160 protein-coding genes (1 of these 160 cut by a window edge) are annotated in these 167,395 nt (G+C 59.3%); 71 read left to right on the top strand and 89 right to left on the bottom strand.

From position 1 onward, the window contains the following. Positions 1 to 450: 450 nt before the first annotated feature. From PH5382_RS09040 to PH5382_RS09030, 3 genes are all read right to left on the bottom strand, one after another. Entirely contained in the window at positions 451 to 801 is a 351-nt protein-coding gene (locus PH5382_RS09040) for a RidA family protein (RefSeq protein ID WP_058334037.1), read from the bottom strand. A gap of 123 nt (positions 802 to 924) precedes the next feature. Continuing rightward, a complete protein-coding gene (locus PH5382_RS09035; RefSeq protein WP_231751834.1) occupies positions 925 to 1,293 on the bottom strand; it encodes a hypothetical protein in 369 nt (122 codons plus the stop codon). Positions 1,294 to 1,408: 115 nt separating this feature from the next. Then, the gene (locus PH5382_RS09030) at positions 1,409 to 2,281 is read right to left on the bottom strand and encodes a MurR/RpiR family transcriptional regulator (RefSeq protein ID WP_058334036.1); all 873 of its coding nucleotides are present in this window, start codon (positions 2,279 to 2,281) and stop codon (positions 1,409 to 1,411) included. 170 nt (positions 2,282 to 2,451) lie between these two features. On the opposite strand from PH5382_RS09030, the gene PH5382_RS09025 reads away from it, so the two are divergent. The 7 genes from PH5382_RS09025 (at position 2,452) to PH5382_RS08995 (ending at position 10,597) form a co-directional block, all read left to right on the top strand. Next, a complete protein-coding gene (locus PH5382_RS09025) occupies positions 2,452 to 3,237 on the top strand; it encodes an N-formylglutamate amidohydrolase (protein ID WP_058334035.1) in 786 nt (261 codons plus the stop codon). Next, positions 3,230 to 3,826 carry a TRAP transporter small permease subunit gene (locus PH5382_RS09020; RefSeq protein ID WP_058334034.1) on the top strand — a complete coding sequence of 199 codons (597 nt, stop codon included), beginning with the start codon at positions 3,230 to 3,232 and terminating at the stop codon, positions 3,824 to 3,826. Before PH5382_RS09025 ends, PH5382_RS09020 begins: the two co-directional genes overlap by 8 nt. Beyond that, on the top strand, positions 3,826 to 5,328 hold the full coding sequence (locus PH5382_RS09015; RefSeq protein ID WP_058334033.1) for a TRAP transporter large permease: 1,503 nt from the start codon (positions 3,826 to 3,828) through the stop codon (positions 5,326 to 5,328). Before PH5382_RS09020 ends, PH5382_RS09015 begins: the two co-directional genes overlap by 1 nt. Positions 5,329 to 5,406: 78 nt before the next feature. Next, positions 5,407 to 6,441, top strand: coding sequence for a TRAP transporter substrate-binding protein (locus PH5382_RS09010; protein ID WP_058334032.1), 1,035 nt, complete (start codon positions 5,407 to 5,409; stop codon positions 6,439 to 6,441). A gap of 81 nt (positions 6,442 to 6,522) precedes the next feature. Next, a complete protein-coding gene (locus PH5382_RS09005; RefSeq protein WP_058334031.1) occupies positions 6,523 to 7,884 on the top strand; it encodes a glutamine synthetase family protein in 1,362 nt (453 codons plus the stop codon). A gap of 76 nt (positions 7,885 to 7,960) precedes the next feature. Then, entirely contained in the window at positions 7,961 to 9,343 is a 1,383-nt protein-coding gene (locus PH5382_RS09000) for an aldehyde dehydrogenase family protein (protein WP_058334030.1), read from the top strand. Positions 9,344 to 9,451: 108 nt separating this feature from the next. After that, positions 9,452 to 10,597, top strand: coding sequence for an iron-containing alcohol dehydrogenase (locus PH5382_RS08995; protein ID WP_058334029.1), 1,146 nt, complete (start codon positions 9,452 to 9,454; stop codon positions 10,595 to 10,597). 139 nt (positions 10,598 to 10,736) lie between these two features. Here the strand turns inward: PH5382_RS08995 and PH5382_RS08990 are convergent, their stop codons facing one another. Next, a complete protein-coding gene (locus tag PH5382_RS08990) occupies positions 10,737 to 11,741 on the bottom strand; it encodes a LacI family DNA-binding transcriptional regulator (RefSeq protein ID WP_058334028.1) in 1,005 nt (334 codons plus the stop codon). A gap of 170 nt (positions 11,742 to 11,911) precedes the next feature. On the opposite strand from PH5382_RS08990, the gene gap reads away from it, so the two are divergent. Together gap and PH5382_RS08980 are read left to right on the top strand one after the other, a co-directional pair. Continuing rightward, a complete protein-coding gene (gap, locus tag PH5382_RS08985) occupies positions 11,912 to 12,940 on the top strand; it encodes a type I glyceraldehyde-3-phosphate dehydrogenase (RefSeq protein ID WP_058334027.1) in 1,029 nt (342 codons plus the stop codon). A gap of 194 nt (positions 12,941 to 13,134) precedes the next feature. Then, positions 13,135 to 15,141: a sensor histidine kinase gene (locus PH5382_RS08980; protein WP_058334026.1), complete on the top strand. Its 2,007-nt coding sequence runs from the start codon at positions 13,135 to 13,137 to the stop codon at positions 15,139 to 15,141. 54 nt (positions 15,142 to 15,195) lie between these two features. Here PH5382_RS08980 and PH5382_RS08975 read toward each other — a convergent pair whose 3' ends face one another. From PH5382_RS08975 to PH5382_RS08940, 8 genes are all read right to left on the bottom strand, one after another. After that, the gene (locus PH5382_RS08975) at positions 15,196 to 16,572 is read right to left on the bottom strand and encodes a sigma-54-dependent transcriptional regulator (protein WP_058334025.1); all 1,377 of its coding nucleotides are present in this window, start codon (positions 16,570 to 16,572) and stop codon (positions 15,196 to 15,198) included. Between the two features lie 205 nt (positions 16,573 to 16,777). Beyond that, the gene (locus tag PH5382_RS08970; protein WP_058334024.1) at positions 16,778 to 17,995 is read right to left on the bottom strand and encodes a formate dehydrogenase subunit gamma; all 1,218 of its coding nucleotides are present in this window, start codon (positions 17,993 to 17,995) and stop codon (positions 16,778 to 16,780) included. Between the two features lie 100 nt (positions 17,996 to 18,095). Beyond that, positions 18,096 to 18,689: a formate dehydrogenase FDH3 subunit beta gene (gene fdh3B, locus PH5382_RS08965; RefSeq protein WP_058334023.1), complete on the bottom strand. Its 594-nt coding sequence runs from the start codon at positions 18,687 to 18,689 to the stop codon at positions 18,096 to 18,098. 12 nt (positions 18,690 to 18,701) lie between these two features. Beyond that, a complete protein-coding gene (locus PH5382_RS08960) occupies positions 18,702 to 21,596 on the bottom strand; it encodes a formate dehydrogenase subunit alpha (protein WP_058334022.1) in 2,895 nt (964 codons plus the stop codon). A 131-nt stretch (positions 21,597 to 21,727) separates the two neighbouring features. Then, on the bottom strand, positions 21,728 to 21,919 hold the full coding sequence (locus PH5382_RS08955; protein ID WP_058334021.1) for a hypothetical protein: 192 nt from the start codon (positions 21,917 to 21,919) through the stop codon (positions 21,728 to 21,730). A gap of 84 nt (positions 21,920 to 22,003) precedes the next feature. Next, on the bottom strand, positions 22,004 to 22,627 hold the full coding sequence (locus tag PH5382_RS08950; RefSeq protein ID WP_058334020.1) for a TorD/DmsD family molecular chaperone: 624 nt from the start codon (positions 22,625 to 22,627) through the stop codon (positions 22,004 to 22,006). A 56-nt stretch (positions 22,628 to 22,683) separates the two neighbouring features. Next, positions 22,684 to 23,400 (bottom strand): DUF3306 domain-containing protein, encoded by a 717-nt coding sequence (locus PH5382_RS08945; RefSeq protein ID WP_058334019.1) that lies wholly within the window; start codon positions 23,398 to 23,400, stop codon positions 22,684 to 22,686. Further along, positions 23,397 to 23,945 (bottom strand): DUF3305 domain-containing protein, encoded by a 549-nt coding sequence (locus PH5382_RS08940; RefSeq protein WP_058334058.1) that lies wholly within the window; start codon positions 23,943 to 23,945, stop codon positions 23,397 to 23,399. Before PH5382_RS08940 ends, PH5382_RS08945 begins: the two co-directional genes overlap by 4 nt. Positions 23,946 to 24,387: 442 nt before the next feature. Between PH5382_RS08940 and PH5382_RS08935 the strand changes: the two genes are divergently transcribed. From PH5382_RS08935 to PH5382_RS08920, 4 genes are all read left to right on the top strand, one after another. Continuing rightward, a complete protein-coding gene (locus tag PH5382_RS08935) occupies positions 24,388 to 26,373 on the top strand; it encodes a 4Fe-4S binding protein (protein ID WP_058334018.1) in 1,986 nt (661 codons plus the stop codon). A 234-nt stretch (positions 26,374 to 26,607) separates the two neighbouring features. Then, entirely contained in the window at positions 26,608 to 27,675 is a 1,068-nt protein-coding gene (apbC, locus tag PH5382_RS08930; RefSeq protein WP_058334017.1) for an iron-sulfur cluster carrier protein ApbC, read from the top strand. Continuing rightward, positions 27,672 to 28,376, top strand: a complete 705-nt coding sequence (locus PH5382_RS08925) for a biotin/lipoate--protein ligase family protein (protein ID WP_058334016.1) — start codon at positions 27,672 to 27,674, stop codon at positions 28,374 to 28,376. Before apbC ends, PH5382_RS08925 begins: the two co-directional genes overlap by 4 nt. After that, positions 28,376 to 28,855: a DUF6505 family protein gene (locus PH5382_RS08920; protein ID WP_058334015.1), complete on the top strand. Its 480-nt coding sequence runs from the start codon at positions 28,376 to 28,378 to the stop codon at positions 28,853 to 28,855. Before PH5382_RS08925 ends, PH5382_RS08920 begins: the two co-directional genes overlap by 1 nt. A gap of 528 nt (positions 28,856 to 29,383) precedes the next feature. Here the strand turns inward: PH5382_RS08920 and PH5382_RS08915 are convergent. From PH5382_RS08915 to phnC, 5 genes are all read right to left on the bottom strand, one after another. Beyond that, entirely contained in the window at positions 29,384 to 29,998 is a 615-nt protein-coding gene (locus tag PH5382_RS08915; protein ID WP_058334014.1) for an LbetaH domain-containing protein, read from the bottom strand. A gap of 90 nt (positions 29,999 to 30,088) precedes the next feature. Beyond that, positions 30,089 to 31,468, bottom strand: a complete 1,380-nt coding sequence (gene phnE, locus PH5382_RS08910; RefSeq protein ID WP_058334013.1) for a phosphonate ABC transporter, permease protein PhnE — start codon at positions 31,466 to 31,468, stop codon at positions 30,089 to 30,091. Then, complete coding sequence (gene phnE / locus PH5382_RS08905) at positions 31,465 to 32,334, bottom strand: phosphonate ABC transporter, permease protein PhnE (RefSeq protein ID WP_058334057.1); 870 nt, start codon at positions 32,332 to 32,334, stop codon at positions 31,465 to 31,467. Before phnE (PH5382_RS08905) ends, phnE (PH5382_RS08910) begins: the two co-directional genes overlap by 4 nt. Positions 32,335 to 32,467: 133 nt before the next feature. Next, positions 32,468 to 33,370 carry a phosphonate ABC transporter substrate-binding protein gene (gene phnD / locus PH5382_RS08900; RefSeq protein ID WP_058334012.1) on the bottom strand — a complete coding sequence of 301 codons (903 nt, stop codon included), beginning with the start codon at positions 33,368 to 33,370 and terminating at the stop codon, positions 32,468 to 32,470. A gap of 71 nt (positions 33,371 to 33,441) precedes the next feature. After that, a complete protein-coding gene (gene phnC / locus PH5382_RS08895; protein WP_058334011.1) occupies positions 33,442 to 34,254 on the bottom strand; it encodes a phosphonate ABC transporter ATP-binding protein in 813 nt (270 codons plus the stop codon). 206 nt (positions 34,255 to 34,460) lie between these two features. On the opposite strand from phnC, the gene rpe reads away from it, so the two are divergent. Next, a complete protein-coding gene (gene rpe / locus PH5382_RS08890; protein ID WP_058334010.1) occupies positions 34,461 to 35,150 on the top strand; it encodes a ribulose-phosphate 3-epimerase in 690 nt (229 codons plus the stop codon). Between the two features lie 380 nt (positions 35,151 to 35,530). After that, positions 35,531 to 37,462, top strand: coding sequence for a methyl-accepting chemotaxis protein (locus PH5382_RS19435; protein WP_231751833.1), 1,932 nt, complete (start codon positions 35,531 to 35,533; stop codon positions 37,460 to 37,462). A 91-nt stretch (positions 37,463 to 37,553) separates the two neighbouring features. Here the strand turns inward: PH5382_RS19435 and PH5382_RS08880 are convergent, their stop codons facing one another. The 12 genes from PH5382_RS08880 to PH5382_RS08830 form a co-directional block, all read right to left on the bottom strand. Continuing rightward, a complete protein-coding gene (locus PH5382_RS08880) occupies positions 37,554 to 39,050 on the bottom strand; it encodes a class I adenylate-forming enzyme family protein (protein WP_058334009.1) in 1,497 nt (498 codons plus the stop codon). Positions 39,051 to 39,133: 83 nt separating this feature from the next. Then, positions 39,134 to 39,928: an oxepin-CoA hydrolase, alternative type gene (locus PH5382_RS08875; RefSeq protein WP_058334008.1), complete on the bottom strand. Its 795-nt coding sequence runs from the start codon at positions 39,926 to 39,928 to the stop codon at positions 39,134 to 39,136. Beyond that, positions 39,925 to 40,362 (bottom strand): PaaI family thioesterase, encoded by a 438-nt coding sequence (locus PH5382_RS08870; protein ID WP_058334007.1) that lies wholly within the window; start codon positions 40,360 to 40,362, stop codon positions 39,925 to 39,927. The genes PH5382_RS08875 and PH5382_RS08870 overlap by 4 nt, the downstream gene beginning before the upstream one ends. Further along, positions 40,343 to 41,485, bottom strand: coding sequence for an acyl-CoA dehydrogenase family protein (locus PH5382_RS08865; protein ID WP_058334006.1), 1,143 nt, complete (start codon positions 41,483 to 41,485; stop codon positions 40,343 to 40,345). Before PH5382_RS08865 ends, PH5382_RS08870 begins: the two co-directional genes overlap by 20 nt. Beyond that, entirely contained in the window at positions 41,482 to 42,681 is a 1,200-nt protein-coding gene (locus tag PH5382_RS08860; RefSeq protein ID WP_058334005.1) for an acyl-CoA dehydrogenase family protein, read from the bottom strand. Before PH5382_RS08860 ends, PH5382_RS08865 begins: the two co-directional genes overlap by 4 nt. Positions 42,682 to 42,784: 103 nt before the next feature. Further along, on the bottom strand, positions 42,785 to 43,960 hold the full coding sequence (locus PH5382_RS08855) for an acetyl-CoA C-acyltransferase (RefSeq protein ID WP_058334004.1): 1,176 nt from the start codon (positions 43,958 to 43,960) through the stop codon (positions 42,785 to 42,787). Beyond that, complete coding sequence (locus PH5382_RS08850) at positions 43,960 to 46,056, bottom strand: FAD-dependent oxidoreductase (RefSeq protein WP_058334003.1); 2,097 nt, start codon at positions 46,054 to 46,056, stop codon at positions 43,960 to 43,962. Before PH5382_RS08850 ends, PH5382_RS08855 begins: the two co-directional genes overlap by 1 nt. A 400-nt stretch (positions 46,057 to 46,456) precedes the next feature. Beyond that, positions 46,457 to 47,692, bottom strand: a complete 1,236-nt coding sequence (locus PH5382_RS08845; RefSeq protein WP_058334002.1) for a Tm-1-like ATP-binding domain-containing protein — start codon at positions 47,690 to 47,692, stop codon at positions 46,457 to 46,459. A 7-nt stretch (positions 47,693 to 47,699) separates the two neighbouring features. Further along, positions 47,700 to 49,067, bottom strand: a complete 1,368-nt coding sequence (locus PH5382_RS19430; protein ID WP_082645612.1) for an aldehyde dehydrogenase family protein — start codon at positions 49,065 to 49,067, stop codon at positions 47,700 to 47,702. After that, positions 49,049 to 50,668, bottom strand: coding sequence for a tripartite tricarboxylate transporter permease (locus PH5382_RS08840; RefSeq protein ID WP_058334001.1), 1,620 nt, complete (start codon positions 50,666 to 50,668; stop codon positions 49,049 to 49,051). The genes PH5382_RS19430 and PH5382_RS08840 overlap by 19 nt, the downstream gene beginning before the upstream one ends. 15 nt (positions 50,669 to 50,683) lie before the next feature. Further along, the gene (locus PH5382_RS08835; protein ID WP_058334000.1) at positions 50,684 to 51,214 is read right to left on the bottom strand and encodes a tripartite tricarboxylate transporter TctB family protein; all 531 of its coding nucleotides are present in this window, start codon (positions 51,212 to 51,214) and stop codon (positions 50,684 to 50,686) included. 72 nt (positions 51,215 to 51,286) lie between these two features. Continuing rightward, entirely contained in the window at positions 51,287 to 52,231 is a 945-nt protein-coding gene (locus PH5382_RS08830; RefSeq protein WP_058333999.1) for a tripartite tricarboxylate transporter substrate binding protein, read from the bottom strand. 185 nt (positions 52,232 to 52,416) lie between these two features. On the opposite strand from PH5382_RS08830, the gene PH5382_RS08825 reads away from it, so the two are divergent. Next, positions 52,417 to 53,196: an IclR family transcriptional regulator gene (locus PH5382_RS08825; RefSeq protein WP_058333998.1), complete on the top strand. Its 780-nt coding sequence runs from the start codon at positions 52,417 to 52,419 to the stop codon at positions 53,194 to 53,196. A 64-nt stretch (positions 53,197 to 53,260) separates the two neighbouring features. Continuing rightward, positions 53,261 to 54,616 carry an aspartate aminotransferase family protein gene (locus PH5382_RS08820; RefSeq protein ID WP_058333997.1) on the top strand — a complete coding sequence of 452 codons (1,356 nt, stop codon included), beginning with the start codon at positions 53,261 to 53,263 and terminating at the stop codon, positions 54,614 to 54,616. Positions 54,617 to 54,823: 207 nt separating this feature from the next. On the opposite strand, the gene PH5382_RS08815 is transcribed toward PH5382_RS08820, so the two are convergent. After that, positions 54,824 to 56,113, bottom strand: coding sequence for a type I glutamate--ammonia ligase (locus PH5382_RS08815; protein WP_058333996.1), 1,290 nt, complete (start codon positions 56,111 to 56,113; stop codon positions 54,824 to 54,826). Between the two features lie 199 nt (positions 56,114 to 56,312). Continuing rightward, complete coding sequence (locus PH5382_RS08810) at positions 56,313 to 57,572, bottom strand: cytochrome P450 (protein ID WP_058333995.1); 1,260 nt, start codon at positions 57,570 to 57,572, stop codon at positions 56,313 to 56,315. Positions 57,573 to 57,651: 79 nt separating this feature from the next. On the opposite strand from PH5382_RS08810, the gene PH5382_RS08805 reads away from it, so the two are divergent. Further along, positions 57,652 to 58,356: a type 1 glutamine amidotransferase gene (locus tag PH5382_RS08805; RefSeq protein WP_058333994.1), complete on the top strand. Its 705-nt coding sequence runs from the start codon at positions 57,652 to 57,654 to the stop codon at positions 58,354 to 58,356. A gap of 60 nt (positions 58,357 to 58,416) precedes the next feature. On the opposite strand, the gene PH5382_RS08800 is transcribed toward PH5382_RS08805, so the two are convergent. From PH5382_RS08800 to PH5382_RS08770, 7 genes are all read right to left on the bottom strand, one after another. Continuing rightward, positions 58,417 to 59,067, bottom strand: a complete 651-nt coding sequence (locus PH5382_RS08800; RefSeq protein ID WP_058333993.1) for a GntR family transcriptional regulator — start codon at positions 59,065 to 59,067, stop codon at positions 58,417 to 58,419. 104 nt (positions 59,068 to 59,171) lie between these two features. After that, a complete protein-coding gene (locus PH5382_RS08795; RefSeq protein ID WP_058333992.1) occupies positions 59,172 to 60,812 on the bottom strand; it encodes a sulfatase-like hydrolase/transferase in 1,641 nt (546 codons plus the stop codon). Between the two features lie 155 nt (positions 60,813 to 60,967). Beyond that, positions 60,968 to 61,384 carry a VOC family protein gene (locus PH5382_RS08790; protein WP_058333991.1) on the bottom strand — a complete coding sequence of 139 codons (417 nt, stop codon included), beginning with the start codon at positions 61,382 to 61,384 and terminating at the stop codon, positions 60,968 to 60,970. Positions 61,385 to 61,696: 312 nt separating this feature from the next. Next, on the bottom strand, positions 61,697 to 62,833 hold the full coding sequence (locus tag PH5382_RS08785; RefSeq protein ID WP_058333990.1) for a nitronate monooxygenase: 1,137 nt from the start codon (positions 62,831 to 62,833) through the stop codon (positions 61,697 to 61,699). After that, a complete protein-coding gene (locus tag PH5382_RS08780; protein ID WP_058334056.1) occupies positions 62,830 to 64,812 on the bottom strand; it encodes an acetyl/propionyl/methylcrotonyl-CoA carboxylase subunit alpha in 1,983 nt (660 codons plus the stop codon). The genes PH5382_RS08785 and PH5382_RS08780 overlap by 4 nt, the downstream gene beginning before the upstream one ends. Positions 64,813 to 64,829: 17 nt before the next feature. Next, positions 64,830 to 66,446 carry an acyl-CoA carboxylase subunit beta gene (locus PH5382_RS08775; protein ID WP_058333989.1) on the bottom strand — a complete coding sequence of 539 codons (1,617 nt, stop codon included), beginning with the start codon at positions 66,444 to 66,446 and terminating at the stop codon, positions 64,830 to 64,832. A 109-nt stretch (positions 66,447 to 66,555) separates the two neighbouring features. Continuing rightward, positions 66,556 to 68,376, bottom strand: coding sequence for an acyclic terpene utilization AtuA family protein (locus PH5382_RS08770; RefSeq protein ID WP_058333988.1), 1,821 nt, complete (start codon positions 68,374 to 68,376; stop codon positions 66,556 to 66,558). A gap of 304 nt (positions 68,377 to 68,680) precedes the next feature. On the opposite strand from PH5382_RS08770, the gene pcaF reads away from it, so the two are divergent. The 19 genes from pcaF to PH5382_RS08675 all read left to right on the top strand — a co-directional run bounded on the left by pcaF (position 68,681) and on the right by PH5382_RS08675 (position 85,765). Continuing rightward, the gene (gene pcaF / locus PH5382_RS08765; protein WP_058333987.1) at positions 68,681 to 69,883 is read left to right on the top strand and encodes a 3-oxoadipyl-CoA thiolase; all 1,203 of its coding nucleotides are present in this window, start codon (positions 68,681 to 68,683) and stop codon (positions 69,881 to 69,883) included. Between the two features lie 30 nt (positions 69,884 to 69,913). Then, positions 69,914 to 70,891 carry a 1,2-phenylacetyl-CoA epoxidase subunit PaaA gene (gene paaA, locus PH5382_RS08760; protein ID WP_058333986.1) on the top strand — a complete coding sequence of 326 codons (978 nt, stop codon included), beginning with the start codon at positions 69,914 to 69,916 and terminating at the stop codon, positions 70,889 to 70,891. Between the two features lie 84 nt (positions 70,892 to 70,975). Continuing rightward, entirely contained in the window at positions 70,976 to 71,260 is a 285-nt protein-coding gene (paaB, locus tag PH5382_RS08755) for a 1,2-phenylacetyl-CoA epoxidase subunit PaaB (protein WP_058333985.1), read from the top strand. Continuing rightward, positions 71,260 to 72,033: a 1,2-phenylacetyl-CoA epoxidase subunit PaaC gene (gene paaC / locus PH5382_RS08750; protein ID WP_058333984.1), complete on the top strand. Its 774-nt coding sequence runs from the start codon at positions 71,260 to 71,262 to the stop codon at positions 72,031 to 72,033. Before paaB ends, paaC begins: the two co-directional genes overlap by 1 nt. Before the next feature lie 125 nt (positions 72,034 to 72,158). Beyond that, a complete protein-coding gene (paaD, locus tag PH5382_RS08745; protein WP_058333983.1) occupies positions 72,159 to 72,647 on the top strand; it encodes a 1,2-phenylacetyl-CoA epoxidase subunit PaaD in 489 nt (162 codons plus the stop codon). Positions 72,648 to 72,657: 10 nt separating this feature from the next. After that, positions 72,658 to 73,731, top strand: coding sequence for a 1,2-phenylacetyl-CoA epoxidase subunit PaaE (gene paaE, locus PH5382_RS08740; protein WP_058333982.1), 1,074 nt, complete (start codon positions 72,658 to 72,660; stop codon positions 73,729 to 73,731). A gap of 33 nt (positions 73,732 to 73,764) precedes the next feature. Next, entirely contained in the window at positions 73,765 to 74,526 is a 762-nt protein-coding gene (locus PH5382_RS08735; RefSeq protein WP_058333981.1) for a Phenylacetic acid catabolic protein, read from the top strand. 384 nt (positions 74,527 to 74,910) lie between these two features. Then, positions 74,911 to 75,774 carry a branched-chain amino acid aminotransferase gene (locus PH5382_RS08730; protein WP_058334055.1) on the top strand — a complete coding sequence of 288 codons (864 nt, stop codon included), beginning with the start codon at positions 74,911 to 74,913 and terminating at the stop codon, positions 75,772 to 75,774. A 423-nt stretch (positions 75,775 to 76,197) separates the two neighbouring features. Then, positions 76,198 to 76,653: a universal stress protein gene (locus PH5382_RS08725; RefSeq protein ID WP_058334054.1), complete on the top strand. Its 456-nt coding sequence runs from the start codon at positions 76,198 to 76,200 to the stop codon at positions 76,651 to 76,653. A gap of 334 nt (positions 76,654 to 76,987) precedes the next feature. Continuing rightward, positions 76,988 to 77,551 (top strand): NifU family protein, encoded by a 564-nt coding sequence (locus PH5382_RS08720; RefSeq protein WP_058333980.1) that lies wholly within the window; start codon positions 76,988 to 76,990, stop codon positions 77,549 to 77,551. A gap of 86 nt (positions 77,552 to 77,637) precedes the next feature. Next, positions 77,638 to 78,234 carry a tRNA (adenosine(37)-N6)-threonylcarbamoyltransferase complex dimerization subunit type 1 TsaB gene (gene tsaB / locus PH5382_RS08715; RefSeq protein ID WP_058333979.1) on the top strand — a complete coding sequence of 199 codons (597 nt, stop codon included), beginning with the start codon at positions 77,638 to 77,640 and terminating at the stop codon, positions 78,232 to 78,234. After that, on the top strand, positions 78,227 to 78,655 hold the full coding sequence (locus tag PH5382_RS08710; protein ID WP_231751832.1) for a GNAT family N-acetyltransferase: 429 nt from the start codon (positions 78,227 to 78,229) through the stop codon (positions 78,653 to 78,655). The genes tsaB and PH5382_RS08710 overlap by 8 nt, the downstream gene beginning before the upstream one ends. Before the next feature lie 167 nt (positions 78,656 to 78,822). Next, a complete protein-coding gene (locus PH5382_RS08705; protein WP_058333977.1) occupies positions 78,823 to 79,818 on the top strand; it encodes a BMP family lipoprotein in 996 nt (331 codons plus the stop codon). 17 nt (positions 79,819 to 79,835) lie between these two features. Continuing rightward, the gene (locus PH5382_RS08700) at positions 79,836 to 80,189 is read left to right on the top strand and encodes a nuclear transport factor 2 family protein (RefSeq protein ID WP_058334053.1); all 354 of its coding nucleotides are present in this window, start codon (positions 79,836 to 79,838) and stop codon (positions 80,187 to 80,189) included. Further along, complete coding sequence (locus tag PH5382_RS08695; RefSeq protein ID WP_058333976.1) at positions 80,186 to 81,715, top strand: ABC transporter ATP-binding protein; 1,530 nt, start codon at positions 80,186 to 80,188, stop codon at positions 81,713 to 81,715. The genes PH5382_RS08700 and PH5382_RS08695 overlap by 4 nt, the downstream gene beginning before the upstream one ends. Continuing rightward, positions 81,716 to 82,810, top strand: a complete 1,095-nt coding sequence (locus PH5382_RS08690) for an ABC transporter permease (protein WP_058333975.1) — start codon at positions 81,716 to 81,718, stop codon at positions 82,808 to 82,810. Continuing rightward, on the top strand, positions 82,810 to 83,775 hold the full coding sequence (locus tag PH5382_RS08685; RefSeq protein ID WP_058333974.1) for an ABC transporter permease: 966 nt from the start codon (positions 82,810 to 82,812) through the stop codon (positions 83,773 to 83,775). The genes PH5382_RS08690 and PH5382_RS08685 overlap by 1 nt, the downstream gene beginning before the upstream one ends. Positions 83,776 to 84,032: 257 nt before the next feature. Next, positions 84,033 to 84,953 (top strand): sulfite exporter TauE/SafE family protein, encoded by a 921-nt coding sequence (locus tag PH5382_RS08680; protein ID WP_058333973.1) that lies wholly within the window; start codon positions 84,033 to 84,035, stop codon positions 84,951 to 84,953. Between the two features lie 2 nt (positions 84,954 to 84,955). Further along, on the top strand, positions 84,956 to 85,765 hold the full coding sequence (locus PH5382_RS08675; RefSeq protein ID WP_156414869.1) for a TIGR02186 family protein: 810 nt from the start codon (positions 84,956 to 84,958) through the stop codon (positions 85,763 to 85,765). Between the two features lie 283 nt (positions 85,766 to 86,048). Here PH5382_RS08675 and PH5382_RS08670 read toward each other — a convergent pair whose 3' ends face one another. The 6 genes from PH5382_RS08670 to PH5382_RS08645 form a co-directional block, all read right to left on the bottom strand. Continuing rightward, the gene (locus tag PH5382_RS08670) at positions 86,049 to 86,786 is read right to left on the bottom strand and encodes an SDR family oxidoreductase (RefSeq protein WP_058333972.1); all 738 of its coding nucleotides are present in this window, start codon (positions 86,784 to 86,786) and stop codon (positions 86,049 to 86,051) included. Further along, a complete protein-coding gene (locus tag PH5382_RS08665) occupies positions 86,783 to 88,318 on the bottom strand; it encodes an ATP-dependent DNA helicase (protein WP_058333971.1) in 1,536 nt (511 codons plus the stop codon). Before PH5382_RS08665 ends, PH5382_RS08670 begins: the two co-directional genes overlap by 4 nt. A gap of 94 nt (positions 88,319 to 88,412) precedes the next feature. Beyond that, entirely contained in the window at positions 88,413 to 89,054 is a 642-nt protein-coding gene (locus PH5382_RS08660; RefSeq protein WP_058333970.1) for an acyl-homoserine-lactone synthase, read from the bottom strand. Positions 89,055 to 89,182: 128 nt separating this feature from the next. Beyond that, entirely contained in the window at positions 89,183 to 89,902 is a 720-nt protein-coding gene (locus PH5382_RS08655; protein ID WP_058334051.1) for a helix-turn-helix transcriptional regulator, read from the bottom strand. Positions 89,903 to 90,280: 378 nt separating this feature from the next. Continuing rightward, positions 90,281 to 91,567: a crotonyl-CoA carboxylase/reductase gene (gene ccrA, locus PH5382_RS08650; protein WP_058333969.1), complete on the bottom strand. Its 1,287-nt coding sequence runs from the start codon at positions 91,565 to 91,567 to the stop codon at positions 90,281 to 90,283. Between the two features lie 157 nt (positions 91,568 to 91,724). Beyond that, the gene (locus PH5382_RS08645; RefSeq protein WP_058334050.1) at positions 91,725 to 93,149 is read right to left on the bottom strand and encodes a 1-acyl-sn-glycerol-3-phosphate acyltransferase; all 1,425 of its coding nucleotides are present in this window, start codon (positions 93,147 to 93,149) and stop codon (positions 91,725 to 91,727) included. A gap of 230 nt (positions 93,150 to 93,379) precedes the next feature. On the opposite strand from PH5382_RS08645, the gene PH5382_RS08640 reads away from it, so the two are divergent. The 3 genes from PH5382_RS08640 to deoD all read left to right on the top strand — a co-directional run bounded on the left by PH5382_RS08640 (position 93,380) and on the right by deoD (position 96,521). Beyond that, the gene (locus PH5382_RS08640) at positions 93,380 to 95,356 is read left to right on the top strand and encodes a protein meaA (protein ID WP_058333968.1); all 1,977 of its coding nucleotides are present in this window, start codon (positions 93,380 to 93,382) and stop codon (positions 95,354 to 95,356) included. Positions 95,357 to 95,477: 121 nt separating this feature from the next. Next, positions 95,478 to 95,795: an H-NS histone family protein gene (locus tag PH5382_RS08635; RefSeq protein WP_058333967.1), complete on the top strand. Its 318-nt coding sequence runs from the start codon at positions 95,478 to 95,480 to the stop codon at positions 95,793 to 95,795. Between the two features lie 21 nt (positions 95,796 to 95,816). Beyond that, complete coding sequence (gene deoD, locus PH5382_RS08630) at positions 95,817 to 96,521, top strand: purine-nucleoside phosphorylase (protein ID WP_058333966.1); 705 nt, start codon at positions 95,817 to 95,819, stop codon at positions 96,519 to 96,521. 230 nt (positions 96,522 to 96,751) lie between these two features. On the opposite strand, the gene PH5382_RS08625 is transcribed toward deoD, so the two are convergent. The 16 genes from PH5382_RS08625 to PH5382_RS08565 all read right to left on the bottom strand — a co-directional run bounded on the left by PH5382_RS08625 (position 96,752) and on the right by PH5382_RS08565 (position 108,277). Continuing rightward, entirely contained in the window at positions 96,752 to 97,627 is an 876-nt protein-coding gene (locus PH5382_RS08625) for an urea carboxylase-associated family protein (RefSeq protein ID WP_058333965.1), read from the bottom strand. 83 nt (positions 97,628 to 97,710) lie between these two features. Further along, a complete protein-coding gene (locus PH5382_RS08620; protein WP_058333964.1) occupies positions 97,711 to 98,973 on the bottom strand; it encodes a type III PLP-dependent enzyme in 1,263 nt (420 codons plus the stop codon). Positions 98,974 to 99,156: 183 nt separating this feature from the next. Beyond that, positions 99,157 to 99,345: a hypothetical protein gene (locus PH5382_RS19425; protein WP_082645611.1), complete on the bottom strand. Its 189-nt coding sequence runs from the start codon at positions 99,343 to 99,345 to the stop codon at positions 99,157 to 99,159. A gap of 138 nt (positions 99,346 to 99,483) precedes the next feature. Beyond that, on the bottom strand, positions 99,484 to 99,651 hold the full coding sequence (locus PH5382_RS19995; RefSeq protein WP_197410026.1) for a hypothetical protein: 168 nt from the start codon (positions 99,649 to 99,651) through the stop codon (positions 99,484 to 99,486). Between the two features lie 194 nt (positions 99,652 to 99,845). Further along, positions 99,846 to 100,625 carry a succinate dehydrogenase iron-sulfur subunit gene (locus PH5382_RS08615; protein WP_058333963.1) on the bottom strand — a complete coding sequence of 260 codons (780 nt, stop codon included), beginning with the start codon at positions 100,623 to 100,625 and terminating at the stop codon, positions 99,846 to 99,848. A 16-nt stretch (positions 100,626 to 100,641) separates the two neighbouring features. Then, entirely contained in the window at positions 100,642 to 100,785 is a 144-nt protein-coding gene (locus tag PH5382_RS19730; protein WP_156414868.1) for a hypothetical protein, read from the bottom strand. Continuing rightward, complete coding sequence (locus PH5382_RS08610) at positions 100,782 to 101,681, bottom strand: hypothetical protein (RefSeq protein ID WP_058333962.1); 900 nt, start codon at positions 101,679 to 101,681, stop codon at positions 100,782 to 100,784. Before PH5382_RS08610 ends, PH5382_RS19730 begins: the two co-directional genes overlap by 4 nt. Next, positions 101,675 to 101,914, bottom strand: a complete 240-nt coding sequence (locus PH5382_RS08605) for a hypothetical protein (protein ID WP_058333961.1) — start codon at positions 101,912 to 101,914, stop codon at positions 101,675 to 101,677. The genes PH5382_RS08610 and PH5382_RS08605 overlap by 7 nt, the downstream gene beginning before the upstream one ends. 1 nt (position 101,915) lies before the next feature. Beyond that, positions 101,916 to 103,721, bottom strand: coding sequence for a succinate dehydrogenase flavoprotein subunit (gene sdhA, locus PH5382_RS08600; RefSeq protein WP_058333960.1), 1,806 nt, complete (start codon positions 103,719 to 103,721; stop codon positions 101,916 to 101,918). Positions 103,722 to 103,733: 12 nt separating this feature from the next. After that, a complete protein-coding gene (gene sdhD / locus PH5382_RS08595; protein ID WP_058333959.1) occupies positions 103,734 to 104,105 on the bottom strand; it encodes a succinate dehydrogenase, hydrophobic membrane anchor protein in 372 nt (123 codons plus the stop codon). A 10-nt stretch (positions 104,106 to 104,115) separates the two neighbouring features. Beyond that, positions 104,116 to 104,499, bottom strand: coding sequence for a succinate dehydrogenase, cytochrome b556 subunit (sdhC, locus tag PH5382_RS08590; protein WP_058333958.1), 384 nt, complete (start codon positions 104,497 to 104,499; stop codon positions 104,116 to 104,118). 153 nt (positions 104,500 to 104,652) lie between these two features. Further along, positions 104,653 to 105,408 carry a DUF1194 domain-containing protein gene (locus tag PH5382_RS08585; RefSeq protein ID WP_058333957.1) on the bottom strand — a complete coding sequence of 252 codons (756 nt, stop codon included), beginning with the start codon at positions 105,406 to 105,408 and terminating at the stop codon, positions 104,653 to 104,655. Between the two features lie 175 nt (positions 105,409 to 105,583). After that, on the bottom strand, positions 105,584 to 106,630 hold the full coding sequence (locus PH5382_RS08580; RefSeq protein ID WP_058333956.1) for a MaoC family dehydratase: 1,047 nt from the start codon (positions 106,628 to 106,630) through the stop codon (positions 105,584 to 105,586). Further along, positions 106,630 to 106,833 (bottom strand): DUF1737 domain-containing protein, encoded by a 204-nt coding sequence (locus tag PH5382_RS08575; RefSeq protein WP_058333955.1) that lies wholly within the window; start codon positions 106,831 to 106,833, stop codon positions 106,630 to 106,632. The genes PH5382_RS08580 and PH5382_RS08575 overlap by 1 nt, the downstream gene beginning before the upstream one ends. Positions 106,834 to 106,836: 3 nt before the next feature. Then, positions 106,837 to 107,388: an NnrU family protein gene (locus tag PH5382_RS08570; protein WP_058333954.1), complete on the bottom strand. Its 552-nt coding sequence runs from the start codon at positions 107,386 to 107,388 to the stop codon at positions 106,837 to 106,839. Between the two features lie 34 nt (positions 107,389 to 107,422). Continuing rightward, complete coding sequence (locus PH5382_RS08565; protein ID WP_058333953.1) at positions 107,423 to 108,277, bottom strand: HpcH/HpaI aldolase/citrate lyase family protein; 855 nt, start codon at positions 108,275 to 108,277, stop codon at positions 107,423 to 107,425. A 455-nt stretch (positions 108,278 to 108,732) separates the two neighbouring features. Between PH5382_RS08565 and PH5382_RS08560 the strand changes: the two genes are divergently transcribed. Further along, on the top strand, positions 108,733 to 109,059 hold the full coding sequence (locus PH5382_RS08560; protein WP_156414867.1) for a hypothetical protein: 327 nt from the start codon (positions 108,733 to 108,735) through the stop codon (positions 109,057 to 109,059). A 33-nt stretch (positions 109,060 to 109,092) separates the two neighbouring features. Here the strand turns inward: PH5382_RS08560 and PH5382_RS08555 are convergent, their stop codons facing one another. Continuing rightward, on the bottom strand, positions 109,093 to 109,587 hold the full coding sequence (locus tag PH5382_RS08555) for a GNAT family N-acetyltransferase (RefSeq protein ID WP_058333951.1): 495 nt from the start codon (positions 109,585 to 109,587) through the stop codon (positions 109,093 to 109,095). A gap of 489 nt (positions 109,588 to 110,076) precedes the next feature. Between PH5382_RS08555 and mdh the strand changes: the two genes are divergently transcribed. The 11 genes from mdh to PH5382_RS08500 all read left to right on the top strand — a co-directional run bounded on the left by mdh (position 110,077) and on the right by PH5382_RS08500 (position 122,680). After that, the gene (mdh, locus tag PH5382_RS08550) at positions 110,077 to 111,039 is read left to right on the top strand and encodes a malate dehydrogenase (RefSeq protein WP_058333950.1); all 963 of its coding nucleotides are present in this window, start codon (positions 110,077 to 110,079) and stop codon (positions 111,037 to 111,039) included. 114 nt (positions 111,040 to 111,153) lie between these two features. Continuing rightward, positions 111,154 to 112,005 (top strand): glycosyltransferase family protein, encoded by an 852-nt coding sequence (locus tag PH5382_RS08545; protein WP_058333949.1) that lies wholly within the window; start codon positions 111,154 to 111,156, stop codon positions 112,003 to 112,005. 446 nt (positions 112,006 to 112,451) lie between these two features. Further along, positions 112,452 to 113,645, top strand: coding sequence for an ADP-forming succinate--CoA ligase subunit beta (gene sucC / locus PH5382_RS08540; protein ID WP_058333948.1), 1,194 nt, complete (start codon positions 112,452 to 112,454; stop codon positions 113,643 to 113,645). Between the two features lie 7 nt (positions 113,646 to 113,652). Further along, positions 113,653 to 114,453 carry a class I SAM-dependent methyltransferase gene (locus PH5382_RS08535; protein ID WP_058333947.1) on the top strand — a complete coding sequence of 267 codons (801 nt, stop codon included), beginning with the start codon at positions 113,653 to 113,655 and terminating at the stop codon, positions 114,451 to 114,453. A 15-nt stretch (positions 114,454 to 114,468) separates the two neighbouring features. Further along, positions 114,469 to 115,353, top strand: a complete 885-nt coding sequence (gene sucD / locus PH5382_RS08530) for a succinate--CoA ligase subunit alpha (protein WP_058333946.1) — start codon at positions 114,469 to 114,471, stop codon at positions 115,351 to 115,353. 255 nt (positions 115,354 to 115,608) lie between these two features. Further along, a complete protein-coding gene (locus tag PH5382_RS08525) occupies positions 115,609 to 118,560 on the top strand; it encodes a 2-oxoglutarate dehydrogenase E1 component (protein WP_058333945.1) in 2,952 nt (983 codons plus the stop codon). A gap of 11 nt (positions 118,561 to 118,571) precedes the next feature. Further along, the gene (odhB, locus tag PH5382_RS08520; RefSeq protein ID WP_058333944.1) at positions 118,572 to 120,077 is read left to right on the top strand and encodes a 2-oxoglutarate dehydrogenase complex dihydrolipoyllysine-residue succinyltransferase; all 1,506 of its coding nucleotides are present in this window, start codon (positions 118,572 to 118,574) and stop codon (positions 120,075 to 120,077) included. 79 nt (positions 120,078 to 120,156) lie between these two features. Next, on the top strand, positions 120,157 to 120,381 hold the full coding sequence (locus PH5382_RS08515; RefSeq protein WP_058333943.1) for a hypothetical protein: 225 nt from the start codon (positions 120,157 to 120,159) through the stop codon (positions 120,379 to 120,381). Further along, complete coding sequence (locus PH5382_RS08510) at positions 120,378 to 120,767, top strand: MAPEG family protein (RefSeq protein WP_058333942.1); 390 nt, start codon at positions 120,378 to 120,380, stop codon at positions 120,765 to 120,767. Before PH5382_RS08515 ends, PH5382_RS08510 begins: the two co-directional genes overlap by 4 nt. Before the next feature lie 94 nt (positions 120,768 to 120,861). Beyond that, positions 120,862 to 122,253 carry a dihydrolipoyl dehydrogenase gene (lpdA, locus tag PH5382_RS08505; RefSeq protein ID WP_058333941.1) on the top strand — a complete coding sequence of 464 codons (1,392 nt, stop codon included), beginning with the start codon at positions 120,862 to 120,864 and terminating at the stop codon, positions 122,251 to 122,253. 118 nt (positions 122,254 to 122,371) lie between these two features. Next, positions 122,372 to 122,680 carry an EthD family reductase gene (locus tag PH5382_RS08500; protein WP_058333940.1) on the top strand — a complete coding sequence of 103 codons (309 nt, stop codon included), beginning with the start codon at positions 122,372 to 122,374 and terminating at the stop codon, positions 122,678 to 122,680. Between the two features lie 250 nt (positions 122,681 to 122,930). On the opposite strand, the gene PH5382_RS08495 is transcribed toward PH5382_RS08500, so the two are convergent. Genes PH5382_RS08495 through PH5382_RS08480 form a run of 4 tightly spaced genes read right to left on the bottom strand, consistent with a single transcriptional unit; the run spans position 122,931 to position 125,833 of the window. Further along, the gene (locus PH5382_RS08495) at positions 122,931 to 123,536 is read right to left on the bottom strand and encodes a pyridoxamine 5'-phosphate oxidase family protein (protein ID WP_058333939.1); all 606 of its coding nucleotides are present in this window, start codon (positions 123,534 to 123,536) and stop codon (positions 122,931 to 122,933) included. Beyond that, positions 123,523 to 124,263: a lysophospholipid acyltransferase family protein gene (locus tag PH5382_RS08490; protein WP_156414866.1), complete on the bottom strand. Its 741-nt coding sequence runs from the start codon at positions 124,261 to 124,263 to the stop codon at positions 123,523 to 123,525. Before PH5382_RS08490 ends, PH5382_RS08495 begins: the two co-directional genes overlap by 14 nt. Next, positions 124,260 to 125,159 carry a cell division protein FtsX gene (locus PH5382_RS08485; protein WP_058333937.1) on the bottom strand — a complete coding sequence of 300 codons (900 nt, stop codon included), beginning with the start codon at positions 125,157 to 125,159 and terminating at the stop codon, positions 124,260 to 124,262. The genes PH5382_RS08490 and PH5382_RS08485 overlap by 4 nt, the downstream gene beginning before the upstream one ends. After that, positions 125,156 to 125,833, bottom strand: coding sequence for a cell division ATP-binding protein FtsE (locus tag PH5382_RS08480; RefSeq protein ID WP_058333936.1), 678 nt, complete (start codon positions 125,831 to 125,833; stop codon positions 125,156 to 125,158). The genes PH5382_RS08485 and PH5382_RS08480 overlap by 4 nt, the downstream gene beginning before the upstream one ends. A 214-nt stretch (positions 125,834 to 126,047) precedes the next feature. Here PH5382_RS08480 and PH5382_RS08475 point away from each other — a divergent pair, with 214 nt between their 5' ends. Beyond that, positions 126,048 to 127,043, top strand: coding sequence for a zinc-ribbon domain-containing protein (locus PH5382_RS08475; protein WP_058333935.1), 996 nt, complete (start codon positions 126,048 to 126,050; stop codon positions 127,041 to 127,043). 259 nt (positions 127,044 to 127,302) lie between these two features. Here the strand turns inward: PH5382_RS08475 and PH5382_RS08465 are convergent, their stop codons facing one another. The 5 genes from PH5382_RS08465 to argH form a co-directional block, all read right to left on the bottom strand. After that, positions 127,303 to 130,029, bottom strand: a complete 2,727-nt coding sequence (locus PH5382_RS08465) for a TIGR02302 family protein (protein WP_058333933.1) — start codon at positions 130,027 to 130,029, stop codon at positions 127,303 to 127,305. 63 nt (positions 130,030 to 130,092) lie between these two features. Continuing rightward, positions 130,093 to 131,358: a diaminopimelate decarboxylase gene (gene lysA, locus PH5382_RS08460; RefSeq protein WP_058333932.1), complete on the bottom strand. Its 1,266-nt coding sequence runs from the start codon at positions 131,356 to 131,358 to the stop codon at positions 130,093 to 130,095. Positions 131,359 to 131,443: 85 nt separating this feature from the next. Then, positions 131,444 to 131,608 carry a hypothetical protein gene (locus tag PH5382_RS19990; protein ID WP_197410025.1) on the bottom strand — a complete coding sequence of 55 codons (165 nt, stop codon included), beginning with the start codon at positions 131,606 to 131,608 and terminating at the stop codon, positions 131,444 to 131,446. 65 nt (positions 131,609 to 131,673) lie between these two features. Continuing rightward, positions 131,674 to 131,853, bottom strand: a complete 180-nt coding sequence (locus PH5382_RS08455; RefSeq protein ID WP_058333931.1) for a hypothetical protein — start codon at positions 131,851 to 131,853, stop codon at positions 131,674 to 131,676. Between the two features lie 102 nt (positions 131,854 to 131,955). Continuing rightward, a complete protein-coding gene (gene argH / locus PH5382_RS08450) occupies positions 131,956 to 133,350 on the bottom strand; it encodes an argininosuccinate lyase (protein WP_058333930.1) in 1,395 nt (464 codons plus the stop codon). 20 nt (positions 133,351 to 133,370) lie between these two features. On the opposite strand from argH, the gene PH5382_RS08445 reads away from it, so the two are divergent. The 8 genes from PH5382_RS08445 to PH5382_RS08405 all read left to right on the top strand — a co-directional run bounded on the left by PH5382_RS08445 (position 133,371) and on the right by PH5382_RS08405 (position 141,118). Further along, on the top strand, positions 133,371 to 133,958 hold the full coding sequence (locus PH5382_RS08445) for a TlpA disulfide reductase family protein (protein WP_197410024.1): 588 nt from the start codon (positions 133,371 to 133,373) through the stop codon (positions 133,956 to 133,958). A 174-nt stretch (positions 133,959 to 134,132) separates the two neighbouring features. Then, positions 134,133 to 134,558 carry a hypothetical protein gene (locus tag PH5382_RS08440; RefSeq protein WP_058333928.1) on the top strand — a complete coding sequence of 142 codons (426 nt, stop codon included), beginning with the start codon at positions 134,133 to 134,135 and terminating at the stop codon, positions 134,556 to 134,558. A 4-nt stretch (positions 134,559 to 134,562) separates the two neighbouring features. Next, the gene (locus PH5382_RS08435) at positions 134,563 to 135,486 is read left to right on the top strand and encodes a sterol desaturase family protein (RefSeq protein ID WP_058333927.1); all 924 of its coding nucleotides are present in this window, start codon (positions 134,563 to 134,565) and stop codon (positions 135,484 to 135,486) included. Between the two features lie 177 nt (positions 135,487 to 135,663). After that, a complete protein-coding gene (locus PH5382_RS08430; RefSeq protein ID WP_156414865.1) occupies positions 135,664 to 136,506 on the top strand; it encodes an EAL domain-containing protein in 843 nt (280 codons plus the stop codon). A gap of 371 nt (positions 136,507 to 136,877) precedes the next feature. After that, positions 136,878 to 138,053, top strand: a complete 1,176-nt coding sequence (locus PH5382_RS08425; RefSeq protein WP_058333926.1) for an acetyl-CoA C-acetyltransferase — start codon at positions 136,878 to 136,880, stop codon at positions 138,051 to 138,053. Positions 138,054 to 138,243: 190 nt separating this feature from the next. Beyond that, positions 138,244 to 138,966, top strand: a complete 723-nt coding sequence (gene phbB / locus PH5382_RS08420) for an acetoacetyl-CoA reductase (protein WP_058333925.1) — start codon at positions 138,244 to 138,246, stop codon at positions 138,964 to 138,966. A gap of 353 nt (positions 138,967 to 139,319) precedes the next feature. Next, positions 139,320 to 140,267 carry a transcriptional regulator GcvA gene (locus PH5382_RS08410; protein WP_058333923.1) on the top strand — a complete coding sequence of 316 codons (948 nt, stop codon included), beginning with the start codon at positions 139,320 to 139,322 and terminating at the stop codon, positions 140,265 to 140,267. After that, the gene (locus PH5382_RS08405; protein WP_058333922.1) at positions 140,264 to 141,118 is read left to right on the top strand and encodes an aromatic amino acid exporter YddG; all 855 of its coding nucleotides are present in this window, start codon (positions 140,264 to 140,266) and stop codon (positions 141,116 to 141,118) included. Before PH5382_RS08410 ends, PH5382_RS08405 begins: the two co-directional genes overlap by 4 nt. Positions 141,119 to 141,283: 165 nt before the next feature. On the opposite strand, the gene PH5382_RS08400 is transcribed toward PH5382_RS08405, so the two are convergent. The 3 genes from PH5382_RS08400 to PH5382_RS08390 all read right to left on the bottom strand — a co-directional run bounded on the left by PH5382_RS08400 (position 141,284) and on the right by PH5382_RS08390 (position 142,705). After that, positions 141,284 to 141,463, bottom strand: coding sequence for a YdcH family protein (locus PH5382_RS08400; protein WP_058333921.1), 180 nt, complete (start codon positions 141,461 to 141,463; stop codon positions 141,284 to 141,286). A gap of 217 nt (positions 141,464 to 141,680) precedes the next feature. Further along, positions 141,681 to 142,487 (bottom strand): tRNA1(Val) (adenine(37)-N6)-methyltransferase, encoded by an 807-nt coding sequence (locus PH5382_RS08395; protein ID WP_058333920.1) that lies wholly within the window; start codon positions 142,485 to 142,487, stop codon positions 141,681 to 141,683. Then, positions 142,484 to 142,705, bottom strand: a complete 222-nt coding sequence (locus PH5382_RS08390; RefSeq protein WP_058333919.1) for a putative signal transducing protein — start codon at positions 142,703 to 142,705, stop codon at positions 142,484 to 142,486. The genes PH5382_RS08395 and PH5382_RS08390 overlap by 4 nt, the downstream gene beginning before the upstream one ends. Before the next feature lie 57 nt (positions 142,706 to 142,762). Here PH5382_RS08390 and PH5382_RS08385 point away from each other — a divergent pair, with 57 nt between their 5' ends. Both PH5382_RS08385 and PH5382_RS08380 read left to right on the top strand, forming a co-directional pair. Further along, positions 142,763 to 143,761, top strand: a complete 999-nt coding sequence (locus PH5382_RS08385; RefSeq protein WP_058333918.1) for a polyprenyl synthetase family protein — start codon at positions 142,763 to 142,765, stop codon at positions 143,759 to 143,761. 99 nt (positions 143,762 to 143,860) lie between these two features. Beyond that, positions 143,861 to 144,607 (top strand): hypothetical protein, encoded by a 747-nt coding sequence (locus tag PH5382_RS08380; protein ID WP_058334048.1) that lies wholly within the window; start codon positions 143,861 to 143,863, stop codon positions 144,605 to 144,607. 24 nt (positions 144,608 to 144,631) lie between these two features. On the opposite strand, the gene PH5382_RS08375 is transcribed toward PH5382_RS08380, so the two are convergent. The 4 genes from PH5382_RS08375 to soxR form a co-directional block, all read right to left on the bottom strand. After that, complete coding sequence (locus tag PH5382_RS08375; RefSeq protein WP_058333917.1) at positions 144,632 to 145,453, bottom strand: 4-(cytidine 5'-diphospho)-2-C-methyl-D-erythritol kinase; 822 nt, start codon at positions 145,451 to 145,453, stop codon at positions 144,632 to 144,634. Beyond that, positions 145,443 to 147,188, bottom strand: coding sequence for a tetratricopeptide repeat protein (locus PH5382_RS08370; RefSeq protein ID WP_058333916.1), 1,746 nt, complete (start codon positions 147,186 to 147,188; stop codon positions 145,443 to 145,445). Before PH5382_RS08370 ends, PH5382_RS08375 begins: the two co-directional genes overlap by 11 nt. Before the next feature lie 160 nt (positions 147,189 to 147,348). Next, positions 147,349 to 148,998 (bottom strand): electron transfer flavoprotein-ubiquinone oxidoreductase, encoded by a 1,650-nt coding sequence (locus PH5382_RS08365; protein WP_058333915.1) that lies wholly within the window; start codon positions 148,996 to 148,998, stop codon positions 147,349 to 147,351. Between the two features lie 233 nt (positions 148,999 to 149,231). Further along, complete coding sequence (gene soxR / locus PH5382_RS08360; RefSeq protein ID WP_058334047.1) at positions 149,232 to 149,711, bottom strand: redox-sensitive transcriptional activator SoxR; 480 nt, start codon at positions 149,709 to 149,711, stop codon at positions 149,232 to 149,234. 119 nt (positions 149,712 to 149,830) lie between these two features. Between soxR and PH5382_RS08355 the strand changes: the two genes are divergently transcribed. The 3 genes from PH5382_RS08355 to PH5382_RS08345 all read left to right on the top strand — a co-directional run bounded on the left by PH5382_RS08355 (position 149,831) and on the right by PH5382_RS08345 (position 152,283). Continuing rightward, a complete protein-coding gene (locus PH5382_RS08355) occupies positions 149,831 to 150,214 on the top strand; it encodes a VOC family protein (RefSeq protein WP_058333914.1) in 384 nt (127 codons plus the stop codon). Positions 150,215 to 150,487: 273 nt separating this feature from the next. Beyond that, complete coding sequence (greA, locus tag PH5382_RS08350; protein WP_058333913.1) at positions 150,488 to 150,958, top strand: transcription elongation factor GreA; 471 nt, start codon at positions 150,488 to 150,490, stop codon at positions 150,956 to 150,958. 257 nt (positions 150,959 to 151,215) lie between these two features. Then, positions 151,216 to 152,283 carry a hypothetical protein gene (locus PH5382_RS08345; RefSeq protein ID WP_082645605.1) on the top strand — a complete coding sequence of 356 codons (1,068 nt, stop codon included), beginning with the start codon at positions 151,216 to 151,218 and terminating at the stop codon, positions 152,281 to 152,283. Between the two features lie 324 nt (positions 152,284 to 152,607). Here PH5382_RS08345 and glp read toward each other — a convergent pair whose 3' ends face one another. From glp to PH5382_RS08320, 4 genes are all read right to left on the bottom strand, one after another. Further along, on the bottom strand, positions 152,608 to 153,864 hold the full coding sequence (gene glp, locus PH5382_RS08340) for a molybdopterin-binding protein (protein WP_058333912.1): 1,257 nt from the start codon (positions 153,862 to 153,864) through the stop codon (positions 152,608 to 152,610). A gap of 33 nt (positions 153,865 to 153,897) precedes the next feature. Then, the gene (gene mobB, locus PH5382_RS08335; RefSeq protein WP_058333911.1) at positions 153,898 to 154,389 is read right to left on the bottom strand and encodes a molybdopterin-guanine dinucleotide biosynthesis protein B; all 492 of its coding nucleotides are present in this window, start codon (positions 154,387 to 154,389) and stop codon (positions 153,898 to 153,900) included. Beyond that, positions 154,386 to 155,027, bottom strand: a complete 642-nt coding sequence (mobA, locus tag PH5382_RS08330) for a molybdenum cofactor guanylyltransferase MobA (protein WP_058333910.1) — start codon at positions 155,025 to 155,027, stop codon at positions 154,386 to 154,388. The genes mobB and mobA overlap by 4 nt, the downstream gene beginning before the upstream one ends. 431 nt (positions 155,028 to 155,458) lie before the next feature. Then, entirely contained in the window at positions 155,459 to 156,361 is a 903-nt protein-coding gene (locus PH5382_RS08320; RefSeq protein ID WP_058333908.1) for a formate dehydrogenase accessory sulfurtransferase FdhD, read from the bottom strand. A gap of 55 nt (positions 156,362 to 156,416) precedes the next feature. Between PH5382_RS08320 and PH5382_RS08315 the strand changes: the two genes are divergently transcribed. After that, positions 156,417 to 157,157, top strand: coding sequence for an AzlC family ABC transporter permease (locus PH5382_RS08315; protein ID WP_058333907.1), 741 nt, complete (start codon positions 156,417 to 156,419; stop codon positions 157,155 to 157,157). Continuing rightward, the gene (locus PH5382_RS08310; protein WP_058333906.1) at positions 157,154 to 157,486 is read left to right on the top strand and encodes an AzlD domain-containing protein; all 333 of its coding nucleotides are present in this window, start codon (positions 157,154 to 157,156) and stop codon (positions 157,484 to 157,486) included. Before PH5382_RS08315 ends, PH5382_RS08310 begins: the two co-directional genes overlap by 4 nt. Positions 157,487 to 157,614: 128 nt before the next feature. On the opposite strand, the gene PH5382_RS08305 is transcribed toward PH5382_RS08310, so the two are convergent. The 6 genes from PH5382_RS08305 to PH5382_RS08280 all read right to left on the bottom strand — a co-directional run bounded on the left by PH5382_RS08305 (position 157,615) and on the right by PH5382_RS08280 (position 162,611). Then, positions 157,615 to 158,223, bottom strand: coding sequence for a hypothetical protein (locus PH5382_RS08305; protein WP_058333905.1), 609 nt, complete (start codon positions 158,221 to 158,223; stop codon positions 157,615 to 157,617). A gap of 57 nt (positions 158,224 to 158,280) precedes the next feature. Continuing rightward, positions 158,281 to 158,415, bottom strand: a complete 135-nt coding sequence (locus PH5382_RS08300) for an aa3-type cytochrome c oxidase subunit IV (RefSeq protein ID WP_058333904.1) — start codon at positions 158,413 to 158,415, stop codon at positions 158,281 to 158,283. 142 nt (positions 158,416 to 158,557) lie between these two features. Continuing rightward, positions 158,558 to 159,160 (bottom strand): hypothetical protein, encoded by a 603-nt coding sequence (locus PH5382_RS19420; RefSeq protein ID WP_231751831.1) that lies wholly within the window; start codon positions 159,158 to 159,160, stop codon positions 158,558 to 158,560. Between the two features lie 187 nt (positions 159,161 to 159,347). Further along, positions 159,348 to 159,824: a DUF6173 family protein gene (locus PH5382_RS08290; protein WP_058333902.1), complete on the bottom strand. Its 477-nt coding sequence runs from the start codon at positions 159,822 to 159,824 to the stop codon at positions 159,348 to 159,350. 35 nt (positions 159,825 to 159,859) lie between these two features. Further along, a complete protein-coding gene (locus PH5382_RS08285) occupies positions 159,860 to 160,906 on the bottom strand; it encodes an MBL fold metallo-hydrolase (RefSeq protein ID WP_058333901.1) in 1,047 nt (348 codons plus the stop codon). A 1-nt stretch (position 160,907) separates the two neighbouring features. Then, complete coding sequence (locus PH5382_RS08280) at positions 160,908 to 162,611, bottom strand: acyl-CoA dehydrogenase (RefSeq protein WP_058333900.1); 1,704 nt, start codon at positions 162,609 to 162,611, stop codon at positions 160,908 to 160,910. Between the two features lie 249 nt (positions 162,612 to 162,860). Between PH5382_RS08280 and PH5382_RS08275 the strand changes: the two genes are divergently transcribed. After that, positions 162,861 to 163,838: an L-threonylcarbamoyladenylate synthase gene (locus PH5382_RS08275; protein WP_058333899.1), complete on the top strand. Its 978-nt coding sequence runs from the start codon at positions 162,861 to 162,863 to the stop codon at positions 163,836 to 163,838. A gap of 25 nt (positions 163,839 to 163,863) precedes the next feature. On the opposite strand, the gene PH5382_RS08270 is transcribed toward PH5382_RS08275, so the two are convergent. Then, the gene (locus tag PH5382_RS08270; protein ID WP_058333898.1) at positions 163,864 to 164,421 is read right to left on the bottom strand and encodes a YqgE/AlgH family protein; all 558 of its coding nucleotides are present in this window, start codon (positions 164,419 to 164,421) and stop codon (positions 163,864 to 163,866) included. Positions 164,422 to 164,642: 221 nt separating this feature from the next. Here PH5382_RS08270 and PH5382_RS08265 point away from each other — a divergent pair, with 221 nt between their 5' ends. Next, positions 164,643 to 165,530, top strand: a complete 888-nt coding sequence (locus tag PH5382_RS08265; RefSeq protein WP_082645608.1) for a protein-disulfide reductase DsbD domain-containing protein — start codon at positions 164,643 to 164,645, stop codon at positions 165,528 to 165,530. Positions 165,531 to 165,565: 35 nt separating this feature from the next. Next, complete coding sequence (locus PH5382_RS08260) at positions 165,566 to 166,000, top strand: NUDIX hydrolase (RefSeq protein WP_058333897.1); 435 nt, start codon at positions 165,566 to 165,568, stop codon at positions 165,998 to 166,000. Positions 166,001 to 166,025: 25 nt separating this feature from the next. On the opposite strand, the gene PH5382_RS08255 is transcribed toward PH5382_RS08260, so the two are convergent. Then, positions 166,026 to 167,395, bottom strand: partial view of an efflux RND transporter permease subunit gene (locus PH5382_RS08255; RefSeq protein ID WP_058333896.1) — the 3' portion only. It continues 2,032 nt past the right edge of the window; the window shows 1,370 of its 3,402 coding nt (coding positions 2,033–3,402); its start codon lies beyond the right edge, outside the window — the gene reads right to left on this strand; its stop codon occupies positions 166,026 to 166,028.

The raw sequence follows: 167,395 nt of genomic DNA, 5'->3' as shown, positions 1-167,395 counted from the left end.
CCGCGCCCCAGCTGCGTATCGTCGCTGCCGGTAGAGGGGGTTCTAGTGTTAACTCCAAACACCCGCAACACCAAAATCAACAAAATCACACTTTTCTGCAAAACAAATGTGAAAATAAAACAAAAACAACATCTTACACACAGATAAAGTCAGCAAACCTGCCCCAAAGTCAAAGCAAAATCCCGCCAAACCTTCACCAAACCAGAAGATCAAACCCGAGTCACACCAAACATCAAGACTTACCCACAGACTTACCAACAGAACTCAACAAAACTCATAGGAATCACACTCACAAAAACAAAGCAAACCGACTCGGGGAAGACGAACCTACTGAGGAACACGACGAAATTCGATCATCGCTGCCAAACAGGCCTGACAAAAATACAAAAGGGGTCCGACCAGATGGTCGGACCCCTCTTTTGAAAGCAGACAGATCTGCCTTCGAAAGCCTTATGCTTTGGCTGCAGTCACCATGAACTCCACCAGGAATTCCGGAAGGGCCAGTTTGGCTTCGCCACAGGCACGGGCGGGAGCTTGGCCTTCGGGCACCCAGGCATCCCAGACCGCATTCATTTCGGCAAAGTCCTTCATGTCAGCCAGCCAGATCGTCGTCTGCAACAGTCGCGTCTTGTCCGATCCGACCTCTGCAAGAAGTGAGTCGATCTGGTCCAGGCAATCCTGAGTTTGCTGAGCAACGCTGGCGCCCTTGGTGCCGACCTGCCCCGCCAGATAGATCGTGTCACCATGGGTGACGATCTGGCTCATACGGGTGCCGGTGTGATGACGGGTGATATCTGACATATATATGTGTCCTGGTTTGATTGAGCACAGGCGCCCCGAACCGGGCGACGTTGTGCGGGGAAGTTATAAGAAGACTAAACGAAGAGGGTGCGTGATCGTTAAGGCGCCTGCCGCAACAAACGATCAGTCCACCAAAAGCCACTTGCCAGTCGCGGATTTGCAGAATTTACGCGCCACCTGCATGGGCTGCGCCCCACTGCCGGGATAGGCAATATGGCCAAAGACCAGACAATTGCCCTGCTGCGCCGTCACCTTGACCTGACCGTGCGCTGTGGTTTCCGGATTACTCCATTTGACGGAACTGCCCGTTTTAACGCCAGCCGCCCCATAAAGCGCAGCTTCAGCAGCACGCATCGCATCAAAGTCTCCAGGCTTGAGTGGTGACTGTGCCAGAATGCGGCTGAGCGGCTTGGCGGCGAGCGGCGCGGCGCAGACCGCAGAAGCCGTAGCAAAAACAAGAGCGGAAAGAAGGGCAGCCGATTTAGTCATCATATCTCAACCTGAAAGAATGCTATCAATCCAACCCGAAACGCGCTGAACACCCGCAGCATGGCGCATGTGCCGTGCCCTGTCCATGCAACACAGACAGAAAGCAACGCACCATAGGTCAGGAAAATTTCCGAAACAGGCGCGTTGTATCGAACAACTCATCCAAACGATCATAACGATCCTTGGTTTTATCCCAGCTTTCTTCCTGGGTGGCCGCAATCATTGCCTCCAGCAGCATCATGGTTGAAATGTTGGAATCCCAAGCCGAAGGGATTTCCACCCAGCAGTTAAAGGCATGTTCCGCGACCGAAGCCACAGGGCTGGCCCATTGATCGGTGATCAAGATCACCTTGACGCCACGCTCAGCCGCCAGCTCAGCCAGACGCTGCAGATTGGTTTCATAGCGGCGCACGTCGAACATCAGCAAGGTGTCACCAGCCTCCATGTCCAACACGTAATGCGGCCAGGTGGCTGATGAGGAGGTCATATGGGTGACGCGTTGCCGGATCGCCTGAAAATGCGTAAAGGCATAGTCGGCCAAAGCGCGGGTGATACGCCCCCCCACGACATAGAGCCTGCCTTCGGTATCAGCGAGCTGACGCACTGCCGCGTCAAACTGGGCAGAGTCCACATTGGAAAAGGTTTGGCTAAGGTTATCGGTCACGGCCTGAGAAAACCTGTTCAGCAAATGGCCTTCGGGGGCTTCTGATGCCCAGTTTTCACGCCGCTGGGTCGGGCCAGACACCTTGGCCTCCAACTCTTTGAGTAGAGCCTGATGAAACTGCGGATAGCCTTTGAACCCCAGCTTTTGCACCATGCGGGCAACTGTGGGTGTCGAAACATCCGCATTTGACGCCACGATAGTAATCGAAGCCAATCCGGCTGCCGGGTAATTCTCCAGCAGAGAATTTGCGAACTTGCGCTCTGATTGGGTCAGCGAGGCATATTGATCGCGGATCAGCTCTCGGACAGTCAGCGGTGGTTTCGTCACGGCAGGGCACCTTCCTCAGGCTGAGCGAAAAACAGGCAACAGGGTCAAGACATAGTCGATAGGCCCCGCTGAACACCAGCGCCTTAGCGGCGCGGGATAAATCTCTTCTGAAATTATATTGACAGAATTATCCCTTCATGAAAAGATTTTTCCAAAATTGGGAGTGTTGAATGTCACTGAGCGATTCCAACGCTCGCTGCGAGGCCTATGAGGTGCTCAATGGGGCCGGGCAAGGCGGGGCGATTATTCTGTGCGAGCATGCCAGCCACCGCATCCCGCACCGCTATGCCGGTCTGGGGCTGGCTGAGGCCGATCGCAAAAGCCACGCGGCCTGGGATCCAGGCGCTCGCGCCGTTGCGCTAGGCCTGTCGCAGGCCCTGGATGCGCCCCTGATCGCCGCGCGGGTGTCGCGTCTGGTCTATGACTGCAACCGTCCGCCAGAAGCCGCATCCGCGATGCCGCAAAAATCTGAACTCGTCGAAGTTCCCGGAAACGTCGGGTTGAGCCGCGATCAGCGCGACGAGCGGGAACTCACCGTCTACCGCCCTTTTTGCGATGCTGTCACCCGCCTGATCGAGGCGCGCAAACAAGCCGGTCTGCAAACTGTATTAATAACCATGCACAGCTTTACCCCGGTGTACTACGGCATCCCGCGCACCGTCGAGATCGGCATCCTGCATGACAGGGACAGCCGCATGGCCGATGCGATGCTGGACCAGGCCGACGCCCTGCCCCATCGTCGGGTGGAACGCAACGCTCCCTACGGCCCCGAAGATGGTGTCACCCATTCGTTGCAGCTGCATGGTATCCGCCACGGGTTGGCCAATGTCATGATCGAGGTGCGCAACGATCTGATGCGTACCCCGCAAGAAGAGACACAGATGGCAGAGGAGTTGCTGGTTCTGCTGCGCCCGACGCTGGCAGCCCTGCAATCCACAGGAGGCGCAGATGCCTAGACTAATTGTGCGCTATATTCGCGCCATTGAGGCAATGAACCGGGTGATTGGCCGCTTTGCCATGTATCTGATCTTTGCGCTGATTGGCGTGCTGTTGTGGTCCTCGATCTCAAAGACCTTCTTCAACCCCTCGCTCTGGACGCTGGAGATGGCCCAGTTCATCATGGTGGCCTATTACATCCTTGGTGGCCCCTATTCGATGCAGATGGGATCGAACGTGCGGATGGATCTGTTTTATGGCGGCTGGACCACCCGCACCAAGGCGCTGGTCGATGCCTTCACCGTATTGTTTCTGATGTTTTATCTCGGTGTATTGCTCTATGGCGCGGTCAGCTCGATGGCCTATAGCCTTGGTTATTTTGGACTGGAGCCGTTTTCCTTCTTTGGCGACCTGTTGCGAACACTGGTGAGCGAGGGCCCGAGTGCGGCCTGGGCCAAAATCGGCTACATCGAACGCAGCTCCACCGCCTGGCGGCCCTATCTTTGGCCGGTAAAATCCATTCTCTGCTTCGGCGTCTTCCTGATGCTGTTGCAATGCCTTGCCGAATTGTTCCGCGATATCGGCCGTCTTCGCGGAGTTGACCTCTGATGCCCTATGAATTGATCGCCATTGTCATGTTTGCCGGCATGATGCTGATGCTTATGACCGGCCAGCGGGTGTTTGGTGCCATCGGCTTTGTCGGCGCTGTCGCTGGGATGCTGCTTTGGGGCACTGGCGGGGTTGAGATCCCCTTTGCCGCCTCGATGAAACTGATGAAATGGTATCCGCTGCTGACGCTGCCGATGTTCATCTTCATGGGCTATGTGCTGTCAGAATCCAAAATCGCAGACGATCTGTACCGTATGTTCCACGTCTGGATGGGGCCGGTGCAGGGCGGGCTTGCCATTGGTACCATCGGCTTGATGGTTCTTGTTTCGGCCATGAATGGTCTATCCGTCGCAGGCATGGCCATTGGGGCCACCATTGCGCTGCCGGAATTGTTGCGCCGGGGCTATGACAAGATCCTGGTGACCGGCACCATCCAGGCCGGTTCATCCCTGGGCATTCTGGTGCCGCCTTCGGTGGTACTGGTGCTCTATGCGATGATCGCGCGCCAACCCGTAGGCCAGCTGTGGCTGGCTGGTGTGGTGCCCGGTCTGTTGATGGCGACCATGTTCATCATCTACATCTATATCCGCGCCAAAATGCAGCCCAATCTGGGTCCCGCCATGACCCATGAAGAGCTGGCAGAATACGACGAGATCAGCACTCATCCGCTGCGGTTGAATTTCATTGTGCTGGCTGGGATCGTACTGGTGCCCTTGATGGTCAAGCTGGACGTGATTGCGCCGAAGTCCGCCATTGGCTTTGCCCTTGGTGCAGCCGCGCTGGCCTTTGTGACCCGCGCCATGCCGCTGTTCTACCGCGATGTCTTCCTGAAGGAAAAACACCGGCTGCTGTTTTCCGGCGTGCTGCCGCTGGCGATCTTTGCCACTATGATGGTGCCCTTTGTGAACGGTTGGACCTCGCTGGTCGAAAGCTCGGCCATTGGCGCCATGACTGCTTTTATCGCCGCTATTCTGAAGGGGCGCATGAACAAACAGGTGTTTGAAACCACCGTGCGGTCGACCCTTGGGATTTCCTGCATGTTCATGTGGATCATTCTAGCAGCGCTCGGCTTTGGTGCCATCTTTGACGGGCTTGGGGCTGTGAAGGCGATCGAAGATCTCTTCACCTCTCAGCTGGGCCTGTCGCCTTGGATGATCCTGATCCTGATGCAGCTCAGCTTCATCGTGATGGGCACCTTCCTGGATGACACCGCAATGCTGGTCATCGTAGCACCGCTCTATGTGCCACTGGTCGGCGCGCTCGGATTTGATCTGATCTGGTATGGGGTGCTTTATACCATCACCACTCAGATCGCCTACATGACACCGCCCTTTGGTTATAATCTGTTTTTGATGCGGGCCATGGCCCCGCCAGAGATCGGCCTGAAAGACATCTATATCTCCATCATCCCCTTTGCCGCTGTCATGGTGGTGGCCCTGGCCCTGATCATGGCCTTCCCACAAATCGCCCTGTGGCTACCAGAGCAGGTCTACGGGAATTGATGAGACACCCAGATAACCCAAGAAGAGCCCCGCTCGGGGGCCTGATTCCAACATTTATGACAACATGGAGTGAGAGCTATGACAACAAGACGTAAGTTTCTGCAAACCGCCGGTGTGGGGGCAATGGCCGCCCCATTGGCGACCCCCGCGCTGGCGCAATCCACCATCAAATGGCGGATGCAGACCTATGCCGGCACCGCCCTGGCAGAGCATGTGGTGAAACCCGCAATCGACATGTTCAACAAGATCGCAGGCGACCGCATGCAGATCGAGCTGTTCTATGCCGACCAGCTGGTCCCCACCGGTGAGCTGTTCCGCGCCATGCAGCGTGGCACTATTGACGCGGTGCAGTCCGATGATGACTCGATGGCCTCGCCCACCGAAGTCACCGTCTTTGGCGGCTATTTCCCATTTGGCTCGCGCTACAGCTTGGACGTGCCCGTCCTGTTCAACCAGTATGGCCTGAACGAGATCTGGGACGAGGAATACTCCAAGGTTGGCGTCAAACACATCTCTGCTGGTGCATGGGATCCCTGCCATTTTGCCACCAAGGACCCCATCCGCAGCCTCGCGGACCTGAAAGGGAAGCGCGTCTTCACCTTCCCAACTGCAGGTCGTTTCCTCAGCCAGTTTGGCGTCGTGCCTGTGACCTTGCCTTGGGAAGACATCGAAGTCGCCCTGCAAACCGGCGAGCTGGATGGCGTTGCCTGGTCCGGCATCACAGAAGACTACACCGTTGGCTGGGCCGATGTGACCAACTACTTCTTGACCAACAACATCTCGGGCGCATGGGCTGGGTCTTTCTTTGCCAACCAGGGTCGCTGGAACGAGCTGCCCGAAGATCTGCAGACCCTGTTCCGCGTCTGCTGTGACCAGTCGCACTACTATCGTCAGTGGTGGTACTGGGGTGGCGAAGCCTCGCTGCGGGTCAATGGCCCCAAAATGGAGCTCACCAGCATTCCGGACGAAGAGTGGGCCCAGGTCGAAGGCGCCGCGGTCAAATTCTGGGATGAAATCGCGGCCGAAAGCCCAACCAAGGCCAAGGTTGTCGAGATCTTCAAGAAGTATAACAACGACATGAACAAGGCTGGCCGTCCCTACCGTTACGGCTAAACTCAACGGATCCCGGCGCATCACGCGCGCCGGGATTCTCCTCCCTAATCAAACTGCCCAAACTAGACAGGAAGCGACCTCATGACCGGTGTTCTGAGTTTTGACGATCTGAAAGCCCAAGTCGCCAGCGGTGACGTAGATACCGTGTTGGTCTGCCTTGTGGACATGCAGGGCCGCCTGATGGGCAAACGCTTTCATGCAGGCCACTTCATCGCCGGTGCCTGGGAAGAGACCCATTGCTGCAACTATCTGCTGGCCACCGATCTCGAGATGGCAACACCGGAAGGCTATGAATCTACCAGCTGGGAACGCGGCTATGGCGATTATGTCATGAAGCCGGATCTCGCCACCCTGCGACCCCTGCCCTGGCTCGATGGCACGGTGATGGTGCTTTGTGATGTGCTGGATCATCACAACCACGAAGAAATCCCCCACAGCCCGCGTGCGATCCTCAAGAAACAAATCCGTCGGCTAGACGCGCTTGGCTTTGACGCCATGACAGCGACCGAGCTGGAGTTCTTTCTGTTCGAGAAAAGCTTTGACGAGATCCGCAAAGCGGATTTCCGCGATATGCAGCCGATCTCTGGCTATAACGAAGACTACCATATCCTGCAGACCACCAAGGAAGAGCACGTGATGCGCCCGCTGCGCAATCATCTGTGGAACGCGGGCATCCCGGTGGAATGCACCAAGGGTGAGGCCGAGACCGGCCAGGAAGAGCTGAACATCAAATACGGCCGCGCCCAGGACACTGCCGATTTCCACACCATTGCCAAACATGCCACCAAAGAGATCGCCTGGCAGCAAGGCCATGCCGTGACTTTCTTGCCAAAATGGAACCACGACAAGGTCGGCTCCTCCAGCCATGTGCATCAGTCGCTGTGGAAAGACGGCAAACCCGCCTTTTATGACGCCGATGATACGCTGGGCATGTCAGCCTTGATGAAAAACTACATGGCAGGTCTTTTGAAATACGCGCCGGACTACACCTATTTCATGGCCCCCTACATCAACAGCTACAAACGTTTCATGAAGGGCACCTTTGCCCCCACACGCATCATCTGGTCCGTTGACAACCGCACCGCTGGCTACCGCCTTTGCGGTGTTGGCAGCAAATCGATCCGGGTTGAATGCCGCATTCCGGGGTCGGATATGAACCCCTACCTGGCGATGGCCGCCATGCTGGCTGCAGGTATCGCTGGTATCGAAGAAGGGCTGGAGCTGCAGGCCCCTGCCACCGGTGATGTCTATCAGGGCGATAGCGGCATGATTCCAGAGACCCTGCGCGAGGCACGGCTAAGCCTGAAGGGATCTAAAATGCTGCGCGCCACAATGGGCGATGACGTCGTTGATCACTATGTGCGCGCCGCCGAAGTAGAGATCGAAGACTTCGACCGGGTCGTCACTGACTATGAAATTGCACGCGGGTTTGAGCGCGCCTGACGGCACGCGGCCTCCGGCAGGATTATTTTTGGAAAGATGAAGGGGGGCTCCCCTTTCAAACGAGATGAGGAAGACCATGGGCCAGACCCTGAAATGTATCTCTCCGATCGATGGATCGGTCTATGCGGAACGCGCTGTGCTCTCCTTGCAGGCGGCGCAAGATGTCACGGCTCGTGCCCGCACAGCCCAAAAGGGTTGGGCGGCGCGTCCCTTGCAGGAACGTATTGATCTGGTGATGGCGGGCGTCGCTGCCGTTGGCGCCATGAACGATGAAATCGTGCCGGAGCTTGCCCATATGATGGGGCGTCCGGTGCGCTATGGCGGTGAATTCGGCGGTTTCAATGAACGCGCCAGCCACATGGCCGAAATCGCCGAGACCGCGCTGGCGGATATCAAGGTGAGCGAAGACGAACGCTTCAAGCGCTATATCAAGCGGGTGCCGCATGGCGTGGTCTTTGTGGTCGCGCCCTGGAACTATCCCTATATGACCGCGATCAATACCGTGGCCCCCGCGCTGATTGCCGGCAATACTGTGGTGCTGAAACATGCAACTCAAACCCTGTTGGTGGGTGAGCGCATGGCGCAGGCGTTCCATGCGGCGGGTGTACCGGAAGACGTGTTCCAGAATGTGTTCCTCAGCCATGATGTGACCAATGATTTGATCGCTGGAAATGCTTTTGACTTTGTCAATTTCACCGGTTCCGTTGGCGGTGGCCAGGCGATGGAACGCGCGGCTGCCGGCACCTTTACCGGCGTCGGCACCGAACTCGGCGGCAAAGATCCCGGTTATGTCATGGAAGACGCTGATCTGGACGCGGCCGTGGACACGCTGATTGATGGTGCGATGTTCAACGCGGGCCAGTGCTGCTGCGGCATTGAACGCATCTATGTGCACGAAAGCCTCTATGATGAGTTTGTCGCCAAGGCAGTCGAGATCGTCAAAGGCTACACCCTGGGCAATCCCATGGATGAGGCGACCACCATGGGTCCGATGGCCAATGTGCGCTTTGCCGCCGAAGTCCGTGCACAGATCACCGAGGCCGTTGCCGAGGGCGCCAAGGCGCACATCGATATCATGGCTGAAGATGATGGCGGTGCCTATCTGACACCGCAGATCCTGACCGATGTCACCCACAAGATGCGGGTGATGCGCGACGAGAGCTTTGGCCCCGTGGTTGGCATCATGAAGGTCGCGTCAGATGAAGAGGCGATTGCACTGATGAACGACAGCGAGTTTGGCCTCACCGCCTCGCTCTGGACCTGCGATCTGGACCGCGCCGCCCGCGTGGGCGACCAGATCGAGACCGGTACCGTCTTCATGAACCGCGCCGACTATCTGGATCCAAGCCTGTGCTGGACCGGCTGCAAGAATACCGGACGCGGCGGAGGACTTTCGGTCATTGGTTATCAAAACCTGACCCGTCCCAAGAGCTACCACCTGAAAAAGGTGGCCGGTTAACTCCTCCTGCCCAAGCGGTGCGCTGCGTGGGCAAACACGACCCTTGGTAAACTGTCCGAGGGTAGATTGTGACGCTGGCCAAATCGGCCACATATGAAAGGCGAAGAGATGTCTCTCGTTGGAAACTGGTCCTATCCGACCGCAATCAAATTCGGCGCAGGCCGGATCAAGGAACTGGGCGAAGCCTGTGCTTCTGCCGGTATCAAAAAACCACTGCTGGTCACGGACAAGGGGTTGGCCAATTTGCCGGTCACCCAAAGCACGCTCGATATCATGGAGGCCGCAGGCCTGGGTCGCGGCATGTTCTCTGAGGTGGATCCCAACCCAAATGAGAAAAACCTCGAGGCCGGGGTCGAAGCCTATAAGGCCGGTGGTCACGATGGTGTCATCGCCTTTGGTGGCGGGTCCGGTCTGGATCTGGGCAAGATGGTCGCTTTTATGGCCGGACAAACCCGCCCGATCTGGGATTTTGAAGACATTGGCGACTGGTGGACCCGTGCCGATGCAGATGCCATCGCGCCGATCATCGCCGTCCCCACCACTGCCGGCACCGGATCCGAAGTGGGCCGCGCCAGCGTTATCACCGATAGTGTCAGCCATGTGAAAAAGATCATCTTTCACCCCAAGGTGCTGCCAGAGGTGGTGATCTGCGATCCGGAGTTGACCGTGGGTATGCCCAAGTTCATCACCGCAGGCACCGGTCTGGATGCATTTGCCCACTGCGTTGAGGCCTTTTCCAGCCCGCATTACCACCCAATGTCACAGGGCATCGCGCTGGAAGGCATGCGTCTGGTCAAAGACTACCTGCCGCGCGCCTATGCCGATGGGACCGATATCGAGGCGCGCGCGCAGATGATGTCGGCCGCTGCCATGGGAGCCACAGGGTTCCAAAAAGGGCTAGGCGCGATCCACGCCATGAGCCACCCGATTGGTGCGGTGTTCAACACCCACCACGGCACCACCAATGCTGTCTGCATGCCCGCCGTGCTGGACTTCAACGCCCCCGAGATCGCCGACCGTTTCAATATGGCGGCGGCCTATCTTGGCATCGCGGGCGGTTTTGACGGCTTCTGCGCTTACGTGCAGGAGCTGAACGACAGCCTTGGCATCCCACGCGGGCTGTCCGATCTGGGCGTCACCGAGGCCGCCATCCCTGAACTGGTCAAAGGCGCCATCATCGACCCCTCCTGCGGTGGCAACCCGATTGAGCTGACCGAAGAAAACCTTACAGGGCTGTTCAAAGCTGCGCTCTGAACTCTGAGCCTCAAGGAATTTCAACAAGGTCCCCTCGTCTGACTGGGGGACCTTTTTTTCGTGAGGTGGCAAGGGTCAAACGGCGGTGCGTAAACGAGGGCAATCAACATGCCGCAGCCGTCTTTGCGCCAAAGCCAGCTTACAGGGAGCCACCAAGGCTAATAGTCGGGCTCAGCGTTTCGCAGATGGCAGGCAATTCCGACGCACTGTCCCGCGTCTTGAGGACAATCTCTGCGGCACGTTCACCGATTTCGCGACGACAGGCATCTGTTGTCGCCAGCTGCAACGGCAGCCCTGCCAGGATCTGCAGATTGTTGAACCCCGCCAGCGCCACATCCCCCGGCACCGAAAGCCCCGTGGCAAGGCAATGCATATAGCCGCCAACGCTCATCACATCGCTGGAATAGTAAATACAGTCGAGATCCGGTTGTCGCGCCAGCATGGCAGCCGTCAGTTGCCGTCCGGTCTCGATAGAGCTGTCTCCGGCGTAATGTTCCATATCCATCAGATCGATGCCCTGCGCGGACAACCCTTCGGAAAATCCATCAAAGCGTTTACGGGCCCGGAAATCCTGCGGCATCTTGGTGCCAATAAAACCAATGCGCCGATAGCCCTGGGCCAGGATTTGCGCTGCCATATCGCGCCCCGCCTGCAAATGGGAAATGCCAACACAGTGGCGCAGGGGCGTGCCGTCCACATCCATGACTTCGACCACGGGGCAGTCCGCTTGCAGCAACATACGCTGGGTGGCATCGTTATGCTCTAACCCAGCCACAATCAGCCCCGAAGGCCGCCAGCTGAGCATCTCGCGGATGACTTCTTCTTCTTCGTCCATCTCATAACCCGACACCCCAACAACCGGCTTTAGCGGGCTTTGTTTCAACACCGAGGAGATCCCAGACAGCACCTCGGGAAAAACAAAACTGTTTAGCGACGGCACCACAACCGCAACAAGGTTGACTGACTGCGACGACAATGATCCGGCAATGCGGTTGGGCACATATCCATGGGCCCGCGCGATTTCTTCCACCTTGGCCCGGGTTGATTTAGAAACATCCGGTGCGCCACGCAGCGCGCGACTGGCGGTCATTTCGCTGACACCGGCAAGCCGGGCGACATCCTTGAGAAGCATCTTTTTGGTCATGGGCGCATGGTCTTGCACTTCGCGCCCCGCTGCAAGGGCAGCAAAGCAGGCTCTGCGCATTTAGCCTTGATTTTCACAACCGTTATCGATACCGATATCGCAGCCGTTATCGCTACCATTTCTTCACACCCCCTCGTTGACGCCACCTATCGCAGCTATGGAGACAGCCCATGACCCTCAAAATCGCAATCAATGGATTTGGACGCATTGGCCGTGGCGTCCTGCGCGCCCTGCTCGAAAGCCAAAGACAAGACATCGAGGTTGTGGCAATCAATGATCTGGCGCCCGCCGCGACCTTGGCCCATCTGTTGAAATTTGATTCCGTACATGGGCGACTGCGCACCCCGGTAAAGCATAGCGAGGATAGCCTGCAGGTCGCAGGCCAGGACATCCGTCTCAGCGCCATACGCGATCCGAAAGATCTGCCCTGGCAGGATGTTGATATCGCCTATGAATGCACCGGGCTGTTCACCAGTCATGATGCGGCCGCCGCGCATTTGCGAAATGGCTCCAAGCGGGTTCTGATTTCAGCCCCCGGCAAAGGTGCCGACCGCACCGTGGTCTATGGCGTGAACCACATGGATCTGACCGCAGATGACCTCGTGGTCTCCAATGCCTCCTGCACCACCAATTGCCTGGCGCCGGTGGCGCAGGTGCTGGATCAGAGCTTTGGCATCAAGACAGGCTATATGACCACAATTCACGCCTATACTGGTGATCAGCCCACGCAGGACAGCCCGCACAAGGATCTCTATCGCGGGCGGGCAGCCGCCCTGTCCATGGTGCCGACCTCAACCGGGGCGGCCCGCGCCATTGCCGAAGTGCTGCCACAGCTCAAAGGCCGCCTCGAAGGCTCTGCCATTCGGGTGCCGACGCCAAATGTTTCCATGGTGGATCTGGCGTTCATGCCAGAACGGCCCGCCACAGCACAAGCCGTCAATGCAGCGATGAAAGCTGCGGCCGAAGGCCCACTTGCAGGTGTCCTCTCTTACGAAGAAGACCCGATGGTTTCGATTGATTTCAATCATGATCCGCATTCTTCCTGTTTTGCGGCCGCTCAGACCACGGTCACCGATGGTGGATTGGTCCGCGTCGTTAGCTGGTATGATAATGAATGGGGCTTTTCTAATCGCATGCTCGACACCGGGCGTCATATGGGCCGCCTGATGGCTGCCGCACCGATGCCTTTGGCCAGCTGATATCAAGATGGGTCGACGGCACCCCTGCCAGCTTTCGCCTCATCCAACAAATGCTCAATTTCTCCAGCCTTTCCCTTGCCTAGCGCCGGGGGCAGGTGGCATCGTGGCAACAACCATTTTGGCGCAAAGGCTTAGCGGCTGAAAGCAAATGGTTTGCCAGGGCCTGACCGGCCCAAGCCAGGGGGAAGCTCACCGTGAAATCTGTACGTCTCAGACTGCTGTTGCTGGCGCTGCTGCCCCTCTCTGTCCTGATGCCATTGTTGCTGGTTTTGGCAATGACCCGCTGGAATGCAGATTATGACGCAGTCCTGATCGCCAAGGTCGAAAGCGACCTGCGTATCGCCGAACAGTATCTTGGCCAGTTGCAAAGTGGCAGCGCCGAAAGCCTGCACAGTATCGCGGATTCCACTGACTTTCAGCGCGCATTGAACGCAGGCCCCGCCGCGACCAGGGCTCATCTGGAAGCACTGCGCCAGGAGTTGCAGCTTGATTTTCTGGACTATCTGACCCTGTCCGACCTCTCAGGCCCCTTGGGGAAATGGCCAGTCATCCAGGCCGCAACCAAAGGGCAGCGCGCATCGGAGATTGATATCTTTTCTGCCAGCGATCTGGCGCAGGCCTCGGCAGCATTGCCGCCTCAGGCACGCATCCCCCTGATCGAAACCGAGGCTGCCGCCCCCACCACGCGTGCTGTAGAGGATCGTGGTATGGTTTTGCACACCACCGCGCCGGTCGCAGCCCTTGGTCATCACGGGGTGCTGCGCGGCGGACGGCTTTTGAACCGGAACCTCGATTTCATCGATACTCTCAACGCGCTGGTCTATCTGGGGGGGCCCAGCCACGCGCAGGATCGCCAAGGCACCGCAACGCTGTTTCTCGAAGACACCCGGGTGTCGACCAATGTCCGCCTGTTCGAAGACGTTCGCGCGCTTGGCACCCGGGTTTCAGCCGCAGTGCGCAGCAAGGTGCTGGATCAGGGGTTGACCTGGCTTGATCGCGCCTTTGTGGTCAATGACTGGTATATCTCTGGCTATCTGCCCTTGACCGACAGCTTTGGCGCGCGTGTCGGCATGCTTTATGTTGGTTTTCTCGAAGCCCCCTATAGTGCCGCAAAACGAGAAGCCTACTGGACGATCGTTGCCGTGTTCCTTTCGGTTCTAGTGTTATCGGCCCCCCTGTTCCTTTGGCTCGCAAAGGGGATTTTCTCGCCGCTTGAACGCATGAGTCAGACCATGAAACGGGTTGAGCGTGGCGACCTGACGGCGCGCAATGGTCAGGTCAACCGCAGCGACGAAATCGGTCAGGTGGCGGGGCACCTGGATACTCTGCTGGACCAGATCCAGGAACGCGACCAGCGGCTACGCGACTGGGCAGCAGAGCTGAACGACCGGGTCGATCAACGCACCGGCGAGCTGCGCGCTGCCAACGAGAAACTGGAAGAAACCTTCAAACAGCTGGTGCTGAGCGAAAAGCTGGCCTCTATTGGCGAGATCACCGCCGGGGTCGCCCATGAGATCAACAACCCTGTGGCGGTCATTCAGGGCAACGTCGACGTAATACGGATGACCCTTGCGGAAGACGCGGATGCCGTCGTCACGGAACTGGACCTCATCGACAACCAGGTGATGCGCATCGGGGCTATCGTCGGCAAGCTGCTGCAATTTGCCCGCCCCTCAGAATTTGGCACCTTCGCTGAAAGCCTCGATCTGGCCCCAGTGGTCAGTGACTGTCTGGTGCTGGTCGATCATGTGATCTCGCGCCAAGCAATCCGGGTTGAAAAGAGCTTTGCGCCGGTGCCCCTGGTGCGGATTGATCCCGGTGAACTACAACAGGTGATCATCAATTTGATCCTCAACGCCGCCCAGGCCATGGCTGGTGAAGGACTGCTGACCCTGACGCTGGAAGCCGCAACCCGCAATGGTCAGGCAGGTGCCTTGCTTACGGTCGCAGACAGCGGATGCGGTATCCCTGAAGAACATATCACGGCCGTCTTCAACCCGTTTTACACTACCAAGCTCGGCGAGGGCACAGGCTTGGGCCTGTCGATCAGCCAAACCTTGGTTCAACGCGCTGGTGGTATCATTTCCGCAGGCAACCAAAACACGGGCGGTGCGGTTTTCTCGATCTGGCTGCCAGCCGCTGAGGAAACGCAGCACAGCGACACAACAACCTTCGCGCCCGGCTACACCGCAGCGCCGTGACGACCATCGCTGCCTGAGTGAACGCACACGGCCATTCGGCCAAGTACTTTGCGTTCACAGCCCCCAGCTGGCGCATTTCCGATCGATGGTTTTACGTGAGACCCCCAACCGCCGCGATGCCTCGGCGCGGTTGCCATCACAGGCATCCAGCACATGCATGATGTGGCGCTGGGTCACCAGATCCAGCGATTCCACTGCCGCCGCACCGGTGATCACTCCTTTGCCGGAAAATTCCTCCGGGAACTCGCCTAGGATCACTGACCGTTCAATCAGGTTACGCAGCTCGCGTACATTGCCGGGCCAGTCATAGCGCGAAAACTTCAGCAAGGTTTCCTCATTGAGCTCCAGCGCGGGCATGCCAAGGCTGCTGGCGAACTGCTCCATGAATAGGGCTGCCAGCTCGACAATGTCTTCGACCCGATCCTTTAGTGGCGGCATTTTGATCTCAACCACATTGATCCGGTGAAACAGATCCGCCCGGAACCGTCCCTCGGCCACGGCCTGATGCAGGTCTGCGTTGGTGGCAAACAAAAACCGCAGGTTCAGCGGAATGTCACGTTCGGCCCCAACAGGGCGCACCCGCTGATCTTCGAGCACCCGCAACAGCGCCGCCTGCACCTGATCCGGCATTTGCGCCACTTCGTCCAGGAACAATGTGCCGCCATCGGCATGCAGGAACAGACCATCCTTGCGCCGATTCTGATCGTCGATCAGCCCGAACAGCTCATGAGCAATGCGATCCGGGGCGATGGCCGCACAGTTCACCGCCACGAAGGGCTGGCCTGCCCGCTCTGATAGCGAATGCAGCGTGCGCGCCGCGATTTCCTTGCCGGTACCGCTGGCGCCAGTGAATAAAACCGGCGTGGGCAAAGGCCCCAACCGGTGCAGCATGTCGCGCGCCTGACAGATTGCCGGGGATTTTCCCAACAGCCGCCCGCGCGCCGCAGAGCCCTCGGCGGAGAGCTCATGTTTCAGCAGGTAGTTTTCCCGACGCAGATACTTGCGGTCCAGCGCGCGGGCGACAGAGTTCAGGATTTGATTGGCCCTGAAAGGTTTGAGCACAAAGTCTGCAACACCCGTGCGCAGAGCCAGAATAGCTGTTTCCAGATCGGCATAGGCGGTTACCAGAATGGTGTCGGCAAACAACCCGACCCGGCGCTGTTCCTGCACCCATTCCAATCCGGTTTTACCCGGCATGACATTGTCGAGAATGATCAGATCAAAATGCGCCTGATCCAGAATGGTCGACGCCTCGGCCGCCGAGGCCGCCTGCTCAACCCGCTTACAGCGCGGGACCAGAATTTTGGTCAGAAAGTTACGCATGCCCGGCTCATCATCAATCACCAGGATCGAGGCACCCGCCAAGTTTTCACCATATTCATCGCTTGCGCTCTGCGCTCCTGCGGCTGCTGCCACTGCCCCACCCTTCATGCCAAAGCCCTTTCCATCCGACATCACCATCGAGGCCAACTGTCGCTACCGGCGCACTGACTTCGGTTTCTCGAAACCCGTCCCGTCGCGAAGATCAACGCGAGGACCAGACAGTGCAGCAATCGCTGCCACTGTCCAGATTTTTCCGCTGTCGGCACCTTCGTGCCACGCCCTGCCGACTGTCTCAGCAAGAGCCGCTGGATGACTACTCTGCCGGGGTCCCGGTCGCGACATTGGGCTTTGCAGTCTGCTCTTCCGTCAGGACTTCTTCCAGCCAGATGGAATGGTGTTGTTGCGCCCAGGCTTCATCGACTTCGCCCGATCCCATGGCGTCATAGGCACCTTCCATCCCAACCGATCCGATGTAGATATGGGCGATGATGATCGCCATCAACACAAAGGCAAGTATCGCGTGCCAGGCCTGCGCCAGCTGCATCTCTTCTTGCGGTGCCAACTCAGCTGGCAAAAGACCCAGCCCCATGGCGTCGGGCAGGCCAATCGCGTTCAGCGCGGCAAACGTCTTGGCAAAAAGTGGCAACTCGTAAGGAAACAGCAGCGACAGGCCAGAGACCGAAATCGAAAACCCAAACAGAACCACCGACCAGAAGATCAGCTTTTGGCCAGCGTTAAATTTTTTCGCTGGAGGATGCGCCGAGCCGATGATGCCGCCAAACTGGCGTAGCCAGACAAGGTCAGTCCGGTTCGGGATATTGTGCAGAACCCACATGACAAAGATCATCACCAGCCCGACCATAAAGCCCCAGGCAACCACATTGTGCAGCCACTTTCCGACATCCAGTAGCACCGCATTGGGCATCTTCCCCAGATAGGGGGCAATGAAAACGCGCCCAAACAGTGACAGGATTCCGGTCACGCCGAGCACGATGAACGACCCTGCCAACAGCCAATGCCCAAAGCGTTCAACCGCCTTGAATCGGGTCACGGTTCGTCCTGTTTTTTCGCCATCAATCATGATTTTGCCGCGCAGCAGAAAGAACAAAAGCAAGGCGCCAATAGTTCCAAGCAGCAGCCAGCCGCCATAGTGGCGCAACGGTCCGGCGCGGAACTGCAGCCAGCGCATGCCACCATCTTGCACCAGAACGGTCGCAACCTCGCCGCCGCTGGAGACCTTTACCTCAGCCGACCCATAGCGCAGCTGCCGCCAGAGTTCGGGATCAGAAGCCCCCCCAAGCGTGCCGAGTTGTTCGGTCATCGCGGCAGCGGCATTGGGATCGCCAATATTATCACTGCGAAAACTCTCATCCAGTGCCTGTCCACGCTGACGCGCCAGAATATCGTCCAGCGTCTGCGCCCCACCTGTCGCACTGCGGTCCACAGCCACCTCTTGTGCGATGACCCCATCAGGGGTGACAGCAAGACACAGCATCAGCTGCATGAAAAAGACAAATGCCAGGCGCAGCATGGGCCACACTCCTTTGCAGGTCGCGAATTTGAAAATACCAGATCGCAGGTGGCCCACTTCGCGCAGGCCACCTCCGTTTCAGTTGAGCAAGGTCAGACGTTTAGCCGCCCTTTTGCTCATAGGCCGTGCCCCAGCCCCAGGCGCCGGAGCCGAAGCCCCGCGCCACGACGCGCTCGCGGTAGACGGCAGACACCATGTCGCCATCGCCCGCCAGCAGGGCCTTGGTAGAACACATCTCGGCGCAGATCGGCAACTTGCCTTCGGCGATCCGGTTACGGCCATATTTGGAGAACTCCGCATTGGAATGGTTCTCTTCGGGGCCACCGGCGCAGAAGGTGCATTTGTCCATCTTGCCTCGGCTGCCAAAGCTGCCCGCCTGCGGATACTGCGGCGCACCAAAGGGGCACGCGTAGAAACAATACCCACAACCGATGCAGAGATCCTTGGAGTGCAGTACCACACCGTCATCGGTCTGATAAAAGCAATCCACGGGACAGACAGCCATACAGGGCGCGTCGGAACAATGCATACAGGCGACCGAGATCGAGCGTTCACCGGGTTTACCATCATTGATGGTGACAACGCGGCGGCGGTTGATGCCCCAAGGGACTTCGTGCTCGTTCTTACAGGCGGTCACACAGGCGTTGCATTCAATGCAGCGTTCGGCGTCGCAGAGGAACTTTGCTCTTGCCATTTCTCTCTCTCCTTATGCTGCAGTGATCTTGCAAAGAGTGCATTTGCTCTCTTGCATTTGCGTGACGCTGTCATAGCCATAGGTAAAGGCCACGTTGGCGCTTTCGCCCAACACGTAGGGATCCGCACCTTCGGGATATTTGTCCCGCAGATCCTTGCCCTGGAAATGGCCGCCAAAGTGGAAGGGCATAAAGGCAACGCCCGCCCCCACCCGTTCGGTGACCATGGCCATGACTTTGACCTTGCCGCCCTCGGGGCCTTCGACCCAGCACTGTTCGCCGTCGCGCACGCCCAGGTTATTGGCGTCGCGTGTGTTGATTTCGACAAACATGTCCTGCTGCAATTCCGCCAGCCAGGGGTTGGAGCGCGTCTCGTCGCCGCCGCCCTCATATTCCACCAGTCGCCCGGAGGTGAGGATGATCGGATAGTCCTTGGAGACATCGTTTTTCTGGATCGAGGCATACAAGGTTGGCAGACGATAGGCCTGACGGTCCTCATATGTTGGGTAGTCCTCAACCAGATCACGGCGGTTGGTATAAAGCGGCTCGCGGTGAATGGGCACCGGATCCGGGAAGGTCCAGACCACAGCACGGGCCTTGGCATTGCCGAAAGGCGCACATTCGTGCTTGATCGCCACCCGCTGGATACCGCCGGAAAGGTCGGTTTTCCAGTTGGTCTTGGGACCGGCCACAGCCTCGATCGAGGCACGCTCTTCGTCGGTCAGATCGCCATCCCAGCCAAGATCCATCAGCATCTGCATGGTGAATTCCGGATAGCCGTCCTGGATTTCCGAATTCACCGAATAGACGCCTTCGGCCAGCAGGTTGTCCCCGTCACGTTCAACGCCAAAACGGGCGCGGAAGGTGAGGCCACCCTCAGAAACCGGCTTGGACATATCATAGAGGTTCGGCGTGCCGGGATGGTTCATCTCGGCGGTGCCCCAGCAGGGCCATGGCAGACCGTAATAGTCGCCATCAGCCGGGCCACCCACCGCCCGCAAGGTGGTGCGGTCAAAGGTGTGCTGATTGGCCATGTGCATCTTCAGCCGCTCAGGGCTTTGTCCGGTATAGCCAATGGTCCAGAGACCCTTGTTGAACTCACGGGTGATGCTTTCAACATTGGGTGTTTCCGCGTCTTCCATCTCGATGTTGCGGAACAGACGGTCAGCCCAGCCGAACTTGTTGGCGAACTTGGCCATGATGACTTCATCTGGCAGGCTCTCAAACAGCGGCTCAACAACGCGATCACGCCACTGGAAGGACCGGTTTGACGCCGTGACAGAGCCGCGGGTTTCAAACTGGGTACAGGCCGGCAGCAGATAGACCCCATCGGTGCGGTCCTGCAAAACAGCGGAGACCGTTGGATAAGGATCGATCACGACCAGCATATCCAGCTTTTCCATCGCCGTTTTCATTTCCGTCATCCGGGTCTGCGAATTGGGCGCATGCCCCCACAGAACCATCGCCCGCACGTTGTTGGGCTGATCGATGTTGTCCTTGTCTTCAAGGATGCCATCAATCCAGCGGCTAACAGGAATGCCTTTGAGGTTCTGCAGGCTCTTGTCTTTGCCGTCCGCGCCTTTCAGCATATCGAACTGATTTGCCAGCCAGTCGGGATCTTCCTCCCAGACTCGCGCCCAATGGGCCCAGGCGCCTTTGGACAGGCCGTAATAGCCGGGCAGCGTATGCGACAGCACGCCGAGATCGGTGGCGCCCTGTACGTTGTCGTGGCCACGGAAGATATTGGTGCCGCCACCGGAGGCGCCCATATTGCCCAGCGCCAGCTGCAGGATGCAATAGGCACGGGTGTTGTTGTTGCCCGTGGTGTGCTGCGTGCCACCCATGCACCAGATCACGGTACCGGGACGGTTGTTGGCCAGAGTGCGTGCGACGCGGCGCAACTGCTCACCGGGGGCACCGGTGACGCGCTCGACCTCTTCAGGGGTCCAGCTTTTCACCTCATCGCGGATCTGCTCCATGCCCCAGACACGGGTGCGGATGAACTCTTTGTCTTCCCAGCCGTTCTCAAAGATATGCCACAAGATACCCCAGACCAGCGCCACATCGGTGCCGGGACGGAAGCGGACATATTCATCCGCATGGGCCGCCGTACGGGTAAAGCGCGGATCACAAACGATCACCGGCGCATTGTTCTGCTCCTTCGCCTTCAGCAGGTGCAAAAGCGAGACGGGATGCGCCTCAGCCGGGTTGCCACCGATGATGAAGATCGATTTGGAGTTATGAATGTCGTTGTAGGAGTTGGTCATGGCGCCGTAGCCCCATGTGTTTGCAACACCCGCAACCGTCGTAGAATGGCAAATCCGCGCCTGGTGGTCGACGTTATTGGTCCCCCAATAGGCGGCAAACTTGCGGAACAGATAGGCCTGCTCGTTGTTGTGCTTGGCAGAGCCCAGCCAGTAAACGCTGTCCGGGCCGCTTTCCTCGCGGATATTCATCATGCCGCCGCCGATCTCGTCGATCGCCTGGTCCCAACTGATGCGCTTCCACTCTCCACCCTCTTTCTTCATCGGGTATTTCAGACGGCGCTCGCCATGCGCATGTTCGCGCACCGAGGCCCCCTTGGCGCAATGTGCGCCCAGGTTGAACGGGCTGTCCCAACCGGGTTCCTGCCCGACCCAGACGCCGCTTTGCACTTCGGCAACAACGGTACAGCCGACAGAACAATGCGTGCAGATGGATTTGATGGTCTCAACGGCCCCTGCCGCTGCCGTGGCCGCATTGGCCGAGCTTACGGACCCGCCGGTGGCGCTGATGGCAGCCAGGCCACCAATGGCCAAGCCAGAGCCGCGTAAAAAGGCACGGCGGTCAACGGATGTTTCCGCGACATTTTTGAGGATCGAGGTCCGCTGGGGGCGTCTCGCAACCCCGTTGGTCTTTTTCCTAAGCATTTAAACCTCCCTTGCTAGCCCCTTGGAAAAAGGGGCGCGCTGGGTTCATGGGAAAACCACGTGGCGGTCGGGCGTCTCGCTACCAGTTGCCTGTGGTCAATGAAGGGTCTTTGGTCTGCGACCGGCGCTGGTTAGAACCGGGTGCTGTCGTAATAGGCGCGGGTATGCGCCGTATCCTGCATCACGTCGGATGCAAGATCAGGTTCGGCAGCCTCAACCGCGCCCCCTGTGGTGGCTACTGCCACCGCAGCCAGTGGCGCTGATGTCGCCGCCAGTTTCAGAAAGTCGCGGCGGCTTTTGGCCCCCTCATCTTTCTTGCTCATGTGAACTCCTCCTCCCGGGCGTGATCCGGGTTCCTGTTTCACGGGTTGCAACGCGCAGCAGGCTGCCACGCGCCCTTGTGCGGATCACTCCGCGCTCATCCGAAAAGCTTCGGCCTCGATCTCAATGAACTGGCGCCCGACAGTGCCGAGGGCCGCATAGAGAAGCGAGGATTTGGCCGTTTCGAGATCTGAAAAGAAATGTCCGGCCCAGGGGCCGATGTGTTTGTTGAAAAACGTCTTTTGCTGGCCCAGGTCAGCTGCATCGCCAAAGCGGCCAGCGATCAGCGCGCCCATCATCTCCATCAACGACGCGATATTGTCTTCCGGCTCATATGAATTTGGCGCCCGGGTCAGGCCCTGCGCGGCCATGTCCTGGCGTAGCTGCGCCAGTGGTTTTTCATTGAGAAAGCCTGTGAGGTAGTAGCTGGCATAGGGCAACAGTTCCCCACGCCCCAGACCGATAAACAGCTTGTTGAACTCCCGCTCGGACGCGGCTGGCTTGCTGTGGCGGGCCAGTTTTGCCAATGCGTTGATCGCACTGCCAAGATCGCTTTCGTCGCCTTCCAGCCCGGCGGTCTGTTGCAACAGCATCTGATCCGGTGGCAGCGCCAGCATCAGCCCAAGGTAGTTATAGAGATCGGCGCGCATCTGATCCTCGGCGGTGATCCGGGGTGGTGCAACGGATGCGGCCTCTGCCTGAGCGGTCATTGTAGTCTCCTTGCAAGTTTCTGGTCCTGCATTCATGTCAGTCTGCATAGCTGCAATCATAGCTCACCCTGCGCCTCTACAAAGGAAAACCGCATTCGGCGGGACGCCGCTGGGAATGTTTCCTCACTCTGGGGCGCCGGGTCCACACCATCGTAGGGCGCGGGCAAAGAGGAATGAGACTGAACGGAACTGTCTCCCCGCTCTGCCAGTTCAAGCGTTTTCGCATCAGGTTCCGGCATTTCATTTTGCAGCGTATTTTCTGTGTCGTTCTCAGGGGGGAAAGCAACCACCTCTGCCCCGTTTTCGTCGGCCAAAGGCTGTGTCGCGGGCTGCACCTGTTGTTCTGCGTCAGCCTGTTCCTGTTCAGCTTTTTCCTGGCGCGCCAGCTCTTCGACATGGGCGGTCATGCCCTTGCCGACCTGATAGGCGGTCTGCATCCCTTCGATCACGCAGGCCGCATCGGTGAAATCCTCACCATAATCCACTAGCCCATCGACGCAGGCGAGCACCGGATTGGCCCGCCACAAATGACGCAACGCACGGGTTTTGATACGCGCCGGCACCTGCTCCGTCAGAAACACCTTAAAGTCATCGCCTTCACCTAGGCTTTCGGGCTCTGGCAGGTCCAGTTCCGCCAGTATTTCGTCATCACTGCGTTCGGCCACTGCGGTCTCGCGCGCCACGGCTTCCTGCTCCTGCAGCACCCGTGTTTCGGAATCAGCCTCGGCTTCGACAGCGGCGCGGCGACGGGACCAGAAATCACGCGCGCTCATTGCAGACGTTCCTTTTTGCCCAACTTACCCAGTGCAGGTGAGCGGTAAACATCGGTCAGCTGCGCAATACGCGGATCACCGATGCCATCCTCCAGCGCGCCAATGTCTTTCTTGTCGCGACGGCGTTTCTTGAACTCTTCCTCATGGAAATGCGCCAGGGTGAATTCCCGTACCCAAGCCACCAGTCCAGTGGGCATCGCCACCCGTTCGACCAGCTCCTCGCCGCTGTCGGCGTAGTCCTGTGCCTCAAACGGAGAAGCGGTTATCAACGTCACTTCCCAAGGATGCTCTGATGTTTCGCTATCGCGCAGGATAACATAGAGGCAGGGCGGCTCAGAGGTGAGCGCCTGCCGATAGGCCTCGGCCTCGGCACGATGCAGCTCCAACGGCAGGGTGGCGGCGTGAAACTCGCTCACGCCCGCTTCTTCACGGAGCAGCTGCCAGTGCGCATCAGCGGCGGCAGGCAAAAGCCCCGAGACGGTCCAGTGCCATTTCTCCCAACGCGTCACGCCTGGCGCACGGCGCATCACCACGCCCACCGGCATCACGTCTGTTTTCTGCGAGATCTGGCTCACGCTCTGTTTCACCCTGTTTTCCCTTGGCGCCTCTTTAAGGTTCGCCCATTTTTTCTTCACCACCACGATGGGCGCCCAAACTTTTGTCGCTTGTTGAATTCAGACTGCCGCAGGTCGCTTCCCTTACGAAAGGAAGATTTGCGCGTTTTTTGCGAATTCCACTCAACCGGGACAAATTGGGGCGCCGCCCCCCTGCCCTCAGGGCACTGCGGTCGAAATGTCTAATTCGACAGAAAAACTCAGGATATGACTACTGCCACAGCGCCGCGAATCACTTGCCCTATTCATCGCCCAGATTAGCCTGCCCAGGCTTTCAAAAGCGGTTTACCTGGGCGGCGAAACCTGACTAGTCTGAGCCCCCAGCAGGCGGCGATCTACGGTCATTTGCGCCCAAAACCACGCGAGGAAAACCATGGCCAAGCAATTGATATTGTGCGATTGTTCAGGAACTCAGACGCTCAACTCCAAGGCCCTTTCTGCAGCAACGGGTCTGGACTGCAGTTCAGTCCATTCCGCCCTGTGCACCACCCAGACCGAGGCCGCCGCCGCGGCCATTTCCACCGGTGAAGCCGTCATTTGCTGCGCTCAGGAAAAAAGATTTTTTGACGCTTTAGCCGCAGAGATCGAAGCCCCCTTGCCCGCCTATGTGGATCTGCGCGACCGCGCTGGATGGACCGCCGATACCGGGGATTTGCTACCCAAAATGACCGCATTGGTGGCAGAGGCCGCCCTTGATGTACCCGCAGCGAAGACCCTGGATGTGATTTCAGAAGGTCTGTGCCTGATTCTGGGCCCGCCCGACATAACTCTGGCGGCGGCCCAACAGTTGCAGGACAGTCTCGGCGTCACCGTCCTTTTGCCTCCCGGAACCGAAGCGCCAATCGAAGCATCACTGGGGCGGGGGTACGATGTCATCCGGGGAGGTTTGCGCCGGGCCAAGGGTGCGCTGGGACAGTTCAGCGTTAGTTTCGACGCTTTGGAACAGTTGGATGTCACCGGGCGCAGCTGGTCCTGGACCGCCCCCCGCGAGGGTGGGAGTTCCGACTGCGATATCATTCTGGATCTGCGCGGCGACACGCCGCTGTTTCCGGCACCGCAAAAGCGCGAAGGCTATCTGCGCGCAGACCCCAAAAGCGCCACCGCCGTGGCCGAGGCTGTGCTGACCGCGAGCCAGATGGTCGGAACCTTCGAAAAGCCGCTGTATCTGCGCCATGAACCGCTGCTTTGTGCCCATTCACGCGCCGGACAGGCAGGCTGCAGCAAATGCCTGGATCATTGCCCGACATCCGCCATTGCCTCGACCGGGGATCATGTGACTATTGATCCGATGGTCTGTGCCGGCTGCGGCGCCTGCGCAGCCCTCTGCCCGTCGGGGGCGATCACCTATGACGCCCCCCCGGCAGAGGCGCAGTTTCGCCGCATCCAGACCCTCGCGCAGGCCTACAAGGCAGCCGGAGGGACGGCGCCACGGCTGTTGGTGGTCAATGCCCATGGCAGTGAAATGATTACGCTGGCCGCCCGTTTTGATCGCGGCCTGCCCGCAGACGTTATCCCGCTCGAGGTTGAGGCGCTAAACGCCTTTGGCCACGCTGAAATCCTGGCCGCGCTGGCTGCGGGCTTCGCCCATGTCTCGATCCTACTGGCCCCCGGCATTGACCGCGATGTACAAGAGGGTGAGCTGGCGCTGGCACGGGCCATTGCCCAGGACAATGCAGCTACCAATACGGCCACCCTGCTGGATATTGATGATCCCGAAGCCCTCAGCGCCGTTCTGTTTGAACAAACACAGGATGGCCCTCCGTCCAGTCTGATTGCCGACCCGATACGCCCCATGGGATCACGTCGCCAGATCACCCGGCAGGCCGCCCTTGCGTTGCGCCCCGACCAGCAACAGATATCACTGCCGGACCACGCGCCCTATGGCGCGGTTCTGGTCAATCAGGACAGCTGCACCCTGTGCCTGTCCTGTGTCTCGCTTTGTCCGTCTGGCGCTCTTGGTGACAACCCTGATCTGCCGCAGCTGCGCTTTCAGGAGGACGCCTGCCTGCAGTGTGGAATTTGCACCAGTGCTTGCCCCGAGGATGCCATCACGCTGGAGCCTCAACTGAACCTCGCCCCAGAGGCGCTGTCGCAGACTGTCTTGCACGAGGAAGAGCCCTTTCCCTGCGTCGAATGCGGTGCGCTCTTTGGGGTGAAATCCACCATCGACAAGATCACCGAAAAGCTGGCCGGAAATCACGCCATGTTCTCTCGACCCGAGACGCTGCGGATGATCCAGATGTGCGATGATTGCCGTGTACAAGTGCAGTTTCACCAGAAAGACAGCCCATTTGCCGCCGCAGACCGCCCAAAGGTGCGCACCACCGAAGACTATCTGAGCAAACGGCGCGATCACTGAGGGTACCGCATCTGCCCCCTCCCAAGGGCCTGCCGCCTGTCTGGCCGCCCCTTTGCATCTCGGGGAGGTCCAGATCAGTCTCAGCTTTGCGCCACAAGATGCACTTGGCAGATGCGCCAAAGCTGCAGATCAGATAGACAAATAACAAAACCAAGCGATCTGCCATCGTCGCAAGATAGCCCGGACCCAATAAGAGCCCGCCTGCCAGGCCACCAGCATAGGAGCAAGACCCGCGTGTCCATAACCCGAGAAGCCGTCCTCGAGACACTCAAGACCCTTTCCGATCCTGTCAGCGGGGACGATATCGTCTCGGCCGGCATCGTGCGCGCCCTGAACATCGAAGACACCTCAGTGCTGTTCGTGCTCGAGATCGATCCGGCCAAATCCGAAATATATGGCTCGGTGCGCGATCAGGCCGAAGCCGTTGTCAAAAACCTTCCGGGTGTGGAAAAGGTCTCCGCGATGCTGACCGGCCATTCGACGCAGGCGCCGCCGCCGGACCTAAAGCCCGCCAAAGCCGCAGCCCCAAAGGGGCCGCAGAAAATCCCCGGTGTCGACCGGATCATTGCCGTGGCTTCCGGCAAGGGCGGGGTGGGAAAATCTACCGTATCAGCCAATCTGGCCTGTGCACTGGCCGCACAGGGGCGCCGCGTCGGCCTGTTGGATGCCGATGTTTATGGCCCCTCTCAGCCCCGCATGCTGGGCGTTTCCGGTCGCCCTGCAAGCCCCGATGGCAAAACCATCTTGCCGCTACGCAATCACGGCGTCACCATGATGTCGATCGGGCTGATGACCAATGATGATCAGGCCGTTGTCTGGCGCGGGCCGATGCTGATGGGTGCCCTGCAACAGATGCTGATGCAGGTGCAGTGGGGCGCTTTGGATGTGCTGATCGTCGATCTGCCACCTGGCACCGGCGACGTGCAGATGACCCTGGCGCAAAAGGCCCATGTGGATGGGGCAGTGATCGTCTCCACCCCGCAGGATGTGGCGCTGATCGATGCGCGCAAAGGCATCGATATGTTCAACAAGCTCAACGTGCCAATTCTGGGCATGATTGAAAATATGTCGACACATATCTGTTCCAACTGCGGCCACGAAGAACATGTCTTTGGTCATGGCGGTGTTGCCGCCGAAGCCGCCAAGATGAACGTGCCGCTGTTGGGCGAGATCCCGCTGCATCTGGACATCCGGCTCGCGGCAGATGGGGGGGCTCCGATCGTTGCCAGCAAACCAGACAGCCCCCAGGCCAAGGCCTTTCTCGAGGTTGCTGCTGCGCTGGTCGAACGGGGCGCCGCATGAGCGAGCCCGCCTTCCCCCCTTTGATGTCCGGGCTATCCGTGACGGGACAGGAAGATCCTTTTGAAACTGCCTGTCAAAAGGCGGTTCTGGGCTGTGATGCGGGGCTGGTGGTCTATAACCTTGCTGCAGATCAGTTACGCGCGGCCCTGGTGTTCGCACCAGAAGTACCCTTGCGACAGGCCATGGTAATGCTGCCCACCTGCGCGGTTGGGCTGCAAAATGCCCTCGGAGCACTCGCCCCGCCAGAAGTCGCCGTGCATCTGGAATGGGGCGGTGGGCTGCGTATCAATGGCGGCCGCTGCGGCACACTGCGGGTGGCTGCAAGCGGCACGGATCCGGATGTTGTACCCGACTGGCTGGTGGTCGGTCTGCAAATGCCGCTCTGGCCTGCCAATGGCGATGGCGGCGACACCCCCGACGACACAGCCCTTTATGCCGAGGGCTGCGCCGATGTAGAGGCCCCCGCCCTGCTGGAAAGCTGGGCGCGGCACAGCCTGCACTGGATCAGCCGCTGGGAAGAAGACGGTACAGAGCCACTGCACGCTGAATGGCGCGGACTTGCCCAGGGACTGGGCGAAGAGGTGCAGCTGCAGGGGAAATCCGGCACCTTCCTTGGCGTCGACGAAAATTTTGGCATGCTGCTGCGACAGGCAGAGACCACCGACCTCATCCCTCTCACCACCCTATTGGAGACCAGCTGATGCAGCTCGCCCGTGCCATCCATTTCGACGAAAGCGACCAGAACGTCTTTGCCAGCCCGGCCCGTACCGGGGAATGGTGCATTTCCGGCGGATTCGAGTTTTCCAACTGGGTTGAAGGGGATCTGACCGGCAAGCAGCGTCAGGCCTTTGCCAATGGCTGGCTCGGGCTTGAAACCGCCGGGCGGGTGACCTTTGTCGCGGTGACCAAGATTGAGCCCGCGGAGCTGGAACGTCTGACCGACCTGCTGGCCAGTCACTTTGTGAGCTACTACGGGGCCCCTGACCTGGAAGCCGCGCGCCCGGTTGCACGCGAGGAGCTGGCGCAGATGTGCGAAACCTGCGCCGACCATGCGGCCAATACCCTGCTGACGGTTGCGCGCGAGCTGACACCGGCAGGGGTGCGCGAAAGCTATCGCAGCATTGAAGCACAGTCTGCCGGTCTGGAACAATTCGCACTGCACGTTTCGCCAGACGCCTAGATGCCCACATTCTGCGAACTCTGGCTGCAAACTCCGGGGAATAATCTTATTGAGGGCTAGAGAGGGCAAGGCGGAGGCTCCCGCCCGTCGGTCGACCCTATTCAGGATCTCCTCCCGTTGGGCCCGGCGCCGCTACGCGGCGCAATCCCTCCTCATAGCCAGGCATCGCCCTCCCCGGCCAGTATCCGGGGCGTATCTCCGGCGGTTTTCTCGCTCTCTGGTTCGGCTCTGCGACGTCGCTGGGGCAGCCGGGTCAAGGGCCACATCTGTAGCACTGCCGCAGGCAGGGTTTACCCTTTACGCGGTGTCGGCGCATACATAATCGAGACCGCCTTTGAGGGGCAGTATTGCCCTTCAAGGGCATCTCAGTTCCTTTTTCCTCTTTCTTTTTCACCGCGTCGCGGCGCTACGCCCAAGGCTGCCAAGGGGATTTCGGCAAAGCCGAAAGCACCTGCGGGCGCGGGAGCGCTTCCTGTGCCACTGCGCAACAGCAAAAAGTGAATACCCCCCTCCTGCGCAGCACTCTTGTCAGCTATATTTCTCCAAAAATGCTTCAGCGCTGAGGCTGCGGAAATCTTGCAGGCAGTCCCGCAATTGGTCGTGATCCCAGTCCCACCAGGCCAACGCTAACATCTGCTCTGCCACCACCTCTGTATAGCGGCGGCGAATGACCTTTGCCGTGTTGCCACCCACAATCGTATAGGGGGCAACATCTTTGGTCACCACTGTCCCCGAGGCAACCACTGCTCCATGCCCGATTGTCACTTCGGGTTTGATCAGTGCGCCATGACCGATCCAAGTGTCATGCCCAATCCGTGCCTTGCGCCCAGCGCGCAGGGCAAACCAGTCGGCATCATCTTCGATATCATCCCAATAGGATGATGAGCGATAATGGAAATGATGCAGCGAGGCCTTTTCCATCGGATGGTCCGTCGCTCCGATCCGGGTGGCACTGGCGATATTGGAAAATTTGCCGATTTCGGCATTGGCAATATCGCAGGAGCGATCACAATAGGAGTAATCCCCAAAATGGCTTTTGGCGACGCGTGTGCCCGCACCAATTTCGACATAGGCACCAAAGCTGCTGTCGCTGATCTGGCAATCGGGGTGAAAAAAGGGGGTATGGGCAGTCAGTCGCGCCACGGGTCAATCTCCAGGAATGTGCCCCAGCCTTACAGATGTGACGGCTAGGGGTTTCAGTACAAGCGGATTGGGATCTCTAAAGCGTACAGATCAGGGCAGCAGGAAAGCCTTGCCGTCCGCGCGCGCCTTGCGTTTGGCCCTGCTGCCTTCGCCCTTGATCAGGCGGCGGCGTAGCCAACCCGACAGCCAATCCATCATCATCACCATCAGAATGATCAGCACGATGTAATAGGCGACTTCTTCCCAGTCTTTTTGGGTGATGATCGCCTGTGTCAGCAGAAGGCCAATACCGCCACCGGTGATCGCCCCGATGATGGTTGCTGAGCGGGTGTTGGATTCAAGGAAATACAACAGCTGGCTCAGCAGCACCGGCGTGATCTGCGGGATCACCCCAAAGCGGTAGCGCTGCGCCGGTTTTGCCCCGGTTGAGGCCACGCCTTCGATCTGCTTTTCATCGACGTTCTCCAGCGCCTCAGAGAAAATCTTGCCAAAGGTGCCGGTATCCGTCACCAGAATGGCCAGCGCCCCGGTCAGGGGGCCGGGGCCAAAGGCCCGCGCCAGAACCACGGTCCAGATCAGGCTGTCCACGCCGCGCAAAAAGTCAAAGAACCGGCGCATGACAAAGCGCAGGGGCCCAAAGGCGGTGAAGTTGCGCGCCGCCATGAAGGCCAGCGGCAGAGCAAAGATACCGGCACCAATAGTGCCTAGGAAGGCCATCAGCAGGGTTTCGGCAATGGCCCAGGCCACGTCCTGGTGGCGCCACATCTTGTTGGTCCAGAAATCCTGAAAGATCGCGCCGGCTTCGCCTGTTGCGGCGCGGCTCATCAACTCGCCAAACCCCAACCCATGATAGGGGCTGTCGAGCGTGAAGAAGAACAACTCCCAGCCAGTGAAGTAGCGGAAAACTTCGCTGCGGTTGCGGGTGACGGTCAGACGGCCTGCATCGGTTTTGATGGCCAGACGATTCTTGGACACGCTGATCCAATCCGGCACATCCCCTGCGGGCAGTTCTGCCTGTACACCTTTGCTGCGGTTCGGCGTGGCCCTGACCAACCCGTAGCCGGGAATGTCATATTCGATGCTTTCGGGCCCAAAGCGCACCAGGTGACCGTTCTCCAGATCAATCACCGTGTCGCTTTGAGCAGTTTTGCCCAAGCTGACCCAGGCGGGGCTTTCGCCTTCGGGATAGGCACCCTTGCGCTCTCCTTCGATGGCGACCGACACGGAAGCGTCACGGTTGTCGCGCGTCACATGGGTTTTGTAGCTGTAGCTGTCGCTGACCAGGGTCTGGGCGTTCTGCCAGCTGACCCGCTGCCACAGCCCGGCCACATCAAAGGCCACAAAGACATAGGCCATATAGGCCAGCACCAATGCGGGCAGCGCAAAGTTAAAGAGTTTCTTTTTCAGAAACAGGCGGTCCATGTCCTGCTTCAGCATCATCGGAGTCAGCTCAGCCTCTAGGATAGTCATGCCTTGGCTCCATGGATCAGGCGGTCACGCAGGGCACTCGAGATCTGATCGACCACGGTGATGGTGACAAAAAGCAAAAGGAAGATGGCGGCGGCCTCGTCATAGCGACCCTGGCCCCAGGACATAGCGTTTTTCAGCTCGTAGCCGATGCCGCCTGCCCCCACGAAGCCCAGAATGGCAGAGGCGCGAATGTTGATCTCAAACCGCAGCAGCGCATAGCTTACGTAGTTTGGACCAACCTGCGGGATCACGCCCAGCCACATGCGCTGGCCCCAACTGCTGCCAACCGATTCCAGCCCTTCGACGGGTTTGAGAGAGGCGTTTTCATTCACCTCGGAAAACAGCTTGCCCAGTGCGCCGGCCGTGTGAATGGCAATGGCGATCATGGCAGGCACCGGCCCGCCACCCAGCAAAAAGATCAGCACCAGGGCGATGACGATTTCCGGAATGGCGCGGCTGATATCCATGATCCGGCGAAACAGCGGGATCAATCTCGGCCAGGCCGCCATGCCGCGCGTGGACAGGAGCGACAGCAGGGTTCCGAACACCAGCCCGACCAAGGTAGAGGCCGCAGCAATATTCAGGGTTTCAATCAGCGCTGGGAAAAAAGTGACCAGATGGCCGGGCAGTTCTGTCAGCTTTTCGCCAGCTTCGGCCAGCACTTCGGCAGGGTAGTCAAAGACATGGGTAATCCCATCGCGGAACGAGCCCGCGTTGCGGCCGTCCGCGGTGCGAAACCCCGCAGCCATCAGGGCCACGAACAATACCAGTAGAATGCCGCCATAAAGACGCTTGCGCCGGGTCATCTCGCCGTATTGGGCGTGGATGTCCGCAGTCGTGAGAGGCGCTGCGGTCAGATCTGCCATCATTGCCGTCCTGAATTATTACATTGTGTGAGGCAGCCCGACCAGAAGCCGTATCATTCCGACGGTCGCGGCTGATTGGAAAACGGGGTCCGAGTTATAAAACCCGAACCCCGCCAAAAGCAGATCAGAGGTCTTAGTTGGACTTCAGCTGACGGGCTTCGATGATCACCTGATAGGCGTCGTGACCGATTGGCATAACGCCTTTGGCCTCACCCGAAAGCACACCGTAGGCGCATTCAGGATCCATCGCTGGCAGCGAGGCCATCAGGGCGGTAAACTTGACTTTGACGTCTTCTGGCAGGTCTTTGCGCAGAACGATGGGGCCTTCTGGGATCGGCTTGGACTGCCAGATCTGAACCAGGTCGTTCATGTCCACGAGGCCGGCATCCACAGCGCGACGCAGCGCGCCAGAGTTGTAGCCATCTTCCCAGTTGCCCAGACCATCGGCCCAGGTCACACCGCCGTCAAAGTCGCCATTGTTGACGCCAACGATGGTCTGCTCGTGACCACCGGAGAATTTGACTTCGCCAAAGTAGTCACCCGAGGTCATGGTCGCGCCGGTCACTTCAGGGATCTCGATCGACGGGATCAGGAAACCGGAGGTGGAGTTGGGATCGCCAAAGCCGAAGGTCTTGCCCTTCATGTCTTCCAGCGAGGTGATGCCGCTGTCGGCGCGTGCAAAACCAACCGAGTAGTAGCCGTAGCCGCCATCAACGTTGACCTTGACTAGGATCGGCTCAACCGCTTCGGGGTCGGACAGGTAGGTTTTGGCATAACCAGAAGCACCCAGCCAGGCCATGTCGAGCGTGCCGCCCAGCAGGCCCTGGATCACGCCGTTATAGTCGGCAGGGGCGAACAGCTTGGTTTCAACACCAAGTAGTTCTTCGGTTTTTTCGCGCAGGCATTCGTTGTTGTTCAGACGGTCCTGAGCGTTTTCGCCGCCCAGAAGACCGATGCGGAACTGAGTGATTTCTTCGGCCATGACTGGTGTGGTCAGGGCGGTAGAGGCCAAAGCGGCCAGCAGCAGTTTTTTCATCTTTTTTCTCCGGTTAAGTTTTCCCGTCCCCCCATCGGGTGCGGGTGATGAAATTAGGGTGTTCGGGTGGATCAGGCCTCGGCCATCTCGGCGCGGATCGTGGCCTCGAGCGTGTCGATCTCGGTAGAGGTTGCCGCCTCCGAGAAATTGGCGTCTGCGCCGTAGATCTCGCGGGCAACGCCAGTGGTCAGCTGTTCGGGCAAGCCGTCAAAGACGATGCGGCCATCGCGCATGCCCACTACGCGGTCACAGTAGCGGCGCGCGGTATCCAGGGTGTGCAGGTTGGCAATTACTGTGCGGCCGTCTTCTTCGTGGATGCGGCGCAGCGCCTCCATCACGGTCTGCGCATTCATCGGATCCAGCGAGGCAATGGGCTCATCCGCCAGGATGATCTTGGGGTCCTGCATCAGAGCCCGCGCAATGGCGACCCGCTGCTGCTGGCCACCAGAAAGGGCCTCGGCACGTTTGGCGGCATGCTCGGCAATACCAAGACGGTCGAGGATATCGATGGCGGTGTGGATATCTTCCATTGGGAACAAGTTGAACATCGTCGCAAAGGTTGAACGGCGATTGAGCGTTCCGTGCAGCACGTTGGACACCACATCCATGCGCGGCACCAGGTTAAACTGCTGAAAGATCATCGCGCATTCGGACTGCCAGGCGCGTTTATCACTGCCTTTCAGGCTGGTAACATCACGGCCCTCGAACAGGATCTGACCGTCGCTGGCATCCGACAGGCGGTTGATCATCCGAAGCAGGGTCGATTTGCCTGCACCAGAGCGCCCAATCACCCCGATCATGCAGGGTTTGTCGATATCCAGTGTCGCGGTGTCTACCGCAATCTTGTCGCCAAAGCGTTTGGTCAGTTTCTCGATACGCAGCACAATCAGTTCCCTTCGTTTCGGGGACTGACTAAGCACGGCGTTCAAATGATTTGTGTCGAATGAGTGAAGTTTTTGTAAAGCAGTGCGTGAAGCCTCAGTGAAACCGCCTCACGTCGTTTACAAACTTCGCCCTGTCCAGCGCGCCAGCAAGAGGGTATATGGCGGCAAATCCCTCCTCTTTTGTCTTTCCAAAAGGAAGCTGCCCAATGTCCTTTGACCGCAAGATCAAGATTGCCCCCTCCATCCTGTCCGCCGATTTCGCCAACTTTGGTCAGGAAATTCAGGCCATCGAATCCCAGGGCGCCGACTGGGTGCATGTGGATGTGATGGATGGCCATTTCGTGCCCAACCTCACCTTTGGTCCGCAGGCCGTCAAAGCCTTCCGGCCACATGTGAAAACCGTGATGGACGTACATCTGATGATTTCTCCTGTGGATGCCTATATCGACGCCTACGCCGATGCCGGTGCAGATGTCTTGACCGCTCATATTGAGGCCGGCCCCCATATTCACCGCACTCTGCAAGCCATACGTGCCGCAGGCATGAAGGCTGGCGTTGCGCTGAACCCCGGCACCCCCGCAGAGTCGGTCGCACATCTTCTGGATCTCGCGGACCTGATCTGCGTGATGACGGTAAACCCGGGATTTGGCGGTCAAAAGTTCATCGACATGACCGGCAAGGTCCGCCAGCTGCGTCAAATGATTGGCGATCGTCCCGTCCATATCGAAATCGATGGCGGTGTTGATCCCAAGACCGCTCCTTTGGTGGTCGAAGCGGGCGCTGATGTGCTGGTGGCCGGGTCAGCCGTGTTCAAAGGCGGCTCTGTCAGCAAACCCGAAGTTTATGGCGAAAACATCCGCAACATCCGTGCCGCTGCCGAAGGCCACTGGGCATAGACGAGGCACAAAGGCTACAACGCCCAAGAAGATCTAAAACAAAGATCAGGCCAGAGCCTGCTCTTTTGCGTTTTCAGACTGAACAGTCGACGAAGGTCATAAAAAATCTGAGACCCGCACAATCAAACCTCCGGCAATCAACCAACAATCTTTCGATATTACCCGGTCGCTGATTGCTTCGCTGGTTCCATCACCGACCTAGGCGCAAAGTTAAGTCAATTTTCTAGTAAATTAACCGAATCACGCCAATCTCGTTCAATCTGATTTGCTTTGGTCTGCGCTGCCTGTCCTGACGGCCCAGCTTGGCTCTGGTGTCGAAAAGGTCTGTGACTGTGAAATCTATGACTGTGAATAAAGACTCACTCCTGTTCAAATTGGCGATGCCAATTCCAGTGTGCCTGTGTCTCTGCCTGCTGGTTGCCGGACTGTTTCTTCCGCAGGCCATGAAGGACAATGCGCTGACAGCCGCCGCCGAGGCGGCGACGCAGACCGCCAACCAGATGAAAACCATCCGCGGCTATTACACCGACTATGTGGTGCGTGATGTCAAAGCCTCCGAAGGCCTGTCTCTGGGCGTAGATCATCAGGCTGATCCAGGTGTTGTTCCTCTGCCTGCAACCTTCATTCATGACATCAGCACGATTTTGGAACAGGAAGACACCAATCTGGCGCTGTATAGCCCGTTTCCCTTTGCAAACAGCGCCGAACGCCCGATGGACCCTTTCATGCAGGACGCCTGGAAGGCGCTGTCGCAGGATCCCAGCTCGAGCTATCAGCAACTTGAAACAGTTGGGAGCAGCACGTTTTTGCGTGTCGCGGTGGGCGACACCATGGTTTCCGAAGTCTGTGTGGCCTGTCACAACGCCCATGCCGCTTCGCCCAAAACCGACTGGGTGCTGGGGGATCTGCGCGGTATCGTAGAGGTGCGTCGCAATGTTGACGCGGTTCTGGCCAGTACAGAGGCCCTGTCGCGCAATATCCTAATCGCGCTTGGTTTGGCCGGATCACTGCTGTTGATCGTCGCCATCTCGGTGGCCCGGTCAATCACACGGCCCATCAATCAGATCTGTGCAGATCTCGCTGCAGTTTCTGATGGGGAACTCGACATCAAGGTCGAGGCCGCCAGCCGCAAAGATGAGATCGGCAAGATTGGCAAGGCCCTCGTTGCCATGCAGGGCGACCTGAAACAGGCACGCAAAGGCGAGGAACGCCGCGCTGTTTTGCAACAGGAACAACATGATGTTGTGCAACACCTGAGCACCGGCCTGCTCCGCCTGTCCAAGGGCGATTTCTCCCAGCGCATAGATGACCCCTTCTCCGGATCACACGAACAATTGCGGCAGAACTTCAACCTGACGATCGACACGCTCAGCGGTACGGTCGCGCAGGTGACCGAAGCCTCCAGCAGTATCCGCAATGGTGCCGCCGAGATCAGCCATGCCTCGGATGATCTGTCACACCGCACCGAAAGCCAGGCTGCAACCCTGGAACAGACGGCCGCCGCCCTGGATGAGCTGACAGCCAGCGTCAAGGCCGCCGCCGACGGCGCCCGCAGCGTTGAGGCCACCATGGAAGAGGCCAAGCAGGAGGCCGAGAACAGCAACCAAGTGGTTGCCAATGCGGTGTCTGTCATGACAGAAATCGAAGAATCTTCGACCCACATCGGCAAGATTGTCACCGTGATCGACGAGATCTCCTTTCAGACCAACCTTCTGGCGCTCAACGCCGGGGTTGAGGCCGCCCGCGCCGGTGAAGCTGGGCGCGGCTTTGCCGTTGTTGCTGCCGAAGTTCGCGCCTTGGCGCAGCGCTCATCAGATTCTGCAATGGAGATCAAAGGATTGATCGCCTCGAGTTCAGAACAGGTCGGACGCGGCGTCGATCTGGTCGGCAAAGCAGGCGAAGCCCTGACCACAATTGCCGGTCGGGTGAGCGAGATCTCGGAGCTGGTCTCTGGCATCACCGAAGGTGCCGTGGAGCAATCCACCGGGCTGGCCGAAATCAACATCGGTGTCACCCAGCTGGATCAGGTCACGCAACAAAATGCGGCCATGGTGGAACAATCCACCGCCGCCGGACATCTCCTCAAGGCGGATGCCATCAAACTCACCGAGGTGGTCGCGGGGTTCAAATTCCAGGGCGGCCTCAAAGGCGATATGGGGCAGCCGCGAATGCCAGACTTCCCCCAGGTGGAGACCACGCCTGTCAAAGAATCCCTTGCCCATGATTACCTGGACTGGGGCGATGAAACCGAGCTGGCGACTAGCAGCTCCGGCACGGCGACTGGCACTGACAGCAAATGGCAGGACTTCTAGCTCCTCGCAATTGGCCCCTTAGTTGCCCCCCACGCGCATAGACCGCCGTGCTGGTGTCAGCGTGATCTCTTTTATGCACAGACCGTCAGGCCTAAGCGCCGAGTTCCGCTGCAAAATGCGTCAGGAGCTTGTGCTTTAGGATTTTGCCTGTTGGGGCCGCAGGCAGCGTCTCTGTCAGAACAATGCGAGCCGGGCATTTGTACCCAGCCAGTTGCCCGCGCACAAATCCCATCAGATCAGCAACATCGGGGCTGTCATCCGGAGTGACCTGAACAAAGGCCAGAACCTCTTCGTCACCTTTGTTGCGTCTGCCGACAACAGCGGATTGCACCACCTGTGGATGGGCGTTCAGCGCCGCCTCGACTTCGGGCGGGAAAACATTGAAACCGCCATGGATGATCAGCTCCTTGGAGCGGCCTTCGATATGCAAATGGCCGTGTTCATCCATCCGCCCCAAATCGCCACTGCGCAGCCACCCTTGGGCATCTAGCGTGCGCGCGGTTTCTTCGGGGTTGCGATAATAGCCCAGCATGACATTGCCGCCGCGCACCAGCACCTCGCCAATACCGTCACCGCCACCGGTCACGGTCTCATCTATGCGCACTTCCACGCCCGCAAGCGCGGGCCCTGCTGAAATATCCGGATCACCTAGGGTGCTGTTCTTGGTGGCGCAGATCCCGGCGGTGGCTTCTGTCATGCCATAGCCATTTTGCAAAGCCACGCCATAAAAGGCTTCGGCCCGGCGCTTCCAATCTGGATCCAACGGTGCCGCCCCGGACGACACATATTTCAGATGCGGACTGTCGAGCCGTTCCAGCCCCTGCTCCTTGGCAAATTGCATCACCAGCGCGTGCATCTGCGGCACAGCCGCCAGCCGGGTCACCCCGCGTCGCAGCGCCTGATAGAGTTTTTCTGCCGAAAACCGTGCCTCCAGCCAGACCTCAGCCCCCGCATAAAGCGCCGCTGTCATCACCGACGCCAGACCAAAAACATGGGTCATCGGCAAAACACCATAGATCACATCGCCCGGCGCCATGTCGCGTAGTTCAGCCGAGGCTTTGCCACCAAACAGCAGGTTGTCATGGCTCAGCATCACGCCCTTTGGCGCGCCCGTGGTACCCGTTGTATAAAGCAACACTGCGACCTCATCTGGGGCGTCACCGGAACTGGCAAACGGAGTTGCCAGATGCATCTGGCCAAAACTGCCGCTGATCACGCACGCTGACAGGCGATCAGCGTGATGCTGCGCGCCACCTGCAACCCCGGTGGAAAACAACACCGCCGCAGGGCGGGCGTGTTCCAGAATGCGATCCACTTCGCTTGCGCTCATGCGCGCATTGACAGGCACAGCAACTGCACCCGCCTGCGAGGTGGCCATCAAACCCGCCACCACGGCGCAGCAGTTCTCTGCCAACACCACTACCCGGTCACCTGCTGCCACACCTGCCGCTGTCAGCTCTGCCTCCAGGGCCTCGGTGGCCTCTGCAAGTTCCTGATAGCTCCAGGCGTTTCCTAGGCTGTCCGAAAATGCCGAGGCTGCGGGCTGTGCTTCTACCTGCGCCTGCAAAAGATCATGCCAAAGCTTCATCACCCATCCTCCCAAATTGTGAATCGAACACTATCCGTCTTTTAGACGCCGCCTGTTCTGCGCCACCTGTTAAATATCGCCTGTTAAATGTCGCCTTTCTCGCTCCCGAAGTTTGGCAGCCGCTTTTCTAAAAACGCGGCGATACCTTCACCCGCCTCAGCCCCTCCGGCGGCGCGCGCCATGGCGTCGCGTTCGGCGTCGAGCTGCGCGGTCTCGCGTTCTTCATAGGCTGTGGCCACCAGGTGGCGGATGACACGCTGCGCATCCGGCGGACCTGAAACTAATGCCGCAACCAGATCCTGCGCCGTCTGCAACACCTCAGCGGCGGGAACCACTGAATTCACCGCCCCCAGGGCTGCCAGGCGTTCAGCCGCCACTGGGCGCGCCAGCAAGCACATTTCCATCGCCAGAGGACGTGGCAACATCCGCGCCAGCGCCGAGGTCAAGCCACCATCGGGCACCAGCCCCGCCTTCACATAGGCAGCGGTGAATTTCACCCCCTGTTCAGCCACGATCAGATCCGCCGCCAAAGCCAAAGACACACCGGCCCCGGCTGCACCACCTTCGACGGCCGCAACAACCGGCACAGGGGCAGCGCGCAACCCCCGGACCAGGCTGTGCAGTTCATCCACTTTGCCGCGCCGTTGTTCTTCGCTCAGCTCACGTCGATCGATCAGCACGTTGAGATCGCCGCCTGCGCAGAAAAAGCCGCCCTCCGAGGTCAGCAAAATGGCACGAATGCGCGATTCCTCTGCCAGATTCACGGCCCTCGCGATGGCCTGGTACAGATCCGGAGACAGAGCCCCACGGCGGGTGCTGTTCATATTGATCACCACCGCGTGGTCGCCGTGATCCTCCAGCCGGGCAAGCGCGGTCATGTGCGTATCCTTTTGAAAACACCTGTTGCCGTCGTCAGCAACTGGTTGTCCGCATCGCGCAGTTCACCAAAGACATGCACGATTGAGGCCCCTCCCCCTGTCACCTTTGCCCGCGCGGTCACCCGTCCACTTCGGGCCGCCGCCACATAGGACAGCGTCAGTGAAACCGTGACCAGTGTAGGGTGGTTTTCAGGGTCGAAATGCTGCGAGGCTGTATTGCCACAAACCACGTCCAAAAGGGTCGCAGCCATGCCTCCATGCAAAATACCGACCCTGTTGAGATGACGCGGCTCCAGATCAAGCATGACAGTACAACTGCCGTCGCGCCGGTCGATTATGGTTTCATAACCGACCAGCTGCTGGCAACCAGGGTCTTCGATCTTGAAGCTGTCTTTGCCGTCAGACTGCAGGGGGCTATGCGGCGCTGTAGTCAAGGAACCGCTCCAGCTGGGTATCGGTGTCACCGAACCGGTGATCGGCCATCACGATGCGCTTGGCGATATGCGCCAAAGCATATTCTTCGGTCATGGCAATGCCGCCGTGCAGCTGGATACATTCCTCGGCGACCAGACGCCCGGCTCGGCCAATCAAGTTACGCGCTGCGGCAATCTGCAAAGCCTGCTGCGCCGGGTCTGCGTCCAAGTGCCCAGCTGCATTGATCACAGCGGACCGGGCCTGCTCCAGCTCGATCAGCAAAGTGGCCATTCGGTGCTGCAATGCCTGAAAGCTGCCGATGGGGCGACCAAACTGTTGCCGGGTCAACAGGTATTCGCGGGTCAGATCTGTCGCCGCTTCCATTGCTCCCAATGTCTCTGCCGCCAGCGCGACCTCAGCCCGGGTGATCGCCCGTTTCAAGGCAGGATAGGCCGCACCGGCAGCCCCCAGCCGGGCAGAGCTCGGCAGACGCAAACCGTCAAGATCGACCTCAGCCGCACGTCCGCCAGCCAATAGCGGATAGCCGCGCAGCGACAGCCCAGCTGCATCGCGGGGTACCAGAAACAAAGAGATACCCTCTTCGTCGCCCGTGGCCCCGGCTTCACGTGCGGAAACCAGAAAATGATCCGCCGCTTCAGCATTCACCACCACTGCCTTGCGCCCGTTCAAGACGATCTCGTCGCCCTCGGCTGTGGCCGTAGTTTCCACCTGCGCCAGATCATAGCGGCTGTTTTGCTCACCATGGGCCAGGGCCAGTTGGAGCGAGCCTGCGATGACCTGTTCGACCAGCTCTCTTTGGTCACTGTTGCCAAGGGCCGCGATCAGGCCGCCGCCCAGAATGGCCGTGTCAACAAAAGGCTCCACCGCACCTACGCGGCCCAGTTCTTCGAAGACCGTCGTCAGGTCGAAGCCTGCGCCGCCAAAGCCGCCATCTTCTTCACTGAACAGCGCGCCGATGACACCCAATTCGGCCAGCTTGCCCCAGATCTCGGTACTGAAACCCGTTTCAGTCGCAGCCTCGCCTAGGCGGGTACTGGCGCGCAGTGCCTCTTGGTTGTCGCGCAAAAAACGGCGCAGGCTGTCCTGCAGCATCTGGCGTTCGTCCGTCAGATCAAAGTTCATGCCCCACCTCCCAGTTTGACCTTGGCAATGATGTTTTTCTGGATCTCGTTAGAGCCGCCAAAGATCGATAGTTTGCGATTGTTGAAATACTGCGCTGCCACCGCCGCGCTGCCCTCTGGGCCGATCTCTGGCTCATTGCCACCTTCCAGCGCCTCAGAGGCAAAGGGCATGGCATAAGCCCCCGCAGCGCGCCGGGCGAGATCATTGATTTCTTGGCGAATCTCAGTCCCCTTAACCTTGAGCATCGAACTTTCGACCCCCGGTGCCTGCCCAGCTGCAGCGCGCGAGATAATCCTTAGATTGGTTGTGGACATCGCCATCAGGTCAATTTCAGCCCGCGCCATACGGGCCGCAAAATGCGGGTTGTCAATCAGGGGACGCCCCCGGTGCATCTGGCTGCGTGCCATGCGCTTGACCGCGTCCAAACCGGCCCGGCTAAAGCCGACACCCGCGATATTTGTGCGTTCATGGGTCAGCAGGTATTTCGCATAGGTCCAGCCCATGTTTTCTTCACCAACCAGGTTTTCCACCGGAACCTTGACATCGGTGAACCAGACCTCATTCACCTCGTGGGTGCCATCCAGCAAGGTAATAGGCCGCACCTCAATCCCCGGCGTGGCCATATCGATCAACAGGAAGGAAATGCCCGACTGTTGCTTGGCCTCAGGATCAGTGCGTACCAGACAGAAGATCCAGTTGGCGTATTGCCCCAGCGTGGTCCAGGTCTTTTGGCCATTGACCACATAGTGATCCGCCTCGCGCACAGCGCGGGTCTTGAGACTGGCCAGGTCAGATCCAGCACCGGGCTCAGAATATCCCTGACACCACCAGTCTTGCCCGGACAGAATGCGGGGCAAATAGTGATCTTGCTGTTCTTTGGATCCGAATTTTTGCAGCACAGGTGCCAGCATCGACAGGCCAAAGGGCACAATGCGTGGCGCGTGCGCGCGGCAGCACTCTTCTTCAAAGATGTGGCGCTGCACGGCATTCCATTCGCAGCCGCCAAACTCCTTTGGCCAATTCGGGGCCAGCCAGCCCTGTGCGTTCAGAATTGCATGCCACTGGTCGTGGCCGTCCTTGCCAAGCTCACGCCCAACGCGGATAGCCTCCGACATCTCCGCAGGCAGTTTCTCTGCTAGAAATTGTTGCACTTCTGCGCGAAATGCCTGCTCTTCAACCGAGTAATTCAGATCCATTTGGTGCTTTACCTCCCCGTAAGCCGCCCCCGGCCCAAAGGCCGGGCGCGCGCCGCTGGCCCTCGATGGGTCAGTGGCGCGCTCCCTCTTCGTGTCCTGACGATCAGTAGATCTCGAACAGGCCTGCCGCGCCCATACCACCACCGATGCACATGGTCACAACGCCCAGCTTGGCGCCACGACGCTTTCCTTCGCGCAGGATATGGCCGGTCATACGGGCGCCAGTCATGCCAAAGGGGTGACCGATGGCGATCGAGCCGCCATTGACGTTGCATTTCTCGTCGTCAATACCTAGGCGATCCCGGCTGTACAGCGCCTGGCTCGCAAAAGCCTCGTTCAGCTCCCAAATATCGATGTCGTCAACGGTCAGACCATGGCGTTCCAACAGGCGCGGCACAGCAAAGACCGGGCCAATGCCCATTTCATCAGGCTCGCAGCCTGCAACACAGAAGCCTTTGAAAGCGCCCATGGCCTCAATGCCACGCTGCTCGGCCTCTTTGCTGTCCATCAACACCACGGCTGCGGCGCCATCAGACAGCTGGCTGGCGTTGCCGGCAGTGATGAATTTGCCCTCGCCGCGCACCGGATCCAGACCTGCCAGGCCTTCGAGTGTTGTTGTCGGGCGATTGCATTCGTCACGGTCCACGACGGCCTCAACCTGGCTGATCTCGCCGGTTTCGCGGTCCTTCACGGCCATGGTCGTATTCATTGGCACGATTTCATCATCAAACACGCCGTTTGCCTGTGCCGCCGCAATGCGCTGTTGGCTGCGCAGGCCATAGGCGTCCTGATCTTCGCGACTGATGCCATACCGGTCTGCGACAATGTCAGCGGTTTCGATCATCGACATATAAATCGCAGGCTTATGCGCCAGGATCCAGGGATCAGCCGCCGGGCGCATCTTGGACTGCACCATCGAAATACTTTCGACACCACCGGCCACCATGGGGCCGGAACCGCCTTCGGTAATCGCCTGCGCTGCCAGTGCAATGCTTTGGAGACCCGACGAGCAGAACCGGTTCACGGTCATGCCCGAGGCGGTCACCGGCAGCCCGGCGCGAATGGCGATCTGGCGGCCGATATTGCCGCCGGTCTCGCCCTCGGGCAGGCCGCAACCGATGATGCAATCTTCGATTTCACCACCAGAAAGCCCCGCGCGGGCCACCGCAGCTTCAACCGCATGACCGCCCATCGACGCACCATGGGTCATGTTGAAAGAACCCCGAAAGGATTTGGCCAGCCCAGTGCGGGCGGCAGAGACAATAACGGCCTGTTTCATCAGCTGTTTTCCTTGTTCAAATCATCAAATGTGCGGCCTTCGGCCACCAGTTGCTCCAGCAGCGGCGCGGGCTGCCAGAAAAAGTCATCTTCCTTGGCATAGGATTTGATATTGGCGAGGATCTTGTCCAAACCTTCGATATCGGCCCATTTCAGCGGCCCACCCCGATAACGCGGGAAACCATAGCCAAAGAGCAGCGTCATATCGACATCCAGCGGGCGGCGCGCGATGCCTTCGCCGACAACCTTGGCCGCTTCGTTCACCATCGCAGCCATGTAGCGGCTGATGATTTCCTCATCCGAGAAAACGCGCGGGGAAATGCCCTGTTCGGCGCGTTCCGCCGCAATCAGATCGCTGACCTCAGGATTCGGAGTGCCACCGCGTTTGTCGGCCTCATAGACATAGTAGCCCTTGCCGGTCTTCTGACCAAAATTGCCCGCTTCGCACATTTTGTCGACATAGGCGCTGTCACGTTCGCGCGGATCCATGCCCTCGGCCCGCTTGCGTTTGCGCATGGCCCAACCAATGTCGAGACCCGCCAGATCGGCAACCGCAAAGGGCCCCATGGCAAAGCCAAACCCCGTCAGGGCCTTGTCGATCTGATAGGGCGAGGCCCCGTCAAGGATCATATGGTCCGCCGCCTTGCGATAGGTCGACAGGATTCGGTTGCCGATGAACCCATCACAGACACCCGCCCGAACCGAGATCTTTTTCAGCCGCTTGCCCAGCTCAAACCCTGTCGCAACCACATCCGGCGCGGTCTTGTCGGCGACCACCACCTCCAGCAGTTTCATCACATGCGCCGGTGAGAAGAAGTGCAGCCCGATCACATCCTCGGGGCGTGAGGTGCAGGCAGCGATCTCATTGACGTCCAGATATGACGTATTGGAGGCCAGAATGGCGCCTTTCTTGCAAACCGCATCCAGCTTGCCAAAGACTTCTTTCTTGACGCTCATCTCCTCAAACACGGCTTCGATCACCAGATCCACATCGCTGAGGGCTGCATAATCCGTCGCCAGTGTTAGAGCGTCTTCGGTCATCTGCGTAAATTGGTCTTCGGAAATCTTGCCGCGTTTCAACGCGCCTTTCAGATTGCCAGCGATGCGGCCTTTGGCAGCCTCTGCCGCCTCGGGAGTCATTTCCAGCATAACAACAGACAGGCCTGCCAGCAGCGCCGCAGTTGCAATGCCCGCACCCATGGTACCACCACCAATAACGCCGATCGCATTCAGATCACGGGGGGCAACACCTTTCAGCTCTGGCAGTTTGCTGACAGCACGCTCAGAGAAAAACGCGTGTATCAGACCCAGACGCTGGTCTGAGTTCATCAGCTCCATGAACAATTCACGCTCGCGTTTCAGACCGGCCTCAAGGCTGGGCGATTCCGCTGCGGCCTGAACCGCACGCACACAGGTTGCAGGCGACAACTGGCCGCGACCCTTTTTCAAGGTCGCCTCATAGATCGCATCAAAATCAACAGCTTGCGGTGCGGGCATCTCGCCCACGGCACGGCGTGGGGCGCCCTGATCCAACAGCTCCTGCGTGTAGGCCAGACCTATCTCGCGTGGCTCTCCTTCGGCGATTTTGTCAATGATCCCCGCCGCCAGCGCCTCTTTGGCACCGACCTGACGACCAGAGGTGATCATCTCCAGCGCGGCCTCTGTGCCGGCAACACGCGGCAGACGTTGTGTCCCCCCAGCGCCGGGCAAAATGCCCAGATGCACTTCGGGCAGGCCCATCTTGGCGCTTGGCACTGCAACACGATAATGCGACGACAGCGCCACCTCAAGCCCGCCACCAAGGGCCGTGCCATGTAGGGCCGAAACCACGATCAGCGGTGAGGCCTCGATGCGGTTGCACAGATCGGGCAGATAGGGATCCTTTGGCGCCTGACCAAATTCACGAATGTCAGCGCCTGCAAAATAGGTGCGACCATCGCCATAGATCAGCACAGCCTTGGCGCCTTCGCTCTCAGCCCGCTCAATCCCGGCCAAAAGACCGGTGCGAATATCAATACCAAGGGCATTCACAGGCGGGTTCTGCGCCTTCAGAACCGCAATATCCCCAATACGCTCATATGCGATGGCATCCGTCATTCGTTTTTCCTCTCTCGCGCCGGGCGAATTCTGGGCACCTGCCCGATCCTGCCCTCTTCAGTTTCGATCTCAACATAGGCTGCGTCTTTGCGCCAAGCCCCTGCCCTATGTGTTTATCCAGAACCTCGCGTCACGGGCCCAACTGGTGGCCACCGGGACCAAAGGCAGAAAGAGCCGCACAGGATCGAATTCAAAATTCCACTATGCAGAACTTGGTTCCAAACATTTCAGGTCACACTAGGCAAGCCCACGCTGGTGATCAAGCAAGAATCTATCACGACCAAATATCATTGCTGCGCTGCACGCATACAGACAATGAAAAGAGAAAAGGGGCTCCTGCCATCGCAGGAGCCCCCAAGAAGGCACGCATTTTCAGAGCTATAGAATTCGGTAGTTGCGCCTATACAGCCTTGCTGACCAGCCCTGCTGCGACCCAGGCATCAAAGATTTTCAACACCGCCTCGCAAAATGCCGCATCGTTGATGTGGCAGTCCAATTCAGTCAGCATGGCAGAGGTCGGACAGGACCGCCGCATCTCGGCACAAAAGGCCTGCAACCCCTGCGCATCATGCAAATCGCCCCCGGGGCGGTCCCACTCGTTGCAGCCCTGATTAGGCAGCAGCATGACAACCGGCCCCTTTGCCGCCGACAGCTTGCTACAGATGGAGCGCGCCACGGCTTCACGCTCGCTTGCGTCCAACACTGCCGAGGACAACAAACGATTGTGCGCATGCACCGGTCGCCCTTCAAACTGCACGGGCACGCCCTGCCAGCCAACAAAATCAACCAGATCATAACAACCAGGAGCCACAATCTGCGGCGTCGCTGCACAGCCTGCATTCGTCAGCCGATCTGCGCCGGCCGACAGCCCACCAAACAGATGGTTCGACACTTCCTGGGGTGCGAAATCCATCACGGCCGCAAAGGCTCCCTCTGCCGCGAGGCTTTCAAACGCCCGTCCGCCCATGCCAGTTGCATGAAACACGGCGACCTCAAAGCCCCGCGCTTCAAGTGCCGGCTTCAACGTCACCATATAGCGTAGAACCGTCTTGCCGAACGACGTCATCCCAATCAGCGGCCGCTCGCGACGCGGAGGCTCAACCGCGCGCGCAGCACCCAGCACAGCTCCGGCCGCCTGGCTCAGCGAGGCTTTGCAAATCGAGTTCAACCCATAAAGCCCACCAGCCCAGAGGATCATCTGCACATCCGCCGGGATCCGTTCTGGCGGCATCAAAGGCGAAAAGGCAACGGTCGAGACCACGTATTTTGGCACCCCCACCGGCAGGGCTGCACAAAGGTCCAGCGCCAGATCGGTGCCCATCGTCCCCCCCAGCACAATAACCCCGTCGATCCGCCCTGCCCGGTACAGCTCCAGTGCCTTGGCGGCAGCCCCTGCCCCCATGATCTGCATCGCCGAATTTTCGTCGCCGCTTGCAATCGCCACCTCAATCGAACTGCCACCGGCCTCGGCCACCGCATGTTTACTGACATCCGTAGGGCGGCTGGGATCTCCCAGCACGCTCACATCCATTGACAGCACCGCCCCACCCTGACCATGGATCACCTCGGCCAGATAGTGCAGCTCATCGTCTTTGGTGTCATAGGTTCCTGCGACCAGAATGGTTTTCTTGTTCATAGCAGCCTCACAACTGAATCCAGGCAGTTTTTAGATCGACATATTTATCGAGCGCATGCAGCGACTTGTCGTGGCCATTACCCGATTGGCCAACGCCACCCAAAGGCACGGTATTGTCAGCACCGCCATAGGTGTTCACATGCACCACGCCCGCACGAATGCCTGCAACCATACGATGCGCGCGCGACAGATCTGCAGTCCAGACACCTGCGGCCAGACCAAAATCGGTGGCATTGGCCAGGCCCAGCGCCTCGGCTTCACCTTCAAATTTTGTCACCGCCAGAACCGGGCCGAAGACTTCGCGCTGAAACAGGGCATGATCGCGCGCCACATGGGTGACGATGGTCGGCGCCATATAGCTGCCACCTGTCTCTTCCAATATCCGCTGCCCGCCGGTGATCACCTGGCCACCTTCGGCGCGGGCCATATCCATGAAGGACAGGTTGCGCCGCAGCTGGTCCTCGGAGTTCACCGCGCCGATCTGACTGCCCAGATCCAGCGGATCGCCCACGCGCAACGCCTCGGCTTCGGCCTTGAGCAGGGCGACAAATTCATCATGCACTGAAGCCTCAACCAACAGGCGCGAGCCCGCCACACAGACCTGACCGGAATTACGGAAAATCCCCATGGCCGAAACCTTGGCGGCTTTTTGCAGATCCGGCGCATCCGCAAAGACGATATTCGGAGATTTTCCGCCCAGTTCCAGATAGCAGCGTTTCAGATTGGAGCGCGCCGAGGCCTCAAGCAGTTTGCGGCCTGTGCCGCCAGAGCCCGTGAAGGTCAGAACATCGACCCCCATCGACATCGCTAGCGCCGCGCCGGTTTCCGCGCCGCTGCCGGTGACCACGTTGAAGACCCCATCCGGCAGGCCACATTCGACGCAGATTTCCGCCAGACGCAACAGCGTCAGTGAGGCGGTCTCGGCTGGTTTCAGCACCACGGAATTGCCCATAGCCAAGGCTGGTGCCAGCTTCCAGGCGCCAATCATCAGCGGGAAGTTCCACGGCACAATGGCCCCGACCACACCGACTGGGGTGCGATGCACCAGCCCCAAAACATCCGGCTGCGTGGGCGCGACTTCGCCCGCCACCTTATCCAGGGCTTCGGCGTAGTAGCGAAAGGTGCCCGCAGCCGATCCTGGCTCTGCCTTCAGCGCCATGTTGAATTCGGTGCCATTGTCACGCACACCCAGCACCGCCAGCGCGACCGCCTCGGCCTCGATCCGGTCGGCGATGCGGTGCAGGATCTTTTTACGTGCGGCGGGGGACTGCCCCGCCCAGCGGCCATCGTCAAACGCCCGCCGCGCCAAGGCGACAGCGCGTTCGACATCTGTGGCAGAGGCGCCTTCAAGCGTGGTTAGAACAGCCCCTTCAATCGGCGAAGTAACTTCGAGTGGCGTCCCCGAACCTCCTTGCCACGATCCTTCAAGAAAGAGTTTTTGCGGCGCGACAGGAGTCTGCCGAAGCTGGTTGATGAGGTTTTGTTCTGCCATTCGGCCTCCTTCAGCTCTTTGCGCTCTTTCCAGACCCGGAAGATATGCGAGGCAAGAACCAAGATGATGATAGTGAATAGAATGAATGCGATGGGGCGGTTGATGAAGTCCCAGGGTTCTTTGACCCGTGCCATTCCGGCGCGCAGCTTGACCTCCATGATGCCGCCCAGAACCATGCCAAGGATGATGGGAACCGCAGGCAGGGCCAGACGTTTCAGGATAAAGCCAAGGATACCAAAGGCGGCAGCGACCATGCAGTCCGTGGCTGAATTGCGCAGGCTATAAACCCCAACGAAGCTGAGCGTCAGGATCGCCACGCCCAGGAACCGATTGGGGATTTTCACCACCTGGATCAGTGACCGTGTCGCAAAGAGCAGGAAGATCAGCACCAGCACATTGAGGATCAGCAGCGCCAGATAAAGTGCGACGACAAAATCCATGTCGTTCTGAAACAGCCCCGGCCCCGGCACCACGTTATGCACGTAAAACACGCTGAGCATCATCGCCGTCAGCGCTTCGCCCGGAATGCCCAAGGCGAGCAAGGGAACCATGGCGGCCGCCGGCACCGCGTTATTCGCCGTCTCGGCGGCGATCAACCCTTCGGACGATCCATTGCCAAAATCCTGCGGCCGCTTGGAGCTCTTTTGTGCGTAGGTGTAGGACATGAACTGCGCGGTGAATTCGCCAACGCCCGGCACCATCCCCATCAACACGCCAAAGCTGGCAGAAACCCCCGCCACGCGTGGATGGCGGGCCAGTTCCCGAAGCCCTTGAAACATACCGCCACGCAGTTTGGTCAGATGTACTTTTTCGTCTTCGTCCATCAACAGCACAAAGGCCTGGCTCAGGGCAAACAACCCCAGCACGACAACAATCAGATTGATGCCGCCGCCCAGGAAATCCTGCCCGAAGGTGTAGCGCTGAGTGTACTTCACCGGCTCCATCCCGATGGAGTTGAGAAAAATGCCAAAACAGGCCAGTGCCCCGGCAATCAGCGCCTGCCCGCGATGGGCCACCACCACGAGGATAAGGCCCAGAAGTGCTGCCAGAAAGATCTCGCGGCTGCCGAACATCGGTGCCACCTTGGCCAGCACCGGCGCAAACAGAATCAGACAGATGACCGAGAAAACACCGCCAAAAAAGCTGGCGGAATAGGCCAGGCTCAGTGCCCGGCGCGGTTCTCCGCGGGCGGTCATCGGATAGCCATCATAGGTAGTGAGCGCGTTGACTGCGGTGCCGGGTGTGTTGATCAGGATCGCCGGAATAGCACCGCCATACATCGATGATCCATAGATCCCCAACAGCACCGTCAGGCCAACAATCGGATCCATGGAAAAGGTCGCAGGCAGCAGAATGGCAATCGCCACCGCCGGGCCAACACCGGGGATCGCGCCAATCAGCACGCCGCCCACGGACCCTGCAAGCAGCGCCAAAGCGACGTCCCAACGCATCAGGATATCAATTGCGGAAAGGATCAGATCCATCAGGAACCCCGTGACCTAGAGATAGAGGATGAAAAAGCTGCGCAAACCAGCGGGCAGGTATTCATAGAGCAGCGCGCCAGGGATCTTGACCGACAGAAATCCTTTGAACAGCACCACCACCGCCACGGCAAAACACAGGCAGATGCCCATCATAAAACGGCTGCGATACCCCATGCGCCGCGCCAGAAGCGGCACGAAGGCCAGCGTCACCGGAAGGTAGCCAATCAGGGGCACCAAAAACACATAGGCCAGAAACCACAGCGCGTATTCCAGGCTCCGCCCCCACTGCCGCGCCTCCCAGAGGTCATAGCGCGACACCCGGCGCCAGGGCAGTTGGTACAAATGCAGCCCGCCCAAGAGCACCATGCCGCCAAGGCTGACAGCGGGCCAGAACCGGGGCTGTGCAAACAGCCGGGTCTTTTTGACCCAGGCGGTTTGCTCGCCGATCAGTGCCAGCAGCAGGGCCGAAAGGCCCAGAAAAACCAGCGCAAAGATCAGCTGCCCGCGCCGGGGACCGACAAAACGGCGTTCTCGTTCGGTAGTCATATCAGGGGGTCTTTTTCGCGCGAGTTCAAAAAGACCGGGACCATGCAGGCCCCGGCCAGTTGGGGAGAGTTCCTATTCCAGGATCGTGCCGATCTTGCCCATAGTGGCTATATCCGCGGCAACCCGGGCCGCACTGTCATTGGCATCCTGCCAGTAGACCAGCGCGCCGGTCTCTTTGGCCACAGCCTGGGCCCGATCGCTCATCATGGTTTCCTGCGCCACGGCAATGATCTTGTCCCGCACATCCTGCGGCGTGTCCTTGGTCACAAACAAACCGTTCCACAGGGCGATGTTCAGGCCAGCGTCCAGCTCTCCGATGGCGGGGGCATCCGGCACCAGTGGAATGCGCTCATCGGTGATGGAGACCAGAACCTTGACCTGATCCAGACAGGGGAGGATCAGCTGCAGCGTGGTATTGATCACATCTGCATCGCCCGAGGCCAGCGTATTGCAATCCAGCGCATCAAAGGCGGCGTCGGATCCCCACTCGAAACCGGCGTTCTTGGCAAAGGCCTTGGTCACCTGGGTCGGTGTCAGCACATCGCCAAAATGGCCCAGCGCCACGTCGTTTTCCTTTGCGTGGGCAGCCAGCTCCTCCATTGTGGAATAGGGCGCGTCACCCGAAGTCGCGATCACAAAGGGATAGGTCAGGAAAATCCCCAGTGGGTCAAACTTTTCCGGCGTCAGTGGCGGAATGTCGATCTGATGCCCCATGACCGGAACCCCGATCACAAATGAGCCCACAGTGTAGCCATCCGCCGGCGCATTGGCGACTTCGATCGCGCCGGGAAAGGGTCCACCGCCGCCGCCTGGCTTGTTCACCACCGCCGCTGCAACGCCATATTTTGCCTGAAAATCATCGGCGATCATGCGGGTCAGCACGTCTTCCAGATCACCGGGAGGCCAGGGCACGATGAAGTTCACCGGCTTTTCCGGATATTCAGCCTGCGCCGCCACGGCGCTGAGGCCCAGAGCCGCCGCAGCTGCGGCGCCTTTCACGAGATGGGTAAGTTTCATTGCAGTCTCCCGGTTGATGCTGTTGCTTCAGCTAGTCGGTTCATTATTTGAACCATTGGTTTGAATTTAGATTGACAGGCCACCCCGTTATCTGTCAACAAAATATCATCTTGGGTGTTTGTTTTTCCAAAGCAGCGCCAAAAACCTGATCGTCGGTCTGGTCATTACGGAGCCTGAATCCACCCATGGGAACTGTTACCAAAGCCTTGTCTCTGTTGAGTTATTTCAACCATGGGCGGCCCGAAATCGGGCTTAGCGATCTGACGCGCGCCTCCGGGCTGAACAAAGCAACCGTCTATCGCCTGATGAGCGAGCTGCAGGAAGCAGGATTCGTTGAACAAGCCGGAAATGACCGCTCCTACCGCTTGGGGCCGCAGGTCTTGCGCCTCGCCGCCCTGCGTGAAGCCGCCGTTCCAATCCTCTCTGTGTCGCGCCGAGTGCTGCGCGACCTCAGCGATGAAACCGCAGAGACCACACACCTATCTCTGGTGCAGGGAGAGCAGCTGAACTCACTATCGCACGCCTATTCGCCACGCCACGCAACCAAGGTCATGATGGAAGACGCCGAGGTGCTGACCTATCACGGCACCGCATCAGGGCTGGCGGTGCTTGCCTATGCCACGCCCGGCTTCACCGATAGCATCCTGACACAGCCGCTGCATCATCACACCCCCGCCACGATCACCGATCCTGACGAGATCAGAGCCGCCATGGCACAGGTGCGCCAGACGGGTATGGCACAGTCCATTGGCGGGTTCGAGGCCGAAGTGCATTCCCATGCCGTGCCGGTCTTTGGCCCTGATCGACAGGTCATTGGAGCCCTCGCTGTTGCAGCGCCCTTGTCGCGGATGACCCCGGAGCAAAAGCAATTGATCCCCCAAGCCCTGCACCGGGCCGGTCTCACTCTCACGCAGCGCATTGGCGGCTCACCCCCGGCGGACTACCCGCAGGAGCTGGCCCCATGATGCTGCCTTTCTCCCATCTCATTCTTTGCGACCCGAAACGGGTCTCTGCCAGGAGCGGACACCGATGAAAGATTCCAATTTCCTCAAGGAACACAACGCCAAATCCATGTGGCATCCAATGGCGCATCCCGCCGACAGTCTGGCCAACCCGCCCGCAATCATCACCGCTGCCCAGGGCGTGCGGATCAGCGACATTGATGGCCATGAGGTGATCGATGCGGTTGGCGGGCTGTGGAACGTCAACCTCGGGTTTTCCTGCCAGCCGGTCAAGGATGCCATTGCCGCCCAGCTGGACGTGCTGCCCTATTATTCGACCTTTCGCGGCACATCCAACGATCAGGTCATCCAACTGGCTGAAGAGCTGCGCGACTTCTTCGCCCCCGACGGGCTGACACGCGCCTTTTACACCTCGGGCGGGTCGGATTCCGTGGAAACGGCGCTGCGACTGGCGCGGCAGTATCACAAGGTCCGCGGCGAGGCAGGGCGAACCAAGTTCCTGAGCCTGAAGAAAGGCTATCATGGCACCCACATGGGCGGCGCTTCGGTCAATGGAAACGCCAATTTCCGCACCCAGTATGAGCCGCTTTTGCCCGGATGCTATCATGTCCCCGCGCCCTATACCTATCGCAACCCATTCAATGAGCGGGATCCCGAACGGCTGGCGCAACTTTGTCTGCAGGCGCTGGAGGATGAAATCGCCTTTCAGGGTGCAGGCACTATTGCTGCCTTCATCATGGAGCCGATCCTCGGGGCTGGCGGCGTGATCCCGCCGCACGAAAGCTTCATGCCAGAGGTGCGCGCGATCTGTGACAAACACGGCATTCTGCTGATCGCCGACGAGGTGATCACCGCCTTTGGCCGCACCGGTTCCTGGTCCGGCTCGCGCCACTGGGGGGTAAAGCCTGATTTCATGTGCACCGCCAAGGCTATCACCAACGGCTATTTCCCCTTTGGCGCCGTGATGATCGCCGAACATGTGGCCGAGGTGTTCGAAAAGGATGAAACCGGTCGCGCCGCGATCGGTCATGGCTACACCTATTCTGGCCACCCAGTGGGGGCGGCGGCAGCCTTGGCTTGTCTTGCCGAAACCAAACGATTGAATGTGGTCGAAAACGCTGCAGCCCGCGGCACCGAACTGCATCAAGGACTGCAAGCGCTGCAGGAGAAATTTGCCCTGATTGGCGATGTGCGCGGCGGCCACGGCTTGATGTCGGCGCTGGAGCTGGTCTCGGACCGCACCACCAAGGCCCCCATCGACAAAAAGGCCGCAGGAACAGTGCAGGAAACGGCCTATCAGAAGGGTGCCATGGTACGGGTGTCCGGTCCAAACATCATTCTGTCGCCACCACTGGTGCTAACCTCAGACGATGTCTCCGGCATCCTGTCTGCCCTGGACGCAGGCTTTGCTGCGGTGAGCTGAGGCAGGCGACAGACGCACCCGCAGCCGACCAAAGGTCGGCTGCCACCAGATACCATGGCGGGCCCGAAAATCACATTTGGTCGGATCAGTCTCCTGCGAAACCTTCTGCGTTCCTCCTGCCGAGTCTCACACCCAAGCATTTCCGGCCATGACTATAGCCAATCAACTCTCGCGCGATCAAATTTGGGATAATCAGGTCTGGGGAAATCAAATGAAGTGCACGTAGAAATCTCGCATCCCATCCCCTTCGAGATCTCGGGTCTTGCGCACTTCCTTGCGTTTCATGAACACGTGATTTGCAACCAGTTCGGCACCGACAGCCTCCGCAAGCACGCTATCGTTCTCCAGATCCATCGTCGCACCTTTCAGATCAATCGCTGTGCCTTCGCGCGCATCAGTGCGATCAAAGCCGTCCCCGGTTTCCATTGCTGGCAGCACATAGCCTTTTTCCAACCCTAACAGCGACGCCTGCAAAACCGCAGCCACAGCAGTGTAGGGATTGGAGGATGCATCCGCCATGCGATGCTCCAGTCGCGCCTTAGCGCCGCCTTCGGAACTGATCCGGGTGGTCACATTGCGATGATCGCCGCCCCAGTTCTGCCAATAGCCGGACAGCGATCCTGGTTGCAGGCGCATATAGCTGTTGGCTGTGGGAGCGATCAGTCCGGCGAGCCCCTTGTGGTGATGCAACACCCCCGCCAGGCAGCCCCGCGCCAGATCATTCATATGTTCGGGCCCACCCCGTGGCCCCGACGACAGCGCATTGCCGCCTGCCTCATCCACAAAAGAGAAATTGATATGCATGCCAGAGCCACCAGCTTCGGCCACCGGTTTCGGCATGAAGGTCAGAACGACACCGTATTCCAGCGCGATTTCACGCGCCATCAGGCGGAACAGCACGATGTCATCCACCGCCTTCACCGCATCATCAAAGGTCAGGGTGTATTCAAACTGCGGGCTGTCAAATTCCGCCGTAATCATATCAAGGCTAAACCCCATCTCATCCGCCATAGCCCAGATCCGGTCGTTGAACCGCAGGGGATCAGCAAAGGGTCCGGTGCCGTAAACCACGCCTCCGGGTGCATCATAGGGCATCAACCGCCCTCGATCATCCGCCTGCAGCGCATAGGCTTCCAGCTCGATCCCAACCTTCGGGTTCAAACCGCGTGCCTGCCAGGCCGCAACCGCACGCTTCAGCGCGCCACGTGGACACAGCGCCAGTGGTTCACCTTCAACATCATAGAGATCACCGAGCACTACCTTGGTCGAGGCATGCCAGCTGTCGCGGATATCATCATGCTGCCAGCGCAGCTCCATATCCGGCATGCCCTGCTTCACCAAAGAGCCCGGCGCGTCCAGCAGATCACGGTCATAATGAGTGCCAAAGACGGACCGGCAGAACCGGGTGCCGTCATCGCCGATCTTGGAATTGGGCAGGTATTTTCCCCGCATGATACTCAGGTGGTCGCAAAACATCGCGCGCAGGCGGGTTTTCATCGGGCGGGCCCTTCTCTGTTGTTGGTTTCGGCATCTTAAATGTGCCTGTAAATCTGTTTTGGTCCAGACTGGTCCGCCTCTTGACGGGACACAGATGGTCTTGCTCCAGGCGGCAGGCGGCCTACTGCAAGCAGCCTAGTGCAGGTTTGCTCTGTCGCCAAATAGCGCCCCAGACCAAGTTGGGTGCGCGCCGGGCTGACTAGCGCCGAACCACCCGCACGGGGAGCTCCTTGATCCCCCCGACAAAATTGGAGCGCAGGAATTTTTGCGGCCCGGCCGCCTCGATATGGCTGATGCGTTTGGCTAGCTCCTGAAACAGCACGGTGACTTCCAGACGGGCCAACCACATGCCCAGGCAGACATGCGGGCCAAACTGGCCAAAAGACAGGTGCCGATTGGGACTGCGCATCAGATCAACCCGAAAGGGATCCGCAAAATAGCTGTCATCGCGATTGGCGGAGATAAACCAATAGAGCACCTTATCACCGGCCCGGATGAGCTTGTCGTGCATTTCTACATCCTGCGTCGCCGTGCGCCGAAAATAGAGCGCCGGTGTTGCCCAGCGGATGATCTCATCCGCTGCTGTCTCCCAAATCGCCCCCCCCGTCTGCATCTGTGCCAAAAGCTCTGGCTGATGGCACATGGCCTGAATGCCAGCCGCAATGGAATAGCGTGTCGTATCATTGCCCGCCGCCACCAACAGGCAAAAGAAATTGCGAAATTCTGTCTCGGTTATGGTGCTGCCATCCTTGGCTGGCTCTAGGATCATATTCAGCACACCCGAGGTGTCGCCCGCCTTTGCCTTATCCGCCATCAAATCCTTGGCATAGACATACAATTCGGCCCCCGCCGGAGAGTTGAAGGGCATCATGCGGTATTCATCCGTCTGCAATTTATCCATCACATGGGCGGTGAAATCCGGGTCCGTGTTGGCGATCAATGCGTCGCCTTTTTCCACCAGCCAGGGTAGATCCGCTTCGGGCAGGCCAACCACACGCCCCAGCATCCGCATTGGCAATTGCCGGGCGATTTCTTTGGTGGCGTCAAATGTGCCCTGCTCCAAAACCGGGTCCAGAATCTCGGCGCAGATGTCGCGGATCTCTTGTTCATACTGCGCCATGCTGGTCTTCGAAAACGCCTTCATCAGCTTCATGCGCACCTTGGAATGCTCGGGTGGGTCCGTTTCCTGAAAAGTGCGCCGCGCCAGATATTCCTCATAGCTCTGGTCTTCCATGCGAATGCCGCGTGCCGAGGAAAACACCTCGGTGTTTTTGTTCATCCGGGTGATGTCGTCATAGCGGGTCACTGACCAATAGTTTTCACCACCGGCATAATCCGTCCAGTGCAGCGGATCTTCGCGCCGCAGGCGGGCGAAAGTGTTATGCGGTGCGCCCATTGCAAAAGTGTCGTGACTGCTGAGATCGGCATAGCCGTCATCCTGAGGTGTCCAGATCGTCATAATGGGCTTCCCGAATACTTGCTTTGTGTATATTATTGGAGTTCATAAATATGTAAATATAAAACTCACGAGGCAATCCATGCACTTAGCCATTCTTGTCACCAACACGGATACAAGCGCATTTGCCCAAGAGCACCCAAAGGACGCAGAAAAATTCGCCGATCTGATCCATCTGGCCCGCCCGGATTGGCCAACTACGGCATTCCAGATCCATGCCGGTGAGTTTCCTGCGGATATCACCAAATTTGACGGCGTGATGATTACTGGCAGCCCGGCCTCGACCCGAAGTGAGCTACCATGGATTGCGCCCTTGCTGGAATTGATTCGAGATATGAACCGGGCCAAACAACCGCTGTTTGGCGCCTGCTTTGGCCATCAGGCCATTGCGCTGGCGCTCGGGGGCGCTGTCGCATCCAATCCATGTGGCTGGGTGCATGGACTGATCTCAAACCAGATGACTGCTCGGCCTGAATGGGCACAAGACCTGCCACAGCAAACCGACCTATACGGATCGCACAGCGAATATGTCGCCCAGCTTCCAGAACAGGCGCAGGAAACAGCGACCAGCAGTGGTTTGAACGCAGGCTTTCGCATCGGCACGCATATCTGGACCAGCCAGCATCACCCGGAAATGAGCCATCATTTCATCACTGCACTGACCGAAGAAATGAAACAGAGCCTTGGCACCGACGGCTACGTTCAAGCCCTGAAAGGCCTGCGCCAACTCTCCGATCAGGCGCCCTTTGCCGAAAGCCTCGCGCGTTTCTTCGAACAGGCCCGCTGACGGAACAGATCCCTACCTTATCATCTTTCTTCTATTATTTCCGCCGGAGGCAGCATCGCCTCAGCCCAGCGCTGCCAACAAATCCATCACTGTCACCTGATCAAACTGCACGTGCTGCATCATTGTTGCAGCCGCGCCTGCGCGATCATGGGCAAAGATTAGCTCAGCAATCTCGCGGTGTTCTGTCGCCGATTGGGCAATGGATCCAGGGTACTGATAGCGCGCCCGATAATAGGCCATCAACTTACGGGCATTGGTCTTGATCATCTCAACCAGAAACGGGTTGCCCGAAGCTGTGGCGACGGCACCGTGGAACTGCAGGTTCAGCTGATAATAACCGTTGGGATCACCATCCCCCTTTTGCGCGGCGTGAGCCTCGCAGGCCTGCACGATCTGTTCCAGCTCTGCCGCCTGCGCCTGGGTCATGCGGCGTGCGGCAAGGCCAGCCGCCTGACCTTCCAGCTGGGCATGGACCTCCAGAATGGCCAGAAACTCTTCCAAAGTCGGCTTGAATAGCACAGCCCCCTTGCGGGGCAGCCGACGGATCAGACCGGCAGTTTCCAGCTGGATCAACACTTCGCGAATGGGCGTGCGTGACACCCCATGGCGTGTCGCCAGACCGGCCTCATCCAGCACATCACCAGGGTTCAGGCGCCCGGCGTCGATGTCTGCGAGGATCGCATTCAAAAGCTGCTCTGTCTGCCCCGCCATCGTCCTGCTGCCTGTCTCTGAGATCTGTTGTTTGATCTGTTGCCATTTTCGCGCCAACATAGGCAGCAAGTCAGAGCAAGGCAATCATACCTGGGCTATGCCACTCACCCCTGCGGCACCGGTCCACGTAGCTTTTCTGTCAGTTCCGATGAGACATCCGCAGCTTCATACACGCCCAGAAGAATGCCCTTTTGTCCGGATTTGCCCCGCCCGGCTTCGATCTGTGCATCAGAAAGCGTAGTCCGTTGCGACATGCGCAACCCCCATTGCCGCAGGCGATCATACATCAGGGTGATCACCTCCTGATGGGCCTCGCTACGACCAAGATCCACCAGTTCGTCGGGGTCGTTCTGCATATCAAACAACATCGCAGGCAACCCGCCTTCGGCGTGCATGAATTTCCAGCGCGCATCCGTCACCATGAACAGGCGTGCATCTTTTGGGGCCAAGCCCAGTTTCGCACACAGCGGCATGGTCGAATAATCAAACTCCGCCACAGCGAAATCGCGCCATTCGGGTGTCTCTCCCTGCAACCAGGGCGTCAGATCGCGCCCTTCCAGGATATGCCCGACCGGAGCACCGCCTGCGAATTCCAGAAATGTTGGCGCCAGATCAATCGCCTCGACCAGGGCATCACAGGTGCTGCCGCGCGTCGCATCTGCCTGCGCGCGCGGGTCATACACAATCAGCGGCACTTTGATCGAGGGCTCATGGAACAGGTTCTTTTCCCCCAACCAGTGATCGCCCAAATAGTCGCCATGATCCGAGGTCACTACCACCATAGTGTCCTGCATCCGTCCGGTTTCTTCGAGATAAGCAAAGAGCCTTCCCATCTGGTCATCCGCCTGCTTGATCAGCCCCATATAGGCGGGGATCACCTTTTGGCGCACCTCTTCGCGGCTGAAGGTCTTGCCGATCTGGTTGTTCATCATACCCTCAAACACCGGATGCGCATCCTCACGCTCCGCATCCGAGCGCACCACCGGCAGCACATCATCTGGCCCATACATGTCGTGATAGGGGGCCGGCACAATATAGGGCCAATGCGGCTTGATATAGCTCAGATGCGCGCACCATGGGCCTGCTCCGTTGAGGCGCTTCTCTTCCATGAATTCAATCGCCTTGGTGGTAAGCCAGGGTGTCTCGCTGTCTTCTTCGCTGATATTGGCGGGCTTGTCGGCATTGACCATGAACCACCCCGAGGCAATGTCATTGCCTTCAATCCCAGCATTGGCAAAGTCGTTCCAGGGGTTGTCGCCAGGATAGCCCTGCTCTTTGAGGTATTCATTATAGGGGCTGCGTTTCTGGTCATAAAAACCCGCAGGACCTTCAGCCCAGAGCCCATCGTCGCGCACATAGGGATCAAAGCCGCATTCGCTTTGCCGAACCCCGATCACGCTGTCCGGTGCCAGCCCCAGCCGCTCCAGACCGGCCGCATCGGCCACCATATGGGTCTTACCGATCAGGCTGCAGCTCATGCCCGCTTTGCGCAAATGGTCGCCAATGGTCCACTCGCCCACCTTCAGCGGGTAGCTGTTGAACTGCACCCCATGGCTCGACGGATACCGCCCGGTATAGCTCGACATCCGGGACGAGCCACAGGTCGGCGACTGTACATAAGCGCGGGTAAAACGCACACCCTTTTCGGCCAGCCCATCGATATGCGGCGTCTTCAGATGCGGGTGGCCTGCGCAGCTCAGATAGTCGAACCGCAGTTGGTCAAACATGATGTAAAGAATATTCATCGCGGGCCTCCCTGCTCCCTCTCTGCTCACTGTGCTCGACTATTGAACAAGTGAAGCAAAATGGCGAGACAAATGCCAATATTTCTGGCCCGCCAAAACTGCCGGGCATTGCCAAAAGGAACGTGCGAACCGTCCTGCTGGCCGTGGAACTGGTTTTATCCGTCTCGTCCAGGTTCACTCGGATCGCTGGAGAAAAGTGCGATCTTGTTGCCTTGAGGGTCGCGCATGTAGCCAACATAGAATTGAGGGCCATAAGAGGCACGAAAGCCCGGTTGCCCCTCGTCGGATCCGCCCGCAAGGAGTGCTGCGGCGTGAAGGTCACGCACCTGCTTTTGATTGCGCGCCTCGAAGGCGATCATGGAACCGTTGCCAGCCGAGGCCGGCCCCCCATCAAAGGTTGGCTTCACGTAGAAATCAGGCAGAGCGGGAGACTGCCCCGGCTGCAGGGGCAGCGCGTAGCTTAGCCCCTCAGGCCCTTCCTCCAGTCCGAAGCCAAGGGCTGGCAAGAATGCGGAATAGAACCGTTTTGCGCGCGCGATATCATCCGCACCGACTGTGACGTAGGCAATCATGCTTGGTGCTTCTTTCCAGAAGTTTGATCATTCAAACGAGTTTACGGCTTTGTTGTAAGCCAACACTGAATTCGGCTCAATATCCCCCCCCCTGATACACCCCTACCAACAGGTGACATTGCTGCAATTGCAGCGAAAGTTCACCGCGTCCGGGAGACTGGTCTTGAGGAAGGTTGGACAAGGTCGATTGAAGCTGCTGGGGTCGTGATCAACAAGGCCGACGGACGGGCTCTGGGTGTTCATTTCCTGCCCGCCTTACGGTTTCCGCTTAGACTCTCTGTATAGCCAATCCACGAAACCCAGTGCCCTAACCTATCCTTCCAACGCCTTTTGCAGGCGTTCATAGGCCGTCAGGAAATCCTCTTTGAATTCCTGCACCACGCCCCCTGCAGACATCGCCTGGTTCATCAGGCCAACGCCCTGCCCGACCCAATAGGTTGCCAGATCCTGCGCGCCCTCGTGGCCCTTTTGGGACATCTGATCTATACGGTGCAGTGCGGGCTCTGATACCAAGGTCTGCAGCGGCATTGGCAGCGGCTTGGGGGCACCTTTGCCTTCCCAGGCCTCGGTCCAGGCGCTGACCAACTGGCGCGAGGGTTTACCGGTGCGCGAGCGCGACCTGACTGTGTCGCGGCTGCTAGCCGCCAGCATCTTTTCCTTCACCACCGGGTTGGTTTCCGCCTCGGCCGTGGTCAGCCAGACAGAGCCACACCAGGCCCCCGCCGCGCCCATGGCCATGGCTGCCGCCATTTGGCTACCCGTGGCAATGCCGCCTGCCGCCAGCACCGGGACATTTGATCCGGCGATGGCCTGTACCACCTCGGGCACCAGCACCATTGTGGAGATCTCACCCGTGTGGCCGCCGGCCTCACCGCCTGCTGCGATGATCACATCCACACCCGCAGCAACCTGCGCGCGGGCATGTTCTGCGGTGCCCACAAGTGCGCCCACAGCCACGCCCTGCGCTTTGCCGCGGTCCAGCATATCCTGCGGCGGCAAGCCAAGTGCGTTGGCGATCAGCGCGATTGGATGGGCAAAAGCAACATCGAGACTGCGCGCCGCCCCCTCTGCGCTGATGTTTTCGCGAAACACCAGCTGTTCAGCACGTTTTGCTTCCAGTTCGCCTGGCCCCATCCCATGCGCCTGCATCACGCCATCGGCAAATTCTTTATGACCCTCGGGCACCATGGCGAGGATTGCCGCGTCAGGAATATCCTCTCCCTTGGCCTCGAACTTGTTCGGGACAATCAGGTCAACCCCGTAGGGTCTGCCATCCACATGCGCATCAATCCAAGCAAGCTCCTCCTCCAGTTCTTCGGGCGACATCATCGCTGCGCCAAAAATGCCCATGCCACCGGCATTGGTGACCGCCGCCACCACATCGCGGCAATGGGAAAAGGCAAAAAGGGGAAACTCGATGCCGAGCCGTTTACAAAGGTCAGAATTCATATCTTGGCCTCCTGTGCCGAATTATCCTGTTCAATCTGCACCAACAGATCCCCTGCCTTGACCTGGCTGGCCGCCACAGCAGCGACCTCGCTCACGGTGCCTGCTACTTCGGCCAGGATCTCATGCTGCATCTTCATCGCTTCAAGCACCGCCAGCCTAGTGCCAGGTTCGACCTGATCCCCTGCGCGGACACAGATCTCGAGCAGATTTCCATGCATCGGTGCGCGTACCTCGCCGCCACCTGCAGCGGCTGTAGCGCTGGCCCCGGCCCGCAGGCGGGTCAGTTTCAACATCCGCGCGCCGGTCGCCAGGTAGAGATCGTCGTCGACCAATAGATGGTTGCGCAAATCAACGCGCAGCCCATCCAGCCGCAGGCAGTCGCCCTGTTGCACCAAATGGTGCTGCGCTGCGCCGACCTGCACCCGAATACCATCAGGCGAATGGCGCAACAGCGCGGTCACCGGATCGCCGCCCGCCTGTAGCACCATGCGCGCCTGCAAGACGCCCTGGCTGGACCAACCAAGCAGTTCCGCCGGGATATCCGCCAGCTGTGCCAGGGCGCGCTGATCGGCGCCATAGATCAGCGTTGCGGCCAGCGCCAGATCAGCGTTTGCCACCTCGGGCTGCGGCAGAGGGTCAAAATACTCGCCGATAAAGCTGGTGGTCGCCTCTCCCGCGACAAAGACAGGATGCGCCAGCACATCCATCAGGAAATCCCGATTGCAGACAGGGCCAAACAGCACCGTATCAGACAGGGCCGCGCGCAGGTGCTGCAGGGCTTCGGCGCGGGTGGCACCATGGGCAATCACCTTGGCCAGCATCGGGTCATAAAAGGCAGATACTTCCTGCCCAGACGTGATCCCCGCATCGACGCGAAGACCGACACCTTCTGCAGGTTTCCACAGACTGATCGGACCGGATTGCGGAAGAAAATCCTGTGCTGGATCTTCGGCATAAAGCCGGACCTCAATCGCGTGCCCTGTCAGCGTGACTTCTTCCTGCGTCAGCCCCAGCGGTTCTCCCTTGGCGGCACGGATCTGCAGGGCAACCAGATCCTGTCCCGTGATCATTTCGGTCACAGGGTGTTCGACCTGAAGGCGGGTGTTCATCTCGAGGAAGTAAAACGCCCCACTTTCGTCCAGCAGGAATTCAACCGTCCCGGCACCAAGATAGCCTATTGCACGGGCGGCCTCGACGGCGGCAGCCCCCATGCGGGTACGCAGATCCGGGGTCATAACCGGGCAAGGCGCTTCCTCCACGACCTTTTGGTGTCGGCGCTGCACTGAACAGTCGCGTTCACCCAGATGGATTGTGTGACCAGACGCGTCGGCAAAGACTTGAATTTCCACATGGCGCGGGCGCAGCACCGCCTTTTCGAGGATCATCTCATCCGAGCCAAAGGCCGCCAGTGCCTCGCTTTTGGCAAGATCCAGCGCCTTGGCAAAATCATCCGCTGTCGTGACCAGCCGCATCCCGCGCCCGCCACCGCCAGCAGCCGCCTTGATCATCACCGGGTAGGTGATCTTGTCCGCCTCAGCCTGCAAGCTCTTCGCAGTCTGATCCGCGCCCTCGTAGCCCGGCACGCAGGGCACCCCTGCCGCGATCATGCGACGTTTGGCTGCGGCCTTGTTGCCCATGAGAGCGATTGCCTCGGCACTGGGCCCAATAAAGGTGAGGCCCGCATCCTGACAGGCCTGGGCGAAATCAGCGTTTTCCGACAAGAAGCCATAGCCGGGATGAATGGCCTCGGCCCCGGCTTCCGTGGCGGCGGCCAGAACCTTGGCCGCATCCAGATAGCTGTCGCCGACGGGGCCGGCCCCAATGCAGATGGCGCGGTCGGAAAATGCCACATGCGGGCTTTGCGCGTCGGCCTCGGTATAGACCGCAATGCAGGTCATCCCCATGGCGCGGGCCGTGCGCATGATACGCAGGGCAATCTCGCCGCGGTTGGCCACCAAAATCGAGTTGAACTGTGTCATATCCTTGCCCTCTCCCATCAGGCCCGCCCCACGCCAAAGGCATTGGGGTTGAGGTTGCGCCTGCGCGCCTCCATGCAGGTGGCGAGGCAAAAGCCAATCACCGCTCGCGTGTCGCGCGGATCAATCATGCCCATATCGAGCATCCGCCCCGAGGTGAAAAACGCATCCGACTGATTGTCAAAATGCGCGGTGATTCCAGCCCTCTGTTTGGCCAGACGCGCCTCGTCGACCTCGACGCCCTTGCGCGCGGCAGTACGGCGCGCCACCTGCTCCATGGTCAGCGCGGCCTGCTCGCCGCCCATCACGCCCGTCATGGCATTGGGCCAGGTAAACAGAAAATCGGCACCAAAGGCGTGGCCGCACATACCATAGTTCCCGGCGCCAAAGCTGGCCCCGGTATAAAGCGAGATCTTGGGCACCCGCAGATTGGTTACAGCCTGGATCATCTTGGAGCCATGTTTGATCATGCCCGCCCGCTCATACTCGGTGCCAACCATGTAGCCGGTGGTATTGCCCAGAAAGATCACCGGAGTGCCCGCCTGATCCATCACCTGCAAGAAATGCGTCGCCTTGGTTGCGCCATCAGGGTCAATTGGCCCGTTGTTGCCCAGGATCCCCACTGGCTGCCCCATTATATGCGCCTGCAAACAGACCGTCGCAGAACCATAACCGGGTTTGAAATCGCGCAAGACGGATCCGTCCACTAGACGTGCCGCCAATTCCCGCATGTCATAGGGTTTGCGATAATCCGCCGGGATGGCACCTGCCAGCTCATCTGTCGGGTAGCGAGGTGCGTCACAATCCGCCGGGGCCGCAGCACAACCCTGCCAGCCAAGCCCAGCCACCACATCGCGGGCGATTTCGATACCATGGGCGTCATCTTCGGCGAGGTATTCCACCAGACCGGTGACCTCGGCGTGCATTTCAGCCCCGCCCAGATCGGCATCCTTGGCAATTTCACCCGTCGCGGCCTGCACCAGGGCAGCCCCCGCCAGCATCGCCATGCCGTTACCTTTGACACCGATCACATAGTCCGACAGCCCAGGCTGATAGGCCCCGCCAGCAGTCGAGGCCCCATGCAGCACGGTGATCACCGGATTACCTGCTGCTGACAGCTTTGCCAGACCCGCGAACATGCCGCCACCGTGCGCCCAGAGCTCAACCGTGTAGCGCATCAGATCGGCGCCAGCGCTTTCGACCAGATGGATAAAGGGCAGTTTTTGCTTCAGTGCAATGTCGATCGCGCCCAGCGCCTTGTCCACTGATTTCCCGGTCATGGCGCCGGCATTGATGCCTGCATCATCGACGAAAACCAGTGCGCGCACGCCAGAAACATAGCCGATCCCCAGAATGATCGAAGCACCGGGGATCGAGGTCTCGGGGTTGGGGTCGTCCACCAGATAAGAGGCCATGTTGTAGAGTTCGACAAAGGGCATGCCGGGATCCAGTAGCGCCGAAAGCCGTTCGCGCGGCGACAGTTGGCCGCGTTTGTCAAACACCGGACGGCGTTCTTCGGACTTGGCGGCAGCGCGTGCTTCCAGGTCTCGCATCCGTTCGACCTGTGCCAGCATATCGGCGCGGTTCTGGGCAAAGCTTTCGCTGCCAGAGCTGATCCTGCTTTGAAAAACGCTCATCAATTCATCCTCACTGGGGTCGTCGCACGGGTCAGGACGACCCATTGGGAACTCTGGCTTTGGGTGCTCCGGCTTTGCGCCGTCTGCCCTGCCACATTGGTTTGATACATCATGGTTGAATAGATCCCTGCCCGCCCTTCAGCCGCGCCAGCAGGTCGGCATCCACCGGAATGGAGGCTGCCAGCAGCAATTGCCCATAGCCTTTGGCTTGCGGATCATTGCGCAGCGACGAGGTGCCGCCGCCGCCCAATGCCCCATGCAAAAGGATATTCATCGCAGCACTTCCTGGCAGATAGAACCGCTCGATCTGGCTGGCCTCACTCTGCAAGAAATGACCAAAGACCGCCTGCAGATGCGCCGGAGTCATCGCCGCCCAGATCCACGGCATGAGGTCCGGATCACGCGCCATCACGCCGATATTGGCGATATCGCCCTTGTCGCCGCTGCGCGCCCAGGCCATCTCCACCAGAGGCACCTCGACGATGTTTTCCGCCCTTGGGGCTGCGGGCAGCGCGGGGCGCGGCGCGACCCGAACCTCTGCCCCCTGTAACGCAGGGCACTCCAACGTGCCTGCGTCATCTGACAAGTGCACGGCGACCCGATCCTTGGGGGTCAGATATGAAAACAGCGCCAACACGGGCGAAGGCTTGGGCCTTGCGCCAGCAAAGCCGCTCAACCCCGGTGGCGTGGCCAGTCCCAGCCCTGTCGCCTCTTTCAGAAACAAACCAACTGCGCGGGCATCCGGGTGACGCACAGCAATCTTGGCCGCAACCTCGCGGGCCGGGGCAGAGCTGCGCAACAGTCCGAACTGGCTTTCAGTCCCGATCAGCTCGACGCTTACATCCGTATAGTCCGGCGCCTGCATCCGTTTCAGCGTGGCACGGCAGCGTTGCAGCACGGTGTCGGCAAAATGCTGCGCCTTGGCTTCGGCCTCCAACCCGTAAAAGGTAAAGATATGCCCCGAGCGATAGCCGTCGGCCCAAGTCAGACAGGTCTTGTAGCTGTCGGGCACGCCCAACCCGCGTGCGCCTGCAACCAGAACCCGGTCCGGTCCGGTCTGTTCCAGCGTCACGGCAGAAAAATCGCAAGCTACATCCGGCAGCAGATAGGCCTGCGGATCGCCAATCTCATAAAGCATCTGCTCGCCCACAGTGCCGCGCGACACCAAGCCACCAGAACCCTCGGGCTTGGAAACTTCAAAACTGCCATCGGCCTGGAGTTCGACAATCGGATAGCCAATGTCGGCCAGATTATCCGCCACCGCGCGCCAGTCCGTGAAATTGCCGCCAGTGGCCTGCGGTCCACATTCCAGGATGTGCCCCGCCAGACTGCCACCCGCCAGCGCGTCCAGATCTTTTGGCGTCCAGCCAAAGTAGTGGATCGCAGCGCCGAGCGTCACGGCGCTGTCGACACAGCGCCCGGTGATGACAATATCAGCGCCCCGGTCCAAGGCTGCCGCAATTGGAAAGGCGCCGAGATAGGCATTGATGCTGGCGATTTTTTCGACCGGAGGCAGGGCTGTGCCCCGAAACATATCACGCGGGGCTGTTGCTGCCACCTCGTCGCGCTGCGCAAAAAGGTCATCGCCCGCAATCACAGCAACCTTGAGTGCCAGCCCCTGACGGGCGATCTCAGCTCGCAGCGCCTCAGCACAGGCCGTAGGGTTCATGCCCCCTGCATTGGAAATGATGCGCACCCCCTGACGGGCGATCTCTCTCAGATTCGGTGCCATCGCCGCGGTGACAAAATCCGCCGCAAATCCGGCTTCGGGATCCTTGGCACGACCCCGCGCCAGGATCGCCATGGTGATTTCTGCAAGGTAGTCATAGACGATGAAGTCCAACCCACCTGCCGCCAGCAGCTGCGGCGTCGCCGCACTGGCGTCGCCCCAAAATCCACTGGCTCCGCCAATGCGCAAATGCTGTGACATCCTCTCCCCCCTTTTTGGCGACCTTTTGAGCCTGTGCATGGCTGGCGCCGGAACTTCCCAGACCGGAAAGACAAGTGAACAGACCGATCGTTCTGTTTTAATGTGACGGAAGCAATGCGGTCCTCGCAACCAAAATCAGCCCCACCGCCGCCACGACGTTAAGTCACGATCATCGGTGATACGTTACAAGATTGCGCCGCGACAACTTAACTCGTTACGTTTCACTTGCCACGAATCGACATTTGACGTAATACCGACCCAACGGTCGGCTTATTTCGCCGCCAGTTCAGGAGACGCGAACACCATGGATGCATTCATCTGCGATGCCACCCGAACCCCAATTGGCCGCTACGGCGGCGCTCTTTCCCAGGTCCGCACCGATGATCTGGCCGCAACGCCGATTGCCGCGCTGGCCGCGCGCAACCCGCAGGTCGATTGGGCCAGCATTGATGATGTGATCTTTGGCGATGCCAACCAAGCCGGTGAAAGCAACCGCAACGTCGCCCGCATGGCCGCACTGCTGGCGGGTCTGCCAGTAGATGTGCCCGGCACCACCATCAACCGGCTCTGCGCCTCTGGCATGGATGCCGTGGGCATGGCGTCACGTGGCATTCGCGCCGGTGATTATGACATGGCCATCGCAGGCGGTGTCGAAAGCATGAGCCGCGCGCCTTTTGTGATGCCCAAGGCCACATCCGCCTTTACACGCGCCAATGCCGTTTATGATACAACCATCGGCTGGCGCTTTGTGAATAAGAAGATGCACGAAATGTATGGCACCGACTCGATGCCACAAACCGCCGACAACGTGGCCGCCGACTACGGCATCAACCGTGCCGATCAGGACGCTTTTGCCGCGCGCAGCCAGGCCCGCTGGGCCGCCGCGCATGAGGCTGGTGTCTTTGGCGACGAGATCACGCCGGTTTCCGTGCCACAGCGCAAGGGCGACCCATTGGTTGTCGACACTGACGAGCATCCCCGCCCCGGCACCGGTGCCGACAAGTTGGCCAAGCTGAAGGGCGTCAACGGTCCGGATCTGACCGTGACAGCGGGTAATGCCTCTGGCGTCAACGACGGTGCTGCTGCTATTCTGATGGCAAATGAAGCGGCGGCTGCCAAAAACGGACTAAAGCCGATGGCACGCATCGTTGGTATGGCCGCCGCCGGGGTAGAGCCACGTATCATGGGCATTGGCCCGGTGCCTGCCACCCGCAAGGTTCTGGCCCGTACCGGCCTGACGATTGAACAGATGGATGTGATCGAGCTCAATGAGGCCTTCGCTAGCCAGGGTCTTGCCACCCTGCGCGAACTTGGCCTGGCCGATGATGCTCCCCATGTGAACCCAAATGGCGGTGCCATCGCGCTTGGCCATCCGCTTGGCATGTCAGGCGCCCGTCTGGTGCTGACAGCCGCCTATCAATTGCAACGCACTGGTGGGCGCTACGCGCTATGCACCATGTGTGTTGGCGTCGGCCAGGGCACCGCCCTGATCTTGGAACGCGTTTAAGCCAGCAACCCTATACGGGAGGAGCAAGTCATGTATGCACAGATGGTCAAATCCGAAGCGAGCACCGATGATCCTGAAAAGCTGGCCGCGTTTCAGGCTCGAATTGATGCCGGTGAGAAAATCGAACCCAAGGACTGGATGCCTGTCGGGTATCGCAAGACCCTGATCCGCCAGATCGGTCAGCACGCGCATTCCGAAATCGTTGGCCAGCTGCCCGAAGGCAACTGGATCACCCGCGCGCCCACGTTGGAGCGCAAGGCGATCCTGCTGGCCAAGGTACAGGATGAGGCCGGTCATGGTCTGTATCTGTATTGCGCCGCCGAAACGCTGGGTGTTTCCCGCGATGAGCTGACGGAAATGCTGCTGGATGGCCGGATGAAATATTCCTCCATCTTCAACTACCCGACGCTGAACTGGGCTGACATGGGCGCCGTGGGCTGGCTGGTCGATGGCGCCGCCATCCTGAACCAAGTGCCGCTGCAGCGGACCTCTTTCGGGCCATACTCGCGCGCCATGATCCGGGTCTGCAAAGAAGAGAGCTTTCACGCGCGCCAGGGTTTTGACGCCATCCGCAAGATGGCCGAAGGCACGCCCGCTCAAAAGAAGATGGCTCAGGATGCGGTCAACCGCCTGTGGTTCCCGGCGCTGATGATGTTTGGCCCCTCTGACGCGGATTCGGTGCATTCGACCCAGTCGATGGCCTGGAAGATCAAGATGAACACCAATGACGAGCTGCGTCAGAAGTTTGTTGATCAGACCGTGCCACAGATCGAATTCCTGAAATTGGACCTGCCCGATCCCGGCATCAAATGGAACGAAGAGCGCGGCCACTACGACTATTCCGACCCCGACTGGTCAGAATTCTTTGACGTGATCAAAGGCAATGGCCCCTGCAACACGGATCGCCTCGCGGCGCGTAACAAGGCCTGGAAAGACGGCCAATGGGTGCGTGACGGCTTGTTGGCACATGCCCGCAAAAAGGCCGCCCGTAAGCACGCCGCCGAGTAAGCAGCCAAACCGGCAGCCAAGTAACCTAACGATTTTGCGCCCTGCTGCCGATAGCAGGGCCGCTACAGCCAGGAGAACTGAGCTATGAAAAACGAATGGCCCCTCTGGGAAATCTTCATCCGCGGCCAGCACGGCATGAGCCACCGTCACGTCGGCTCGCTGCACGCGCCTGACGCCGAAATGGCCATCAAAAACGCCCGCGACGTCTACACCCGTCGAAATGAGGGCGTGTCGATCTGGGTGGTCGAAGCCAACAATATCACCGCATCATCGCCCAGCGACAAAGGCCCGCTCTATGAGCCATCCGAGAGCAAAGTCTACCGTCACCCGACCTTCTTTGACATTCCCGAAGAAGTGGGAGCACTGTAATGGCCGCCACGCTCACCAAGGATGAGGCCCTGTTTCAGTTCTTACTGCGCATGGGCGACAACACCCTGATCCTGGGTCATCGGGTCAGCGAATGGTGTGGCCATGCGCCGGTTCTGGAAGAAGACATCGCCCTGGCCAATACCGCACTGGATCTGATTGGTCAGACCCAGATGTGGCTGGGGCTTGCGGCAGAGGTTCAAGGCGACGAGAAATCAGCTGATGATCTGGCGTTTTTGCGTGACGTCTGGGATTTCCGCAATGTTTTGCTGGTTGAGGTGCCAAACGAGGATTTTGGCCGCACTCTGATGCGCCAGTTCCTGTTTGACGCCTGGCATTCAATCCAGCTGGGGCATCTGATGACCTCCTCGGATGACCGTATCGCAGCCATTGCCGCCAAGGCCAGCAAAGAAGTGGCCTATCACCTAGAACGCTCTGCCGACACGGTTGTGGGCCTGGGCGATGGCACAGCGGAGAGCCACGGCTTCATGCAGGCAGCGCTGGATTATCTTTGGCCCTATGTCGGTGAGATGTTTAGTTCTGATGATGTCGATGCTGCCATGGTCAAGGCGGGCATCGCACCTGATCCGGCCTCACTGCGCGCCGATTTTGACGCGCTCGTCGGGCGGGTTCTGGCAGACGCAACGCTGAATATTCCCGAGAGCACGTTTGCCCACAAAGGCGGCCGTACGGGCGCGATGCACACGGAACATCTGGGCCATCTCCTGACCCACATGCAGTGGCTGCAGCGCGCCTATCCCGGCGCCAACTGGTAAAGCGGCAACATCATGAAGAGGGCGACGTCCGTCCCGCGGGGTGGGCGTCACACGTCCGCCCCATGGGGGTGGGACGGGCGTTGCCCGGCATATTGCCGGGCAGGATGGCCAAAGAGGACAATCGAATGAGCCAAGTCACAACTCAGCCAAGTGTAGAGCAGCCAAGTGTAGACCAGATCTGGGAATGGCTCGATGCTGTGCCCGATCCGGAAATCCCGGTGATCAGCCTGGTGGACCTAGGCATCATCCGTGGTGTGGAATGGCAGGGCGATACCCTGGTGGTCGCGGTCACACCGACCTATTCCGGCTGTCCTGCGACGGCGATCATCAATCTCGATATCGAGACCGCCCTGCGCGATCACGGTCTCGACAAGATCCGGCTGGAAACCAAGATCGCCCCAGCCTGGACCACCGACTGGATGAGCGAGAAGGGCCGCGCCAAACTGGAAGAATACGGCATCGCCCCACCTCAGGCCGCAGGTGGGCCTGAGCGTTGCCCCAATTGCCACAGCAAGAATGTCACCCGTGTGAGCCAGTTCGGCTCCACCCCGTGTAAGGCACACTGGCGTTGCCAGGACTGTCTTGAACCCTTTGATTATTTCAAGTGCATCTGAGGAGACCTCCATGGCGCGCTTTCACGATCTCGAAGTCACCGATGTCCGCAAAACAATCCGCGATGCGGTAGTGGTCTCGTTGAAACCCACAAATGGCTCAGCTTCTGAGTTTGATTTCACCCAGGGCCAGTACCTGACCTTCCGCCAGGACTTTGACGGCGAAGAGCTGCGCCGCAGCTATTCGATCTGCGCCGGAAAAGACGACGGCATCCTGCAGGTCGGCATCAAACGGGTCGACGGCGGTGCCTTTTCGACCTGGGCCAATACCGAACTGAAGGTTGGCGACACCCTTGCAGCCATGCCGCCAATGGGCACGTTCTTTACGCCGCTGGATGCCACTGCCGAGAAAAGCTACCTCGGCTTTGCTGGCGGCTCTGGCGTCACGCCAGTGCTGTCGATCCTGAAGACCACCCTGGCGGCAGAGCCCAAATCCAGCTTCACGCTGGTCTATGCCAACAAAGGTGTAAACACGATCATGTTCCGCGAGGAGCTGGAAGATCTGAAAAACACCTATATGGGGCGCTTCAATGTGATCCATATTCTGGAATCGGATGCGCAGGAGATCGACCTGTTCACCGGTCTGGTCACCGAGGAAAAATGCGCGCAACTGTTTGAAAGCTGGATCGACATCAAATCGGTCGATACCGCCTTTATCTGCGGTCCGGAACCGATGATGCTGGGCATTGCGTCGGCCCTGCGTACAGCTGGTCTGGACGATAGCCAAATTAAGTTTGAACTGTTTGCCTCGGCCCAGCCAGGGCGTGCAAAGCGCAAAGTAAGCGCTGAAGATGCAGCCAGTGCTGGCAATCAGGCGACAGCAGCCATCACCCTCGACGGCGCCACCCAGACCATTCAAATGGGCAAGGATATGTCCATCCTGGACGCCGCCCTGGAGAACGCGATGGATGCGCCCTACGCCTGCAAGGCCGGTGTTTGTTCGACTTGTCGCTGCAAGGTGGTCGAGGGAGAAGTCGAGATGGTCATCAACCACGCGCTGGAGGACTACGAGGTCGAAAAGGGTTATGTGCTGTCCTGTCAGGCCTTCCCCATCACCGATAAGGTTGTCGTCGACTACGACCAGTAACGCGTTTCAGAGGTTCCAGAGGAAGGCTATTTCATGACCGAAGACATGAGCATCGAAAGTTATCTTGCCCAGGGCGGCATGCTGAGCAATCCCGCCAATGTTCCTCCGCGCTATCGCGCCGCCCTGCTGAAACTGATGGCGACCTTTGTGGATAGCGAACTGGCAGGCGCCGCTGGTTTCGCTGATATCATCAACGAAGGCCCCGGCATCAAGGCCCGTATCGCTGCCGCCAAGATCGTTCTGGAGAAAAGCGACAACGCGGATCGCGTGCTTGCGATCATGGGCGATTTCGGCGCCGACACCGAACGCTACGCCGATCACCACCCTTGGACTGCACGGCTGCAGCGCGACGCCGATATCGGCCAGAACCGCTCGGATCATGACATGCGGCTGGCCGTATTCAACTACCCAATCGAAGGCTGGGCAGATGCGGTGGTGATGAACCTGCTGATGGGGCGCGCCGTGGCGGTGCAACTGGCGGAGTTCTCGCTGGTTTCCTACCAGCCCCTAGCCGAAGCCTTTCGCGCCATCGCTCCGATCGAGGCCCGCCATGCTGAACTCGCTGAAGAGGGTTTGGAGCGCCTGATCGAAGAGGCTGGCAAGGACGGCCTGCAAGAAGCGATCGACTATTGGTGGCCCCGCGTGGCAGCCAGTTTTGGTGCCGAAGCGTCGGAGAAGTTCGAGGGCCTCAAAGCCATGGGCCTGCGCCGCACCCCCAATGGCGAGCTAAGAACCCGCTGGCAGGCCGAAGCAGGCGCAATTCTAAGTCGGCTCGGGCTCCAACCGGGCACCTGACGCCGCAGGTACTGACTGCCTGAATGGCCAGCGGCTTGAATTTACGCATGTACAGGGGACAGAAAACAAATCCTCCCGCCAAGGGCTACGCCCCTGTTGGGCCCAGCGCGCGCCTTGCGGCGCGCGCTGTTGCGCTTAAAGCCGATACTGTAGAGCCCAAGAGCTAGCCGACAAAGGTTTGGCAGCGCAAATGCGAATGCAGCCACCTTTTTAATACCTCATTTGCCACCTCTGCTTGACAGTCGGGCCGGTCCTGACCCTGACCAACTCAGGAGGCCGTTTCACCGATGCTCTCACTATGGATGACAACATCCGCTAAAAAGGTCTGGCCCTATGACCTTTTCCCTCCTAGTTTGCCCTGATGAAGTCAAAGGGGCACAGATCATGGCCGTAGGCAAAAACATTCGCACCTATTTCCAGGGCAGCTGGCATGACAGCGACCTGGCAGTTCTCAAGGCCGCAGATCATGCAATGTGGCTTGGCTCTTCGGTGTTTGACGGGGCGCGGCTGTTTGACGGGGTGACGCCGGATTTAGACCTGCATTGCGCCCGCACCAATGCCTCGGCCGAAGCCCTGATGATGAAGCCGACATTGCAGACCAGCGAAATGGTCGAAATCGCCCTGGAAGGCTTGCAGGGCTTTGCCCCGGATGCCGCCGTCTATATCCGGCCCATGTATTGGGCGACAGGGGGCGATGCGACTTTGATTGCCCCCGGCCCTGAAAGCACCGAATTTGCAATCAGCCTGGAAGAAATCCCCATGGCGACTGCGGCCACCAGCGCCACACTGACCCGGACCAGGTTTCGCCGCCCCGTGCTGGAGAATGCGGTTGTCAATGCCAAGGCAGGCTGCCTCTACCCCAATAATGCCCGCATGTTGCGAGAGGCCCGTGCCAAAGGATTCAGCAATGCGCTGGCGCTCGACGCCATGGGCAGTGTCGCCGAAACGGCGACGGCCAATATCTTTATGGTGCGTGATGGCGAAGTCTTCACGCCAATTCCCAACGGCACTTTCCTTGCCGGGATCACACGTGCGCGCCATATTAGGAACTTGCGTGCCGATGGGATCACCGTGCATGAAACCGTGCTTGGCTATCAGGATTTCGAAGCCGCGGATGAGGTCTTTATGTCAGGCAACATGAGCAAGGTGACACCGGTCACAGCTTTTGACGACACGCAATATCAGGTCGGGCCAGTGGCCAAGCGGGTGCGCGACCTCTACTGGGACTGGGCAGCGACTTCAGCCTAGACACCTCTGTCTTTTCGGGTTTGTGCGCAGACAGTGACCTGACCGCAAAATCCGGCTGGCAAAACCCAAACTGGCAAAATCCAGGCGACAGGCCCCTCCCGCCCGTCGCCATCGCATCAAAGATGCGATGCTTCCGTTGGGCCGGGCGCCGTGCAGAAGCACGGCGCGGTTGTCGCCCGGTCTCTGCCTTATCTTCATAAAAAACCTGTGCCGCCCCTGTCTTGCGAGCTCACGGTGCAGCCAGTAGCCCTGTGCAACGTTTTCCAGCCTGTGCCTTACTGTATCCCTCTACTGTGCGACTGGACGAAACAGCAAGACAGATCCCTTGGTTTGAGGCGGCGCAATCCTCTCGGGGAAACATTCGTTGTTGTTGCGCGCCCACGAATGCGCCATGATCTGCTTTGGAGCAACCAGAGGCCGAAAATGCGCAAATTCCTAGTTGTGCTGGATGACAGCCGCGAATGTCTGAATGCGATGCGATTTGCCGCCATGAGGGCGGCAAAAACCGGGGGAGGCGTCGCCATCCTTTCGGTCATCCCGCCAGATGATTTCAACCATTGGATCGGCGTCGGCGAAGTGATGCGCGAAGAGGCCCGCGAACGTATACACGCTCATTTCGAAGTCTTCGCCAAATGGATGCGTGACCGGCAGGGTGTCGACCCGGAACTGGTCATTCGCGAAGGCGATGCCGTTCCGGAGATCATGGCCCAGATCGAAGCGGACACCGAAATCGGCGTGCTTGTGCTTGGTGCCGGCAATGACCGCAAAGGCCCCGGGCCACTGGTGAGCCAGCTCAGCAAGTCCTCAGGCAGCCTGCCCGTACCGATCACGATCGTTCCGGGTGATCTTTCAAAAGAGCGCCTGGACGCGATCACCTAGCCAGTATGCATAGCCAGAGTGCATAGCCAGTGCACCCCATCGTGGGTTGATCGACCTGCATAGCAGCTGTCTTTCAGACAGTCCTTCTTCGGTCACCCCGAGCAGGATAGCCAGCCTTTCTGGGTTCAAGCCCCTTGCCGAAAGGCCCCAGTCGACAAGTCCAGTCGAATACCCAAGCCTAACGTCCGGGCCGAATGCTCAGACCTAAAGACCAAAAAATTCAGTTGCGCTGAAAGCTCCATCAACTTAGAATAATTCTAAACCTTAGCTTGGCACCGCTTGACTTGGCACCGCCTGAGGCGCATATCGCAAAGACATCACTTGGAGGCCCGAAATGTTTATTCAGACTGAATCCACGCCCAACCCGGCGACGCTGAAATTTCTGCCGGGCCAGACCGTCCTGGACGCAGGCACCGCAGATTTTGCCACTGCCGAAGCCGCTGCATCTTCGCCGCTGGCCACACGTATCTTTGCGGTATCTGGCGTCAGTGGCGTGTTCTTCGGCAATGATTTTGTCACCGTCACCAAGACAGATGCGATCGAATGGGACCATATCAAACCCGCTATTCTGGGCGCAATCATGGAGCATTACCAATCCGGCCAGCCCGTGATCAGCGCCGGGGGCGAGCAGGCCTCGGGTCATGCCGAACACAGCGGTGAAGACTCCGAAGTCGTGGACCAGATCAAAGACCTTCTGGACAGCCGTGTGCGCCCTGCCGTGGCGCAGGATGGCGGCGACATCACCTTTCATGGCTTTGATCGCGGTGTGGTCTATCTGCACATGCAGGGGGCCTGTGCCGGCTGCCCTTCGTCGACTCTGACCCTGAAAATGGGCATCGAAAACCTGCTGCGCCACTATATTCCCGAAGTGACCGAGGTGCGCCCCGTAGCCGTTTAAGCCGTCTTGCTGGCCAGATCACTCGCCACAGGCGGCCGGACACGGCCGATGCGCGCCAAGCCACCGGCCCTACAAAGGACTAATCAATGAGCAGTGAGCCTCTGGTTCTTGGCTTTGACACATCGGCCGCGCATTGCGCGGCCGCTTTGTTGCGCGGCCCTGCCGTTTTGGCCAGCCGCTTTGAAGAGACGTCACGCGGTCAGGCAGAGCGCCTGATGCCTATTCTGGAAGACATTCTCGAGGAAGCCGGGGTCAGCTGGGGCGCGCTTGATGCCATTGGTGTCGGGGTCGGTCCCGGAAATTTCACCGGGATCCGCATTGCTGTCTCTGCCGCACGCGGTCTGGCGCTGGGGCTGCAAATACCAGCCGTTGGGGTGAACGGGTTTGAGGTCCGCAGGGCACCGGGTAGCCTAGCCGCGATCCCTGCCCCGCGTGATCAGGTCTATGCTGCCCTGCCAGGGGAGGCGCCGCGTCTGATGCCCCTCCTCGAGGCGACCGATGCCGCCCGCGTCGCTGGGCTGACATTTGCGCCTGAGGCCTCTCCCGCAGATTTGGCCCAGCGCATCGCAGAGCTTGCAGCACAGCGCTATCCTGACACGACAAAGGCCCCGGCCCCGCTGTATCTGCGTGCCGCAGACGCCGCTCCTGCACGCGATCTGCCGCCACAGCTGATTGATGGCTAGCTCCGCCCTGCCTCCGCATGAGATGGCCCGCATCCATGCTGCGGCCTTCACCCAGTCCCGTCCCTGGAGCGCAGCGGAGTTTGCGGATCTTCTGAACAGCCCACTGATCTTTGCTGTCGGCGATGCCCGGGCATTTGCACTGGTGCGGGTCATCGCCGATGAGGCTGAACTTTTGACCATTGCCACGGATCCGCTACATCAACGTCAGGGTCTCGGGCGGATCATCATGGGCGCCTGGCAAGACCAAGCCCGCGCCCGTGGCGCAGAGGACGCTCTTCTGGAAGTTGCCGCTGACAACACCCCGGCACAGGCGCTGTATCTATCTGATGGATTCGCCTCCTGCGGGCGCCGCACAGGCTATTACAGCCGCAAGACTGCCCCTTCGGTGGATGCAATCGTGATGCGAAAGGCCTTACGTTAGGCCACCTGCGCGGATTTCGCACCGCTTGGTCAAAAAGCGGTTGACCCCCTGCCCGCGCAAAGGGCTAAATTGCCGCACCTTAAAACAATCCCTTGCCCGGTCGACGCGAGATTTTCGACGCGACATTTTTTCGGCCCGCGCAGGAATAACAAACCGGGAGTACCCTTATGACGCTGATGAAAACCCTGATGGGCGCCGCAGCCACCCTGGCGCTTTCTGCCGGAGCATCTCTGGCAGAGCCGGCGCTGATCTTTGACCTCGGCGGCAAATTCGACAAGAGCTTCAACGAAGCCGCCTTTGGTGGTGCTGAGCGTTGGGCAGCCGAGACCGGCAATTCCTTCCGCGAGATCGAACTGCAGTCGGAAGCCCAGCGCGAGCAGGCCCTGCGCCGTTTTGCCGAAGCGGGAGCCAACCCGATCGTCATGGCCGGTTTTGCCTTTGGGGATGCTCTGGGTCAGGTCGCAGGCGACTATCCAGACACCCGGTTTGTCATCATTGATATGGTCGTTGATGCGCCCAACGTCCGCTCTGTTGTCTTCAACGAGCACGAAGGCTCCTACCTGGTTGGCATGATGGCGGCAGAAGCCTCCAAATCCAACACCGTCGGCTTTATCGGCGGCATGGATATCCCACTGATCCGCAAATTTGCCTGTGGCTATGCTCAGGGCGTCATGGCCGCCAACCCCGATGCCAAGGTCATTGCCAATATGACCGGCACCACGCCTGCGGCCTGGAATGACCCGGTCAAAGGTTCCGAGCTGACAAAAGCACAAATCAGCCAGGGTGCTGATGTGGTATATGCCGCAGCTGGTGGTACCGGTGTTGGCGTGCTACAGACCGCCGCCGACGAAGGCATCCTGTCGATTGGCGTGGATAGCAACCAGAACCACCTGCACCCGGGCAAGGTTCTGACTTCGATGATGAAACGCGTCGATAATGCTGTTTTTGACGCATTCACCGATGGTGTCGACATGGAGACCGGCTTCTCTGTCATGGGTCTGGCCAATGGTGGCGTCGGCTATGCGCTAGACGACAACAACGCACCGTTGGTTTCCGCAGAAATGCAGGCCATGGTGGATGCAGCGGCTGCAAAGATCGCCACCGGCGAGATCAAGGTGCATGACTATATGTCCGACGACAGCTGCCCCTCGCTGAGCTTCTGATGCAAATGCCCCAGGCCATGACAACGTGTCTTCATACTTTGTTTTCGGCCTGGGGTGACCCGTTGCCCGAGACGCGCGCTGCTAAAACCGATGCAGTGATCGGGCACAATTTTTACTATTCCGATCCAAATGCGCCAGACCCAATACAGGGGCGCGACGCCTATCTGGACTATATCGCCCAGTTTGCAGCGAGGATGCCCGGTGCCGCAGCCGAAGTGGTTGCACTCAGCAGCCATCACGGCCACCTGCGCGCCACCGTGGATTTTTCAAAAGACGGCCAACGCATGATGCGCGGGCAGTATTTTGGTGACTTGGCAGACGGAAAACTGCAACGTGTGATTGGATTTACAGGCATGGGAGAGCCCAATTGACCGCCCCCGCCATCGAACTTAAAGGCATTTCAAAAGCCTTTGGTCCCGTTCAAGCAAATAAAGACATCTCGATCAGCGTCGCGCCCGGCACCATCCACGGTATTATCGGGGAAAACGGCGCTGGAAAATCGACCCTGATGAGCATCCTCTACGGCTTTTACAAAGCCGACAGGGGCGAAATCTGGATCAACGGCAAACAGACCGAAATCCCCGATAGCCAGGCTGCAATCGCTGCCGGCATCGGCATGGTGTTCCAGCATTTCAAACTGGTGGAGAATTTCACCGTGCTGGAAAACATCGTCCTTGGTGCCGAAGACGGCGGGCTGCTGAAGCCCTCGTTGGCAAAGGCGCGTAAGACCCTGAAACAGCTGGCTGCGGAATATGAACTGAACGTTGACCCCGACAAACGCATTGATGAGATCGGCGTTGGCATGCAGCAGCGGGTCGAGATCCTGAAAGCGCTGTACCGCCAGGCCGATATCCTGATCCTGGATGAACCCACTGGCGTTTTGACCCCGGCCGAGGCGGATCAATTGTTTCGCATTCTGGACCGTCTGCGTGCAGAAGGCAAAACCATCATCCTGATCACCCACAAGCTGCGCGAGATCATGGAGGCCACAGACACCGTTTCGGTGATGCGGCGCGGGCAGATGACGGCAACGGTAAAAACCAAAGAGACCAGCCCGGAACATTTGGCAGAACTGATGGTGGGGCGCAAAGTCCTGCTGCAAGTGGATAAAATCCCCGCCAAACCCGGCAAGCCTATTCTTGAAATCGAAAAGCTGCGGGTGGTGGATGAGGCCGGTGTTGAACGGGTCAAAGGCATTGATCTGACCGTGCGCGCCGGTGAAATTCTCGGCATTGCCGGGGTTGCGGGCAACGGCCAGTCAGAACTGCTCGAGGTGCTGGGCGGCATGCGCCCCGGCGAGGGTGCGATCCGGCTCAATGGCGCTGCGCTGCCCATCCACGGCGCAGGCTCTGATGCCCGCGCCCGCCGTGCCGCCCATGTCGCCCATGTCCCCGAAGACCGTCAGAGCGAAGGCCTGATCATGGACTTTCACGCCTGGGAAAACACCGCCTTTGGCTATCACCATGCGCCGGAATACCAAAACGGCCTGCTGATGGATAACGCGGCGATCAGGGCGGATACTGAAGCAAAGATGCAGAAATTCGATGTGCGCCCGCCTGATCCGTGGCTGGCGGCCAAGAATTTCTCGGGCGGCAACCAGCAGAAAATCGTGGTAGCCCGCGAGATCGAGCGCAACCCGGACCTGTTGCTGATTGGTCAGCCCACCCGCGGCGTCGATATTGGCGCCATTGAATTCATTCACAAACAGATCGTCGAGCTGCGCGACCAGGGCAAAGCCATCCTGCTCGTCTCGGTCGAGCTGGAAGAGATCCTATCGCTGGCCGACCGGGTGGCGGTGATGTTTGACGGCATGATCATGGGTGAACGCGCCGTTGATCAGACCGATGAAAAAGAGCTGGGCCTGTTGATGGCCGGCGTCGCGGGGGAGGCCGCGTAGATGGAAAAAATGCCTAAATGGGCCGATGTAGTGCTGATCCCGCTGATCAGCCTGCTCCTTGCGGCTGCCCTTTCTGCTTTGGTGATCCTGGCCATCGGTGAAGATCCGGTTGCAGCCGTAAAACTCATGGTCGATGGCGCTTTGGGGTCAAGCTATGGCTGGGGCTATACGCTGTATTACGCCACCAATTTCATGTTCACCGGACTGGCGGTCGCCGTGGCGGCCCATGCGGGGTTGTTCAACATCGGCGGCGAAGGTCAGGCCATGTTGGGCGGGCTCGGTGTCGCCGTGGTCTGCCTGTTCATTCCCTGGCCGCACTGGTCGCTGGCGCTGATCTTTGCCGCCCTAGGGGCCGGCCTGTTTGGTGCCGCCTGGGCCGCTATTCCTGCCTATCTGCAGGCCAAACGTGGCAGCCATATCGTCATTACCACCATCATGTTCAACTTCATCGCAGCCGCCGTGCTGAACTATGTGCTGGTCAATGTGCTGCGCCCCGAAGGCTCGATGGATCCGGCAACGGCCCGCTTTCCCGAAGCCGTTCATCTGCCCTCGCTGCACGAACTGCTGGCACCACTGGGCATTGCTTTCTCAAAATCGGCCCCCGCCAATGTCAGCCTTGTCGTCGCGGTTGCTGCCTGCATCTTTGTTTGGTTGCTGATCTGGCGCACCCCGCTTGGGTTTGAGATCCGCGCCTTTGGCAAATCCGAAGCCGGTGCCCGCTATGCCGGGATTTCGCCAATCAAGATCACCATGATTGCCATGCTGATCTCCGGCGCTTTGGCAGGCATGATGGCCACCAACAACGTCATGGGCGAGGCAGAACGCCTGGTACTCAACTCCACCGAAGGAGCCGGTTTCATTGGCATCGCCGTGGCGCTGATGGGGCGCAATCACCCCTTTGGCGTGTTTCTGGCCGCCATCCTGTTTGGCTTTCTCTATCAAGGCGGGGCGGAACTGGCGCTCTGGACCAAGATCCCGCGCGAACTCATCGTGGTTATTCAAGCGCTGGTGATCCTGTTTACCGGCGCGCTGGATAATATGGTGCGGATGCCGCTTGAGCGGATCTTCCTGGCCCTGCGCAAGGAGACCCGCTGATGGATTTCCTCACTCTGATTCAGGTGCTGGACAGCACTGTACGTCTGGCGACCCCGCTTCTGCTGGCCTGTCTCGCCGGACTATACTCCGAACGCGCCGGCATCTTTGACATCGGCCTTGAGGGCAAGATGCTGATGGCGGCCTTCTTTTCAGCAGCCGTTGCTGCCGTTACCGGCAATGTCTGGCTTGGCCTTTTGGCCGGGATCGCCTCGTCGCTTTTGTTGTCAGGGCTGCACGGGCTGGCCTCGATCACCTTTCGAGGCAACCAGCTGATCTCGGGCGTGGCAATCAACTTCCTTGCAGCGGGCCTCACGGTACTGATCGCGCAGGACTGGTTTCAGCAAGGTGGCCGCACACCATCATTGCTGACCAGCGGACGCTTTGGCCCGATCACCTTGCCCTTTACCGACAGCCTTGCAGGGGTGCCCATCCTTGGGCCGATCTATTCGGAACTGCTGTCCGGGCATTCCATCCTGGTCTATTTCGCCTTTCTGGCCGTGCCTGCAACTTGGTGGATCCTGTACCGAACCCGGTTTGGCCTGCGCCTGCGTGCCGTTGGAGAAAACCCCGCAGCGGTAGATACAGCCGGAGTTTCGGTCATTGGCCTGCGCTATGCAGCGGTCGCGATCTGTGGGGTTCTGTGTGGCATCGCCGGTGCCTATCTGGCCACCGCGCTGCAGGCGGGTTTTGTCAAAGACATGACGGCGGGACGCGGGTTCATCGCCTTGGCAGCACTGATCTTTGCCAAATGGCGCCCCTGGCAGGCCATGGGCGCCTGCCTGCTGTTTGGCCTGCTTCAGGCCGTGGCGCTGCGGTTCCAGAATATTGAAATCGGCCCCATCGTGGTACCTGTACAGGTCATGGATGCCTTGCCCTATATCCTGACCGTGGTGATTCTGGCGGGTTTTGTCGGCAAGGCCGTGCCGCCAAAGGCCGGCGGCGAGCCCTATGTAAAAGAACGCTAGGCTGCCACCACCTGAGCTGGTTCGTGAAAATCCTCCCGTGCTGGCTTTGGCGGCGCGGGAGGGTTTTCAGTCAAGCGCGCATTCCTACGCGATGATTAAGCGGCGACGAATGAGACCTGTTTTGCGACAAACGGCTTGCCCGATCCACAGTCGGCGACTGTTGCGATAAGTCCAGTTTCCCTTTTCAAATCAGTCCTGCGTGCTGCAAGGCGGCATCGCCAGTTGATTTTGTTGTGACGCTACGCTCTAACAGAAATATGCAAATCTACCTCCCCATCGCCGAAGTCTCGGTCAACGCTTTCCTTCTTCTGGGACTCGGAGGGATCGTTGGCATTCTTTCCGGCATGTTCGGGGTCGGCGGCGGCTTTCTGATGACGCCCCTGCTGTTTTTCATCGGCATCCCGCCGGTGGTCGCAGTTGCCACCGAGGCCAACCAGATTGTCGCCTCATCCTTTTCCGGGGTCTTGGCACATTTCCGAAGGCGCACGGTCGACATCAAGATGGGGATGGTGTTGCAGGTCGGCGGCCTGATTGGTGCCGCACTCGGCGTTGTGGTCTTCAACTACCTCAAAAGCCTGGGCCAGGTCGATTTGCTTGTCACCCTGTGCTACGTGGTCTTTCTGGGCGTCGTTGGCACCTTGATGTTCATCGAGAGCCTCAACGCCATGTTCAAATCCAAGCGCGCAGGCGGTGCTCCGGCTCCACGGCGGCAGCGTGGCTGGGTTCATGCCCTGCCCTTCAAGATGCGGTTTCGCACATCCGGGCTTTATATCTCGGTCATCCCACCGATCCTCGTTGGCGTCGTGGTTGGTATTTTGGCGGCGATCATGGGGGTCGGCGGCGGCTTCATCATGGTGCCTGCGATGATCTATATCCTTGGTATGCCGACAAAGGTGGTTGTCGGCACCTCGCTGTTCCAGATTATTCTGGTCACCGCTTTTACCACCATGCTGCATGCCACCACCAACTATACAGTCGATATCGTACTGGCGGTTCTGCTGCTGATCGGCGGCGTCATTGGTGCGCAGATCGGCACCCGTATCGGCGTCTATCTCAAGGCCGAACAGCTGCGCATCCTACTGGCACTGATGGTGATGGTGGTCTGCGTAAAACTGGGTCTGGACCTTCTTTTGATGCCCTCCGAGCTCTATTCGCTCGGCGCCGCAGGAGGGCATTGATCATGATCCGTTCTCTGTTGCTTTCCCTGTCCTTTGCTATCCTTCTGCTGACATCAGCTCCCCCCGCACAGGCCGCTACTCAGGCCGCTACTCAGGCAACCACCGAAGAAGTCGTGCTTGGCCTCAGCCAGGATCGCGTCGCCATTACCGCAAATTTTGATGGCTCCGAGATCCTGATCTTTGGCGCTGTCAAACGCGAAACCCCCATTCCCGAGGGCGATCCCTTGCAGGTCATCGTCGCCGTATCGGGACCAAACTCCCCCGTCACGGTTCGGCGCAAGGAAAAGAAACTGGGGATCTGGGTCAATACCGACAGTGTTCTGGTCGACTCTGCGCCCAGTTTTTATGCCATCGCCACAAGTGCGCCCTTTAACGAGGTGATCTCAGCCACCGAGGACCTGCGCTATCGTGTGTCCATTGCCCGCGCCATCCGGTCTGTTGGTGCCGCCATGCATATACGCGGTGCACAGGATTTTGCTGATGCCGTGGTCCGCATTCGCGAAGACGAAGGCCTTTATTCACTGCGTGAAAACACCGTCGCTGTAGATCAGCAGACCCTGTTTCGCAGCGCGATCGAGATGCCAGCCGACCTGACCGAAGGCCATTACACCGCCCGCATCCTGTTGACCCGTGCAGGTCAGGTGGTCTCAAGTTTCGAGACCGATATCGATGTGCGCAAGGTGGGACTGGAACGGTTTCTCTACGCTATGTCGCGCGAACAGCCCTTTCTCTATGGCCTGATGTCTCTGGCGATCGCCATTGCCGCTGGCTGGGGCGCCTCCGCCGCCTTCCGCCTGCTGCGCAACAATTAAACTCCAGGCTCCTGACCTTTCTTCCGCCCGCACCTGTTTGAAGTGAAGTCCCTGTTTGCTGTGGGGTCAAGGGCCGCCTGTGGCGGCCGCGCCTAGGCGCGGTTCACCCTTGAGGCCATATCAAACAGAAAACAATTGGGGCGGCCCTGATCGGGCAGACTGCCTGATCAGGGCCTCTCAGCAGATCTTCCTGTTACGCCGTGCAAAGCACGGCGCCCGGCCCAACGGGGTGAAATGCCCAAAGGGCTTTGAAGCCGGGCGGGAGCACCCGCCCAATTGCGGATCAGCCGCGACCGATAAAGGGCATCTTGGTGGCCATCACCGTCATGAACTGCACATTGGCCTCCAGCGGAAGCTCCGCCATGTGCAGCACGGATCGGGCCGCATCTTCCACCGCAAAGCTCTGCATTGGTTCCGCTGCCGGAACTGTCGCTGCCTGACGCGCGCTCAGCTCTTCCACCATGGGGGTGCGGGCATTGCCAATATCGATCTGACCACAGGCGATGTCAAAATCGCGCCCGTCCAGCGACAGACTGCGGGTCAGCCCGGTGATCGCTGCCTTGGTGGCCGCATAGGGGGCCGAATTCGGTCGCGGCACATGCGCGGCAATGGACCCATTGTTGATGATCCGGCCACCTTGCGGGTTTTGCCGCCGCATTTGGCGAAACGCCGCCCGCGCCGCCAGAAACATCCCGTTGAGGTTCACATTGACCGAGGCATACCAATCCTCCAGCGAGATCTCGTCAATTGTGCCTGCCGCTGTGAAAATCCCGGCATTGTTGAAAAGCACATCCAAATGCCCCGCCTGCATGGCGAACTGATTGACCGCGTGATCCACCGCTGTGGCATCCGTCACATCCGCCGGCAGCACCATGGCATTGACATGTCCCATCGCAACCTCTTCCAGGATGGTCTGACGACGTGCCAGAAGTCCGACCTGCCAGCCCTTTTCCAAGAACAGCTCGGCCACCGCCCGGCCAATACCGGAACTGGCGCCAGTGATCAGGATTGATTTGCTCATAGCGGAGCCTCCTCTTGCACTTCCAGGGTCAGCGCCGCTGCAGGTGCGGCTTTCAGATCATCGACCCGCAGCGGGCCGGTCGGTTTCGACAGCCGATTGCGCACCACCCAGATCAGGCGCTCCTGCGCCCGGGTGATGGCCACATAGGCCAGGCGTTTCCACAGCGGCTGACCCGCCTCGACCCGCCCCATGCGGGCAGCGGCATAGATATCCGGAGCAAAGACCTGTGTGGTATCCCACTGTGAGCCCTGCGCCTTGTGGATTGTCACTGCAGCACCATGCAGAAAAGTCGCTCCCATGCGCGCCGCAAAGGGAATAAACGGCTCTTCCTCGTCCGGCTTTTCAATCTTCACGATCGACGCTGCTGAGACCTGTGGATCTTCGGCCCCCATCACATGCAGGCGGGAAAATCCTGGCTTGCGCCCGGGCCCGAGGTAGATCACCTGTGCGCCCTTGATCAGCCCACGCGCCTCCAGATCGAGGCGCTTTTTGCGGTGCTTCATTGGCAGCTCGATCCCGTCGCAGATCAGCGGCTCCCCTTCGACAAGTGCGTCCTCCGGCGCGCCATGTACGGCGCGAAAGGCATTGATCAGCCGAATGCGAGTGGCATTACGCCAGACCAGAACCGGGCTGCGCGCCATCAGATCGACCTCGACCCGCTGCCCCCAGACCACCCGTTCGTCGCGCTGGGCGGTGTCTTCGATCATGCGTTCAAAGTCTTCGAACCCCAGTGCCGGATCGGCCAGCGCATGGGCGAGATCCAAGATCGGGTTGTCTGCCTCTTGCCGATGGACCCGGTGCAGCACCAGCTGACGCGGCGCTGGCAGGGTTTCAAACACCATGGATCCGGACTGGTTCACCGGCGCCAGCTGAGCTGGGTCGCCAAACAGCACCAGGTTGGGAAAGATCTCTTTCAGGTCTTCGAACTGGCGGTCGTCCAGCATCGAGGCCTCATCGACAAAGCCGATATCCAGCGGATCGTCGCGTCGCTTCCAGCCCGTGATAAAATCGGACCCGCGCAGCCCGGCCGCGGCCAGCGCACCCGGAATGGATTTGTTGTTGGCATAGAAAGCGGCTGCCCGTGCAAGTGCTTCCTCGCTGAGGCCCTCGATCTCGGGGGCATCGCCATTGCCGGTCAACCACTCGGCGATACGTTCATATTCGGGGTCATAGACTGGCGTATAAAGGATACGGTGAATGGTAGTAGCAGGCACGCCGCGCAGGCGCAGCACGCTGGCCGCCTTGTTGGTCGGTGCCAGAATGGCAAGACTGCGCCGTCCGGTTTTTTTGCGGCTTTCATAATCGCCCGAGACCACCTCGACGCCGGACTGTTCCAGCGCCTTGTAAAGCTCTGCCAGCAAAAGCGTTTTGCCTGATCCCGCCTTGCCAATAACCGCCATGACCCCGGCCTCGCCCTGTGGCGGCTGCAGCAACCCGTCTTCCATATCGACGCCAGCCTGGCGCAGCAGGGATGCGACACTGTCAAAGGCAACAGCCTGATCATCAGAGAATTTCACGGTCATATCTGTCATGGCGCGACCCTACAGGGGGCGGGTCGGCTGCGCCAGAGCAACCGGCCCTCCCGTTACAACCTTCATGCCTGATCTTCAGGCATGAATTTGGACATCAGCCAGTCATGCGCATCGGTGTCTCGGCCTTGGCACCGCCAAAGGAGAGATCAAACCAAAGTTGTGAAACCTCTGGCGTGATCCCGGCCCGCTGGGCCACCCGCTGATAGCTGTCGGGATCGTATTCCCACAGACCAAGGCTGATCTGATCCCGCCCGGATCCTGAACTGCTAATCACCTCCGGGCTGAAACCCAGGCTGCGATAGATCCGCACCATGCGACGATCAAAGACACCGGCAAAATGCGCGACCCCCAGATTGCGCATGATCTCGAGCCCGGCAAGCGTCAACGCGCCTGCCACATTGCCAGTGGCCTCACGCGCCAGGCAGAACCGGGTGCATTCCCAGATCAGCGGACTGCTGATCGGGTTGCCACCGGTAAGTTCGCCAAAGACCTCATTTACCATGACAGGGCCGGTTGTAGGCAAGAACCGCATCGAGCCGCCATGACTGCCATCTGGCATTTCCCAGATCACATAAAGTGGATCCAGGGCATCATACTGATCGCGCTCCTCCCCATTTGGGTCGATATTCACATCCCACCCGAGACGGGTTCTGAACTGGTCCGCCCGGTCGGTGAACATGGAGTGTGCCAGATCAGAGAAAGCGTTCAGGTCATGAGCATAGATATAACGAAGCATTGCATTAGTCCCCTTTTGCTAGAAATGCAGGGGTAGCCTACGCTCGCAAAGCGAGTCTGCCCAAGGCGCATGCGCAACCCCTGGGTTTTAACTAAGGCTTAATAAATGCAAATTTTTGAAACCGGCCGCTAGACGATTATGATGCCACAACTAATTGCCCGTGCAATCGCATGGGTGGTGTTCAGTGCGCCCAGCTTAAACCGGGCGCTTTCGATATAGACGCGCAGAGTGTGCTCGGAAATCGACAGTGTTTTGGCCACCTGCGCCCGGCTATAGCCAATCGCAAGCAGTGTCAGCGCATCGATTTCGCGCGGCGACAGCGGCTGGGCATGATCGGGCGCTCGGTCAGGTTCGAATTCCAGCGCCTTGCGGTTGAAGTAATGCCCCATCAGAATCAAATCGCGGCTGTGTTCTTCGGTGAACCGTTCCCAGGTTTCGTCGTCACAGTTGTGGCTGACCGAAAACAGGGCGAACTGGCCATTGGGACCGCGAATTGGAATGGAGTAGCCCTGATTGCCAACCCCATGGGCCAGCGCATCCTTCAGAAAGTCCCGCGCCGGCTTTGAAGACCAGTCCAGGCGCTTCCAGTCCACCGGGTGAAAGCGCTGATAGCAGCCCGCCACGACCGGATCGATCCGGGTGTAATTCTTGGTTTGGTATTGTTCGGTCCAGGCATCAGAATAGGTGCCGAAATAATAGTGGTCTCCGGCGCTGTCGACCCAATGGTACATGGCATGGTCGATCCCAAAAACCGAGCAGATGCTATCAATGATATCTTGCAACCCCGGAAGGGTTTTCGTGGCATCCAAAGCCTCGAGAATTTTGTCCAGATCTGCTTGTTTTGCCATTGGATCACGCGTCAGTTTCTTTGGAAGAAACGCGGTAGAACGCGCCCAACCCGCAGGTTGACGCGAGACCTGCTCCCCCATCATCCCAGCTCTTGTGCAGTGTACGACCACTTTACGTCAACGGTATCCTGCACTTTACAGACATCTTTTCCTCATATCCGGGGATGAAATGGCCGATACCTCGCGTCACGGTTAACGCATCGTGAAAATTCTACCGCCTTTCCCCTCCCTCCCCATATCTGGTGAGGGAGGCTGCGGTAAGCTCGTGAAAATCATGCCAAGCCAAAACAGCAAAGGGCGGCACGAATCAACTAATGTTGCCTCGTGCCGCCCAATTTCATGTCGCATCGGTGGGGGATGGTCCCCCGTGAACAGTTATTACTGACCGGCTTCCAGAACTTCTTCCAGGGTGCGCAGGCCAGTCTTTGGGGCCTGTACCAGCACCGACATATTGCCTGGCTTGTGCTCGTTGCGCAGCATCTTCATGTGCGCATCAGGCAGGTCCGCCCAGGAGAACACTTCCGACATGCAGGGATCAAGGCGACGCTCGACCATCAGCTTGTTTGCGGAGGCCGCCTGTTTCAGGTGTGCAAAGTGCGAACCCTGCAGACGCTTCTGGTGCATCCACATGTAGCGTACATCAAAGGTCAGGTTGAAACCGGAGGTCCCGGCGCAGATCACAACCATGCCGCCTTTTTTACAGACGAAAGTCGAAACCGGGAATGTTGCCTCGCCGGGGTGTTCAAACACCATGTCGACATTGTTGCCCTTGCCGGTGATTTCCCAGATCGCAGCGCCAAATTTGCGCGCTTCCTTGAACCAGGCGGCATATTCCGGCGTGTTCACGGTGGGCATTTGGCCCCAGCAATTGAAATCACGACGGTTCAGCACGCCCTTGGCGCCCAGCCCCATGACAAAGTCACGTTTGCTTTCGTCCGAGATCACGCCGATGGCATTGGCACCAGCGGTGTTGATCAGCTGGATCGCATAAGAGCCCAGACCACCCGACGCGCCCCAGACCAGAACGTTCTGACCGGGCTTCAGATCATGAGGCTCATGACCAAACAGCATCCGGTAGGCGGTCGCCAGTGTCAGGGTGTAACACGCACTCTCTTCCCAAGACAGGTGCTTGGGCCGTGGCATCAGCTGCTGCGCCTGCACACGAGTGAACTGGCTGAACGAGCCATCTGGTGTCTCGTAGCCCCAGATCCGCTGGCTGGGGGAATACATCGGATCGCCACCGTTGCATTCTTCGTCGTCGCCATCATCCTGGTTGCAGTGGATCACCACTTCGTCGCCGATCTTCCAGCGCTTTACCTTGTCACCAACGGCCCAGACGATGCCCGAGGCATCCGAGCCTGCAATGTGATAAGGCTGCTTGTGACCATCAAAGGGGCTGATCGGTTTACCCAGGGCAGCCCAGACGCCATTGTAGTTGATGCCGGCTGCCATCACCAGAACCAGCACATCATGGCTGTCGAGCTTTGGCACTTCGACCACTTCCTGCAGCATCGCAGTATCGGGTTCACCGTGGCGTTCCTTGCGGATCGCCCAAGCGTACATGTTCTTGGGCACATAACCCATGGGGGGCATCTCACCGACCTCATAGAGATCTTTTTCGGGAGCCTCGTAAGACAGGGGTCCGTTTTGCGTGTCCAGAGCCATGGTGGCCTCCTTTATCAAGCGTCTTTGCCGCAGTGCAGAATCGCGGCTGTCCTCTGATGGATAAAAATCACGGAGTAATATTGCAACCCCCTTTGGGGTCATATTGTAATTTTATGACCTTGCAAGTGCAGAAAAACTCTTAGCGACCGCAGCAAAATCACGTTTCTTCCGCCACCAGAACGCTATCAGGCACCAGATGTGCAATGGAATTGGCATAAAAAGCCAGCAGGTCGCGCTTTTCTGTAACTGGCAGGTAGAGCCCGCCCTGACGACTCACCATGCCTCGCTTCAGCAGAATACGCAGCGCAGCCTCGCCGGCGTAGGCCAGGCTCGCCCGCGGATGATGCACCGAGGCATTGGCCATTTGTTCTCCCAAAGCCCGCATCCGGTGCTCCAGCGCGGCGCTGCTCATGCTGCCATGCCGCAAGAACAGCCAGGCCGCCATCGGCACCGGCAGGACCGGCACGGCTTCTCCGATGCGCGACATCAACTCCTGCCCAAGATCCTGCGACAGGCTCTGACTTTGGCTTTCGGCGCGGGAAGCGGCAAAATCCTGCAGGCTCAGCGGGCGGCCAAAGTTCACTGCGGCATAGCCAAAGCGGTGATAGCGCCCCGTCATCCACAGCCATAGCTGACGCAGGATCTTGGCCATGACCACACCAATACGCGCCCTGAAGCGGCGTTCTCCGGCACGCGCCGCCGAAGTCAGGATCTTGTCCTCGAGCACCCAGTCGTAGTTCAAGGCCACCGGGACAAAGACCACATCCCGTTGATCAGGATCCGTTGCCCGGCGCTGACCGCCCAAAGGCGCGCCAGCTTCAACGATATACTTGAGCAGCCCCAGGCGTGGCTCAGCCAGAGCACCATCCAGGCTCAACCCGCCTTCGGGAAACATCGCCTGAGTTGCTCCCCCTTGGGCTGCCAGCCGCATATAGGCCGCCAGGACCCGCCGGTAGAGGTCATTGCGGGACTTGCGCCGAATGAAATAGGCCCCCATCGCCCGGATCAGACGCGACAATGGCCAGACGCGGGCCCATTCGCCCACTGCATAGGAAAGGGCCGAGCGGCGCGCCGCGAGATAGGTCACCAGCACGTAATCCATATTGGAGCGATGGTTCATCACAAAAACCAGGGTCGCATTGGGGTCCAGCCTGCGCAGCGCCTCCTCGTCCTGATAGCCCAGTCGCACCCGGTAGATCGTGTTCGACAGCCAGCGTGCCAGACGGATCGCAAAGCTGAAATAGGCAAAGGCAGAGAACGACGGCACGATTTCGCGCGCATAGCGCCGAGCCTGCTCAAAGGCGACGTTGTCCGGAATGCCTTCGGCAGCAGCATGGGCCGCGACTGCGCGGGCCACTTCGGGGTCATAAATCAGGCGTTGGATCATGTCATAACGGCGCGCCAGCTTGAAAGGCTCGATCGGGCGCTCCAGCTTCTGATTTAGCCGCGCCACCGCCCGCTCCAGCCGACGACGAAAGAACCAGCGCACCGAGGGAAACAGGAAATGCGACGCAAAGGTGACCGCTGCAAACAGGAGGATCAGCACAAAGAGCCATAAAGGGAGTTCAATTGTTTCACGCATCCCCGGCACTTTGGCAGCAAAGTCGCGATGCGGCAATTCCTGCGCTCTGGCATCTTCACAGGTCAGCGCCCTCACGGCAGCTCAATGCCCAGGTCGATGCCTCAAACTGGCACATAGGCCCTCCGGTCAGAAGCATTTGCCGCAACGCAGCGAATTGACACCGGTGTAAAATTGCAGTCTAGATCAGCGCAACGAAATATTATTACCGACCCAGAATCGTGAGGCCCGCCATGTCGCAGATGCAGAATGACCGCAAAACAGACCGCCCCTGGCTGATCCGGACCTATGCCGGCCACTCCACTGCTGAGGCATCGAATGCACTGTACCGCGCCAATCTGGCCAAGGGTCAGACCGGCCTTTCGGTGGCTTTCGACCTGCCCACCCAAACCGGTTATGACAGTGACCACGTTCTGGCCCGCGGCGAGGTGGGCAAGGTTGGCGTGCCCGTCGGCCATCTTGGCGATATGCGCAGCCTGTTCGACCAGATCCCGCTGGAACAGATGAACACCTCGATGACCATCAACGCCACAGCCCCCTGGCTGCTGTCGCTTTATATTGCGGCGGCCGAAGAACAGGGCGCCGATGTCAGCAAACTGCAGGGCACGGTTCAGAATGATCTGATCAAGGAATACCTGAGCCGCGGCACCTATATCTGCCCGCCCAAGCCGAGCCTGAAGATGATCGCGGATGTGGCCGAATACTGCTACACGAATGTACCCAAGTGGAACCCGATGAACGTCTGCTCCTACCACCTGCAAGAGGCAGGTGCCACGCCGGAGCAAGAGCTGGCCTTTGCACTGGCGACGGCACAAGCGGTTCTAGACGAGCTGAAGCCGCGTATTGCTCCTGAGGATTTCCCGGCATTGGTGGGGCGGATCTCGTTCTTTGTGAATGCCGGCATCCGCTTTGTCACCGAGATGTGCAAGATGCGCGCCTTTGTCGATCTCTGGGATGAAATATGCCGCGACCGGTATGGCGTTGAGGATCCTAAATTCCGCCGCTTCCGCTACGGGGTGCAGGTGAACTCGCTGGGCCTGACCGAGCAGCAGCCAGAAAACAACGTCTACCGCATTTTGATCGAGATGTTGGCGGTGACCCTGTCGAAAAAGGCCCGCGCCCGGGCCGTGCAGCTGCCCGCCTGGAACGAAGCACTGGGTCTGCCGCGCCCCTGGGACCAGCAATGGTCGATGCGGATGCAACAGATCCTTGCCTATGAAACAGATCTTTTGGAATACGAAGACCTGTTTGAAGGCAACCCGGCCGTCGGCAAAAAGGTCGAAGCCCTGAAAGAAGGCGCCCGCGCCGAGCTCGCCAACCTGCAATCCATGGGCGGCGCCGTTGCCTCGATCGAATACATGAAATCACGGCTGGTCGACTCCAATGCCGAACGCATCAACCGGATTGAGCGCAACGAGACCATCGTTGTCGGCGTCAACAGATGGACCGAGGGCGAAGCCTCGCCACTGCAGACCGAAGATGGCGGCATCATGGTGGTCGACCCCGCCGTAGAACAGCAACAGATCTCGCGTCTGAATGACTGGCGCGCCAGCCGCGACAATGATGCGGTGACCGCCGCTCTCGCCGATCTGCGCGCTGCAGCCCGGTCTGGCGCCAATATCATGGAGCCTTCGATCGCGGCCGCCAAAGCCGGTGTAACAACGGGCGAATGGGCCGAAGAAATGCGCAAGGTTCACGGCACGTATCGTGGTCCGACTGGCGTTTCGGGGTCGCCCTCGAACAAGACCGAAGGTCTGGATGACCTGCGTGAGGCCGTCAACTCCGTCAGTGACCAGCTCGGCCGCCGGTTGAAATTCGTCGTTGGCAAGCCGGGTCTGGACGGACATTCCAATGGCGCTGAACAGATCGCTTTCAGGGCCCGTGATTGCGGCATGGACATCACCTACGATGGCATTCGCATGACCCCTGAAGAACTGGTTGCCCAGGCTCTGGAAGACGACGCCCATGTTGTAGGTCTTTCGATCCTGTCCGGCAGCCACCTGCCGCTTGTCGAAGATCTCATGCAGCGGATGAAAGAAGCTGGTCTGAGTCATATTCCGGTCATTGTTGGCGGCATTATTCCAGATGAGGATGCAGAAAAACTACGCTCAATCGGCGTTGCACGGGTTTATACGCCAAAAGATTTCGAGTTGAATTCAATTATGGGTGACATTGTTGATTTGGCAAAGCACCCAAAGATTGCAAGTTAGCGTGTTTTTCTAAAAAAATTCACATTAATTGCAGAATAGGGATGAAACTCTCCGTCTCTTTGGGCATGAATAGAAAACGCGCTACGTTATGGAGTGCGTTTTCTACAATTGGAGTATCAAAATGAGCCTCGACCTTTCAGCCATGTCCCGAAAAGAGCTTCTTGAGCTGAAAGACGGCATTGAAGACGCCCTGAAAGCAGCAGAACAGCGGGAACGTAAAGAAGCAATTAAAGCTGCCGAAGAAGCGGCGGCTAAGTATGGTTTCTCTCTGGACGAAATTGCGGGCCTTCAGCGCGCTAGTGGGAAGAAACAAAAAGCGGCAGCAAAATACCGTAACCCCCACAACCCAGAGGAAACTTGGAGCGGGCGCGGGCGTAAGCCGCACTGGGTGCATACCGCACTGACTTCTGGTATGGATATCTCTGAACTGGAAATCTGATTCCGGCAGTGGAGAAAACGCATGACCATTCATATAGGCGCTTCAAAAGGTGACATTGCTGAAACTGTTCTAATGCCTGGCGATCCTTATCGCGCCAAATGGGCGGCTGAGAACTTTTTGCAAGATGTGCGCCTGGTGAACGAAGTGCGTGGAATGCTGGGCTACACCGGCAATTGGAATGGTCATTCCGTTACGATACAGGGCAGCGGCATGGGAATGCCCTCCCTTTCCATTTACGCCAATGAATTGATCCGCGATTTTGGTGCTAAAACACTTATCCGGATTGGCTCCTGCGGCGGGATGCAGCCGCAGGTTAAACTGCGTGATGTGATTCTGGCGATGACAGCAACAACCCTCGGCTCCCCCTCGCAAAGTATATTCAAGGAATTGAATTTTGCCCCCGCTGCCGATTGGTCTTTGCTGCAAGCCGCAGCTGTGGCGGCCCAGTCCCGCGACATCGGCACGCATGTCGGCGGCATCTATTCTTCCGACACGTTTTACGATGAACGCCCAGACCTGAACGAACAGATGGTGCGTCACGGTATTCTTGGCGTCGAAATGGAAGCCGCTGAGCTCTATACGCTGGCGGCGCGGTACCAATGCCGTGCGCTGGCGGTTCTCACCGTTTCAGATCACCTCGGCACTGGCGAGGCTCTGCCCTCAGATCAGCGCGAACGTAGTTTTGGCGATATGGTCGAGATTGCATTGGAAGCGGCCTTCGCCTAGCCAATTTCCTTGACTTCGACACTGTGCAAGCGGCCCTGGTCAAGCGACCCAGGAGCCGCTTTTCTTTTGCGCGTTGCCTAAATCCCTGACTTTTCCGGCTGGGCCAGTTCTTTCCTTTGAACGGTGCCACAGCGCGCCGTTAGGCGCGCTGCCGGGCCCAAGGGGGGCTGCGCGTATCTTTGATGCGCCCGCCCCGCGCGGGAGTTCCCCGTTTTCTCGTTGGTAGTGCCTTAGCGGCCGTGACTGCCGTCATATCCATTTGTCGCGGGGCTCTGCCAATCTTGCAAAGCCCCCTCTTCGGGGGCAAAGACCTCCACCAGCATCGGATGGCAAGAGGCGGTATCGCTGGAATGCTCTGATGAGCAATCACCGCCTGGGCAGGCGCTCAGCGCACCCAGCAGAGGGATTTCAGCAAAGAACTCCAGATAATCTCCCGGTCGCACCGGGCTGGCCTTCATGAAATACTGGCCCGTATCACGCGTAAACCCGGTGCACATGAACACGTTGAGCACGTCATGCACATAGGGTTCTGCCTCCGCCAGGCTGATACCCTTGTGATCCGCAAGCGCCCGAGTCAGGTTTGAATGGCAACAATGGTGGTATTGGCTGCCTGCCAGCAGATTGCCGGTATAGGGGTCACAGCGAGTTCCAATCACATCGTGTACAGATCCACCGAATTCATCGATGCCATACCAGCCCAGCGTGTCCTCGATGATGGTCGCCATGGGCCGCATCGTCGGGAAGCTCGTCCACATCTGCTCTCCCGTAGTGATATGGGTGCCGTGCAGCGCGCGGGTCTTGCCAGAATAGAACCGTTCAGTCAGGTCCTCGCAGTTCCACAAGTTGAGATCCCCAACCTGCGGTCCTTCGATGGATGAAATTCGGAAAAAATGCCCGGCAGGCACCTCAAAACAAGCCGCATCCCGCGCGGGTACCTGCACCTCTGCGGTTTTGATCGCGCCCTGCCGCGCCATCCTGTAGAGATCCAGATCCGGCTTTGGCAAGGTTTCGTTGGGATAGCAAATCACCGGCTTTATGGCACGACGCGCTGCCGCATCGGCAGGCGCCGGACAAGAGGCCTGAGACGGGCTGGGAACCTGAGACATGGGAAAACCTTCCTGTAGTTTTGCCAACTAGGCCCGTTTCCCCGACCCAGTGCAAGCCCGGGACCTCGCCCCCGGCGTCGTTTTCAGATCACGATCACATCAAGGGGTGGAAAGCCGTTGAAACCCACCGTGGCATAAGTCGAGGTATAGGCCCCGCAGGCATGGATCACCACCGCGTCCCCAGCCCGCAACCCCAGCGGCAGCAGAACGGGCTGTTTTTCATACAGCACATCCGCACTATCGCAAGAGGGGCCGGCCAGCACGCAAGGCCCCACGGGTTCATGGTCTCGGGCCGTAGTGATCCGATAGCGGATCGCCTCGTCCATGGTTTCGGCCAGACCAGAGAACTTGCCGATATCCAGATAGACCCAGCGGTGCAGATCGTTTTCGTGCTTTTTCGACACCAGCAGCACTTCGGCGGCAATCGCACCAGCTTCTGCGACCAGCCCGCGTCCCGGCTCTGCCATGATATGCGCCACATCAGCAAAACGCGTCTGAACCCGCTTCATCACTTCCGAGGCGTAGCTTTCTGGCGGCATCACTGCGCGGTCATACTGTGCAGGAAAGCCGCCGCCGATATTCAGCAGCCGCAGCGCGTGCCCGGCAGACTGGGCGCGCTGCCACAGCTGGGCCACCTGATCGAGCGTTCCGTCCCACATCTCTGGCGCGCGCGTTTGCGAGCCAACGTGAAAGGACAGCCCCTCCACCTGCAGGCCCAAATCTCGCGCATAGCTCATCAGTTTCAGCGCCTTATCCGGTGTACAGCCGAATTTCCGGCTTAGCGGCCAGTCGGCAGCGCTGTTGTCTACGATCAAACGCAGACAGACATGCGCACCGGGCGCATGGGTGGCCAGCTTGTCCAGCTCTTCGCGTGCGTCGGCGGCAAAATGGGTGATGCCAAGGTCGTGGGCAAAGGCAATGTCGGCAGGTCGCTTGATGGTATTGCCAAAGCTGATCTGCGCCGGAGTGGCGTCGGCCTCTAGGCACATCTCGATTTCGGCGCGGCTGGCGGCGTCAAAATGCGCGCCTAGCTGTACCAGACGCCGCAGGATTGCAGCCTCGGGGTTGGCCTTGACCGCATAGTGAATTTTGGCCCGTCCCAGGCCCCGCGCAAGGGCACGGTATTGCGCCGACACGGCCTCAAGGTCGACCACAAGCGTCGGGCGTTCAAAGCTGTGGCTGGCGATATAGTCCAGATGCCGCGCCTGCACAGTGGAGTGCAGATCAGACTGTTTCACTGAAGGGGAGTCAAAAAGGGGCTGGTCTGCAGCGACTGCAGCCCCGGTTACCTGTGCGTTCATGGTCATCTCCAAAAGACCCGGCCATATATGGCCGCTCAGTTCCATCAGAGACGTTACCGTCGCTACGTAACCATGGGGGTTTCAGGCCCTTGGGACAGAGGCGCGTGCGTTGGCGTCTTGATCCGCCATATCGGGCAAAGATCCGAGTCGATCAAGCGTTTTCTTCAACCGGCCAACAAAACCTGGCAAAGGCTCTCTCAAAACTTCAAAACATGGCATAGCTTCAGACTAACGGCCCCGCAGACAGTCACGCGGTGTTGCCTCGCCGGGCTTGACCTCGCCGCAACTCTGGCAGCGCCAATGCCCCAATGAGCGTTCCAGCCGCCACCGGCAATCACGAGTCAATGTCGTCGTCTTACGACGCCAGATAAAATAACCAAACACGCCGGTCAGCAAAAGAAGAAGTAGAATAGGCATGGCTGGCATTTACCCGCTACAGGGGCCAATCTCAAACAAAAAACCCCCGAACCGAGGGAGGTCGGGGGCTTAAAGCAACAAATCACTTGTAACACACACGTGGGCACGGTGAACCCGCGCTGCGGCTCGGGCGGCAGCTCAGGCGGCGGCGTAGTAAGGCATGTAACCCTCAGTCCCTTCGACGGGTTCGTCGCTTGTCATTTCCGGCAGCACTTCTGGCGTGTAATAGGCCCAAGCCTGTTCCAGATCTTTCAATGCGGCCTCTGCGACAGCTTTGGCGTTGGGCAAATATTCTACTGTTTTCATGGTCTTTCGTCCTGATCGGTTTTGAAACCTCTCCCCTGCGCACAACATAGGCAGTCAGCTTCACCGGCACATCGGACAAAAATGCAGTCTTGCCATGCGCTTGCTGCAATGCAGAATTTAAAAACCCCGGACAGATCACTGTCCGGGGTTTTTAGTCAAACCGATTGGGCCGAAACACAGACCCGCAAGCGCTATCAGACCGCCCGATCAACCATCATGTGTTTGATATGCGCGATCGCCTCGGCCGGGTTCAGACCCTTGGGGCAGGTCTTGGTGCAGTTCATGATGGTGTGGCAGCGATACAGCTTGAAGGGATCTTCGAGCTGGTCAAGGCGCTCAGGTGTGGCCTCATCGCGGCTGTCGATGATCCAGCGATAGGCATGCAACAAGGCTGCTGGCCCGAGGTATTTGTCGCCATTCCACCAGTAGCTCGGGCAGGAGGTTGAGCAGCTGGCACACATCACGCATTCATAAAGACCGTCGAGCTTTTTGCGGTCCTCGATGGACTGACGCCACTCCTTGGCCGGGGCGTTGGTCTTGGTCTCTAGCCAGGGCATGATTGACGCATGCTGCGCATAGAAATGCGTCAGGTCAGGGATCAGATCCTTGACCACGGGCATGTGGGGCAGCGGGTAGATCTTGACGTCGCCCTTGACCTCATCCAGCCCGTAGATACAGGCCAGCGTGTTGATGCCATCGACGTTCATCGCGCAAGACCCACAGATCCCTTCGCGGCACGACCGGCGGAAAGTCAGCGTTGGATCGATCTCGTTCTTGATCTTGATCAGCGCGTCCAGGATCATGGGACCGCATTTGTCCATATCGAGGAAATAGGTGTCGACCTGCGGGTTCTTGCCATCGTCGGGGTTCCAACGATAGATCTTGAACTTGCGCACATTTGTCGCGCCGGTCGGCTTGGGCCACGTCTTCCCCGTGGTGATCTTGGAATTTTTCGGAAGTGCGAATTGGACCATAGATCGTTCTCCTTGCTTAGCTGCCCACCAGACCAGAGACCGCAGTCACCGGTTGGCAGGAGATAGGATAAAACAACAGCGCCGCAGGGCCCTGCCGAAAATCATGTGACACCTCGGATGAGGCGGTATTCGTGTTCAAAACCAGTGTGGCGGCACTCATGCGCGCACCGCCTGTGGCAATGGGGGCTGCTGCGCCACCGTCGCCAGAAACTCCGCATCCTGCGGAAACAGTACCGTCAGTTCGTCGATCAGTGCTGTATCGCGCGCTGCCAGATGCAAGAGTGCTTGAAATTCAGCATCGCCCCGCATCTGTTGCCAACGCCGGTCGACCTGCAATTCAGCGGCCGTTTTGGCCTGTTTCTGAAAGGATGAGCCGCCACCATAGGGCTGCACCTCACCCAGACTGTTGTCGCGCGGTGCTTGCCCCGGTTCTGCAAGCCCAAGCTGCGTCAGAACCGCCGTGCGGTAGCTGTCTTTGGCGACCCAGCTGTCATAGCAAATCGCCACCAGCGCCAACTCCTTGGCCTGGCGCACCAGCCCCAGCAGCCGGGTATAGGTATCCATGGCGCGCAGCAGGATCGCATTGCGGCGCACCAAGGAATAGCCTTCATTGGCCTGCAGTTTTTTCAACAGTGACGCCGACCAGTTCAGAAAGCTGCGATAGATCAGCACATTGCGGGACAAGCGTGTCTCGTCAAATGTGCCTGATACCTGCCGGTCTGCACCAAACTCCGCCGGACTGGTGTCCTCGTAGGAGATCAGCACCAGTGCACCGTCCCCTGCCGCACCGGTGACCGAAGCCATGTCGCGCCGGGCCTTGTTTTGCGGTGCATGGGCGCCGTTGACTTCCATGCCACGAAAGGATTGCAAAGGGTGCTGACCCGGTTTGCAGTTGTTGAAGAACACCGACCTGCCCTCCGGCGCATTGCGCTGCAGCCAGGAGATGATCGCGTGATTACCCGAGCGACGCATGCCAAAGGCCCGCAGGACCTGTCCGGGGGCGATACCAAGTGCGGGCCAAGCCCGCGCAGGGGAGCTGTGGGTCTGTGTCAGCACGGTGACCACTCTCCATTTAGCGAAGAACGGATGGTCGATCCATCGGCAAGATAGGTCAGGGCGCGCCGCTGGGCTGCCTTGGCAAGCCTTTCCCAAAGGGCTGTAACGCCGGGCATAAGGGGATAATCCCAAAGCAGCGGCGTCTGGGATACCACGGCTTTGGTCCCGGCGCAGGCCGAGAGCAAAGCCAAACAGCCAAGCAGGGCCATTTTGATATCCCAGAAACGTGCCATATCAGAAGGTACGTGCCTTTGGCGCGATTTTCGCCAGGCTGATGCCGCCTTCGTCTTCGGTGGTCAGACGGTCCAGGATCACCGGACGATAGGTGAGGTCCACCTTGGTGTCGTCAACCCGGCTGACGGTATGGACCCGCCAGTTTTCATCATCACGTGTGCTGTAATCTTCGTGCGCATGCGCGCCGCGGCTTTCGCGACGGGCTTCGGCACCGTGAATGGTCGCCAGCGCGTTTGGCATCAGGTTGGCCAGCTCCAGCGTCTCCATCAGATCCGAATTCCAGACCAGCGAGCGATCGGTGACCTTGAGGTCGCCCATCTTGCCGGCAATAGCGGTCATCTTCTCGACGCCCTCTTTCAACGACTTGTCGGTGCGGAACACCGCAGCATCCGACTGCATGGTGCGCTGCATTTCCAAACGCAGATCTGCGGTGGCAGTGCCGCCATTGGCATTACGCAGCCCGTCAAAACGATCAAAGGCCTGATCAACCGACGCTTGGTTCAGCACTGGGTTTGGTGCTTCGGCATCGACGATCTTGCCCGCGCGGATGGCCGCAGCCCGACCAAAGACCACAAGGTCAATCAGCGAGTTCGACCCCAGACGATTGGCCCCGTGCACCGAGGCACAGCCCGCTTCGCCCACGGCCATCAGGCCGGGCACGACGCCGGTTGGGTTGTCGGCAGTCGGGTTCAGCACTTCGCCCCAATAGTTGGTTGGAATGCCGCCCATGTTGTAATGCACCGTTGGCAGAACCGGGATCGGCTCTTTAGTGACATCGACGCCGGCAAAGATCTTGGCGCTTTCCGAAATACCCGGCAGACGCTCGGCCAAGGCCTCGGGTGGCAGGTGGCTGAGGTTCAGGTGGATATGGTCGCCATCAGCGCCGACACCGCGGCCTTCGCGGATTTCCATGGTCATGGAGCGCGATACATAGTCTCGCGGGGCGAGGTCTTTATACTGGGGCGCATAGCGCTCCATGAACCGTTCGCCTTCGGAGTTGGTCAGATAGCCGCCTTCGCCGCGCGCCCCCTCGGTGATCAGACAGCCAGAGCCGTAGATGCCTGTGGGGTGGAACTGGACAAACTCCATATCCTGCAGCGCCAGACCGGCGCGCGCCACCATGCCACCACCATCACCGGTGCAGGTATGGGCCGAGGTCGCCGAGAAGAAGGCACGGCCATAGCCACCGGTGGCCAGAACAACCATCTTGGCGTTGAAGACATGCATGGTGCCATCGTCGAGCTTCCAGCAGACAACACCCTGACACTGGCCATCGTCGGACATGATCAGGTCGATGGCGAAATATTCGATGTAGAATTCAGCGTTGTTCTTCAGCGACTGACCATACAACGTGTGCAGGATGGCGTGGCCGGTGCGGTCGGCGGCAGCACAGGTTCGCTGCACCGGGGGGCCCTCGCCGAATTCAGTGGTGTGACCACCAAAGGGGCGCTGATAGATCTTGCCTTCTTCGGTGCGGCTGAACGGCACACCGTAATGTTCCAGCTCGTAAACCGCCTTGGGGGCTTCGCGGGCGAGGTATTCCATCGCATCCGTGTCACCCAGCCAGTCAGAGCCTTTGACGGTGTCATACATATGCCACTGCCAGTTATCCGGGCCCATGTTGGACAGCGAGGCGGCAATACCGCCCTGCGCCGCAACCGTGTGCGAACGGGTTGGGAAAACCTTGGTCACGCAGGCGGTGCGCAGACCCTGTTCGGCCATGCCGAGCGTTGCGCGCAGTCCGGCACCACCGGCACCCACGACCACGACGTCATAGTCATGCGTCTCGTATTCGTATGCAGCCATATTACTTGTCCCTTACAGCGCGATCTTGGCCAGGGCAAAAAGCCCGGTGGCGATGGTGGCGTAGCTGAGGCCGATCACAAACATGATCAGAATCTTGCGGGCCGAACCGCGCGCATAGTCTTCGATCATCATCTGCGCGCCTTTGTTGAAATGCATCACCCCGGCATAGAGCGTCAGGCCCGTGAGGATGGCCGGGAAGGGGCGTGCAAAGGTCGCCAGCACCTCTTCCTGGGTGCCGCCAATGGCAGAGCCCACGATGTAGATAAATGTTGGCACCAGAAAGGCCAGCGCCACAGCACTTACCTGCATATACCAGTGGTGTTCAGTACCGGTGCCAGAGGCACCTTTGCCGACAGCACGTTTGCGAGCGGTCAAATAACGCATGTCTTGCTCCTCAAACCACAAGCACGGTGATAACCGTGAGAACAACTGAACCGATCATCATGCCCCAGCCAAGTTTCTCGGCGGTTTCGATGTCCAGCCCGTGGCCTGCATCAAAATAGAGGTGACGCAGCCCGGCCAGGAAATGATACCAGATGCCCAGTGTCGACAGCACCAGCACGATATCGCCAAACCAGGATGTCATCACCCCGTTGGCGGTGGCAAAATAGGCAGGCGACGTCGCCGCTGCGAGGAGCCACCAGACGATCAGCATCACCGAGATGATAAGCGCATTGCCGGTGATCCGGGTCAGGATCGAAGACATTGAGGTCATCTGCGGGCGATAGATCTTCAAATGTGGCGAAAGCGGGCGATCGCCCCGATTTACATCGGCCATGTTGGCTCCTTTCAGAATAGCTACGGGTGTTTTAGCTGATTTTTGCCTGCTGTCACGCAAACCAGAGGTAAATTTCTGCGGTTATTTGACCTGTTTTGTTAAAAACAGTGGCTTTGTGATCACAGCTCACAGTCAAGTGATCACAAAAATACCTTACTGAAAATCTTTTGCAGAATCAGACCTCCGCTGCTCCGCGCCTTGTTGAAATTTCCGCAAAACCGCCACTCTGCCGTCCGACGGCGACAGGATTGCGGCTGTTTTACGCGCCACCTCGCGTACCAGTTTGCGGCGAATCTTTTCTGGATAGTCGGAAAAGCTGAACGCCGTCTCAACAAAAGCACCCTCTCCCCAGATGACCTGCTCGTAGAAATAGGCGGTCAGTTCCGGCTCGCTTTGTTCAATAGCAATGGCGTTCACCGTAACCCCAGCTGCATCCAGTGCAGGTTTGAGCGCGGCGGGCTCAATACCTTCGTTGGAATAGCCATCTCCCGACAGATCAATGACCCGGCGCCTGCACTGCGGCACCTGCGAGAACTGCGCCAAACCAAGCGACAACGCCTCGCCGATGGCGGTGGAATAGTTGCGCCAGGGCCGTGGTGTCGCCTCGATCATCTGCGCCAAGGCTTCGACCTCGGCAAAGCTGCGGGTTGGCTGCCAGGGGATCGAAACCTCCTGGCGGGCCTGCCCTGACCATTGGATCAGGCTGACCTGTGCTTCGGCCCGCACAAGGGCTTCGGATACGACACCATCGCGCAGTGCCGTGGCCAGCCCATCCATCTGCAGCCGATATTCCCCGGCATCCACCGAGCCGGAGACATCCACCGCCAGCACCAGCGCTAGATCACAGGCGCCCGCAGCCATAGGCAGCAAGGCAAGACCCGCTGCCAGAATATGCGGTTTGATCCTCATTCTGATGCTCATAAAGGAAGTCTAGGCCGGATAATCCTGCACCGTCACGCAATTTGCACCGTGCTCACAGAAGTGTTGATCCAAGCGGGTGGCATCAAAAGCAAAAGGCCGCGTGGTTTCTCACGCAGCCCCATATGGTTTTCGGAGTGATTTTTGAGATTGCTTGGCTTGCCGCTTATTTCGGCATCAGGGCCCAGTAATCCAGATCGAGCAGTACGTCAGGCTGGTACTTTCCGTCTTCACCTTTCAGATCAAAAGGCGCGCCGCCTTTGGTGGCGACCAGACGCAGGCGAATGGCACCAACGCCGGGGGCTGCGGTGTCGGCCTTGTCCAGCACCTCGGACCAGGCGCGAATGGTTGTCCCCGACAGGCAGGGATTCGCATGTGCCCCGCCGTTCAGGCCAACAATCATCTGCGCATTGGCCAGGCCGTTGAACGATAGCGTGCGCGCCATGGAAATCACATGACCGCCATAGATTAGCCGGGTGCCGTCGGGGCGGGCTGTATTATCAAAATGCACCTTGGCGGTGTTTTGCCACAGACGTGTGGCCAGCATATGCTCTGCTTCTTCAATGGTGACGCCATCCACATGGTCGATGGTCTCGCCCACGACATAGTCGCCCCAGCGGTGCGCTTCGCCGGCCAGATCAAAATCATAGTCGCTGAAATCCAACCCTGCAGGCACCACCAGCTGATCCGCCGGGATAACCTTGGCCAGATCCGGCAGCACTGTTTCAGGCGCAGGCGCGTCCAGATTGCCTTTGCGCACCATGACCCAGCGGACATATTCCATCACAGTCTCGTCGCGCTGGTTCAGGCCCTTTGTGCGCACATAGACCACGCCCGATTTGCCGTTGGAGTTCTGCTTGACGCCGATCACTTCGCTCGTCGAGCGCAACGTGTCGCCTTCATAGACCGGTAAGAGCCAGCGGCCTTCGGCGTAGCCCAGATTGGCCACCGCATTCAGCGAGACATCGGGAACCGTCTTGCCAAACACGATGTGGAAAGCCGCCAGATCATCCAGTGGCGATTTTGGCAGACCAGAGCGGCGGGCAAATTCATCTGAAGAATACAGCGCATGACGCGCCGGGTAGAGCGCATGATACATGGCGCGCTCGCCGCCCGAAACGGTGCGCGGCACCGCGTGGGTGATCACATCGCCGAGGGCGTAGTCTTCAAAAAATCGGCCTGAATTGGTTTTTGCCGCGCTGGTCTTGGCCATCAGTGTTCTCCCAGTTTCGTATCGGGTGTGTAGGTGCCATCCACCTCTTTCACCACAGATTGACCACAGCGCATGATACCCTTGACGGGGTCAAAGGTCTGGGTGGGGCTGCCATGCAGCTCCCATCCCTTGTTCAGCGCATCAGTCACCTTGTGACAAAAGGCGGATGTGTCGTCTTCGCTCAGGAACCGATAGAGCTTCATGCCTCAGCCTCCTGGAAAGGGCGATGGGCCAAGCAGGCCGTGAACATAGCCGATCACGCCCAGCAGCACGACGGATGCAACAAGGAAAATCGCATCCTTTTTGATGCTGCCCTTGGGGTTTGGCGTCCAGTTTGGCTCCGCCTTGTTGATAACGATTTTCTCGACGATCGACCAGGCCCACAGACCACCAAACAGCACAAAGGACGCAGGATCCCAGTTGACCAGAAGATGCGCAATCGCCCAAAGGCCAAAGCCCGTCAGCATCGGGTGGCGCATCTTGTAGAAAATCGCGCCTTTGCTGGGGCCAGGGCTAGTGAAATACAACGCAAACAGCATCAACAGATTGTTGATATGCTGGAAAAACGGTGGATACAGCGCCAGCTCATAGCTTTCAGCCGAACGGTAGCCCAGCACCATCAGAACGATACTCAGCACCAAGACAACGGCGACGAGGCCCTTGCCCTTGTCGCCCATTGGTTCGCGGATGCCGGGGGCCACGCGCTTGAACAGATGCGCGCCCCACCACAGCAGGATGCCTAGGACCAGAAGTGTCATGTCAGTCTCCCAAAGATGTTAACTTGGTTAACACCTAGGCGGAAATCGCGGCGATTGCATCTGCTTTTGCAAGAATTTCCCGCGCCGTCACCACATGCAGGTTCTCGACTATCTTGCCATCAACCACAGCAACCCCCTGACCCGAGGCCTCAGTCTCTTCAAAGGCGGCGATCTGACGGCGGGCCAGATCGATTTCCTCGGCGCTCGGAGCAAAGGCTTCGTTGGCCACATCGACCTGCGCCGGGTGGATCAGGGTCTTGCCGTCAAAGCCCATATCACGTCCCTGAGTGCTTTCAATCATCAGGCCTTCGGCGTCCTTGAAGGCGTTGTAAACGCCATCAACGATGATCAGGCTTTCGGCCTTGGCAGCCAGCAGGCACAGGCCAAGCCCTGCCATCATCGGCAGGCGGTCAGCCCGGAACCGGGTCTGCAGCTCTTTGGCCAGATCATTGGTGCCCATGACCATGCCCTGCAATTTGGGATGAGCCGCAATCGCAGCTGCATTCAGCATGCCACGCGGGGTCTCCATCATCGCCCAGAGCGGCTTGTCACCGGTAAGGGCCGCCAGCGCATCCAGGTCTGCCGGATCTGACACTTTGGGAAGCAAAATCGCGTCACAATCCATTTCGGCGGCGGCTTTTGCGTCAGCTTCGCCCCATTGGGTATCCAGCCCGTTGATGCGCACAATCTTCACCCGCGCGCCATAACCACCCTCTTTCAGCGCCTGCGCGAGGGTCTCGCGGGCGTTGTCCTTTTCCTCGGCGGAGACCGCATCTTCGAGATCAAAGATGATCGCGTCCACCGGCAGGGTCTTGGCCTTCTCCAGTGCGCGCGGTTTGGAACCGGGGATATAGAGAACCGAACGATAGGGGCGGCTGCGCGGATCCATGAGGGAATCTCCAAGTTATTTTGTTGCGCAAACGGCTACAGATTCGGGCGTAAACTTTCAAGGCAAATTACGCCGCATTGCAGAAACGACCTGACGACACAGACCTAAGCCGCCTTCCAAAAAGAAAAAAATCCGCTGCCCAAACCCCAAGATCGGTCCGGATCTGTGCATTAACCAAATGTCAGAAACTCCTTGGCAAACTTTTCCTATCGCACAGGCCCATGGCCGGAGATCAAAAACCACGATCACAGCCCATCGAACAGGGGCGCGATCTGACAATGTGATCTTTCACTGCGTGGGCAAAATGCCCCTTTAGGAAAGACTGGGCCAAAGGCTCGCATAACGATTACGTCACACAGTAACCGGCCCCAGCCTGATGGGTTCGCAGAGAGGTCAAGTGACTGCTCTCTTTCAGGATGGCCGTTCTGCAAAGGGTAAAACCCATGGAGAAGACGATGTTTAAAACCACATTTGGCCTGACTGCCCTGACTGTCCTGGGTCTTACCGCCACACTGATCACTGCCGCCCCGGCAACTGCACAGGGCCGCAATTGCGCGCCGCGTGAAGTTGTCGTGCAGCGTTTGGCCGAAAAATACGGCGAAAGTCGGCAGGCCATCGGCATTGGCCAGCAGGGCATGGTGATGGAGACATTTGCCTCTGCTGAGAGTGGCAGCTGGACCATCACGGTAACGATGCCCACCGGCATGACCTGTCTGATGGCCTCTGGGCAGTCATTTGAGGCCCTGGCCGAAGCCGTTCCTACTGTCGACAACGACGCCTGAAGCGCAGTGCCCGCCCGCCTGAAGCGCCCCCGCTCACTCAGTGATCCGTAGCGGGGCTCGCCGCAGAGTCATGGCGTGTTTCTCATCGCTTCGATAGCCAAGTTTTTGGTAGAAAGCCCGTGCCCCCGCCGCTTTCCCTGTCAACAGCATGATCTTATAGGCATCCCGCTGCCAGGCGAGATCCTGTGCGTGCAACATAACCTGACGGGCCAGCCCCTGCCCGCGCCAGGACTGTAATGTGACCACGTTTTCAATCAAGGCATAGGGCCGTCCTTCATGGGTAAGGTTCGCCAAAACATGCAAGGTCGCGACAGAAACAACCCGTCCCGCTGACTGGCCGCCATCATTGCGCCCCGTTGCAACTGCGCCAATGATATGCGTTCCAGGATGGGTCAGGATCTCCTCAAAGCGGCGATATCCTTGTGTACCGGCCAGTACTGGCAACTTCCCCATAAGCTCTCGATACAACGAAATAAGATCGTCGTAATCTGTTGCCGCCAATGCCCGCGTTGTGACGATATCTGACACTGCTGCCCTCCTGTCCATTCCCAAGCGTTTTCTGGCGTTTTCTGGCGGATCTCATTTCCGATCACCTAAGGTCAGACCTGTCTGGCCAGAACTGAAATTGACTGCCGATATTCAAACTCAGAAATGCCTATTCTGACCAGCCCTTCTAACGCCATCCAATGGCCTGCATACGCCAGGAACCTGCCGGAATGCCGCCACGATGCTCTCAATCCGCCACCAGAATCGAAGCGCCTCAGTCGGGATTTGCTCTCGCAGCAGCCCCTGACAGACAGCCAAATACGACGCGCCGGAATGAAAACACGAAAAACATTACAGCAATTGTTGCAAAAAATGACTGCCGGATATCCCTTGTTTGCAAGCGCTTTAGCGCTATCCCACCGATCTTCCACTCTTCTCCGGCAAGCTATGCCGCAGCGCAGAACCCTTGCGCGGGCGCACGAGAGATCGTAGGCATCCCCCCAATTTCAACCGGACCGGAGAGAAATCCCCATGGCCAGATCCAAGATCGCCCTCATCGGCGCAGGCAACATCGGCGGCACGCTCGCCCACCTCGCAGCCCTCAAAGAACTTGGCGACGTTGTTCTTTTTGACATCGCTGACGGCCTGCCCCAGGGCAAGGCACTCGACATCGCACAATCCGGCCCCGTCGAGAAAATCGACGCCGACATGTCCGGCTCCAGCGATTATTCCGCGATTGCCGGCGCTGATGTTTGCATCGTCACCGCAGGTGTCGCCCGCAAGCCCGGCATGAGCCGCGATGATCTGCTGGGTATCAACCTCAAAGTGATGAAATCGGTTGGCGAAGGCATTGCAGCCCACGCGCCCGACGCATTCGTGATCTGCATCACCAACCCGCTGGACGCGATGGTTTGGGCGCTGCAGAAATTCTCTGGTCTGCCCGCCAACAAGGTCTGCGGCATGGCCGGAGTGCTCGATTCCGCTCGCTTCCGCCACTTCCTGGCCGAAGAGTTCAACGTCTCCATGCGCGACGTCACCGCCTTTGTTCTGGGTGGCCACGGCGACACCATGGTGCCTTCGGTGCGTTACTCCACCGTTGCAGGCATCCCCTTGCCCGATCTGATCGATATGGGCTGGACCACGCAAGAGAAACTGGACGCCATGGTTCAACGCACCCGTGACGGTGGCGCCGAAATCGTTGGTCTGCTGAAAACCGGTTCGGCCTTCTATGCCCCGGCTGCCTCGGCGATCGAAATGGCCGAAGCTTATCTGAAAGACCAAAAGCGCGTTCTGCCCTGTGCTGCCTATTGTGACGGTGATCTGGGTGTCAAAGACATGTATGTGGGCGTGCCCACCGTGATCGGCGCTGGTGGTATCGAGAAGATCGTCAACATCAAGCTCAACAAAGAAGAGCAGGACATGTTCGATACCTCGGTCAAGGCTGTTCAGGGCCTGGTTGAAGCTTGCAAAGGTATTGATAGCTCGCTGGCATAAGCCACAACCTAGAAATGATGTTGTCCATAAGCCCGGAGCATTCCGGGCTTATGCGCTTTTTTTGCTTTTTTAGTTTGGTTTTGAGCAGTCGGCTTTCGCTCAGCAAGCCGCCATTTGATTTTCACCAGCCAGCAGCAGGCCGACATGTTCTTTAAACGAATTTTTAGGAAAATTGCTTCGCAAGCTTCGGCTTCGACCAAGACCAAAAACCGGAACAACGGGTTTGTTTTTGCCACGACTGGTCTGGAGTATACCAACCTTGCCCGCCGTGCTGCGCGAACCCTCCGTCTGGCCATGCCAGAGGCCAAGATTGACCTTTTCACTGATCAGGAGATTTCGGATCCCGTTTTCAACCAGATCCACCCGGTGGATCGCAGCGGCCCACGCCCCAAAATGTGCTCGCTTCTGAATTCGCGCTTTGACAAAACGATCTATCTGGATGCAGATATTGTCGTCCTGGAAGACCTGTCAGATGTTTTTGATCTCCTTGAAATCAGGCCAATGGTTGGCGCCTTGGGTGTTTCGCGGCGCCGCGTCGAAATGATTTCCTATATGAAAGGAATTCCGCACGGTTTTCCGCTCTTGAACGGCGGTTTCGTGGGTATCAAAAAATGTAAGATCACAAAGGATATCCTGACAGACTGGGACCATAGCTTCCACAACTCCCCTCTCAGGAAGGATCAGCCAATTCTCCGGGGGGTTCTGTTTCGCCACAAATTCATTCCGCTAGTTCTGGGCCAAGAGTACAACCTGATCAAACTGGCCATCCTGGATAGGTGGGGGCCCCACAATGGAGCGGTGCGCTGCCTGCACGTTCGCCCATTGCATCAAGCGCCACAGCTTTCCCCGAAAAAGCCCATTAGTTTGCGGGAATTTGTCTCTCCGAAAACCTACGAGCGTCTTGTCAGGGCACGGCAGAACGATCAGTCCATAAAAACCGCCAGTCCGGTTTACGATTTACCATAGAACGTTGCAACATCGCTTGCATCTGGAGGCGGCGGCTCTCTCTTTTGGATCGTTTGACAGATCCTTTCCCCGCAGCAACGGTATCGACAGCCTGCGAGAACCAGTCTTTGCCGGGTGTTCTTTGTTCTGCACCGGTCCAATCCGTGTCGCCGCACAAACGCACCCGCAATTGCCCCGCGTCACGTGCGACGCGGCCGAAGGCCAGCCAGTCTGAGCCATCGCAAATGAACTTGACCCGTCGCCGCCAGCGACGCGTCATGGGACTACACCGAACGAATCGACAAGATTTAACCGCTTTTCGATATGTGATCACACGGTCCAAAAGTGTGATCACATATCTGGAAAATCTTCATCATTTCCCCGTGAACTGTCAAAAAACCCTTTAAACATTCGTCTTATGACGGCGTTATGACAGAGATTATTGAAGCCAGACGGGACAGTTTCTCATGAACATCCACGAATATCAGGCCAAGGCCCTTCTTCGCAGCTACGGAGCGCCAGTTTCCGACGGTCGCATCGTGTTGAAGGCCGACGAAGCCAAAACCGCCGCAGGCGAGCTTGACGGCCCGCTTTGGGTGGTAAAAGCACAAATCCATGCCGGCGGTCGCGGCAAGGGCTCCTTCAAAGAAGCCGATGCCGGTGAAAAAGGCGGTGTCCGCCTGACCAAATCGGTCGAAGAGGCTTCCGAGGAAGCCAAGAAGATGCTGGGCCGCACCCTGGTCACGCATCAGACTGGCCCAGCCGGCAAGCAAGTGAACCGCATCTACATCGAAGCAGGTTCCGGCATTCAGACAGAAATGTACCTGGCGCTGCTGGTTGATCGCCAGACTTCGCGCATCTCTTTTGTTTGCTCCACCGAGGGCGGCATGGACATCGAGGAAGTGGCAGCCGCCACCCCCGAAAAGATTCTGTCGTTCAGCGTCGATCCGGCCACCGGCTATCAGGCGTTCCACGGTCGCCGCGTTGCCTTCTCGCTGGGTCTTGAGGGTCAGCAGATCAAGCAGTGCGTCAAACTGATGGGTCAGCTCTATCAAGCCTTCGTCGAAAAAGACATGGAGATGCTGGAGATCAACCCGCTGATCGTGTCGGACACCGGTGATCTGAAAGTGCTCGACGCCAAGGTCAGCTTTGACGGCAACGCCATGTATCGCCACCCCGATGTGGCCGAACTGCGCGACACCACCGAAGAAGACCCCAAAGAGCTCGAAGCATCGAAGTACGACCTGAACTACATCGCGCTCGACGGTGAGATCGGCTGCATGGTGAACGGCGCGGGTCTGGCGATGGCCACCATGGACATCATCAAACTCTACGGTGCAGAGCCTGCAAACTTCCTTGACGTTGGCGGCGGCGCCACCAAAGAGAAAGTCACCGAGGCCTTCAAGATCATCACCTCGGACCCACAGGTCAAAGGCATCCTGGTCAACATCTTTGGCGGCATCATGCGCTGCGATGTGATCGCCGAGGGCGTAGTTGCCGCGGTGAAAGAAGTTGGCTTGCAAGTTCCGCTGGTTGTTCGCCTTGAGGGCACCAATGTGGAAGCCGGCAAAGACATCATCAACAACTCCGGTCTTGATGTGATCGCTGCCGACAACCTGTCCGACGGCGCCGAGAAAATCGTGAAAGCGGTTAAAGGCTGAACCGAGCATGGCATTGGATCATACAGACGTAAATCGCACTTGCCCCGCTTGCGGGAGCAAGGACGCGAACTCGGTTTCGGCCTATTCGCCGAAACCTTGGGACGTTGTCAGCTGTGATCCGTGCCAGTTCGTCTTTCTGCGCAACCCGCCCGCCTATGAAGCCCTCGAAGAGGATTTTGCCTGGGAAAAGACCTATGAGGCCAAGAAATCGGCTTCAAATGGCTCGACGCCCTTTAGCCCCATGGCACGCAAAATCCGCAACGGCTTGGGGATGTACCGGGATAAAACCCCGCAATTTCGCAAGTGGTTCAACGATGGGCTGGTGCTGGATATCGGCTGCGGCTGGGGCCAGCGCATCAAATCGCCAATGACCCCTTTCGGGATTGAATTGTCGGTTGAGATGCACAGCAAAGCGGACGCCTGGATGCGCCAGCAAGGCGGCTATTGCCTGCATGGGCCGGGTGCCGAAGCAATCTGGGATTTCCCCGCTGAACACTTTGATGGCGTTGTCATGTTCTCTTATCTGGAACATGAAAGCGCGGTCATGAAAGTGCTCGATGGGGCGTACCGGGCCCTAAAACCTTCGGGCGGGGTTTTCATCCGGGTTCCCAACTATGCTTCCTTTAATCGCCGTGTGATCGGGCCAAAATGGTGCGGTTTCCGCTACCCCGATCACGTCAACTACTTCACGCTGCAAAGCCTTAGTGATGTCGCCGCGCGCGCAGGGTTCACCACCCATCTGGTGAACAAGTTCTCCCTGCCGGTCGACGACAATATCACGGTGCTTCTGCGCAAAACCAACTCTTAAGCAAGGACCAGACTCATGGCAGTCCTCATCGACGAAAACACCAAGGTTATCTGTCAGGGCTTTACCGGCTCGCAGGGCACCTTCCACTCTGAACAGGCCATCGCCTATGGCACCAAGATGGTCGGCGGCGTCACCCCAGGCAAGGGTGGCCAGTCCCACCTGAACCTGCCGGTTTTCAACTCCGTGCATGAAGCCAAGCACGTGACCGAAGCCAACGCTTCCGTCATCTATGTGCCGCCCCCCTTTGCCGCCGATTCTATCCTCGAGGCAATCGACGCCGAGATGGAACTGATCGTCTGCATCACCGAAGGCATTCCTGTGCTGGACATGATGCGTGTTCAGCGCGCGCTGGACGGATCTAAATCGCGCTTGATCGGCCCTAACTGCCCCGGTGTCATCACGCCTGACGCCTGCAAGATCGGCATCATGCCTGGCCACATCCACCAGCGCGGCAGCGTCGGTGTTGTGTCGCGCTCCGGCACCCTAACCTACGAGGCGGTCAAGCAGACCTCTGACATCGGCCTGGGCCAGTCTTCGGCTGTTGGCATTGGTGGCGACCCAATCAAGGGCACCGAGCACATCGACGTGCTGGACTTGTTCCTGGACGATGACGAAACCCAGTCGATCATCATGATCGGTGAAATCGGTGGCTCTGCCGAAGAGGAAGCCGCAGAATTCCTCGCCGAGCAGCGCAAAAAAGGCCGTTGGAAACCCGTCGCTGGCTTCATTGCCGGTCGTACAGCCCCTCCCGGCCGTCGCATGGGCCACGCGGGCGCAATTGTCGCTGGCGGCAAAGGTGGCGCTGAAGACAAGATCGAAGCGATGAAATCCGCAGGCATCGTTGTCGCCGAAAGCCCCGCAGGCCTCGGCGAAGCGGTTCTGAAAGCGATCAAAGGCTAAAGATCTTTTGGGGCGGCCTTGGTCGCCCCAAACACTCTACCCGGATATGGCAGGTCACATGGCACAGAGTTTCCGATACCCGAGGCAAATCGCAACAGGCGTCGCAAGTAATTGCGCTGACTGCCTTTGTTCCGCTTTGTCCGCCGTAAGTATTGCGAAACACATCTGCAATATACCAGTCTGCGAACCCCTTTCGCACGACACCGCTTATTCCTTTTGATTTCCAGTTTCTGATCCTCTGCAGTGAGAACATCCATGACAGATAACTCTCCCAACGACCTGTTCCACGCCTCCTCTTTCATGCAGGGGCACAATGCCGAATACCTCGAGCAGCTCTATGCGCAATACGCCAGTGACCCAAACGCGGTGGATGCCGCCTGGGCTGAGTTCTTCCGCCAGATGGGCGATGCAGATCTCGACGTAAAGGCCGAGGCCCAGGGCCCGTCTTGGGCGCGTGGCGACTGGCCACCTGCACCCAGTGATGATCTGACAGCGGCGCTGACAGGCGAATGGCCTGCCCCGGTCGAGACCAAAGCCGCCGGCAAGAAAATTGCCGCCAAGGCCGCAAAAGCAGGCGTTGAGGTCTCGGATGAGCAGATCCAACGCGCCGTGCTGGATTCGATCCGCGCCCTGATGCTGATCCGCGCCTACCGGATCCGGGGTCATCTGGCCGCCGATCTTGACCCGCTGTCGATGCGCAGTGACGCGCCGCACCCCGAGCTGGATCCACAAAGCTATGGCTTTATGGACGCCGATATGGATCGCCCGATCTTTATCGACAATGTTCTGGGCCTGCAGGTCGCCTCGATGCGCCAGATCGTTGATATCGTCAAGCGTACCTATTGTGGCACCTTTGCGCTGCAATACATGCATATCTCTGACCCCGGCCAGTCCGCCTGGCTGAAGGAGCGTATCGAAGGCTACGACAAGGAAATCAAATTCACCCGTGAAGGCCGCAAAGCGATCCTCAACAAGATGGTCGAGGCCGAGGGTTTTGAGAAATTCCTGCACGTCAAATACATGGGCACCAAGCGTTTTGGTCTGGATGGTGGCGAAAGCCTGATCCCAGCAATGGAACAGATCATCAAACGCGGCGGCAATCTTGGTATCGAAGAGATCGTCATTGGTATGCCGCACCGGGGCCGTCTGTCGGTTCTGGCCAATGTGATGCAGAAACCCTATCGCGCGATCTTCAACGAATTCCAGGGCGGCAGCTTCAAGCCCGAAGATGTCGATGGTTCGGGCGATGTGAAATATCACCTCGGCGCCTCTTCAGACCGTGAATTTGATGGCAACAATGTTCACCTCAGCCTGACCGCCAACCCTTCGCATCTCGAGGCGGTGAACCCGGTGGTTCTGGGCAAAGTGCGCGCCAAGCAGGACCAGAAAAGCGACAGCAGCCGCACCAATGTTCTGCCGATCCTGCTGCATGGCGATGCCGCCTTTGCAGGCCAGGGCGTGGTTGCAGAGTGTTTTGCGCTGTCGGGCCTCAAAGGTCACAAGACCGGCGGCACCATGCATATCGTGGTGAACAACCAGATTGGCTTCACGACCGCGCCGCATTTCTCGCGCTCCTCCCCCTATCCCACCGACAATGCGCTGGTGGTTGAAGCACCGATCTTCCACGTCAACGGTGACGACCCCGAAGCCGTGGTGCACGCCGCCAAGGTTGCGACCGAGTTTCGTCAGAAATTCGGCAAGGACGTGGTGCTGGATATCTTCTGCTATCGCCGGTTTGGTCACAACGAGGGCGACGAGCCCATGTTCACCAACCCGCTGATGTACAAGAAGATCAAGGGTCACAAAACCACGCTCAGCCTTTATACAGAACGTCTGGTCAAGGATGGCCTGATCCCCGAGGGCGAAATCGAGGACATGAAGGCGACCTTCCAGGCCCATCTCAACGAAGAGTTCGAGATCGGCAAGGACTACAAACCCAACAAGGCCGACTGGCTGGACGGGCGCTGGTCGCATCTGGACAAAAAGGATGAGGACTACCAGCGCGGCCGTACGGATATCGCGCCGGAAACCATGGCCGAGATCGGCAAGAGCTTGGCCTCCGTGCCCGAAGGCTTCCCGATGCATAAGACCGTCGGGCGCTTTTTGGCCGCGCGCGGTAAGATGTTTGAGACCGGCGAGGGCTTTGACTGGGCCACCGGCGAGGCGCTGGCTTTCGGCTCCTTGCTGACAGAAGGCTTCCCCGTGCGCCTGTCGGGGCAGGATGCCACTCGTGGCACCTTCTCGCAGCGTCATTCCGGTATCATCAATCAGGACACCGAAGAGCGCTATTTCCCGCTCAACAATATCCGCGCGGGCCAGTCACATTACGATGTGATCGATTCCGCCCTGTCGGAATATGCGGTTCTGGGCTTTGAATATGGCTACTCGCTGGCTGAACCCAACGCGCTGACTCTCTGGGAAGCCCAGTTCGGCGATTTCGCCAATGGCGCGCAGATCATGTTCGACCAGTTCATCTCGTCGGGCGAAAGCAAATGGCTGCGGATGTCTGGTCTGGTCTGTCTGATGCCGCACGGGTTTGAGGGCCAGGGCCCTGAGCACTCTTCGGCGCGTCTGGAGCGGTTCCTGCAGATGTGCGGTCAGGACAACTGGATTGTTGCCAACTGCACCACCCCGGCCAACTACTTCCACATCCTGCGCCGTCAGCTGCACCGCTCGTTCCGCAAGCCGCTGATGCTGATGACGCCCAAATCGCTGCTGCGCCACAAACTGGCCGTCAGCAACGCCGAGGATTTCACCACCGGTTCCAGCTTCCACCGGGTTCTGTGGGACGATGCCCAAAAGGGTCATTCGGAAACCGAACTGGCGGCGGATGACAAGATCAAGCGCGTCGTCATGTGTTCGGGCAAGGTCTACTACGATCTGCTCGAAGAGCGTGACGCCCGTGGCATCGATGATGTCTATCTGATGCGCATCGAGCAGTTCTATCCCTTCCCGGCGATCTCGCTGGTCAAGGAGCTGGAGCGCTTTAAGGGGGCCGAAATGGTCTGGTGCCAGGAAGAGCCCAAGAACCAGGGTGCCTGGACCTTCATCGAGCCCAATATCGAATGGGTGCTGAGCCGCATCAAGGCCAAGCACACCCGGCCCGCTTACGTCGGCCGTGCCACCTCGGCGTCGCCTGCAACCGGTCTCGCCAGCCAACATAAAGCCCAACAAGCTGCGCTCGTGAACGACGCGCTGAGCATCTGAGGAAGACAGACATGACCACCGAAGTGCGTGTGCCCACCCTGGGTGAATCCGTGACCGAAGCTACCGTAGCCACCTGGTTCAAGAAACCTGGCGATACCGTGGCCCAGGATGAAATGCTCTGTGAGCTGGAAACCGACAAGGTTACCGTCGAAGTGCCCGCCCCTGCCGCAGGTGTGCTGGCCGATATCGTCGCCAACGAAGGCGACACAGTTGGCGTTGATGCGTTGTTGGCCAATATCTCGGCCTCTGGTGCCGCCGCGGCCCCAGCGCCAGCCGCTGCAGCAGCCCCTGCTGCCGCAACACCAGAAGCTTCCGGTGGCAGCACCGATGTTATGGTGCCAACCTTAGGTGAATCCGTGACCGAGGCGACCGTCTCTGTCTGGTTCAAAAAGGTCGGCGATACCGTGGCGCAGGACGAGATGCTCTGTGAGCTGGAAACCGACAAGGTCTCGGTTGAAGTGCCCTCGCCTGCTGCGGGTGTGCTGGCAGAAATCACCGCTGCCGAAGGCGCTACTGTTGAAGCCAGTGCCAAGCTTGGTGTCATCTCGGGTGCGGGTGCAGCCGTAGCGGCGGCGCCAGCCGCAGCCCCCGCTGCAGCTGCAGCTCCTGCCGCCGCAGGCAAGGACATCGCCAATGCGCCATCGGCGGAAAAAGCCATGGCCGAGGCCGGGCTTTCTGCCGCCAATGTGGCAGGCACCGGTCGTGATGGTCGGATCATGAAAGACGATGTGGCCCGCGCTATGGCAGCAGCCGCTGCAGCACCGGCCCCAGCCGCCGCAGCTCCCGCGCCACGTGCCCCTGTCGCCGCAGACGATGCGTCACGCGAGGAACGGGTGAAAATGACCCGCCTGCGTCAGACCATCGCCAAGCGTCTGAAGGAAAGCCAGAACACCGCAGCCATGCTGACCACCTACAATGAGGTGGACATGGGCGAGGTGATGGCGCTGCGCAATCAGTACAAAGACCAGTTCGAAAAGAAACACGGTGTGCGTCTGGGCTTCATGTCCTTCTTCACCAAGGCCTGCTGCCATGCGCTGAAAGAAGTGCCCGAGGTCAATGCCGAAATCGACGGCACCGATGTGGTCTACAAAAACTTCGTGCACATGGGCGTGGCCGCCGGCACCCCGACCGGCCTGGTTGTTCCAGTGATCCGTGACGCCGATGCCATGTCCTTTGCCGAAATCGAAAAAGCCATCTCGGAAAAGGGCAAACGCGCCCGTGACGGCAAATTGTCGATGGCAGAGATGCAGGGCGGCACCTTCACCATCTCCAATGGCGGCGTCTATGGCTCGCTGATGTCTTCACCGATCCTGAACCCACCGCAGTCCGGCATTTTGGGCATGCACAAGATCCAGGACCGCCCCATGGCGATCAACGGTGAAGTCGTCATCCGCCCGATGATGTATCTGGCGCTGTCTTACGACCACCGCATCGTCGACGGCAAAGGCGCTGTGACCTTCCTGGTCCGCGTCAAAGAAGCGCTGGAAGACCCACGCCGCCTGCTGATGGATCTGTAAAACTTGTATGAAGAAGTCTCCCGAGACGAGAGCCTCGGGAGACTATCAAAACTTGTGTTCTTCAATCTTTGGGGCCCGCATGAAGAATGTACTGGTTTTGGTGTTGGCCTTGTTGCTTCTGACCTTTGGGGCGACGATCGCTTATATCGAAAACCAACGTTATGCACGAGCGCTAGACATGTATCCCAGTATGAAACAGGAAAGTGATCAAGAGCACGTAGAGTGTCTTTCCCTGGCTGAAACGGGCACTCATGACCTCTGGCATCTGTTTTTCGCAATTAGAGAAAGACTGCTCTCACTATGACCACCGAACTCACCATCCTCACCCTCGCTGGGCTGCTGCAATGCCTGCAGTTCTTCGCCTATTCCTTTACCGCCAACCGACAGGTCAGCCGCAAGGTGGCGCTTGGCCCGCGCGACGAACCCGTGCAGCTCACTGGCACGGCCGGGCGGCTGAAACGTGCGCTGGAAAACCACTTCGAGGGGCTGATCCTCTTCACCATCGCCTGCCTGGTGGTCACGCTGGGCGATCAGTCCACACCTTTCACCACGGGCTGCGCCTGGACCTACCTCGGCGCGCGCATTCTCTATGTGCCCGCCTATGCCCTGGGGCTTACCCCATGGCGCTCCATCGTCTGGGCCATCGGCTTCTTCGCCACGACATTCATGTTGATCGCGGCCCTGCTATGAGCTTTCATCTTTCCATAATAATTCCGGGGGAGGCCCGCATGGGCTGGGGGCAACGCCCCCTCCTCTCCCATCAACCGCAAAGGACCCTCTGAAAATGGCATCCTACGACGTAATCATCATCGGTGCGGGCCCCGGCGGCTATGTCAGCGCCATCCGCTGTGCCCAGCTGGGTCTGAAAACCGCCATCGTAGAGGGCCGCGAGACCCTCGGCGGCACCTGCCTCAACATCGGCTGTATCCCCTCCAAGGCGCTGTTGCATGCAACCCATATGCTGCACGAAGCCGAGCATAACTTTGCCGGTATGGGCCTCAAAGGGAAGTCGCCTTCGGTCGACTGGAACCAGATGAAATCCTACAAGGAAGATGTCGTTGGCCAGAACACCGGCGGCGTAGAATTCCTGATGAAAAAGAACAAGATCGACTGGCTGAAAGGCTGGGCCTCGATCCCGGCGGCCGGTCAGGTCAAGGTCGGCGATGAAACCCACACGGCCAAGAATATCGTCGTGGCCACCGGATCTGTGCCCTCTTCCCTGCCCGGTGTCGAGGTCGACGAGAAGGTCGTCGTCACCTCCACCGGTGCGCTGGATCTGCCAAAGATCCCCAAGAAAATGGTGGTGATCGGTGCCGGCGTTATCGGGTTGGAACTTGGCTCGGTCTATGCCCGTCTGGGGTCTGAGGTCACCGTGGTTGAATACATGGATGCGGTCTGTCCGGGGATGGACAAGGACGTCCAGCGTGGCTTCAAACGCATCCTGGAAAAGCAGGGCCTCAACTTCATCATGGGCGCCGCCGTTCAGGGTGTCGAGGCCAGCAAGACCAAGGCAAAGGTAAAATACCAGCCCAAGAAGGGCGGTGATGAAGAAGTCATCGACGCCGATGTGGTGCTGGTGGCAACAGGCCGCAAACCCTATGCTGACGGTCTGGGACTGGACGCCTTGGGCGTAAAACTGACCGAACGCGGCCAGATCGCAACAGACGCCCAGTGGCGCACCAATGTGCCCGGTATCTTTGCCATTGGCGATGTGATTGAAGGCCCGATGCTGGCCCACAAGGCCGAAGATGAAGGCATGGCGGTCGCCGATGTGATCGCAGGCAAACATGGTCACGTGAACTACGGCGTCATCCCCGGTGTGGTCTACACCACACCAGAGGTCGCCACCGTGGGCGCCACCGAAGACGCGCTCAAGGCCGAGGGTCGTGCGATCAAGGTGGGCAAGTTCAACTTCATGGCCAATGCCCGCGCCAAGGCCGTGCATCAGGCCGAAGGCGGTTTTGTCAAACTGATCGTAGACAAGGAAACCGACCGTATTCTGGGTGCCGCCATCATTGGTCCCGGCGCCGGCGATCTGATCCACGAGCTTTGCGTTGCGATGGAATTCGGCGCCTCTGCCGAAGACGTCGCCCTCACCTGTCATGCCCACCCCACCTATTCCGAGGCCGTGCGTGAAGCCGCGCTTGCCTGTGGTGGCGGCGCAATTCACAGCTGATCCGCCCTTCTTTCTTTTCGCGGCACAAAGGGGCAGTCCTTCGGGGCTGCCTTTTTTGGTTGGCACTGCGGTTTTTCCCGGCTCTACTTCAGGTTAGACAACCACAGGAGGACACAGCATGGCCGTCTCACTACAAGTGATCTATCCGATCAGTGATAGCAGTACATTTGACCATGACTACTACGCCGACACTCATATGAAACTGGTAGCCAAACACATGGGAGAGTATATCGACCAGGCTCTGGTGACCAAGGGCATCGCCGGTGGCCCCAAAGAGCCCCCTGCCTATCATGCGGTGGCAACAATGGTCTTTGCCGATCAGGCTTCTATGTCAGCCGCGATGAAGCAGTCGGGGCCGGTGATGGCAGATGTTGCGAATTTCACCAACCTGCAGCCACAGGTCCTGATCGGAGAGGTCGTCAGCTAAGGTACCTGTCAGCGACCGAATCTGGGTGGTTTGGGATAGAGAATAGGCCGGTGGTAAAAAATTTCCACCGGCCTGAACAGCCGTTGGGCTGTATCACGTGAGTGCTGCCGCAACCATCGGGCATGGATGCGCGTTGCTATCGCAGCGGACCTAATCATTGGTTCCGTCGCTGCATTTTCAAATACTCCAACTTCATGAAGATATATTCAAGATCTATGTTAAATTCAGGCCTCGTGCGTGATTTGACCTGCTACCACATGGTCTTTTCTGCGCGTGCGCCCCAGGCCTGATCGTAGGCTTGCCCCCCTTCTTCACCATCGGTCTGTTCCGCCAGGATCTCCCCGATGCTGGGCAGGCCTGTACTCTCATCGATACCTTTCCAGGTGCCGGCCCGCATCAGAGCACGGGCGCATTGGCTGTAGATTTCATCGATGACAATCACTGTCACTGTAGCGGGCTGTTTGCCGTTGCGATCAAACCGGGCGCGCAGGTCAGCATCGGCCGTCACCCGCGCACTGCCGTTGACGCGCACCACATTGTTGGAGCCCGGCACCAGAAACATCAGCGAAACCCGCCCGTCGCGGATAATGTTGCGCAACGAATCCAGTCGGTTATTGCCACGCCAATCCGGCAGCGCCAGGGTGCCTGGATCCAGCTCCAACACCACCGGACCGTCATCACCGCGCGGGCTATCGTCAGTGCCGTCGGGGCCAACGGTGGTCAGCATGCAAAGCTTTGAAGCCATGATCCATTGGCGATAGAGCGGCGTCATCCGACGCGCGACTTTTCGTAAAGAAGGCGCTCCCGGTGTCCCGTAAAGCGCCTCAAGGTCTTCGATGGTTTTAAGAATCTGCATCGGGGTCAAATCCTATCTCTCGCATCAAGGCGTCAGATCGCGCCTCGACCCGTTGCTCCAGAATTTCCATGAATTCCTTGCGGCCCAGCCCGGCTTCGATGGGGTCAAGAAACTCCACCACGGCGACGCCCGGTTTGCGCATGATCCCTGTACGCGGCCAGAGCACACCAACATTGGTGGCCACCGGCACACAGGGCTGGTTCAGCTGTTCATAAAGGACCCCGGTGCCGACCTTGTAATCCGCCTTGACGCCTGGTGCGACGCGGGTGCCCTGCGAATAGATGATCAGCTGACCGGCATCCTGACGCCCCGCCTTCACGTCCGCGACCATCTTGTCGATGGCAGCGCCCCGTTTGCCACGGTCCACCGCGACACAGTCCAGCAGCTTGGCATATTGGCCAATGACCGGCGTGCGCAGGATTTCCTTCTTCATGATGAATTTGGCCGTCGGCAGCGCCGTAAAGATCATCATGATATCAAGGAACGACTGGTGCTTGGCGGCGATCAGCACTTCTCCGGTTGGTGGCGTGCCGCGTACCTCGCAGCGAATGCCCACCATCAGTCGCGCGGTCCAGAACACCCAGAGCGAATAGCTTTTGCAGCAGGCCCGTGCGCCGCGTTTGCTGAAGATCGCCCAGGGGGCAAACACCAGACCAAAGATCGGCATCATGAAATAGATCTGAAACACAAAAAGAAACGACCGGAGCCATTGCAGGGCAAGCATCACGTCAAATCTCCCAGACGTTTTTTGGCCGCGCGGGTGGTGGCGGCAAAGGCCACCAGTGCGCCAAGCAGCGGAATAAGCAGCGGCAACAGCCAGGACCATCCCTGAAAGCCGAGCCCGGTGAGAAAGCCGCCCTCGTTGGAGGCCGCAGGCATCAGCCAGACGCCAAACATACCCAGCGCCATGCCAGCGGCAGATCCGCCCAGTGCGCGCAGGGTAAAGCGGCGGATAAAGGCATGCGCGATATAGCTATCCAGCGCCCCAACAAGGCGCAGAACCTCGATCACCTGCGCATTGGCGGCAAGGGCCGCATTGGCAGCAAGGGTGATCATCGCCGCAGTTGCCCCCGCGATCAGCAGGATCGACACCGCACCAAGGCGGCGCAGCGCGCGGGCGGCATCCACCAGCGGTGCGCGCCAGCGGGTATGGTCATCCAGCACCGCCCCGGGCACCTCTGCCTGCAAGCGCAGGCGCAGGCCAGTGCCGTCATAGCCGGGATCGTCTTCGATCACCTCGATCAGTTGCGGCACTGGCAAACTGTCGATTGGCAGGCCGGCACCAAACCAGGGCGCAAGCAAGGCGGCCTGCTCTTTCTGCGTCAGTGCCCGTGCCGAGGCCACGCCCGGCGTTTGTTGCAAAATCGCCAGGGCGGCCTCGGTCTGGGCCGAACGTTGATCAGCAGGCGCATTGATCCGCAGGGTGGCCGCGCGGGCCAGCTCATCCGCCCAGCGGGTCGCCAGCCGCCCCGAGGCCAGCGACAACGCCAGCGCAAAGACCGCCAAAAAGGCCATGGCTCCGGATACAAAAAGTGTCAGCTGTGCGGTAAAGCCGCTGGGGGGAACAACCCGGTCAGCCTGTGCATCGCCGACGATTAGTTTACGCAAACGTCCTTCGCTCATAGGTCTGCCCCCGCTAGGTGCAGCTGCTTGGCCGCGATCCTGAGTACCCGCGCCTGCACCTGATTTTTGGCAGCGCGGATCAGTGACATATCATGCGTGGCGACCAACACGGTCTTGCCCATGCGGTTCAGCTCGACCAGCAGCTGCAGCAATCGCTGCGACATTTCCCAATCGACATTGCCGGTGGGTTCATCCGCAATGATCACATCCGGCGACAAAATGACCGATCGGGCCAGTGCTGCGCGCTGGCGCTCGCCGCCAGACAGTTCAGGTGGCAGTGCATTGGCGCGATCCGATAGGCCAACCCAGTTCAGCAATTCGCGCAGGTTTGCTTCTTCGGCACCCAGATCCTTGCCCGACACGATCAGCGGCAAGGCAATGTTTTCGATCACCGGCAGATGGTCCAGAAACCGGCAGTCCTGATGCACCACCCCGACACGGCGGCGCAGATGCGCCATCTGGTCGCGATCCAGCCCCTGCACATCCATATTGAACGCGCGCACCCGTCCCGAGGTTGGGGTCAGCGCGCCATAGCAAAGTTTCAACAGCGTGGTCTTGCCCGCCCCGGACGGTCCCGTCAGGAAATGAAAGGACCCCGGCGCCAGTTTTACGGAGAGGTTGCTCAGCAGTTCGCCGCCCCCGTAGTTGTAGCCCACATTTTCCAGCTCTATCACGGCAGTCCCCTGGTTGCGCCCTGCCGTTTTGCCTCAGCGGGTCGCCAGTTTCAATGGTCGATGGATCGAGTCAGGGGTCAAAGCGGCCCCCCAAGCAGGCCCGGATGCGGCAATTGAAGCGATTGACCCTTTCGCGATGGCCCGGAACTGCCTATTGTCATTTGGAAATACTGCTGACAGCCACCCGGAGGTCTCCGGGTCCAAGGAGAACTCGATGCGCCTGACCTGTCCGAATTGCGGTGCCCAGTACGAAGTGCCGGATGACGTCATTCCCGAAGAAGGTCGTGACGTACAGTGCTCCAATTGCGGTGACACCTGGTTTCAGCATGCCGCAGGATTTGATCCAGGGGCTGCGGCAGCGGCGCAGGATTCTGCCCCCGACGCGGCATCACCCGCAGCGCAGCCGTCAGCAGAAACCGCACCAGAAACTGATACCGAGAGTGCCGAAGAGACAGCCCCGAGGCAGGAGGCCGAGATCGAAATCGGCACCGCGCCAGATGGTGAGTTTGCGACTTCTGATGCCTCGGGCGAGGCCAGTTTTGCCCATGAAGACACCGAGGCAAATGCGGCGAGCGACGCGGTCGATGCCCATACTGATGCCCCTGAAGATACGCTTGCAGAAACTCAGGCAGATACTCATGACGACCAACAGGGCAGTCGCAGCGAACCAGCGGCCCCACAGCAACGTGGATTAGATCCGGCGCTTTCGGGTATTTTGCGCGAAGAGGCCGAACGCGAAGCCAACCTGCGCGCAGCAGCCCCCCCGCAGGGGCTTGAAACCCAGCCCGGTCTTGGGCTGGATGACGTACCCGAAGATGAAAACGCGCGGCGGACCCGTCAGGCCAAGGACCGCATGGCGCGGATCCGCGGCGAAGACCCCCGCCGACTGGCTGCCGAAGCCAGCGGGCTGAAACGTGGTGTCCTGCCGGATATCGAAGAAATAAACTCCACTTTGCGCGCCAATGATACGGCCCCGATGCCAACAGCGGGCCCTGCGCTACCGGCACCGCGTAAATCCGGGTTCACCCGAGGGTTTGCTCTGGCAGTTCTTGTCATTGTGGCAATGGTGATGGTTTACAGCAACGCGCCTCAGATTGCTGAACAGATCCCGCAAGCAGATCCCTATCTCAGCAGCTATGTCACTTGGGTTGATCAGGCACGCCTCTGGCTGGACACCCAGGTCAAGGCGCTGCAGGCCCCGCAGGTTTGAGCTTTGCCCGTCTGAGTTTGAGAAAATAGTCTAACATTCTGATTTCGGAGTGTAGTCTCGCTTCAACGACCCTCGGACCGGCACTTCCTGACGCACTACCTTTGCTGTCCTTGCTGTGGCCCTGCTGCGGGTTGAGCCACAGCACCGTCTTGTACCTGTGCACCGTCTTGTACCTTTGCGACGTCTTGTACCTTTGCGACGTCTTGAACATGGCGAGTTTTCCAATCCGCAGCAGTGGGAGGATGCTTAAGAGCTTGCCTCAGAACTGATCCAAAAGACGTTCGATGTAGCTGCGTTCGCTTTCGCTGCGCCCCTGCTCACCGATCCGGCGGCGCAGCTCTTCCAAAAGATCCCAGGCCCGGCGGTGGGCGCGGCCTTCACCGATGCGCGCACCACGCTCGTCGCCTTGCCCCGAAGCGTTGCGATCCCGGCCCAGCGGGTCCGCCTGACCGGAAGATGACATCTGGCCCTGCCCCGGCTGCTGACCGGGTTGCTGGTTTTCCGCCAGCGCCTCTCCGAGAGCGCGCATGCCTTCGCGCAGCGCTTCCATAGCATCGGACTGACGATCGATTGCACCGGCGAGATCGCCCTGGCGCAGAGCCTCTCCGGCCTGATCCATCGCCTCACCGGCGCGGTCCAGTGCCTCGCGGGTCTGCGAGCCGCCCGCCTCATCGCCAAGTGGCAGGCCCTCCTGCTGGCGGCGCAGCTCATCACGCAGGGCCTGCTGACGGTCTGCCAGACTGCCGCCCTGACCGGGCTGTCCACCGCTCCCGTTCTGGCCCGGCTGCCCCTGCTGGCCGGCGCTGTCTTGACCAGACCCATCTTGGCCGGACCCGTCCTGACCAGACCCATTCTGGCCTGTATTTCCCTGACCTGAGCCCTGACCAGTTCCGCCTTCGTGCTGCTGACCGCGCCCCTGACCACCACTGCGCCCTTCATTGCTCTGGCTTTGTCCGGCTTGCGCATTGGGGTTGAATTGTTCCTGCAAATCCCGGAACGCCTGATCCGACAGCCCCTGCTGTTCACGCAGGGTCTCGCCCAGACCTTCCATGGCCTGTTGCCCCTGCGAGCCGCCTTCGCCCTGCTGGTTCTGGCTCATCCGCATGTTTTCCATCATCCGCTGGAATTCCTCGAGCGCCTGTTCAGCCTCGGCCATGCGGCCCTGTTCCATCAGCTCCTGGATGTGATCCATCATTGCCTGCAGGTCCTGCTGGCTCAGCGTGGTGCCCGCCTGTTGCTGCTCTCCGTCCTCTGCACCGGATTGCCGGTCCCGCTGCGCCTGACGCTGCAACTGGCGCATGTAATCCTGGGTCGCCTCGCGCAGCTTTTGCATCAGCTGGGCAATTTCTTCGTCACTGGCGCCATCCCGCATCGCCTGGCTCAGCCGTTCTTTGGCCTGCTGCATGCGCGCCAGAGCATCACCAATATCGCCCTCTTCTAAACTCTGCGCCAAAGCCCAAAGCGCCGCCGCGATCTCGTCTCTGGGCGGGCCTGACAGCCCCGGTCCGGCCTGTTCAGCCTGGGTGAACCCTTCGAGCCGCCGCAGAATGCCGCGCAGCTGCAGATAGCTTCCGGCCTCCCGGAAGATACTTGCTGGCCGATGCGACACCGCCCGCAGAACCTGCGCAATCCGACCCGCGTTTGCCCCTGACCAAAGAATATCCCGGCGTTGCTCTGCGACGGCAGCTGCGAGCGGATCAAAGAACCGCGGCGCCACCAGCAGCGCCCCAAGACCGGCCGTGGTCGTGCTTTGCCCTGCAGCATCCCGGACCGTAAAACTGAAGACAACCGGCAGGTTAGCCCAGGGATGTCCGGCAAAGTCCTCGATCAGAAACTCGCTGAATTCCTGTCGGCTGCCGCTCAAAGGCAGAGGCAATGGCAGGGTAATTACCTCTCGTGGCTCTGGATCCGGTCGCAACCCATGGCGGCGCTGCAAGGCATGTTCATCCAGCGCAATCCGCACCTCACCACCAATCACCCCATAGTCATCCTGCGCCATATAGGGCAGCGACAGGGCGCCGGCTTCGGTCAGTTCCGGCAATCCTGTCACCGAAATCTGCGGTGGCTTATCCGGCAGGACTGCGACAGACCAGCTGCGCCCGCCTTCGCCCCTGATTTCAAGATCACCGTTGCGCTGCACCTCAATGGCATGTTCTGGCGCTGTGGCCTCAACTGTGGCCCCGGTCTCCGTCCCAGCCGCAGACCCAATCGCAGCCCCAGTCGCAGTCCCCACGGTCCCAGCGACAGAAGCAGAAACAGTTTCCTTCAGGGCCAGCGCCCCAACCGATCCGTAAAACCGCAGGGTGATGCGACTGCCCTCTGGCAGCTCCAGCCTATCAGCCTGCTGATCATTCAGATACAGGACTGGCAGCCCGGTATAGCGCGGCGGCTCGATCCATCCTTCCCAGGAAGCTGTTACCACCCCAGCCTGCCCCCCCGGCACCATGGCCCCAAGGCTGCCCACCCGCCAGAGCGAGCCAAAGCCAAGTGCCATGACCAGGGCCAACAGCGCCACATAGCGCAGGGCAAAAGGGTCAGCCGCAGCGATACGCAGGTTGGGTGTTGGTGGTTTTGCTGCGGCTGCGGCCCGGGCCATGCGTTGTTGATGCGCCAGCCACAGCGCCATTGATCCGGCATCCCCGGCGCCAGTCGCCTGACTGTCGAGCAGGGCCCGCACGGGGCGCCCCGGCAGACTGGCATCCAGACGCGCCAGAGTTTCCGACTGACGCGGCCAGCGAAAATGCCACAGTCCCCAAGCCAAGGCACACAAGCTCGCCACAAGAACAAAAACCGCCCCGCTCCAGACTACCCCAAGAGGCAGCAGATCCAGCCCTCCCAGCATAACCGCAGCCAGTGTGATCATCAGAACCGAGGCAAGGGGCCAGAACGCGCGCAGGGCCCGTTCCGCCACCATGCCCGCCTGGGTCAGCCGAAGCGCCCAGCGCAGCGGCTGCAATCGTGGATCCCTTTTGCGGTTTCGCATCATCTCGGCTCTGCCTCCATCCGGCTTTGCGCTATGGCCGCGCATCCGAAATGAAGCCCCGGATGATTACAGCCACTCAGGGATGGTATCGCGATTTATCATTTCGTCATAGTCCGGCCTTGGGCGGATAACCGCGAATTGATCCCCATGCACCAGAACTTCGGGAATCAGGGGCCGTGAATTATATTCGCTGGCCATCACCGCACCATAGGCACCAGCACTGCGAAAGGCGATGAGATCGCCCGCATCCAGCGGCGGCATATTGCGTTCCTTGGCAAAGGTATCGCCCGTTTCACAGACCGGGCCGACGATATCATAGGGGCGACTTTCAATGCCTGCTTCGGGCTCTTGTACGGCCACGATATCATGATGGGCTTCGTACATGGCGGGGCGGATCAGGTCGTTCATCGCGCCATCCACAATCAAGAAATCACGGCCCTCACCGGATTTCACATAGATCACCTTGCTGACCATCAGGCCCGCATTGCCCGCGATCAGGCGGCCCGGCTCAATCTCGATCTCACAGCCCAGATGTCCCAGCGTTTCCTTGATCAGCTGACCGTATTCCACCGGCAGCGGTGGCGCCTCGTTGGAGCGGGTATAGGGAATGCCCAGGCCGCCGCCCAGATCCAGACGTTTGATGTCATGACCATCGGCGCGCAGGGTCTCTGTCAGCTCGGCCACTTTTTGATAGGCTTGCCGGAACGGCTCCAACTCGGTCAGTTGCGAGCCGATATGCACGTCGATTCCAACCACCTTGAGGCCCTTGAGGCTGGCGGCATGCGCATAGACGTCACGCGCGCGGGCGATGGGAATGCCAAATTTGTTTTCGGATTTGCCCGTGGCGATCTTGGCATGGGTCTTGGCGTCGACATCCGGGTTTACCCGAATAGTGATCGGTGCCACCTGCCCCAGCTCCAGCGCCACCGCGTTGATCACTTCCATTTCGGGCTCGCTCTCGACATTGAACTGCCGAATGCCCCCCGTCAGTGCCACGCGGATTTCCTCGGCGGTTTTGCCAACACCGGAAAACACGATCTTGTCGCCGGGCACACCAGCCGCTTTGGCCCGCAGGTATTCGCCCTGGCTGACCACATCCATACCCGCCCCGGCCTGCGTCAGAGTCTTAAGGATCGCCTGATTGCTCGCAGCCTTCATGGCATAGCAGACCAGATGATCCATGCCCTCCAGCGCTTCGTCAAACAGCCGGAAGTGGCGCTGGAGCGTCGCTGTGGAATAGACATAGAACGGAGTGCCCACAGCAGCCGCGATTTCGGCAACCGGCACATCTTCGGCGTAAAGCGCGCCGTCGCGGTAGAGAAAGTGATCCATACCTTGGCGATTAGCCAAAACCGGGTTCTGAGGCAAATGATTCCCACCTCATCGCCCGGCTTTCCTGCACCAAGCGCCTCAGATTTCAGAAGCGATGCGAAACGCCGACGCGGGCATAGCCAGAAACGGAAACACCGCTCTTTGCTGGTTTTTCCTGTTTCGGCTCGTCTTTGGGCGGCGTGGCATAGCTCTGTGGCAGATCACAGGCTGCCAGCGCAACAACGCCCAGCACCAAAAAAAGTCGTATCATCACGTGTTCCTTGACCTGTCGCGGGCCCCTAGTGCGGACATTTTTCCAAATCGAAGCCATTCGTGCTAGAAGCCAAGGAAGATATTCACCGGTCCCTTGTGCAGACCAACTGATCCACCGGCATGAACGCCACTGTTGGAGACACCAACGCCGGCATTCAGCGACGGGCGCACCGGCTCGCCATCGACGCCACAGGCGCTCACCAGAACCAAGCCAATCAGGCCAAAGATCCATCCGCGCATCATCTTGCCTCCGTTCAATGCCTTCTTGCGAAGGTAGCACCAATCTGGGGACGCAAAGAGCCTAAACAAGCTCCTTGCGCAGCATTTTCGTCAGCTCGGCGGCAATCAGCCCGCCAGGATCGTAGTCCAACGGGCCACCTGCGCACGCACTTGGGCGGGGGCGGTGCCACCATAGGACAGGCGCGAGTTTACCGAGTTTTCAACACCCAGAACAGTAAAGACATCCTGAGTGATCTCACCGTGCACGTTCTGCATGTCTGCCAGCGTCAGATCCGGCAGATCACAGCCACGGCCTTCGGCCAGTGCCACCAGCGATCCTGTCACGTGATGCGCATCGCGGAACGGCAAGCCCAGCACCCGCACCAGCCAATCGGCCAGATCGGTCGCCGTTGAGAAGCCTGTACCGGCAGCCGCCGCCAGCTCTTCGCGATTTGCCGTCATGTCCTTGACCATGCCTTCCATTGCGGCCAAGGCCAGCATCCAGCTGTCGGCGGCATCAAAGACCTGTTCCTTGTCTTCTTGCATGTCTTTGGAATAGGCCAGCGGCAGCCCCTTCATCACCATCATCAGCGCCGTGTTGGCACCAAAGATCCGGCCCACCTTGGCGCGGATCAGCTCGGCGGCATCCGGGTTTTTCTTTTGCGGCATGATGGATGAGCCCGTCGAGAAGCGGTCCGACAGGGTCACAAAGCGGAACTGCGCCGAGGACCAGATCACCAGCTCTTCGGCAAAGCGGCTAAGGTGAATGGCGCTGATTGAGGCCGCCGACAGGAACTCCAGCGCAAAGTCACGATCAGACACCGCATCCAGCGAATTCGCAGCTGGGCGGTCAAAGCCCAGCGCAGCGGCGGTCATGTCGCGATCAATCGGAAAAGAGGTGCCGGCGAGTGCTGCCGCGCCCAATGGAGATTCGTTCATGCGCTTGCGCGCGTCGCGCACCCGCGACAGATCGCGTCCAAACATTTCGACATAGGCCATCATGTGGTGGCCCCAGGTCACCGGCTGTGCCACCTGCAGGTGGGTAAAACCGGGCATCACCCAATCGGCACCGGCTTCGGCCTGCCCCAACAGCGCCTTGATCAGCGCCAACAGACCCGACTCAGCCGCATCCAGCTGATCCCGCACCCAAAGTTTGAAATCTGTCGCCACCTGATCGTTACGTGACCGCCCCGTGTGCAGACGGCCTGCAGGTTCACCAATCACCTCTTTCAGGCGGGCCTCGACGTTCATGTGGATGTCTTCCAGCGCGGTGGAGAACTGGAACGTCCCGGTCTCGATCTCTGACAAGACCGTGAGCAGGCCTTCCCGAATTGCCTCGGCGTCGTTATCGCTTATAACGCCTGTTGCAGCCAACATCGCTGCGTGGGCCCTGGAGCCAGCAATGTCTTGGGCTGCCATCCGCTTGTCAAAACCGATCGAGGCGTTGATCGCCTCCATGATCGCGTCTGGACCGGCGGCAAAGCGGCCGCCCCACATCTGGTTCGAGGCTTGATCTGTCATGGTGCAATCCCGGAGATAATATGCGTCTGTTACGTCAGCTTTCCCTTTATATGGCCCTGAGCTTGGGTGCAAATGCGGCCTTTGTCGCGCCTTCGGCTGCTGCGGATGTAGCCGCGCTGGAGGCCCTGCGTGCGGATAGCCTCAAACGTCTGGTGATCCATTCCAGCCCTCGCGATGTCTCGGATGCCGAATTCTTCCTCGAAGACGAGGGCGGCATGGCCTCTCTGCAAGACTACAAGGGCAAGGTCGTGCTGCTGAACTTCTGGGCCACCTGGTGCGCGCCCTGCCGCAAGGAAATGCCGCAGATCGCCGAGCTGCAGGAAGAATTCGGAGGAGAAGATTTCGAAGTTCTGACCATCGCCACCGGTCGCAACTCTCCCGCAGGCATCGAGAAGTTCTTTGCAGAAAACGGCATCACCAACCTGCCACGTCATCAGGACCCAAAACAGGCTCTAGCCCGCCAGATGGCGGTGATCGGCCTGCCGATCACCGTATTGCTGAACCGCGACGGTCAGGAAGTCGCGCGCCTGCTGGGGGATGCGGAATGGAATTCCGAAAGCGCCAAGGCAATCATTGCAGCAATGATCGCTGAGGCCGATCAGAGCTAATTCAGCTCTGTAGAATTTGACATGACTTTGGCCGCCCCTCCTCGGCCAAAGCCCTCCTTGCCGCAACGCCACCTTTGACAGCACGGCCCGGGGCCCGTCATTCTGAACGGGTACCGCGCTTTCAGGCGGAACAGGTACCGGGTTGTCGGGTACCGGGTTGTTAAGGAGGACCAAATGCCGCTGGAACTGCTGTTGATCCTTGTTATCGGCGGAATCGCTGCAATTGCGGTGCTCCTGCATCTGACCGGGCGCTCCAACAAGCGGGTGCTCAGCGCTGCCTCCGCGCGCGCAGCCTGGCAGCGGCAATTTCCTGAAAGCCGGGTTTCTCAGCTGATTGTCGCGGACAACGGCCATGCAGCCCTGATCCGAGACGCGGAGGCATCCGCGCCCCTTGGACTGGTGTGGTCCTTTGGTGCCGACACGGTGGCCCGCACCTTGCAGGATATTGATCTTGCCAGAACCAACGATGGCCTGCGCCTCAGCTTTGCTGATTATTCCGCGCCACGGGTGCTGTTGCATCTGACACCCACAGAAACGAATAGCTGGCAGCAGATGATCGCTGACCATTCCGCTATCAACTCCCCCCTAGCAGAGGCTTAACGCCATGGATCCGCTTACTCTTCCGGACGTGACCCAATTGGCCGTGCCGATTTTCATTGCTGCCATTCTGGGTGAATTTCTGTGGATCGCAATCAAAGGACGCGGTGGGCGCTACGAGACCCGTGATGCGGTGACCTCGCTGATCATGGGGGCAGGCAGTGTGGCCTCTGGCATTCTTCTGGGCTTTATCGCCTGGGGGTTTTTCATGCTGCTCTGGAGACTGACACCGCTCGATCTGGGCACCTCGATCTGGGTGATCGGCCTGTGTTTCATACTGGATGATCTGCGCTATTACTGGGTGCATCGCTTTGGCCACCGCATTCGCTGGGTCTGGGCCAGCCACGTCAATCACCACTCCAGCCAACACTACAACCTGACCACAGCACTACGCCAAACCTGGACCGGGACCTTTACCTTCATGATGATTGTGCGCGCGCCACTGGTGCTTTTGGGGTTTCACCCGGCGCTGGTACTGTTCGTGGGCGGGCTCAACCTCGTCTATCAGTTCTGGATCCACACCGAAGCCATCAAAAAGATGCCGCGCTGGTTTGAGGCGGTGATGAACACCCCCAGCCATCACCGCGCGCACCATGGCCGCAACCCGCGCTACCTCGATTGCAACTACGCGGGGGTCTTTATCATCTGGGACAAGATGTTCGGAACCTTTGTGCCCGAACAAGACGACGACCCGGTGGACTATGGCCTGGTTTTCAACATCGCCACCTTCAACCCTTTGCGGGTCGCCTTTCACGAATGGGTCGCCATCTACAAGGACGTGACCCAACCGGGCCTGACCTTGAAACAACGCCTCGCCTATGCCTTTGCGCCCCCTGGCTACAGCCACGATGGCAGCCGGGATAGCTCCGAGACGATCAAGGCCAAACATCTGGCGCGCAATCCAAAGGATGCCGGCAGCCCTGGCCTGTAGTTTCAACCTGTAGTTTCGGCCTGGCTCGCGCGCGTCTCTGCTGCCCCAGCGTCAGCGCAACAAAAAACCATTAGGATTTTAAATTTAAGGCAGAATTCACCCTTTTACCCGATGGTTCCCTCTGACGCATACTATGCCAAGACGACAGCTTGAACGGCGCATACCCAGGGGGTCGAAGTGATAAGCAAACAAAAATTGACACGGGCCAATTTGCCAGAAGGCGCTGAAGATCCGATTTCATCGGCAGTGGTGGCACGGGATGTCTCGACCCTGGACATGGTCGCAGAGGCGGTCAAACACAATCATACCATGCTGGCCTTTCAGCCCGTCATGCAGGCCCTGCCGCCGCATGAAACTGCCTTTTACGAAGGCTACATGCGGGTGCTGGATGCCACCGGTCGGGTCATCCCGGCCCGCGACTTCATGCATGTCGTCTATGACAAAGAAATCGGCCGCGAACTGGACTGCCTAGCGTTGCAACACGGGCTGCGCGCCCTGAGCAATTCGCCCCGGATTCGGCTTTCCATCAACATGTCAGCCCGGTCCATCGGATACCGGCGCTGGACCAAGGTGCTGGAAAATTTCCTGAAAAAGGATAAAAACATCGGTGAACGGCTGGTGTTGGAAATCACCGAAGCCTCGGCCATGGATGCGCCCGAACTGGTCATCGACTTCATGGACCGAATGCAGAAATACGGCATCGCCTTTGCGCTGGATAATTTTGGGGCCGGCACCACGGCAATCGGCCATTTCCGCGAGTTCTTCTTTGATGCCGTCAAGGTGGATGGCCAGTTCATTCGCGGCATCTGTTCCAATCTCGACAATCAGGCCGTGACCCGCGCTCTCGTGGGCATTGCCAAGCAGTTCGACATGCTGGTGGTGGCCGAATCCGTCGAAACTCAGGCCGAAGCAGAATTTCTGGTCTCCATTGGCGTCGATTGCCTGCAGGGTTTCCTCTATGGTGCCCCGACCGTCTCTCCGCCCTGGCTGGAAGAGATGAAAGAACGCAACCGCGCCTAAGATCCGGGCCTTGCGGACGACGGATCCGGGCTGGCGGCGGGACAATGCTCGGCGGCAGGTAGACGTAACAGCCATGTTATCGCAGATACACGGCCACCTGATCGACACCTCCTGATCGGCGCTGCATCGCAGCAACCACATGCCGCTTGTCACTTTACGACAGGCGGTGTTTTTCTTTTTGCGCATATGCCAGTTGACTCCTGCACACTGACTGAGACACCCTGTCAATTGCTGCAACTGCAGCAATGCACTATGTCTGGCCCACACGAGGCTCCAGATTAGGGAGGGGATTTGTACCAAAGCAGGCCACAAGACGGGCCAGAGCCGAGGCACATTTCCGCAGAGTATTTGATGGCAGAGGACCCACATAAATGACCAATGTTGTAATTGCATCCGCCGCGCGTACCGCTGTCGGCAGTTTTGGCGGTGCCTTCGCCAACACCCCCGCCCATGATCTGGGTCGCACTGTTCTCGAAGCCGTTGTAGAGCGCGCTGGCATCGACAAGTCCGAGGTCTCCGAGACCATTCTCGGCCAGGTCCTGACCGCCGCCCAGGGGCAAAACCCTGCCCGACAGGCCCATGTCAACGCGGGTCTGCCACAGGAAAGCGCTGCCTGGAGCATTAACCAGGTCTGCGGTTCCGGCCTGCGCGCAGTTGCTTTGGGCGCACAGCATATTCAGCTGGGTGACGCCGATATCGTCGCTGCTGGTGGTCAGGAAAGCATGACGCTGTCGCCACATGCCGCGCATCTGCGTGCCGGCCACAAAATGGGCGACATGAAATACATCGACACCATGATCCGCGATGGTCTTTGGGATGCCTTCAACGGCTATCACATGGGCCAGACCGCCGAAAATGTTGCCGAAAAATGGCAGATCTCGCGCGAGATGCAGGATGAATTCGCCGTCGCCAGCCAGAACAAGGCCGAAGCGGCGCAGAAAGCCGGTAAATTCGCCGACGAGATCGCAGCCTTCACCGTCAAGACCCGCAAGGGCGACATCATCGTGGATCAGGACGAATACATCCGCCACGGTGCCACCATGGAAGCGATGCAGAAACTGCGCCCCGCTTTCACCAAAGACGGTTCTGTCACTGCAGCAAATGCCTCCGGTCTCAACGATGGCGCTGCCGCCACCCTGCTGATGAGCGCCGATAACGCCGAAAAACGCGGCATCCAGCCACTGGCCCGTATCGCCTCCTTTGCGACCGTCGGTCTTGACCCCTCGATCATGGGTGTTGGCCCGATCTACGCATCCCGCAAGGCACTGGAAAAAGCGGGCTGGTCCGTCGGCGATCTGGATCTGGTCGAAGCCAACGAAGCCTTTGCCGCCCAGGCCTGCGCCGTCAACAAAGACATGGGCTGGGATCCGGCCATCGTCAACGTCAATGGCGGTGCCATCGCCATCGGTCACCCCATCGGTGCCTCGGGTTGCCGGGTTCTGAACACGCTGCTGTTTGAAATGCAGCGGCGCGATGCCAAAAAGGGTCTTGCCACCCTGTGCATCGGCGGTGGCATGGGCGTCGCCATGTGCCTGGAGCGCCCCTAAAAGGGTGCACAATTTGACATAGAACAGGGCGCCAGTTTGGCGCCCTTTTTATTGGTACGATCATCGCTTGCTGCAGGTGCGACAATTTACGCGGCATTGCGGCAAAAATCCATTGCGCAATATTGTTGCGTATAGCATTATCAAACTATAGCAAGATTACCGAGAGAATCTCGAACTGGAGGAATACTGAATGGCACGTACTGCACTCGTCACCGGCGGATCACGCGGCATTGGCGCAGCAATCTCAACGGCTCTGAAGGCCCAGGGCTGCAACGTCGCAGCGACCTATGCTGGCAATGACGAAGCGGCGGCAAAGTTCACCGAAGAAACCGGCATCAAGACCTATAAATGGAACGTCGGCTCCTACGAGGAAAGCCAGGCGGGCATCGCGCAGGTCGAGGCTGATCTTGGCCCCATCGACATTGTCGTGGCCAATGCCGGTATCACCCGCGACGCGCCGTTCCACAAGATGACCCCGGAGCAGTGGCAGCAGGTGATCGACACCAATTTGACCGGTGTTTTCAACACGGTACACCCGATCTGGCCCGGTATGCGCGAACGCAAGTTCGGCCGCGTCATCGTGATCTCGTCCATCAATGGTCAAAAAGGCCAGTTCGCTCAGGTGAACTATGCGGCGACCAAGGCTGGCGATCTGGGTATCGTGAAATCCCTGGCCCAGGAAGGCGCGCGCGCCGGCATCACCGCCAATGCAATCTGCCCCGGCTACATCGCAACTGAAATGGTTATGGCCGTGCCCGAAAAAGTGCGCGATTCGATCATCAGCCAGATCCCCACGGGCCGCCTGGGTGAACCCGAAGAAATCGCCCGTTGCGTGGCCTTCCTGGCTGCGGATGATGCGGGCTTCATCAATGGCTCCACCATCAGCGCAAACGGCGGTCAGTTCTTCGTCTGATCCTTTTGCTGCGACAAATGCTGTAAACAAACAAGGGCCGGTCCATATGGACCGGCCCTTTTGCATCCCGTAAGAACATGCGCGCTATGCCCAGCGGGAAAACCTGATACCCGGAGTTTTTGAGGTCCCTGTTTTACGGAACCGAAACAACCACGAAACGCCCGAAAACAGCGCCCGGCTGCGCTCTGTATGTGCCCGTTCCATTGCCTGCTTGACGCTGCTGTTTGCTGAGTATCCCATCGTCTTGGCCTCCGTTCGGATCAAAATTGTCTATCTGAAGCCAATATGATGTTTTAGACCCAAAGGGACAAACGAGTCTTTTCATCTCTTCAGTTAAGTAATACTTATCTGACATGTCTGATCGTCTCCCTCCGCTCACCGCCCTGCGCGCCTTTGATGCTGCTGCCCGCCATATGTCTTTTGCCATGGCGGCAGCGGAATTGAACGTGACCCCCGCCGCTCTGTCCTTTCAGATCAAATCGCTTGAGGAACACCTTGGTGTGCCGCTGTTTCGCCGCCTCAACCGCGCGGTAGAGCTGACAGAGGCCGGACGCACCCTGGCCCCTGGTGCCAGCGAAGGCTTCCAGACGCTGTCTGCCGCCTGGATGGCGACCCGACGTCTGCAGGACAACTCGTCGTTGACTGTGACGGCGGGGCCTGCGCTCACTGCGAAATGGCTGGCGCCGCGGCTCTATGAATTTGCCCGCGCCCACCCCGAGATCGACCTCAGATTTTCTGCCACCCTGCGCAATATGGATCTGGCACGCGACGACGTCGACGTGGCGATCCGCTTTGGCTACGGTCAGGATGACGGGCTGTATTCGGTACCGGTGCGCAAGGAATGGCTGACGCCAGTGATGACACCCGAGCTGGCAGCGCAATTCCCAACTCCCGAAAGCCTGGTTGACGCACCGCTGATCTTTGACGATTCCATTGATTTCTTGCAGCCGCCCTGCGACTGGCCCACCTGGTTTCGGGCTGCGGGCATCGCGTTCGATCCCAAACATGGCACCCATTTTTCCAATGCGGATCACGCGATCAACGCGGCCTGTGCCGGTATGGGCGTTGCCCTCGGGCGCCGTCCGATGATTATCAAAGACATTCAGGAAGGCCGTCTGGTCGCCCCGTTCAAACTGGCAATCGAAACCAAAGCGCGGTTTCGCTTTCTCTGCCTGCCCGGAGCAGAAAAGCGACCACAAATTGCGGCATTCCGCGATTGGTTTCTGGCGGAGATCGAAAAAACTGCGCATATATCAGACGGTTTCAAAATTATTCCCGTCGAGGAGATCGCCGCAGTATGACCCGTTCAAAGGCCACAGCCATTGGCTTCATCGCAGTTCTGCTTTGGGCGCTTCTGGCCCTGTTCACCGTGGGCAGTGCCCCGACACCACCGCTTTTGCTCAACGCGATCTGTTTTACCATTGGCGGCAGCTTGGGGCTGGTCTGGACCGCCCGCACCAGTGGGTTGGCGCAGCTGCGTGAGGTCTCCTGGAAGGTCTACGCCTTTGGCTCCATTGGGTTGTTTGGCTATCACGCGCTGTATTTTTCCGCCCTGCGCTTGGCCCCGGCGGCTGAAGCAGGGCTGATTGCCTATCTCTGGCCGCTGATGATCGTGCTGTTTTCCGGGCTATTACCGGGGGAGCGCCTGCGCCCCGGGCATCTACTGGGGGCTTTGCTTGGCTTTGCCGGGGCCGCAGCGATCATCACCGGTGGATCAGGCGGCTTTCAAGCAGAATATGCCACCGGCTATGCGTTGGCTTTCCTTTGTGCCTTGACCTGGTCTAGCTATTCGGTGCTGTCGCGGCTTGTGGGATCTGCGCCGACCAGTTCGGTCGCGGTGTTTTGCCTCGTCACGGCCGTCGCCTCCTGGGGACTGCATTTCGCGGTTGAAGAAACTGTCTGGCCGCAAGGCGCACTGGGTTGGGCCTCTACTTTGGGGCTTGGGCTGGGCCCGGTTGGGCTGGCCTTTTATGTCTGGGATATCGGCGTCAAACAGGGTGACATCCAGATGCTGGGCACCAGTTCCTATGCGGCACCTTTGCTGTCTACGCTGGTTCTGGTGCTGGCTGGGGTTGCCGATCCCAGCTGGGCGCTGGCCCTGGCTGCCGCCTTGATCACCCTGGGTGCTGTGATCGCCGCCAAAAGCAGCTGACCCGCCGCAAAGCCCGCCACAGCTGTGGGTCAGTTCCGGTATCAGGATCAGCAAACAAAAAAAGGGCTGCCAAATCTGGCAGCCCCGGAAATTATCCGTAAACGCTGTTACGCCAGTCACACCCTCATGGCGCAAGCTGTCATGGCGTAGGAAAATGACGCAGAACTATGCAGTCACAGCTTCGCTCGACAGGCGCTCAATCTCTTCCTTGAGTTTTAGCTTCTGCTTTTTCAACCCAGCGATTTCCAACCCGTCAGTACTGGGCGATCGTTGGGCGTGCTCTACTTCCGTACTCAGATGCTCATGCTTCTTTTTAAGTTCGGTGAGATGCGAGCTGAGGCTCATGGCGTTCCTCCTTTTAAAGCGAGACAAAGGCCCGAACCACCGGGCCCATTTATGAGTGGACCACAAGTTTCGCGGTCTGTCACGCTGCAGGCGCAAAGTTTTTGTCATGAATTTGTTATATCGGCCAAAGCCCGCCAAAAACCCTATTTACAAGGGTGAATTGGCCGCAAAACGCGAAAATCAATCGGCCCATTCTTGCGCATCCGGCACCAAATACCTATTTAAGCGTCGGCCAAACCAAGGCCGCCCCCTGGCGCAAAATCGCGCCGACTTCATCACGGTAGCTTTCCGCATCTGCCAGATGGCGGTCGCCCTGATGCAGAATCAACGGCCCGTGCAACCGGAAATCTGCGCGTCCGCCTTTGCGCGCACGCAGCAATACCAGCTCTGCGGCCCGCCCCTGTCGCGCCGCCAAGGGCAAGATCTCGACAGACCCGAGACAGCCGCTGCAGGCCACCAGCATTTCTGGCAGACGGTCCGCGCGCTGGATCATGTGAAGATAGCCTTTGGGCGCAAGCCGTTTGGCCGCCGTGGTGATCCAGATCGCAAGCGGCGTTGCCCCTCCCAATGCAATTTGCCGCCCGGCGTCTTCGGCCGGACTATGGGCACCGGCGCGATAATAGGGGGGATTGGCCAGCACGTGATCGAACTGGCGCTGACGCAGCGCCATCGGCAAAACACTGAGATCGGCCTCGAAAACCTCGAGCGGCTGGTTGTTCTGCGCCCCGTTACGCCGCGCCAGATCGGCATACTCTGCCTGCAGCTCTACACCGCAAAGCATGAGGCCGGGCACTCGTGCCCCAAGGCACAACAGCGCCTGCCCGCCGCCACAACCCAGCTCCAGCACGCGTTCACCGGCCCGCGCAGGCACGGCCGCCGCCAGCAGCACCGGGTCCACCCCGGCGCGATAGCCCTGCAAGGGCTGCCACAGCCTGACACGACCACCCAGAAAATCATTCAGCGACAGCGCATCAGGCGCAAAGCCGACGCCCGACAGAGAGGGGTCACAGGGCGTGGCGGTCATTTCTCGTTGCCGAGGGGAATTTCATTGTCCCGCATCGCCCGCAGGGCCAGATCGTAATCCGCCTCACGCACCATCAGACGGCGGGGGAAAATACCAATGCCGCCTTCGAGGATGCTCATATTTACGTCCATCTGAAAGCAGTCTATATCCTCTCCCTCAAGAAGGGCGGATGCAAAGGCCAGGACGGTTGGATCGGTGCTGCGCAGAAGTTCTTTCATGGGGATGGATCTAAGGGCAAGGCCGTGGCCTTGTCGAGCCTGAAAGCCGGGAATGGAATGAACGAAGTCAAGACGCAGAAGCCACATGAACTGCTGGCCGCTACCTTGAGCGGCGAAATGGCCGCCGTGAACACGCTGATCCAGACACGGATGGCCTCGAAACACGCGCCCCGCATTCCAGAGGTGACAGCACATCTGGTCGAGGCCGGCGGCAAACGCCTGCGCCCTATGCTGACCCTCGCTGCGGCGCGGCTTTGCGGCTATGAGGGCGAGCACCACATCAAACTGGCCGCCACGGTGGAATTCATCCACACCGCGACCCTGCTCCATGATGATGTAGTCGACGAAAGCGGCCAGCGCCGTGGCCGCCCCACCGCCAATCTGCTGTGGGACAACAAAAGCTCGGTCCTGGTCGGTGATTATCTGTTTTCCCGCAGCTTCCAGCTGATGGTCGAAACCGGCTCGCTGCGGGTGCTCGATATTCTCGCCAATGCCTCGGCCACCATCGCCGAGGGCGAAGTGCTGCAAATGACGGCTGCGTCAAATCTGGCCACCGACGAGGCGGTTTATCTGCAGGTTGTACGCGGCAAGACGGCCGCGCTGTTTTCCGCCGCAACAGAGGTCGGCGGCGTCATCGCCGACGCCGATGCGGCCCAGATCAAGGCCCTGTTCGACTATGGCGACGCGCTGGGGATTGCCTTTCAGATTGCCGATGATCTGCTAGATTATCAAGGTGACAGCAAGGCCACCGGCAAGAATGTCGGCGATGATTTCCGCGAACGCAAACTGACCCTGCCGGTGATCAAAGCCGTGGCGCAGGCCACCGACGAGGAGCGCTCCTTTTGGCAGCGCACCATCGAAAAGGGGCGCCAACAAGAGGGTGATCTGGAGCAGGCACTGGCGCTGATGGCGAAATACGCCACCTTGGAGGCCACCCGCCAGGACGCACTGCTTTGGGCGGAGAAGGCGACAGAGGCCCTGAATGCGCTGCCCGAGCACCCAATCCGCCAGATGCTGCACGATCTGGCAGAATACGTGGTCTCCCGCCTGAACTAGGTTCTCTGAGACAACACTTTGAAACGCGCCCGCATCTTTGCGGGCGTTTTCTTTTGTGCTTTGGTGCGACCACCCTGCCCTGCATCCGAATGCTCCCTCATGCTGCGTATTTTCTTTCACATCCTCGCGGTTGTCGCCCTCACCGCACTAACCCAGCTAGGCGGGATTGCCTGGGCACTGTCGCGGCTGTTTCGCAGGCCCCTGCTGGCCTTTGGCGGCCTGTATGTAGGGTTGGCAATCCTCGCGGTCTGGATTGCGCCGTTGGTCGGCAGAACCGCGCTGTCCTGTTTTGAACAGGGTCCCCTGCAGGTGCAGTCCTGGTTTTACTGCGCTACAAATCGCACCTATGTCACGCCAGAGCTCAAAGCCAGCTTGCAAGAGGTCGCGGCATCTGTCGCCGCTGCACATCCTGGCACACAAACGCTTGTTCTGGATGCAGGGTTTCCTTTTCTCACCGGCTTTCCGCTGCTTCCACATCTGTCCCATGATGACGGCGAAAAGGTCGATCTGGCGTTGTTTTATCGCGATGCGAGCGGGACCTTTCTGGCGGGACAGACCCGCAGCCCGCTGGGCTATTTCGCCTTTGAGCCGGGACCGTCAGATTGCCCGGACAGCTGGATCAGCCTGCGCTGGGATCTGGCACCTGTGCAGCGCTTGTGGAAACCCTATACGCTGGACCGGCATCGGACAGGCCTGCTGATCCAGACCCTTGTTGAGGACAGGCGTATCAGCAAGATCTTTGTCGAGCCGCACCTGCGAAAAACGCTGGGTCTGACCAGCGAAAAGATCCGCTTTCAAGGCTGCCGAGCGGCACGGCACGACGATCATATTCACCTTCAGCTCTAGCTCTAGCTCAGCCTCTGCAGCGCATCACGTGAGGCTGACAGCCCGGATCCACCAATCGGGCTGTTCTGTTCCGATTTCATAGGCCGCCATATGGGCGGCCTTTTTTGTTGGATAGAGCGCAAAACAAGTCGCACCAGAGCCCGACATGCGCGCCAGCATCGCCTGATTGCTGGCGCTCAGATCCCCCAGCACTCGATCAATTTCCGGTGCCACACGCCGCGCCGGGGCTTCCAGATCGTTGCGTTGCTCTGCCAGCCATGCAGCGCAGTCCTGCGCCGAGGCAAAATCCGGGATATCGGCTGGCATCGGGGCGTTGTCGCGGCTTTGCAGGCCAGAAAAAACGGCCCCCGTCGGCACATGTGCACCCGGGTTCACCAAGAGCGCATGCAGTTCGGGTAAAACCACTGGCGTGATCTTTTCCCCGATGCCCTGCATCCGGGCCGCCCGCGCGCCCATGCAAACGGGCACATCCGCCCCCAGCGAAAGCGGCAGGTCCGCCGGAATGTCAAAGCCGTTTTTTGCCAGCACAGACAAGACCGCCCCAGCATCAGACGAGCCACCACCAATCCCCGCCCCATGGGGCAGCTGTTTGTTCAGCGCAATCTGGCCACACCAGCCTGCGCCATCGGCCGCCTGCCAGACCAGATTGCGGGCATCCTCGGGAACACCTTCGGCAAACAATCCGGACAGGGTGATGCCCAGCTCTGGGCCTGTCTCAAGATGCAGCCGATCCCCCACATCAGCAAAGACCACCAGTGAATCCAGCAGGTGATAGCCGTCATTGCGGCGGCCGGTCACATGCAGGGTCAGGTTGATCTTGGCGGGGGCAAAGGCCTCAGCCTTCATTGGCGAAATGCAAGGGCTTCGCGCCCTCCTGCTGCAACACCGCATCCAGCCCGATGTCCAACTTACTGCGGATGCGATCCGGGTCAGCCTCGCCATCACCTTCGCCCGAGCGAATGAAGGACAGCGCCCGCTTCCACTGGAATTCGGCCTCGCGCTGGCGACCAACCGCCCAGTAGACATCGCCCAGATGATCATTCACCACCGGATCCACTGGCATCAGCTCTACCGCGCGCTCCATATGAGCTACGGCCTCATCGTAGCGGCCAAGGCGGTAAAGCACCCAGCCGAGGCTGTCGACGATGTAGCCAGAGTCTGGCCGCGCCGCGACCGCCCGCTCGATCATATCGAGTGCCTCATCCAGCTTGTCTTCTTTTTCGACCAGCGAATAGCCAAGGTAGTTCAACACCTGCGGGCTGTCCGGGCGCAGCACCAGGGCGGCGCGGAAATCGGCCTCGGCGCGGGGCCATTGCGACAGGCGTTCAAGCGAAATTCCACGGGCATAAAGCAGGAACCAGCGACTGCCAGAGCTTTCGGGCATGTGTTCCAGAGCCGTATCATAGGCGGCCACGGCCCCGGCGTAGTCTTCCTGCTGGCGCAGCAGATCGCCAAGGCTGATCGAGACCTGCGGCAGGGTGGGGAATTCTCCCACCAGCTGTTCCAGCACTTCGACAGCGGCATCGGGCTTTGCCGCCCGGCGCAGCGCTTCTGCGCGACCCATTTCGGCGGCGTAGTAGTCGGGATGTGCGCGCGGCACCTGTTTGTAGGTGGTGATCGACAGCTCGTAACGGCCCAGCTGGTCCAGCAATTCTGCGCTCAGAAGCACCGCATCCACATGTTCGGGGCTGAGAGCCGCCGCCATGCGGGCATACATCAGCACAAAGTCATTGGCAGCTTCGCCATTCATCACCGCGGCGAGGGTGAAAAACACCTCTGCAATGCCATCCTGTGCGGTGCTGGCAATGTTAAAACCAAGCGCCTCCCCGGCTTCAAGGCGCTGCCGCATATCGGCAAGTGTCGGGTCAAAGCCCCCACCAAAAGCCTCGTCCAGTGTGGCGAGGGCCAGAGCGTTTTCTCCCAGCTGCGACTGGATTTCGATCCGGGCCAGAGCGGCGCGACGCGACATCCGGGTCAGCTTGCCATCTTCGGCAGCAAACAACGCCTCGGCGCCGCCGTAATTGCCGGCAGAAGCCAGCGCCAGCGCCTTGTGGTAGTCAGCAAAGGGGCGCAGCCCCTCTTGCTTGGCGATTGCATCAAAGGCGACGAGTGCGTCATCAACCGAGCCTGCGCCCATATGCGCCCAGGCGTCCAGCAAACCATCCACCAAGGGGTGGATCTGACGCGCCTCGCGGTCACGCTCAATGATCGCCTGATAGTCCTGGGCCAGCACCTGCGCCCCGACCAAAACGATATTGCCGACCTGGCTGCGCACCCCAGATTCGGCAAGGCGTTTTGCCACGGGAATGGCGCGCTTTACGTTGCCCTGTGCCAATTGCGCAAAGATAACGTTTTCCATCAGCACCGGGTTGGCAGGATCGCGCACCAGTGCACGGGTGTAATAGTCGGCCGCAGCCGAAAAGTCGCTTTCATAGGTGGCGGCGCGTCCCGCCAGATAGGCCCCGGCCAACCCGTTCGAGACCCCTTCGGACTGTGCCGCTGCGGGCAGTGCAAGAGATCCTGTTGCAGAAAGCGCAACCCATGCCAGCGCTGGCAGATTGCGAAGATAAGATACCGGCACCCGGAGCTCTCCTATGCGTGTGTTTGTCGCTTGGGATCAAAGCGTAGTGCGGGACATGCCGACACGCAATGGGGCGACCCGAAGGCCGCCCCAATTTAACGTGATTTCCACAATCATCCGATGAAACAGGCGTTTCACCGCCTGTTTTGCCACCCTTGATTTACATATTTGGATAGTTTGGACCGTCACCACCCTGCGGTGTGGTCCAAGTGATGTTCTGGCTTGGATCCTTGATATCGCAGGTCTTGCAGTGCACGCAGTTCTGGAAATTGATCACGAACTCGGGCTTGCCGTCTTTTTCCACCACCTCATAGACACCGGCAGGGCAATAGCGCTGTGCTGGCTCGTCAAATTTCGGAAGGTTAGTCGAGATCGGCAGGTTTGGATCAGCCAGACGCAGGTGACAGGGTTGGCTTTCCTCGTGGTTGGTGGCCGCAAAGGACACATTGGTCAGTCGGTCAAAGGACAGCACACCGTCGGGCTTGGGATAGTCGATATCCTTGTGCTTGGAGGCCTCCTCGGTCGACTCGGCATCGTTTTTGCCGTGCTTCAGCGTGCCAAAGAGCGACAGACCAAAGAGCGTGTTGGTCCACATGTCCAGACCACCCAGCGCCAGCGATGGCATCATGCCCCACTTGGACCACATCGGCTTGACGTTGCGCACCTTCTTGAGGTCCTTGCCGATGGCGCCATCGCGCACGGCCGCTTCATAGTCGGGCAGCTCGTCGCCAGAGCGATCCGCCTTGATTGCGGCATAGGCGGCTTCAGCTGCGGATTTACCCGACAGCATGGCGTTGTGGTTGCCTTTGATGCGCGGCACGTTGACCATGCCGGCAGAACAACCCAGCAGGGCCACGCCGGGCGCGACCAGTTTGGGCATCGACTGATAACCACCTTCGGTGATCGCACGTGCACCATAAGCCACGCGTTTGCCGCCTTTCAGCAGGTCCGCAACCATCGGGTGATGCTTGAAACGCTGGAATTCCATGTAAGGATAAAGGTGCGGGTTCTTGTAGTTCAGGTGCACCACAAAGCCGACGTAGACCTGGTTGTTGTCCAGGTGATAGATGAACGAGCCACCACCGGCGTTGGAGTTCAGCGGCCAGCCCATGGTATGGGTAACGGTGCCCTCTTTGTGCTTGGCAGGATCGATCTCCCAGATCTCTTTCATGCCGACGCCGTATTTCTGCACGTCCTTGCCTGCCTGCAGGTCGTATTTGGCGATAACCTCTTTCGACAGCGAGCCGCGCACGCCTTCACCGAGGAAGACATATTTGCCGTGCAGCTCCATGCCTGGCTCGGTGTTGGGGCCGTAGGAGCCGTCTTCTTCGAGACCAAAGACACCGGCGACCACGCCTTTGACTTCACCCTTGTCACCATAAACCAGCTCAGAACAGGACATGCCGGGGAAGATCTCGACGCCCAGCTCTTCGGCCTGTTCTGCCATCCAGCGGCAGACATTTCCCATCGACACGATGTAGTTGCCGTGGTTGTTCATCAGCGGCGGCATCGGGAAGTTGGGGATGCGGACTTCGCCCGCTTCGCCCAGCATGTAGAAGTTGTCTTCCTTGACCGGCACGGTCAAAGGCGCGCCCTTTTCCTTCCAGTCAGGGATCAGCGCGTCCAGACCGCAGGGATCCAGAACCGCGCCCGACAGGATATGCGCGCCCACTTCGGAGCCTTTTTCCAGAACCACGACCTCAAGGTCGGCATCCAGCTGTTTCAGACGGATCGCAGCGGACAGACCGGCGGGGCCGGCCCCAACGATCACTACGTCATATTCCATCGTTTCGCGTTCGATCTCGGCCATAGAGGTGCTCCTTGGCTATATTATTCGCTACCGGTCCCAGAACGGCATCTTGCCTGGGCGCAATTTTCTTTCGCGGTTGCTTAGCGTTTGGCAACATACAAGGTCAATCCAAACTCTGCGTTAGTTACGACAGTTCCGCGCTTTGCCGCAGGGCGAGCGCCTGTTTTCGTCACTCAGGCCTCTTTTTGCGGCTCAGAGCCCGTCTCTGGCGAAAACTCCGCTCCCAAGTCGGGTTAAGACTCAGCTGACGGCTCATGTGCAGTCTCCGGCGAGTCCCCCATCAGATAGCGCGGCCCCTTGCCTTTATCTGCCGCCAGATCCTTGGGATTATAAAGCGCGCATTTTGGCAAAGACAGGCAGCCGCAACCGATGCAGCCATCGAGGTTGTCGCGCAGTTTCTGCAGGGTTTCGATTCGGGCGTCCAGATGGGTGCGAAACCCCTGCGAGATTCGCGCCCAGTCCTCTGGTGTCGGCGTGCGCCCGCCCGGCAGATCCTTCAGAAATCCACGGATGTCTGGCAGCGAAAACCCGAACTGCTGCGCGATCATGATAAAACTGAGACGCCGAATATCGGCGCGATGGAACCGGCGCTGCCCTCCTGCATTGCGCCAGGGCTCCAGCAGGCCCTGTGCTTCGTAGTAACGGATCGCTGAAACCGCCAGCCCGGTTCGCTCCGCCAGATATCCAATCGCCACCCCTGCCGATTTTGCCATCATCTCTCCCTTTCGAAAAAAAATGCAGAGATCTGCAAATTATATCTTGAGCTAAAGTTAGGTTTAGAAATTACCGTAGGGAGACTCAGGTCAAAATGCCATTAAAAAGGAGAGAGCTGATGAGCGCTATTTTGGAACATGCCAACATCACCGTCGCCAACCCCGAAGCCACGGCCAAATGGATGCAGCAAGTCTTTGGCTGGCACACCCGCTGGTCAGGGTCATCGATCCACAACGGCATCAGCCTGCATGTCGGCGGCGCCGACAGCTATCTGGCGCTCTATGCCCCGCCAAGCACGCCGCAAGACCCCACTGACAGCTACACCACCCGGGGCGGGCTCAACCACTTGGCAGTGGTGGTCGATGATATTGACGCCGTTGAGGTCGCCGTAAAGGCCGCTGGTTTCACACCGCAAAACCACGCGGATTACGAACCCGGTCGGCGGTTCTATTTCAATGATCAGGACGGGATCGAATTCGAGGTGGTGCAATACGATGATTGATCTTTTGTGGCAGGCCAGCCTGCCTCAGCTGCCGGATCGCGGCATCTTTCCGCGCAACCTTGGTTATAAAAGCAATAAAATCCGCTGATTGAGCGGATTTGCCTGTGGACAGCGCATCGCGCCCTCTTGAAATTTGTGCGCAGATTGGGTCAGGTAATTGCCAACACGAATGAAGGCCCCGCTGCAGTGCTGTAGCGGGGCTCTGCCATTCGTCGAAATGACAAGAGCCAACCAAGAGCTAAACTCCTTAGCCAAACGACCTGGACCCACGATATGGAAAAGATTCCGATGACTTCTGCGGGTTACACCGCACTGGAAGGTGAACTAAAGAACCTGAAAACGGTTGAGCGCACGACCATCATTCAGGCCATCGCCGAAGCGCGTGAGCTGGGTGATTTGTCGGAGAACGCCGAATACCACTCTGCGCGCGAAAAGCATTCCTTCATCGAGGGTCGCATCAAAGAGCTCGAGGGTATCTTGAGCCTTTCTGAAGTCATTGACCCTGCGAAACTATCTGGCTCGATCAAATTCGGCGCCAAGGTCACCGTGGTGGACGAAGACACCGACGAGGAAAAAACCTGGCAAATCGTTGGCGAACACGAAGCCAATATCGAGGCCGGGCTGCTGAACATCAAATCCCCCATCGCCCGTGCTCTGATCGGCAAGGAAGAAGGCGACAGCGTCGAGGTCCGCACCCCCGGTGGTGTGCGCGGCTACGAAATTCTGTCCATCGTATACGCCTGAAATTAGGGCCTGAAAATCCGACCAACAATCCGGCTCTTTCAGCCGAGTACAGCCGGGCAGAATTGGATACAGTCGGGCAAAATCCGGCCCCCACCCCGGATCTAAAAACGGGCCGGACTTAAAAACAAGAAGGTGGCGCAACTGCGCCGCTCTTTGCCCCGCATTGACAGTTGCTCTTGCCCGTTTTCGGGAATGCGCTAGCCTTCCAATAGATTTCTTCGTTTCTCCACCTTTGTTCCCGCATTGCGAGCCCGCCCATGACTGCCCAGGATGCTGCCTCTAATCACCGATCTTCCCCAACCGGGCTTGGGACACCTGAGGGGCGCACGGGTAACGCGCCTTCCGGTCTTGGCCCGACCGGTGGCGACCGTTCTGACGGGGGAATGGGCAGCGCGGAAATGATCGCAGTGCTGCTCTCCTGCCTTTGGCTGCTGGTTGTTCTGGCGCTCTATCTGCTGGCCCCTACGGGCCAGGGACTTGCGCATTGGACCCCGACCCTGTTGACAGCGCTGGCCGTGGCTCTGCCGCTGGTGATGATCTGGGTCGGCACCTCGGCGCTGCGCTCTGCCCGGGTGATGCGCGCTGAATGCCGCCGCCTGCAAGCCGCTATCGACAACCTGCGCCACAGCTATCTCACCCATGCTCAGCAATCGGCCGCCGCGGGGGAGCCGACCGTAAGTCAGAAACTGGAAGAAATCGCCGAGGCCGCTCGCAAGACCGAGACGGCGCTGGCGACCTTCCAAAGCAGTCGTCATGCGCCGACACGCCCTGCAATTCCGGCCGAAGCCAGCAAGCTTGCCGCCGAAGATCAAGGCAGCTTGGCGCTTGGCACCTCGGCCGAAGACATGGCCCTGCCCCTGCCCGCCGAACAATTCATCCGGGCGCTGAACTTCCCCGAAACTGCCGAAGACGAAGAGGGCTTTGCCGCGCTGCGTGCCGCCCTCAAGGACCGCAAGGCCGCGCAGGTGGTACAAGCCGCACAGGATGTTCTGACCCTGCTCAGCCAGGATGGCATCTACATGGATGATCTGCGCCCCGATATGGCCCGCCCCGAGATCTGGCGCCAGTTTGCCCAGGGCACGCGCGGTCGCGCCGTGGCGCCGTTGGGCGGGGTACGGGATCGCACATCACTGGCGCTGACCTCGGCACGGATGAAGCAGGACCCGATCTTTCGCGATGCGGCGCATCACTTCCTGCGCCGCTTTGACCGCATGTTCGCAGAATTCGAAGCGCAGGCCAGCGATGGAGAGATCTCAGCCCTTGGTGACACCCGCACGGCCCGTGCCTTTATGCTGCTGGGCCGGGTTGCCGGAACCTTTGATTAAAGAGGGCGTTCCTACGGGAGGTTAATTCCTACGGGAGGCTGATACTGGCTGTCAAAATACTGGCTGTCAAAATACTGGCGGCTAAAAAATTGTCCCGCGGGTGACAGCTTCCGGTGGAGGCATTTATAGGAAGACGATGTCCCCCAAGCCCGAGATCCCCCAGCGCTAGGAAAACTTGGTCTAGCGCATCACAGGCCAAACAGAGCCCGCGCCGCAGCGCAGCTGCGGCGCCACGCCCAACGGGAAGCGGCCCCTTTTGGGGGCCAATGACGGGCGGGAGCATTTGGGACGGGCGGGAGCATTTGGCCTTTGCCAAAGCCTGAGCTAGAGCCGGAAGCTATCATAGGGGATAAAGCGCACCGGGTCTCCGCTTGAGATGTCGGCCGCGCTATCCCTCAGCTCCACCAGCCCTTCGGCCCAGCTCAGGCCAGATATCCGCCCCGAGCCTTCGGATTTGAACACCTCCACCCGTCCGTCCCGCATGCGCGCGCGCAGATATTCACGTCGACCGGGTTTTTTGCGCTTTTCAAACCCTGCGGGCACCTCAAATCCCTGTGGCGACTGCCAACTGGCGCCCGCCATCAACCCCATGGCCGGGCGGGCAAAGATCAGGGTGCAGACCAGGGCCGCAACCGGATTGCCCGGCAGGCCAAAGATTGGCACGCCGTCCCACATCGCCAAAGCCAAGGGGCGTCCCGGTTTCAGCGCGATGCGCCATTCCTGCATCGCGCCCGCTTCGCGCAGCAGAGCCGAGACATGATCCTCATCCCCTGCCGAAGCGCCACCACTGGTCAGAATCACGTCAACCTCAGAGGCCGCACTGTTCAGCCGCGCACGCAGGGCAGCGCGGTCATCACGCACCCGCCCCAGATCCACCGGGGTGAAACCCATCTGCCCGAGCAGCGCCAAAAGCATCGGCCGGTTGGCGTCATATATCTGCCCCGGTGCAGCCGTCTGGCCCACGTCGCGCAGCTCATCGCCCGTAGACAGCACCCCGACGCGCAGGGGCTGATAGACCTCAAATTCTGCAAGACCTGTGGCGGTCGCCAGCGCCAGGTCCGCCGGGGTCACCACCCGGCCTGCGCTCAGGATAACATCCCCAGCTGCCACATCCTCGCCAGCCTTGCGGGTATTGGCGCCCTGCTTCAACGGCCCGTGAAAGGCGATTTCCTCCGCCCCAAGGGTGACATCCTCTTCCAGGATCACCGTGTCGACCCCTGCGGGCAGTGCGGCCCCGGTCAGGATACGGATTGCCCGGCCTGCGGGCACCTCGCCCTCATAGGCCAGCCCGGCTGCGGCGCGCCCCTGCACCAGTGGCAAAACATGTGCGCCCTCGGGCACAGCACCGGCAAATCCATAGCCATCCACTGCCGTATTGGGCTGTGGTGGGTTTGAGCGTCGCGCCAGAACATCGCAGGCCAACACCCGCCCGAGGGCCTGCCCCAGTGGCAGGATCTCGCGGCCTGTCACCACATCCAGCCGATCCCGCAACAGCGCCAGAGCCTCGTCCACCGGGGTCCAGTCGACACCGGCGGGCAGGGCAAAACAGTCATTTCGCAGAGGCGGCGGCTTCAGGGTCATCCAGGTCTCACTTTCACAAATATCCCGGCAGGATCAGAGATTCAGATCTGCGGCAATGAAATCCGCAATCGTTCCTGTGTCGTCCAGATCAAAGACGGGTCGGTCAACCTCGAGCCTCACATCACTGGCAAGTGCACGGATACTGGCATCATGGGGGGCGATCAAAGGTTGTTCGGCCGCCTTGCGATGCGCTTCGATCTTGGGGTGAGGCTCACGCTTGTACCCCTCCACCAGCACCAGATCCACTGGCGTGAGCCGCGCCAACAGGTCGGCCAACGGCGGCTCTTCGGCGCCGCGCAGCTCTTGCATGATTGCGATGCGATGGGTCGAGGCCAGGATCACCTCAGAGGCCCCCGCCATACGATGACGATGGCTGTCGGTCCCCGCCTGATCCACATCGGTGCTGTGATGGGCGTGTTTGATGGTCGAGACCGTCAGGCCGCGCTCGGTGAACTCTGTCACCAGCCGCTCCATCAGCCCGGTCTTGCCGCAGTTCTTCCAGCCGGTAATTCCGAATATTTTCATTTCAGCAACTCCTCGGCCCGCGCAAGATCCTCGGGCGTGTTGACGTTGAAAAAGGGGTCAAAGGGGGTCGCGTCAAACAGCGCTTCGCGCCCCTGGTGCTGATCGGTCCAGATCACCACCTTGCGCAGCCCATCATTCAGCGCCGCGCGCAGATCATCGCGCAGCGCCACCGGCCAAAGGCCAAAGGTCGGATGCCGGTTTACCTTGCTGCGTCCCCCCGATTTCAGCTCCTCCCCGGTGCGCGGCGTGGTCGCCAGCACCAAGGGCTGCGCCTGCCCTTCCGAGGCCGCCAGCAGTCGCGCCACCAGATCGGTCGGGAAAAAGGGCGTATCCGCAGCGGCGGTGACAATGCTGTCTGCGCCCTGTTCGGCAGCCCAATCGAGCCCAGCCAACACCCCCGCAAGGGGGCCGGCAAAGCCTTCGATGCTGTCGGCAACCACAGGCAAGCCCAGATCGTCAAACCGCGCCGCATCACCATTCGCGTTGAGCGCCAGCCCCGCAACCTGCGGGTCAAGCCGATCGCGTACGCGGGTCAACAGGCTTTGGCCACCGATCTGCAACAGGCCCTTGTCACCGCCGCCCATCCGGGTGGCGAGACCGCCTGCGAGAATCACTCCAAAGGGTTTATTCAGGGTCATGCCGCCTCCAATTGTGAGGCAGGGTACAAAAAAGGCAAAACGCCCAAATCCCGCCCAAGAACAGAAATGCTTTCAAACTCAATATTGCAAAAAACGCCAGAAAACAGAGCACGGGCAGTAGCCCGGCACAGCCCCACACACGGGCCGATTTCAATGCGGCAAGCGCGTCATCCGGCGTGCCCTGGATAGGGGGAGCACCCCATATCATAAGTCTATTCAGCACTCGTCTTTGTTTTATTTGTGCAACCATACCCATTTTAGGCAGTAAAGGATTGTCCTCTGGAAGCCCAAATCTTACTCTCTCAGTTGCGGGAACGGACCGCATGCTTTCTAAGTAGCCACTAAGACCTGATCGCGTCTTCCAAAACACGATCAGACCAAAGGCCCCCAGCCCGACCCAGCCGCAAACAAAAAGTACTATCCACCATGGATCAATCATGGGCCTCGGCACTTTTCCTGCGATGCTTCTTTGCCTCAACCGGTGCATCCTTCGGGTCCATGTCGCGCTCTAACCTCTCATCCCCAGCAAGACAGACAAACCTTTGCCCTTTCATCCGGCCTATCAGCGTCAGGCCCACCTGCTGCGCGATCTCGACACCCCAAGCGGTAAAGCCCGAGCGCGACGCAAGCACCGGGATACCCATCATCGCGGTCTTGATCACCATCTCAGAGGTCATGCGCCCGGTGGTATACATGATCTTATCCGCCGCTTTGATGCGCTCTGACAGCATCCAGCCGGCGATTTTGTCCACCGCATTATGACGTCCCACGTCCTCCATATAGACCAGCGGGCGGTCTTGGTGGCACAGCACCGTGCCATGGATGGCACCGGCCTCTAGGTACAAGGACGGCGTGCGGTTGATCTTATGCGCCAGCGCATAGAGCCAGGAGGTTTTCACCGGGGTCGCAGGCAGCTGCACGCCCTCCAGCCCCTCCATCATATCGCCAAACACGGTGCCCACGGCGCAGCCAGAGGTGCGGGTCTTTTTCTGCAGCTTTTCCTCATAGGACGTCTCAATCGCGGTGCGCACCACCACGGTTTCGAGTTCATCGTCATAATCGACGCGCAGGATTTCTTCGTCCGGCGAGAGCATGCCCTGATTGCGCAAAAACCCCAGCGCCAGATATTCCGGGTAGTCGCCAATGGTCATGGCGGTGACAATTTCCTGCCGGTTCAGATAGATGGTCAATGGCCGTTCTTCGACCACCGACAGCGCCACCGGGTTGCCCTGTTCATCGCGCCCCTCAACGGCGCGGGGGAGGCCCGCGCGGGGCGGGGCCGGCGCGATCAGATACTCTGACAGGATCTCAGGAAGGTCAGGTGTTTTTACCAATTGCAGAACCCTTTGAAGCTGCCTACCAAGTTGGCATTGAACTTAGGACGCGCGCATGGCTTTCACCACCACGAAATCAGCCTTTTGGCGAGGGGTTCGCGACAGCGCGCCCTTTCTTCTGGTCTCTGGACCTTTTGGGCTATTGTTTGGCGTGCTGGCGGCGGAGGCCGGACTAAATGTCCCCGAGGCTTTCACCTTTTCGCTGGCGGTCTTTGCCGGGTCTGCCCAGTTCACCGCGCTGCAACTGCTGCAGGAGAACACGCCGCTGATGATCGTGCTGGTCTCGGCGCTGGCGGTGAACCTGCGAGTGGCGATGTATTCCGCTTCGCTGACGCCCTATCTGGGGGATGCGCCGCTGTGGCAGCGCGCCTGCGCCGCCTATCTGGTGGTGGATCAGTCCTATGCGCTGTCGGTGGTGAAATTCGAGACAGAGCCCGACATGACCGTGCCACAGCGCATGGCCTATTTCTTTGGCACCAACGGCCTGGTGGCGCCGGGCTGGATGATTGCCACCATCACTGGTGCACTGGTGGGTGCGCAAATCCCCGAGAGCTGGGGCTTGGATTTTGTACTGCCGCTGGCCTTTTTGGCAATGATCGGGCCAATGCTGCGCACCCCTGCGCATCTGGTGGCCTGTTTTGTCGCCATTGCCGTATCTCTGCCCGCTACCCTGCTGCCCTATAATCTGGGGCTGATTGTCGCCGGTCTGGCTGGCATGATGGCGGGGGCACAGGCTGAACTATGGCTTGAACGCGCCGCCGCCCGGCAGACCGCTAAACGGGAGCGCCAGTCATGAACGGTTTTGGTCAGTTTGAGCTTTGGGTTGTTATCATCGGGCTTGCCCTGGGCAGTTTCGGCCTGCGCTTTGCCTTTATCGGCTTTATGGGCGGGCGGCCCATGCCTGCCTGGCTGATGCGGCATCTGCGCTATACGGCAGTGGCGATCATTCCGGCGCTGGTGGCCCCGCTGGTGGTCTGGCCCTCGACCACGGGAGGTGAGCCCAGCCTGCCGCATCTGGCTGTGGCGGCGCTGACCTTTGCGGTGGGTTATCTCACCCGCAATGTGCTCTGGGCGCTCCTGAGCGGAGTCAGTGGCTTTTTGCTGCTGTTCTATCTGCTGAGCTGAACCTGTGCGTCTGATCAGACGCAAGCCAAGCAAAGAGGGCTCGCAGCGGGTCTTTTTGCGACTCCAAATGGAAACGCCCAAACCGATCTCCCGGTTCGGGCGTGAAACCATCAGCTACGGCAAAAGCCTCAGCTGTTGTTCAAAACGACATTGCCTTCAGCCAGCGCCTTTTGCAGATCTTCGTCGTCATCTTCGTAGTATTTCGTTGTGACAACACCTGGAAGAGTCTCGAACTGATCAGACAGCTTGACCGGATAGAAGGTCGTCTTCAGCCCCTCGAACCCCGGGATCTGGCTCAGGATCGAAGAGGTCGAATTGGCGCAATAAGCACCGGGCACACGGCCATTTGAAACCGCCAGCTTATAGGCATGCTGTGCCTGCTCTGGCGTCACCTCGACACGCTGCATCACCACATGATGGGTGCTGCGGGCATGAGCACCGCGATAGGCCAGCACCACACCGGGGGTGATGCCAAAAAGCACATCGTCGCGCTCTGGCACCACATCGGCGTAGAAAGAGCCGGCCGGGTCAAAGATCACCCGCTCGGAGGCATTGACCATCAGCGAGGTATGCCCCCCGCTGCCGGTGCGGTTGTTGACCATGGTAAAAAGCGTCAGCGCAGGCGGGCCATTATGGCTATAGCTGGCCGAGGCGAGCGTTGCAGCATCCGCATTGGGTTTCTTTTGCTCAGCACAACCCACCAGCGCAATACAGCTCGCCAGCAGGGCAACACGCATAGAAACACGATCCGGTGTCTGGCACCGCAGCACACTTCCCAGTTTCATTTGCAGCTATCAGGTTGCGAAAATAGCAAGGAACAGCGCGAGAACGATCAGGAAGATGGTAAAGCGCGTGGTGAAGCGGATGAAACCTTCGTAGGTGTCTTCCTGAACAGTGATATCCATGGTGCCGTGTTTGTGATCAGCCATAATTAGGTCGTCCTATTCGCGTAGATTTCTAAGATGGATACTGGATTTCAAATTAGCTGTCACCACGTCATTGCCGCACAGGGGCAGCAAAATCCTGAGCCGACTACATATGGCCACATCTTTGCTGCGCGTTTGAGCCGTTTCAGCAGTCCGGATAGCCATATCCCCAGCGCCAGGACAGGCCAGAACAGGGTTGGCCGCCGAATCGCACCGCGTAAAACATCGCCCAGCCAAGCTGGCCAAAGCCCAACTCCAGCACCTCCTCCGAGACACTGTAAAGCCTGGCCAATTCGGCGCGCTGGTCCTGTGCCGTCTGCCAGACGCAGTGGCGCAGCTCCCGGTCAGCCCGCAGCCGCGCGCCGTAGCTGTAGGCTGCATCTGCGGCGCCGGTGGTATCATGGTAGGCCCGGTCATGGGTGATGCAGCAGCTCTCAAACGGCGGCTCTTGTTGATAGCGGTCGGCAAAGCCCGGCCAATAACCCGCGATCTGTTCCCAGCTAGAGGAAAATCCGCCGCTGCAGCCATCCGAGGTGAAGGGGGACAGCGTGTTCTTGGGTGCTGCGATCACAGCCAGCAAGCGTTCATGTGCCATCAGCTCCCAGAACCGGCCCCACTGATCCAGTTCGAACCGGTCCATCATCGATGTCGCCGGTGCTTCTGGGATTGCCTCTGAGTGCTGCGCCGACAGGTTTTCAGGCAGCAACACCAGCTGCAAGGCGACGCCAGACAGAACCCAAAAAGACAAACACCGCCCCCGGATCCGGTTTCGGGTCCGAAAGGCGGTGCGCGGTGTCTCGGCAAGGTTTGGCAAAACAGGGTCTGGAAGCACAGAATCTGAAAGCACTGGGTCTGAAAGCACTGGGTCTGGCAAATCTCGCCTCTTGTCACTTGGCAGGTGCCAGTCTGGCCCCAGACTTAGTCCTGAGCCGGTCTTAGTCCTGAGCCGGAGTTTCTTCGGTCTCACCCGTCAGGTCACTGGCCAGACGAAAACCGATGCGATTGGCAGGCGCTTCTGGTTTGCCCTTGGGCAGAGCACGCAGCATCACGTTCATCTGGCTGACATGCTGCACCAGCTGTGTCTTTGCACCAGAACCTTCGGTGCCATAAAAGGTCACGATGTCCGGGTCAAAATAGCCCATACCCTCAATCCGGAGAACCCCGGCGTCGCCACCAACAAAGCCCATGGCGACTTCATGTTCTGCGTCCAGTTGCTTTTCAAAATTCTGGATATAGAGGATCAGCCGCTCATAGGCCCAGCGCGCCTCGCTTTTGGCCTCGTCGGACTGCTGCAGCTTTTTCGGAACCTCAGTCAGGCCCGCACCGGCCTCAGGGTCGGAATGCACCTCATGGACGCGGGGCAGAATTGCCGCCTCGATCGCCTCAGCGCTGGTTGAAATCTTGTTGTCCATGGGCACTCCCCTTGCCGGAGGCGTGCCCCCGGTGCCTAGTCTTTGCGTTGGTACAGCCAAGCCCCGTCGTCGCGCCTAACGCGGCTGACGCGGTCTGTGTGGTACAGATGATTGACATGGGCCACCGCCTCGACCAGTGCAAGCCCATATTCCCCTTCGCCAATCTTACGCTTGAACAGCGGCGCAAAACAATCCGCAGCTGTACGGGGCGCGTCCAGATGATTCATCAGACGGTCCAATGCGCCGTGATGGTTGTCGATCAGCTGCCGCATGCGCAGCGGAAGGCGGGTGAACGGCAGTTTATGTCCCCCCAAAGCAAGGTGTTCCGGGCGCGCCAAGGGCGCCAGCCGTTCGCAGGCCTCCAGCCATTCGCCCAGCGGATCCGCCATCGGTTCGGTCGCGTAGACCCCGATATTGGGGCTGATAGAGGCCAGGATCTGGTCGCCGGTGATCACCAGATTGTCATCGCGGCTCCAAAAGGTGGCGTGTTCCGGCGCATGACCATTGCCCATATGCACATCCCAGTCACGCCCGCCCATACGGAAGGTATCGCCCTGTTGCACACGGGTGAATCCCAGCGGCATCGGATAGACCGTATCGGCAAAATTGAACGGGCGATCAGCCACGCGCTTTTCATAGATATCAGCGGCCATCCCGGCAGAGCGGTAATAGGCCAGTGTCTCTTCCGGCCAGTTGTCCTGCACATCCAGCGTCAGCATGCGGGCAAAGAGCCAGGCGGTGCGGCTGGTGACAAGTTCTGCGCCATGTTCCGACTGAAACCAACCCGCAAGGCCAATGTGGTCGGGGTGATGGTGCGTTCCCACCACGCGCGACACAGGCTTGCCCTTCAGCGGGCCCGCCATCAGGCTCTCCCAGATCTCGCGGCTTTTGCGGGTGTTGAAGCCAGTGTCGATGACGGTCCAGCTATCACCTTCGTCCAGCGCATAGATATTGACGTGATCCAGCTTCATCGGCAGTGGCTGGCGCATCCACAACACGCCTTCTGCCACCTCAATCGCCTCGCCCAGCGCGGGCGGCTCGGTCCAGGGCGTACGGGGGCCGACTTCGGGAACACTTGCCATATTAGCTTGCCATCTCTTCTAGGGTCAGCGCCAGGGTGCCAGCGGCCCCTTCCTGCACATGGGTCAAAAGGCCCGCATGTTCCGGCAGCATCCGTTTGATGTAGAACCGCGCCAGTTTTTCGCGCGCTCCGCCCTTGTCGGCAATCGCCGCCGACAGGTGGTAGTGGCCGCCCAGAACCCGCGCGAAGGCGCGCAGATAGGGCACCGCTCCTGCAAAACGGTCCTGCATATCCCCCTGTGCGACCAGCCATTCAGTGGTTTCGCGCAGAGACTCGCAGGCCTGCCAGACGGCTTCGCCCATATTCGGATGGGTCGCGCGGGCGCGTTCGGCCTGCTCTTCAATTTCATCAATGATGCGGTTGGCCATATCGCCGCCGTCCATCATCTTGCGCGCCACCAGATCCATCGCCTGAATGCCATTGGTGCCCTCGTAGATCGAGGTCACCCGCACATCACGCAGGAATTGCGCCGCACCGGTTTCCTCAATGAAACCCATGCCGCCGTGCACCTGCACCCCCATATCCGCTACGCGAATACCAGTATCGGTGCCAAAGGCCTTGGCGATCGGCGTCAGAAAGGCTGCGCGGGATTTCCACTCCTCCGCACCGGTAGCAGTCTGCATATCCGTAGCATGGGCACAGGCCAGCAGAATGGCGCGCGCCGCGTAAACATCCGCCTTCATCTCCATCAACATCCGGCGCACATCTGCATGATCCGCGATCACACCCGAGGCAGATTTGCCCTGTTTGCGTTCCAGCGCATAGCCAAGCGCCTGCTGATAGGCACCTTCACCAACGCCAACGCCCTGCCCACCGACACCAAGACGTGCATTGTTCATCATGGTGAACATCGCTGCCATGCCGCCATGTTCGGGGCCGACCAGCCAGCCCGTCGCGCCATCAAACTGCATCACACAGGTGGGGCTGCCATGCAGGCCCATCTTATGTTCCAGGCTCACCACGCCGAGGCTGTTGGCCGCACCCGGTTTACCCGCGTCGGTGGGCAGGAACTTCGGCACCAGAAACAGCGAGATCCCCTTGGTTCCCGGCTTACCATCGGGCAGCCGCGCCAGCACCAGATGGCAGACGTTTTCGGCAAAATCATTGTCACCCCAGGAAATAAAGATCTTCTGGCCGCTGATGGCAAATGTGCCATCGCCATTGGGTTCCGCCTTAGAGCTCAGCGCGCCAACATCCGACCCCGCCTGTGGTTCTGTCAGGTTCATGGTACCGGACCATTCGCCGGAAATCAGCTTGGGCAGATACAGCTCTTTCAGCGCATCACTGGCGTGATGTTCCAGCGCTTCGATCTGGCCCTGGCTCATCAGCGGTGCCAATTGCAGCGAAAGACACGCGCCCGACATCATCTCGTTCACCGCCGAGGTCAGCGTCATCGGCAGCGCCATGCCGCCAAACTCAGCCGGGGCACTCATGCCGATCCAGCCGCCATCCGCAATCGCCTGAAAGCCAGCGCCAAACCCGGGCGAGGTTCGCACCACGCCGTTCTCCAGCGCCGCCGGGGTCAGATCCCCTGCGCGCTGCAGCGGTGCCATCACCTCGTCGCACAGCTTGCCTGCTTCGGTCAGAATTGCGCTGACAACATCCTCGGAGGCTTCACTGAACCGGTCAGTGGCGGCGATCTGGTCAAAGCCAATCACGGTCTTCAAGAGGAATTCAAACTCGGAAACGGGGGCACGGAAGGTCATAGGGGTCCTCTTGCTGGCCTGGCTTGCGGCCTTGTGGATTCTCACGGCGCAGTTTCACAGGCGCAGCTTCTTGGCTCAGATCTAAAGACACAGATCCATGGGCTCAGAATTCACGGGCCAGACGAGGGCTTGCCGGACTTGGCATTCCCATTGAGGCCCAGTATGTCTGAGGCCCGATATATTTCGGGCTCTGTCCGATTACCTAACCGCACCCACATTGCAATCAACCAAAACGCCGCGTCACCGTAAATGCCCCAGAACACCGCCCCAAAAGCCACAGAAATGCTCTCTGCGACGCCGCAGGGGCTGGCCCGCGCCGCAGACCTGCTGCGCGCCGGAGAATTGGTGTCTTTCCCAACAGAGACCGTCTATGGCCTGGGTGCGGATGCGCGGCAGGGGGCGGCCGTGGCGGCGATTTATGCCGCCAAAGGACGTCCCAGCTTCAACCCGCTGATTGCCCATGTGGCCTCGATTGAGGCCGCAAAACGTCACGTCATCTGGTCTGACCAGGCAGAGCTTCTGGCCCGCGCCTTCTGGCCGGGACCGCTGACACTGGTGCTGCCACTGGCCCCGGATCATGGCATTTCAGATCTGGTGACAGCCGGGTTGGACACGCTGGCCGTGCGGGTTCCCGCCCATCCCTGCGCGCAAAAACTGCTGGCTGCTTTTGATGGTCCGGTGGCGGCCCCCTCGGCCAATCCCTCCGGACGCATCAGCCCGACCACTGCTGCCCATGTGCGGGCCGGGCTTGATGGGCGCATTGCCGCGATCCTTGATGATGGTGCCTGTGACGTTGGTGTTGAATCCACCATAATCGGGCTGGCAACTAATGGGCTGGCAGTTCTGCTGCGCCCCGGTGGCCTCGCCACCGAAGAGATCGAGGCCGTTCTGGGCCAGCCCCTGGCCAGTCGCGATATCAAAGATCCCCTGACAGCGCCCGGTCAGCTGTTGTCACATTACGCGCCACAGGCCCGGGTCCGGCTCAATGCCACCTCTGCGCGCGCGGGCGAATGCTACCTGGGATTTGGCCGCTACAGTGGCGCCCGCGCCTGCGACCTCACCCTGTCCGAAACCGGCGATCTGGCAGAGGCCGCGGCCAACCTCTTTGGACATCTGCACCGGCTGGACGCACTTAACCAGCCCATTGCCGTTGCGCCAATTCCTGAAACCGGGCTGGGCCTTGCCATCAATGACAGGCTCAGGCGCGCCGCCGCACCGCGTAACTAGATCACTTGCGCCAAATCAGGCGGTATCAGGCCGTGCCGGCACTGGCCGACAAAGACAGCGGATCAATCCCCATGGCGCCAAGCGCTGCGCCCCATTTATCACCATCAGCAGTATCAAAAATCAAATCATCACTGCACTCGGTGGTCAGCCAGCCATTGGCCACGATTTCAGCCTCCAGCTGCCCCGGCCCCCAACCTGCATAGCCCAGCATGACCAGCATCTTTTCCGGGCCACTTCCCTGCGCAATGTCTTCCAGAATATCCAGGGTCGCGGTCATGGCATAGCCCGGCGGCACCGCCAGCGAATTGACGCTGGATTCGTATTCCGGGGAATGCAGCACAAAACCGCGCTGGGTCTCCACCGGGCCGCCAAAGCGAATGGCCAGCTTTTCAGCCCCTGCCTCGGTCACCGGAATTTCCAGCTGTTCCAGCAGATTGCCAAGCTGCACCTCTGGCGCGATCTTGTTGATGATCAGCCCCATGGCGCCTTCGTCACTATGCGAGCACAGGAAAATCACCGAATGCTCAAAACGCGGATCACCAATGCCCGGCATTGCGATCAATAGTTTTCCGGTGAGGTTCATAAAGCGACCTTTCCCTTTTGTACTGCCAGTATGTCTTAGCTTCTGACCTAAGAACCCGGCTGCTGCATTTCCAGCAGGCCGCCCGACAAAAAAAGGTGCAAGGGGGGCAGCCATAAAGGGACTCAATCATAAATGGACAGATCACCGCAGGGCGCGTGCTAGATGCAAATTGACCAGAACGTGACTTGGCATTTGTGCCGCAAGCGCCCATTTATATCTGCATGACTGAATATCACACCCAGCTTCATCGCCCCAGCACCGCGAAACGTCCTGTCACGCAGATCGCCGGGGCCGTATTTACGGCGTTGACGGCGCTGGCCGGGCTTTCCTTTCCGATCGCCACGCAGGCTCAAAGTGCTTTGCCCAGTGGGACGGATGCGCTGGTAGAGGTGGAAATTCTCGATGGCGGCGTGACAGCAGATGGCACCTATATCGGCGCGCTGCGACTGACGCTGGCCGATGGCTGGAAGACCTATTGGCGTGCCCCCGGCGACGCAGGCATCCCGCCCCGTTTTAACTGGCGCGGCTCACGCAATGTTGGCGAGATGTCGATGACCTGGCCCTCTCCCGAAGTCTTCTCGACCTCGGGCTATCGCACCATTGGCTATCATGATCAGCTGGTGCTGCCGATCGAAGTCACACCGGCGCAGCCTGGTCGTGCTGTGCGCCTAAAGGGCCGGATGGAGCTTGGCATCTGCAAGGATGTCTGCGTGCCCTCTGAGCTGTCCTTTGACCACCAGCTGGACGCCAAGGCCGGGCGCAATCCGGCGATTGTCGCAGCCCTCGCCAGTCGCCCCTATTCCGCCCGCGAGGCCGGGGTGCGCGCCGCCAGCTGCCGTCTGAAGCCGACCAAATACGGCATCGAGGTCGAAGCCCGCATCACCATGCCAAGCGCCGGTGGCACCGAGGTTGCGGTGATCGAACCCGGTTCACCGCATCTGTATGCGAGTGAGACATCTGCAAAGCGCAGTGGTCAGATCCTGGTGGCCAAGACCGAATTCCTGCCCGCGAGTTCCGGCAATATCGCCTCGGTTGATCGCTCACAGCTCAGGATCACCGTGCTTGGGAGCAAGCACGCAGTCGACATCACCGGCTGCACCGCCGGGTGAGCAAGTCATGAGCCGCCACCAATGAGCCTTCCTCTATGAGCCTTCTGCCGGATAGCCGCCCCGTGCTTGGCGCCATCGCCGTGGTCTGTCATCGCGATGAGGTCATTCTGATCCAGCGTAAAAACCCGCCCAATGCCGGGTGGTGGGGCTTTCCCGGTGGCCATGTCGAGCTGGGCGAAAGCGCCATGCAGGCTGCCGTGCGCGAATTGCACGAAGAGACCGGCGTCACCGCCCGCGCGATTGAATATCTCACCAATATCGACGTGATCCTGCGCGACCCAGCAGGTCTGGTGCAAAAACAATACCTGCTGACGGCGGTGCTTTGCGCCTATGAAAGCGGCACACCTGCCCCCGCCGATGACGCGCTGGCGGCCCGGTGGCTTGCTGTAGACAGCCTGGAAACCCAGGGGCTAGAGCTGATTGATCAGGTGGCGGAGGTCGCACGATTGGCGCAGATGCGCCTGCGCTGACACGGGTGCCAACGCGGGCCTTTCGTCACACTTGCCGCTGTTTGCGAACCCCATAGGCCAGCGCCGATACCGCATAGGCCAGACCGGCAATCACCAAAGCCCCGCCCAGCGCCAAGAGCAGACCGGCGCGCACCGGATCCATCGCTGCAAGTCCGGGCAGCGCGGCCCGCAGGACAGGGTGCAAAACCCCCGTGGCCATGGCCCAGCCCAGCGTCGCCGCAAGCCAGCCCAGCTGCAAGGTACCAGTGCAAAGCACCAGCCAGCGCACCGGTTTGGCCGTGCTGCGCAGCGCGCGACGCAGCGCTTCCAGCGGGCGGGTGGCATCCTGCTGGATCGCGATCAGCGCCGGCACCACCAGCAGCACCAGGAACATGCCAAAGCCAAGACCATAGACCAGCGTGATCACCGTCGGTTTTAGAAACTGCGCCTGTTGCGAGCTTTCATACATCAGCGGCGCCAGCCCCAGCACCGTGGTCAGGGTTGTCAGCATAACCGGCCGCAACCGGTCCGCCGCGCCGTCGATGATCGAAGGCACCAGCCCGCGATTTTCGGCATATTCGTCAATGGTTGTCACCAGCACGATAGAATCGTTGATGATGATCCCAGTCATGCCCAGCAAGCCGATCACGGTGAACATGCTCAGCGGAACACCCCACATGTAATGGCCCCAAATGGTGCCCACCAGACCAAAGGGAATGACTGCCATGACCACCAATGGCCGCGTCCAGCTGGCAAAGATCCAGGCCAGCACCAGATAGATCCCGGCCAGGCACAGGATCAGCCCGTTGCGCGCATCATTGAGGAAATCGCTTTCCTGCTCACTCAGGCCGCTGAGCCGCCATTCCACCTGACGGCGGCTGGCGATATCGGGCAGGATTTCGTCGCGCAGGGTGGTGACAATCGCCTCGGCGCGGGCCGGGTCATCCTCGGAAATATCGCCGGTGACACTGATCACCCGAATGCCGTTTTCGCGCCGCACCGTGGAAAACCCGGTGCGCTGCGTGACCGAGACAATATCGGCGAGCGGCACATAGATACCCGCAGGCGTGCGCATCAGGGTGCGCTCGAGAAAATCCGCTGTCAGCTCATCCTCGGGCAGCTCCACCCGGATCTCGGCGCTGCGTGGCCCATCCGGGTAGGTCGCGGCTTCGATCCCGTTCAGCCTTGCGCGCAGGGCACGCCCCAGACTGTCGATGGTAAAGTTCAGCGACTGGCCCTGCGGCGTCAGCTCCAGCACCACTTCTTCCTTGTCATAGGCGAGGTTATCTTCGACAGCCGACACCTCAGGATAGCGCAGCAGGGCGGTTTTCAGATCCTCTGATGCGGCCTTAAGCACCTGTACATCAGCGCCGTAGAACTGCACATCCAGCGCATCGCCACCGGGCCCGGACCGCC

The sequence above is a fragment of the Phaeobacter sp. CECT 5382 genome, from assembly GCF_001457775.1.
Lineage (GTDB): Bacteria > Pseudomonadota > Alphaproteobacteria > Rhodobacterales > Rhodobacteraceae > Pseudophaeobacter.
Note: the sequence above shows the minus strand (reverse complement) of the source record. Positions and strands in the feature narration are given on the sequence as shown.

What these genes read in the sequence shown, in the direction of transcription:
- PH5382_RS09040 (WP_058334037.1), bottom strand. Translation starts at nt 801, where the DNA reads ATGTCAGATATCACCCGTCATCACACCGGCACCCGTATGAGCCAGATC.
- PH5382_RS09035 (WP_231751834.1), bottom strand. Translation starts at nt 1,293, where the DNA reads ATGATGACTAAATCGGCTGCCCTTCTTTCCGCTCTTGTTTTTGCTACG.
- PH5382_RS09025 (WP_058334035.1), top strand. Translation starts at nt 2,452, where the DNA reads ATGTCACTGAGCGATTCCAACGCTCGCTGCGAGGCCTATGAGGTGCTC.
- PH5382_RS09020 (WP_058334034.1), top strand. Translation starts at nt 3,230, where the DNA reads ATGCCTAGACTAATTGTGCGCTATATTCGCGCCATTGAGGCAATGAAC.
- PH5382_RS09015 (WP_058334033.1), top strand. Translation starts at nt 3,826, where the DNA reads ATGCCCTATGAATTGATCGCCATTGTCATGTTTGCCGGCATGATGCTG.
- PH5382_RS09010 (WP_058334032.1), top strand. Translation starts at nt 5,407, where the DNA reads ATGACAACAAGACGTAAGTTTCTGCAAACCGCCGGTGTGGGGGCAATG.
- PH5382_RS09005 (WP_058334031.1), top strand. Translation starts at nt 6,523, where the DNA reads ATGACCGGTGTTCTGAGTTTTGACGATCTGAAAGCCCAAGTCGCCAGC.
- PH5382_RS09000 (WP_058334030.1), top strand. Translation starts at nt 7,961, where the DNA reads ATGGGCCAGACCCTGAAATGTATCTCTCCGATCGATGGATCGGTCTAT.
- PH5382_RS08995 (WP_058334029.1), top strand. Translation starts at nt 9,452, where the DNA reads ATGTCTCTCGTTGGAAACTGGTCCTATCCGACCGCAATCAAATTCGGC.
- PH5382_RS08990 (WP_058334028.1), bottom strand. Translation starts at nt 11,741, where the DNA reads ATGACCAAAAAGATGCTTCTCAAGGATGTCGCCCGGCTTGCCGGTGTC.
- gap (WP_058334027.1), top strand. Translation starts at nt 11,912, where the DNA reads ATGACCCTCAAAATCGCAATCAATGGATTTGGACGCATTGGCCGTGGC.
- PH5382_RS08975 (WP_058334025.1), bottom strand. Translation starts at nt 16,572, where the DNA reads ATGAAGGGTGGGGCAGTGGCAGCAGCCGCAGGAGCGCAGAGCGCAAGC.
- PH5382_RS08970 (WP_058334024.1), bottom strand. Translation starts at nt 17,995, where the DNA reads ATGCTGCGCCTGGCATTTGTCTTTTTCATGCAGCTGATGCTGTGTCTT.
- fdh3B (WP_058334023.1), bottom strand. Translation starts at nt 18,689, where the DNA reads ATGGCAAGAGCAAAGTTCCTCTGCGACGCCGAACGCTGCATTGAATGC.
- PH5382_RS08960 (WP_058334022.1), bottom strand. Translation starts at nt 21,596, where the DNA reads ATGCTTAGGAAAAAGACCAACGGGGTTGCGAGACGCCCCCAGCGGACC.
- PH5382_RS08955 (WP_058334021.1), bottom strand. Translation starts at nt 21,919, where the DNA reads ATGAGCAAGAAAGATGAGGGGGCCAAAAGCCGCCGCGACTTTCTGAAA.
- PH5382_RS08950 (WP_058334020.1), bottom strand. Translation starts at nt 22,627, where the DNA reads ATGACCGCTCAGGCAGAGGCCGCATCCGTTGCACCACCCCGGATCACC.
- PH5382_RS08945 (WP_058334019.1), bottom strand. Translation starts at nt 23,400, where the DNA reads ATGAGCGCGCGTGATTTCTGGTCCCGTCGCCGCGCCGCTGTCGAAGCC.
- PH5382_RS08940 (WP_058334058.1), bottom strand. Translation starts at nt 23,945, where the DNA reads ATGCCGGTGGGCGTGGTGATGCGCCGTGCGCCAGGCGTGACGCGTTGG.
- PH5382_RS08935 (WP_058334018.1), top strand. Translation starts at nt 24,388, where the DNA reads ATGGCCAAGCAATTGATATTGTGCGATTGTTCAGGAACTCAGACGCTC.
- PH5382_RS08925 (WP_058334016.1), top strand. Translation starts at nt 27,672, where the DNA reads ATGAGCGAGCCCGCCTTCCCCCCTTTGATGTCCGGGCTATCCGTGACG.
- PH5382_RS08920 (WP_058334015.1), top strand. Translation starts at nt 28,376, where the DNA reads ATGCAGCTCGCCCGTGCCATCCATTTCGACGAAAGCGACCAGAACGTC.
- phnE (WP_058334013.1), bottom strand. Translation starts at nt 31,468, where the DNA reads ATGACTATCCTAGAGGCTGAGCTGACTCCGATGATGCTGAAGCAGGAC.
- phnE (WP_058334057.1), bottom strand. Translation starts at nt 32,334, where the DNA reads ATGGCAGATCTGACCGCAGCGCCTCTCACGACTGCGGACATCCACGCC.
- phnD (WP_058334012.1), bottom strand. Translation starts at nt 33,370, where the DNA reads ATGAAAAAACTGCTGCTGGCCGCTTTGGCCTCTACCGCCCTGACCACA.
- rpe (WP_058334010.1), top strand. Translation starts at nt 34,461, where the DNA reads ATGTCCTTTGACCGCAAGATCAAGATTGCCCCCTCCATCCTGTCCGCC.
- PH5382_RS19435 (WP_231751833.1), top strand. Translation starts at nt 35,531, where the DNA reads ATGCCAATTCCAGTGTGCCTGTGTCTCTGCCTGCTGGTTGCCGGACTG.
- PH5382_RS08880 (WP_058334009.1), bottom strand. Translation starts at nt 39,050, where the DNA reads ATGAAGCTTTGGCATGATCTTTTGCAGGCGCAGGTAGAAGCACAGCCC.
- PH5382_RS08875 (WP_058334008.1), bottom strand. Translation starts at nt 39,928, where the DNA reads ATGACCGCGCTTGCCCGGCTGGAGGATCACGGCGACCACGCGGTGGTG.
- PH5382_RS08865 (WP_058334006.1), bottom strand. Translation starts at nt 41,485, where the DNA reads ATGAACTTTGATCTGACGGACGAACGCCAGATGCTGCAGGACAGCCTG.
- PH5382_RS08860 (WP_058334005.1), bottom strand. Translation starts at nt 42,681, where the DNA reads ATGGATCTGAATTACTCGGTTGAAGAGCAGGCATTTCGCGCAGAAGTG.
- PH5382_RS08855 (WP_058334004.1), bottom strand. Translation starts at nt 43,960, where the DNA reads ATGAAACAGGCCGTTATTGTCTCTGCCGCCCGCACTGGGCTGGCCAAA.
- PH5382_RS08850 (WP_058334003.1), bottom strand. Translation starts at nt 46,056, where the DNA reads ATGACGGATGCCATCGCATATGAGCGTATTGGGGATATTGCGGTTCTG.
- PH5382_RS08845 (WP_058334002.1), bottom strand. Translation starts at nt 47,692, where the DNA reads ATGAACAAGAAAACCATTCTGGTCGCAGGAACCTATGACACCAAAGAC.
- PH5382_RS08840 (WP_058334001.1), bottom strand. Translation starts at nt 50,668, where the DNA reads ATGGATCTGATCCTTTCCGCAATTGATATCCTGATGCGTTGGGACGTC.
- PH5382_RS08835 (WP_058334000.1), bottom strand. Translation starts at nt 51,214, where the DNA reads ATGACTACCGAACGAGAACGCCGTTTTGTCGGTCCCCGGCGCGGGCAG.
- PH5382_RS08830 (WP_058333999.1), bottom strand. Translation starts at nt 52,231, where the DNA reads ATGAAACTTACCCATCTCGTGAAAGGCGCCGCAGCTGCGGCGGCTCTG.
- PH5382_RS08825 (WP_058333998.1), top strand. Translation starts at nt 52,417, where the DNA reads ATGGGAACTGTTACCAAAGCCTTGTCTCTGTTGAGTTATTTCAACCAT.
- PH5382_RS08820 (WP_058333997.1), top strand. Translation starts at nt 53,261, where the DNA reads ATGAAAGATTCCAATTTCCTCAAGGAACACAACGCCAAATCCATGTGG.
- PH5382_RS08815 (WP_058333996.1), bottom strand. Translation starts at nt 56,113, where the DNA reads ATGAAAACCCGCCTGCGCGCGATGTTTTGCGACCACCTGAGTATCATG.
- PH5382_RS08810 (WP_058333995.1), bottom strand. Translation starts at nt 57,572, where the DNA reads ATGACGATCTGGACACCTCAGGATGACGGCTATGCCGATCTCAGCAGT.
- PH5382_RS08805 (WP_058333994.1), top strand. Translation starts at nt 57,652, where the DNA reads ATGCACTTAGCCATTCTTGTCACCAACACGGATACAAGCGCATTTGCC.
- PH5382_RS08800 (WP_058333993.1), bottom strand. Translation starts at nt 59,067, where the DNA reads ATGGCGGGGCAGACAGAGCAGCTTTTGAATGCGATCCTCGCAGACATC.
- PH5382_RS08795 (WP_058333992.1), bottom strand. Translation starts at nt 60,812, where the DNA reads ATGAATATTCTTTACATCATGTTTGACCAACTGCGGTTCGACTATCTG.
- PH5382_RS08790 (WP_058333991.1), bottom strand. Translation starts at nt 61,384, where the DNA reads ATGATTGCCTACGTCACAGTCGGTGCGGATGATATCGCGCGCGCAAAA.
- PH5382_RS08785 (WP_058333990.1), bottom strand. Translation starts at nt 62,833, where the DNA reads ATGAATTCTGACCTTTGTAAACGGCTCGGCATCGAGTTTCCCCTTTTT.
- PH5382_RS08780 (WP_058334056.1), bottom strand. Translation starts at nt 64,812, where the DNA reads ATGACACAGTTCAACTCGATTTTGGTGGCCAACCGCGGCGAGATTGCC.
- PH5382_RS08775 (WP_058333989.1), bottom strand. Translation starts at nt 66,446, where the DNA reads ATGAGCGTTTTTCAAAGCAGGATCAGCTCTGGCAGCGAAAGCTTTGCC.
- PH5382_RS08770 (WP_058333988.1), bottom strand. Translation starts at nt 68,376, where the DNA reads ATGTCACAGCATTTGCGCATTGGCGGAGCCAGTGGATTTTGGGGCGAC.
- pcaF (WP_058333987.1), top strand. Translation starts at nt 68,681, where the DNA reads ATGGATGCATTCATCTGCGATGCCACCCGAACCCCAATTGGCCGCTAC.
- paaA (WP_058333986.1), top strand. Translation starts at nt 69,914, where the DNA reads ATGTATGCACAGATGGTCAAATCCGAAGCGAGCACCGATGATCCTGAA.
- paaB (WP_058333985.1), top strand. Translation starts at nt 70,976, where the DNA reads ATGAAAAACGAATGGCCCCTCTGGGAAATCTTCATCCGCGGCCAGCAC.
- paaC (WP_058333984.1), top strand. Translation starts at nt 71,260, where the DNA reads ATGGCCGCCACGCTCACCAAGGATGAGGCCCTGTTTCAGTTCTTACTG.
- paaD (WP_058333983.1), top strand. Translation starts at nt 72,159, where the DNA reads ATGAGCCAAGTCACAACTCAGCCAAGTGTAGAGCAGCCAAGTGTAGAC.
- paaE (WP_058333982.1), top strand. Translation starts at nt 72,658, where the DNA reads ATGGCGCGCTTTCACGATCTCGAAGTCACCGATGTCCGCAAAACAATC.
- PH5382_RS08735 (WP_058333981.1), top strand. Translation starts at nt 73,765, where the DNA reads ATGACCGAAGACATGAGCATCGAAAGTTATCTTGCCCAGGGCGGCATG.
- PH5382_RS08730 (WP_058334055.1), top strand. Translation starts at nt 74,911, where the DNA reads ATGGCCGTAGGCAAAAACATTCGCACCTATTTCCAGGGCAGCTGGCAT.
- PH5382_RS08725 (WP_058334054.1), top strand. Translation starts at nt 76,198, where the DNA reads ATGCGCAAATTCCTAGTTGTGCTGGATGACAGCCGCGAATGTCTGAAT.
- PH5382_RS08720 (WP_058333980.1), top strand. Translation starts at nt 76,988, where the DNA reads ATGTTTATTCAGACTGAATCCACGCCCAACCCGGCGACGCTGAAATTT.
- tsaB (WP_058333979.1), top strand. Translation starts at nt 77,638, where the DNA reads ATGAGCAGTGAGCCTCTGGTTCTTGGCTTTGACACATCGGCCGCGCAT.
- PH5382_RS08710 (WP_231751832.1), top strand. Translation starts at nt 78,227, where the DNA reads ATGGCTAGCTCCGCCCTGCCTCCGCATGAGATGGCCCGCATCCATGCT.
- PH5382_RS08705 (WP_058333977.1), top strand. Translation starts at nt 78,823, where the DNA reads ATGACGCTGATGAAAACCCTGATGGGCGCCGCAGCCACCCTGGCGCTT.
- PH5382_RS08700 (WP_058334053.1), top strand. Translation starts at nt 79,836, where the DNA reads ATGACAACGTGTCTTCATACTTTGTTTTCGGCCTGGGGTGACCCGTTG.
- PH5382_RS08690 (WP_058333975.1), top strand. Translation starts at nt 81,716, where the DNA reads ATGGAAAAAATGCCTAAATGGGCCGATGTAGTGCTGATCCCGCTGATC.
- PH5382_RS08685 (WP_058333974.1), top strand. Translation starts at nt 82,810, where the DNA reads ATGGATTTCCTCACTCTGATTCAGGTGCTGGACAGCACTGTACGTCTG.
- PH5382_RS08680 (WP_058333973.1), top strand. Translation starts at nt 84,033, where the DNA reads ATGCAAATCTACCTCCCCATCGCCGAAGTCTCGGTCAACGCTTTCCTT.
- PH5382_RS08675 (WP_156414869.1), top strand. Translation starts at nt 84,956, where the DNA reads ATGATCCGTTCTCTGTTGCTTTCCCTGTCCTTTGCTATCCTTCTGCTG.
- PH5382_RS08670 (WP_058333972.1), bottom strand. Translation starts at nt 86,786, where the DNA reads ATGAGCAAATCAATCCTGATCACTGGCGCCAGTTCCGGTATTGGCCGG.
- PH5382_RS08665 (WP_058333971.1), bottom strand. Translation starts at nt 88,318, where the DNA reads ATGACAGATATGACCGTGAAATTCTCTGATGATCAGGCTGTTGCCTTT.
- PH5382_RS08660 (WP_058333970.1), bottom strand. Translation starts at nt 89,054, where the DNA reads ATGCTTCGTTATATCTATGCTCATGACCTGAACGCTTTCTCTGATCTG.
- PH5382_RS08655 (WP_058334051.1), bottom strand. Translation starts at nt 89,902, where the DNA reads ATGGCAAAACAAGCAGATCTGGACAAAATTCTCGAGGCTTTGGATGCC.
- ccrA (WP_058333969.1), bottom strand. Translation starts at nt 91,567, where the DNA reads ATGGCTCTGGACACGCAAAACGGACCCCTGTCTTACGAGGCTCCCGAA.
- PH5382_RS08645 (WP_058334050.1), bottom strand. Translation starts at nt 93,149, where the DNA reads ATGCGTGAAACAATTGAACTCCCTTTATGGCTCTTTGTGCTGATCCTC.
- PH5382_RS08640 (WP_058333968.1), top strand. Translation starts at nt 93,380, where the DNA reads ATGTCGCAGATGCAGAATGACCGCAAAACAGACCGCCCCTGGCTGATC.
- PH5382_RS08635 (WP_058333967.1), top strand. Translation starts at nt 95,478, where the DNA reads ATGAGCCTCGACCTTTCAGCCATGTCCCGAAAAGAGCTTCTTGAGCTG.
- deoD (WP_058333966.1), top strand. Translation starts at nt 95,817, where the DNA reads ATGACCATTCATATAGGCGCTTCAAAAGGTGACATTGCTGAAACTGTT.
- PH5382_RS08625 (WP_058333965.1), bottom strand. Translation starts at nt 97,627, where the DNA reads ATGTCTCAGGTTCCCAGCCCGTCTCAGGCCTCTTGTCCGGCGCCTGCC.
- PH5382_RS08620 (WP_058333964.1), bottom strand. Translation starts at nt 98,973, where the DNA reads ATGGAACTGAGCGGCCATATATGGCCGGGTCTTTTGGAGATGACCATG.
- PH5382_RS19425 (WP_082645611.1), bottom strand. Translation starts at nt 99,345, where the DNA reads ATGCCTATTCTACTTCTTCTTTTGCTGACCGGCGTGTTTGGTTATTTT.
- PH5382_RS19995 (WP_197410026.1), bottom strand. Translation starts at nt 99,651, where the DNA reads ATGAAAACAGTAGAATATTTGCCCAACGCCAAAGCTGTCGCAGAGGCC.
- PH5382_RS08615 (WP_058333963.1), bottom strand. Translation starts at nt 100,625, where the DNA reads ATGGTCCAATTCGCACTTCCGAAAAATTCCAAGATCACCACGGGGAAG.
- PH5382_RS19730 (WP_156414868.1), bottom strand. Translation starts at nt 100,785, where the DNA reads ATGAGTGCCGCCACACTGGTTTTGAACACGAATACCGCCTCATCCGAG.
- PH5382_RS08605 (WP_058333961.1), bottom strand. Translation starts at nt 101,914, where the DNA reads ATGGCACGTTTCTGGGATATCAAAATGGCCCTGCTTGGCTGTTTGGCT.
- sdhA (WP_058333960.1), bottom strand. Translation starts at nt 103,721, where the DNA reads ATGGCTGCATACGAATACGAGACGCATGACTATGACGTCGTGGTCGTG.
- sdhD (WP_058333959.1), bottom strand. Translation starts at nt 104,105, where the DNA reads ATGCGTTATTTGACCGCTCGCAAACGTGCTGTCGGCAAAGGTGCCTCT.
- sdhC (WP_058333958.1), bottom strand. Translation starts at nt 104,499, where the DNA reads ATGGCCGATGTAAATCGGGGCGATCGCCCGCTTTCGCCACATTTGAAG.
- PH5382_RS08585 (WP_058333957.1), bottom strand. Translation starts at nt 105,408, where the DNA reads ATGAGGATCAAACCGCATATTCTGGCAGCGGGTCTTGCCTTGCTGCCT.
- PH5382_RS08580 (WP_058333956.1), bottom strand. Translation starts at nt 106,630, where the DNA reads ATGGCCAAGACCAGCGCGGCAAAAACCAATTCAGGCCGATTTTTTGAA.
- PH5382_RS08575 (WP_058333955.1), bottom strand. Translation starts at nt 106,833, where the DNA reads ATGAAGCTCTATCGGTTCCTGAGCGAAGACGACACATCCGCCTTTTGT.
- PH5382_RS08570 (WP_058333954.1), bottom strand. Translation starts at nt 107,388, where the DNA reads ATGACACTTCTGGTCCTAGGCATCCTGCTGTGGTGGGGCGCGCATCTG.
- PH5382_RS08565 (WP_058333953.1), bottom strand. Translation starts at nt 108,277, where the DNA reads ATGGATCCGCGCAGCCGCCCCTATCGTTCGGTTCTCTATATCCCCGGT.
- PH5382_RS08560 (WP_156414867.1), top strand. Translation starts at nt 108,733, where the DNA reads ATGTTTAAAACCACATTTGGCCTGACTGCCCTGACTGTCCTGGGTCTT.
- mdh (WP_058333950.1), top strand. Translation starts at nt 110,077, where the DNA reads ATGGCCAGATCCAAGATCGCCCTCATCGGCGCAGGCAACATCGGCGGC.
- sucC (WP_058333948.1), top strand. Translation starts at nt 112,452, where the DNA reads ATGAACATCCACGAATATCAGGCCAAGGCCCTTCTTCGCAGCTACGGA.
- PH5382_RS08535 (WP_058333947.1), top strand. Translation starts at nt 113,653, where the DNA reads ATGGCATTGGATCATACAGACGTAAATCGCACTTGCCCCGCTTGCGGG.
- sucD (WP_058333946.1), top strand. Translation starts at nt 114,469, where the DNA reads ATGGCAGTCCTCATCGACGAAAACACCAAGGTTATCTGTCAGGGCTTT.
- PH5382_RS08525 (WP_058333945.1), top strand. Translation starts at nt 115,609, where the DNA reads ATGACAGATAACTCTCCCAACGACCTGTTCCACGCCTCCTCTTTCATG.
- odhB (WP_058333944.1), top strand. Translation starts at nt 118,572, where the DNA reads ATGACCACCGAAGTGCGTGTGCCCACCCTGGGTGAATCCGTGACCGAA.
- PH5382_RS08515 (WP_058333943.1), top strand. Translation starts at nt 120,157, where the DNA reads ATGAAGAATGTACTGGTTTTGGTGTTGGCCTTGTTGCTTCTGACCTTT.
- PH5382_RS08510 (WP_058333942.1), top strand. Translation starts at nt 120,378, where the DNA reads ATGACCACCGAACTCACCATCCTCACCCTCGCTGGGCTGCTGCAATGC.
- lpdA (WP_058333941.1), top strand. Translation starts at nt 120,862, where the DNA reads ATGGCATCCTACGACGTAATCATCATCGGTGCGGGCCCCGGCGGCTAT.
- PH5382_RS08500 (WP_058333940.1), top strand. Translation starts at nt 122,372, where the DNA reads ATGGCCGTCTCACTACAAGTGATCTATCCGATCAGTGATAGCAGTACA.
- PH5382_RS08495 (WP_058333939.1), bottom strand. Translation starts at nt 123,536, where the DNA reads ATGCAGATTCTTAAAACCATCGAAGACCTTGAGGCGCTTTACGGGACA.
- PH5382_RS08485 (WP_058333937.1), bottom strand. Translation starts at nt 125,159, where the DNA reads ATGAGCGAAGGACGTTTGCGTAAACTAATCGTCGGCGATGCACAGGCT.
- PH5382_RS08475 (WP_058333935.1), top strand. Translation starts at nt 126,048, where the DNA reads ATGCGCCTGACCTGTCCGAATTGCGGTGCCCAGTACGAAGTGCCGGAT.
- PH5382_RS08465 (WP_058333933.1), bottom strand. Translation starts at nt 130,029, where the DNA reads ATGATGCGAAACCGCAAAAGGGATCCACGATTGCAGCCGCTGCGCTGG.
- lysA (WP_058333932.1), bottom strand. Translation starts at nt 131,358, where the DNA reads ATGGATCACTTTCTCTACCGCGACGGCGCGCTTTACGCCGAAGATGTG.
- PH5382_RS19990 (WP_197410025.1), bottom strand. Translation starts at nt 131,608, where the DNA reads ATGATACGACTTTTTTTGGTGCTGGGCGTTGTTGCGCTGGCAGCCTGT.
- PH5382_RS08455 (WP_058333931.1), bottom strand. Translation starts at nt 131,853, where the DNA reads ATGATGCGCGGATGGATCTTTGGCCTGATTGGCTTGGTTCTGGTGAGC.
- argH (WP_058333930.1), bottom strand. Translation starts at nt 133,350, where the DNA reads ATGACAGATCAAGCCTCGAACCAGATGTGGGGCGGCCGCTTTGCCGCC.
- PH5382_RS08445 (WP_197410024.1), top strand. Translation starts at nt 133,371, where the DNA reads ATGCGTCTGTTACGTCAGCTTTCCCTTTATATGGCCCTGAGCTTGGGT.
- PH5382_RS08440 (WP_058333928.1), top strand. Translation starts at nt 134,133, where the DNA reads ATGCCGCTGGAACTGCTGTTGATCCTTGTTATCGGCGGAATCGCTGCA.
- PH5382_RS08435 (WP_058333927.1), top strand. Translation starts at nt 134,563, where the DNA reads ATGGATCCGCTTACTCTTCCGGACGTGACCCAATTGGCCGTGCCGATT.
- PH5382_RS08425 (WP_058333926.1), top strand. Translation starts at nt 136,878, where the DNA reads ATGACCAATGTTGTAATTGCATCCGCCGCGCGTACCGCTGTCGGCAGT.
- phbB (WP_058333925.1), top strand. Translation starts at nt 138,244, where the DNA reads ATGGCACGTACTGCACTCGTCACCGGCGGATCACGCGGCATTGGCGCA.
- PH5382_RS08410 (WP_058333923.1), top strand. Translation starts at nt 139,320, where the DNA reads ATGTCTGATCGTCTCCCTCCGCTCACCGCCCTGCGCGCCTTTGATGCT.
- PH5382_RS08405 (WP_058333922.1), top strand. Translation starts at nt 140,264, where the DNA reads ATGACCCGTTCAAAGGCCACAGCCATTGGCTTCATCGCAGTTCTGCTT.
- PH5382_RS08400 (WP_058333921.1), bottom strand. Translation starts at nt 141,463, where the DNA reads ATGAGCCTCAGCTCGCATCTCACCGAACTTAAAAAGAAGCATGAGCAT.
- PH5382_RS08395 (WP_058333920.1), bottom strand. Translation starts at nt 142,487, where the DNA reads ATGACCGCCACGCCCTGTGACCCCTCTCTGTCGGGCGTCGGCTTTGCG.
- PH5382_RS08390 (WP_058333919.1), bottom strand. Translation starts at nt 142,705, where the DNA reads ATGAAAGAACTTCTGCGCAGCACCGATCCAACCGTCCTGGCCTTTGCA.
- PH5382_RS08385 (WP_058333918.1), top strand. Translation starts at nt 142,763, where the DNA reads ATGAACGAAGTCAAGACGCAGAAGCCACATGAACTGCTGGCCGCTACC.
- PH5382_RS08380 (WP_058334048.1), top strand. Translation starts at nt 143,861, where the DNA reads ATGCTGCGTATTTTCTTTCACATCCTCGCGGTTGTCGCCCTCACCGCA.
- PH5382_RS08375 (WP_058333917.1), bottom strand. Translation starts at nt 145,453, where the DNA reads ATGAAGGCTGAGGCCTTTGCCCCCGCCAAGATCAACCTGACCCTGCAT.
- PH5382_RS08365 (WP_058333915.1), bottom strand. Translation starts at nt 148,998, where the DNA reads ATGGCCGAGATCGAACGCGAAACGATGGAATATGACGTAGTGATCGTT.
- soxR (WP_058334047.1), bottom strand. Translation starts at nt 149,711, where the DNA reads ATGGCAAAATCGGCAGGGGTGGCGATTGGATATCTGGCGGAGCGAACC.
- PH5382_RS08355 (WP_058333914.1), top strand. Translation starts at nt 149,831, where the DNA reads ATGAGCGCTATTTTGGAACATGCCAACATCACCGTCGCCAACCCCGAA.
- greA (WP_058333913.1), top strand. Translation starts at nt 150,488, where the DNA reads ATGGAAAAGATTCCGATGACTTCTGCGGGTTACACCGCACTGGAAGGT.
- PH5382_RS08345 (WP_082645605.1), top strand. Translation starts at nt 151,216, where the DNA reads ATGACTGCCCAGGATGCTGCCTCTAATCACCGATCTTCCCCAACCGGG.
- glp (WP_058333912.1), bottom strand. Translation starts at nt 153,864, where the DNA reads ATGACCCTGAAGCCGCCGCCTCTGCGAAATGACTGTTTTGCCCTGCCC.
- mobB (WP_058333911.1), bottom strand. Translation starts at nt 154,389, where the DNA reads ATGAAAATATTCGGAATTACCGGCTGGAAGAACTGCGGCAAGACCGGG.
- mobA (WP_058333910.1), bottom strand. Translation starts at nt 155,027, where the DNA reads ATGACCCTGAATAAACCCTTTGGAGTGATTCTCGCAGGCGGTCTCGCC.
- PH5382_RS08315 (WP_058333907.1), top strand. Translation starts at nt 156,417, where the DNA reads ATGGCTTTCACCACCACGAAATCAGCCTTTTGGCGAGGGGTTCGCGAC.
- PH5382_RS08310 (WP_058333906.1), top strand. Translation starts at nt 157,154, where the DNA reads ATGAACGGTTTTGGTCAGTTTGAGCTTTGGGTTGTTATCATCGGGCTT.
- PH5382_RS08305 (WP_058333905.1), bottom strand. Translation starts at nt 158,223, where the DNA reads ATGCGTGTTGCCCTGCTGGCGAGCTGTATTGCGCTGGTGGGTTGTGCT.
- PH5382_RS08300 (WP_058333904.1), bottom strand. Translation starts at nt 158,415, where the DNA reads ATGGCTGATCACAAACACGGCACCATGGATATCACTGTTCAGGAAGAC.
- PH5382_RS08290 (WP_058333902.1), bottom strand. Translation starts at nt 159,824, where the DNA reads ATGGACAACAAGATTTCAACCAGCGCTGAGGCGATCGAGGCGGCAATT.
- PH5382_RS08285 (WP_058333901.1), bottom strand. Translation starts at nt 160,906, where the DNA reads ATGGCAAGTGTTCCCGAAGTCGGCCCCCGTACGCCCTGGACCGAGCCG.
- PH5382_RS08280 (WP_058333900.1), bottom strand. Translation starts at nt 162,611, where the DNA reads ATGACCTTCCGTGCCCCCGTTTCCGAGTTTGAATTCCTCTTGAAGACC.
- PH5382_RS08275 (WP_058333899.1), top strand. Translation starts at nt 162,861, where the DNA reads ATGCCCCAGAACACCGCCCCAAAAGCCACAGAAATGCTCTCTGCGACG.
- PH5382_RS08270 (WP_058333898.1), bottom strand. Translation starts at nt 164,421, where the DNA reads ATGAACCTCACCGGAAAACTATTGATCGCAATGCCGGGCATTGGTGAT.
- PH5382_RS08265 (WP_082645608.1), top strand. Translation starts at nt 164,643, where the DNA reads ATGACTGAATATCACACCCAGCTTCATCGCCCCAGCACCGCGAAACGT.
- PH5382_RS08260 (WP_058333897.1), top strand. Translation starts at nt 165,566, where the DNA reads ATGAGCCTTCTGCCGGATAGCCGCCCCGTGCTTGGCGCCATCGCCGTG.